This window comes from Deinococcus aquaticus (assembly GCF_028622095.1).
Lineage (GTDB): Bacteria > Deinococcota > Deinococci > Deinococcales > Deinococcaceae > Deinococcus > Deinococcus aquaticus.
Map to the genome: position 1 here is coordinate 2,675,363 of NZ_CP115165.1, position 228,066 is coordinate 2,903,428.

A 228,066-nucleotide genomic window follows, 5' to 3' on the forward strand; every position below is an offset into this window, starting at 1 on the left:
CAGGCGACGTAGGAAATCCACCTGCTCGGGCGTCAGCATCTTCTTCGTCCAGCCCAGCACCTGATCCGCCACGCCCTTGCGGTCCGCGCGGTCCCCGAGTTCCATCGCCACGCGCATGTCACTGGACCCCAGGCCCGTCACCCACCCCTCACGTTTCACGAAATCGATGACCGGACCCGGGCTCGCGCCGTACCCGACAAGGTCGCCCACCACAATCACCTGATTGACGATATGTTCCGACAGAAAACGCTTGACCGCAGTCAAGGCGTGAATGTTCCCATGAAGATCGCTGATGAAGGCCAGTCGCAAGGTCCTTCCATCCTAGAGCAAAACGTCGCGCCCTGCCCGACATCCTTGCCCCCAACCCCCCTATCATGGGCCGGATGCCCGCCCCCGCCATAGCCGCCCTGCTCGGACTGACCCTCGCCGCGTGCGGCCTGCCGCTCCCGTGGAGTTTCCTGACCGCCCTGCCCCTGGCCGCCCTGCTCGGGTACGCCGCCGCCGCACCCACCCGCCGAAGCGTCACGGCCCGCGTGTTCTGGGCCGGATTCGGGTACTTCGCGCTGCACCTGTGGTGGCTCGGCGCGTTCCTGCAACAACTCCTCGGGGCCGCGCCGCTGGTGATCGTGCTGTTCGTGCTGGAAGCCGCGTTCCTGGCCGTCATGGCCGCCGTCGCCGTGAACGTCGCCCGCACGCCCACCGGCCGCATCTGGGCACTCGCGGGCGGGTGGGTGATCCTGGAATGGCTGCGTTTCCTGGGACCGCTCGCGTTCCCGTGGCCCACCCTGGGGTACACGCTGCTAACCACGTCCGCCATTCAGATCGCCGACCTGGGCGGCGTGCTGCTCGGCAGCGTGCTGGTCGCGTTCACCGCTGCCAGCCTCGCCCACGCCTGGACCGGACGCCAGCAGCAGGGGAGACGCCCCCTCGCCCCGGCCGTCCTGGCCGCCGTCGCCTGGGCCGCCGCGCTCGGGTACGGCGTCACCCGCACGCCCAGCGACGGCCCGGAGCAACCCATGCGGGTTCTGCGCGTCACCTTCGACGCGTTCGGCCGGGCCAGCGGAGAACTGACTTCCGAAGAGCAGTTCTCCGCGCAGACAGCCGCCAGCCTGAACCGCCCACCCGGCAGCGTCATCGTCTGGAGCGAGGGTGCCATCAGTTCACCCGGCACCCGCCCGGCAACCGGTCAAACCATCCCCGCGTTCCCCGGCCCCGGTATCAGCGGCATCGGCGGATACGAGCAACTCACCCCGCCCGGCCCGGACCCCATCCGGCAACCCGCCACGTACCGGCAGTTCAATACGGTCGCCAGCCTCGACGCAGGCGGCACCATCCAGAGCATGAGCGCCAAGGCCCGCCTCGTCCCGTTCGGTGAGGAATTCCCGTTCCGGCCCATCCTCGGACCCGTCTACCGCGTCATCGAAACCTCACTGGGATTCACGCTGCCCAGCATGACACCCAACCCCAACCCCACGCCCATCACGCTGAACGGCGTGCTGTACGGCGCGTACATCTGCTACGACAGCGTGTTCCCGTGGGTTGCCCGGGCGCTTGCCAACCAGGGTGCGCAGGTGCTCGTGAACCCCAGCAACGACGGCTGGTACCAGGGCTGGGGCGTGCAGCAGCACTTCAACATGGGCCGCGTCCGCGCCATCGAAACGCGCCGCTGGGTCGTCCGCAGCGTCAACAACGGAGTTGCCGGAACCGTGAACGACCTCGGGCAACCCGTGCAGACCGTGGACAGCGGTCAGGAGCTTCAGGTACTGGACGTCCGCCCGAAACTCCTGAACGGCACCACCGTCTACATGCGCCTGGGAGACTGGCCCGCGCTGATCCTGGCGCTGCTGATGGTCGCGTACGGAGTCAGGCAGGACCGTCGGCAGGCTACCAGAGTGGCAGGCGTCACCGAGCGTACGGGCGGGTGAAGGCCAGGGCTTCGGCCCTCAAATCGGCGTCCGTTGATAATGCATGTTATCATCGGCTCACCATGACCCAGAGCATCCAGGCTTTCACCAGTGACCGCCTCGCCCAGGCCCGCGCTCTTGCCGGGCTGACCGATGAGGCCCTGCGCGTCCGGGCGATCACCGCCGCGCGCGACAAGTCTGCCGGTGACCTGTGGGCGCTCACGCTGGCTTACCTCAGCAGCGATACCAGCGCGGGTGTGAAACTCAGCGTGCACACCCTGCGCGCCTACCGTAAGGGCGTGGAGGTGCTGGTCGAGCACGCAGGCGCGAACGCCTGGAATCTGTTGCACCCGGGGCGGCGGGAGCCGTCGCTGTTCGTGGCCTCTCTGACCGCGTCGGGTCTGAAGCCGGCGACGGTGCAGGCGCGGGTGGCAGCGGCGGGCGCGCTGTACCGGGCGCTGCGCTGGGCGGGCGCGACGGACGCCGATCCGTTTGCGGACGTGAAGCGCCCGAAGGACCGGACGAAGGGTGTGGTGAAGAACCCGCCGTACCGGGCGGATTTCGTGCAGGCGATGCTGGCGGAGGCGGACGTGCAGGAGCAGGTGCTGCTGCTGCTGTTGACGCATGCGGGCCTGCGGATCGCGGAGGCGCTGGCGGTCGAGTGGGAGCACGTGGATCTGGGGCGGCGTCGGCTACTGGTCGCGCACGGCAAGGGTGACAAGGCGAGGATCGTGCCGCTGAGTGCGCGACTGCGGGAGGCGCTCTCGGCGTTGCAGGACGGGCGGGTGGCCGCGCCGGGGTCGGGTGGGCGGTTGCTGTCGTTCCGGGCGTACTCGACGGCGTACGAGCGGTTGCAGCGGCTGGCGCTGCGCTGCGGCATGGCGCAGGAGTTCCGGGGGTTCCATGCGGGCCGGAAGTATGCGGGCACGCAGTTGTACGCGGCCGTCAAGGATTTCACGCGGGTGGCGGGGTTCCTGGGGCATGAGCAGGTGGACACGACGCGGCGGTACGTGGAGTTGCCGGAGGATGATCTGGATGATGTGGTCGAGGGGTTCCGTTAGGAAATTTCCGGCTGGGGTGTTACCCCTCAGCGTGGCGCGCTGGCCCCTTCCTGGCCTTCCTGTGCGCCCGCGTGTTTTTGTGCATGCTGGACGCCGTTTTTCTACTCACAGTAAATGACCGCCCGGACATCAGCCTGGGCGGTCATAGATACTCCGGAACGAGGGCTCAGGTTTCCAGGTCGTCGCGTTTGGCCTGCGTCAGGAACCGGATGGCGCCGGGCAGGATGCGGGCATTGAACGGGGTCGTCTCGACGTGCAGTTCCCCGTCGTACTGAAGCGGGAACGGCTCGGCCGCGTCCACGGTCACGCTACGTGCCTCGATGGTTTCGAGGTTCCCGCTGAACATGGGGTCGCCGAGGTTCAGTTTGGCGCGCACCGAGTCGATCAGGTTGGGCAGCAGGCGCACGAGATTCCCGGCTTTCATCAGGATGACCGTGAAACGGCCGTCGCTGGGGCTGATGTCGCTGGTGATCGGCAGGCGGTAGTTGGCCATGCCGAAGTTGGCGATCATGACGCCGATTCCCTCGAATTCGCGTTTCTCGCCGTCGATGGTCAGGTGGAAGGTGGTCTTCTTGGGGTTGAGCTGTTTCATGGCGCTCATGACGTACGCCATGGCCCCGAAGCGCCCCTTGAGTTCCTCGCTGTCCTTGATCATGGTGGCGTCGGCGCCGGCGCCAGCCAGCATGCAGAAGCCGGTCATTTCGCCTTTCACTTCGATCTCGCCCATGTCGAGGCGCAGGCTGTGACCCTCACGCACGACGTCTGCGAGGGCGGCGGCGTCGGTGGGCAGGTCGAGGTTCTGCGCGATCAGGTTGGCGGTCCCGGCGGGGAAGGCCAGCATGGGGACGTTCTTGTAGCGCGCGGCGTACGCGAGGCTGCTGACGGTGCCGTCCCCACCGGCGCCGACGAGGTACGTGAAGGTCTCGATGTCCTGAACGTAGTCGGCCATGGGGGTGTCTTTCTGAAGTTCGCGTTCCGTCACCTCGGCGCCGGCCCCACGGAGCAGCTGAATGAATTCAGGCAGTTCGCTGTCTCCGCTGCCGCTTTTGGGATTGAATACCACGAGCACGCGTTTCCCGGTGAGGGTGGGGGCGCTGGGGTCTCCGCTGGGGGTGGGTGGGGTGGCAGTCATCAAATGCATTAGACTGCCGGTACGGAGGCTTTGGCTATGCTGCGTTTCTTGGTGACTTCTTTACTGTTAACGGGTGTTCTGGCTTCATGCGCTCCAGCCCAGCAGGGCTCGCGCATGGTGACGGTCACTCCCATGTTGATCAAGGTGTCGGGCGCCGCCGCGCGCGGCGCGACCGTCACCGTTCAGGGGCGCTACCTGGGTGGTCCGACGACCGGTCAGGTGCGCCTGGGGGCCGATGAGGACGGCAAGGGCGGCTACGTGTTCCCCGCGTCGGCCGTGCGGTCCTGGACGGACAGCGAGATCGTGCTGACCATCCCGGCCGACGCGCCGGTCGGCGGCAGCTGGCTGTTCGTGGAGGTGGCCGGGAAGCAGTCGACCGGGCTGCCGTACAGCGTTCAGCAGTAATACGGACTCCGGGAGTTCGTATAACCCGTGTCCGGCGCTGGCCGGGGCGTGAAGGCAAGGTGGGGGCGGTCCGTTTCGGCGGGCCGCCCTCTCCCCTGTTGCTCTGCCAGCGGGGCGGGGTGCCGGGCCGTGCTGACTGGTGATTTTTGCCGTGCCGCGCGGCGGAGGCGTGAGGAGTGAATGCTGTAAACTCCTTTGGTTATGGCGATTAAGCGCCCCAAGGGCACAGAAGACCACCTGCCGGCCGGCAGTCCGAAACTCACGCTGGACGTTTCGGCGCAGGCGCACGGCTGGGTGGTAGAGACCGCGCGGCGCGTGCTGGAACGCGCGGGCGCGCAGCGGATCGACACGCCGCTGTTCGAGGAGGCCGACCTCGTCAAGCGCGGCGTGGGCGGTAGTACCGACATCGTCCGCAAGGAGATGTTCACGGTGTACTACTTCGGGGATCACGGCGGGTACATCCTGCGGCCCGAGGGCACGGCCAGTATCGTGCGGGCGTTCCTGCAGAACGGCCTCAAGCAACTGCCGTCTCCGCTGAAACTCTGGACGCACGGCCCGATGTTCCGCGCCGAGCGGCAGCAGCGCGGGCGGCTGCGGCAGTTTCATCAGGTGGATTACGAGGTGCTGGGCGGCTCGGACGCACTGGTGGACGCCGAGGCCATCGCCCTGATGGTGGGCGTGGTTCGCGAACTGGGCCTGACGGGCGTGCGCGTGAAACTGGGTAGTATCGGCGACCCGGAGGACCGCGAGGCGTACAACACGTACCTGCGCGACCTGTTCACGCCGCACCTGGAGCGCCTGGGCGACGATTCCCGCGACCGCCTGACCCGCAACCCCATGCGGATCCTGGACAGCAAGAGTGAGGACGACCAGACCCTGATCGCCGAGTTGAGCGTGAAACCCATGCTGGACTTCCTGGGCGAGGAGGCCCGCGCGAACTTCGACGCTGTGCAGGGCTACCTGCGCGACTGGGGCGTGGAATTCGATGTGGACCCCAGCATCGTGCGCGGCCTGGACTACTACCGCCGCACCGCCTGGGAGTTGCACCATGAGGGCGTCGGCGCGAAATCCGCGCTGGGCGGCGGGGGCCGGTACGACGGACTGGCCGAGCAGATCGGCGCGCAGGCCGTGCCGGGCATCGGCTGGGCGTTCGGCGTGGAACGGCTGCTGATCGCGCTGGAAGCCGAGGGGCACCCGCTGCCCGCCCAGGCCGGGCCGGTCGTGTACGTCGCGGCGCTGGAAGACAGCCTCGTGCCGGCGGCGGCCGCCGCCGCCCTGGCCGCACGTACAGCAGTGCGGGCTGAATTCGCGTACCGCTCCCTGAAACCCGGGAACGCCTTCCGGGACGCCGAGCGGCGCGGCGCCCTGTTCGCAGGCCTGATCGGGTCCGAGGAAGCCGCCGCCGGAACCGTGCAACTCAAGAATCTCCGTAGCGCCGAGCAGTTCACGGTGATGCTCTGCGACCTGCCCGCCTTCCTCGCCGCGCAGGAGCAGGCCCACCTCGACCCCACGCTCAACAGCCCCGCGCACCCTGCAAACCCCGTGATTCTGGAGAACGAATGAAACGCACCGCCCTGATCGGCCACCTGAACGAAACGCACGCCCACCAGACCGTCACGTTGCAGGGCTGGGTGAACCGCCGCCGCGACCTGGGCGGCCTGATCTTCCTGGAACTGCGGGACCGCAGCGGACTGGTACAAGTGCAGGTCGAACCCGACTCGGCCGCCTTCACGGACGCCGACCGTCTGCGCGCCGAGTACGTCGCGGAGATCGAGGGGACCTACCAGCCCCGCCCGGAAGGGCAGCGCAAGGGCGGTGCGGCCGACTACGAGGTCATCGCGTCGCGCGTGCGCGTCCTGAACACCGCCAAGACCCCTCCCTTCGAACTGGAGAAAGGTGAGAGCGTCTCCGAGGACATCCGCCTGAAGTTCCGGTACCTGGACCTGCGCCGCCCCGAGATGCAGCGCAACCTGATGCTGCGCAGCCGCGCCGTGGCGGCCGTCACGGCGTACCTGGACCGCGAGGGCTTCGTGCAGGTCGAGACGCCCATGCTGACCAAGTCCACGCCCGAGGGTGCGCGGGACTTCCTGGTCCCCAGCCGCCAGAACCCCGGTGAGTTCTACGCGCTGCCGCAGAGTCCGCAGCTGTTCAAACAGATGCTGATGATCGCCGGGTACGACCGCTACTACCAGCTGGCCCGCTGCTTCCGCGACGAGGACCTGCGCGCCGACCGCCAGCCGGACTTCACGCAGCTGGACATGGAAATGAGCTTCGTGGAACAGGACGACGTTCTGGAAACGCAGGAGCAGCTGATGGCGCACGTGTTCCGTGAGACGCTGGGCGTGGAACTGCCCGTGCCGTTCCCGCGCCTCCCGTACTTCGACGCCATGAACGACTACGGCAGCGACAAACCCGACCTGCGTTTCGACCACAAGTTCGTGGACGTGACGGACCTGTTCCAAGGGGGCGAGTTCAAGGCTTTCGCGGAGGCGCAGACGGTCAAGGTCATCGCCGCGCCGGAACTGACCCGCAAGCAGATCGACGAACTCGAACGGGTCGCCAAGCAGAACGGTGCGCGCGGCCTCGCGTGGCTGAGGCGCGACGGCGACGGCTTCACGGGCGGCGTCAGCAAGTTCGTGACCGCCCAGACAGCCGAACTGCTGTCCCGCACCGGCGTCGGCCAGGGCGGCACGCTGCTGTTCGCCGCCGGAGACTGGAAGAAGGCCGTGTCGGCCCTGGGTGCCGTGCGCCTCGCCCTACGCGACCTGTTCGACCTCACGAAAGGCGGCCCGCAGTTCCACGTGTCCTGGGTCACGGACTTCCCGCAACTGGAATTCGATGAAGACAGCGGCACTTGGACGTACATGCACCACCCCTTCACTGCGCCCCACCCCGACGACGTGGCCCTGTTCGGCACGGACCGCCAGGGCGAGATCCGTGCCCAGGCATACGATCTGGTCCTCAACGGCTTCGAGGTCGGCGGCGGCAGCGTCCGAATTCACGATCCGGCCGTGCAGGCCCAGATGTTCCAGGCGATCGGTTTCAGCGCCGAGCAGGCCCGCGAGAAATTCGGGTTCTTCATGGACGCCCTCGAGTACGGCACGCCCCCGCACGGCGGCATCGCCTGGGGCTTCGATCGCCTGATCATGGTCATGAGCGGCGCGGGCAGCATCCGCGAGGTCATCGCCTTCCCCAAGAACAACCGTGGCGCAGACCTGCTCGCCCTGGCGCCCTCCCCCGTCGACGCAGCGCAACTCTCGGAAGTAGGCCTGGAAGTCACATCGCCCGCCGTAGCCGAAGCACCTGCCCCGGAGTAACCGGTTGAAGTGAAGGGAGGAGGGTCGTGCTTATCCACGACCCTCCTCCCTGTCTGTTTTGGCCCCTGGAAGCTACAGATATGCCGCGGTAAGTGAAATGATTCACGATTTTGCTATTTCGTGAAAAGAGTAGCCTCCTCTACTTAGTTCGCTGTTTTGTCCTGTCAAAGCCCCTGCTGCCGCAGGAATTCAAGCGTGAAACTCGCCACTGCTTTCGGGTGCGTGTCCGTCAGGCCATGCGGCGCGCCCGGAATCTGGCGGATCACTGCGTCCGGAATATCCGACTGAATACGCCTGACCGTCCACGAACGGATCACCAGATCCGACAGGCCGTCCAGCAGCAGGGTCGGCACGGTCACGCGGCCCAGCAGCGGGCCGGTCATGTGGTCCTCCTGATCGCGGGCAAGTTTGACCATGCGCCGCACCCCGCAGTGCACGTACGCTTTCAGGCCCGGCATCAACAGGCCCGGACGCTCGAGTGGCAGGTCTCTCAGCAACCGCAGCAGTTGCATGCGCACGCTGGGGTTCTCCGGAATTCCGGTGGGCGCGCAGGCGATCAGGGCGCTGCTCAGGTGCGGGTAGCGCGCCGCGAGGTCGATGATCACCTCCCCGCCTAGCGAGTGCCCCAGCAGCGGCACGCCCTGGAGGTTCAGGCGGGTCAGCCAGGCGGCCAGGTGATCCGTCAGATGCGAGATGCACACCGGGTAGTGACGGACTCCCTCGCTGTACCCGTGACCGGGCGGGTCGTACACGAAGACCCGTCGTTCGCGGGCCAGTTCCCGCGCCAGCCGTGCGTACATCCACGACGCGCACCCCAGGCCAGGCACGATCACGACCGGCTGGCCCTGGCCGCGCACCCAGGCGTGCGTGCTCAGGCCATTCACCGGCACCACCAACGAGTGTCCGTCAGTCATGCCGGACCTCAGCCTGCCCGTGCGGTGCGGGCGCGGTCTCTGCTATGAAGTCCAGCAGTAACCTGTTGAACCGCTGCGGGGCATCCACCATCACGATGTGCCCGGCCCGCTCAATCACTTCCAGGCGGGAGCCGGGCAGAGCCTCCCGCAGCAGTTGCCCCAGCGTCAGCGGTACCAGTACGTCCCGTTCGCCCCAGATGATCAGTGTGCGCGCCCGGATCAGGGGCAGGCTGTCTTGCACCGAGTCGTTCAGCAGGTCCACGGCGTTCCGCCACAGGTTCAGCGGTCCGGCGCGCACGGCGTCCGTCAGGACCCGCGTCAGGAACCGCTTGCGACCGATCAGTGCCGCGCGGGGCAGGTGCAGCGCCGTCCGGTACGCCTGCGAGCGCAGCAGTCCGCTGGCGCACACCAGCACCAGATTCCGCACGCGGTCCGGGGCCAGGGCCGCCACGTGCATGCTGATGTGCCCGCCCATGGAGTGGCCCACCAGTGTCACGTCGCGCAGGTTCTCGGCGTCCATCCACGCGGCCACGAGGGCCGCCATGTCACGCACGCTCAGGGACCGCTGTCGGCGTGCATGCCCGTAGCCGCTGAGTTCCAGCGAGTACACCCGCGAATGCGCCCGCAGCGCGGGAATGTTGTACCGCCACCAGCCGCGCGAGCCGCTCAGACCGTGAATCAGCACGACGGGCGGCCCTTCCCCACTGGCGGTGACGTGCAGGGACCGGCCGTCCTGCTGGAAGGTGCTTGAACTCACCAGCGCAGCATAGGCGAGGCGGCCGGGTGGGGTGTTACGACGACCTTACGGTTCAGGCGTGGGAATCATGCTGGGTTGCGTAAAAAGTGAAAGTATTCACGATTTATCCGACTCGTGAAGGATTTGTCTGGTCCTAATTGGGCCCTTCCAAATGTTCAGGGGGAGAGAACGAGAAATCCGTTCCCTCCCCCTGCTGGCAGGCTCTCTCAGACCGTGACGACCGGCGCGGCGCACTGACCGGCAAACATCGCGTGCAGGCGCACGTCGGGAGTCAATTCCGGGTGGAAAGCAGTGGCCGTCACGCGGCCCGAGCGGACCATCACGGCCTGCTCTCCGTACGACGCCAGCACTTCCACACCCTCTCCCACACGGGTGAAGGCGGGGGCACGGATGAACACAGCCGCGAATCCGTTATTCAGGCCGCGCACGGGCAGGTCGGTGGTGAACGAGTCGATCTGCCGTCCGAAGGCGTTGCGCTGCACGGTCACGTCCAGCAGGTTCAGGCTGTCCTGCCGCCCGAACTGCGGGGGCGCGCCCTGCACCTCGCGGGACAGCAGGATCGCACCGGCGCAGGTACCCCACAGGTGCCCGCCCGCCGCGTGGAAGGCCCGGACGGGCTCCCACAGGGCGTACTCGGTCATCAGGCGGGCCATGGTGGTGCTCTCCCCTCCCGGCAGGATCAGGCCGGACAGGCCGTGCAGGTCGCTGCCCAGGCGGACTTCCGTGACCGCCACGCCCAGGCTCTCCAGGCGCTGGCGGTGCTCACGGAACGCGCCCTGCAGGGCCAGCACGCCGATGCGGGGCGCACTCACGGCTTACCAGCCCCGGCTGGCGAGACGCTCGGCCGGGATCAGGTCATCAATGTTGATGCCGGTCATGGGCGCGCCCAGGTCCTCGCTGATCTCGGCCAAGATGTCGGCGTTCTGGTAGTGCGTGACGGCCTTCACGATGGCCTGCGCGCGGCGCTCCGGATTGTCGCTCTTGAAGATGCCGCTGCCGACGAACACGCCGTCAAGGCCCAGGTGCATCATCAGGGCGGCGTCGGCGGGCGTGGCGATGCCACCGGCAGCGAAGTTCACGACCGGCAGTTTGCCGTGCTCGTGCACGTACCGCACCAGTTCGTAAGGGGCCTGGAGGTCGCGGGCGACGGTCATCAGTTCCTCGGCGGGGCGGGACTGGATGGCGCGGATCTCGCCCAGGACGGTGCGGGCGTGACGAACAGCCTCGACGACGTTACCGGTACCGGCCTCGCCCTTGGTGCGGATCATGCTGGCGCCCTCGCCCACGCGGCGCAGGGCCTCGCCGAGGTTCTTGGCGCCGCAGACGAACGGGACCTTGAAGTCGTGCTTGAGGATGTGGAACTGGTCGTCGGCGGGGGTCAGGACTTCGGACTCGTCGATGAAGTCCACGCCGAGTGCCTGGAGGATGTTCGCTTCCACGATGTGCCCGATGCGGACCTTGGCCATGACGGGGATGGTCACGGCAGCGATGATTTCCTTGATCATCTTGGGGTCGCTCATGCGGGCCACGCCGCCGTCCTGGCGGATGTCGGCGGGGACGCGTTCGAGGGCCATCACGGCGGTCGCGCCGGCGGCCTCGGCGATGCGGGCCTGCTCGGCGGTCACGACGTCCATGATGACGCCGCCCTTGAACATTTCTGCGAAGCCCTGCTTCAGGGCGGGAGTGCCGGTGTTCGCTTCGGTCATGCCCAGACCATAGGACGAATCTGACCCCAGGGGAAGGGTCAGATTCAGGGAGTGGGTGGGGTCAGATTGGAAAAGCTCCCGATAGGTTGATCGGGCAGCCCAGGTGGGCGGGGTCAGCCGTGCAGTTGCTCCCAGCGCATCCGAACGCGCTCAATCACCTCGACCAGCTGCGACGGACGGAACGGTTTCACGAGGTAATCCGACAGCACGCCGTCGCCCAGTTCCGGCATGACGGACGGGCGGGCCAGTCCGGACAGGAACACCACAGGTGGCAGCGGCGAGGCCGTCGCGGGGTCGGCGGCGTTGTCCGCGCGGCGCTGCTCGGCCATGCGGCGCACCGTGTCGAACCCGTCCCAGGGCGTCATCAGGACGTCCATGACGATCACCTCAACCGGCGCGGCCTTCAGCTGCCTCAGGGCGGCCGGGCCGCTGGCCGCCGCCGTCACGTGAAACCCCTGCATGGACAGCGTCAGGTCCAGCAGTTCCAGGATCTGCTCCTCGTCATCCACGACCAGCAGGTGCAGACGCGGCCCGGCGAGCGTCACGGCAGCATGCCCAGCGGGTCCACCTGACGCCCGCCGATCCGTACCTCGAAATGCAGGTGCGGGCCGGTGCAGACGCCGGTGCAGCCGATGTACCCCAGCAGTTGCCCCTGGCCCACGCGCTGGCCAGCCGAGACGGCCGTGCGGCTCATGTGACCGTAGATGATGGTGCTGTCACCATCGGTGGTGTAGACGTTCAGGCCGAACGCCCCGTAACGGCTTTCGGTGACGGTCCCGGCGGACGCCGAGTAGATGGGCGTGCCGTACGGAGCGGCGAAGTCCACGCCGCCGTGGAATACCTGCTGGTGAAACGCGATGTCCCGCTCCGCGAAGCGGCTGGTAATGCGGTACGAACGCATCGGCCACGCCAGCCCGGAGCGGGACGACGCGCCGCTGCTGGCAGCTGCCACGGCACTCTGACGGGTCTGCGCGGCGCGGGCCTGGGTCTGGCGGGCGCGGCTGGCCGCCTGGGCCGCCTCGTACTGCGCCTGCCGTTCGTAGGCGGCGACGCGGGCCTGCCGCTCCGGGCTGCTCTTCCAGGCGAGGTACTCCTCGTACTTCTCCTGCGCGGCGTACCTGGCTTCCAGGCGCTCGCGGGCCCGCTGCTTCTTCTGCGCGAGGTAGGCGTCGTAGCGGCGCTGTCGTTCGGCGGCCAGGGCAGCCTGACGCTCGGCCTCGCGCTTCTTCGCCAGGGTCTCCACGAAGCTCTCGGCGCGGATGCCCGGCAGCAGCAACAGGTCGCCCACCTGCAACTCGGTGGGCAGGGCGTCGTTGGCGCGGGCGGTTTCCACGATGTCCGCACCGTACCCGGCGATCAGGGACAGCGCCGACTGGCCGGGCTTGATGCGCACCAGCAGGCCCGTTTCACCGGTGGGGACGTTCAGGACCGCTCCGGCGTTCAGGTCGTCCAGGCTGTTGCGGTTCAGGTTGAGGCTCAGCAGGTCCACCAGCGTGATGCCGAAGCGGGCCGCCACGCGCGCCATGGTGTCGCCGGGGCGCACGACGTACCGTTCGACCGTGGCGGGCCGCTGGGGACGCCGGGTCAGGTCGCGGTCCGCGAGGGTCACGCGCACGTACCGCAGGCCCTTGCGGGTGGCGCTTACCTTCACGGCGGACGCCGGGACGCCGTAGCGCCGCGCGACTGCCGTGGCCGGCGTGGTCCCGTTCGTCAGGATGTCCAGCGTGCGGGGCGCGCGGTCCAGGGTCAGGTCGGCCGGGACCTGCAGGTTCGGTTGCAGCGGCAGGAGCAGCTGTTCGAGGGGCGTGGCCTGTTGGGCCTGGGCGGTCATGGCGGCACTCAGCAGTGCGCCGGTCACGGCGGCCCGGAAGGTCAGGCCGCGGGGAAAGGGAAAAGGCAAGTGTGAACTCCAGAGTCGAGAATAGACAACGTCAACCGCCGGCGAGGCCCTGCAGGAATTCGACGTTGTTCCGGGTTTTACCCATGCGGGACAGCAGCATTTCCATGGCGTCCGCCGGGTCCATATCGCTGATGACCTTACGCAGCAGCCACATTTTCTTGAGCACTTCGGGTTGTAGCAGCAGTTCCTCGCGGCGCGTGCCGGACTTCAGGATGTCCAGCGCCGGGAAGATGCGGCGTTCCTCGAGGCGGCGCGACAGCACGAGTTCCGCGTTGCCGGTGCCCTTGAATTCCTCGAAGATCACGTCGTCCATGCGGCTGCCCGTCTCGACGAGCGCGGTGGCCAGAATGGTCAGGCTGCCGCCCTCGCGGATGTTGCGGGCCGCGCCCAGGAAGCGTTTGGGCCAGTGCAGCGCGTTGCTGTCCAGACCGCCGGACAGGGTGCGGCCGGTGGGCGGCGTGACGAGGTTGTTCGCGCGGGCCAGTCGGGTGATGGAATCCAGCAGGATCACCACGTGCCCGCCTTCTTCCACGATGCGGCGGGCGCGTTCATGCACGAACTCCGCGACGCGCACGTGATGCTGCGGCGGCTCGTCGAAGGTGCTGGCGATGACCTGCGCGCCCTGCACGCTCTCGCGGAAGTCCGTGACTTCCTCCGGGCGCTCGTCGACCAGCAGGACCATCACGGTCACGTCCGGGTAGTTCTTGACGATGGAGTTCGCGATCTTCTTCAGCAGGGTGGTCTTCCCGGCCTTGGGCGGCGCGACGATCAGGGCGCGCTGGCCCCGCCCGATGGGCACCAGCAGGTCCACGACGCGCAGGCTCAGGCCGTCGTCCATGCTGGGGTCTTCCATGACCAGTTGCACCTCGGGGAAGGTGGGGGTCAGGTCGTCGAAGCGCGGGCGGCGCCGGGCCGTTTCGGGGTCCAGGCCGTTGACGGCTTCCACCTGCACCAGCGACCCGAAGCGTTCGTTCTCGCGGGGCTTGCGGGCCCGGCCGATGATCTCGTCACCGGTGCGCAGGTGAAACTGCTTGATCAGGCCGGCCGTGATGATCACAGTGCGGCTGTTGGGGTCGAGCAGGTCGGCCTGCAGGAAGCCGTACCCGTCGGCACTGATTTCCAGGAACCCGCGGGCCAGCAGTTGCCCCTCGGCGTCCGCCTGGTGCTCCATGATGGCCAGCGCCAGGGTGTCTTTTTTCAGTTTGCGGTAGTTCTCGATGCCGTACCCGGCGGCAATCAGGTGCAGTTCGGGCAGGATCTTCTGTTGAAGTTCGTGAAAGGGCAGGCCGGCGCGGGTGGGGTCACTCACTGCTTGACCTCACCCCCGGCAGCCAGTTCCCTGCGCGCGGCGCGGTCGGCGCGGCGCGGCCTGGTCATAGCAGTGTTGATAAAAAGTTCCATTAACGTTCTCCCTGACAGTGATTGTAAACACCTGCGGCCGCAGGTGGGCCACGCGCAGATCGGATGAGGAAGACGGTGAGGCGGATCGGTGCTCAGCATACCCCGCCCGGTACCGCGGCGCGCGGCACGTTGACCGGATCAGCCTGCCGCCCTACCATGAGGGGAGCCCCACACTGGGGTGAGACCATCACACTGCGAACGTGAGGACAGGCGGCCGGACACGGGGACGCACGAGCGAGTCAGGGACGGTGAGAGCCTGACGCACGTCACTCCCAGCCGACGATCACCTCCCGCGCTGACGGAAGAACCCCCCCGCACCGGGGGGCAGTAGACCCGTCCGGACGCCCCCCGACAGAGGGACCGTGCAACGAGGCTGCCCCGCAGGGGGCGGTGAAGTTGGGTGGTACCACGCACCCGCTCCCCCTCCGGGGCGGCGCGTCCCAGCACCGAATTCGTGCCCGTCTTCCCGGCGGGCGGACGAACGGACCGCTGAGACGCGCCGCCCCCTTTTCCTGCCCTCCGGAGGCCCCCGCATGCACCTGACCGACATTCCTTTCGGCGTGACCCACTGGCCGGACGTTCCCACCACCGAGCACCCGGGCGAGCGCGGCGTGGCGCGGTGGCGCACCCGGCAGTTCGGGGCCGGGCCGGGTGGACCAGTGCGCGTGCGGATGGTCGAGTACTCTGCCGGGTACCTCGCGGACCACTGGTGCCAGAAAGGGCACGTGCTGCTGGTCCTGACCGGGCAACTGGAAACCGAGTTGCAGGACGGGCGGACCTTCACGCTGCGGCCCGGCGACTCGTATCAGGTGGCCGACGGGGCCGAGGCGCACCGTTCCAGCACGCAGGAGGGGGCCACGCTGTTCATCGTGGACTGACGCCCCCCCCGCAGCCCCACTCACTCCCGCACCCGGAGGTGAACCCGTGACCCGCAACAGCCCAGGCAACCCGCACCCGGCACACCGTCTGCCCAGCCTGACAGCAGGCATTCCGGCGCGGGTGATCCCCGCCTCCTGACATCACAGACCCACTGACTCACCCGTGCACCCGACCCTCTTTCCCGTGTTTTCTGGAGTTCCGATGACCAACCCTCCCTTCAAGCCCGTTCAGGGCAACCCCAACTTCCCGGCCCTGGAGCAGGACACCCTGGCGTGGTGGCAGGACCGCCGCATCTTCGAGCGGTCGCTGGAGCAGACCAGCGGCGCGCAGACCTTCACGTTCTTCGAGGGGCCGCCCACCGCGAACGGGCAGCCCGGCGTGCACCACGTGCAGGCCCGCTCCTTCAAGGACCTGTTCCCGCGTTTCCGGACCATGCAGGGCTTCCACGTGCCGCGTAAGGCCGGGTGGGACACGCACGGCCTGCCGGTCGAGATCGGCGTCGAGAAGAAACTTGGCCTGAACAGCAAACGGGAAGTCGAGGCGTACGGCATCGATAAATTCAACGCCGAGTGCCGCGCCAGCGTGTTCGAGTACGAGGCCGAGTGGCGCAGGTTCACGGAACGCATGGGTTACTGGGTGGACCTGGACGACGCGTACATGACGCTGCACAAGGACTACATCGAGAGCATCTGGTGGAGCGTCAAGAACCTCGACCAGAAGGGCCTGCTGTACAAGGGCTTCCGCGTCGCGCCGTACTGCCCGAAGGACGGCACGACCCTGTCGAACGCCGAGGTCAGCGAGGGCTACAAGGACATCCAGGATCCGAGCGTGTACGTGCCGTTCGCCCTGAAGGACCCCGCCAGCCTGGGCCTGCCGGACGGCGCGGCGTTCCTGGTGTGGACGACCACCCCGTGGACCCTGCCGTACAACGTGGGCGTCGCCATTCACCCGGACTTCGAGTACGTGGCCGCGCGGGACAAGGAGGGCCGGGTGCTGATCCTGGCCGCCAGTCTGCGCGCCGAGGTGCTGAGCGAGGAGGCCGAGGTCGTGAAGACCTTCCGGGGCACCGAACTGGAACGCGTAACGTACGCGCCGCTGTTCACCGAGGCGTACGACGCCGAGGGGGAAGGCAAACCCGTGTGGATGTCGGGCCTGGACACCTACGTGTCCGACAGCGACGGCACGGGCATCGTGCACACCGCGCCCGCCTTCGGTGAGGACGACATGCGTCTGGCGCGGAACTACGGCTTCCCGGTGATCGTGGGCGTGGACGGCGAGGGCAAGCACCGCTTCGGGCCGTGGGCGGGCGTGTTCTTCCGGGACGCGAACAACGAGATCGTGCGCGACCTGCGCGCGCGCGGCCTGATGTGGAAGGAAAAGAACTTCCTGCACGCGTACCCGCACTGCTGGCGCTGCGGCACGCCGCTGATGTACTACGCGACCGAGTCCTGGTACCTGAACAACACCCGCCTGAAAGAGCGCCTGATCGAACTGAACCAGACCATCGACTGGCACCCCGCGCACATCCGCAACGGCCGTTACGGCGGGTGGCTGGAGAACCTGATCGACTGGAACCTGTCCCGCAGCCGCTACTGGGGCACGCCGATGCCCGTGTGGGAGTCCGAGGACGGCGAGTACCGCGTGGTCGGCAGTTACGCCGAACTGGCCGAGCTGAGCGGCCGCCCCGAACTGACGGGACCCGACTTCGACCCGCACCGGCCATTCGTGGACGACATCACCTTCGAGGACGGCGGCAAGACCTTCCGGCGCGTGCCGTACGTGATGGACGTCTGGTACGACAGCGGCAGCATGCCCTTCGCGCAGCACCACTACCCATTCGAGAACAAGGAGAAGTTCGAGAACGGGGGCTTCCCCGCCGACTTCATCGCGGAAGCCATCGACCAGACGCGCGGGTGGTTCAACAGCCTGCACCAGATCGGCACGATGGTGTTCGACTCCGTGGCGTACAAGAGCGTCATCTGCTCCGGGCACATCCTCGACGAGAAGGGCGCGAAGATGAGCAAGAGCAAGGGGAACGTCGTGAGCCCCTGGGACGTGTTCGAGCAGTACGGCGCGGACGCCGCCCGCTGGTACATGTACGTGAGCGCGCCACCCGAACTGAGCCGCCGCTTCGGCATGAACCTCGTGGGCGAGGCGTTCCGCAGTTACTTCCTGACGCTGTGGAACACGTACTCGTTCTTCGTGCTGTACGCGAACCTCGACCGGCCCGACCTGAACGCCGCGCCCGCTCCCGCAGACCGGCCCGAAGTGGACCGCTGGCTGCTGGCGAAAGTGCAGGCGCTGGTGGAGACCGTGACGGCCGCGCTGGAGAACTACGACCCGACCGGCGCGAGCCGCGCGCTTCAGGACTTCGTGACCGAGGACCTGAGCAACTGGTACGTGCGCCGTAACCGCAGGCGGTTCTGGGCTGGTGACGGCGAGGTGGACACGGCTGCCTACGCCACGCTGCATCACGCGCTGAAAACCGTGACGCTGCTGACTGCGCCGTTCACGCCGTTCCTGGCCGAGACGCTGTACCAGAACCTCGTGCGCAGCGTGGACGACAGCGCGCCCGAGAGCGTGCACCTTGCCACGTGGCCCGTGGTGGACGAGGCGCTGGCCGCGCCCGTGCTGGTAGGCGAGATGGACGCCGTGCTGCGCGTCGTGAGCCTGGGCCGCGCCGTGCGCGGACAGACCGGCATGCGCCAGCGCCAGCCGCTCCCGAAAGTCATGCTGCGCGCCCGCAGCGCCGAGCAGACGCAGGCCCTCGGGCGCTTCGCGGAGCAGATCAAGGAGGAACTGAACGTCAAGGAAGTCGAACTGATCGACCAGTTCACGGAACTCGTCAGTTACGTGCTGCGCCCGAACCTGCCCCTGCTCGGCAAGAAGTTCGGTAAGGCCGTCCCGCAGGTGCGCGCCGCGCTGCAGGCCGCCGACGCCAGCGAGATCGCCCGCTTCGTGCGCGACGGCAGACAGTTCGAGGTGACCTCGCCCACCGGTGAACGCTTCGAACTCGGGCCGGACGAGGTGCTCGTGGACGCCCAGTCCCCCGAGGGCTTCGCGGCGCAGGAGGAAGCCGGATACCTCGTCGCCTTCGACACGACCCTGACGCGCGAACTGGAACTGGAGGGCCTGGCCCGCGACCTCGTGCGCGGCGTGCAGGACGCCCGCAAGAAGGCCGGTTTCGAGGTGCAGGACCGCATCAGCCTGCACCTGAACCTGAGCGGCGACGCCCGCGCGGCCGCCGAAGTCTGGCAGGAGTACCTGATGAGCGAAACGCTCGCCGAGACGCTGGTGTTCGGAACGGCAGCCGGTTTCGAGGCGGAACTGGAAGGCGGAACGGCCTACCTGGAACGCCTGGAAACGACCAGCCACAACTGAGCAGGAACCCCTCTCACCACTGCGCAGAGTCGGGGTGAGGGGGGCATGGCAGACAGAGGGGCCGCGTCCAGTCGTGACGCGGCCCCTCCCCGGTTCTGTTCATCAACCCCGGGTGGTCAGCTCTCGACTGGGATAGCGGTGAACCCGTACGTGCCGGGGCCGACGTGCGCGCCGATGACGGGGCCCATGAGTTGAACGCGGCCTTTCTGGACGTTCAGTCCGCTGGTGGTCATGGCGTCGCGCAGGGCGTTGATGCGGGCGGTGTCGCGTCCGGCGTGCATGATGGTGACGCTCAGGGGCTTCGCGCCGAAGCGGTCGCGCAGGCTGGTCAGCATCTCGCTGGTCGCCTGATCGAGTTTGACGCGGCGCACGGCTTTCAGTTCACCCTGCTCGAAGTTCAGGATGGGCCGGACGGACATCACGTTGCCCAGGAAAGCCTGCGCGCGCCCGATGCGGCCGCTGCGGCGCAGGTACTCCAGGCTGGCGACGCTCAGTTCGGAGTGCATGAGGGTGCGCGCCGTGTGTACGGCCTGCGCCGCCGTTGCCAGGTCCGCGCCGGCCCAGATGGCGTCACGGGCGGCCATGACGGCTTCCGCGAGGGGACCGCTGGCGAGTTCGCTGTCGACCACCTGAATGCGGCTGGTCATACCGAGCGTCTCGGCGGCCTTCCGGGCGTTCCGGACGGTTTCGGACAGCTTGCCGGAAATGTGCACGCTCAGGATGCTGTCGTGCGTCTGGAGCAGGTCGCGGTAACGGGCGGCGAAGGTGTCGGCGCTGATGGGGGTGGTGGTGGCGCTGCCCCCGGCGCGCATGTGGTCGTACACGGCGTCCGGGTCGATTTCCTGCCAGTCCAGCAGGGTGCGGTCGTTCATCCGCACCTGAAGTGGGATGACCTGAATACCGAGTTGCCGGGCACTGTCAGGGTGCAGGTCGCAGGTGGAGTCGGTGACAACGGCAATCATATGTCTGTGTTCTAGTCGTTCCGGGGGCGGTACTCTGTGAGATTTCCGGCTTGCCGCCCGGCGGGGGGTCTTCATACACGGAACTGTCAGGTTTCTGTCCGGTAAACGGCGCGGAGCGGTGTGGGCTGGATGGCGTTCAGGGCGACGTTTGCGGCGGCGCTCCCCGTCTATACTCCGCAGTCATGAAGCATGAGAAACGCAGTCAGGTTCGCGGGCGGACGCGGTGAAGGTCGCGGTACTGTGTCACGCCAGCGCGGGGGGGTCCGGGGTGGTGGCCGCCGAGCTGGGATTACAGGTGGCCCGCGCGGGCCACGAGGTGCATTTCGTGGGGTCGGCGCAGCCGTTCCGGCTGGGCGGGCAGGGCGGCATGCACGGTCCGTACTTTCATCAGGTCAGCGCTTACGCGTACGCGCTGTTCGACCAGCCGTACCCGGAACTGGCGGCCGCGAACACCCTGACCGAGGTGATCCTGGAGCACGGCGTGGAGCTGTCTCACGCGCATTACGCCATTCCGCACGCCACGGCCGCCATTCACGCGCGGGCCATTTCGGGCCGCACGCGGGTCATGACCACGCTGCACGGCACGGACGTGACGCTGGTGGGTCTGGAACCCGCGTTCCGGCACACGACCCGGCACGCCATTCAGAAAAGCGATCACGTGACGGCCGTGTCGCGTTACCTCGCGCAGCACACGCAGGAGGTGTTCGGCCTGGACCGCGAGATCGAGGTGATTCATAACTTCGTGGACAGCGACCGCTTCGTGCGCGTGACGGACCCGGCGGTGCGGGCGCGGTTCGCGCATCCGGACGAGGCGCTGCTGGTACACGTCAGTAACTTCAGGCCCATCAAGCGTGCCGAGGACGTGGTGCAGGTGTTCGCGCGGGTGGCGAGCGAGATTCCGGCGCGGCTGCTGATGATCGGGGACGGCCCCGAACGGCCGCGCGTGTTCGAGCTGGCGCAGCAGCTGGGCGTGATCGGCCGCACGCACTTCCTGGGGTCGTTCCCGGATGTGGAGACGGTGCTGGGCATCAGCGACCTGTTCGTGCTGCCCAGCAGCCAGGAGAGCTTCGGGCTGGCGGCGCTGGAAGCCATGAGCTGCGAGGTCCCGGTCGTCGCGTCGAATGCGGGCGGCATTCCGGAGGTCGTGGAGCAGGGCGTGACTGGTTTCATGGCCGACGTGGGCGACGTGGACAGCATGGCGGACGCCGCCCTGAAGATCCTGCGGAACCGGGACCTGTACCTGCAGATGGGCGCGGCGGGCCGTCAGGCCGCGCTGACGAAATTCCATCAGAGTCAGATCGTGCCGCAGTACATCCGGGCGTACGAGCGCACGGTAATGGGCGCCCTGGCTTGAGGGAAGCGGCCGGGTGGGGGAAGAAGATCTTCCCTCCCTGGACATCATGTAGCACATGCAGTATAAGTGAATAGTTTCACGATCTGGATAGATCGTGAATGATTTGTTGATACTGGGAGCCAAGGCTGTTTGACCTGCTGAACGCATGATTCAGGGAGGCGTGGCACCGTGCCTCGCCTCCCCAGTGGCGCAGGTCCCTGCGTGAACGAGGGGCCCTGCCGTCCAGATCCTGCTTAGCGGGTCAGACGAACGGTGACCGTCGTGGAATCACTGAACGGCTGCACGGCCACGGCGCGGCCCACGTCCACGATCAGGGCATTCCAGCCGCGTTTCAGGGTGGCTGCGTAGCCTTTGCTGGCCTTCACGGTCACGTCGGTATTCACCCACGCCACGAACAGGGTGGCGCGGCCCACACTGGGCAGCACGTCCCGCAGAGGTTCATTATCGTCTCGGCGGCCATTGTTGTTCGCGTCGCGGTACACGAAGAACTTCAGTTCGGCCACACGCGCCTGCCCGGACACCTGCACCGGGTCGATCACGCCGGGCCACGTGACGTTCTGCGGCGTCAGGTCTACCTGCGCGCGGGCCGTGGGGGCCGCCGTGGGAATTTCCAGTACAAAGCGGCCGTTCTCGAGGGGGACGCTGGTGACTTCCTCGACTGCCTGCCCGAACGGGGACACCACGAAGCCCGCCACGCGCGTGTCAGCGGGGCCGCTGCCCTCCACACTGCCCCGGATGGTCAGGCCCAGGCCCTGCCCGGCAGACAGCACAGACAACGTGATCAGGAAGGGTCGAAGGTTCATACGTACAGTCTACGCGCGAGTCTGACGGGCGTGTGACCGCGCCCCCGCGCGCCGTTCATGCACGGCACATCAGAGCCCGCACCGGCACCAGAAACGGCCCGGCCCACCACTGGGGTGAGCCGGGCCGCCACGTAACCGGGGGGTTACTTGTTCAGGGCTGCCTTGACCATGTCGATGATTTCGGGCATGGTGTCGGCGACCGGGACGTTCGCAGCGGCGAACGCGGCCAGTTTGCTTTCCGGGGTGCCCACGTCGCCCATGATGATCGCGCCGGCGTGACCCATGCGCTTGCCCTTGGGCGCGCTGCGGCCGCTGATGAAGGCCACGACGGGCTTCTTCATGTGCTTGGCGATGTACTCGGCGGCGGCTTCCTCGTCCGCGCCGCCGATCTCGCCGATCACGACGATGGCGTCGGTGTCGGGGTCGGCTTCGAACAGGGGCAGCACGTCCGCGAAGGTCGTGCCGATCACGGGGTCGCCGCCGATGCCGACGGTGGTGCTGGTGCCCATGCCCGCGTCGTTCAGCAGCTTGGCGGCCTCGTAGGTCAGGGTGCCGCTGCGGCTGATCAGGCCGATGCGGCCGGGGTTGGTGTAGATCTTGTTGGGCATGATGCCGACTTTCGCCTGGCCGTTGGTGACCAGACCGGGGCAGTTGCCGCCGATCAGTCGGACGCCCTGGCCGCCCTCGGCGCGGCTGGCCGCGTCGAGCGTCTTGACTTCCTGCACGGCTTTCATCATGTCCACGGTGGGCACGCCCTCGGTGATCAGGACGATCAGGGGCATGCCGGCGTGCGCGGCTTCCAGCACGGCGTCAGCGGCGCCGGCCGGGGGCACGAAGATGATGCTGACGTTGGCGTCGTGCGCGGCTTTCGCCTCGGCGACGCTGTTGTACACGGGCCAGCCTTCGAAGTCGGTGCCGCCCTTGCCGGGCGTGACGCCCGCGACGACCTGCGTGCCGAAGTCCTTCATGGCGCGGCTGTGGCTGGCGCCTTCGCGTCCGGTCATGCCCTGCACGATGACGCGGCTGTTGTTGTCAACGAGAATGCCCATTACTTGCCCTCCGCGGCGTTGGCGTCCTTGGCGGCCTCGTCGGCGGCCTCGAACATGGTGGCGTACATCTGGATCAGGGGGCTGCCCACCTCGGCGAGCAGCGCCTTGGCCTCGTCCTCGGCCGTGCCCGCGATGCGCATGCGCACGGGCTTGGTCAGGATGCCGTCGTTCAGGGCCTGGATGACGCCCTTGGCGACCTCGTCGGCGCGGGTGATGCCGCCGAAGATGTTGATGAAGATGGCCTTGACGTCGGTGTCCTTGCTGACCAGTTTGACCGCGTTGTACACGATCTCGGCCTTGGCGCCGCCGCCGATGTCGAGGAAGTTGGCGGGTTTGGCGCCGGCGCGGTTGACCACGTCGAGGCTGGTCATCACGATGCCCGCGCCGTTGCCCAGCACGCCGACGTTGCCGTCGTCGAGTTTCACGTAGGCGAAGCCGTACTTGCTGGCCTCGATTTCGAGGGGGTGCTCGGCTTCCAGTTCGCGCCAGTCAGCGAGGTCCTGGTGGCGGTACATGGCGTTGTCATCGATCTCGAACTTGGTGTCGAGCGCGAGCGGGATGCCGTCGGGGCCGACAAACAGCGGGTTGATCTCGACCAGCACGGCGTCACGCTTCAGCGCGGCCTCGCTCATCTTGACCATCATGTCGGCGATCTTATTCAGGTTGCCCTTGAAGCCGGCCTTGATAGCTACCTCGCGCGCCTCGTAGGGGCGCAGGCCCGTGACGGGGTCGACGCGGTGCTTGATGATCTTCTCGGGGGTGGCGGCGGCCACTTCCTCGATTTCCATGCCACCCTCGGCGCTGGCCATCAGGGTGTAGCTCTGCACGTTACGGTCGACGATCATGCCGACGTAGTACTCGACGCCAGCGTCGATGTCGACGGCCTTGGTGACCAGGACCTTGTTGACGGTCAGGCCCTTGATGTCCATGCCGAGGATCTTCTCGCCGTTCTCGAAGGCCTTGTCTTCGGTGGGGCTGAATTTCACGCCGCCGGCCTTGCCGCGTCCGCCCACGTGCACCTGGGCCTTGACGACGACGGGCTGTCCGTACTCGCGGGCGATCTGGCGCACCTCGTCGGGGGTGCGGGCGACCTTGCCGTCCTGAACGTTGACGCCGAACTGGCGCAGAATTTCCTTACCCTGATACTCGTGAAGTTTCACGGTGATCCCTCCTTGGGGGTGTTTCCAGACCTTGAACAGGCCGTGTCGATTGTCCCGATAAACGAGTATAAGCGCATGACAGGTGATCCCGTTCACACTGTCTCCGGTGCGGGGACAGTCGGGATGGGTCTGAACGCTGGATAGTGCGGACTGTACAGCATTCCGGCGGCCCGGCCTGCCCGGCGCGGGGGCCGGGGACCACCGCCGGGCGGGCAGACGGGCCGGGGGGGCGCGTGTTACTTTGCCGTTCATGAGTCAACTGGAGCAGTTGCGGGCCGTGATGGGCCGCGCCGGAGTGGACGCCCTGTGGATCAGCGACGCGGCGAACGTGCGGTACCTGAGCGGATTCACGGGCGGCAAGGACGGCAAGGTACTGGTCACGCCGCAGGGCGAGACGCTGTACACCGACGCGCGGTACACGGTGCAGGCGGAGCAGGAGTCGCGCATGCCGCAGTTCATTGCGCGCCCCCCGGCCACGCTGGAGCACGCCGCGCCGGGCGTCGCGGGCCTGCGCGTGGGCTTCGAGGCCGAGAGCCTGACCGTGGCCGAACTGGAGCAGTTGCGGGAGTTCTGGCCGCAGGCGACGCTGGTGGGAACGGCCGGGGTGCTGTCGGAGCTGCGCATGATCAAGACGCCGGCCGAGGTGCAGGCCGTGCGGGACGCGCAGGCGCTGGCCGACCGGGTGTTCGCGCAGGTGCGCCCCATGATCCGTGCGGGCGTGCGTGAGCTGGACGTGGCGCTGGAGATCGAGTCGCTGCTGCGCCGCGCGGGGGCCGAAAGTGCCTTTGAGATCATCGTGGCGAGCGGGCCGCGCGGGGCGATGCCGCACGGCGTGGCGTCCGAGCGCGTGATCGAAGACGGCGAACTGGTCACGGTGGACATGGGCGCGCGCCTGAACGGGTACAACAGCGACATGACCCGCACGGTGGCCGTGGGCACGCCCAGCCCCGAGATGCGCCGCGTGTACCGGGCTGTGCTGGAGGCCGAGGAAGCGGCGGTGCAGGCGGTGCGGCCCGGCGTGAGCGGCGCGGAACTGGACGCCCTGGCGCGCGGCATCCTGACCGGGCACGGGCTGGGCGAGGCGTTCGCGCACTCGCTGGGGCACGGGGTGGGCCTGATGGTCCATGAGGGCCCCAGCCTGCGCGGCAGCAGCGAGGACGTGCTGCGGCCCGGCATGATCGTGACCGTCGAGCCCGGCGCGTACCTGCCGGACGTGGGCGGCGTGCGCATCGAGGACCTGGTGCTGGTCACCGATGACGGCTTCGAGGTCCTGAGCCGCAGCGAGAAGGAAGTCGTGTGAGTCTCTCCAGAGCGGGACGGGCGATCCTGGTCGCCGCCGCACTGGCCGGCATGCTGGGATCGGCGCAGGCCGGGTCGTACCGCGTGCAGTCCGGCGACACGCTGTGGCAGATCGCGCGGGCGCACGGGGTGAGCGTGCAGGCGCTGCTGGACCTGAACGGCCGGACGGACGGGGTGATCCGGCCGGGCGAGGTGCTGACCGTGCCGGGCGGGAGCGCGGCGGCGCAGGCGACGGTCCGCGCGGCAGCCGTGCCGGCAACGCCGCAGGCGGTCGGGCAGCGCGGACAGGCCGTGTACTACGGCGGCCGCCGGGACGCCCGCACGGTCATGACGGCCGCGCACCTGAATCTGCCGTTCGGAACGTGGGTGCGGGTCACGCATGAACGGACGGGCCGCAGCGTGGACGTCCTGATCAACGACCGCGGGCCGTTCGGGGTGCCGTCCCGGATTATCGACCTGTCCCGCGAGGCAGCGTCGGCGCTGGGAATTCTCAGCGAGGGAATCGCGCCTGTGCGGGTGGACGTGCTGCGCTAGGTCGGCCTTCCCGGCCTTCCGGAGTGGCCCGGCGCGGCCGGAACGCCATCTGCGCGGGGGCGGGCTCGGCAGAGGTGTTAGAATCGTTCGGGTTTCAACCACAGACAGACGCTTTGACTGATGTGCTTCACCCCCCGAGGAGGATGGTTTCAATGACGATGGAAACGGCTCTACTGACCCTGGATACCCTTGCGAAGTACCTCAAGGAAAAAGAAGTTCAGCTGGACATGGAAGAGAACAACGGTCAGCGGTTTATCCGCATGGGCTGGCGCTTCGAGATGGGCGACGCGGCCGTGCTGGTCAGCGTGAACGACGGCCCGAACAACACCAGCCGTCTGGAAGTGACCTGCGTGACCCAGAAGCAGTACAACGACCGCCGCAACGAGGTCGTGAACATGCTCAACGACCGCAACCGCGAGCGGGCCTTCGCGCGTTCCATCGACGCCGACGGCAACGTGTGGTTGGAGTACGTGGGCTTCTACCCCACCCTGGCCGAGATGCCCCAGGAGACCTTCGACACGCTGTTCGGCGGCGTGCTGATGCACTTCCAGGATGACTACGGCACCCTGGAAGGTTACGTGGCCCAGAACGGCCCGCAGCTGCAGCAGCCCCAGGCCTGATCGCCTGACGGATGGGGGAAGTGGGGTGACCTGCTTCCCCTCTCTTTCAGGGAATTAAGTGAATAGTTTCACGATTTTGCTTGCCCGTGAAATTATTAGCCCCTCATACCTACCTGACAATTCGCTCCAGCCGGGCCTTTCTACCGGATCCGCTGAGGCGGGGGGCTCCGGCGGGGGTGGGGGTTGACAGGTTCCCCCAGGGGCCCTAAGGGCGTGACGGTTCTGTCAGAACAAGGCACGTACCCTGAGTTTCATGAGTCAGGCCGAACTGTCCCCGCCTCCCCGCCCACCCCGGCGGGGGCCGCTGGGACGCGGCACAATGCGGTTTCAGTTCACGCTGGTGATCTTCATGCTGGCCTTCCTGCCGAACGTGGTCCTGACCATCACGGCGCAGCCCAGCGTGCCCGCCTCCACCCTGACCGCCTGGATGCTGATCGTGGGCTTCCTGTGCGCGCTGGTCGGGTACGTCCTGAGCGGGACGCTCCTGCGCGCTGTCAGCCGCCTTCAGACCGAGGTGGAACACGGCGATTTCACGCAGCCGCACCCGGACGACCCCAGCGAGATCCTGGCCCTGCGCGGCGCGTTCACGGGGCTGCTGGGCCGCCTGGGCACCGAACAGGGCCGCCGCAACGCCTTCATGGCCACGCTGGTCCACGACCTGAAAACCCCGCTGATCGCCACCGGGCACCTGACCCGCGCCCTGACCACGCTGCCGCTGCCGGAAGAGGAGCGCCGCGCGGTGGGCGAGCAGATTCAGGCGGAAACCACGCGCCTGCTGTCGCTGGTGCAGCAGATGGCCGACGCCCACCGCTTCGAGCAGGAAGACGTGCAGGTGCACACCGTGCCCACCGACCTGCGCGCCCTGGCCAGTCAGGTGGCCGCCCGGCTGGACGCGCAGGTGACGCCGCACCTGACCCTCAGCGTGAGCGGGCAGGGGCACGCCGACGTGGACCCCGGCCTGCTGGACCGCGCCGTGACGAACCTGACCGTGAATGCCCTGCGTTACGCCAGCGGGCACGTGGACATCAGCGTCACGCCGCGCGGCATCGAGGTCACCGACGACGGCCCCGGACTGTCCGGCCCCCTGAGTGAACTGGCGCAGCCGTTCAACTCGCAGCCGACCACCATTGCCGGCAGGCAGTACACCGCCGGGACCGCCGGACTGGGCCTGTTCATCGTGCGCCGCATCGCCGAGGCGCACGGCGGGCACCTGCACTACGACCGGCTGCACCCTGACCGGCTGCCGGAACAGACGCCGGGTGACGTGCCCGGCACCGCGCCCACCCACCACCCGGCCGCGCCCCCCGACCCTGATGCCCCCACGCACGACCGCACGCCCCACCTGACCCGTTTCACTCTCGCACTGCCGGAGGTAACACCATGAGACTCGTAATCGCCGATGACCACCCGCTGTTCCGCATGGGCCTGAAATACGCACTGATTCACCAGGGCTTCGATGTCGTGGCCGAGGCCAGCGACGGCCTGAGCGCCCTGGAAGCCTGCCGCGCCCTGCAACCCGACGCCGCGCTGCTGGACGTCAAGATGCCCGGCATGACCGGCATCGAGGTCTGCGAGCGCCTGCGGCAGAGTAACCCCCGGCTGGTCAGCGTGCTGATCACCACCTTCGCCGAGCCCGCCATCGTGCAGGCCGCCCGCGCCGCCGGGGCGCGCGGGTACGTCAGCAAGGAGACCGACCCGGAAAGCCTGGCGCGGCAACTGCGCGACATCGTGGCGAACCCCGACGTGGACCGCCTGCCGCACGTGGACGTACCCCGCCTGACGCCCCGCGAATCCGAGGTACTGCCCCTGCTAGCGCAGGGCTACAGCAACAAGGAGATCGCCAAGAACCTGGGCGTCAGCCCGGACACCGTCAAGGACCACCTGGCGCGCCTGTACGCCAAGCTGGACGCCGGGGACCGCACCGAGGCGGTCAGCCGCGCCCGCTCCATCGGCCTGCTGCACTGAATCGCCCACCCGGGCGCGGCGGGGGTCACGGCAGCGTGGCTCCCGCCGCCTCATGTGCGGCGCTGGCCGTCCGGGAACGCTGCTAGAGTGGCCGGAGTATGAGAACCCTGAAGACATCTTCACTGAAGGCCACCCTGGCGACCCTGCTGGTGCTCACCGGCAGCCTCGCGGCGGCCCAGACCACCCCTACCGACACCCGTGAGCGCCCGGCCGTCTGGACCGGCCTGGGCCTGGAAACCATCGTGCCGGTCGTGCAACTGTCGGTCTCCGCGCCGGTCGGTCAGGCGGGCGGGCTGACCGTCATGCCGCGCGTGGGCGTGGATGCCGGCGTGATCACCATTCTGAGTGCCGACCTGCTGCTCAGCCGCGCGGACACCGGCTGGTATGGCGGGCCGTCTGCCGGGCTGATCGTCACGGGCGACGGTGGCTGGCGGGCCGGAGCGGTCGCCGGGTACCGCGCCCGCACCCGAACGAACCTGGGCCTCTTCGTCGAGGGTGGCGTGCGCTACACAGTGGTGCGCGGGCTGCTCACCAGCCATGAACCGGTTCCGGCAGGGCAGTCCGCGCGGCCAGCCGAGGACCTCGCGCTGCCCTCCCCCACCCTGCGCCTGGGCCTGACGTACCGCTTCTAAACCTCTCGCCCCTGTCCGTGCGGGCCGCCTGTACCCTGCGGGGCATGAGTGGCCCCTTTCTGCTGTCTGACCGTGCCCTGAGCCTCAAGCCGTCCTCAACGGTCGCCGTGACCAGCCGCGCGCTGGAACTGCGGCGTCAGGGCGTGGACGTGATCAGCATGAGCGTGGGCGAACCGGATTTCGACACGCCCACGCACGTAAAGGCGGCTGCCATTGCCGCCATTGAATCTGGTAAGACGAAGTACACGGCGGTCAACGGCATTCCGGAACTGCGCGAGGCGATCAGCGCAAAATTTGCGCGCGAGAACGGCCTGAGCTACGCGCCGGACTGCGTGACGGTCACGAGTGGCGGCAAGCAGGCGCTGTTCAATGCTTTTCTGGCGCTGCTGAATCCGGGTGACGAGGTGCTGATTCCCGCGCCGTACTGGGTGAGCTACCCGGAAATGGTGGCGCTGGCGGGCGCGGTGCCGGTGGCCGTGCCGACCACGCCGGAATCGGGTTTCCAGCTGGACCCGCAGGCGCTGGAGGCGCGCGTGACGCCCAGGACCCGCATGATCGTACTGAACAGTCCCGGTAACCCCACGGGCGCGGTGTTCACGCCGGAGGTGCTGGAGGCGGTGGCGGGCGTGGCGCAGCGGCATGGCCTGATCATCGTGACGGACGAGATGTACGAGCATCTGGTGTACGACGCACGGCAGGTCAGCATCGGCCTGTACGCGCCGGAGCACACGCTGACCATCAACGGGGCCAGCAAGGCGTACGCCATGACCGGCTGGCGCATCGGGTACGCGGGCGGGCCCCGGGGCGTGATCGCCGCCATGAACGCCCTGCAATCCCAGAGCACCAGCAACGCCAGCAGTGTTTCGCAGTACGCGGCGCTGGCCGCCCTGGATCAGCATGAGGCGACGGCGCGCTTTATCGACATGGCGCGCGGGGCGTACCGCGAGCGGCGCGACGTGATCGTCGCCGGCCTGAACGCCATGGGTCTGCCCACTCCCACCCCGCAGGGCGCGTTCTACGTGATGGCGAACACGGACCGCATCCACACCGACGAACTGGAAGCCGCGCGCCGCATCCTGGACGACGCGCGGGTGGCGGTCGTGCCGGGCACGGATTTCGGCGCGCCGGGACAGGTGCGCCTGAGTTACGCGACCGACCTGAACACCATCCAGGAGGTGCTGCGCCGCATCGGCACCCTACTGATCTGACAGGGCTGACCTGACGGGCTGAATCCCCTTGATAACCCCTTTCGTGAAGCTTCCATGAAGCTCTTCCGTGGGGGGTTTTCACATGATGCTCAGAGACGCTGGAGGGGCACAGGGAGGCACAGACATGACAGACCGGGCATTCATCGAGGTGCGGGGCGCGCGCGAACACAATCTGAAGAACGTCTCGCTGGACATTCCCAAACGGCAGCTGACGGTCTTTACCGGCGTGTCGGGGTCCGGCAAGTCGTCGCTGGTGTTCGACACGCTGGCCGCCGAGGCGCAGCGGCAGTTGAACGAGACCTTCACGGCATTCGTGCAGGGCTTCCTGCCGCACTACGGACAGCCGGACGTGGACAGCGTGAGCCACCTGAACGCCCCGGTCGTCATCAATCAGAAGCGGGTGGGGGGCGGGGCGCGCTCGACAGTGGGCACGTACACGGACATCGCCGCGCCACTGCGGGTGCTGTTCTCCCGCGCGGGGCAACCGTCAGCGGGTCCGGCGTTCGCATACTCGTTCAACACGCCGCAGGGCATGTGCCCGGAGTGCGAGGGCATCGGGCGCACCACGCAGCTTGACCTGGACCGCCTGCTGGACCGGAGCCTGTCTCTGAACGGCGGGGCGATCCAGCACCCGGATTTCAGGCCCGGTAAGTGGCTGTGGAAGACCTACGCGCTGAGTGGCCTGTTCGACCTGGACCGGCCCGTGCAGGACTACAGCGAGCACGACCTGCACCTGCTGCTGCACGGGCGGGACCTGAAGGTGTCGCTGGGCGAGATCAACATGACCTACGAGGGACTGGTGGACCGTTTCGGGCGGATGTACCTGAAGAAGGACGCGGCGGCCATGTCCGACCGGAGCCGCGCGGTGTTCGAGCAGTTCGTGACGGGCGGCACCTGCCCGGTGTGCGGTGGGGCGCGCCTGAACGCGGCGGCGCTGGAGTCGCGGATCGAGGGGCGGAACATCGCGGAACTCTCGGATCTGGAGGCCACCGAGCTGCTGGATTTTCTGCGGGGTCTGAGCGACCCGGCGGCGGCGCGCGTGGCGGGGCACCTCACGCAGCGGCTGTCGCACCTCGTGGAGATCGGGCTGGGGTACCTGAGCCTGAGCCGCGAGACGGCCAGCCTGTCCGGCGGCGAGGGCCAGCGCCTGAAACTCGTGCGGCACCTGGGCAACAGCCTGACCGACATGCTGTACATCCTGGACGAGCCGAGCGTGGGCCTGCACGCGCGGGACGTGTCGCGCCTGACCGGGCTGCTGGGCGCGCTGCGCGACAAGGGCAACACGGTGCTGGTCGTGGAGCACGATCCGGACGTGATCCTGGCCGCCGATCACGTGGTGGACATTGGCCCCGGGCCGGGCGTGCGTGGGGGCGAGGTGACGTTCCAGGGGCCGGTCGCGGCGCTGCTGGAGGCCGGGACCCTGACCGGACGGCACCTGGGTCGCCCGCTGCCGCTGAAGGAGCAGGTGCGCGTCCCGACCGGGTGGCTGCGCGTGCAGGGCGCGCGGCGGCACAACCTGCGGGACGTGACCGTGGACATTCCCACCGGCGTCCTGACGGTCGTGACCGGCGTGGCCGGGTCGGGCAAGAGCACCCTGATTCACGACGTGTTCCTGCCGCGGCACCCGGACGCGGTCGTGGTGGACCAGTCACGCGTGACCACCAACAGCCGCTCGGCGCCCGCCACGTACACCGGGATCATGGACCCCATCCGCAGGGCGTTCGCGAAGGCCAGCGGCCAGAGCCCCGCGCTGTTCAGCTTCAACTCGGAAGGCAGCTGCCCCAACTGCGCCGGGCTGGGAGTCGTGTACACGGACCTCGCGTTCATGGAGGGCCTCTCGACGACCTGCGAGGCCTGCCAGGGCCAGCGCTTCCGCCCGGACGTGCTGCGCTGGCAGTTGCGGGGGCAGTCCATCAGCGACGTGCTGAACATGACCGCCGAGACGGCGCTGGCGTTCTTCACCGAGAAACCCGTCCGGGCGGTCCTGCAGGCCATGAACGACGTGGGGCTGGGGTACCTGACGCTGGGGCAACCGCTGAGCACCGTGTCGGGCGGCGAGGCGCAACGCCTGAAACTCGCCACCGAACTGCACAAGCGCGGCAGCGTGTACGTCATGGACGAACCCACCACGGGCCTGCACCTGAGCGATATCGGGCTGCTGCTGGGCATCATCGACCGGCTGGTGGACGGCGGGAACACGGTCATCCTGATCGAGCATCAACTGGACGTGATCCGGCAGGCCGACTGGCTGATCGACCTCGGCCCCGAGGGCGGACGCGCGGGCGGCGAGGTGCTGTACAGCGGTTCCCCGGCCGGACTGCGCGGCGTGGAACGGTCCGTCACGGCGCGTTACCTCTGATGGATTCCGTCTGTTCCTACTCTGTGGGGCAGCTCTACGAGTCGCATCCGCCCGGCTTGAACGGCTCTGCAAGCCACTCAATCGGAGTCCGTATGAGCACCCGGAACCCAGGCACGCGCCGCGTCGTACTGTGAACAGGTATGACAGACATGAATCCCGGCAGTGACGGCACGTACAGCCTCCGCGACTTCCTGGCGCAGACCGCCGAGCGGGACAATCCCGGCGACGTGTTCGAGCTGGAAAGCAGCAAGATGCTGGAAGTGAAGGTGAACGGCCGCATCTGGAGCAAGCTGGGCGCCATGGTCGCCTACAAGGGCAACCTGACCTTCAAACGCGAGGGCACCCTGGAAGGCGGCCTGATGAAGGCCCTGAAGCGGGCCGTGTCGCAGGAGATGAGTCCGCTGGCGAAGATCGAGGGGCGCGGCGTGGCGTACCTGGCGGACCAGGGCAAGGAAGTGCAGATCCTGCGGCTGGCGGGCGACAGCCTGAACGTGAACGGCAACGACCTGCTGGCCTTCGAGGACAGCGTGCAGTACGACATCACCATGCAGCGCCGCATTGCGGGCATGGCGGCCGGGGGGCTGTTCAGCGTGAAGGTGCAGGGGCAGGGACTAGTCGCCATCCTGAGTCACGGCAAACCGCTAACGCTGCGCGTGACGCCGAACGAACCGATCTTCACGGACCCGAACGCCACCATCGCCTGGAGCGGGAACCTGCAACCGCAACTGCGGATGGATTCCAGCCTGCGTTCCATGATCGGGCGGGGCGGCGGCGAGACGTACCAGATGGTCTTCCAGGGCGACGGCTTCGTGGTCGTGCAACCCTACGAGGAATTCGAGCACGGCATGGGCAGCGACAGCAGCAGCGGCGGCAAGAGCCTGGGCGACCTGTTCGACTGAGCGAGCGGGGAGCAGGTTGCAGGAACAGATTCCGGGCGGGGGCGGCGGCTCCCGCCCCATGCTGTTACTCTTCCCGCTCTCCACTGCCTGCATCCCACACCCCTCACGGGCTACACTCGCCCGCAATGAGTCTGGTTGTGATGGCGACAGGTGGCACGGGTGGGCACATCTACCCGGCGGTGGCGACGGCACGTGAGTTGATGGCGCGCGGGCATGAGACGCTGCTGCTGGGGCAGCGGGGCGGCATGGAGGAGCGCGTGGCGGCCGAGCAGGGCCTCGCGTTTCATGGGGTGGACGCCGGGAAACTGGCGCGCAGCGGGCAGGGCCGCCCGGACCCGCGCGAGTTGCTGCGGGCCGGGCAGGGCGTGGCGCAGGCGCGGTCGTTCCTGGCGCGCACGCGGCCCGGCGCGGTCGTCGGGTACGGGGGCTTTGCGAGCCTGCCGGGCGTGCTGGCCGCGCAGAGCCTGGGCCTACCGACGGTGCTGCACGAGCAGAACGCGCGGCTGGGCCTGACGCAGCGGCTGGCGGTGCGGGGCGCGCGGGCGGTCGGGACGGCGTACGAGCGGGTGATCGGACTGGACCCGAAGCGGGCGTCGCTGGTGGGCATGCCCGTCCGCGAGACGCGAATGCCGCGTGCCGAGGCGTTGGAACGGCTGGGGTTGCAGGACGGCCCGCTGACGATCTTCGTGATGGGCGGGTCGCAGGGGTCGCTGTTCCTGAACAACGCCGTGCCGGACACGCTGCGGCACCTGTTTGGCGGGGAGGGACTGCTAGCCCCGCAGGCCAGTGCCGGTGGCCTGAGCGTGGACCTGGATTTCACGGGATCGCGGGCGGGGGGGGGCGTGCAGGTGCTGCACTCGACCGGGCCGCGCTGGCTGGCGGACGTGGCACGCGGCGTGAAGGACCTCGAGTGGTACGAGGCCGTGGGCTTCGTGGACGCGGTCGCGGCGTGGTCGGTGGCGGACCTGGCGATCACGCGTGCCGGGACGAGCACCCTGGCGGAGGCGGCGTTCCACGGGGTGCCGCTGATCATGGTGCCGCTGCCCGAATCGGCCGAGAACCACCAGTTCCACAATGCCGTGGCGGTGCAGCAGGCCGGGGCGGGGCGCGTGGTGGAGCAGAAGGACGTTCCCGGAACGCTGGGTCAGGCGGTGTTAGAGTGTGCGGCAGCGGGTCCGCGCGCCTCGATGCGCGAGGCGGCCCTCGGGCGCTCCCAGGTGGGCGCGGCGGGGCGGTTCGCGGACCTGATCGAACGGCACCTGCGTTAGTGGGCCACCCCTGACCTCCCATGACTGATCTATCCTCCCAGCTGACACCGCCCGGCGAGTCCGTGGCGTCCCAATCCGTTTCTTCCTCCGCGCCGGGTCGCGCGGGGGCCACTGAGCAGTCCGCGCCGCTGCACTATCACCTGATGGGCGTGGGCGGCATCGGCATGAGCGCCTTCGCGCGGCTGCTGTCGGCGGCCGGGCACCGCGTGAGCGGCTGCGACGAGTCCGTGACCGAACTGACGGCGCAGCTTCAGGCCGAGGGGATTCCCGTAGCGACCGGGCACGCGGCGGCGCATGTGCTGGACGCACCGTTCGGGCCGGTGGACGTGCTGGTCGCGTCGGAAGCGGTTCCCAAATCGCATCCGGAACTCGTGGCGGCGCACGCCTCGGGCACGCTGGTACGGCCGCGCATGGCGCTGCTGGGTGACCTGCTGCGCGCCGGCCCCAGCGTGGGCGTGATCGGCACGCATGGCAAGACGACCACGACCAGCATGATCGCCGTCGCCATGCAGGGCGCGGGGCTGGACCCGTCGGCGTTCGTGGGCGGGATCGTGCCGGAGTTCGGCAGTAATGCCCGCGTGGGCGCCGGGCCGTTCGTGGCCGAGGTGGACGAATCCGACCGGGCCTTCGCGGAACTGGGCTGCGGGACGGCCGTGTTCACGAACGCCGAGGATGACCACGTGGGCGGCAATCAGGCGACGTACTGGGAGACGGTCGAGGAGCAGCACGCGGGCTTCGCGCGGTTCGTGGCGCAGTCCGGGCGGGTGCTGCTGTGCGCCGACTGGCCGGGCCTGGATGAACTGGTGACGGGCGCGCCCGAACGCCTCAGTTACGGGCAGGCCGAGGGCGCCGATTACCGCGCGGTGAACCTGCGCCCGGACGAGGACGGCACGTCGTTCACGGTGTCGTTCCGGGGCGAGGTACTGGGCGAGGCCCGCGTGGGACTGCCCGGCACGCACAACGTGCTGAATGCCCTGGCAGCGCTGGCGGTCACGCACCTGCACGGCGGGGATTTTGCGCGGGCGGCCCTGGCGCTGGGGGCGTTCCGGGGGCCGGGGCGGCGCTGGCAGCGGATCGGGGAGCTGAACGGCGCGCTGATCGTGGATGATTACGCGCACAACGCCACGAAGGTCGCGGCGGCCGTGCAGGCGGCCCGGCAGACCGGGCGGCGCGTGCGGATCGTGTTCCAGCCGCACCGTTTCCTGCGCACGCAGCAGTCCTGGCCCCGGCTGGCCGACGCGCTGATGGACGCCGACGAGGTGCTGCTGATGGACATCGCGGCGGCCAGTGAGGCGCCCATCGAGGGCATTCACGCGACCCTGATCTCGGGGCGCATGCTGGAAAACGGCCACGCGGGCGTCACGTACCTGCCGGACCGCCAGGAGATTCTGCGGGTACTGCGCGCCTCAGCCGCGCCGGGGGACATCATCGTGACCATGGGCGCCGGGGACGTGTGGAAACTGTCACGTGAACTGGCCGGGGGAACGGCGTGATGGCCGCGCCGGTCAGCCGCACAGGCGCGCGCGTGGAGCGGTTGCCGCTGGCGCGCTTCACGACGCTGGGCGTGGGCGGCGAATCCGAGGTGTGGTTCGTGTCGGACCACGCGCAACTGGCCGAGGCGATGGAACAGCCGTACCGCATCCTGGGTGGCGGCAGCAACCTCGTGATTGCCGATGAGGGCGTGCCGGAACGCGTGATCCGCCTGAGCGGACCGCTGGCCGAACGTGACCTGGAACCGGACCCGCACCTGAGCACCGAAGGCGAGATCGTGACCGGCTGGGTGGGCGGCGGCGTGCCCCTGCCCGGCCTGATCCGGCAGCTTCAGAAGCTGGGCCTGAGCAACCTAGAAGGCACGGTCGGGATTCCCGCGCAGGTGGGCGGCGCGGTCTGGATGAACGCCGGTACGCGTTACGGCGAGATGTTCGACGGCCTGCACACCATCGAGATCGTGACGCCGCAGGAGACACGGCAGGTCACGCCCGCCGACCTTCAGTGGGGCTACCGGGACAGCGGTATTCCGCGCAACCACGTGGTGTCGCGCGTGCGGCTGCGGCTGCGGCCCAGCACCCCGGAAGCCGTGCTGGAGAAGATGGACTTCGCGGACAATGCGCGCAAGGGGCAGCCGAAGATGAAAACGCCGGGCTGCGCGTTCAAGAACCCGGGCGGCGTGAGCGCCGGGCGGCTGATCGACGAGGCGGGCCTGAAGGGCACTAGGGCCGGGAACGCGCTGATCGCTCCCGAGCACGCGAACTTCATCGTGAACCTGGGCGGCGCGACGGCCGCCGACGTGCACGCGCTGCTGGACGCCATCCGCGCGCGTGTGCCGGTGCCGATGGAACTGGAGTACGAACTGTGGCCCGAGCGGCTGCCCGGCCTGCACAGCCCTGGCTCACAGACCACCGACCCGCATCAGCCTGACGCGCACCGGGACGGCCCGGCAACGTGAGCCCCGATTCCACTGGACCGGACGGCCAGCCCCGCAACCGCCGCGTGGCTCCGGCCGAGTACGGCGCGCCGCTGGACCTTTCGTTTGGTGCGCCGCAGGACGCGGCGTCTGCGGCGTCCTCTGCGGACGGTGCGGGGGCAGAAGCCACCGACGCGGGGGGGGCGGCGCGGCCCCGCCGGGTTCTCTCGCGCCGCGAGCGGGTGCTGCGGGGGGCGCTGGCGGCTGCGCTGCTGGTCGGCGCAGGGGTGGGCGGCTGGTACGCGCTGCCCGTGAAGACGGTGACAGTCGAGGGCAACCAGCGGCTCCCGGAGGCCCGGGTGCTGGAACTGGCCGGGTTACAGCCGGGCTTCGGCTGGCTGTACTACGGCGCGTGGCGGGCGCGTGGGCTGCTGGACAGTCCGTGGGTGGCGTCGGCCACCGTCACGCGGGTCTTTCCGGGCACCGTGCGGATTCGCGTCACCGAGCGGGTCGCGCGGGTGCGGCTTCAGCAGCCGGACGGGTCGGTCCTGACGGTCGCCGGGGACGGTACGCCGCTTCCCGGCGCGCTGAACACGCAGACCCTGCCGCTGGTCAGCGGGTGGGGGCCGGCCCGTCTGGGCGACGTTCTGCAGGTGCTGAGCGCTCTGTCCCGCTACAATGTGCAGTCGGTCGTGTTCACGCCGACTGGCCTGACGGTGAAATTGCCTTCCGGGTCGGTCTGGAGTGGCGATCCACAGGCGCTCCTGAAGTATGCTGGGAGTATCAGCATGTATCCCAATAAAGACATTTCCATCTACCCCTGGGGGGTGAGCGTCCAGGAATGAAAGACAATACCATCATTGTGGGCCTGGACATCGGCACCACGAAAATCACGACGGTCATCGGTGAAGTCGGTGCGCACGGCATGGTCGACATCATCGGGTCGGGCACCGTGAACAGCGAGGGCATGAAACGCGGGAGCGTCGTGAATCTCGAACGGGCCACGCAGGCCATCAAACAGTCCGTCCAGACCGCCGAACGCGTCAGCGGCGTCAAGGTCGAGAGCGTCTTCGTCAGCGTCGCCGGCAACCACGCCAAGGCCATCACCAGCCACGGGCTGGCCGCCATCCGCCGCAACCAGGAAATCGGGCAGAGTGACGTGGACCGCGCCATCGAGAACGCCCGCGCCGTGCCGCTCGACCCAAACCTCGAAATCATTCACACCCTCCCGCAGGAATACGTCGTGGACGGCCAGGAAGGCATCAAGAGCCCGGTCGGCATGCACGGCGTGCGCCTGGAGGTCGACGTGCACATCGTGGCCGGCACCGCCGGGCCGCTGTTGAACCTGCGCCGCTGCGTGCAGGAGGCTGGCCTGAAAGTCGACGGCTTCGCGCTGCATGCCCTGGCCAGCGGCCTCGCCACCCTGGAAGCCGCCGAGCAGAACCAGACCGTGATCGTGGTCGACATGGGCGGCGGCACCACCGACGTGGCCGTGTTCAAACGCGGCAACCTCGTGCACTCCGCCTGCATTCCCATCGGCGGCGAGCACGTCACAGCCGACCTGTCGCAGATCCTCAAGATTCCCGGCGAGGAAGCCGAGAACGTCAAGCGGCGCTACGGCGCGGCCCTGCCGGACCTGGCCGACAAGGACCTGACCCTGGAGATCACCACGTCCTCCGGCAGCACGCACGCCCTGACGGCCTTCGAACTGTCACGGATCATCAAGCCGCGCATGTCCGAGATCTTCGGCCTGATCCGCGACGAGATCGACCAGGCGCTCGGCCCGGTGGAACTTGTGGCGCAGGGCGTGATCCTGACCGGCGGGGCGTCCATGCTGCGCGGCACGCCCGAACTGGCCCGCGACCGCTTCCGCCTGCCGGTGCGTGTGGGCCGCCCGCGCGGTATCGGCGGCCTGACCGACATTGTCGCCGGACCCGCCGACGCCGCCAGCGTGGGACTGGTGCTGTACGGTATCGGAGAGGACGGCCGCGTGCCGCCGTCGGTGTTCGTCGGTGCGGACCCCGCACCCACCCCCCGGCCGGACCCCCGCCCCACCCCGGCCGAACAGCCGCTGCCCGAGCCGGTCCCCACGCCCGGCACCAACGGCCGCAGCGCGGGCGACCAGACGCCGCCCCCGGCCGCTCCCCAGAAGTCCGGGCTGAGCTTCCTGGAACGTATGAAAATCTGGTTCAAGGACTGGATGTAACCCGGACACAGACCCGGAAGGCATTCCGCTTGGGGGAGGGAACGGTGGCGTTGCGCCCCGCCTCCCCCATCTGCGTGATACGCATTCCGTCTGTTTCGTCCCCAGTCCGGAGACCGTACCGGGTTGCCAACTCCAGGCCCGGAACCCGCGGGGTTCCCACTCGTTCCGCCCGGATCGAAAGACTTTCAATCCGAGTCCGCATGAGTACCCTGAAGGGCCGGTGCAGCCGCAGCCTGCCGGTCATGCCGCCGCGCGCCTGATATCGTGCGCTAAACTACACCGCAGAAGAACGGCCGCCTGCACCTCGGGTCGGTTCGTCACGTAAGGAGAGCATTGATGCAAGCGGCCAGAATTCGTGTGATTGGCTTGGGCGGAGCCGGCAATAACGCCGTCAACCGCATGATTGAATCGGGACTCGAAGGGGTCGAGTTCATCGCCGGAAATACGGACGCTCAGGTGCTGGCCAAAAGCCACGCCGAGATCCGCATTCAACTGGGTGACCGCCTCACCCGCGGACTGGGCGCCGGAGCGGACCCCGAAGTGGGCGAGAAAGCCGCGCTGGAAGACCGTGAACGCATCAAGGAGTACCTGGAAGGGACCGACATGCTGTTCATCACCGCCGGGATGGGCGGTGGAACCGGTACCGGGAGCGCCCCGGTGGTCGCCGAGATCGCCAACGAGATGGGCATCCTGACGGTCGCCATCGTCACGCGGCCCTTCAAGTTCGAGGGGCCCAAGCGCCTGCGGGTGGCCGAGGAAGGCATCAGCAAACTCGCCGCCCGCGTGGACGGCATGATCGTCGTGAACAACGAGAAACTGCTGACCGCCGTGGACAAGAAAGTCTCGTTCCGCGAGGCGTTCCTGATTGCCGACCGCGTGCTGTACTACGGCGTGAAAGGCATCAGTGACGTGATCAACGTGGAAGGCATGATCAACCTGGACTTCGCGGACGTCCGCAACCTGCTGGCGGGCAGCGGCACGGTCCTGATGGGCATCGGCGCGGGCCGGGGCGAGAACGTGGCCGAGGAAGCCGCCATGAGCGCCATTCACAGCCCGCTGCTGGAGCGCGGCATCGAGGGAGCGCAGCGCATCCTGGTGAACGTGACCGGCAGCTTCGACCTGAGCATGACCGACGCCAACGAGATCGTCGAGAAGATCCGTCAGGCGACCGGCTTCGACGAACCGGACATCCTGTTCGGCATCACGCCCGACGAGGCCGCCGGGGACGAGGTGCGCGTCACCGTGATCGCCACCGGTTTCAACGAGGTCCCGACCACCATCGCCGGCGGGACCGGCAGCGTCAGCATGTTTGAACCCGCCAGCCGCAACCGCGTGTCGTACGACCCCAAGGACTACGACATTCCCGCGTTCTTGCGAAACGGCGACCGCGACTGACCCGGGCGTCCCTGACCGGCGCGGCCTGACCCCGCCCGGACGCCATTCGCCCCTCTGACCTGACCCGGCAGAGGGGCGAATGGGTTGTGCCAGTGGGTTGTGGAGAACAGCGGCGGTCAGTTGAGGTGAGACGTGACCTGCTCGCCGCCGTACGCGGCCGTCACGTCCCGCAACAGGGTGCGGGCCAGGGCCAGCAGGTCGTCCTCGCTGGTCAGTTCCAGCCGGAAGGCGCAGCCGGGACCGTACTCGCCCTGAAAGCTGCCGTCGGCGCGGCGGACGCGGACCAGGACCTCGCACAGGCCCAGGCGCAGCCACGCGGCGTGGTAACTGCCGGTCGGGGCGGGGCGCAGGCGGACAGCCGGGTCGGCCGTGAATTCCAGCGTGACGTTGTTCAGCGGCAGGCCGGGGCCGCTGGCGGTTCGCAGCGCGTGGTACAGGGCGTTCAGGAACGCCTCGCAGGCGCGCTGCTCGGCCTGCCGGGCCTCCGCGTGACGGCGGATCACGGCCTGCAGTTCATCGAATTCGCTCATGTGGAGGGCCGGGCGGGCAGAGCGGCGCGGAGGACGGTCATCCCCTCATTCGTACCACGCGGCGCCGCGCGGCTATTCTGGCCTGCGTGACCATTGACGCAGATTCTGCCTGTTCCGGGACGCGGCCCGGCGTGCTGTTCATCTCGAACGGCACGGCCGAGGACCTGATCGGGGCGGCGCTGGCGGCCCGGCTGCGGGGCCAAGTGAACCTGAGCTACGCGCCGCTGGTGGGTGAGGGGCAGGCGTACGCGCGGGCCGGGGCGGTCAAGGTGGGGCGCACGCTGCGGCTGCCCAGTGGGGGCTTTCCGTTCGGGAGCGCCGCGAATCTGCGCGCGGACCTGCGGGCCGGATTGATCCGCGAGTCGCTAGGGCAGTGGCTGGACGCCTGCCGGGGCGCGCGGGCGGCGCAGGTGGTCGTGGTGGTCGGGGACGCCTACGCGCTGATGGTGGGGACGCTGGCGGCGCGGCAGGCGGGCGCGCGGCTGGTGCACGTGCAACCGCTGCTGAGCGCGCAGTACCTGGAGGGCCTGGGGGTGCGGGGCGCGCTGGCGGAACTGAACGCGCTGGGCGCGAACCGCCCGATGGAGTACGAACTGGCCCTGGCCCGCCGCGCCGACGCGGTGTTCGTCCGGGACGCCGCCACTGCGCGGTACTACGCGGCGCGGGGTGTGCGGGCCGCCTTCGCCGGGAGTTTCGCCATGGACGTGCTGAGCGCCCCGGAACGCCCGCTACCGCTGGATGGGCGGCCCGTACTGGCGCTGCTGCCAGGATCGCGGGAGGATCACCGGGAGAGCCTGCCGCTGATGCTGCGCGCCGCCGCCCGGCTGCCCGGCTGGCAGGCACTGGTGGCGTGGCCGCACGACTGGGACGCCCTGACCCTCCCGGACGGCTGGACCCTCGCGGTGCAGGGACCAGAGCAGGCGGAAGCTACGGACGGGCAGACGCGCGTGACGGTCCTGCGGCGGGCCTTCGGGGCGGTGGCGCACGCGGCGACCGTCGCGGTGGGCACGTCCGGCACGGCGAACGAGCAACTGGCGGGACTGGGCGTACCGGTCGTGGCGTTCCCCACAGCCGGGCCGCAGTTCACGGCCGGTTTCGCACGGCGGCAGGCGCGGCTGCTGGGGCGCGCCCTGACGGTAGTCACGGCAAACCCACAGGCCGTGGCGCAGGCGGTCACGCACGCCGCGCAGCCGCCATTGCAGGCCCGCGCCGCCCTGGACGGCCTGACCCGCATCGGGCCGGGGGGCGCGCTGCCCCGTATCGCAGACTGTATCCGGGAACTGGGTGATCCTATGGACTCTGTTTGAAGGGGTTGTACAACCCATCCAAACCGGGCGGTCGCGAGGAGCAGCGAAACGGGTTACGGGCCCTCCTGATCTGACAACCACGACGGGTAGCGGGCAGGCCAGCCAGGACGGCAGCCAGACGAAAGCCCCGCGACCTGGGCTGGTCGGCGGGGCCTATGTTTACGCGGAGTCTGTGCGTACGTCCGTGAGATTCAGTCTTCGGTGCCCATGTTGGTACTGGGGGGGTCGCTGGCGTCCATGCTCTGGGCCGAGGCGACGTCCTGCTTGTCCATACCGCGCTCGGCGTACTGGCCCGGCGCTTTGCTCTCGGCGTCGACGGCCGCCTCGATTTCCTTCTGCTCGTCGGTCTTGCCCATGAACTGAAGGTCGACGTTGCGGATCTCGGTGCCGTCCTGCTGGGTGTCGTTGGCGTCGTGGCGTTTGTCGTCGGTCATGACTTACGCTACTGCCGCTGGCGCCGGGGCGCCTGAAAAGGTTCTTCATGTGCAGCCCACCGTTCGTTGAGGCTGGGGTCGCTCATACGGACTCCGATTAAATGGCCTGAGAAACCAGTTCAATCCGAGCGGATGCGAGTGGGAGCCCTGCGAGTTCCGGGCATGGAGTTGGCAACTCGGTGCCGTGCCGGGTTGTGAATGAGACAGACGGCAGTCCGTATCAGTGGGCCAGAGTCAGGACGCTCTGGTTGCCGCGCAGCACGACAACCTGAATGCCGGCTCCGGCCAGCGCGGCAGCGCGGCGTTCGAGGTCGCGGACCGCGTCGGGCAGGCCGGTCCACTGGCGGCGGGGGCTCTCGCCGGGTTCCAGGTAGTAGCCTTCGGGCAGCGCGACGATGGTGACGCGGGCGGCGGTGGCGCGCGCCCTCAGGGCCTGGGTCAGCAGGTCCGGGCCGGGGCTGGCGGTCAGGAGGATCAGGTTCCCGCCGCTGCGGGTGGGCGGCAGGTAGGGCGGGGCGGGGTCCGGGGCGAGGCGGGCCAGCAGGCGCAGGGCGGCCTGCATGGACAGCGGGTCGCGGCCGCTGGGGCTCAGGGCGGCGCTGGTGGCGGCCGCGACGGGCAGGCCCAGGCTGGCGGCCTCGCGGACGAGGCTGGCGGCGAGGCGGGCGGCGCTGTCCACGAAGACCTCGCCGCCACTGCTGGTGTCCACGAAGACCGTGAGGCTGCTGGCGGCGGTGCGTTCGGGTTCGCGGACGGTCAGGGTGCCGGTGCGGGCGCTCAGGCGCCAGTGGACCCGGCCGGGCGGGTCGCCGGCCACGTAGTCGCGCACGCCGCGCAGGCTCAGGGGGTCGTCCAGGCCCACGCGGCGGGTCAGGGTGCCTTCCGAGAGCAGGGGGCGCAACAGGTCCGGCAGCATCAGGCCGTGCGTACCGGGAAAGACATCCAGGGTGGTGGGCGGGGCAGGCAGAGGCGCGGAGTGCCAGAACAGGCCGAGCGGATCGGCCCAGCGCAGGGTGCCGCCGGGCCAGTCGTGCGCGCCGCGCCGGTTGAGGGTGAGGGTGGTGTTCAGGTCGTGCTGAGCGTGTCCGAGCAGGCGCACGCTGAGTTCGGGCGTCACGGCCGGGACGACGCCGCGCGGGGTGGGGTCGTCCAGCAGGACGCGCAGGGGGCGGCGGCTGCGCAGCGTGACGCGCACGGTGAGCGCCGCGCGGGTGCCCTCGAAGCCCGTGGCGGGCACGAGGCGTTCCACGGTGACGCCGGGCGGGCGACGCGACCCCCACCACAGGGCTGCCAGGGCCGCGCCGATCAGCAGCAGCCAGGGCAGCGCGGCGATCAGGGCAACGGTCAGAGTCGTCACCGGACGGAATTGGAGCTGAGTTCGGCGGGGACGGGTTCGGCCTTCAGGATCTCGCTGACGATCTCACGGTCAGGCACGCCCTGAAGCCGCGCCTCGATGCGCAGGCTCAGGCGGTGGGCGAGCACGCCGGTCGCGGCGGCCTGCACGTCATCCGGCGTGACGAAGGTCCGCCCGGCCAGCCACGCGAGCGCCTGCGCCACACCCTGCAACGCGAGGCTGGCACGCGGCCCGGCTCCCAGGGTGACGCTGGGGTGCGTGCGGGTGCGGGCACTCAGGCGCGCCAGATAGGCCTGCACCTCGGGCGCGACGAATACGGCGCGCACCTGCGCCTGCGCGTCCAGCAGCGCGGCGGGCGTGCTGACGGCACCCAGCGTGGCAATCGGGTGCTGTGTCTGGAGGCGGGCGAGCATCCGCACCTCCTCCTCGTGGGTGGGGTACCCGACGGACAGGCGCAGCAGGAAGCGGTCCAGCTGCGCTTCCGGCAGGCGGTACGTACCCTCGTTCTCGATGGGGTTCTGCGTGGCGATCACGACGAAGGGCGCAGGCAGCGGGCGGGTCACGCCGGATTCCGTGACCTGCCCCTCCCCCATCGCCTCAAGGAGCGCGGACTGCGTGCGGGGCGTGGCGCGGTTGATCTCGTCGGCCAGCAACACCCCGGTGAAGACCGGGCCGGGCACGAACTCGAAGGTGCCGGACTGCGGGCGGAACACGCTAACGCCTGTCACGTCGCCCGGCAGTAGGTCCGGCGTGAACTGCACTCGCTGGAAATCCAGGCCCAGGCTCAGGGCCAGGGCGCGGGCCAGCATGGTCTTGCCGGTGCCCGGCGCGTCTTCCAGCAGGACGTGCCCGCCGGCCAGAATGCCAGCCAGCGCGAGGCGGGTCACGGCCTCCTTGCCGACCAGGACGCGGGCGACGTTCTCCAGGACCGCGCGGGCGAAGTCCGGTGTGGGGGTGGGGGCGGAAGTGATGGGGGTCAGGGTCTGGGTCATGGGGTGTCCTTGGTGGGTGCGGGGGGCAGGGCGCGGGTCAGGAGGTCGGCGGCCTGTTCGGCCTGGGTGGCGTCCTCGTCGGTCAGGCGGCCGCCGTAGCGGACGGGTTCGTACGCGGCGGTCAGCGTGGCAAGCGGGCCGGCCAGCGGGGCGTGCAGCGCGCCCAGGCGGGCGGCATAAGCGGCGGGTGTCTCGGAGGCGGAACGCGGCCAGCCGGCAGTGCTCAGAGCAGTCTGCGCGGCGCGGTACGCCTCGCGGACCCGGTGCGTGGCGGCGGTCTGGGTGGCGGGCGCGTCGGCGGGCACTTCCGGCGGGTCGCCGGGCGGGGCCGGGTCCGGGGTGCCCTGGCGCCGCAGCCACAGCAGCGCCCCGGCCAGCGCGAGCACCAGCGCCAGGGTGGCCCAGGTCAGCGTGGGCATCAGCCAGGACAGGTTGATCACGTGCGCCGCGTCCACGCTGGCAGGGCCACCCCCGGCTCCCGGCCGACCCTCCGCTTCCCGCGCGGCCGGCAGAAGCGCCGCCGAACCGCCCGACTCGCCCAGGTACAGCAGGACGGCCGCCACCACCCACAGCAGGCCCGTCAGCAACAGGCCCGCCACCATCAGCCACTCGGCCGGGTGGGGAGGCTGCCCACGGGCGCGCCGCAGGGCGGGCACGCTCAGGGCCGCGCCCGCCAGCAGCAGGCCGCCCAGCAGCATGAGTTCCACCGGCAGGCCCGACTGACCCAGGTTCAGGATCACGGGCGGCTGGAAGGGTTGCAGCAGCGGCGCTCCGGCCGCCCGGCCACCGGATGACGGGGCGAGGCCTGAAGTGGAGGCGTCGGGCGCCGCCCCACTGACGGGTGGGGAGCCAGCCACGTCCCGGCCATCCGGTCCGGCCGCGGGTGTGGGCAGAAGCAGCGCCAGCAGCAGGAGCGGCGCGACTCCCAGCGCCAGCGTCACCCACCAGCGGCGCGCAGGTTCCGGGGGGGTCAGGTCGGTGCGGCGGGCGTCCGGTCCGGGGCGGGCCAGCGCGCCGCCCAGCAGGGCCAGCAACACACCCACCTGCGGGCCCAGCAGGCCCAGTGCGAGCGGAACCAGCAGGGCGCGGCGGCGGCCGTCCTCTAGGGCGTGCGCGGCGGCGCTCAGGGCAAAGCCGCCCAGGCTGGCCAGCAGGTACAGCCCGGCCAGCCGCACCAGCGCCGCCCCGTCACCCAGACTGCCGGGCAGGCCGGAGAGCATCCCCAGCCCGATCAGCAGTTGCGTGCCCAGCACGCGCGCCTGCACCCAGGCGGGCCAGCGCACGCCCAGCGCGAACAGAGCGCACAGCGCCGCCACCGACCAGAGCGGCAGCAGGCCGGCCAGACACAGGGGCAGCAGCGCCAGCCCGAAGGCCGTCCAGGGCGGGACCGTAACGCCCAGAGGCGCGGCGTTCAACACGCGGCGCACCAAGAGCAACAGTCGGGCCACCGGCCCGGCGCAAAAGCAGGAAAGATCATGATTGACCGAGGATACGCGCCCACCCGCGCCCCGGTTCCCGCAGGTGCGCGCGGCCGTCCGGCATGCGTGGCGGTCACGGGCTGGCTACATCAGCAGACCGCCCCGGCCTGGGCAGGCGCGGGGCGATCCGGGTGGGGCGGTCTGGGCGGCTGGTCTTCAGTCCAGGAAGTCGCGGAGCTTGCGGGTACGGCTCTCGTGGTACTTCAGCTTGCGCAGCGCCTTGTTCTCGATCTGGCGGATGCGTTCGCGGGTCACGCTGAAGCGCTGCCCGACCTCCTCCAGGGTGTGCTCGCGGCCGTCCACGAGGCCCTTGCGGAACTTCAGGACCATCGCCTCGCGCTCGGTGAGTTTGCTCAGCGCCTTTTCCAGTTCCTCACTCAGGAGGGTCTTGGCGGCGTTCTCGACCGGGCTGTCGAGGTTCTCGTCCGGAATGAAGTCGCCGTAGAAGGAGTCCTTCTCGTCACCGATGGGGGTTTCCAGGGACACGGGTTCCTGGCTGACCTTCTGCACTTCCTCGACCTTGGTGGCGTCCCAGCCGGGACCCATGGCCTCGGCGATCTCCTCGTACGTCGCCTCGCGCGACAGTTCCTGCTGGAGCTGCCGGGCGGTGCGGGTGAGTTTGTTGATCGTCTCGACCATGTGCACCGGGATGCGGATGGTGCGCGCCTGATCGGCGATGGCGCGGTTGATGGCCTGACGGATCCACCACGTGGCGTACGTGCTGAACTTGTAGCGGCGGCGGTACTCGAACTTCTCGACCGCGCGGATCAGGCCCTGGTTGCCTTCCTGAATCAGATCCAGGAAGCCCAGGCCGCGCCCGGTGTACTTCTTGGCGATGGAGACCACGAGGCGCAGGTTGGCCTCGATCAGGCCCTGGCGGGCGGCGGCGCCGTCTTCCATCTGGCGCATCAGGCGGCGGCGGCCGCGGTCGTCGAGTTCCAGGTCCTCGTCGAGAATCTTGCGGGCTTCCTCGCCTTCCTCAATGCGGCGGGCCAGCGCAATTTCCTCCTCAAGGGTCAGCAGGGGCACGCGGCCGATCTCGTGCAGGTACTGCCGCACGGGGTCGTTGCTGACTGCGCGGGGCATGTCGTCGAAGTACTTCTCCTCGTCGTCTTCCTGCTGGCGCGAGGCGGAGGCGGCCGCGACGGGGCTGTCGTCCGTGTCGGCGTCCGCGTCGTCCTCGTCCTCATCGAGGTCCTGCACCTCGATGTTGATGGACCCCAGGTACAGCTGCATGTCCTCGAAGGCGTCGGGGCTTTCGGGGTCCAGGCCGTTGGCTTCCAGCGCGGCGGCCAGGGCGGTGGCGATGTCCTCGCTGGCCAGCACCCCGGCGGCGCGGCCGCCCTTCAGGAGTTCCTGAATACTGGCGTGCGAGTAGTACGGTTTCTCGGCGACGCCACCGGCGGCCGGGGCGGATTTCGCGGCCGGTTTCGCGGCGCGCGAGGTGACCTTGCCGGGCGTGCGGGCCGGAGCGGCGGGGGCCGCGTCGGTCTTCTTGGGTTTGGCGGCCGCGCGGGGCTTGGCGGGCGCCTTGGCCTTCGGTTCGGCGGCTTTCGGCTCGGCCGGAGCAGCGTCGGCGTCGGCGGCCGGGGCCTTGGGTTTCGCGGTGGCGCGAGCGGCGCGGGCCGGTTTCGGCGCGGGAGCCTCGGCGCTGGGCGCGGCCGTTTCGGGGGCGCTGGCCGCCACGGGTTTCACGGCAGCGGCCTTGACGGGCGCTTCCTTGGCAGGCACTTCCTTGACCGGGGCTGCTTTAGCGGCCATGGGGGCAGTGTCGGCGGCAGGGGCGGCGCTGTCCTTGACGGGCGTGCCGGCGGCCACGCGGGCGCGCGGGCGCACCGGCTTGGGTGCGGGCGCGGCGCCGTCGGTGGGCGCTTCGACTTTCTTACGGGTGCGGACGGTGGGGGAATCTGCCATGCGGCCTCCTGCGGGCTTGGGCGCTTATCAGTGAAAAGGTTCGGGTGAAACGGGATCGGTACGGCGGCTGCGCTGCGAGTGGCAGGAGTGAACACGGTACGGCCAGCGGCGGATCGAGCGGGAAAGGGGCTTCCGGGGGGCCTGTTCCGGCAGCCTGCCGGAAACCTGAACGCGTCAGTCTAGCAAACGCTTCCTGCGCCGCTGCGTGCCGCTCCCGGGCAGGCCGGGGCGTGTGCGCTCGGGGTGAACAGGGCGAGGTGAACGCAGTTCCGGTCCATCAGGCAAAGTACGCGGGTCGCGCCGGAAAAGTTCCCGGACCGGTGGACGGTGCCCGCTTCCCTGACGCGGAGCCTTTCAGATTTCAGGCGCGCGTGACCGAGAGGACCTTGAAACCGCCTTCACGCAGCGTCTCGCGGACCGGGCCGATCACGCCCAGGTCCGCCTCGTACGGCAGCGGCTCGTTCGCCACGAGGTGCACCGTGCCGCCCGGACGCAGGCGGCGCGCGGCGGCCGCGATGAACTCGCGGGCCACGTCCAGCACCACGCCCCGGCCCACGTGGAAGGGCGGGTTGGTGAGGATCACGTCGAAGGTGCGTTCGCCCAGCGCGGCGTCCACGTCCGAGTGGATGGCCTCGCCGGTCAGGCCGGACGCGGTCAGGGTCGCCTGCGCGCTGCGGACGCTCTGCAGGTCGCCGTCGACCAGCGTGACGTTCGCGCCGCGCCGCGCCGCCCACGCGCCGATGATGCCGGTCCCGCAGCCCAGGTCCAGCACGTCCAGGCCGTCGAGATCCAGGGCGTCCAGCGCGCCCAGCATCAGGGTGGTGGCCTTGTCGGGCTTCCCGGCGCTGAACACGCCGGGCAGTCCGACGACGCTCACGCCGAACGCCTCGAAGGTCTCGGAGCCGGGTTGCGGGGGCGTGGGGCCGGGGCGGCGCACCAGTTTCGCCACGCGCATCCCGCCGTCGCGGGCGATGGTCTCGCCGGCCCCGAAGGCCTTCCCGGCGGCGCGCACGTAGCGGTCGAAGCCCTTGTCGCGGTCCCCGGCGATGTACAGCGTCCCGCCGGGCGGGGTGCAGGCGTGCGCCCAGGCGACCTGCGCCTCGGCGTAGGCGTTGCCACGGTCGCCGGCCAGCACGACGCACACGGTGCGGGCGCGCTCCGGCCAGCGCTCCAGTAGGTTGTCGCCGGGAATGGCGGGGTGGGCGTCCAGTCCGGCGGCCTGCAGGACCGTCAGGGCGGCGGCGCTGCCTTCCACGGCGCGCAGCTTCACGCTGTCGAGCGCGCCGATCAGGCCGCCCATGGCGCTCAGGTCCAGCAGGTCGCCGCGCACGCGGTCTCGGCGCATGGTCTGGGCCAGCAGTGCCTGCGCGGCGTCCACGTCAGGGAAACCGCGCACGCCGGGTTTGGTCAGCACGGTCAGCCGATCGAGTTTCTCGGGCAGACGCGCGCGCCGGACGTCCGTGTACGGCGCGGCCTGGGCGGGCGCGGCGGTACTCCTGGGGCCGGAACCGGTGGGAGGAGAGGCGGCCCCGGAGGGTCGGTTGAGTCTGATCTTCTGCTTGGGCCTGCTCGTCACGCCCTCCAGAGTCGCACATTCCGCGCGCCGCGACTGTTCATGGCGTCCGGTGGGGCTGGTAGTGGTACGGGTAGGGGCCGGTGCGCTAGCGTTCCGGGCATGGCTGCCCCCCCGAGCGTGACTCCCGACTGGTCTTTCGAGCGTGAGCACTGGCGGCGCGGGCACTTCCGCGTGGCGGGCGTGGACGAGGCCGGGCGGGGCGCGTGGGCCGGGCCGGTCACGGTGGCGGCCGTGATCCTGCCCGGCTCGGCCGCCGAGTACCCGTTCCGGGACAGCAAGCAGCTGAGTGCCGCGCAGCGCGAGCAGTACGCGCAGGTGGTGCGTGAGGTCGCGCTCAGCTGGGCGGTCGAGCACGCCTGGCCGGACGAGATCGACCGCCTGAACATCCTGGGAGCAACGCACGCCGCCGCGCACCGCGCCCTGGCGCGGCTGGACCCGGCCCCGCAGGCGCTCGTCACGGATTACCTGAAGTTGCGCGTCAGCGTGCCCCTCAGCGCCCCGCCCCGGGCGGACGCCCTGAGTTACTCGGTCGCGGCGGCCAGTCTGCTTGCCAAGACCGAACGCGACCGCGTAATGCTGGAACTCGACGCCCAGCACCCGGGCTACGGGTTTGCCGGGCACAAGGGGTACGGCGCGCCCGCCCACCGCGCCGCACTGCATGAACACGGCGTGACCGACGCGCACCGCCGGAGTTTCGCGCCCATCCGCGCGCTGCTGAGCGAACCGGCGTCCCTGTTCAGCGACTCCCTGTTCGGCGACCCGGGCTGAGCCTGCCCGCAGGCCTTCAGGGGGCCGGGGGGCGTTTCTGGAACGACAGTTGCGTCTCGGTGGGGCGGAAGCCGGCGCGTTCGTACAGGGCCTGCGCGTGGTAGTCGGGATCGGCCACGATGACCAGCGTGCGGGTACCCATCATCATGTGCGCCCATTCGGCGGCCGCGTGGACCAGGGTGCCGGCCAGTCCGCGCGAACGGTACGCGGGGTGCGTTTCGACGCTCTGGTAGCGGGCCACGGCCCCCCCGGCGTCGAAGATACCCAGGGAACTCAGGGCGGCCCCGCTGCGGTCGAAGGCGGCGAACAGCGCGCCACGCCCGCCGGCCTGCACGGCGCGGTAGGCGGCCAGTTTGCGTTTCACGAACACCTCGTACCCGGCCGCCTCGATGGGGTTGGGGCCCTCGGCATTCACGGCCATGCGCAGCTGCGCGGCGGCCTCCCAGTCGGCGTCCGAATGCACCGGCCGGAACTGCACGTCGCGCGAGGCGGCGCGGCTCCGCCCGGACGGGACGGTATGGGCGGCGGTCAGGACCGTGTCGCGCAGGACCTCGTACCCGGCGGCCTGCCATTCGCTGACGTTCACGGAATCGCTGTGCGCGGTGTCCACGCCGAAGCTGCGCCAGTCGGCGTCCGGGAAGGCGCGGCTGAACAGCTCCTCCCAGCGGCGCAGTTCGCCGGGCTGCGGCGGGGCGGGCATCAGCAGGAAATTGCCCCACCAGAACGTGGGATTGTCCGGCGAGCAGATGACGACGTGCCCGGCGTCCTGCTGGATCACGCTGCCCTCGTTGCGGCGCAGCGTGAGGTCCGTGTGAAAGGCGAGCGATCGGGGCACGTCTCTCAGAGTAACGGCGCGGCGGGGGTCGCGTCATCAGCCACTTGACGCACCGGTCCACAGCCGGCAACCATGACACTGCCCGCATGACACTGCCTGACAGACACCTGACCCGGATGGGGCGACCGACCAGGGTCTACTCTTCCAGCGGGAGAGCGGGTCAGTACGGGCGGGGCAGGTACAGCCAGTCGACCGGCGTGAGCGGACCAGCGGCGCTGACGCGGACGCTGACGGTGTTCGCGCGGACCTGGGCGCTGGTTTCCAGGATGTTCCAGCCGGGAAGCAGGGTTTCGTGCACGTCCAGCGTGCCGGGCACCGTGCGGTCGTCCTGCCGGAAGGTGCAGGTCTGGGACGCGGTGATGGTCACGGCGCGGTCGCTGTACACGAACTGCCGCGCGCGGATGGAGGCGTCCTGCGGGGACAGGGGGCTCTGAAGGCCGGTCGCCTGAAGGGCGGGTTGCAGCGCCGCCGTGACGCTGCCGCCGATCAGGAACCGGCCGCCGCTGATGGTGGCGGTGCGGGCGGCGGCGGGTTGCAGTGTCAGGGGTCCCTGGCAGGTCACGGTCTGGTACGTGCTGCGCACGCTGACGCTCAGCAGGTCCGGCGCGGCCGCTTCGGTCAGGGTCAGGGTGCCCGGCAGGGTCAGCCGGTACGCGCCGTCTGCCGTGACGCTGGCCTGCGCGACGTCGCGGTCCTGCCCGCCGATGCGGGCGGTGAACACGGCCAGTCCAGCGGCTGGCGGGAAGATGACGCTGCCGCTGACCGGCGCGGGTGCGGGGCTGGATTGACCGGCGCAGGCGCTGATGGTGACGGCCAGGGCGGCGCTCAGCAGGCAAGAAACGGCGGCCGGTTTCATTGAGAAGAATCTAACAGTTTTCAGGAATGGGCAGGCCCGGCAGGCCTACTGGCAGTTGCGGCCCGTGATGCCGCACGGTTCCCTGGGCGTCCAGGGGGCGTCCAGCGCTGCTTGCGCGAGCTGCGCGCCCAGGTCGGCGGCGTCCACGGCCAGCGCGGGGTTCAGGGTCGTGTCGGTGGGTCGGTGGTAGTGCGGGTCCTCGCCCCGGTACAGGAAGGCGGTGCGCACGCCCACCTGCTTGAACGGCAGGTAGTCGCTGCGGCCCGTGATGGACGAGGACCGCCCGAAGGTTTCGCGGCTGGTGGTGGGCGCGTCCCGGAAGGCGCGCAGGTCCGGGCGGACCCGGCGGGCCAGGGTCAGCAGGTCCGGGTGCGCGTCGATGCCCAGTGGCGCGGCGTTCACACCGACCATGTCGAAGTTCAGCATGGCGCGCGTGTGCCGCAGCGGATAGGCGTGGGCGCGCACGAAGGCGCGGCTGCCCAGCAGGCCCTGTTCCTCGGCGCTGAACAGCACGAACCACGCGCGGCCAGCCAGAGGCGTGCCGGCCGCCTGCCGGGCGGCGTTCAGGACGGCCAGCACGCCGCTGGCGTTGTCGTTCGCGCCGGGACTGCCGGGCACGCTGTCCAGGTGCGCGCCGAACAGCACCTCCGGCGCGGCGTCCACGCGGGCCGCGATCAGGTTCCAGGCGGGCGTGTCCTGCGTGCGGACGGTGGTGATGAACGTGACCTCGCGGCCCACCTGGGCGAGCAGGGCGCGGCCCACACCGGGCGTGACGCTCAGGACCGGCAGGGCCACGTTGCCCAGCGGGCTGTACGCGGGCGGGCGCGGGCAGTCGTTCACGATGACCAGCCCCAGCAGGCCGGCGTTCAGGGCGCGGTCGGTCAGGTCCCGCCACGGGCCGTCCGGGCAGGTCGTGACGGCCAGTTTGCCCAGCAGGCCATCCAGTTGCTCGTCGGTCACGCCGGGCGGCAGGCGCACCAGAGTGCCGGTCTGCTCGGCCGTCTGCACGCCCAGCAGGGCCTCGCCGTTCAGGGTCTGCGGGCCGCCGGGGCCACTGACCTGCACGGCCGCCTCCCGCTGCACCGGCATGGGTACGCGGTCCGGGAGGGCCTGACGGGTCACGCGGTACCCGAGCGCCTCGAACTGCGCCTGCGCCCAGTCCAGGCTGCGGGAAAGGCCCTCACTGCCAGTCTGGCGCGGGCCGAAGCGCATCAGCGCCTCCCAGTCCTGCGCGGCGCTGATGCGCTGTGCCCCGGCCTGCGCAGGCGGATTGACCGGTCGGGACGCCGCGTGCCAGGCGCCCCAGCCCACGCCCCCGGCCAGCAAGACAGGCAGCAACACCTTCCAGGCGGGAACAGGAGGCCGGGTGGGCAGCGGGTGCAGCGGTCTGGGCATCTGTGCTGCACCATACGCACCCCGGGCCGTGCGGGTTGCCTCAGGTGCGTGCCGGGCAGACGCGGCCACCCTGGCCCGGCGCGGAATTTCCGCAGCACTGCGCCCGGTCTGGAAGCCTCAAATGCACTAGACTGCTCTGTGTGAACGTCAGGAACTTCTCCATTATCGCCCATGTGGACCACGGGAAATCGACCCTCGCGGACCGCATCATGGAGCGTCTGGGCGCGATGACCGAGCGCGACAAGCGCGACCAGACCCTCGATACGCTCGAACTCGAACGCGAGCGCGGCATCACCATCAAATCCACCCCCGTCCGCCTCCAGTACACCCGTCCCGCGCAGGAAGACGGCACGGGCGGCGAAACGTACACCTTCAACCTGATCGACACGCCCGGCCACGTGGACTTCAATTACGAGGTCTCCCGGTCCCTGGCCGCGTGCGAGGGCGTGCTGCTGCTCGTGGACGCCTCGCAGGGCGTCGAGGCGCAGACCATCGTGAACGCGTACCTCGCCATCGACAGCAACCTCGAGATCGTGCCGGTCATCAACAAGATCGACCTGCCGGCCGCCGACCCGGAAGGCGCGGCGCAGGAACTGGAGGAAGTGATCGGCATTCCCGCCGAGGACGCCGTGTTCGCGTCCGGGAAGTCAGGGATCGGCATCACCGAGATCCTGGAAGCCATCGTGGACCGCATTCCCTCGCCCAGCGGCGACCCCGAGGCCCCGCTGAAGGCCCTGATCTTCGACTCGTTCTTCGACGCGTACCAGGGCGTGATCCTGTTCGTGCGCGTGCTGGAAGGCACCCTGACCCCCAAGGATCAGATCCGCCTGATGAACGCCGGCAAGAACTTCGAGGTGGACAAGGTCGGCACCTTCAGCCCCGGACTGGTCGTCGGGGATTCCCTTCCGGCCGGCTCGGTCGGCTGGGTCGCCGCCGGCATCAAGGACATAGCTGACGCGCAAGTTGGCGACACCCTGACCGAACGTGACCGGCAGACGCCCGAGGCGTTCCCCGGCTTCAAACCCGCGCAGCCCGTGGTGTTCTCCGGCCTGTACCCCACCGACACCGAGGATTACCGCAAACTGCGGGACGCGCTGGAAAAACTGAAACTGAACGACGCGGCGTTCTCCTTCGAACCCGAGACCAGTGAAGCGCTGGGCTTCGGCTTCCGCTGCGGCTTCCTGGGCCTGCTGCACGCCGAGATCATTCAGGAACGCCTGGAACGCGAGTACGACCTGGACCTGATCGCCACCGCGCCCGCCGTGGTGTACCGCGTGACCCTCACGAACGGCGACATCTTCGAGACGCAGAACCCGGCCGAGTTCCCCACCCGCGACCGCATCGAACTCGTCGAGGAGCCGTACATCAAGCTCAGCATCATGCTGCCCGAGGAGCACGTCGGGCCGGTCATGCAGCTGCTACAGGAACGCCGTGGGTCCATGATCACCATGAACTACGTCGGCAAGCGCGTGGAGCTGCTGTACGAGGTGCCGTTCGCGGAGATCCTGTACGACTTCCACGACCGCCTCAAGAGCATCAGCCGTGGGTACGCCAGCATGGACTACGAACAGCTCGGCTACCGCGAGGGCGACCTGCGCAAGGTCGACATCATGGTGAACAACGAGGTCATCGACGCGCTGGCCGTGATCGTGCACGAAACCAAGACGTACAGCCTGGGCCGCAAGATCGTGGACAAGATGGCGGAAGTCATCCCCCGCCAGATGTTCCCGGTGCCCGTGCAGGCCGTGATCGGCGCGAAGATCATCGCGCGCGCCACCGTGAAAGCCTTCCGAAAGGACGTGCTCGCCAAGTGCTACGGCGGCGACATCTCCCGCAAGAAGAAACTGCTGAACAAGCAGAAGAAGGGCCGCGCCCGCATGAAACAGTTCGGGACGGTCGAGGTGCCGCAGGAAGCGTTCCTGGCGGTCCTCAGCACCGACGAGTAATCCACTACCTGAACCGCCCCGCCCTGCGTCCAGACGGACGTGCGGCGGGGTATTCACATGCCCGTATCCTGACCAGCATGACTGATCTGCACCGTTTACCCGCCCACCTGCCCGCTCCCGAGGACGATGGCGGCGCGGCGCACCTGAGCGGTCAGCCCTGGCCCGCGCTGGCGCTGCCCGCTACCGACGGCACGCAGGTGCGGGTGTCGGAGCTGCCGGGCCGGTCGGTGGTGTACGGCTACCCCATGACGGCCCGCCCGGACCATCCTTTACCGGACGGCTGGGACGTGATGCCGGGCGCGCGGGGCTGCACACCTCAGGCCTGCGCGTTCCGTGACCATCACGCCCAACTGGCCGCACTGGGCGCGAGGGTATTCGGGCTGAGCACGCAGAGCACGGCCTACCAGCAGGAGGCGGCCCGGCGGCTGCACCTCCCCTACCCGCTGCTGAGCGACGCCGGGTTGCGCCTGACCGGCGCGCTGCGCCTCCCGACTTTCGACGTGCCCGGCGTGCCGGCCGGTGAATGGCAGACGCTGCTGCGGCGCATCACGCTGATCGTCAGGGACGGGGTGATTGAGCAGGTGTTCTACCCGATCTTTCCGCCGGACCGGAGCGCCGCGCAGGTGCTGGGGTGGCTGGAAGGGCAGACCTGAAGCGGACGCCCCGAATGGACTCGCGGTCCCGGATTGAAATTCACATGACATTCGCCTGACCGGACGCTGAAGGTCCGCTGACCCGGCGCACCCAGACTGCGTGGCATGACCTCTCAGGACAAGGTTGAAGCCAGTTTCTGGCATCGTCTGCTCGACACCCGACTGACCCGCCGCACGGCGCTGGGCGGTGCCGCCGCGACGGCTGCGGCCGTGAGTCTGCCGCTGAACATCGCGCAGGCGCAGCCGAACAACGGCGGGCCCGTCACGGTGGACGCGAAGAAAATCAAACCTCAGACCGTCGCGCCGTTCCGTCCGGTGGCGGTGACGAACGCGGACGCCCTGACGCTGCCCTCCGGGTACCGGTATCAGGTGCTGGCTCCGTGGGGCGAGAAGTTCACGGACAGCGGCCGCGAGATCGGCTTCAACCATGATTACGTGGGGTTCTTCCCGCTCGACATGCTTCAGGGTGGGCAGAGCAGCACCGATGCCCTGCTGACCATCAATCACGAGTACGTGAACGCGCTGTTCGTGGGGGGCGACACCAAGGAGCGCACGCCGGCGCAGGTGAAGGCCGAGATGGAAGCCGTGGGCGTCAGCGTGGTCCGGGTGCGCCGGGAGGGCAGCGAGTGGAAGGTCGTGCCGGACGCCCGTAACCGCCGCATCGACGCGCTGACCGACATCGAGCTGACCGGCCCGGTGCGCGGCACGGCCCCGGTGAAGGGCGCCACGATGGTCAAGGGCAGCGTGGGCAACTGCTCGGGCGGGCAGACGCCGTGGGGCACGCTGCTGACCTGCGAGGAGAACGTGGACGGCTACGTGAAGGCCTGGGCGGGCAGCGGGTACGAGGCCATGCACCAGGGCTGGGTGACCGAGATCGACCCGTTCGAGCCGACCTGGACGCCGAAGAAACGCACGGGCATGGGCCGGTTCCGGCATGAGAACGTGGCGATCACGGTCGCGCCGGACGGCCGCGTGGTCGGATACATGGGTGACGACATGCAGGACGCCTGCGTGTACAAGTTCGTGTCGCGCGGCCGGTACAACCCGGCGGACCGCGCCGCGAACCTGAAACTGCTGGAAGACGGCGACCTGTACGTGGCGAACTTCGGGAACGGCAGCTGGGTGCTGCTGGACTACGACCGCAACCCGAAACTGAAGGACGCCAAGGGCGCAGACGGCAAGGCGCTGTTCGGCAGTCAGGCCGACGTGCTGGCCGACGCCCGCGCCAGCGCCCTGGCGGTCGGCGGGACGCCCGTGGACCGGCCCGAGGACATCGAGATTCACCCCCGCACCGGCGAGGTGTACGTCGCCCTGACGAACAACTCCAAGCACGGGAATTACTTCGGGCAGATCATCAAGTTCCGCGAGGCGAAGGACGACGCGGCCGCCACGGCCTTCCTGTGGGAAGTGTTCGCGGTGGGCGGCCCGCAGAGCGGCTTCGCCAGTCCCGACAACCTGGTGTTCGACCCGTACGGGAACCTGTGGATGGTCACGGATAACAGCGACCTGGCCAGCAACCCCATCAAGGGCTTCCACGGGAACAACGCCATGTTCTTCTTCGCGACCGAAGGCCCGGACGCCGGCAAGGCGCAGCGGTTCGCGGTCGGCCCGGTGGACGCCGAGATGACCGGCCCCGTCTGGAGCCCCGACGGCAAGACGCTGTTCCTGTCCATTCAGCACCCGGGCGAGGACAGCGAGAGCCTGGACAAGCTGCGCTCAAACTTCGCGGCGAAACCCGGCACGAACGTCCCGCGCCCGACGCTGGTCGCCATCGAGGGCTTCCCCGGCTGGAAAGCGTGAACGCCGTGAGCCTGCCGCCCCTGAAAGCCCCGTGGATCGTGGGCCGCGCGCCGCTGCTGGAGCACGCCGCCGACGAGTTCCTGAACGAGGTGACCCGCCAGCGCCCCTGGACGCGCGCCCGCGCCGAGGAACTGCTCGAGGCCCTGGACAGTTTCCTGGGCCGCCCCGCGCCGCTGCGGGCCTTTACCCGCGCGACCGGCGAGGCGTGGCTGCGCGCCCTGCACGAATCGGAACGCGACGAGGCCCGCGAGCTGATCGGCGAGTTCCGCGCGTACCTGCGTGACTGGGGCTGGCTGGACGCCCTGCACCCCGTGAACCAGCCGGATTGACGCCCTACCGATAGCAAGGCGCCCCCACGTTCAGCGGGGGCGCCTTGCTTCTTGGCTTCTGGGCTGTGACTCAGCGGCTCTTGAGTTCCGTCCAGATGCGGTCGTACAGGCGTTGCGGGCGGCCGGTGGGCAACTCGCCGATGAAGTCCAGGCGGCCGTCCGTGAGCCACGCGGCGGGTGGGTTCAGGGCGGGAATGTCCTTCAGGAAGTCGTCCAGCAGGGGCTGCGCGGCAGCGTTCGGGGTGGCGTAGTAGGTGTAGTTGCTGAGTTGCGCGCCGTTGTCCGCGTCGAGCAGGTAATCGATGAAGCGGTGGGCGAGGTCCGGGTTGGGGCTGCGTCTGAGGACAACCAGGGTGTCCATGCTGATGGTGGTGCCCTGGCGGGGCAGGATGACCTGCACGTTCCCATCTTCCTCGGTGGCGATCAGCAGGTCACCCACGTAGATCTGCCCGAGGTCGATCTGCCGGGCCAGGAGTTTGTTGCGGGTGCCGGGGCCGCCGTCGAACCCCTGGAAACCCTTCTTGGCGACCACGCGGCGCAGCAGGTCGCGCGCCTGTTTCAGTTCGCCCAGGTCGGTGGTGTTGGCGCTGAACCCCAGGTACTTGAGGGCCGCGCCGATCACCTCGCGCGGGTCGTCGAGCAGCACGAAGGTGCGGGTGTCGTCCGGGCCGAACAGTTCCGCCCAGGTGTCTCCGGGCACGTAGCGCCCCTTGTTGAAGGCCAGTCCGGTCGCGGCGTACTGGTACGGCACGGAGTACCGGTTGCCGGGATCGTACGCGGCGTTCAGGAAGCCGGGCGCGATGTTCTTCAGGTTCGGTAGCGCGCTCCTGTCGAGGGGTTGCAGCAGTCCGGCGCGGACCATGGTCTGCACCACGTAATTGCTGGGCACGGCAATGTCGTACTGCGCGCCGCCGCCCTGCAACTTGGCGAGCATGGCCTCGTTGCTCTCGAAGGTGTCCAGCACGACGCGCACGCCATTCTGCTTCTCGAAGGTCTTCACGAGGTCCGGGTCGATGTACTCGGACCAGATGAACACCCGCAGGGTCTTGCCGTCGCCACGCGTGACGGGCGCGTCGGGCGTGGCGGCGGCCGGTTTCTGCACGCGGTAGCAGCCGCTCAGCAGGGCGGGCACGAGCAGGGCGCTCAGGGCGGCGCGCTTCATGGCTGCCTCCGGGGGCGCAGCAGGGCGTTCGCGGCGACGATGGCGACCACCGTGACGAGGACCAGCAGCGCGCTCAGGGCGTTGATGTCCGGCGTGACGCCGCGCTTCACGTTCGTGTAGATCAGGACCGGCAGGGTACTGAAGCCCGACCCGCTCGTGAAGTACGTGACCACGAAATCGTCCAGGGACAGCGTGAACGCCAGCAGCGCGCCCGCCAGCACACCCGGCAGCGCCAGCGGCAGAACCACGTGCGTGAACGACCGCAGGCCGGTGGCGCCCAGGTCCCGCGCGGCCTCCTCCAGTTCCGGGCCGTACCCGGCCAGCCGCGAACGGACGGTCAGGGACACGTAACTGATCTGGAAGGTCACGTGCGCCAGCAGTACCGTCCAGAAGCCGTTGTCGAAGGTCCAGCCCAGGCGTTCCAGGCCCGAGCGCACGAACGAGTAGAACATCAGCAGACTCACGCCCATCACCACGTCCGGAATCACGATCGGCAGGACCAGCAGCCCGGTCAGGGCCGTGCGGAACCGCAGCGTGTACCGCCACAGGCCCAGGCCCACCAGCGTGCCCAGCACCGTGCTGACCAGCGTGCTGAGAAGGGCGATCTCCAGCGTGTGCGCCAGCGCCTCCCGCACGTCCGACCGCGCGAACAGCACCCCGTACCACTTCGTGGTGAAGCCCGCCCACGTCGCCCCGAAGCGCGAATCGTTGAACGAGAACACGATGAGCACGATGATCGGCAGGTACAGGAACGCGTACACCACCCACGCCCACGCGGTCAGGGCCGGATGCGTCCGCCGGGTCACGATGCCCTCCGGGCCGTTGATAGGTGATGGTCGATGGTTGAAAGAGGTTCCATCAACCATCGACCATCAACCTTTAACAGTGCGCGTAGCGCACTCATACGAGTTCCTCCAGGCCCTTCTGCCCGGCGGTGCGGGCGTACGCCCACAGGCCCAGCAGCACGGCGCCCATCAGCAGAAAACTCAGGGCGCTGCCGTACGGCCAGTCTCCGGCCTGCCCGAACTGGTTCTGGATGAGGTTCCCGACCAGCGCGGTCTTCGCGCCGCCCAGGATGTCGCTGACCACGAAGGTGCCCAGCGCCGGGATGAAGGTCAGCAGGATACCCGCCACAAGGCCCGGCAGGGTCTGCGGGAACACGGCCGTCATGAAGGCCCGCAAGGGCGGCGCGCCGAGGTCCTGCGCGGCTTCCAGCAGGCGCCAGTCGATCTTCTCGACGCTGGAGTACACGGGCAGCACGAAGAACGGCACGAACGCGTACACCATGCCCAGCAGGGTCGCCGTGAGGCTGGGCACCAGATCGAAGGGCCGCAGGATCAGAATCCAGGCGTACACGCGGATCAGGAAGTTCGTCCAGAACGGAATGATCAGCAGCAGCAGCAGCAGGTTCTTGCGCCGCGCGTCCTGCCGGGCAATGTAGAACGCCAGCGGGTAGCCCATCAGCACGCACAGCGCTGTGCTGAGTCCCGCCACCCACACGCTGCGCCACAGGACGCGCGCGTTGTCGGCCGTCCACTCCTGGAACAGCGCGTCGTACCCGAACACCCGTTGCCAGGATTCCAGCGTCCACGGGCCGCCCACCTGCGCGAGGTCCGTGCGGGTCAGGAACGAGTACCCCAGCATCACCAGCGCCGGCACGATCAGGAACACCGCCAGCCACAGCGTCCCCGGCCCCAGCGTGGCGAAGAAGCGCCGGACCGTCAGCACGGGGCACCTGCGGTGAGGTGATGGTTAAAGGTTGATAGTTGATAGAGGGGTTTTCCATCAACCATCAACTTTCGACTATCAACCCCCGTCATGCTTCTTCCAGCACGACGAGGTTGTCGGGCGGAAGGTAGAGGGTGACCTGTTCCTCGTAGTCGAAGTCTTCGTCGGCGCCGATGTCGGCGTTCAGCTGGAACACCACGAGCTGCTGGCCGCCGGCGCGCAGCAGGTACTGGTTCTCGGCTCCGGTGTACACGATGTCGTCCACGGTCGCGCGGATCTCGTTGCCTTCGGTCTCGTCGTCGCGTTCCATGCGCAGCTTCTCGGGCCGGACGGACAGCGTGACGTTCTGGCCGGGGCGCAGGCCCTCGCCGTGCGTGGTGCGCAGCGGGCCGTGCACGGTCTGCACGGTGGCGTCCGGGCCATCCACGCTCAGGACGGTGCCCTCGATCAGATTGCTGCTGCCCAGGAAGTTCGCCACGAACGCCGTGCGGGGCCGCTCGTACAGTTCCTCGGCCCGGCCCAGCTGTTCCACGCGGCCCCGGTTCATGACGGCGATGCGGTCACTCATGACCAGCGCTTCCTCCTGGTCGTGCGTGACGAACACGAAGGTCATGCTCAGGCTCTCTTGCAGGTTGGCGAGTTCTACCTGGAGCTCCTTGCGGAGTTTGAGGTCCAGCGCGGACAGCGGCTCGTCGAGCAGCAGCACCTGCGGTTCGTTCACGATGGCGCGGGCCAGTGCCACGCGCTGCCGCTGCCCGCCCGACAGCTGATCGGGGCGGCGCGAGGCGAAGTCCGCGATACGCACGCGCTCCAGGGCCTGCATGACCCGCTGCCGGGCCTGCGCGGCGGGCACGCCCTTCATCTTGAGGCCGAACGCCACGTTGTCCTGCACGCTCAGGTGCGGGAACAGCGCGTAACTCTGGAAGACGGTATTCACGTTGCGCAGGTGCGGCGGCACGCCCGTCATGTCCTGACCGCCGATGATGACCTGCCCGGCGTCCGGCTGCTCGAAACCCGCCAGGATGCGCAGCAGGGTCGTCTTGCCGCACCCGCTGGGGCCCAGCAGACTGAAGAACTCGCCCCGCCGGATGTCGAGGTCGATGTCGTCCAGCACGCGCGTCTCGCTGCCTGTCGGCGACCTGAAGCTCTTGAACACGTCCACGACACTGACGGCCGCATCGGCGGACAGTTCGCGTGACCGCTTTCCCTTAAACGCGACGCCGGTTATGGACGGGACCTCTGAATCTGACTCATGCCAGGGATTTTACTGGCCTGGGCGGGCAGCCACCCCCACTCCGCCTTAAGGGTGACGCGGCGCGCGCAGAGGTGGGGATACGCTGGCGGTGTTCCGCTGCCGTCACGCCCTGCCCCGAGTGCCCTGTTCCGAGTCGAGGTTTCCCTGTGGAAGATATTCTGGTTCCCCTGTTCTTTTTCGCCTCGGTGTTCGGTTTTCCGCTGGCGCGGCGCGCCATGATTCACCGGCACAGGCTGGAGTTGCTGCGCGCCCAGCAGGCTCCGGCGCACGGCACGTCCGCCCCCGACGGCCCGCAGGACAGCTCGCAGAACGACGCGCCCGCGCTGGCCCTGCGGCTGCCGGAACCGCACCGGCTGTACGCGCTGGCGCTGCTGTGCCGCCTCCAGGACGCCCCCCCGGCGCAGGAGCCGCAGGTGCGGGCGCTGCTGGGTCAGATCCGTTTCGAGTACCTGCCGGATACGCTACGCAGTTACCTGAACCTGACGCCCGCCGCGCGCGAGCAGCTCCGCGCCGGGGGCCGCGATCCGGAAGGGCTGCTGCGTGAGCAGCTGGAGCACCTGAGCCAGGGCGTGGACGGCGCGTTGCGGCAGGATCACGGTAGCGCCAGCCGCCTCCTTACGCAGGGACACTACCTGCGCGACCGCTTTGAGCCGTCCCCGCTGGACACCGCCCGTTTCGATGCAGCCGCCCGCAACCTGGGCGCGGCGCCGCTTCAGAAATGACCCGGCCGGGCAGAATCGACCCGAGTTGACGCGCTGGTCAGATGCTCTTGACGGCCCGTACCGGCATCAGACAGACTGATCTGGAATGAAAAACTTAACTGTCGGCCTCGCACTGACCGTCCTCCTGGCTGCCTGCGGAAGCGTGCAGCAACCGCCCGTCACGGCCGCGCAGGACCAGACCGTGACCACGCTGGCGCTCAACCCGTACGAGCGTGGCCCCGCCCCGACCACCGCCAGCCTGGAAGCGACGCGCGGGCCGTACGCCACGGCCACCACCACCGTGTCCCGGTTGCGGGTCAGTGGATTCGGGGGCGGCACCATCTACTACCCGACGACCACCAGCGACGGCACCTTCGGCGCTGTGGCCATGTCGCCCGGGTACACCGCCACGCAGAGCAGCCTCTCGTGGCTGGGGCCTCGCCTCGCCTCGCAGGGCTTCGTGGTGTTCATCATCGACACGAACAGCGTCTACGACCAGCCCGCGTCGCGCGGCACGCAACTTCTTGCCGCACTGCGGTACCTGACGGGCAGCAGCGACGTGCGCAGCCGCATCGACCCGGCGCGGCTGGCCGTCATGGGGCACAGCATGGGCGGCGGCGGCAGCCTGGAAGCCGCCAAGACCAACCCCGCCCTGAAGGCCGCCGTGGCCCTGACCCCCTGGAACACCGACAAGACCTGGCCAGAACTCCGCACGCCCACCCTGATCATTGGCGCGCAGTCCGATACGGTCGCGCCGGTCGCCTCTCACTCGGTGCCGTTCTACACCAGCCTGGCGGCCACGCTGCCCCGCACGTACCTGGAACTGCGCGGCGCCAGTCACTTCGTGCCGAACTCCGCGAACACGCCCATCGCGCGGGCCAGCGTGGCGTGGCTCAAACGCTTCGTGGACAACGACCTGCGCTACAGCCCGTTCCTGTGCCCGGCCCCGGCCGTCGGCACCACCTACTCAGACGTGCGCAGCAGCTGCCCGTTCAACTGACCGGCGCGGTAGTCCGGCACTGACGCGAACCGGTGGTCAGGGAAGGGCGTCCGGGTCCGGGAGGGTCTCCCCCACCCGGACGCCCAGCAGGTGAGCGAGGTCCGGCAGTTGCGCGGCGTCCACGGTCACGCCCTCCAGTTCGCGGGGGGTGACGCGCAGGCCGCGCAGGTCACTGGTGCGCAGGTCGGCCCCGGCCAGTCGCGCGCCGCGCAGGTCCGTGCGGGGCAGGCGGCACGCCCGCAGGATCAGGCCGGGCAGGTCGGCGTCCATGAAGACGGCCTCGGTCAGGTCGCAGTCGTCCAGGCGCAGGTGGGCCGCGTCGGCCTTCACCCACACGCTCAGGGGGGCGGTCACGCGGGTCAGGGCCACGTGCCGCAGGCGCGCGTGGGCGGCCTGCACGCCCAGCAGGCGGCAGTCCGTGAACTGCACGCGTTCCAGCGCCGCGTCTTCCAGGTGGGCGCCGCTCAGGTCGCAGCCCTCGAAGCGCACGTCGGTGAGGCGCACGCCGCGCCAGTGCACGCCAGTCAGGTTCACCTGCCGGAACACGCAGCCCTGGAAGGTCACGGCGTTCAGGGCCTCCGCGCCGATCAGATCGCCTTCCAGCGCCAGACCCCGGTACACGGTTTCGCTTTCCAGCGGGCCGGGCGGCGGGGCGCGCAGACCTCCGCGTGGGAATTTCGGGGCGTTCGGGCGGGTCGTGTCCATTGACAGTTACAGCGTGAGGATCTCGTAGCCCTTATCAGTGACGACCAGGGTGTGCTCGAACTGCGCGCTGGGTTGCCCGTCGGCGGTGGTGACGGTCCAGCCGTCGGCCAGCAGGCGCGTCTCGGGGCGGCCCAGGTTGATCATGGGTTCCACCGTGAACACCATGCCCGGCTGGAGTTTCAGGCCGGTGTAGCGCGCGCCCCAGTGGTAGATGGTGGGTTCCTCGTGCAGTTTCTTGCCGATGCCGTGCCCGGTGTACTCGCGGACCACGCCGTACCCGCGCGCCTCGGCGAGGGTCTGGATGGCGTGCCCGATGTCGCCGGTGCGGGCGTTCGGGCGGATGACGTCCAGCCCTGCTTTCAGGCACTCGCGGGTGGTGTCCACGAGGCCCTGCACGTCGGCGCTGACCTGCCCGACCGTGTAGGTGTAGCAGGCGTCGCCGTACACGCCGTTCATCAGCACGCCGATGTCCACGCCGACCACGTCGCCTTCCAGCAGCACGCGCCCGTCGGGAATGCCGTGGCAGATGACCTCGTTCACGCTGGCGCAGATGGTGCCGGGGAAGGGGTTGTTCTTAGGGCCGTACCCCAGGTAAGCGGGCGTGGCGCCGGCACGGCGGATGTGTTCCTCGGCGAGGGTGTCGAGTTCTTTCAGGGTGACGCCGGGCTTCACGTACGGCTCCAGCACGCGGAACGTTTCCGCGACGAGCGCCCCGGCGCGGCGCATGGCTTCGATCTCTCGGGCGGATTTCAGGGAAACGCGGCTCATAACGCATGAGGCTAACACGGCCCGGCGCGCCCTTCCCTGCCGCGCGTCACGGTACCCTGGCCCCCATGAGTGACCAGCACAGCGGCACAGGGGCGCGCAGCGTCGTGATCAGCGTGGACATGGAAGGCGTGACTGGCGTAGCCAGCTGGGTGCAGGTCAGCCCACCCGAGTTCGGTGGGTTGGTCAGCGGCACCGAGTACGAGCGGGCGCGCGAACGCATGACGCTGGAAGCGGCCGCCGCCGCGCAGGGCGCGCTGGACGCCGGAGCGACCGACGTACTTGTGAACGACAGTCACGACACCATGCGCAACCTGATCCCGGAACTGCTCCCGGACGGCGTGCGCTTTACCAGCGGGAACGACAAGCCGCTGAGCATGGTGCAGGGCGTGCAGGAGGCCGGCGTGCTGGGCCTGCTGTTCGTGGGCTACCACGCGCGGGCCGGAAGCGTACGCGGGCCGCTGGCACACACCTGGAACGGCTTCATCCGGGACGTGCGCGTGAACGGCATGAGCACCGGCGAGTACGGCCTGAACGCCCTGCTCGCCGGGCATTACGGCGTGCCAGTCCTGTTCGCGTGCGGGGACGACGTGGCCATGGCGGAAATCACCGCCGAACTGGGCGAGGGTGTGATCACGGTGCCGGTCAAGGAGGGCCTGAGCAGTTTCGCGGCCACGCACCTGCACCCGCGTGAAGCGCAGCGCCGCATCCGCGACGGCGCATTCCGGGCCGTGACGCAGGCGCTGGGGTCGCCGCCCCAGCCGTACGGCACGCGCTTCCCGGCCGCCGCGCAACTGAGTTTCGATCATCAGGCCCGCGCGGACGCCTGCGAACGCGTGCCCGGCATCACCCGCATCGACGCCGTGACCGTCGGCTGGGAGAGCGAGAACGCCTTCCACCTGTTCCAGACGTTCCGGATGCTGGCCAGCGTGGCCGCCGTGCGCCTGAACGCGTAACCACCGCAGGCAACCCTGCGGGCATCCTCATGCGGCGTCCGGTAGCCTGAACGCATGCACCCCCTGACCGCCCTGAGCCTCACCGCCACCCTGACCGCCCCCGCCAGTGCCGCCGCCGTGTGGGCCGGTGTGGACGCCACCACGAGCGGGTACGGCGTGCACGCCGGGACCGCCCTGCTGCCCATCCCGTTCATCGGCACGGTCGGCGTGGAAGGCAGCGCCGAACGCCCCTGGCAGACGACCGACACCACCTACAACCGCTACGCCGCCGGCGTGACCCTGCGCGACCTGAACCTCCCCCTGACGAAGGTGGACGCCTTCGCCACCGTCGGCGGGCAACTGACTACCCCCACCGCCCAGGGCAGCGAGAACAGGTTTGCGCTGTACGGCGAGACCGGCCTGCGCGGCCCCGTGTTCGGCCCCGCCGGATGGCGCGCGTTCGTGCGGGCCAGCAGCGCCGGGCAGATCGGCGCGGGCGTCGGCCTGGAACTGCGCTTCTGACCGCAATTGCACCCACCTGCCCGGCTGTGCTCTGACAGACTGGGCAGGTGACCACCGAACCCGCTTACACCCTGCACACCACCCTGGACGGCGTCACGCCGGGGCAGTTGCAGGGCTTCTTCGTGGACTGGCCGAATCCGCCCAGCCCGGACACCTTTCACCGCGTGCTGGCCGGATCGTACCGGGTGGTGCTGGCCGTCAGCGGCGGGCAGGTCATCGGCTTCGTGCAGGCCATCAGTGACGGGGTGCTCACCGCGTACATTCCGCTGCTGGAAGTCCTGCCCGAGTGGCAGGGCCGGGGCGTGGGCCGCGCCCTGATGACCCGCATGCAGGACGAACTGCGGCACCTGTACGCCGTGGACCTGGGCTGCGAAGACAACCTCGTCCCGTTCTACGAGGGCCTGGGCATGAGACGGGGCAACCTGATGTTCACCCGACGCTACGAGCGGCAGAGTGGCGCGGTGGAAGGCTGACCCTTACCAGTACTGGAACAGCAGGTCGCCACGTGAAAACCCCAGGTGCCGCGCTCCCTTCGCCGTACCGGGTGTCAGGCGATCCAAATCGGCGCGGTCAGGCGTACCGTTCAGCCACGCGGCGTCCGGGACGATCCAACCGCGCCCCTGCCACCATGAGCCGAGGCCGGGCGGGTTCAGGTAAGGGGGGAAGGTCGCCCCCGGATGCGCGGCGTCCGTGAACGCCATCAGCGGCCAGTCGGTGTGCGCCAGCATCCTCACCTCTTGCTGACTGAAGGGAAACTGGAGGGTCTGACCCCGCACGCCCGTCAGCGGGTCGGTGTGAAGCCCGCCGGTCAGCGTCCAGCCGAGTTCGCGGGCGCAGCGGTGCAGGTCAGCCGTCAGGCGGGCCGGGGCGTGCGGGTCGGCGCGGGTCAGGTCGTCCCGTAGCCACGGCAGCACGCCCGGTTCCACGTTCAGCTCAGGGCGGCGCGCAGGCGCTGAATGTCTCCCCGCCACGCGTCGGCATCTTCACTGTCCTCCCACAACTCCGGGAGTTCGCTGCCGGGGCCGGTCACGCGGTCCAGGGCTTCCAGGGCGTGTTCCCGCAGGTGCGTGAGTTCGGTAGGGTCAGCACCCTGCACCCAGGCGCGCAGGGCGGCGTCGGTCAGGGCGCTGGTGTCGCCGGTCAGGATGGCGGCCAGGATCTCAGCGGCGGCGACGGCGCGGTGGCCTTCCTCGGCTTCCAGGTAGTCGTTGTCGGGGTCCAGGGCGACGTCCAGCGCCTCGGCCAGGGCGAAGGGACCGTCCTGGACGACCTCGCGGGCGTAGTCGGCGGCGGCCTCGTTCTCGAAGGGTCCGGTGCCCCAGGCGCTCATGCGGTCACCTCCTGGCGGCCGTAGCGCTGCTCGACGTACTTCTCCATCAGTTCCTGGAAGTCCTCGGCGATGCGGGGGCCGCGCAGGGTGGTCAGGAGTTTACCGTCCTGGTAGACGGGCGCGCGGGGGTCCTCGCCGGTGCCGGGCAGACTGATGCCGATGTTGGCGTGTTTGCTCTCGCCGGGGCCGTTCACGATGCAGCCCATGACGGCCACCTGCATGTCCTCCACGCCGGGGTAGCGGGCTTTCCAGTCGGGCATGGTGTCGCGGATGTAATCCTGGATTTTCTGCGCGAGTTCCTGGAAGAAGACGCTGGTGGTGCGGCCACAGCCGGGGCAGCTGGTGACCTGCGGGAGGAACTGGCGGATGCCGAGGCTCTGGAGGATCTGCTGGGCGACCTCGACTTCCAGTTTGCGGCTCGCGCCGGGTTCCGGGGTGAGACTGACACGGATGGTGTCGCCGATGCCTTCGATCAGGAGGGGTGCGAGGGCGGCGCTGCTGGCGACGATGCCTTTCATGCCCATGCCCGCCTCGGTCAGGCCGAGGTGCAGGGGGTAGTCGCACAGCGGGGCCAGCTGGCGGTACACCTGCCAGAGTTCCGGGGCAGAGCTGACCTTCACGGAAATCAGGATTTTGTCGTGCGCCAGCCCGAGGGATTCGGCGTAGCGGGCACTTTCCAAGGCGGAGACGACCATCGCGTCGATCATGACGTCCGTGCCGGTCTTGGGGCTGCCGGCGGCGGTGTTCTCGTCCATCAGGCGGGCCAGGACCTGCTGGTCGAGGCTGCCCCAGTTCACGCCGATGCGCACGGGTTTGTCGAATTCCCTGGCGACCTCGATCATGGTGGCGAAGTTCGCGTCGTGGTGCTGACCGGCCCCGACGTTGCCGGGGTTGATGCGGTACTTGGCGAGCAGACGCGCCGTCTCCGGGAATTCGCGCAGCAGGATGTGGCCGTTGTAGTGGAAGTCCCCGACGATGGGCACCTCGATCCCGACCTCCTGAAGGCGGGCGACGATGTCGGGGATGGCGGCGGCGGCCTCGCGGGTGTTGACGGTGACGCGCACGATCTCACTGCCCGCGCGGGCCAGCTGGGCGATCTGGATGGCGGTGGCTTCGGCGTTGGCGGTGTCGGTGTTCGTCATGGACTGCACGACGACTGGGTGGGCGCTGCCCACCATGACGCCTCCGACGTTCACGCTGACGGTCTGACGACGGTTCATGCCGCCCAGTGTACGCGCCGCCATGCGGGATGGTCAGGAAGGAGCGTTACGACCGCCGTCCGGTGCGCCGCCCCCCCGGCCACTTGACCGGAGGGTGCGGCGGCCTTCAGACTGTGGCGCAAAGTTCAAAGGCAACGCTTGCCCGCCGGGCACGACCTTGGCCGCACTGTCATTCGTGACGCTGTGCGCCCAGGCCGTGCCCGGCGGCTTTTCTGCTGCGCTGCGCACGAACGCCGCATCTGACTTCTGGAGGCTGTACCCATGACCGTGTTTCCCTTGCTGTCCACCCAACATGACCACACGCCCGCCTACACCGAGACGCTCGGCGCGCCGCTGGGCAGTTCCGTGCGCGTGCGCGTCCGCACGACCCTGAGTGTCACGGACGTTCACCTGAAGTTCGTGCGGGTCGGTGAGATCGAGTCCGTCCCGGCGCGCGAGGTCACGCCGCTGGGTGACGGCGCGGGCCGCTGGTTCGAGGCGGACCTGCCGGTTCACGAGGGCCGCGTGCTGTACGCGTGGCAACTGAACTTCACGAACGATCACCTGCACCTGACGGCCCTGGGACTGCACCGCACGCGCCGGGGCTTCCGCTCGTGGTTCACGTACCTGACGGGCCACACGGCACCCGAGTGGGCCTGGGAGAGCGTGTTCTACCAGATCTTCCCGGACCGCTTCCGGAACGGTGACCCCAGCAACGACGTGCAGACTGGCGAGTACGTGTACGGCGACCGTGTGGTCGAGCAGGTCGAGTGGGCCACCCCCATCGACAGCTGGGGGGACATTCACGGGCATTACGGCGGGGACCTGAACGGGATCACGCAGGCGCTGCCGTACCTGACGGACCTGGGCATCACGGGGCTGTGGCTCACGCCGATCTTCGTGTCGCCCAGCAACCACCGCTACGACATCACCGACTACCGGCACGTGGACCCGCACCTGGGCGGCGACGAGGCCTGGGAGGAACTGGTGCAGGCCGCCGACCGGGCCGGCGTGAAGATCATGCTGGACGGCGTGTTCAACCACGTCGGCAACGAGAACGCCCTGTTCCGCGCGGCGCTGGACGCCGAGAGTGCCCCCGAGCGCGGGATGTTCACGTGGCGGGACGAGCCGGGCAAACTGCCGTACCACGCGTTCTTCGACGTGCCGACCCTGCCGAAGATCGATTACCGGAACGAGGCGGCCGTGCAGGAATTCTTCAGCGGCGAGGAGAGCGTCGTGCGCCACTGGCTGCGGCGCGGCGCGGCCGGCTGGCGGCTGGACGTGGCGCACATGATCGGTTCGGGCGGCACGGACGAGGACAACCTGCCGCTGCACCGCACCCTCAAGCGGGCGGCGCGTGAGGAACGCCCGGACGCGTACGTGTTCGGCGAGCGCTTCTACGACCCGGAGCACGCGCTGGACGGGCAGGGCGAGGACGGCAGCATGAACTACCACGGGTTCGGCCTGCCGGTCATGCAGTGGCTGGCGCGGGCGAACATGACCTTCGAACCCAGCGGCCTGGGCGGCGAGGAACTCGTGGAGATCCTGTGGGACGCGTATCACGCGCTGCCGCCACAGGTGGCCCTGAGCATGTTCAACGTGCTGGAATCGCACGACATTCCGCGCGCCCTGTACCGCCTGGGCAACGACCGCACGCGGTTCCTGGCGGGCGTGACGCTGCTGATGGGGTACGCGGGCGTGCCCTGCACGTACTACGGCAGCGAGGTCGGCGTGACGCAGTCCCGGGACGGCGCGATGCCCTGGTGCCGCGAGTCGATGCCCTGGGACGAATCGCAGTGGGACACGGACCTGCGCGCAGGCATGAAGGCTCTGATCGCCGTGCGCCGGGGGTCGCGGGCGCTGCAACGCGGCGGCCTGCGCTTCCTGCACGCCGAGGAGGACGCCGTGGCCTTCCTGCGCGAGTACACCCACGCGGACGGGCGCACAGAGCGGGCCGCCGTGATCGCCAGCCGCCGCCCAGGCCCGCACGAACTGACGCTGTCCCTGCCCGGCGGCGAGTGGCGGGACGCCGTGACCGGGCAGACCTTCCTGGGTGGGCACGTCACGCTGGACGCCAGCGGGGGCCGCATCCTGCTCGGCTGACAGCGGGTGGACTGACGGTGCGTGTGCTGACGGGCAATGGCGGCGTGGGGTATGCTCGTGTCACATGTCACATGCAGATGATTCGGCGCTGTACACGCAGTGGGTCACGCTTCTGGGCTGGCTGGAGAGCAGCGCGGCGGCGCGCGGCCTGTCATTCGAGAAGGTCGCGGACTTCCCGGACTACATCTACCGCATGGAACGCCCCTACGACCTGCCCACCACCGTCATGAGCGTCAGCGTGGGCGTGGGCGGGCAGCCGCTGCTGATCGCGGCCGTCAGCCCCCGCCACGTGGACCTGAAAGGCGTGTCGCTGCGCCTGATGGGCGGCAGCAAGCACTGGCACCTGCACGCCGGGAGCGGTGGCACGCTGCTGGAAGGCAAGCGTCCCTTCACGCGCGAGCGACTGGACGCCCTGCTGGACAGCACCCTGCGCAGCAACGCCGTGTAACCGTCATGGCCAGTACGGCATAGAAAGAAAAAGGGACGGGCCTCCCGCGGGGCCCGTCGCTCCCCTGTTCCCCGTGGAGCTCAGGCGCTCTGGCCTCCGAAGGCGATGAATCCGGCGGCGATGCCGATCAGGGTACCGACCAGCACTTCAAGGTACGTGTGGCCCATCAGGACGCGCAGGGGCAGCGGCGCGAAGCCCTCGCGGACCACAGCGCGCAGCTCCCCGACCAGTTCGTTCAGGAGCCGGGCCTGCTGGCCGCTGCTGTGGCGCACGCCGGTCGCGTCGTACATGACGATCAGGGCGAACACGGCGCTCGCCGCGAACAGCGGGCTGCCCAGGCCCTCGGTGATGCCCACGCCGGTGGTCAGGGCGGCCACCATGGCGCTGTGACTGCTGGGCATGCCGCCGGTCTCCATGAACGCGCCGGGGTGCCAGCGGCGTTCCAGCAGCAGGATCAGCAGGACTTTCATGACCTGCGCGCCGGTGCTGCTGAGCACCGCGACCCACAGCCAGCGGTTGCCGATCAGGTCAGCGAAGGAGTTCACCACTCGCTCCGTTCGACTGGTCTGCCTGCATCTGTGCTGCTTGGTCATGGGCTGTTTGGTTCTGGGCGGCCTGGACGGTGTTCATCATCAGTTGCGCGACCGTCATGGGGCCAACCCCGCCCGGCACGGGCGTCAGCGCCCCGGCCACGGCAGCCACGTCCGGGTGCACGTCGCCGGTCAGGCGGGCCTTGCCAGTGTCAGTGGGCACGCGGTTGATACCCACGTCGATGACGGTCGCGCCGGGGCGCACCATGTCCGGCGTGATCAGGTGCGCCTGCCCGGCCGCGACGATCAGCAGGTCGGCGCGGCGGGTCACGGCCCCCAGGTCCGGCGTGGCGCGGTGGGCGACGGTCACGGTCGCGTCGGCGTTCAGCAGCAGGCCCGCCAGGGGCCGCCCGACCAGGGCGCTGCGGCCCACGATCACGGCGTGCTGCCCGGCCACCGGCAGCTGGTAGTGGTCCAGCAGGGCCATCACCCCGGCGGGCGTGCAGGGGCGCAGGCCCGGCTGCCCCTGCCACAGCAGTCCGGCGCTGACCGGGTGCAGGCCGTCCACGTCCTTGCGCGGGTCGATGCAGGCCAGGGCCGCGTCGGCGTTCAGGTGGGCGGGCAGCGGGAGTTGCAGCAGCACGCCGTGCACGCCATGGTCGGCGTTCAGGGTGCCGATCAGGGCGTGCAGGTCGGCCTGGGTGGTGTCGGCCGGCAGGGCGTGCACGTGGCTGTGCAACCCAAGCTCGGCGGCTTTCTTCGCCTTGCCGCGCACGTAACTTTCACTGGCGGGGTCGTCTCCGACGCGGATGAACGCGACGGACGGCGTGACGGGCAGCGTGGCGGCCAGCCGGGTTGCGGCGTCCAGCAGCGCGGCGGCCGCTGGTGGGCCGCCCAGGTTCCGGGCTGCGGCCCGGTCCGTGGTCACTCGGGTTCGCCGGGCGTGCGGGGCGCGGCGGGGTGGGGCGCATCGGGTTCGGAGGCGTCGGGTCCGGGGGTCTGTTCGAACACCTCACGCTGCGGGGCGGGCGCGGCCGGGGTTTCCGGGCGGGGCAGGGCGCGGCTCAGGCCAGCCAGCACGCCGTTCACGAAGCGGCCGGAGTCGTCACCGCCGAACTTCCGGGCGATGCGTACGGCGCTCTCGATGATGGGCGGGTGGGGTTCGGTCGTGCCGGTCATCTCGAAGGTCGCCAGTCGCAGGATGTTCAGGTCGGTCTGCGCCATCTGGTCGAAACTCCAGCCGCGGATGGTGCGGCGCAGGGTCGCGTCGATGTCCGGGCGGGCGGCGCTGATGCCGCTCACGAGTTGCTGCGCGAACACCAGCGCTTCCTCGCTGAGGACCGGGAAGGTGTCGTCACCGGCGCGCATGGCGTTCTCGGCGCGGTTGAAGACGCTCTGCATGGGCAGGTCGCCCCGGTCCGCCTCGAACAGCACCCGGAACGCGAATTCGCGGGCGGCGCGGCGGGTGCCGACGGGCGCGGCGGCCTTCTCGCGGCGGCGGGTCATGCGGCGCTGCCTTTGGGCAGGCAGACGTTCTGCACGGTGACGTTCACGGCGCGGACCTTCAGGCCGGTCATCAGTTCGATGTTCTCACGCACGGCCTGCTGGGCTTTCTCGCTGAGCGCCAGCAGGTTCCGGCCGAATTCGACGTTCAGGCCGACTTCGACGGTCACGTCGTTGCCTTCGCGGGTGACGCGCAGCGCGCGGGCCTTACGGCCGGGATTCTGGTTGCGCAGCACCTCGCCGACTTTCAGGCTGGCGGCGGCGATCTCGGCGCCCTCGATGCCGTCCAGGGTGGTGGCGGCGATGTCGGTCAGGACACTCTTGCTGATTTCGATTTCGGTGTTGGTCGTCATGCTGGTGTTGCCTCCACGCGCGGTCCGCCGCTGATGCCCGGGCCGCGCCAATACCTGCCAGTTTATACGCAACGGCGGCCCTTCCGGCCGTTCCCGGCGCACGCTCAGGAAGTGGGGGTGTCCGGCGTGTCCGTGTCCGGCGCGTCCGTCACGCCACGGTCACGCAGCAGGTCGGCCAGTTCGGCTTCGGTCAGGACGCTCACGCCGAGTTCCTGCGCGCGGGTCAGTTTGCTGCCCGCCTCTTCCCCGGCGATCAGGAAACTGGTCTTGCCGGTGACGCTACCGGTCACGCGGCCCCCGGCGGCCTCCAGCTGCGCCTTGATGGCGTCGCGCGGGCGGGTCAGGGTGCCGGTGATCACGAAGTTCAGGCCGCTCAGCTGCTCGCCGCGCCGGGTGACCTCCTCGGCCGGGGTGACGCCGTGGGCGCGCAGCCGCTCGATCACGCCGCGCATGCTGGGGTCGGCCAGGGCCGCCGTGACGCTCTGGGCGATCACGCCGCCCAGTCCCGGCACGTTCTCAATGGCCTCAGGCGTGGCGGCCAGCAGGGCGTCCAGCGTGCCGAAGGCGCGGGCCAGTGCCTGCGCGTTGCGTTCGCCCACGTGGTTCATGCCCAGCGCGTTCACGAGTCGCCACAGCGGTTTCGTGCGGCTGGTGTCGAGCTGCGCGAGGATGTTCTGCGCTTTCTTGTCGCCGCCGCGCTCCAGGCCGGCCAGCTGCTCGGCGTTCAGGGTGTACAGGTCCGAGACGTCCCGCACCAGTCCGGTGTCGATGAGTTGCGCGACGAGTTTCTCGCCGATGCCGCGCACGTCCATCGCGCCGCGCGACACGAAGTACCGGATGCGTTCGAAGGCCTGCGAGGGGCAGGCGGGGTTCGGGCAGTAGGTGTTCGCATCACCGTCGGCGCGGCTGACCTCGTGCCCGCACTCGGGGCAGTGGGTGGGGAACTCAAAGGGCTGGGCGCCCTCGGGGCGTTTGTCGTGCAGGACGCGCATGATCTGCGGGATCACGCCGCCGGACTTGCGGACCACGACCGTATCCCCGATGTGCAGGTCGAGGTCGCGGATGAAGTCCTCGTTGTGCAGCGTGGCGCGGCTGACGGTGCTGCCCTCGATCAGGCGCGGCGCGAGGTGCGCCAGCGGCGCGAGTTTCCCGGTGCGGCCCACGTTCACGGTGATGGCCTCCAGGGTCGTCTCGACCTCCTCGACCGGGAACTTGTACGCGATCGCCCAGCGGGGCGCGCGGCTGGTGAAGCCCGTTTCCTCCTGCAGGCGCAGCGGGTCCAGTTTCAGGACCGTGCCGTCCGCGTCGAACTCGAAGGTCTGGCGCTGGGCGGTCATGCGGGCGTGGTAGTCGGCGGCGGCGCTCACGCCGCGCAGCGTCTCGCTGTACGCACTGACCGGGAAGCCCTGCGCAGCCAGCCACGCCAGCACCTCGCCCTGGGTGGTGGCGGGCACGCCGTCGCGCCGGCCCAGCGAGTAGAAGATCGCGCGGAGGTTACGGGTGCGGGTCACTTCCGGGTCCTTCTGCCGTAGCGCGCCCGCCGCGCCGTTGCGGGGGTTTTTCAGCAGGGGTGTGCCGAGTTCCTCGGCCTGCTCGTTGAAGGCCGCGAAGTCCGCGCGGCTCATGTACACTTCGCCGCGCACCTCCAGCTCGCCGCTCAGGCCGGGCAGGCTGGTGGGAATGCCGGGCACGGTGGCGACCTGCGCGGTCACGATCTCGCCGGTCACGCCGTTGCCGCGCGTGGCGGCCCACTGGAGTTCGCCGTTCAGGTAGTACAGGTTGACACTCAGGCCGTCGATTTTCAGTTCGCCCGTGAAGGTGAAGTCGTCGTGGTCGGCCGGGAGGTTCAGGGCGCGGGCCAGTTTCTCGCGCCAATCATCCAGTTCCTCGTCGCTGAAGGCGTTGTCGAGGCTGGTCATGGGCGTGGGGTGGTTCACCGGCACGAAGGCCCCGGCGGGCGCGCCGCCCACGGCCTGCGCGGGGCTCAGCTCGCTGCCGTCCGCTTCGGCGGCGCGGGCGGCCCAGTCGGGGTTCTCGGTTTCCAGGGCGCGCAGGTCGCGGGCCAGCGCGTCGTACTCGCTGTCCGGGATCTCCGGGGCGTCCTGCTCGTGGTACGCGCGGTTGTGGCGGGCGACCTCGGCCCGCAGCGCAAGGTAACGGTCAAACGCAGCCTGATCCATGCCGTCAGCGTATCACCCGCTCCCGGTTCGCCTCACACACGAACGCCGGCCGGGGTCAGAGTGGCCGGTAACCGATCTGATCGGCAGCCTGCGCGGCCGCCTCCTCGCCCCACACCCGCGCCGCCACATGCAGCGCCGCCTGCAGGGCCGGCAGACCCGCCGGGGTGGTCATCAGCGGCCCGTCGGTCACCACCTGCCCGGCCTGCACGCCCGCCACGCCAAACCCCCACAGGGTATCGCTCAGGTCGGCCGGGCCGCCCACCACGCGCCCGGTCAGGGTGCCTGCCTCGCCACACAGCAGCGCCCCGCTGCCCGAAGCGCCGGTCGGCAGGGCCGCGTGCCCTGCCAGGAAGGCGCGCAGCAGAGGATCACGACTGACGCGGGCTGCGCCGGGACCGCCGGGCAGCAGCAGGCCCGCCGGTTCCGGCAGCGCCGCGTACAGCACGTGCGGCGTGCTGACCAGCCCCCCCGCCGTGACGATACTGGCCCGCGAGCGGTTCACGGTCAGGGACGCGCCCTCGCCGCCGCACAGGCGGCACACGGTCATCATGACGCCCAGTTCCAGTTCGCTGACCCCGGCGTACACGGGAATCGCCACGACCGGCCCCGGCTCGCTCAGCGCGTTCCCAGTGTTCTCGGGTCCGGCGGCGTCCGGGGTCATTCGCTTTGCAGGGGCTGCAGGTGCAGCGAGCGGCGCGACAGGGGCGGATGCACCTCGCCCGCGATCAGCAGCTCGTCGGCCGCCTCCTCGCTCAGGCGTTCCACGCGCAGCAGGTACGCCCGCGCCGACGCGGCTGAATCAAAGCGGCGGGGGTGAGGGTCACCCTCCACCCGCAGGTCGAACCAGTCCAGGGGGGGCGTCATAGGTCGCGCAGGTCCTCCCAGAGTTGCCAGCCAAAGCCCTCGGGCGTGCCGTCCAGCAGCGGCCCCAGCAGTTGACTGGCCGCGGTGGCGTCGTCGTGCAGGGCGTCGTTACTGGGCCGCTCGCCGTACACGCGCAGCACCGTGAACTGGTAGAACGCCTGCGAGGCAGTCGGTTCGCCGTTCTCGAAGAACGCGAACGGTGGGGTCACACCGTCCCACAGGACGTGCGCGGCCTCCTGATCGTCGGCGGTGCCCGGGGTCAGGTCCAGCTCGTGCGGCAGGTAATGTTCAAGTTCGATGTCGGCGCCCTGCGGATGCCACACGTAACCCTGCAACAGGCGGACAGCAGCGCGGCCCCCGGCCTGCGGTTCACTGGTACTCACGCCGCACAGCATACCCACTTCTGACCTCGCCCGCTGCACGTCCGGGCCGGGCCATCTCCCGCAGTCCCCGGCAGCGGCGTTCAGGCCGGGTCGGCGTGATGCAGGCGCAGTGCGTCCGAGACGCGCGTCAACCCCGCCTGGAACGGCACGCCCAGGTCGCGCAGCACGGCCGCCGGATCCGGATGCAGGGCCTCCAGCGCCTGGGCCGCCTCACGCCACACGCCGCCCCGGAAGGCCGCGAGGGCCGGGGCGCGCAGTTCCTCGGCCAGCCAGTGCAGGGTGGACGCGCCCTCCAGGATGCTGGCGCGGGCCTCCAGGGCCAGCAGTTGCGCGTGCAGGCCGGGGTCCGGGGTGTGCGTGCCGCCCAGCCCAGAGTGCACGCGGCGCAGCAGGGCGTGCGCGCGGTTCAGGTCCGCCAGGGCCGCGCCCCCCTGGGTATCGGGTCCGCGCAGCTGCACCTCGGCACACATGGCCCGCGCCTGCGCTTCCTCGTAGGCGTGCGCGGCCATGTCCAGCGCCCGCCCGGTGAGCCTCAGGGCGGCGGCGCCGTCCGGTTCGGCCAGGGCGCGGCTGAGCAGCATGTCGAAGTGCAGGATGGATTCCCGGTCACCTCGGGGCGCAGTGCCGGGCAGCGGGAGCGCCGGGTTCAGCAGGTCGTCCAGGATCGCGCGGGCCTGCGCGAGGTCCGGGTGGTCCCGCGACGGGCCGCGCAGGGGTTGCAGGTACGGGCGGCCCAGCCCGCGCGACAGGTACGCCAGGGCCACGCGGTAGCGGGTGCGGCGCTCGCGGTACCGGGCCTCGGCGGGGCGGGCGTCGCTGCGGCGCAGCAGGTCCAGCGCCCGCACCGCCTGCGCCAGGGCGTCGTCGTGGCGGCCCAGGGCCAGCAGGATCGGCACGCCCTCCGAGAGCAGGCGGGCGCGGGGCACGCCGTCCACGTGGCGGCGTTCATCGGCCGGGACGAGGTCCAGCGCACCCTTCAGTTGCGTCCAGGCGTCGTCGGCGCGGCCCAGGCGGCGCAGCGCGGTGGCGGTGCGGGCCAGGATGCGCGAGACCTCCTCGGCGCTGCCACCGGCGGCCTCCATGCGGCGCGCGGCGTCCAGCAGGGCGTCCAGCGCGGCGGCCGGCTGCCCCAGGCGCAGGTGCAGGTCGCCCTGCTGGTAGCGGGCGCGGGCCGACAGCAGCGGGCTGGAGTCCGGCACGGCCCGCAGGGCGGCCAGCGCCTCGGGCCAGCGTCCGGCGTCCTTGGCGATCAGGCCGCGCCACAGCAGCGCGCGGGGGCCTCCGTGGGCGGCGCGGGGGTCGCTGGCGGCGCGGGTCGCGGTTTCCAGGTCGCCCTGCCAGCGGGCCAGCGCGGCCTGCACCAGCAGCGCGTCGGCCTGCGCGGCGACCGTCCAGGGGTCCAGGCCTGCCATCTGCGCGGTCATGCCGGTCACGTCCGGGTGGTCCAGCTGGGTGCGGGCGGCGTCCATGTTCCCGCTTTCGAGACTGCTCTCGGCAAGTTTCACGCGGGCCCAGGCGCGCACGGGATCGCGGGAGGATTCCATCAGGGTGAACAGGGCGTCACGGGCGCGGGGTTCGTTGTACTCGCCGCGCCCGGCGTGGTGCGTGACGACCGCGCGGGCCAGCGTTTCCCGGTCCGGACCGGTCGGAGCGGCCCGCAGCGCCGGCCACAGCGGCGGCAGGTGCCGGATGTCGTCCGGGTGGGCGCTGACGTGCGCGGCCAGCGCCGTCCAGTCGTTCAGGGCGGCCAGCGCCGCCAGCCGGTGCAGGCCGGTCGCGGCAGGCGCGGCAGCCAGCGCCCGCAGGAACGGGGCCTGGGCGGCGCGGGCCACGGCGGGCCACGCGGCACTCAGGACCGGGGCCGGCTGCCAGCCCAGTTCGGCCGAGCCGCGCAGCAGCGCCCGCGCGTGCGGCGGTAGCGCGGTGGGCGGCCCGCCCAGCAGGGTGCCCAGCAGCGCGTCGGGCCAGGGAGTCAGGGCAGGCCAGCCGGCGGCGTGCAGGGCGGCGGTCGCCTCGGTCACGCGGCGGGAGTCCGGGTCGCCCAGCAGGTCGGCGGGACTCACGTCGTCCCCGCTGAGGCTGGCCAGCAGCGTCAGGCGGTCCAGGTGACGGCCCGTCTCGCGGACCAGCCGCTCGGCCTCGGCGCGCGGGACGCCCAGGCGGGTCATCAGGTACTCGCGTGCCTCGGCGGTCGTGGGGGGCCGCAGTTCGATCACCTCGCACGGCGCGTCTGCCGGGGCGTCCCCCTCGACGGCCAGCAGGACAGATACGCCCGCCGGCACGCGCTCCAGCAGGGTCTTCACGGCCCAGGTGGCGGGGTCCACCGGCTGGCCACCGGGCAGGCGGGGCGGACTGCCGTGCAGGGTCAGGTCGTGCGTGACGCGCACCAGCAGCGTCCCGCTGACCGGCAGGACCTGCCGCGCAGCGTCCAGTTGCGCCTGCGCCAGCGCCGCGAACGACGACCCGGCCGGCGCGGGGGCCTGAAGCGTGCCGGCCGCCTCGCCCGACAGGAACAGTTGCCGCACCGGCACGCCCTGCGCGGCCAGCGTGCGCGCCACGTGCGACAGCAGCACGGTCTTTCCCGCCCCGGCCCGGCCGCACACGATCAGTTTCGGGGCGCGGCCCGCGCGGACGCCCGCCAGAAACTGCCGGTACGCGCGTTTCTTGCTGCGGCCCAGCAGGTCCAGTTCGTCCGGCACGGGGGGCGGCGCGGCCGGGTCCGGCGAGTCCGGCAGGGGGCGCCCGGTCTCGCGGGCCAGTTCGGTCAGGATGGCCCGTAGCGCCGCGCGGTCGGCGGGCGTGCCGATATCGCGGTAGATGATGTTGCGCACGCTGCTGGGGCTGGCGCCACTGCCGCGCATCTGGGTTTCGAGCCAGCGCAGACTGCCGCGCGCCTGTCCCCCCCCGCCGGGGGGAAGGTGGGCGCGCAGGTCAGCGAGTACCGCCTTCCAGTCCATGTCGACACGGAGCCTAGCGCATCCGCGCCGCCCGATGAACCCGGTTCATGAAAAGACAGGCTTGCCGTTCCTGACGGTCTCGTCAGCATCCGGGCAGGGCGGATGTGTATACTCCGCGTCAGCGTTCAACTCAAATCACAGCACCACCTCACCGGAGGAAGTTCATGCGTTCAATCATCGTCACTGCCGCCCTTGCCCTTGCCGTCACCGCGTCCGCCCAGTCCGTGCAGGCCGCCACCAGCCTGTTCGACCAGGGCAAGTGGCAGGAAGCGGCCGCTGCCGCCGTCGCCCTGAACAGCAGCGACGGCTTCGCGCTGGCCGCCGAGGCCACCACCGCCGGCTCCGCGCTGGTTCCCGACAACCAGAAAAAGGCGCTGTTCGAGAAAGCCCAGGGCTACGCCAAGCAGGCCATCGCCAAGGACAAGAACAACGCCGAGGCGTACTTCGAGATGGCGCGCGCCCAGGGCCGCCTCGCGCAGTTCAGCGGCATCCTCCAGAGCCTCGGTCTGGCCGGCGACATGAAGAAGAACCTCGACATGGCCATCAAGCTCGATCCGAAACTGACCGGCGCGTACGTCGCGCTGGGCCTGTGGAACGCCAACCTCGTCGCCAAGGGCTTCATCGCCGTGCGGGCCAGCGGCGCCGACAAGGCGCAGATCGTCCCGAACTTCGAGAAGGCCATCAGCCTCGAGCCCGACGTGGCCGTCCACCGCATCGAGTACGCCAACGCCCTGATCCTCCAGGGCCGCAAGGCCGACGCCGCCGCACAACTCCAGAAGGCCGTCAGCATCCCCGCGAACACCTTCTGGGAGAAACGCGACCTGGAAGCCGCAAAGGCGACCCTCGCCAAACTGAAGTAACGCCCGGAGCAGGTTGAAAGTTGATGGGTGATGGAACACCGTTCTGGTTCCATCACCCATCAACCATTCACCATCACCCCTTCCCTCAGGCGTTCAGGAGGTGCACGGCACCGGGCAGGGTTTCGACGTGCAGTTCGGTCACGCGGCCGTACAGGTCGCCGTCGAGGTGCACGCGCACCGGGGCGTCCCAGCGGACCGTGACCTGCCGGGCGGCGCGGGTGTGAACGCGCGGGTGGTGCAGGTGGCGGCCCCGCAGGACGCGGAGCATCAGGTCCGTGAGTTGCCGGCGGTTCATGTCGCCGCCCGCGACGACGTTCACCTGCCCGTCGCGCAGGTCACTGTCCGGGCTGATCAGAAACCCGCCGCCGTAGCGGGTGCCGTTCATGACGGCCACGATGCCGCTGGGCCCGGCGTACATGGGCTGCCCGTCGGCGGTGATGGTCACGTGCGTGAGCTTCAGTTCGCGGATGGTGGCGACCGCCGACCACGCGTAGCGGGCGAACCCGCGCAGCCGGGCGGGCGCGCGGGTCATGTTCGCCGTGACGTCCGAATCGAAGCCCATGCCCAGGCCGTTCAGCAGCAGGTGGCTGCGGCCCGCCCCGTCGCCGTGGCGGATGGTGACGCGCAGGGCGTCCACGGCGCGCGGCTGGTAGTTCAGGCGGTCCAGGGCCTCGGCGAACGCCCCGGGGCGCAGGCCCAGCAGGCCCGCGAAATCGTTCCCGGTTCCCAGCGGCACGACCGCCAGGGGCCGCCCCGTTCCCACCAGTGCGGGCAGCAGTGCACCGACCGTGCCGTCCCCGCCGACCGCCATGACGGCCGTGCCGGGCGGGAGCGACCGCAGCCGCTCCAGCGCCGCCTCGCCGCTGGGTTCGCGGATCAGTTCATGGCTCAGGTGCCGGGCCTGCAGTTCGCGTTCCAGTCGCGGCCAGGAGTGCAGCGCGAGGCCGCCCCCGGCGTTCGGGTTGAGCACCACCGCGAGGTGCGGGGGGGCGTGCGCGGCGGGTGGGTTGCCTTCAGGGGTCACAGGCGATCAGCATAAGGCATCGGGCACAACGCCCCTCTGCTGATGGGAAGAGGGCCGGGGCGGGTGGTTGGACCGCCCGGCACACACAGGAACGGAGGCACCGGGGAAACGAGATTCCCCGGTGCCTCCGTTCAGAGAGCGGCTCTATTCCCAGTCGGCCGGGCGGTCCTGAAGTCCGAAGTGCCACGCGATGGCGCGGGCGATCCGTCCGGCGGCCTGCCCGTCGCCGTAGGGGTTGCGGGACTCGCGCATGCGTTGCAGTTCGGCCTCGCTGCCCAGCAGGTCCTTCAGGACCGTTTCGAGCTGCGTGGGGTCGTTCCCGGCGAGTTTCAGCACGCCGGCCTCGACGCCTTCCGGGCGTTCCGTGACGTTCCGCAGCACCGCGACCGGCACGCCCAGCGCCGCGCCTTCCTCCTGCAGGCCGCCGCTGTCGGTGGCGAGCAGGCGCGAGGCGGCCATCAGGGGGGCCATGTCGCTGTAGTCGAGCGGTTCGGTCAGTTCGAAGTTCGGCACGCCTTCCAGCGCGGGCCGCACGGCCTCCTGCACGGCGGGCGACAGGTGCACCGGGTAGATGAAGTGGTGGTCGGGGTGCGCCTGCGCCACGCGGGCCAGGGCCAGGGCCATCTCGCGCATCATGGGCTGGTTCTCGCGGCGGTGCATGGTGACGGTCACCAGGGGCTGAGCGGCGTCCACGCGCGCCTGCCACTCTGGGCGCAGCGGAACGCGCCCGGCGACCTCGCGGACGGCGTCCACGGCGGTCTGGCCGGTCACGAAAATGCCGTGGTCACTCTTGCCCTCGCGGCGCAGGTTGTCGCGGCTGCCGTTCGTGGGCGCGAAGTCCAGGGTGGACAGCACGCCGGTCAGGCGGCGGTTGGCTTCCTCGGGGAAGGGTTCGCGCAGGTTGCCGCTGCGCAGCCCGGCCTCGACGTGCCCGACCGGAATGCCCTCGTAGAAGGCGCTGAGGGCCACGCAGAAGCTGGTGCTGGTGTCGCCGTGCACGAGGACCATGTCGGCGCCCATCTCGCGCAGGGTCCGCCCGGCCTGCGGAACGATGCGGGCCGTGAGGTCCGCCAGGGTCTGCCGGTCGGTCATGACGTTCAGGTCGCGGTCCGGGGTGAGCGAGAACACGCTCAGGGCGGCGTCCAGCATCTGCCGCTGCTGCCCGGTCGACAGGATCAGGGGGCGCAGGCCCGGCGTGTTCTCAAGGGCGCGGTACACGGGGGCCATCTTGGTCGCCTCGGGGCGGGTGCCGAAGGCCAGCACGACCGTGAATTCACGGCTGGCGTCTGCCGTCTGGGCGGCTGCTGTCTGGGGATTGGTGGAGTGGGTCATGTCAGTTTCCCTCGCTGGAATCGGCGCGGCTGGCCTGCGCGGCGGTGGCCTGCTCGCGGTGGTCGGCGCGCACGCGGCGGTACGCCACGAACAGCAGGCAGACCAGCACGACCAGAATCGTTCCGCCGATCACAGTGGGCGGCAGTCCCTGCAGGCTCATGCCCAGGGCGCCGCAGGCCAGCGCGACCAGCCACAGGATCACGGCGGTGCGGCGCGCACTGTCCGTGCGGGCCAGGACGCGGTGGTGAATGTGGGTCTTGTCGGGGTGGCCCAGCGGGTTGCGGATGCCGCGCGCCAGCCGGCCGATCACGACCTGGGTGGTGTCCAGCAGCGGCAGGGCCAGCACGATCAGCGGCACGAGCAGACTGGCCCCGGCACTGAATTTCAGGGTGCCCAGCAGGCTCACGGCGGCCAGCGTGTACCCGAACAGGGTGCTGCCCGCGTCGCCCATGATGATCCGGCTGGGGTTGAAGTTGTGCCGCAGGTACCCCAGGGCCGCGCCGGACAGGCCGGCGAGCAGGATCACGGCGGCCGCGCGGTCCGGGAACTGCGCGGCGGTGGCCAGCAGCACGAAGCTCGCCACGAACGCCACGCCGCCCACCACGCCGTCCACGCCGTCGAGCAGATTCACGGCGTTCGTGAGGGCCAGCACCCACACGATGGTCATCAGGGTTCCCAGGACCGTGCTGAGCGGTTCGGGCACGACCGGCAGGAACGGAATGGCGTTGAAGTCGATGCGCAGGTCGTTGACCAGCAGCAGCACGGCCGCCAGGGTCTGCACCAGCAGGCGCGACAGCGGCGTCAGGCCGTACTGATCGTCAATGAAGCCCACCAGTACCAGCATGGACGCGCCCAGCAGAATGGCCAGCACCTGAATGTTCACGATGTCCACCGCGATGGGCCGCAGCGCCCACGCGACGATGATGCTCACCAGGAACCCGCCGTAGATGGCCAGCCCCCCGGCGTTGGGCAGCGGTTCCTTGTTCAGGCGGCGTTCATTGGGCTGATCGGCCCAGCCGACCCGGATGGCGAACTCCCGCAGGCGCGGAATGAACGCCCACGTGAACATCCACGCAGTGAAGAACGTGACCAGCACGCTGAGAAAGCCTCGCCCGGATGGACTGGCAATACCGAATTGAGAAGCAAGTGCCTGCAAAGAATCCATAAAGGCCCCGATTGTAGATGACGGCCGGGCGGCGGCCCGGTCACGGTTCCGGTCAGGCGCAGACGAACACCGGTGGAAGCTCCGTTGAAAGGCGAACGCAGCGCGCCGGGTCTGCACGGACCGGAGACAGAGGGCGAAGAGGCCGGGGAAGCCGGCGGGACCGGGCGGACAGGCTCAGCCTGACCGGGGCGAACCGGGCGTTCAACCTCCTTTGGGATGACCGGTCTGGCCTGACCCGGCCGGCCTGACGGTCTGGGGCTTACTTGGTGCCGTAGATGCGGTCGCCCGCGTCACCCAGGCCCGGCACGATGTACCCGTGGTCGTTCAGGTGCGTGTCCACGGCGGCCACGACGATCTCCACGTCCGGGTGCTCGCGTTCGATCACGGCGATCCCCTCGGGCGCGGCCAGGATGCACATCAGTTTGATGCTGGTCGCGCCGGCCTCCTTCAGGCGTTCGATGGCGGCCACGGCGCTGCCGCCCGTGGCGAGCATGGGGTCGGTCAGGAACACGCGGCGCTCGGCGATATCCGTGGGCAGCTTGTTGTAGTACGCGACCGGCTGGAGGGTCTGCGGGTCCCGGTACAGGCCGATGTGCCCGACCTTGGCGGCCGGGACGAGCTGCACGATCGCGTCGGTCATGATCAGCCCGGCGCGCAGAATGGCGACCAGCGCCAGTTTCTTGCCGCTCAGCATGGGGAACTCGGCCTGCGTAATGGGCGTCTGCACGGTCTCCTGCACGGTTTCCAGGTCGCGCATGGCCTCGTAGGCCAGCAGCAGGCTGACCTCGCCGGCCAGTTCCCGGAACTCCTTCACGCCAGTATGGACGTCACGCATGACCGAGAGCTTGTGCTGAACCAGTGGGTGGGTAACGACAGTAACCATGCCGCCCACGATACCGGCTCCGGGCGCCCTTCAGGCCGGATACCGGTCAGGCGGGACCGCGCCGGTCAGTCCAGCACCGGTTCAGGGCAGGGCGGGTTCAGGGCAGGGCGGGTTCAGGGCAGCGCAGGCAGGCGGGCCAGGGCGTGGTGGGCGCGCGGGACCTTCTCGGCGCGCTGGCCCTCGAACTCGTACGGTTCGTTCATCAGCAGCCAGTACAGGTCGTGCAGGGCCGTCATGGCCAGGTACGCGCGGTAACGGGTCAGGGTGGCGGGCGCGTGGTCCGGCAGGAATTCCAGGGCCAGGCGCAGGCTCTGGTCGGGGGGCAGCAGGTCCAGCGTGCCGGTCTTCAGCAGGGCCAGGTCACGCAGCGGGTCGTCCCAGGCGCTCTTGGTCCAGTCGATCACCAGCAGGCGTTCGGGGGCGGGCGGGTCGGTGATCAGGATGTTGTCCTGCCACAGGTCCAGGTGGCAGAACGACGCCGGCTGGTCCAGCAGGCCGCGTTCCAGCGGAATCTCGACCGCGTCGAACAGATCTTCGAGCGGGTAGGCGGCCAGGGCGCTGCGGAAGCGTTGCAGGCGCTCGCGCACGCGGCGCAGGTCCACGCGGCCGCGCTGCTCGCGGTGCAGTTCGCTCAGCACGCCGCGCAGGGCGGGCACGGCGCGCGTCACGTCTGCGGGGCGCAGCGGGTGGCCAGGAAAGCGTTTCATGACCAGTGCCTCGACCCCGTCGGCTTCCAGTGCGTCGATCACCCAGTCGCCCAGACCGGCGCGGCGCAGGTTGTCGGCCTCGGTGCAGTGGTCACCCTGGTGGTTGCGGTACACCTTCACGATCACGTCGTCCGGCGTGACGTACACGCGGCTCTGCATGCCGGCGTCCATGGGGCTCAGGATCCCGAAGCGGGCCTCGAGAACCGGGAAGCGCGGGGCGGGTTCCTCGCCGGGGTGGGCGCGCCTGGGGGTCAAAGGGCGCTCCGGGCGCCGGGGGCTTGCGCGCGCGGCGTGATCACCGGGACAGTTTCTCCAGCAGGCCCACCAGTCGGGCGTCCAGGGCCTTGCCGGCGTGTGGTTTCAGGCGTTCCACGTCGCCCATCCGCACGAACGCGTTCGCAACGGCCAGGATGCGGGCGTACAGCGGAATGTCCTCGCCGGCCAGCTTGTCGGGTTCGCCCTGACCGTCCCAGCGTTCATGGTGGTGGCGAATGGCTTTCTGCGTCTCTGCGAGGTGCGGCACGCCATGCAGGAAGTTCGCGCCGACCAGGGCGTGCCCGGCCTCGCCGTGAATCTTGCCCAGGTCGTGCAGGGTCGCGGCGTACCACAGTTCTTCCAGTTCCCGGTCGGCCAGTCCGATCAGGCGGCCCAGTTTCAGGCTGGTGTCCGCCACGGACTGTGCGTGCCCCAGCGAGTCGAACTCGCGGCTCTCGACCGCCTCGACGAGCGCGCCCGTCAGTTGCCGGGCCGCCGTCTTCCACTCCTCGCGGCCTTCCAGAATGCCCAGCAGGGGCGCCACGGCCGCCGCCCACTTGGTCACGGCCTCCTGCGCGCCCGGCGTGACACCCTCGGCGCCCGTGCGGTCCAGGACCAGCGCGCCCAGGTTGCGGCCCCGGTCACTCAGGGGCACGACCAGCGACACGGTCACGTCCCGCATGCCGCAGCTGTCCAGCAACGCGGCCGCCTCGGGGCCGTTCTGCTCGTACAGTTCGCGGGTGCCGTCGGCCAGCACGCGCGGCCGCATCCCGGACCACGGGCCACTCAGGGCGGCGCCCATCAGGTCCTTCGGGTACCCGAACACGGCGGCCACGCGGTCCTGCCCGCGCCGAACCACCGCGAACCCCTGGGCGTTCCCGCCCAGCAGGGTCGCCGCGTACGAGAGTGCGCCCTCCAGAATTCCTTCCAGGGAGGGGCGTGAGAGCAGATCGGCCAGCACGCGGGTCGGATCGAGCGGCTCACCAGACACCGAGATCCCGGTCTTGCGCGGGTCAGGACTGCCTGGGGCCGGTGGCGGGGTGCGGGGGCGTCGGAACACGTTACGCGTAGTATACCCGCGCTACGCTGCGCGCCATGACGCACGCCTCACCCACCCCCCATTCCAACGTGACCGACCCGGTCCGGCACGGGTACGCCCGGTACGCGCAGCAGGCCACGCGCTGGCTCGGCCGGTACACGCAGCAGGGCGGACAGGTGTTCTGCGGCGCCGGTTGCTTCGCGTGCTGCAACATGCCCATCCGCGTCAGTCTGGCCGAGGCGCTGATCATGACGGCCGCCCTGAACCCCGATCAGGCCCGCGCGGTCGAGGCGCACGCGCGCGCCGCCGTCGCCAACGCCCGCACTGCCCGCAGCGACGAGCAGTACGTGCAGCGCCACCGCGACGAGGTCGGGTACTGCCCGATCCTGAACCGCGAGACCGGCGGGTGCAGCCAGTACGAGGCGCGCCCCACCCGCTGCCGCGACACCTTCAGCGCCTTTCCCGCCACGTACTGCGAGAGCGGCACCCTGGAACGCATGACCCGCCGCGAGCAGGCCGAGTACCGCCGTGAGGTCGCTCGCACGCCCGGCACCGACGGCGAACTGCACTTCATTGCGCCCCTGGAGCACCTGTCCGAACCCATCTGGGTGGCTGCCGCCCGCGCCATGCGCCAGGAGTGGGGCATTGAAGTCTGGGGTGACTTCTGGCTGCTGACCACCCTGGGCGCCGACCCGAAATTCATGGCGGCCGTCACGCAGGGCAACTCCCGCGCCGCGTGGCAGATCGCCTCCGGGCGGGGACTGGCGCACCGCATGCTGCTGGAAATGGAGTGAGCGCGGGGCCCTGAGCGGGCGGGTGGAACAGCGTGCGCGTGGGGCGAAGGCCGCTATCAGGCAGCCGGCCACACACAACAGCGCATGGCCTACTCCCCACTTCCCGAGCGCGCTCCCTGACCACAGACAAAAGCAGCGTCCCCGGACATTCCATCCGGGGACGCTGTGTGTGGTGGGCGGTGAGGGATTTGAACCCCCGACCAATCGCGTGTAAGGCGAGCGCTCTACCGCTGAGCTAACCGCCCGCTGCGGCCTGACATCTTAAGGGGCGGCGGGCGGCGTTGCAAGGGGGGCGGGCGCACAGCATTGTGAGGGAGCGCGCGCCCCTGCCGGGTCTTCGGGTATACTGGGGGGGTAATTCCTCGAACGAGGGGTGGGTGGCAACCCACCTTTTTTCGTGGAGGGGGTGGTTTTCAGGCTGTTTCCCAGCCGACACAATATGAATAACAACGGAAGTAACAATCAACTGATGCAGATCGCGCAGACCGCACTGACCCCGCTGGGGTTCGAGGTGCTGGAAGTGCAGGTGCAGAACCTGGGCGGCCAGCCGATCGTGCTGGTCCGCATCGACCGTCTGGACGAGCAGCCCGTGACCGTCGAGGACCTGACGAAGGCCAGCCGCGCATCGGAAGCCGAGTTCGACCGGGTGGACCCGATCGCCGGTGAGTACCGCCTGGAGTTCGAGTCGCCCGGCAGCAAGCGGCCGCTGACGCGCGCCCGGCACTTCGAGCGGATGCTGGGCCTCAAGGCCCGCGTGCGCGGTGAGGGGCAGGCGTTCACCGCCCCGATTGCCGCAGTGGACGGCGAGATGATCTCGTTCGATGTGGCCGGTGAGCGCGTGACCCTGAGCGCCGGGTCGTTCCAGGCGAACCTCGCGGAGTTCCCGGACCGCCACCGTTAAATCGGGCGGGGCCTGCCACGCGCGGGCCGCCCGGATTCTAGTAAAGGAAAAGAGTGAGATGACCCAGCCAGAATTCAACTTTGCCGACGCCCTGCGTGAAGTGGCGCAGGCCCGTAACATCAACGAGATGCAGCTGATCGAGGCGTTCGAGCAGTCGCTCGCGCAGGCGTACACCCGCAACGTGGAGCCCGACAAGCGCATCGAAGTTCACCTGGATCCGCAGAGCGGCGAGCTGGAAGTGCTCGTGGTGCGCGAGGTCGTGGAGAAGGTCGAGGACGAGCACCTTCAGATCTCGCTGGCCGACGCGCTGGAACTCGATCCTGGCGTGGAAGTCGGCATGGAGATGGAGTTCCCCGTCGACCGTGAGAAGTTCAGCCGTATCGCTCTGCAGGCCGCCAAGCAGACCCTGACGCAGAAGATGCGTGAGACCGAGCGCAACGTGGTGTTCAACGAGTACAAGGACCGCGAGGGTCAGGTGCTGACCGCGCAGGTGGTCCGCAGCGACAACAAGGGCAACTGGTTCGTGGAACTGGGCGCGGGTGAGGCGATCCTGCCGCCCCGCGAGCAGATTCCGGGTGAGAAACTCACGCCGGGCAACCGCGTGAAGATCTACCTGAAAGAGGTCCGCAAGACCCCCAAGGGTCCGACCATCCTGGCAAGCCGCGCCGACGAGCGTCTGCTGGACTACCTGCTCAAGCAGGAGATTCCCGAGGTCGCCAACGGCATCGTGGAGGTCAAGGCCATCAGCCGCGAGGCCGGTCAGCGCAGCAAGGTCGCGGTGTTCTCGCATAACAGCAACGTGGATCCCATCGGTGCGTGCATCGGGCACCGCGGGAACCGCATTCAGGCCGTCACGGGCGAACTGGGCCGCGAGCGTGTGGACGTGATCCTCTGGGACGCGAACACCCGCGACTTCATCCGCAATGCCCTGAGCCCCGCCAAGGTGGGTCTGATCGAGGTGCTGCCCGACCGCCGCGAGGCGACCGTGACCGTCACGCCCGACCAGCTGTCCCTGGCCATCGGTAAGGGCGGGCAGAACGTGCGCCTGGCAGCCAAGCTGACCGGGTTCAAGATCGACCTGCGTGAAACGGCCGCGATCAGCGACCTGGACGCCGCGATGCAGCAGGCGCTGGCCGACGAGCAGGAAGGCCGCGACAGCGGCAACGCCCAGTCCGCGTTCGACGCGCTGTTCAAGGACAGCAAGTCGGTCGCGACCGCCAGCCCGGACGACGTTCAGGAGTAAGTGTTGACGGCCTCCCCCGCCCCCACCCACGCCCCGGACCGGCACGCCCCGGACCGGCACACGCCGGAACGGACCTGCGTGGCGTGCCGCCGCAAGCGGCCCCAGTCGGCGCTGACGCGCCTGACGCGGGTGGACGGCGCGTGGAGCCTCAGCGCGGGGCACCGGGCCGGGCGCGGCGCGTACGTGTGCAGCGACACGCCGGACTGCTGGCAGGACCGGAGGTTGCGCCGCGCATTCGGCGCGCAGGCCCCGCAGGTGGCCGCCGCCCTGACGGGCGCACTGGCCCCCTCCAGCGGGGAAACCCAGCCGGTCACGGCCGGGACCGTACGTTCCGGACGGGAGAAGGCCAGCCGCGCCACCTCAACCGCTTCAACCGAATCAACCCCGCACGCTGCCCCTTAAGGGCCGTGACGGGTCTCACCGGAGGTGAGCATGTCGAAAGTTCGAATTTATACCCTCGCCAAGGATCTTGGCGTCGAGAATGCCAAGATGCTGGAACTGCTCGACGGTCTGGGCGTCTCGTACAAGAGCGTCAGCAGCACCATCGAGGAAGAAACCGTGGATCTGATCAAGGAAATGCTGGCCGAGGAAGCCGCCCAGGCTGGCGGAGCGCCCGCACAGGCCACCGCCGCCCCTGAGAGCGACACCCCCACGGACGCCGGAAGCGCCGCGCCCGCCCCGCAGGCAGACGCGCCCACCTCCAGCGAGGAAGTGCCGCACCGCGCGCCAGTCGTGACGATCATGGGTCACGTCGACCACGGTAAGACCAGCCTGCTGGACTACATCCGCAAGACCAAGGTCGCCGCCAAGGAAGCCGGGGGCATCACCCAGCACGTCGGGGCGTTCGAAGCGCAGACCAGCAAGGGCAAGATCGTGTTCATCGACACGCCCGGCCACGAGGCCTTCACGACCATCCGCGCGCGCGGTGCGAACGTCGCCGACATCGCGATCATCGTGATTGCCGCCGACGACAGCCTGATGCCCCAGACCCGCGAGGCCATCGCGCACGCGCAGGCTGCCAAGGTCCCCATGCTGATCGCCATCAACAAGGTCGACCTGCCCCAGGCCGACCCGGACCGCGTGAAAACCGACCTGACCCAGCTGAACCTCGTGCCCGAAGAGTACGGCGGCGACCTCGTGGTCGTGCCCGTCTCCGCCAAGACCGGCGAGGGCGTCGAGGACCTGCTGGAGTACATCAGCCTGACCGCCGAACTCGAAGACCTGCGCGCCGACCCCAAGGGGACCTTCGGCGGCGTGATCATCGAAGGCAAGGTCGACAAGCAGGCGGGCGTGCTGGCCACCGTCATGGTGCAGGAAGGCACGCTGCACGTCAGCGACTTCCTGGTCGTCGGTGAGAACTACGGCAAGATCAAGGCCATGACCGACAGCAACGGCGCGCGCATCAAGGAAGCCGGACCCAGCACGCCCGTACAGGTCCTGGGCTTCAGCGAGGTGCCCAGCAGCGGCGAGAAAGTTCAGAGCGCCAAGAACGAGCACGCCGCCCGCGAGATCGTTGCCGCGCGCGCCAGTGACCGCCGTGACGCCGAGAACGCCCGCGTGCAGCGCCGCCTGACCCTGGAAGAAATGATGGGGCCGCTCGGCAGCGTGCGCACCGTGAACCTGATCCTGCGCGCCGACACGCAGGGCAGCGTCGAGGCGATCCAGGGCATCCTGGCCCGCAAGGAAAGCGACGACGTCAAGATCAACGTGATGCTCGCCGGCATCGGCGCGCCCACCGAGGGTGACGTGCTGCTGGCCAGCACCGCCGAGGCGACCATCCTGTGCTTCAGCGTGACCGCCTCGGGTGGCGTGAAGAAGGTCGCGGACGGCAAGGACGTGGACATCAAGTCCTTCCGGATCATCTACGAACTCATCGACGAGGTCGACCGCCTGATCAAGGGCAACGTCGAACCCGTGTTCGAGGAGAAGTACCTGGGCCGCGCCGAGGTCCGCATGCTGATCAAGCACCCCAAGAGCGGCACCATCGCCGGTTCGTACGTCACGGACGGCAGCCTGAAACGCAACGCGAAAGCCAAGGTCACGCGCGGCAAGCAGGTCGTGTACGAGGGCACCATCGTGGGCCTCAAGCGCTTCAAGGACGACGTCCGCGAAGTGCAGACCGGCTATGAGTGCGGAATCAACGTGGACTGGAACGACGTGATGGAAGGCGACATCATCGAAGCCAGCGAAATGGTGGAAGTCGAGCAGAACTAAACTTCACCGTAAGGGCCGGAACCTCCGCGTGGGGTTCCGGCTTTTTCGTGGCGGCGGTCACTTGTTGGCGGCGGGCGTGACGAACAGTCGCCAGTGGTCGTCACGCAGGCGGGTGTCGCGGGCGGGCGCGGGTTCCAGGGTGAGGGTGAAAAGAACGCCGTTCTCCTGGCCGGTCAGGGTGAGCTGTGAGTCCCGCCGCGTCCAGCGCAGGCGCTGCGGGGAGCCGTGGACCGGGGTCAGGGTGAGGGTCTGACCGCTGCCCTCATAGCGTCCGGCTCCTGTGGCGGGGTCATTCGGGCAGTTCATCCACTCGATGCGGTACAGCGGCGCAAGGCTGGTGCGGTAGGCATCCAGGGCCAGGGTGCGCCAGCGGCAGTCGTTCGCGATATCGGGGGCAGGTCGGGTGTCGGCGGTGACGCGGTACACGCCCGCGAGGTCGTGGGGAACGGGCCGGGGGGACCATTTCTGCACGTAGTCCAGGGTGGTCAGGAGGGGCGCACAGGTGACGTACCCCGCGACTGCCAGCCGCGCGAGTGCCCGCAGCGGGCGGGGGCCGGGCAGTCCCGTCGGGGCAGGCAGGGGCCGGGTGGGTTCGTTCCGCAGGGCGCGCCAGAGGTTCGGCAGGTGAGGCCACAGGATCGCCACGGCGAGCAGCAGCAGGTTGGCGGCCCCGAGCTTCACGAACACGTTGAAGCTCAGGTTCAGCAGCAGCACGAAGCTCAGGACCGGAACGGCCAGCAGCGCCCCGGCGAGCGCCGTGCGGCGGTGCAGCAGCAGGAACGCGGGCAGCACTTCCAGCGCGCCGCCCACGAACTGGAACAGCGGCGAGGCCCCGACGGTGCGCCACAGCAGGCTCATGTGGTTCATCTGCCCGAAGCGGGTCAGGAGGTCGCTGTGGTCCGGCTGGGGCATCTGGAGCAGGAACACCTTCTGCCATCCGTAGCTGAACAGGATATATGCCAGGTACAGCCGCACCGCGCGCATGACCCAGGGGGCGGCGCGGGCCGTCCAGCCCCGGTCACCCTCGGCGCGGCCCCAGGCGAACGCGACGATCAGGGCCAGTCCCGCGTTCAGGCCGAACAGGATGAACGCGCTGGGCGGCTCGTCCGTCAGGGGCGGCCCGGTCTCGCCCGCCAGCCGCCGCGCCAGGGGCGTCAGGGTCACGCCATACCAGTTCAGGAAGATCAGCAGCAACCAGCACGCCAGCCAGCGAACACCCAGTCCGGACGGGACGCGGGCGGTCTTGAGGGTAAAGGCAGTCACCCTGCCGATTGTGCCTGCCAGCTGACGGCGTGGGCGCCTCACATGACCAACCCCCCGCCACGGGGACGGGGGGCTTCTGGGGGGTCAGGGTGTGGGGTTCAGGTGCCGCTGGTGGTGTCGCTGGCGGCGGCGCCGCCCTGGTCGGTGCTGCCCTGATCCGCGCTGCCGGCCGGAGCGCCGGGCTGCTGACCGCGCGGGCCACGCTGACCGTCGCCGTCGCGGGGGCCGCTCGCGTCACGGGGTCCATGGTCGCCGCGGCCGCCGGGGCCACGTCCGCCGAACGCGAAGGGGTTCTCAGCGAGGTGCGTTTTCATCTCGGCGGCCCGGTCGGCGGGGATGTCCCCGGCCTTCACGGCGGCGTCGATGGTGGTCGTTCCGGCCTTCAGAGCGGCTGCCTTGAGCTTGTCGGGGGTGGTGTTCAGCTGCGCGGCGAGGTTCTTGAGGAAGGTGTCGGTGTAGTTGGTGCCGCTGCGGGCGGCGCGGTCCTGCTGGCCCTGTGTCTGGCCGTTCTGCGTCTGGCCGGGCTGGGTCTGGCCGGGCTGGGTCTGGCCGGGCTGGGCGGGTTTCACGCGCTGCGGGGCCTGGGCGGTGATGTCGGTGCCAGTGGTGTCGGCGGCGGTGCTGGCGCTGCCCTGCTGGGCGAACACGAGGCCCACGGTCAGGGGCAGGGCGGCCAGGGCGATCAGGGGCAGGCGGTTCAGTTGGTTCTTCATGGGGTCACGCTCCGTACTGGTTGGGTGGGGGTCCGGGGTGCGGCGCGGGCCGTTCATGACGCGGCGGGCGCGGCGGGGCCGGACGGGTGGATGGGGGTTGGGGTGCGGCGCGTGGCCTGCTCCGGAGCTCGGCCACACCGGCAGTCTGCCCGGCACGTGTTAAGAGGCGGCTAACGGCCAGGGCCAGAGCCAGGACTGAGGGCTGGGGCTGGGGGATGGGGCGCGCATGGTGTGCGGGTGGGAACGGGACGGGGCGCGGGTCTGGTATGCTGCGGCGCTTTGAATCGTCTGCTTTCTTCCGTCCGTGCGTGGCAGGTGTACCTGCATGCGTGGCCTGGGGTGCTGACGCTGATGTCGCTGCTGGCCGTGCTGCTGGGTACGCCGGTGCCTGCGCCGGATGTGGGGGCGCGCATGTCGGCGGGCCGGGTCACGCCGGCACTGCCGGAAGCACGGCCAGCTCCGTCGCCACCGGCGCCGGTCCCGCTGGCCTCGGCGCCGCCGCCGGAACCATACCGGCTCCCCGCGCCGCGCCTGCTGGCCCTGGTGCGCCCGTGGGTGTGGACCGCGCCGCTGCGCCGCGTGGACCTGAGCGTGCTGGGGCGGCGGCAGTCGGACGGCGGCTGACCGGACAGCGACTGGACCGCCGCTGCCTGCGCCGCCTGGACCCGCCCTGAATCATACGGATTCCGTCTGTTTCGTTAACAACCCGGGACAGCACCGGGTTGCCAACTCCACGACCGGAATCCGCAGGGCTCCCACTCGCATCCGCTCGGATGGAACGATTTTTGCAAACCATTCCATCGGAGTCCGTATCAGTCCTCCCGAACGGGTGGGATCTGCCGCTTTCTTTCAATCTTTTCTCTGGAGTGTTTTCGTGACTTACAGCAACAATCGCAACAAGAATGGTCGGCGTCCGCCGCCGCGCCGCGCCGCGCCGTCCGCCGGTAAACCGAGCCTGCTCACTGGCCTGCTGCTGCTGCTGGTGCTGCTGGCCAGCGTGGCGTACATCTGGCGTCCCTGGGAGCACAAGGACAACCTGTGGAGCGTCTGGAATGACAAGTTCCAGTTCATGACGCTGGGCCTGGACCTCAAGGGGGGCCTGCGGATTGAGCTGGCCCCCGAGTCGGGGTCGGCCACCAAGGAAGAACTGGAGCGCGTGAAGACCGTCATCGAGAACCGCGTGAACGCGCTGGGCGTGGCCGAGCCGACCGTGACGGTCGCGGGCGGCAAGCGCGTGGTCGTGGAGATTCCGGGTGCGACGCCCGCCGTGCAGAACCGCGCGCGTGAAATCATCGGGCAGACGGCCCGCCTGGAGTTCCGGATCGTGCAGGCCAACGCGCAGCCGGACGCCACGCTGGCCAGCGAGAAACCGCAGACCGGCGGCTACACCCTGGCGCAGCTGGGGCCGGTCGAGGCGACGGGCGAGGTCATCTCGGACGCACAGAGTGCCACGGACCCCACGTCCGGGCGCTGGGTGGTCACCTTCCAGAACACGGACAAGGGCGCGAACACCTTCGGGGAGTTCACCGGGAAGAACGTCGGGAAGCTGATGGCCGTGGTGCTGGACGATCAGATTCAGAGCGTGGCGACCATTCAGCAGCGTCTGTTCCGTGACGTGCAGATCACGGGCAGCTTCGACGCGCAGGAAGCGAGTCAGCTGGCGCTGGTCCTGAAGTCAGGGGCGCTGCCCATCAAGATCAGGACGGAAGCCGAGAAGGCCATCGGGCCGACGCTGGGGGCCGACGCGATCCGCAGCGGCGCCACCGCGGCCCTGGTAGGGATCGCGCTGGTGTTCGTGATGCTGTTCGCGTACTACGGCTTCTGGTTCGGGCTGGTGGGGGCGCTGGGTCTGCTGTTCTCCAGCATCGTGATCCTGGGCATGCTGGCGGGCTTCGGGGCCACGCTGACGCTGCCCGGCATCGCTGGCCTGGTGCTGACCATCGGCGCGGCCGTGGACGGCAACGTGATTTCCTTCGAGCGCATCAAGGAAGAACTGTACCGGGGCAAGGGCATTAAGAACTCGATCCGCGCCGGGTACGATCACTCGACGGCCGCGATTCTGGACGTGAACGCCTCGCACCTGCTGTCGGCGCTGGCGCTGTACAACTACTCGACGGGTCCGGTGAAGGGCTTCGCGGTGACGCTGATGATCGGCGTGGTCGCGGCGACCTTCTCGAACCTGGTGTTCGCGAAGTGGTTCATGGAGTGGCTCGCGCAGCGCAGGCCTAACATGAGTGCGCCGCAGTGGATCAAGGACACGCGGATCGATTTCATCCGTCCGGCGAAGTTCATCACGACGCTCAGCGTGCTGCTGGCGCTGGTGGGTGTGGGCGTCCTGGCGAGCAAGGGCATGAATTACGGCGTGGACTTCACGTCCGGCACGACGGTCGCCATCAAGACGTCGTCGGCCACGACGACCGAGCAGGTGCGGGAGGCCGCGACCGGGGCGGGCGTGGAGAAGATCAACGGGCAGAGCACCGTGGTACAGCGTGACGTGACGCCCGGCGTGGACGGCGCGACGTACACCATCAAGGTGCCGGAACTGACGACCGCCGAGGTGCAGAAGCTGTCCGGGGCGATCACAGCGCTGCCGCAGGGCGAGGTGCAGTCCACCGAGACGGTGGGGCCGGCCGTGGGTCAGGAGTTGACGCAGAAGACCATCTACGCCGTGCTGCTGGGCATGGGACTCATTCTGGTGTACGTGGGCTTCCGCTTCGACTTCATCATGGGGATGGGCAGCATCCTGGCGGTCGTGCACGACGTGGCGATCGTGATGGGTCTGTACTCGCTGCTGGGCCTGGAATTCTCGATCGCCAGCGTGGCGGCGCTGCTGACATTGATCGGGTACTCGCTGAACGACTCAATCATCGTGTCCGACCGTATCCGGGAGAACATCAAGGAGATGCGTGGCCGGCCGTACCGTGAGATCGTGAACATGTCGATCAACCAGACGCTGTCGCGCACGATCATGACGTCGATCAGTACGATGCTGCCGCTGCTGAGCCTGCTGATCTTCGGCGGGCCGGTGCTGCGGGACTTCAGTCTGGTGCTGCTGGTGGGCATCCTGATCGGGACGTACTCCAGCATCTATATCGTGGCGCCGCTGGTGGTGTACTTCGAGGAGTGGAACCGCCGCCGCAAGGAAGGCGCGCAGCCCGCGAAAGCCTGAGCGTTCCTGTCTGAAGGCTGCCCCTGGGTCACTCCAGGGGCGGTTTTCATTTGATAAACCAATGACCGTAAGACATGTCACTCGACAGGCTGGGGCGGGGCGGGGTATGCTGCGCGGCGATGAGCATGCACGATCAGAAAACGGTCGCCATTGTCGGCGGCAGCGGCTACGCCGGAGGCGAATTCCTGCGCCTCGCCCTGAACCACCCCCACCTGAACGTCACGCAGGTCACCAGCGAACGCAACGCCGGGACCATGGTCAGCATGGTGCACCCCAACCTACGCGGCCGCACCAACCTCAAATTCCGCCGGGCTGCCGAACTCGACGAGGCCGACATCATCGTGCTGGCCCTCCCGCACGGCAGCGCCGCCAAGAAGATCAGCGAGTACGAGGCCAAGGGCAAGATCATCGTGGACCTCTCGGCCGACTTCCGCCTGAAAGACCCCGAGGTGTACCGCGCCACGTACGGCGAGGACCACCCTACGCCTGACAAACTGGGCGAGTGGGTGTACGGCAACCCGGAACTGCACCGCGAGGACCTGCGCGGCGCGACCCGCATCGCCTGCGCCGGGTGCTTCGCCACCAGCGTCATCCTGGCCCTGTACCCCCTGCTGAAACTGGGCGTGCTGCTGCCCAAGGACATCATCGCCACCGGACTGGTCGGCAGCAGCGCCGCCGGGGCGAGCGCCAGCGACAGCAGCCATCACCCGGAGCGCGCCGGGAGCCTGCGGGTGTACAAACCCGTCGGGCACCGCCACACCGCCGAGGCGCAGCAGGAGTTGCCGGGGCACTTCCCGCTGCACCTGACCGCCATCAGCACCCCCCGCGTGCGCGGCATCCTGACCACCGCGCAGGCCTGGATTCCCGACGGCTACAGCGACCGCGACGTCTGGAGCGCCTACCGCGAGGTGTACGCCCAGGAGCCCTTCATCCGCATCGTGAAGGTCGCCAAGGGCATCCACCGCTACCCGGACCCCATGCTGCTCGACGGCACCAACTACTGCGACATCGGCTTCGAGATGGACATGGATACCGGCCGCGTCGTCCTGATGTCGGCCATCGACAATCTGGTGAAAGGCACAGCCGGACACGCCATCCAGAGCCTGAACATCGCCCTGGACTGGCCCGAAACGACCGGGCTGGAATTCGCGGGGCTGCACCCGGCGTAAGCGGGCAGTGGGATGATGGGGAGTGGGTCGGTGGTCTGCCCCGCCCTGCATCCCAGGATTGCAGCGAACGGCCCGCCTGGGTATTCCAGGCGGGCCTTCTGCTGCCTGCTGTCAGCGGTCTGCTTGCAGGGTGAATCCACCCTTCGGGTTCTCGTGCAGGCGGGAGAAGGGCGCGTCCGGGTCGTGGGGGGTGCAGATGGTGGCGTTCTGCTCGAACCACGCGCCCAGGTGGGCCTTGCGGGTCTCCAGGGTGGTGACCGGGTACAGGTCGTAGCCCATGATGTACGGCAGGGGCGCGTGGGCCAGGGTGGGAATCAGGTCCGCGACGTACACCAGCGTCTGGCCCTCGCTGCGCAGGACCACGCCCTGCTGCCCGAGGTTGTGGCCGGGCAGCGGCAGGACGCTCAGGCCGGGGCGCAGCTCGTGTTCGCCCTCGATCAGGTCGAACAGACCGGCGTCCCGGATGGGCTCGATGTACGTGGGAACGTAACTGGCGCGGCTGCGTTCATGGGTGTGCAGGGCGTCATCAAGTTCCTGTTTCTGTACCACGTAGCGGGCATTCGGGAAGGTCGGGTCGCCCAGCAGGGTGACGTTGCGCCCGGCATGGTCGAAGTGCAGGTGCGTGTTGATGACGAGGTGAATGTCCCCTGGGCTCAGGCCCAGGCGGTCCAGACCACGGAAGACGGTCTCGTCGCGGTCGAGGCCGTACAGGCCCTCGAATTTCTCGCCGCCCTGATCCCAGAAGCCGGTCTCGACGAGGATGTTCTCGCCGCCCAGCTGGATCAGCAGTGGATTGATGCGCAGGCGGATGCGGTTGAGGTCGTCGGCAGGCGCGGCGCGTTCCCACAGCACCCTGGGGACGCTGCCGAACATGGCGCCCCCGTCGAGGCGGAACTGCCCGTCGGTCAGGGAGTGGACCTGCGCTTGGCCGATCTGGCGGGTGTGATTCCAGGACATGCGCCCGAGCCTAACAGACGTTCGTTAGGTGTGTCTCGGGAAGGGTGTTTACCCGCGCGGGAACAGCCCTGATGCCGGGTACAGGTGCGGGTGCAGGAACGGGGCCAGCGTGAGCGCCAGTGCCTGCCGCCACACGTCCGGGCGGGTCACGAGGCCGCCCGTCAGCGCCCCGACCGTGCCCACGCCGCGCTTGAGGTCCTGCGTGCCCAGCAGTTCGTCCATCAGTGTGCCGAGTTCCTGACCACCCAGCACGCCGGGCAGGATGGCGGGTGGGACCGGCAGTTCCGCCGTGCGGCCCGCGTTCACGCCCGCCGCGTGCGCCACGGCGACCACGCCGAACAGCCAGCCTCTCCCCCCTTCATCCAGGCGCACGCCGCCCTCCAGGCCCACGCCCCACAGCGCGCCGGGCTGTGCAAGGGCAGCGGCAGCGCGGTTGGCTACACCCAGCGCCGTCTGCGGCACGCCGATAGGCTGGTCCGGCACGCCGCTGGGCACGTTCACGCCCTGCACGACCGCGCCTGAAGGAAGGCCCAGCTCGGTGGCCAGGGCCGTGAAGACCTCCTGCACCGGGCGGACCTTGCCGGGGTTCAGGGAGCCCACGAACACGCTCACGCGCCCCCCCCGGCGGCGGGCAGCGTGCCGGTCAGGCGGCGCAGCAGGGCCACCTGCCCCCAGTGGTACGCGCTGTGCACGGCCAGATCGGTCAGCACGTCGCGGGCGCGGCTGCTGGGGTCGCGGGCCAGGGCCTGCGCTTCGGGCAGTCCGGCCAGCAGGTCCGCGTGCGCCGCCGTGAATTCGGGTTCGGTCAGTGGCGCGGCGGGCCAGACGTTCAGGTCGTCGGGCCAGCCGTCCGCGCGGCCCGAGGCGATGTTCAGGCTGGCGCGCTGCGTGACGCTCAGGTGCCAGATCACGTCGGCCAGCGTGTGCGGCAGCCCGGCGTGCGGGGCGCTGGCTTCAGCCCAGGTCAGGCTGCCCAGCAGTTCCGTGACCTCGCGGAACGACGCGCCGCCCAGCAGGGACAGTTGCAGCAGGGTCGGCCCGGCCAACGCTCCGGGCGGTGAGGTGGACTCGAACATGACCGGAGGCTAGCGCACCCGCAGGCCCCCACCAGCCCGCAGTGCAACTGACCGCCAGTACAGTATTTGTCAAGGGAGCATCAAGGCTGCGTGGCGGGTGCGTAAAGTCCATCTGGGCGCAGCACACACAGCAGACTGTCAGACTTGACGAAGACCGGGACCGACCCGCAACACACCGTCCCATTCTCTGCGCCGTCCCCTCACCACCCCCGAAGGAAATCACCATGCCCACAGCACACAGCCACCTGCCCACCCCGCCCACCCCCATCGAGATCCTGCTGGTGGAGGACAGCGAGGCCGACATCGTCCTGACCCGCGAAGCCTTCGCGGAGGCCGGCGTGTTGAACAACCTGCATGTCGCCCGTGACGGCGTGGAAGGACTGGAACTGCTGCGCGGCACCCACCGCAGCAACGGGCCGGCCGGTGAGGGGTGCATTCCCCGACCGGACGTGATCCTGCTGGACATCAACATGCCCCGCATGAACGGACTTGAATTCCTGCAGGAAATCAAACGCGACCCCAACCTGATGACCATTCCCGTGATCATGCTGACCACCAGTCAGGCCGAGGAGGACATCCTGCGTTCCTACCAGGCGTTCGCGGCCAGTTACGTGGTGAAACCCGTCGAGTTCGGGCGCTTCTACGCGGCCATCCAGGCGCTCGGGCAGTACATGCTGACCATCGTGCGCATGCCACCCCGCCTGGGCTGAACGGCAGGTCGGGTCAGTCGCGTCTGCGGGCGCTGACGGCGATCAGGGCGTCCCAGCTGTCGGGCTGCCCGGGATCGTCGGTCGCGGCGCGGTTACGACCCTCGAACCCGCACTTCTGGCAGCGGTGCGTGATCATCCAGCCTTTCTTGCCGCTCTGATCGACCGCGACGGGTTCCATGATGCCGTGGCAGGTGCAGGCGCGGTCGCCGGGCAGCACGTCCACGTGGCGGCTGTGCAGGCACTCGGGGCAGTGGTTGCGCACGCTGCCGTTGCGCAGCGGTTCGACCTGCGCGCCGCAGTGCCCGCAGGTGAACGAGTTGTTCGTGCCGACTACCGTGAACCGCCTGCCACTCACGCGCGGTCCCTCACGCGGCCCTGACTGCGGGCGGCCCAGCGACTATCCAGGAACGCCCGGATGGACGCCGTGCCCACCAGCGCCGTGCCCAGCAGCAGGTACACCAGTCCCGCGCCACTGACCAGCCAGCCCTGCCACGCGGCCGTGCCGGCCAGCATGCCCACGATGAACACCAGCAGGCCCGCCACCATCGAGAAACTCACGGTCAGGCGCCACGCCCACACGCTGCCGCGCCACACCATACCCAGCAGGAACACGGTCAGGCAGGTGTACAGCACGTTACGGCCCAGGTCCTGCGTCTGGCCCTGAAGCAGGCCCGCCAGGAACGGCGTGGCGCTGGTCATCAGCAGGCCCATCAGGACCGCCAGGGTCGGCACGCGCCCGGCCTGCACCAGCGCCGGATCGGGGGCAGGCAGTGGGGACGGACCCGGACGGCGAACGGACGGCTCTGCGGGAGGGCCGGTACGGGGTGGGCGGGGCTTCGAACTCACAGCCTTCATTCCATCACACCGCCGCGCCGCAGACGAGGGCGAAGGTCACCAGCCCACCCGCTACCCTGCCCAGTGGCAGGGGCCCATGCCGTAGCCTGCGGGCATGACCACGCAGCCTCCGGTGACCATGCAGCTTCAGCACATGAATGTCGGGCAGGCCACTCCCCTGAAGGTCGGGGCGCGCGCCGCCCGCAGCGGCATCGACAAACGCCCGGTGGTTGGCCCCGTTAAGGTGGACAAGCTGGGACTGGCCGGCGATCACGTCCTGAACACCCGGCATCACGGCGGGCCGGATCAGGCGGCGTACCTGTACACCAGCGCGGATTACGACTGGTGGGCCGCGCAGGGACTGGCGGTGCGGCCCGGCCTGTTCGGCGAGAACCTCACGGTGGGCGGGCCGGGCAGCGCGGATTTCCGCGTGGGCGACCGCCTGCACCTGGGTGCCGGGCCGGAGGGCGTGATCCTGGAAATCACGGCCCCCCGCATTCCCTGCGGCACGCTGGCCGCGCACCTGGGCGACCCGACCTTCGCCCGGCGGTTCGCGCAGGCCCGCCGGCCCGGCCTGTACGCGCGCGTGCTTCAGCCCGGAACCGTGCAGGCGGGCGACCCGATCACCCTGACGCCCGCCGCGCTGGACGGTGCGCCCGGCATCGGAGAACTGTTCGAACTGGACCTGCACGGCACGTTCCGGGGGCAGCCGGTCACGCCGGACGACCTGCGCCGGTTGCTGGAGCACCCGCTGGCCGAACGCAGCCGCGCGGACCTGCTGAAACGGCTGGCGAAACTGGAGAAACGCGGGTAGGAAGGCAGTGGGAAGTGGGTCGACCGGGATCTGCGGCGAAGGCCACCTGCCCGGAAAGCACGCACGGTAAGGGCCGCCCCGCCTCGCTGGACAGGGCAGCCCCGGCTTCACCTCAGCCTTTCAGGCGATCGGCGTAGTAGGTGCGGAGCTTGGCGACTTTCGGCGCGATGACGGCCACGCAGTACGGCTGGCGCGGGTTGTTCGCGTAGTAGTCCTGGTGGTAGTCCTCGGCCACGTGGAATTCGGTGGCGGGCTCGATGCTGGTCACGATGGGCCGGTCGAACGCGGCCTGCGCAGTCAGGTCCGCGATCACCTCGCGCGTCTGGGTGTCCTGCTCGGGCGTCAGGGGGAACACGGCGCTGCGGTACTGCGTGCCGGCGTCCGCGCCCTGGCGGTTGAGGCTGGTCGGGTCGTGCGTGGCGAAGAACAGGCCCAGCAGGTCCCTGAAGTCCACCTGGGCGGGGTCGAAGGTCACGCGGACCGCCTCGGCGTGCCCGGTGGTGCCGCTGCACACGCTGCGGTAGTCGGGGTTGGGGGTGTGCCCGCCGATGTAGCCGCTCTCGATCTTCTGCACGCCGCGCACGTCCTTGAGGACCGCCTCGGTGCACCAGAAGCACCCGCCGGCGAGGATGGCCTGCTGCGTTCCACTGGGATTCGTCATGGGCGTATTCTGCCGCGCCGCGCCTGCCCACACCGGAAGCGCCGGCACGGTTAGGGCAGAGCACGCGGTTGCCGCGCCTCCCTGCGCGTGCCGCCTACCGGACCAGGAACAGGCGCGCGGCGACCAGCAGCACGATCACGCCGTACATCCACTTCACGAACGCGCTGCCGCGCAGCATCGCCATGCGCGCGCCCAGCGCGGCCCCCAGCGCGTTGGCGAGGCCCATGGGCAGCCCGATCCACCAGACCATCTGCCCGCCGATCAGGAAGAACACGAACGCGCCCAGATTCGTGGCGAAATTGATGGTCCGGGCATTCCCGCTGGCCCGCACGAGGTTGAAGCCCGCCAGGGCGAACAGGAACATCAGGAACGTCCCGGTGCCCGGCCCGAGGAAACCGTCGTACGCGCCGATGATCAGCGCGCCGGGCAGCGTCAGGGCCAGCGTGCGAGTCGTCAGACCGGGGTAACGGTCCTCCAGGCCGAAGGACTTGTTCGCCAGGACCAGCGCGCCCACGCCCAGGATGACCACGCCGACCAGGGTGCGGAAGGCGTCCGGGTCCACGAACTGCACCAGAAACGCCCCCAGCGCGCTGCCGGTCAGGGCCAGCGGGATCAGCCGCAGCACCAGCGCCCGCTCCACGTGACCCTTGCGCCAGTACTGCACGGTGGCGCTGCCAGACCCGAAGATCGCCAGCAGTTTGTTCGTGGCGACCACCTGCGCGGGGCTGAGGCCCATCAGGAACAGGGTGGGCAGCGTGATCGTGCCGCCGCCTCCCGCGACCGCGTCGATGAAGCCCGCCAGAAAGGCGAGCGGCAGGCCGTACAGCAGCACTTCAGGTCCAGGCACCAGCGGAATGTAGCAGGGGGCGGCGTGCGTGTGGGCTATGAACGGACCAGTCCTGCGCGGCCCACTGACTGCCCCTGCACCCCTCCCCCGCGCGTCCTGACGTGTTCAGACGCCCCGGCCGGGCGGGTTGTGGGGGCGTGGTAGCCTCGCCGTCATGACGTTCGATCCATCCAGCACGGCTGATACGCCTTTCCTCTTCGAGACGGCGGTGGTGGCGGGCGTGGGCCTGATCGGCGGGAGCGTGGCGCTGGGCCTGCGTCAGCGGCTGCTGGCGCGGCGCGTGATCGGACTGGACGCCAGCGCCGAGGTGCTGCGCGAGGCGCTGGCACTGGGCGTGGTCGACGAGATTCAGGCCGCCCCCGGCGAGTGGCTGCGCGCGGCAGACCTGGTGGTGCTGGCCGCGCCGATGCGGGCGCTGGCCCCGCTGGCCCGTGACCTCGCGCCGTTCCTGAACCCGCACGCACTCGTGACGGACGTGGGCAGCGTGAAGGGCGGCATTGCCACCGAGATGGAGCGGCTGGGCGTGCGGTCCTTCGTGGCGGGCCACCCGATGGCCGGCAGTGAGCGGGGCGGCGTGACGCACGCCCGCGCGGCCCTGCTGGAGAACGCCGTGTGGGTGCTGACCCCCACCGATCACACGCCCCTGACCGCCCTGAGCCGCGCGCGCACGCTGGTCGAGGCGCTGGGCGGCGCGCCGGTCGTGATGCCACCCGACGCGCACGACGCGCTGGTCGCGACCGTCAGTCACCTGCCGTACCTGGCGAGCCTGGCGCTGACGCACATGGTCGCCCGCGACGAACGCCTGAGCCTGCTGGCCGCCGGGGGGTTCCGTGACCTGACGCGCGTGGCGAGCGGCGACCCCCGCATGAGCCGCGACATGGTCGTGGAGAACAAGGCGGCCCTGCGCGAGGCCCTGGGCCGCTTCCGGCGGCAACTGGAGCGGCTGGAAGAGGACCTGGAGGAACCCGAGGAACTGCTGGCCGCCGCGCTGGAAGGCAAACGCACCCGCGACAGCCTGCCCATCGTGAAGCGCAGCCTGCTGCCGCAGCGGCACGATCTGGTGGTGGCCGTCCCGGACCGCCCGAACCAGCTGGGCGCGGTCACGCAGACGCTCGGCGCGCACGGCGTGAACATCAAGGACATCGAGGTGCTCGCCATCCGCGAGGACGGCGGCGCGGTCCGGCTGGGCCTGGAGTCCCCCGAGGACGTGCAGCGCGCCGCTGGCATCCTGGCCGCCGCAGGCTTCGAGGTGCGCGGGCGGTCCTGAACGCCGCTGCTGCCGGGCCGCTGCGGCGCGGGTGGGGGACCGCGTTCATTTTTCCGGCAGTGTTCGTTTCTCAGGTTCACTCCGGGCCGGATGCGGTACGTTGGGACGTTCATGCCTGAGCTCGTCATCCCGCCCCCCCCTCCTCCCGCTCCGGATCCGTCTGAATCTGCGCCGGTGCCGGCGATCCCGGCGGCGGACAGCGCGCCGGCCCCCACAGAGAAACGCGCCCCGTCCCTCACGAGTATCGACGTGTTCCGGGGCCTCACGATCACCGAGGTGGTCCTGCACCACGCGTCCGGCGTGGCGCTGCGGCACCTGACGCCCGGCTCGCAGATGTACGAACTGGTGGCGCTGGTGAACCGGACGCTGCATTTCGCGGTGCCGGCGTTCGTGTTCCTGTCGGCGGTCGTGTTGACCCGCAGTCTTCTGAAACGATTCAAGCCCGGCCAGTACTTCTGGCGGCGGCTGACGCGCGGCGCGTGGCCGTACCTGCTGTGGAGCGGGCTGTACATGCTGTGGTACGTGTGGACGGGGCAGCGGCCCGCCTCGACCCTGACCGACCCGGACAAGGTGACGCTGTACCTGCTGTACGGCAAGGCCAGTTACCACCTGTACTTCCTGCTGGTGGCATTGCAGGTGTACGTGCTGATTCCGCTGCTGCTGCCGCTGGCGCGCCTGAAACCCAGCATCTCGCTGACGCTGGTGGTCGGCGCGGGTGTGCAGCTGGGCGCGTACCTCCTGAACCGCAGCGAACTGCGACTGCCGTTCCCGGCCAGTACGGCGCTGTGGTACCTGATGCCGGTCCTGGTGGGCATGGCGGTCGGGGCGCGCCTGGATGAGTTCCCGGCGTGGTGGCGGCGGCGGCGGGCCGTGATCCTGACGCTGCTGGTAGCGTCGTTCGCGTGGTACCTGCCGGCGGCCATGTCGTTCGTGCGCGGCACGCCCGTCGCGCCGCTGGAGTACAACGCGGCCACGTGGGCCTTCACGACCCTGATGGCCGTGACGCTGCTGGGGCTGGCGCAGTGGCTTCAGGGCAGCCGCCTGCGCCTCCGCAGGGGACTGGCCGTGCTGGGCACCGTCAGCCTGCAGATCTACCTGCTGCACCCGGCGCTGCTTCAGTGGCTCGAAACGCGCTGGCCGCCCGGCGGAACGGCACTGAACGTGGTGCTGCTGTGCGGCCTGTACGCCCTGAGCGCGCTGCTGCTGCCGGCGCTGGTGGGCCGCCTGATGCTGACCGGCCCCCTGAACCGCCTGAGCACGCTGCTGTTCGGCCGCTGAGCCCCGCACGTCAGATTCGCGGCAGCGGAACGCGCTACAGTCACGCTCCGTGAAAGTCTCCGTTCTGTGCCTGTCCCTGCTTACCCTCGCCCTGACCGGGCCGGCTGCGTCTGCGGCGGCCAGCGCGGCAGGTCAGACCACCCCGCGCGGCAGCGCCCTGCTGGGCACCATGCCGCCCGCGCCCAACCGGCCGGCCGTTCCCGCCACGCCGCCACGCACCACCACGGAAACCATGCCCGGCGCGTGGGCGCGGCCCGGCGAGTGGGTACCGGTGGGCGGCGCGCACGCCTCTTACCTGCAGGTGCCGGCCGGGTGCCCCGAGCGGGCCTGCGCGCTGGTCGTGGTGTCGCACCCGCGCGCGCAGTCGGCCGAGCGGCTGCGGGACAGTCCGCAGGCAGGAACGCTGGTGGCGGCGCTGCTGCGCGCCAACTACGCCGTGCTGCTGTCCGGTGACGGCGGCCCGGCCACCTGGGGCAGCCCCGGCGCGCTGAGTACCGTGGGCGTGGCGCACGCGACCGCCACGCGCCGCTTCAACTGGAGTGGCCGCACGTACGCGCTGGGCCTGAGCATGGGTGGGCTGATGTCGCTGCGCAGCGCCCTGCCCGGCTCGCCGTACCCGGTGTCCGGCGTGGCCCTGATCGACGCCTGGGCCGACCTGGACCGCGCGTGGGGCTCTGACCTGACGCGCCGCGCCGAGATCGACGCGGCGTACCGGCTGGGAACGCGGCCGCTGCCGGACCTGAACCCCCTGGTGCGGGTGATGGCCGCGCCGCCCATGCCGCTGTTCGTGGTGAACAGCCTGGACGACACGACCGTGAAGGCCAGCCTGAACACGGACCGGCTGCTGGGCCGCGCGCAGCAGGGCGTCAGCGAGTTCATTCCGCTGACCGGGCCGCACCTGGGCGGGAACCGGTTCTCGCCCGCCGTGGCGCAGCGGCTGGTAGGGTTCTTCGACCGGCTGGCCGCACTGCCGCTGCCGGAGGCGGGGTCGCAGGCCGGTGCCGAGCGTCCCTGAACACCCTCCAGGACAACCCCGCGCACACCCGGAGGCCCGCACTGAACGCGTGTGGCGGTGGGGTGGGTGCGGGTGGAAGTGTGTCTCGCTCTGCTATTGAACCGGGTGAATGTGAAAGACTTAACGTCAGTGAGCTTCATGCAGGAATTCCAGATCACTCAACCCCTGACCAACCGGTCCCCGCTGGCCGAACAACCCGGCGTGTACAGCGAATCGGCCGAATGGGACGGCCAGCCCGTGTTCGTCAAGACCCTGGCCGCCGACGACCCCGACTCGCAGGCCCGCTTCCAGCATGAGGGCCGCGTGGCCGCCAGTCTGCACCACCCGCTGGTCGTGTCTCCGCTGGCCATCACGCCCACGCAACTGATCTTTCCGTTCGTGACCGGCGGCACCCTGCGCGAACGCCTGGAACGCAGTCCACTGGGTGAGGAGGAAGCCACCGAGGTCGCCAGTGGCGTCCTGAGCGCCGTGGCGTACCTGCACGCCCGGGGCGTGACGCACCACGACCTGAAACCCGAGAACGTGATGCTGCTGGACGGCGAGCCCCGCTGGAACAACGTGCGGCTGATCGACTTCGGCATGAGCCACTCGCAGGCGCTGCCGCTGGACATTCACAGCGGCACCCGCATGGGCACCCCGCACTTCATGGCGCCCGAGCAGTTCCTGGGCGTGCGCGGCGACCCGCGCAGCGACCTGTACTCAGTGGGCGTGCTGCTGTTCGACTGCCTGGCCGGACACCCCCCATACGAGGACGCGCTCGGCTGGCTGGCCGGCATCCGCGACCGCCGCGCCGAACTGCCCGGCCCGGAACCCCTACACCCCCTGATGCGCTCGGCCCTGTCCCGCGACCGCGCCCAGCGCCCCCTGAGTGCCGCCGAGATGCAGCAGCATCTGTGCTCGGCGCGGCTGGAACTGGGCCTGCCGCCCCTGCCGGTCCCGGCGGCTCCCGCCGCGCTGGTCACGGCCCACCCGGTCACGGCCGACCTGATCATGGAACCGCCCGCGTGAGCCTGATCGCATTTACCGGCAATCACTTCCTGGCGGACGAGACCCTGCGCGACACCCTGCGCGCGCGCGGTCTGAACGCCCGCGACCTGCCCAGGCTGGCCGGGGACGACGTAACGCCCGACACCCTGAGCCCCCACCTGAGCCCCGGTCTGTTCGGTGACGGGGGCGTGATCGTGGACCTCGCCGGCGTGAAACCCGACAAGGCCCTGCTGGAACTGCTGGCCTCGGCTGCCGTCACGGTCGCCGTGCTGGATGAGAGCCCGCCAGCCACGCGCGTCAAGGTGTACGAGGCGCGCGGCGAGATTGTGCCCTCCCCCGCCCCCAGCCGACCCGGCGACGTGACCGCCTGGGTCGTGCAACGCTGCAAGAAAGCCAGGCTGAACCTCGACCGGGACGCCAGCGCCTACCTCGCCGAGGTGTTCGGCGCGGACCTCGCGGGCATCGCCGGGGAACTGAACAAACTCGCTCTGCTGGACGGCCCTTTCACCCGCGAGACCGTGCAGCGCGTCGTGGGCCGCGAACCGCCGGGCGACAGTTTCGCCATGCTGGGCGCCGCCACCGCCGGCCGCCCCGGCGAGGCCGTCACGCAACTGCGCCGCCTGCTGGCGTCCGGCGAGGACCCCTTCAAGATGATGGGAGCCGTCGTCTGGCAGTACAGCCTCGTGGCCCGCTGCGTCGCCCTGCAACAGCAGGACGGCCGCGTGACCGAAGCCGTCGCCGCGCAGAAACTCGGCGTGAAACCCTACCCCGCCAAGAAAGCCCTGGAAGTTGCCCGCCGCCTGAATGAAGCCAAGATCCGCACGCACCTGGAACGCATCCTGGCCGCCGACCTCGCCATGAAACGCGGCCTGGACGCCGGAGTGGCCCTGGAACGCCTGATCGTGCAACTGAGCGTCTGATCAGGTGGGTTGTAGGCAGCGGGTCGGTTGCTCGCTGCCTACAACCCGCTCCCCACTCAGCTGCTGAGGGCAGGCAAGACGGGTTCGAGTTCGTCCGGGTGGAAGCGTTGGTCGGTGGCGTGCGCGAGTTGCCGGGCGAGGCGGCGCAGGGGCAGGCGACTCAGGTCGATGCTGCTGGCGCCGCTGCGTTCGGGGTTGATGCGGCCGGTCAGGTCAATCAGGGTGTGGTACGGCTGAATCAGGCTAGTGGGGAGGGGACCGCCGGTCAGAACGATCAGGTCGGCGCGTTCCGCGAAGCTCTGGCAGGCGGGATCGCGGCGGCTGAGCGGGAAGGCGCGCAGGCCAGCCGGGAGGTCACGCACGGCGCGTTCGGCTTCCGGGAGGTTCTCGGCGGCGACGCCGATGTCGGTGAAGCCCAGGCGGGCCAGCGGGAGGGCCAGGGCGAGGTCGTGGGCGTCCGTGCCGACGAGCAGGGCGGCGGCTCCGCGCGTGGCGTACCCGCTGGCTTCCAGGGTGTCGGTCAGGGCGTCGCTGAGGGCGAAGGTGCCGTGCGGTTCGCCCGCGAACGAGATGGCGTCCACGCGGCCCACGCGGCGGGCGGTGGTGTCGGGCGTGACAGCGTCCAGCAGGTGGATCTGCTGGCTGTCGTGCACGAGCGCGCCCGTGAAGTGCAGGGCGCGGCAGGCATCCATGACGGCGCGGGTGTCGCCTACGGGGACGTTCACGGCGATCAGGCCGAGGTCACGCAGGGCGCGGGCGGCCGGGGCGGGGTAGCCGATCAGGGCGAGGGGCGTGTCGGACGCAGGCATTGACCCGCAGTCTAACGGCTGCGGGCCTTAGGGGTGGATGGTTGATGAACCGGGCGTCACTTCACTTCAGCCGTCCACCGTGACCCGTCAGGGATTGACCGCTCTGGCGGGACGGCGCAGGCTCAGCAGGGCTCCGAGGACGACGATCACGGCAGCCACCGCGACGCCCGTGACGACAGTGGCGGCGTCCGGCCGGGCGACGTACACGCCGTAGAAGGCCCACAGCAGCACGGCCGCGAAGGCGTAATCGTGGAAACGGACGAGGAAGAACACACCGATCACGGCAGCGATCACGACCAGCAGGGCGCTCCAGACGGGGGCGCTGATGCCCAGCGCGCCGCCCGTGACGCCCGCACTGACGAGGAACGCCGTGATGTTGGCGATGGTGGCGACACTGATCCACGCGAGGTAGAGGCTGGACGGCAATTGCAGGGTCCAGACTTCCGCGCCCTGGGGGCGCAGGTCACGCACCGTCAGGTACAGCCACACGAGACTGCCCAGCAGGGCCAGCATGACCGGAACGCTCAGCGCGAAGTTCAGGCTCTGGAAGGCCAGCAGCCACGCGCTGTTCAGCAGGTTGCCCAGCAGGAACGGCCAGAACAGCCGGTCGTACCGCGCGCCCCGCTGGGCGGGCAGGGCCTGATACACCGCGAAGGCCAGCAGGCCCAGGAAGATGGGGCCCCACACCGCGAACGTGAGGCCGGCGGGCGTGAAGGCGTTCGGGAGGGCGTCACTGACCTCCTTGTTCGAGTTGCCGAAGAGTGGAAGGGCGTTACTGAGGTAGTTCATCACGAGCGTGAGCAGCGTGACGAGCAGCAGAGTGACTTGCCTGGGAAGTCCGGTCATGCCTTCAGCCAAGAGTTTCCACAGGCGAGGGAATAGCGACCAGCACGAAGGCCCAGGAGGCAGGGGCTTGAAATTCCCCGGTCTCATGGGCCTTTATGCGAAGTGACTATGCCTCGCATCCCCAGCCTACCGCACAGCATCATCACCGCTCAGCTGAACCGGGTCACCAGCCTCAGTGGCCTCATCCCCTACAGCACCCTGTGTAAAAGTGCCATCTCCAAAGAGATGGCGCGGGACTCCTTCGCCTCCACGGAGGACTTCAAGCGTCGAGCCAGGAACGCGCCGGAGGGCGCGTTCCTGGCCATTGATTTCGTCATGGTGCCCCACGCCGGACGGACGATGGAAGGCGTGAACTACCACTACAGCGGTCAGGCCCAGACCCGTCTGGGCCATCAGTTCACCTCCGCGGCCCTGGTCAGGTTCGGTGAAGATCCAGTTCCGTTGCTGGAGCGCTTCAAGGTTTCCCAGGCCCTGCATACAGAGCGCTATCCTTACCGTACAGCGACTCAGGAAATGATCCACGTCGTCCAGGATTGCCTCGCGGCGGGCGTCCCCATGGCGGGTCTCCTCCTGGATGGGGAGTTCGGGCGGGACGCGGCTGTGACCTTCAGTCGCGAGCATCAGATTCCGGTATTGATCCGTGCCAAAGCCAATATGACCGTGCAGTTCGAGGGTGAGGGACTCACCCTCGGTGCGCTGAGTCGGCAGTTCCCTCCAGAACGCTGCCACCTGTACGCGGAGTTCGGGTGGCGTGTCCGTCGATTGTCGGTCACCCGTGAGGTCGGTGGGTTCGATGTCCTGATCGTGTGGCGCAAGGTGCACGGGGAGTGGACACGGTTTTTCCTGTTCAGCACGTTTGGTGGTGACGTCACGGTTCGCTCACTGCTGCGGGCCTGGAAGGCCCGCTGGGGAATTGAGGTGATTCACCGGTTCTTCAAGCAGAACCTGGGACTGGGACGCTGTCATTGCCGGACGATCCAGGCGCAGGAGAACTGGGTGTGGTGCGTGGTGGAGGCCTTTCACGCGGTGTTACGGGTGCGTAGGGAAGTACCGGGAATGACGTGGCGGGCCGCACAACGGCAGGCAGCTCAGAATGCCGAAAAGTACGTCCTGACCGGGATGGAGCAGGACGGCCCCCTGCTTGACGCCGCGTGACACGACATCAGCAGGGAAGTGGAAACTCTTGTTCAGCGTAAGAGGGGCTGCCCGGAGCGCGGTGTCAGAACGCTGACGGTTTCGTGAACGCCGGCCGCCACATGAAGGTCAGATCAACGAATTTCAGGAGCGGCTGCCCGCCCGGCGCGCGGCGACCGTCAGGAGTGCGGCGGCCAGCGGCACCAGCCCCCGTGTGCGGCGCGACAGCAGGCCGGCCCCCAGGGTGATGACGGCCGCATGCCGTGCCAGTTGTACCTCGGCGGCGCGCACGGGCCGGGAGGCGCGGTCGCAGGCACTCGTGACCTCCTCCGGGGCGGTCAGGGTGCGTGCCAGTGGCAGGACCGACGCGGCCAGCAGCGCCGACCCCCACGAGAACCCGGCAGGGCGGGCCAGCGTGGGCATCAGCGCCCCGGCCGCCGGGAGGATACTGTGCGACCCCGGCGTGAGGAGCGGCGCGGTCCCGACCAGCAGCGCTGCCGCCCGCTCACCCGACGCTCCGGCCAGCAGGGATTGCAGCAGCAGCCCCGCGTGGTCGGCGCTGGTGGCAGGCTCGCCGGTCGTGCCTGCGATCAGGCGCACGCCACTCAGGACCGCCAGTCCCGCCAGGGGGTTGCCCGCGCCGCCCAGCAGGGCCACGGCCGCCGCGACCGGCAGCGCCGCGTTGGCCGTGACCGGGTGGTCCGGATCCAGTTCCCGCGCGGTGGCCCAGGCCAGGAATGCCGCGCCCCCCACGCCCGCCGCCTGCGCCCAGGGCCGCCCGAACGCCAGGGCCAGCAGCGCCGCCCCGGCACTCCCGGCCGCCGCGACCCGGTTAGAGGGGTACGAGAAGTCCAGTGGACGCGCCAGCGCCGAGCCACGAACGAGGGGAGCAGCGGAACTTGACATGCCCGCACCCTACGCCGCGCGGCATGCACGGCCGCGTGACCGGCAAGGAACCGTGAACGGCCTGCCTTCCGTTCAGGTGGTGTAGTCGGCGTTGATGCTGACGTACTCGGCGCTCAGGTCGCAGCCCCAGGCCTCGCCGCGCGCGTCGCCGACGCCGAGGTCGATGGTGAAGACGACCTCTTCGGCTTTCATGCTGGCGCTGACCTGCGCGTCGTCGTACGGCAGCGGCTTGCCGCCGAAGACGGGGTGGCCCTGCACGCTGACGGTCAGGCGTTCGATGTCCGCCTGCGCGCCGCTGCGGCCGACGGCCATGATCACGCGGCCCCAGTTGGGGTCGTTGCCGTGCACGGCGCTTTTCAGCAGAGGGCTGACGCAGCAGGTGCGGGCGGCGGCCAGCGCCTCGGCTTCGGTGCGGGCGCCGCTGACCTGCACGGTCAGGAGTTTCGTGGCGCCCTCGCCGTCGGCGGCGATCTGGCGGGCCAGGTCGCGCATGACGCCTTCCAGGGCGGTCAGGAATTCGGTCAGGTCGGCGGGTCCGGCCTCGCCGTTGCACAGGACGACGGCCATGTCGTTGGTGCTGGTGTCACCGTCGACGGTGACGGCGTTGAAGGTGCGGTTCACGATGGCCGGGAACGCCTCACGCAGCGCCGTCTGGTCGATGGCCGCGTCGGTGAAGGCGAAGGCGAACATGGTGGCCATGTCCGGGTGGATCATGCCGCTGCCCTTGGCGGTCCCGACGATGCGCGCGCCGCTGCTCAGGGTGACGCTGGCGGTCTTGGGGTGCGTGTCGGTGGTCATGATCGCGGCGGCGAAGGGGTCGGCGGCGCTGTCCAGTTCGTCCGGCAGGTGCTCGATGCCGCTGAGGACCTTATCCATGGGCAGCAGGTGCCCGATGATGCCGGTGCTGGCGGTCAGGACGGCCTCCGGGTCCACGTTCAGGACGCTGCCCAGCGCGTCGGCCATGTCGGCGTTGTCGTTCGCGCCGCGCCGGCCGGTGGCGGCGTTCGCGTTGCCGGCGTTGACCAGCAGGGCGCGCACGGGGGCTCCGTGCGCGTACAGGTCGCGGTTGCGGGTGACGCAGGCGGCGGCGGTGGTGCTGCGCGTGCCCGCGAAGGCCCAGGTGCAGTCATGGGCGCTGGTCACGCCGCTCAGGTCGGTCTTGCCGCTGGGTTTGATACCGGCCGCCATGGCGGCGGCGGTGAAGCCGGTGGGGAACGTCAGGCCACTCATGCAGGGGAGTGTAGCGGGCGGCGGGCTGCCCCGGTTGGGGGCGGGTCTATACTCGGTGCAAATGAAGCTGAATTCCCTGGAATCGCGTGGGCGCGCGGATGTCGTGATCGTTGGGGCCGGGTCGGGCGGGTGCGTCGCGGCGCGGCGACTGCTGGACGCAGGGGCGCGGGTGCTGCTGCTGGAGGCGGGCGGGCCGGACACCAACCCCCTGATCCGCGCGCCGGGCGCGTTCCCGAAGCTGTTCCGCAGCGCCGTGGACTGGAACCTGACGACCGCGCCGCAGGAGCACGCGGGCGGCCGGGCATTCTACTGGCCGCGCGGGAAGGTGCTGGGTGGCAGCAGTGCCATCAACGCGACCATCTGGATTCGCGGTTCAAGGCGGGATTTCGACGGCTGGGGCGAAGGCTGGACCTGGGAGGACGTGCTGCCGGAGTTCCGGGCGCAGGAGTCGTTCCGGGGTGAGCCGTCGGCGGCGCGCGGCACGGACGGCCCGATGCCGGCCGGCGCGCGGGCAGGGTCGCACGCGCTGAGCGAGGCGTTCGTGCGGGCGGCGGCGCTGGGGCTGGGCGTGCCGCTGGTCAGCTCCTTCAACGACGGACAGCTGGAGGGCGCGGCCCTGCTGGAAAGCAACCACCGGCGCGGCGAACGCCACAGCGCGTTCCGGGCGTTCCTGAAACCCGTTCTGAACCACCCGAACCTGACGGTCCTGACCAGCGCGCACGTGCTGCGCGTCCTGTGGACAGGCAGCGGCGACACGCGGCGCGCGTCGGGCGTGCGGCTGCGGCATCAGGGGCGCACGCTGGACGCCCCGGCGGGCGCGGTCCTGCTCGCGGCGGGCGCGGTGCAGACTCCGCAATTGCTGATGCTCTCGGGCGTCGGGCCGCGCGCCGAACTGGACCGGCACGGCATCGAGACGCACGTGAACCTGCCCGGCGTGGGCGGCGGCCTGCAGGATCACCTGGCGGTACCGGTCATCACCCGCTCGCGGCTGACGTCACTGGACCGCGTGCCGCAGGCCGAGGCGCTGGCCCGGTACCTCTGGAACCGCAGCGGCCCGCTGAGCAGCAACGTGGCTGAGGCGAGTGCCTTCTCGCACGCCCGACCCGGCCTGGACCCGCACGCGGACGACCCGGACATCCAGTTTCATTTCGGCCCGGCATACTTCCGGAATCACGGGGACACGACCGAGCCCGGCGATCACTTCTCGGTCGGGCCGGTGCTGGTCGACCCGCACAGTCGCGGGCGCATCACGCTGGCGTCCGCCGATCCGCAGGCCGCGCCTGTCATCGACCCGGCGTACCTGTCGGACGAGCGGGACATGCAGAGCCTGATCGCGGGGGTGCGGCAGGCGCGCGAGGTGGCCTCCGCCTCTCCCCTGTCGGGCCTGCGCGGCGCCGAAGTCCTGCCCGGCGAGGGCGTGCGCACCGACGCGGGCCTGCGCCGCCACGTGCAGCAGGAGTGCGCCACGCTGTACCACCCGGTCGGGACGGCCGCGCTGGGCGACGGCGACGGGGCGGTGGTCAGCCGGACGCTGGCCGTGCACGGCACGCGGGGCCTGTGGGTCGGGGACGCCAGCGTCATGCCGCGCATCATTCACGCGAACACCAACTCCACGAGCATGATGATCGGCGGCCGCGCCGCCCAGTTCGTGCTGCTCGGGCTGCAACAAGCGTGACCGTTCCCGGCCGCCGCCGCGCCCCGGCTGACCCGCAGGTGACTCTCCCCGCACGATCCTCATGTTCAGTTCATGAGGTCCGGCAGGGGACCGCGTAGGGTGACAACGACATGAAGCCCCGCTCCCTGACCCTGACGCTCGCCGCCGGCCTGATCCTGACCGGCGCCGCAGCCGCCGTGCCCGTGAAGCTCGGCAACGTCCCCGTGACCGTCGAACCCAACGCGAAACTGCTGACCCTCAGCGCCGCCGGCATCCGCAGCGCCTTCCCCAGCGCCGCTGGCCGCCCCGACGCCGTGTTCATGACCGAGGACCGCAAGGTCAGCGTCGCCTTCGAGTGGCGCGCCAGCAAACTCGCCGCGAACGAGGTGTCCAAACTCGTCGAGCAGTTCCCCGGCGTGATCCGCGCGCAGGTGCCGAACGTCAAGAGCCTCAAGGCGAACCTCGTCACGCTCGGCGGCTCCCCCTGGGCGCAGTTCGTGTTCACCACCCCCAGCCAGGGCGACGAACTGCGCCGCGAACTGATGGTCACCAGCGTCGGCGGCCGCATGCTGGTCATGACCATCGCCGGGAACGTCAAGGACTACAGCCGCAACGAGGCGGTCGTGCGCAACCTCGCCAACAGCGTCCGCGTGAACTGACGCAGGCCTGACAGCAGGTGGGCGGCCCCGGTTCTGCACGGGGCCGCCCATCTCACCTATGCAGGGTGGAATGGTCCTTGAACACCATCCACCCGAGTCCGTCTCACATCGCGGCGGGAATCTCGATACCGATCAGGGCCAGGGTCTCCTCGAAGGCCACGCGCAGGCGGGCCACCAGGGCGAGGCGGGCTTCGCGCAGGCCCTCGGGGCTGGCCAGGACGTTCGTGGCGGGTTTGCCCTGCTTGTCCCTGGCGTTGTACCAGGCGTTGAAGGCGGTGGCGAGGTCCAGTGCGTACTGCGCTACCACGTGCGGGGAGTGCGCGCGGACGCTCTGCGCGACGACTTCCGGGAGTTTCGCGACCGTCTTGGCCAGCGCGAGGTCGATGTCGGGCAGGGCGTCCCAGGCGGCGCCGGTACCGTCGGTGGCGTACCCGGCCTCGGCACCCTTGCGCAGGATGTTCGCGGCGCGCACGGCGGCGTACTGCACGTAGGGGGCGGTGTCGCCGTTCAGGGCGAGGGCCTGCTCCCAGCGGAAGTCGATCTTGCGGGTGGGTTCGGCCTTCAGCATGGCGAAGCGGATGGCACCGGTGCCGATGCGGCGGGCGATCTCGGCGGCGTCCTCGCGGGCGGCGAGAGCCGGGTTGAGTTCCGTGAGGGCCGAAAGCGCGCGGGTCTGCGCCTCGTCCATGGCGGCGTCGGCGCTGACGGTCACACCCTTGCGGCCGCTGATGGTCTGCCCTTCGAGGGTCACGAAGGCGTACGACAGGTGGATGCTGCGCGCTTCCTTCTCGGTCTCACCGGCCACGCCCAGGGACGCCTTGACGATCTTCTGCGGGTGCTCCTGGCGGGAGTCGATCACGTTGATGACTTCCTGCGCGTGCCCGAAGCGGCCTTCCGCGTCGGGCTGGCCGTCGGGGGCGCTGGTCCAGATGGTGTTGCCTTCGGGGTCGGTGGTGAACGGCTTGAACTTCATGCCCTCGAACAGGCCGAACTTCCAGAACTGGTAGCCCACGTCCTTGGCGACGTACATGGCGGTGCCGTCCGTGCGGCGCAGCACCACGTTCGATTCCTCCAGGTTGGGCATGAAGGCCGAGACGTCCATCACGAACGCCCCGGCGAACTTGCCCTCGGTGGGGTGACTGGTGTACGGGCTGCCTTCCAGGATGTTCAGGCCGTGCCCGAGGAAGCCGCTGCCGACCACGTCGGACTCCCAGGCCAGCAGGTCGTAGCGGGCGCCCAGGCGGAAGCAGGTCTGAAGGTGCGCGTGCACGATCTTCTCGACCTCTCCGCGCAGCTCACCGGCTTCCAGGCGGTGCATGATCGCCGTGATTCCGGCCTCCAGTTCGGCCTTGGCGGGGTCGGCGTTCAGGCGCACGTAGCCTTCGCCCATCCAGTGGTCGTACTTCTGAAGGCCGTCCCAGGTCAGGCCGTAGTGCGCGGCGGCGAACAGGCTCTCGGCCGCCTGACGGCCGGTGTCGTCGATGTAGTTCTGCACCTCGACCGTGTGCCCGGCCGCACGGAAGATGCGGGCCATGGAGTCGCCCAGCACCACGTTGCGCAGGTGCCCCACGTGCAGTTCCTTGTTCGGGTTGACGCTGGTGTGCTCGATCACGACCTTGCCGCCCAGGGCGGGCATAGCGAAGGGCTGCTCGACCACGCCGCGCACGAACGCGGCCACGTCCACGAAGAAGTTCAGGAACGGCCCGGCGGCCTCCACGCGGCTGATGCCCTGGGGCAGCACGACTGCCTGGGCAAGCTGCTGCGCGACCTGCACGGGATTCCCGCCGAGCGTCTTGGCGATCTGGAACGCAGCGGGCGTGCCGTAATCGCCGGGTTTGGTGGCCGGGGTTTCCTGAATTGCCACGTCGAGCGGCGCGCCGAGCCCGGCCGCCGCCGTCTCGACCGCCTGTTTGAGTTGAGCCTTGAGGTCCATAACCTGGGAGTTTACCAGCGGGCGGCCCCGGTGCGGGTCCGCCCGGGCCGCTCCTGCCCCGTGTCATACGGATTCCGTCTGTTTCGTTGACAACCCGGAACATCACCGGGTGGTCAACTCCACGCCCGGAACCCGCTCCGCTCCTACTCGCTCCGCTCGGATTGAACGGCTTTGTAAGCCATTCAATCGGAGTCCGCATCAGAACACGCGCGGGTTGGGCGGGTCGTTCAGGGTCATGCCGTCCGGGGCTTCGTCGGCCCAGACGGTCATGCTGGTCAGGCGGGCGTTCCCGAAGGTGGTGGTGAAGGCCACGTCCGAGGCGTCACGGCCCTGCGCGATGATGATGCGCCCGGCGCGGGGGCGGTTGTGGCGGGCGTCGAAGGTGCGCCACTGCCCGTCGATGAACGCCTCGAACCACGCGTGGAAGTCCATGGGGACCGGGTCGGGCTTGATGTCGATGTCGGGCAGGTACCCGCACACATACCGGGCGGGAATGTTCAGGGCGCGGCAGTACGCGACGCCCATGTGCGCGAAGTCCCGGCACACGGCCCGGCCACTGTCGAGCGCCTGACTGGCGGTGGTGCTGCTGGTGCTGCCGGCCCCGTACCGGCAACTGGCGTACAGGAATTCGCTGATGGCCTGCACGGTGGCCCACCCGCCCTGAATGTTCCCGAAGCGGGTCCAGGCGTCGTTGCTGATCAGGTCGCTGTCCACGTAGCGGCTGGGCAGCAGGTACGCGATGGTCTCGTCCGGCAGGGCTTCCACGGGGGTTTTCGGCAGGTCCGGCAGGATGGGGTCGGGGTTGCGGGTGATCTCGGCGATCAGGTCGTGCCCCAGCGTGAACGTGCCGGCGGGGGCCAGGGCGCGCCAGATGGTGTTGCCGTGCTGGTCCGTGAAGGTGTGAATGCCCTGCGCCTCGCCCAGTGCCTGCTGCTGCACGATGCGCTGGCGGGTGCCGGTGGGGTGCAAGCGGTCGGCGGGCTGCACGACGAACAGCATGGGCGTGGGGAACGGTACGTCGAAGGTCAGGCGGAAGCCCGCGCGAATCCGGACGGGGTTCAGGAACTCGGGCTGTGATTCCGGGAGGGTCGCGCGTGTGGGCTCGGACATGCGCTCCAGTGTGGGGCCTGAACGGCTGCGTGTGGGTGTGAACGCCAGACGAGCGGAAGTTCATGTTGCCCGGCTGGTCCGGGAAGGCAGATGCTCTAGGGTGGGCGGCATGAACCGACTGGCCCAGGAAAGCAGTCCGTACCTCGCGCAGCACGCCGACAACCCGGTGGACTGGTGGCCGTGGGGCCAGGAGGCGTTCGCGGAGGCGGCGCGGCGCGGCGTGCCGGTGCTGCTGTCCGTGGGGTACTCGACGTGCCACTGGTGTCACGTGATGGCGCACGAGAGTTTTGAGGACGAGGCGACGGCGGCGTTCATGAACCGGCACTTCGTGAACGTGAAGGTGGACCGTGAGGAGCGCCCGGACGTGGACGCGGTGTACATGGCGGCCACGCAGGCCATGACCGGACAGGGCGGCTGGCCCATGACGGTGTTCCTGACGGACGCGGGCGAGCCGTTCTACGCCGGGACGTACTTCCCGCCGCAGGACGGGCACGGCCTGCCGAGTTTCATGCGGGTCATGGGCAGCGTGGAGCGCGCGTGGCGTGAGGAGCGAGACAAACTGCTGGGGAACGCGCAGGCGCTGACCGAGCACGTGCGCGAGGCCGCCCAGCCCCGCCCGTCCGTGGGGTCGTTCGGGCCGGAGTTGCTGGAGCGGGGCGTGGAGAACCTGCGCCGCGCGTTCGACGCGGACCGTGGGGGCTTCGGCGGGGCGCCGAAATTCCCGGCCCCGACCACCCTGGATTTCCTGCTGACCCGCGCGGACGGGCGGCACATGGCGCTGCACACGCTGCGGCGCATGCTGGCGGGCGGCCTGCACGACCAGCTAGGCGGCGGCTTTCACCGCTACAGCGTGGACGATGCGTGGCGGGTGCCGCACTTCGAGAAGATGCTGTACGACAACGCGCAGCTCACACGGACCCTGCTGCGCGCCTATCAGGTCAGCGGTGACGGGGCGTTCGCGCAGGCGGCGCGGGCCGCGCTGGAGTACCTGCGCCGCGAGATGCTCTCCCCGGACGGCGGCTTCTACAGCGCGCAGGACGCCGACACGCACACCGAGCACGGCGGCGTGGAGGGCCTGACGTTCACCTGGACGTCCGCCGAGGTGCAGGCCGCGCTGGCGGCTGGCGGGCCGGGCCACGAGGAGGATGCGGCGCTGATCGCGCGGCACCTGGGCATCACGGACCCCGGTAACTTCGAGGACCCTCACCAGCGCTCGTACGGGCGGCGCAGCGTACCGTTCGTGGCTGCGCCCGTGCCGGATCTGGCAGCCGAACTGGGCCAGCCAGAAGCGGACGTGCAGGCCCGCCTGGACGGCCTGAAAGCCCGCCTGCTGACGGCGCGGCAGGCGCGGACGCAGCCCGGCACGGACGACAAGGTCCTGACCTCCTGGAACGGGCTGGCGCTGGCGGCCTTCGCGGACGCGGCGCGCATCCTGCGCGAACCTACGTACCTGGAGGTCGCGCACCGCAACGCCGATTTCGTGCGCGCGCACCTGCGCCAGCCGGACGGCACGCTGCGGCACGTCTGGAGCGGCGCCCAGGCGCGGGTGGACGGCCTGCTGGAGGATCACGCGCTGTACGCGCTGGGACTGATCGCGCTGTTCCAGGCAGGCGGTGACCCCGCCGACCTGCACTGGGCGCGCGAGCTGTGGCAGATCACGCAGCGGGACTTCTGGAACGACGAGGCGGGCGTGTTCATGGCGTCCGGCGGGCGGGCCGAGGCGCTACTGACCCGGCAGGCGCAAGGCTTCGACAGCGCCGTGATCAGCGACAACGCCGCCGGGGCGCTGCTGGCCCTGTGGATGGACCGCTACTTCGCCCTGCCCGGGGCCGAGGACACGGCCCGGCGCACCGTGCAGAGCTTCCGTGACGACATGCTGGCCGCCACCGGGGGCTTCGGGGGACTGTGGCAGGCCGCCGCGTTCCTGCACGCCCCGCACACCGAGGTCGCCATCATCGGCACGCCCGGGGAACGCGCGCCGCTGGAGGCGGTCGCGGCCCGTCACGCGCTGCCGTTCACGGCGCTGGCCTTCACGGAGGCGGGCGGTGACCTGCCCGTGCTGGAGGCCCGGCCCGGCGGCGGCCTGGGCTTCGTGTGCGTGAACCGCACCTGCGACCTGCCCACCCGGGACGCGGCCGCGTTCGACGCGCAACTGGCCCGCCTGAACAGCTGACCGCAGAGGGAAACAGCAGGAGGGAGGCCCCGACAACTGAAGTCCGGGGCCTCCCTCCTGCTGGTGTTCGCCGTTACTGCGGGCGGAGTTCCTGCACGCCGCCGGGCGCGGCGACAAACGCTATCTGCGCCATGCCCAGGAACAGGCCGGTGTCGATCACGCCGAGGGTGCCTTTCAGCTGCCGTTCCAGCGCGTGGATGTCGTGACCTTCGGGAATCTGCGCGTCGAAGATCAGGTTGCCGTTGTCGGTGACGTAGGGTTGCGCGCCGTTCTGGCGCAGGCGACCGGCGCTCAGCACGGCGCGCAGGCGTTCGATGGTGCTCAGGAACCCGAAGCGGGCGATCTCGATGGGCAGCGGGGCTTTCTCGCCGATGCGGGTCACGACCTTGGTGTGGTCGGCGATGATCACCAGTTGCCGGGCCTGCACCTCGGTGAGTTTCTCGCGCAGCAGCGCGCCGCCCAGGCCCTTGATCAGGTTCAGGGCCGGGTCGATCTCATCGGCGCCGTCGATGGCGATGTCCAGCGGGCGCGGGTCGAGCGGTTCGACGGGAATGCCGACCTGCCGGGCCAGCACGTCACTGGCCTCGCTGGTGGCGACGCCGGTTATGCCGCTCAGTTCACCGGCGGCCAGTCGGCGGCCGATCTCCTCGATGGCGTACTTGGCGGTGCTGCCAGTGCCCAGGCCCACGCGCATGCCGCTGCCGACCAGGGCGACGGCGCGAATGGCAGCTTCCTTTTTCAGACCTTCCAGGTCGGCGCTCACGCGGTTTCCTGGGCGCGGTGTTTCTCGATGGCGGCGGCCACGTGGTCGGCGTGCCCGTCGACTTTCACGGCCAGCCAGGATTTCACCAGGGTACCGTCCGGGGCGATCAGGAACGTCTGGCGTTTGATGCCCTCGGTGACCTTGCCGTACATGTTCTTGGTGCCGTACGACCCGACCTGGCGCAGGAAGGCCGCGCCGTCGTCGCTCAGGAGCGGGAAGGGCAGCGAGTACTTCTCGGCGAAGCTGGCGTGGCTGCCGGCGTCGTCAGCGCTGACGCCCAGGATGGCGGCCCCCAGGACCTTCAGGGCGGCGTTGTCGCGGAAGTCGCAGGCTTCTTTCGTGCAGCCGGGCGTGTCGTCCTTGGGGTACACGTACAGCACCACGTACTTCCCGGCGTAGTCAGTCAGGGCGTGCGTGTGGCCCTGGGCGTCGGGCAGGGCGAAGGCGGGGAACGGCTGGCCGGCCTGCGGCGGGGTGGGTTGGTCGGTCATGACCTTCCCAGGGTAGCGTGCGCGGCCCCGCAGCGGGCAACCAGCGCCGGACGTTCAATCTTCTTACCCTTGTCTGCGTATGCTGGGGGGGTGAAGCTTGCGCCGTACATTGACCATACCCTGCTTAAACCCACCGCCACCGCTGGCGATATTCAGAAACTGTGCGCCGAGGCCCGTGAGCATTCGTTCTACGCCGTATGCATCAACCCGGTGTTCATCCCGCTGGCGAAAGCCGAACTGGAAGGCAGCGGCGTGAAGATCGCGACCGTGTGCGGGTTCCCGCTGGGAGCCGTCAGCCCGGACCAGAAGGCCGTGGAGGCCCGCCTGAGCGTCGAGGCCGGCGCGGACGAGGTGGACATGGTGATTCATATCGGCGCGGCGCTGGCGAACGACTGGGACGCCGTGCAGGCCGACGTGCGCGCGGTGCGCCGCGCCATTCCGGACTCGGTGCTGAAGGTGATCATCGAGACCTGCTACCTGAATGAGGACCAGAAGCGCGGCGCGACCGAGGCGGCCGTGCTGGGCGGCGCGGACTTCGTGAAGACCAGCACGGGCTTCGGCACGGGCGGCGCGACCCTGGACGACGTTCGCCTGATGGCGCAGGTCATCGCGGGACGCGCGCAGATCAAGGCGGCGGGTGGCGTGCGCAGCGCCCAGGACGCGCTGGACATGATCGAGGCCGGGGCCACGCGCCTGGGCACGTCGGGCGGCGTGGCGCTGGTGGCGGGCGAGCAAAGCGGCGAGGGGTACTAATGACGGGCGTTTCAGGCGGCGCGGACCTCACCGCGCCGCGGGTGGTGCTGGCGTCCGGCAGTCCCCGGCGGCGTGAGCTGCTGGGCGGGCTGGGCGTGACCTTCGAGGTGATCGTCAGCGGCGAGGACGAGGACAGCACCCAGACGGACCCGCACGCGCTGGCAGCGGAGCTGGCGCTGCTCAAGGGCCGCTCGGTGGCGCGCGCGCACCCGGACGCCGTGGTCCTCGCGGCGGATACGGTGGTCGCGGTGGGCGCGGCGCTGCTGGCCAAGCCGGCCACGGCCGCCGAGAACGAGGCGTTCCTGCGGGAACTGTCGGGCCGCACGCATGACGTGTACACCGGCGTGGCAGCCCTGCACGGCGCGGCCGAATCGGTCGAGGTGGCCCGCACCCGCGTGACCTTCCGCACGCTGGACGACGCGGAAATCGCGCATTACGCCGCGACGGGCGAGGGGCTGGACAAGGCCGGCGGGTACGGCATCCAGGGCCTGGGGATGGCGCTGGTCGAGCGTCTGGACGGCGAGTACTCGAACGTGGTGGGCTTTCCGCTGTCGGTCGTGATCCGCCTGCTGCGCGGGGCGGGCGTGCCCGTGTGGGGCAGCCTGCGCGGCGCCGCGCCGCCCGTGGAGGTCGCCGGGGCGTGAGCGAGGGCCGTAAACTCCTGCTGGTCACGCTGGGCCTGCTATTTCTCAGCATGGTCACCACCCGGTTTCAGGTGGTGGCGCCGTCGGCCCTGCGGGGAGGTACGGCTCCCATCACGCGGGCGTCGGTCGTGGTGGCCGACAACATCCGCCGGGCATACGTGACGCTGGTCGATGAACGGGACCTGTCGCGCGAGGTCGGAAAGCTGGGCAAGCAGAACGACGTGCTGCGCCAGCAGAACGAACTGTTGCAGCGCGAGGTCTCACGACTCAAGCAGGTGATGAACATCACGACCACGCAGGCTCCGAACGCACTGGGGATCGCGCAGGTGATCGCCGTGGATCCCAGCCCCCTGCTGGCGCGGCTGGACCTGAACATCGGGTCGCAGGACGGTGTGCGGCTGCGTATGCCGGTCACCGTTCCCGCCGGACTGGTCGGGCAGATCACGGACGTGTCGGATCACCGCTCGACGGTCGTGGCACTGGTGGACCCGGAAAGCAGCGTGGGCGTCACGCTCCAGGGCAACAAGGGTGGGCGCGGGCTGGCGCGCGGCGTGCCGCCGGACCGGCTGCGCGCCGAATTCTCGCGCAGCGTGCCCATCAAGGTCGGGGACGTGCTGGTCACGAACAGTCTGGGCGGCGTCTTCCCGGTCGGGATCCGGGTGGGCACGGTCGAGAAGGTGCTGCCGCTCGGCCCGAACGACATCAGCCGGACCGTCATCGTGAAACCCAGCGTGGACGTGGGCGTGGTCGAGGACGTCACGCTGCTGGAGGGCCTGTGATACGGATTCCGTCTGTTTCGTTCACAACCCGCCCATGCACCGGGTTGCCAACTCCACGCCCGGAACCCGCCCTGCTCCCACTCGCGTCCGCTCGAACTGAACGGTTATTACAAACCATTCAGTCGGAGTCCATATGAGAAACGCCTACCCTGTCCCGCGCGGTCCGCTGCGCTGGGTCAAACTGCTTGTGTACGCCGCGCTGCTGATCGCCGCGCAGGGCGTGCTGTCGCGCCTGTCGGACGCCGCCGGGATTCCTGCGCCGGACCTGTTCCTGCTGACGGGCGCGGCGCTGGTGTGGCGGCTGCCGCCCGCCTGGGCCCTGGCCGCCGCGTACGGCGTGGGGCTGGGTCAGGACCTGCTGGGCAGCGGCACGTTGGGCCTGCACGCGGCGGGCGTCATGGGCGGCGCGCTGCTGGCGCTGCTGGTACGGCGCTACGTGGCCGATAGCGGGCTGTTCCAGTCGCTGCTGACGGTCCTGCTGGCCGTGACCGGCGAGTGGCTGGCCTTCCTGCTCCTGAACTACTGGCTGCGCGCGGACCTGATCACGGTGGAGCTCCTCCGCACGACCGTGCCGCTGCTGCTGGCGGGCACGCTGGTCGTCTTCCCGCTGTGGGACCGGCTGGTGTCGTGGACCTTCGGTTCGCGCAGCGGTCCCGAGGAGCAGCTCGCGTGAGCCGCGCCGGGGAAGCCCTGGACCGCCGGGTCCGCAGTCGCCGCCGGGCGGCCGCGAAGGCCCGCACGCGGCGCGCGTCGCAGGAAGGAGCGGCGCGGGTCAAGTGGACGGCCCTGACCTTCAGCCTGGGCCTCCTGGCCCTGGGCGGCCGGCTGTACCAGTTGCAGATCGTGCAGCACGACCAGTTCGCGGTGCGTTCGGCCAGCAACTACCAGCGGGACGAGGTGGTGCCCGCCCTGCGCGGCGAGATCCGCACCCGCGACGGCGTGCTGCTGGCCACCAACCGGCTGGCCGTGGACCTCGTGTACACGGGCCGCCGCAACCCCAGCGATCCCGAGCAGGCGATTCCGTCGTGGGACAAGATCGTGTACCTGGCGGGCATCAAACCCGAGGCGCTCAGTGGCGGGCAGCCACGCGAACCGGACCGGCAACGCGAGGCGGAAACGGTCCTGGCGCGCAACATTCCCCAGGAGAAACTCTCGGCGCTATACGAGTACACGGTGCTGGTCCCCAGCCTGGAACTGCGCGAACGGGTCGAGCGGGTGTACCCGGAAGGCAAGATGGCCGGGCACCTGCTGGGCTACGTGCAGGAAGCCACACAGAAGCAGATCGAGGAGGAAGGCTACACGCTGGGCGACCTGGTGGGCCGCAGCGGACTGGAGTACAGCCTTCAGGAGACCCTGCAGGGCAAGAACGGCCTGAAACGCCGCGAGGTCACGGCGGGCGGAAAACCGCAGACCGAGCGGATCATCACGCCCGGCAAGAAGGGGCAGGACGTGGCGCTGACCATCGACTCGACCCTTCAGCGGACCGCCGAGCGGGCGCTGCGGGAGGGCCTGAGCGACGTGAACGCGGGCCGCGCGAAGTACGGCAAGCCCGCCGAGCCTTACACGCGCGGCGCGGTGATCGCCATTGACCCGCGCACCAACGAGATCCTGGCGATGGCCAGCAGTCCGGCGTACGACCCGAACTGGTTCTCGCGGGTGCCCAGCCCGGACCCGGTCGCCAAGAACTGGGCCATCGACCCGAACCGCCCCCTGGCGGAACTGGACGCCGTGACCACCAACCGCGTGGTGCAGGCGTACAACCCGGGCAGCGTGTTCAAGATCGCCACGACCCTGATGTACGTGGAGAAGTGGGGCAATTTCACGATGAACTGCGCGCCCTCGTACTACTTCGGGCGGGCGCGGTTCAACAACTGGGCGCACTACAGCCTGGGCCCGGTGGATGGCCGCAAGGCCGTGGCGTTCTCGTGCAACCCGTGGTACTACGATTCGGCGGCGCGAGCCGGTCCGGAGGCGTACTCGCGGCAGCTCAAGTCCCGCCTGACGGAACTGGGGTACAACAGCGAGACCGGCGTGGAACTGGTCGGCGAGAAGACCGGCCTGCTGCTCGACGTGGATGATTACACCAGTCCCGAAGCTCCGTGGTACCCGGGGTTCGGCCTGAACATGAGCATCGGTCAGGGGGACGTGCTGGTCACGCCCGCGCAGGTCATCTCGGTGATGTCCACCATCGTGAACGGCGGGCAGAAACGCCCCCTGACGGCCCTGAAAGCGGTCGGCGGGGTACCGGTTCCCCGCAAACCGGCCGTCAACGTGGTCCGCAACGGCAACACCGACGTGTTCGACTTGGTGAAGGAAGGCATGTCCTGGACGACCAGCATTCCCACCGGCACGTCCCGGCACGAGGTCGGCCCGCTGCTGTTCCCCGTACGGACCGGCGGGAAGACCGGCACGGCCGAGAACGGCCTGAGCCGCCGGGGCGGGTACGCGTACACCCACGCGTGGTACGAGGGGTACGGGCCGCTGTCCAGCCCGAACTTCGCGGTCGTGGCGTTCTTCCAGAACGGCGGCGAGGGCTCCGGCCCGGCCCTGAAAGCCGTGAAGAAGATGTTCGCCGCGCGCTGGTGCGTGACCCTGAACGAACAGGGCAGCGCCCTGCCCCTGAACACCCAGCAGCCCTGCACGGGCGAACTCGACCAGATGCATCAGGTGTACAAGATCCGGGCGCAGCGGGCCTCGGCGGCCGGGGCGGCCAGCGGCACCCAGCAGCCCTGAATGGCCACCCCATGCAGGCAGAGGCCGGAGCATTCGCCCCGGCCTCTCTATGTATTGAAGTCTGTTGAGGTCTGTCGATCTTCACGCGGCGGGCGCGGGGCCCGGTCTACTCGACGCGGGTTTCGACGATGATCTCGCTGTTCAGGGTCGCGGCGACCGAGCAGTACTTCTCGTGGCTGAGGTGCGCGGCCTTCCCGAGCGCCTCGCCGGTCACGCCTTCCCCGCTGGCGATGTGGCGCACCGTGATGTGCGTGTAGCGTTTCGGGTCGGTGTCGGCCCGCTCGCCCTCGACCTCGATGCGGTAGGTGGCCAGGGGCGTGCGGCGTTTTTTCATGATCTCGACCACGTCGTAGGCGGTGCAGGTGGCCAGCGCGCCCAGCAGGGCTTCCATGGGCGACACGCCCACCTTGGTGGGGCTGTTGTCGATCAGTAGCTGGTGCCCGCTCTCGCTGACGCCCAGGTAGCGTTGCTCGCCGAGCCACGTGACATTCAGGGTCTTTTTCATGCGCGCAGGCTACCGTGCGCCCCGCGTGAAGATGGTGTCTCTGTCCAACCTGCCCGCACGGCACCCACCCGCACGGCGGAGCGGCCATCAGGTGCGCCGTCACCGGTCCTGATGGCCTGCTCCGGGGTTCGTCTCATACGGACTCCGTCTGTTCTGCTCCTCCTCTGCGGGGCAGCTCTACGAGTCGCGTCTGCTCGGACCCAGCGGCTTTGCAGGCCATTCAATCGGGGTCCGTCTCAGCCGTCCGTTTCTGCCGGGTCCGTCTCGTCCAGGCCGTCTTCCTCGTCGGGCAGCGGCAGGCGCACGCGGAAGGTCGCGCCGCCGCCGGGCGTGTCGACCACGTCGATGGTGCCGCCGTGCGCGGTCACGACCTGCTGCGCGATGGTCAGGCCCAGTCCGGCGGACCCGGCTTCCTTGCCACGGTAGAACTTGTCGAAGATGCGGGGTTTCACGGCGTCCGGCACGCCGGGGCCGTGGTCGACCACGCGGACTTCCAGTTCGCCGGGGCGGGGCACGATCTCCAGCGAGACCTTGTCGGGGCCGCCGGTCACGCGGATGGCGTTCGTGACGAGGTTGATGAACACCTGGTTCAGGCGGCCGGGGTCGCCGACGATCTCGTACGCGCCGTCCGGGGCTTTCACGCCGTAGTCGCGGCCCACCTGCCGCAGCAGTTGGCCGAGGTTCATGAAGTGCATCTCGATGCTCTGCACCAGTTCCCCGCGTGAGAGTTGCAGCAGGTCGTTCACGAGGCGGGTCATGTTCTCCGCGACGCGCTGCGCGTCGAGCAGGGTCTGGCTGCCGCCGGCCTCGCGTTCGGCGCGGCGCAGGTAGCCGTGCAGGGCGGTCAGGGGGGTGCGCAGTTCGTGGCTGGTTTCGGCCAGGAAGGTCTTCTGGAGGTTCAGGGCCTCTTCAAGCTGCTTGGCCTGGATTTCCAGGCGCTGGCTCTGGCGCTCGGCGGTGTTGCGCAGGCGCTCGACCTCTTCCAGGCGGGCCTGGAGTGAGCCGTTGAGCTGACGGATCTCCCGTTCGGCACGTTCGCGGCGGATGCGGCTCTCGACCTCGGCGATGGCGCGGCGGATGCTGGGGGCCAGCCGTTCCAGGCGCTGCTTGAGGATGTAGTCGGTGACGCCCTCGCGCAGGGTGTCCACGGCGGTTTCCTCACCCATGGCGCCGGTCACGATGATGAACGGCACCTTGGGGAGGCGGGTGTGCGCGGCGCGGTACGCGCTGAGGCCGTCGTAGCTGGGCAGCGCGAAGTCACTGAGGATCAGGTGGGGCGGGGTGTTCAGGGCCTCCAGGAAGCCCTGCTCGTCTTCCACGCGGGTGATCTCGACCGGCCAGGGCAGGTCGGTGTCGATGTGCATGGTGACCAGTTCGTGGTCCAGTTCGCTGTCTTCGAGGTGCAGGATGCGAAGCGCCTCGCCGTGCTCCGGGACGCTCTGGCCGGGGTCGGTATACGTGCCGGGGGCCGGGTTCACGGGGGCGGCACTGGTGGGCTGGGGGGGTTGACTGCTGGAATCCGTGGTGTTCACGCTTCCTCCGGGTGTATGGGGAGCGTGACGGTGAAGGTCGCGCCTTCGCCTGGGACGGCGTCCGCGCTGACCTGACCGCCGTGACGGTTGACGATTCTTCGCACGTTGGCGAGGCCTATGCCGATGCCTTCGAATTCATCGGCGCGGTGGAGACGTTGGAACACACCGAACAGTTTATCCACGTAACGCGGGTCGAACCCGACGCCGTTGTCCCGCACCGAGACGGTCACGAACTCCGGGGCGGTCTGGGCGGTGATCCACACGCTGGCTTCCGGCCGGCCGCGCGAGTACTTGATGGCGTTACTCAGCAGGTTCGTGAACACCAGTTCCAGCAGGTTCTGATCGGCGGGCACGGTGGGCAGGTCGCCGGGCAGGTGCAGGGTGACGTGGCGTCCGGCGCGGTCGGGTTCCAGGACCGTCCAGGCCGAGTCGATCAGGGTGCTGAGGTTCACGGGCACACGCCGCAGTTCCTGGCGGCCCATGCGGGAGAACGCCAGCAGGTCGTCGATCAGTTGACTCATGCGCCCGGCGGAGTCCGTGATGACTTTCAGGTACCGTTGGCCCTTGGGGCTGAGGCCGTCGCCAGTTTCCTTGACCAGCAGGTCCCCGAAGCCCACGATGTGCCGCAGGGGCGTGCGCAGGTCGTGACTGACGCTGTAACTGAACGCTTCGAGTTCCCGGTTGGCGGCTTCGAGTTCCAGGGTGCGGCGCTGCACGCGTTCCTCGAGGGACTGGTTGAGCTGGTGCAGGTCGGCCTGCGCGGCGTTCACGCGTTCCTGAAGCAGGTCGTTGCTCAGCGCGGACGTGAAGCGCTGCGCGAGGTCCTGCGCGAGGTCCTGATCGCGGTTGGTCAGCGCCTGCCGGTACAGCAGGCCCAGCACGCCCACGAGCGCCCCGTCCCGCCCGATCAGCGGGTAGAACAGCGCGCCCGTGGCGTTCACGCGGTGCAGGGCCGGGTCGGCGCCGATAAACACCGGGTCCTCGGTCTCCAGGATGCGTTCGATGGCCTGCCCGGCCACGACCTGAAAGGCCGCCGCGTGCCACGTGGCGGAGGGACTGGAGGTAGCCAGCAGCGTGGTCGGGTGGACGCTCCAGAGGGCGGCGCTGTCCGCGAAGCGGCTGGACAGGCGGGCCAGCGCGGCGCGGTAGCGGTCGTGGCGCAGCGGGGCGGCGTTCACGCTGCGGACGTTCAGCTGTTCGGTCACGTCGGCCAGCAGGCGCGCGGCGTTCTCGGCGTACACGGAGTCGTCCACGTCCGTGCTGGTGCCGACCCATTCGATCACGCGGCCCGTGGTGTCCCGCACCGGCAGGCCGCGCGTGACGAAGGTGCGGTACTGCCCGTCGTGGCGCAGCAGGCGGTGCTCGGCCTCGAAGGGGCGGGTGAGGCGCAGTGCGTCCGCCCAGCGGCGCGAGTAGTCGGCGCGGTCTTCGGGGTGCAGCAGGCCCAGGAAGCCCGACCCGCTGCGGGACACGCCCACGAATTCGCTCCAGCGGCGGTTGAAGTACACGGGCGTGCCGATCGGGTCGGTCAGCCACACGATCTGCGGCATGCCCTCGATCACGCCCCGGTACCGCTGCTCGTTGCGCTGCGCGAGGCGTTCGGCGGTCACGCGGTCGTGAATGTCGGTGGCGCTGGTCACCCACTCGCTGACCTGCCCGCGTTCGTCGAGGACCGGCACGATCTTCAGGACCGCCCAGCGCGGCCCGCCCGGCAGTTGCAATTGCACCTCGCACTGCGCGCCCTCGCCGCTCTGCTCGGCTTCGCGGGTCATCTGGCTGTAAGCGGCGCGTCCGGCGGCGTCCAGGTGGGCGTGCAGGCCCTGCGGTCCCAGCCGGGCGCTGAACTGCCCGTTGGTGAAGGTCACCTGTCCGTCGGGGTGGCTGACGCTGATCATGTGCGGAATGGCGTCCAAGGTGCCGCGTGAGCGGCGTTCGCCGGCCAGCAGCGCGCGTTCGGACTGCACGCGGTCCGTGACGTCGCGGATGGTTTCGAGCAGGCCCAGCAGCGCGCCGTCAGGGCTGCGGACCTCGCCGCGCTGCATTTCGCCCTGGAAGTGGCTGCCGTCCTGCCGTTCGAAGGTGGTGGTGAGTGCGTGGAAGGCCGAGCGGTTGTCCAGGCGGCGGTCACTGTGAATGACGCCCAGCAGGTGCCCGTTCAGGGCGTCCGGCGCGGCGCGGAACTGCTCGCTCAGGGCGCGGTTGACCATGCGGATGCGGCCACCCCTGTCGGTGAAAGCGGCGGCGTCCTGCATGGACTGGAAGATCGCCTCGAATTCCGCGCGGGCCTGTTCCTGGCGGGTGCGGGCCTGCGCGAGCGACACGTTCAGGTTCTCGGCGCGGGTGCGGGCGTCCACCTGCGCCTTGACCAGCAGGAAGGCCACGCCGGCGGTGCCCAGGCCGACCAGCACGATCAGCAGCGGAATGGTCGAGGCGAAGTCCCGGCTGAAGTCGGCGCTGGCCCCGTGGATCAGTGTCCACTGCTGCCCGGCCAGCGAGAAGGTCGAGGTGTACCGGAAGGGCAGGCCGCTCAGGTCCGGCGGGGTCGCCTGGAGGGCCTGACCGTCGAGCAGTGCGCGGGTCAGGAGCGGTTCGCCACTCTGTAGCGGTGAGAGGTCCTGCAAGAAGGCGTCGGCGCGCACGGCGAGGTACAGGTACCCGCGCAGGGTCTGCCGGCTGTCCGGGTCGTTCCAGAGGGGCATCATCATCAGGAAGCCGCTCAGGGGCTGGCCGGCCTCGTCCCGCTGCGCGAGAGGCAGCAGGTCGGTCGCCTGCACGCGGTCACGGGTCCGCGCGGCACTGAACCCCTGGGCGCGCAGGGGTTCGCTATTCATGTCGAACCCCAGCGTCGAGATGTTCTGCGCGTTGGGCGGGGCGATCAGCGAGATCACGACCCGCTCCGCCTGGGGCGCGCCGGCCTCCCTCACGCGGAAGTCCGGTGTCACGGTCTGCCGTAACTCGCGTTCCAGCCGGTCCGTGGCGGACGCCGCGACCGACTGGCCGTACCCGACGGCCTGCAGGCCCGGGTAGCGGCTGGCGAGGTCCAGGCCGTCCACGAAACGTGAGAAGGACGCCTCGGTCTGGAGCGGCCCCTGCGCCACCCAAGCGGCGCGCATGGTGCCCAGCAGCCGCTCGTACACGGACACGCGGTCCTGAAGCGCCTGGGTGTACACGGCGGCCTCCCGCTCGAAGCGGCTGCGCTGCTGGTCGCGCACGAAGGCGTTGACGACCAGGGCCGCCGCCAGCGTCAGGCCCACGATCAGGATCAGCACCATCACCGGAGCGCGCTGACTGAGCGGGCGGGCCATCAGCCCTGATCTCCGGCGGGGGCGTCGGCCTGGAGGGCGTTCAGGAACACGCTCACGGGCACGTCCGCGCCGGTCCAGGCGCGGAAGGCCAGCCGGGCCTGATGGGCCAGCATGCCCAGGCCGTTCTCGGCGCTCAGTCCGGCGGCGCGGGCCTCGCGCATCATGCGGGTCTCGGCGGGTTTGTACACCATGTCGTACATGAGCGCCCCGGCGGAAAGGCGGGTCAGGAACGCGGCGTCCAGCGGCGTCTGGTCCGGGTCGTTCAGTCCGGCGCTGCTGGCGTTCACGACGAGCGCCGCCGCCTCCCAGGGGGCCGCGTGGGCACTGACGGCCTGCACGTGCGGCGAGTTCCAGTGGGCCGCGACGGCCTGCGCGCGCTCCAGGGTGCGGTTCACGATCCACACCCGCTGACCGGCGCCCAGCAGGGCGTGCACGGCGGCGCGGGCGGCCCCCCCGGCGCCCAGAACGATCACGTCCTGACCATCCGGCCAGTCGTACCCCGCGTCGGTCAGGGCGGCGCTCAGGCCCGGCGCGTCGGTGTTGTCGCCGTGCAGGGCGCCGTCCCGGTGAACGATGGTGTTCACCGCGCCGATGGCCCGCGCCGCCTCGCTGAGGCTGTCGAGCAGGGGCAGGGCCGCCTCCTTGTGCGGCAGGCTCAGGTTCGCGCCCAGCACGCCGGGCCGCCGCAGGTCGGCCACCGCGCTCCGCAGGTCGGCCGGGGCAACCCGCAGCGCGTCGTACGTGCCGTTCAGGCCCGCATGAGCGAACGCCGCCCGGTGCATGCGGGGCGACAGGGAATGCGCGGCCGGGTCGGCGTACAGGAAGGCGTGAAAGGCAGGGGTTCCGTCCGGCAGGCTCACCCGGTCAGTCTAGAGCATCCCCCCTGATACGGATTCCGTCCGTTTCGTTAACACCCCGGACTCGGCGCCGGGTGGCCAACTCCATTCCCGGAGGGGCGCTCTGCTTCCAGTCGCATCCGACCGGATTGAACGGCTGTGCAGGCGATTCAAGACGCGCCGGGCACGCGCCCAGGCCACCTGTCCAGTTGGCGGATGCCGCGCTGCCCACCCCGACCGGAGAATGTGCTGCGGGACACGGCCAGAAAGGGGCCTTCCCGCACAGAATGGGGGCATCCCAATGACCCGACGCCTTCCTGCCTCCCCACCCGGTCACGGGGGGAGGGTGCGCCACGCCGCGCGACTGGAGAACACTTGACACACCCCCAACACGAGTCGGGCCAGCCCGTTCCGGCCGCGACGACCACCCCGACCACCGCCACCATCCAGATCGAGAACCAGCGCGAGGCGTACTCGCTGCTGGGAGCGGGCGACGCGAACCTGCGCCGCATGCGCGAACTGACGAAGGCGAAACTGGTCGCGCGGGGTGAAACCATCACCATCACCGGCGACGAGGCCGACGTGAAAGGCGCCGAGCGGATGGTCCGCGACGCGCTGGACGTGGTGCGCGGCGGCGGCGAACTCACGCCCGACAGCCTGCTGCGTTCCGCGCGCCTGAGCGGCGAGGGCCGCAGTCTGGCCGCCGAGACGCACGTGACGGGCCTGAGCCTGCCGCGCGGCCTGAAACCCAAGACGCCGGGGCAGAAACTGTACCTGGACAGCATCGAGCACAGCGACATCACCTTCGGGGTCGGCCCGGCCGGGACCGGCAAGACGTACATGGCGGTCGCCATGGCCGTTCAGGCCCTGAAAGCCAAGAAGGTCAAACGCATCATCCTGACCCGCCCGGCCGTCGAGGCGGGCGAGAAACTGGGCTTCCTGCCCGGCGACCTGCAGGCCAAGATCGACCCGTACCTGCGCCCCCTGTACGACGCGCTTCAGGACATGCTGGACCAGGAGAAGTTCGAGTCTTACCTGACGAGCGGCGTGATCGAGATCGCGCCCCTGGCGTTCATGCGCGGCCGCACCCTGAACGACGCGTTCATCATTCTGGACGAGGCGCAGAACACCACGGGCGAGCAGATGAAGATGTTCCTGACCCGCATGGGCTTTTCCAGCAAGGTCGTGATCACGGGCGACGTGACGCAGATCGACCTGCCGCGCCACATCACCAGCGGTCTGGCCGTCGCCAAGCGCGTCCTGAGTTCCATCGAGGGCATCGCGTGGCATCAGTTCACGGACGTGGACGTGGTCCGCCACCCGCTGGTGGGCCGCATCATCAAGGCGTACGAGACGGCCGAGAACGCCGAGCAGGACAAACGCGCCGCCCGGCGCGGCGAGTTCGCCAGCATCCCCGAAGGCGACGGGGACAACGCTGTCCACAGTTGAAGGTTGACGGTTGATGGAAGGAGAGGCCCGGCGAGCAGGTAAGCCGGGCCTTTCGCCATCTGCCATCTGCCATCTGCCATCTGCCATCTGCCATCTGCCATCTGCCATCTGCCATCTGCCATCCACTATCCTCTATCAAGTGATTGACCTGATCGTCCGTAAAACCCCGCCCGCCGGTCTGCGCCCCGCGCTGCGGGCCAGTCTGGAAGCGGTGATGACGCATTTCGAGGTGCCGGACCGCGAGGTGACGGTCGTGCTGGTCGGGGACCGCACCATCCGCGCCCTGAAACGCGAGCACTGGGGCGAGGACGCCGTGACGGACGTGCTGAGTTTCCCGACCTGGGAGCCGGGCGATCCGTTCGTGCCGCCGCACCTGGGCGACATCGTGATCAGCCTGGATACCGCGCAGCGGCAGGCGGACGCGCGCGGGCACAGCCTGACGCGCGAGGTAGCGCTGCTGGCCAGTCACGGCCTGACCCACCTGGTCGGGAACGACCACCCGCACGCGGACGGCCTGGGTTTCGAGGAGGGCGCGCAGGGGCCCGAGTGGGAAGTGTTCCATGGGGCGTGGGCGGCGGCGCAGGCGGCCCTTCCGGCCGGAAGCTGAGGGCGCGTGCGCAGTGACGGGTCGGCGTGGAGCGCGCGGCGCTGGCTGAGGTCGGCGGGCTTCGCGTGGGCGGGCGTCCGGCACGCGTACGGCACGCAGGCGAACTTCCGGATCGAGTGCTGGGCGGCCCTGGGTGCGCTGGGCCTGTGCGTGTGGCTGCGCGCGCCGCTGGCCCCGGTGGCGCTGGCCTGCGCGCTGGTCCTGAGCCTGGAACTGCTGAACACGGCACTGGAGGCTGTGGTGGATCTGGCGAGCCCGCAGCGGCACCCGCTGGCGAAGATCGCCAAGGACGCGGCGGCCGGCGCGGTCCTGCTGGGTAGCGCGGGGGCGGTCCTGGTGGGCCTGAGCGTGCTGCTGCCGCCCCTGCTGGCCCGTCTGGGCACCGGCTGACGGTGTGCGGGGCGGCGCGCGTGGCAGGATACCGGCGTGACTGACCTTCCCGCTGGCCTCTCCCCCACCCGCAGCGTGTCCGGCGCGCCGGGCCTGGACCTGTCGTCCCTGAGTATCCGGGGCCGCCGCCCGCGAGACCTGCCCACCCTGCGCCGCTGGTTCACGGACCCGCAGGCGCAGTGGCGTGACTGGGACGCCCCGTACCTGCACGCCGCGCAGACGACCGGGTCGCTGGCGGCGTACGTGGAACAGATGGAGCGCACGCCGCCCCACCCGAACGAGCGGGTCGTGTCGCTGGACGGGCAGTGCATCGGCATGGTGAACCGCTCGGAGACACCCCCCGAGGACGGCGGGTGGTGGGACCTGGGGATCATCATTCACGATCCGCAGTTCTGGGGCCAGGGTGTGGGCTCGCGGGCGCTGGCCCTGTGGGTGGAGGCCACGCTGAACGAGACGGACGCGCACGTCCTGACCTTCACCACCTGGGGCGGCAACGAACGCATGATCCGCGCGGCCCTGCGCCTGGGCTTCCGCGAGGCGGGCCGCGTGCGGGAGGCGAGGCTGGTGCGCGGCGAGCGGCACGACAGCGTGCAACTGGACCTGCTGCGCCGCGAGTGGACGCCGCTGCCATGACGCCCCCCAGGTCAGACAGGAAAGCCGACCCGCCAGAGAAATCCGAGAAGAAGACCGCGCCCGTCAACCCGCCGGGCTTCCTGGCCACCCAGGACCTCAAGGAGCGCGGCTGGACACCCGCCCTGATCACCCGCTTCCTGGGCGAGCACGACGGGACCCGCCCGAACGGCCTGAAGATGGGCCGCCGCCGCCTGCCGCCCGTGAAACTGTACGCCGAGACGCGCGTGCTGGACGTGGAACGCCACGACACCTTCCTGGCTGCCCAGGCCCGCGCGGCCGACGCCCGCGACCGGGCCGCCCGCGCCCGCGAGACCCGCGAGCAGCGCCGCGCCCTGCTGCTGGAGGCCGCCGCCGGGTCGTACCATCCGGTCATTCACCCGGGACCGCTGCGGCGCGGCGCAGTCCGCAAGGCGCGCGAGCCGTACCTGCCCGCCCTGAACGCCGCACTGGACCGCGTGGCGCAGGAAGTCGGGCGGGTCACGGACCGCGAACGCAGCCACCTGCAGGGGCTACTGCGCGGGCGGCTGGATCTGGCACTGGCCTCCGCGTACGACTGGTACCCGGCTCCGGGCAGCGAGAGCGAGCAGGGCAGCGGGCGGGCCGCACACCCTGCCGCCGGCACAGCAAACGCGAAGGCCAGTGACTGGCGCGAATGGGACTGGGACTGACCGCCGGAACCAGAACTGGCGACAGTCCCCCGGCCGCAGGAACACGCGGGCCGCCCCCGAGCGTGGGGGGCGGCCCGCGTGTTGCGGTGGGGCTTACTTCTTGAGCAGTTCGACGGCTTTCTTGAGGATGGCGTCGGTCTGGAGGTCCACGACGGCCTCGCCCTGCTGCGCGCTGCGGTTGGGGCGTTTGATGTCGCCGGTGTAGCTGAATTTGCCGTCCTTGTCGGCGGTGACGGTCACGGGTTTCCCTTCGAGGGTGAAGGTGAGTTTCGCGCCGGGGGCGACGCCGCTGCCGGTCAGGTTGGGGGGCGTGGTGTAGCGGGTGTCCTTGACGATCACGTCGGGCGTGACGCCTTTCTTGTGGATCTGGCGGCCCTTGGGGGTCAGCCACTCACTGTTCACGATGGCGATCTTGCCGCCGTCGGGCAGCGTTTCGGGGATCTGGGCGACGCCCTTGCCGAAGGTCTGCTCGCCGATGATGGTGGCGCGGCCCACGTCCTGTAGCGCTCCGGAGACGACTTCGCTGGCGCTGGCGCTGTTCTTGTTCACCAGGACCATCAGTTTGCCGGTGTAGTCGCTGGCGGCGTTGCGGGCGCTGCCGTACACGGTGGTTTTCTTGTTGCGGTCGCGCAGGCTGACGATCGGGCCGCTCTGCATGAACTGGTCGGCGACGTCCACACCGGCGCTCAGCAGGCCGCCGCCGTTGTCGCGCAGGTCGAGGATCAGGCTGCTGACCTTCTTCTTTTTCATGTCGGCGACGGCGGCGTTGAACTGCTCGCTGGCCTTCTCGTTGTAGAAGGTGTTCAGGGCGATGTAGCCGATGTTGCCGGGCAGCACGGTCTGTTCGACGCTGACGATGGCGACCGGCTGGCGTTCCATCTTGACGGTGTAGGGTTTGCCGTCGCGGGCGAACGTGACAGTGACGGTGGTGCCTTTCTGGCCGCGTACGAGGCGCACGATGTCGTTCAGTTTGCCGGTCAGGACGTCCTTGTCGCCGATTTTCACGAACACGTCGCCGATCTGCACGCCGGCGTTACTGGCCGCGCCGGTGCGGAAGACGTTGTCGATCTTGCCGCCGGTCCCGTCGGGGTTCGCGGCGACGAGTTGCACGCCGATACCGTAGAACTCGCCGCTGAGGTTCTCGGCGTCGATGGCGTTGTCTTCGGGCTGGCTGTAGTACGTGAATTCGTCGTTCAGGCTGCCCAGCGCGCCGGTGATGGCGCCGCGAAGCAGTTTCTCCTGGTCGACCGGGTACAGGTACAGGGTGTTCAGGTCGTTGATGACCTGCAAGAAGGTCTTGCCGGTGGCGGTGCTGCTGAGGTTCGCCTGGGTGTACCCGCCGAACTGCGCGTAAGCGACAGCGGCAGTGGCGGACAGGGCAACCCCGACGATGGTCAGGCGTTTGGCGTTCACGCCTTGCAGGATAGTGCCGGCAGGTGAAGTGCGTTTGAGGATTTCACCCTGTTTGCTGCGCGGTTCGGGTGACTGGGCGCGCCGCTGTTGCGCAAGGCTTCATGGTGTGGGGGCGGGGGTGGGCTATGCTGTGCCGCGAGCATGACAGGTCCTTTCCTTCCGTCGCCCTCCGCCCTGACCGGGTGGTCCGCGTGATCGATTTCAAGAACGTCTCACTGGAGTACCCCGTGACCCGGACCCTGGCGCTGGACGACGTGTCCCTGCAGATCGGGAAGGGCGAGTTCGTGTACCTGGTCGGGCATTCCGGGGCCGGGAAAAGCAGTTTCATGAGTCTGGTCCTCAAGCGGGCGCTGCCCAGCCGGGGCGAGGTGCGCGTGGCGGGCGAGCCGCTGGCCCGTTACCGGGGCCGCCGGACGGCCCTGCTGCGCCGCCGCATGGGCACGGTCTTTCAGGACAACCTGCTTCTGGCGCACCTGAACGCGTACGACAACGTGGCGTTCACGCTGCGCGTGACGGGCGTGCCGCAGCGCGAGTGGCCGCAGCGGGTCACGACGGCGCTGCGCACGGTGGGCCTGGAGCACAAGAAGTACGCGCTGCCGCTTCAGCTGTCGCAGGGCGAGCAGCAGCGCGTGGCGATTGCGCGGGCCATCGTGGGTGACCCGCCGCTGCTGCTGGCCGACGAGCCGACCGGCAACCTCGACCCGGACAACAGCCGCGAGGTCCTAAAGGTGCTGCAGAACGTGAACCTGCGCGGCACGACCGTGGTGGTCGCCACGCACGCCCGCGATCTGGTCGAGACGTTCCGGCACCGCACGCTGACGTTGCGCAAGGGCAAACTGGTGCGGGACGATCCGTACGGCGGGTACGCGCTGTGAACTACCACTTCCGGGAGGCGCTGCTGGCGATGCGGGGGAACGTCACGGCGACCCTGGCGACCCTGATGACCATGACGCTGACGCTGCTGATGCTGGGCTTCGTGCTGCTGCTGACACTGAACGTGAACCGCACGCTCTCGCAGCTGGAATCGCAGGTGGAAGTCGCGGCGTTCCTGCGGCCCGACGCGCAGGACGAGCAGTTGCTCTCGCAGGTGCAGGCGCTGCCGCAGGTGACGCAGGCGACGTTGGTGACCAGCGAGCAGGTGCTGACCGAGATGACGCAGGACTCGCCTTACACGCGGGACGCGGCGGCGCTGGTGGGAAACCCCTTCCCGGACACGCTGCGCATGCGGGTGGCGCGGGTCGAGGATTCCCGCAGCGTGGCGGCGGCCGTCTCGGCGCTGCCCGGCGTGGAGGACGTCGAGTACGGCGCAGGGTACGTGGACCCGACCGTGAAGACCCTGACGGCCGTGCGCGGCGCGGGGTACGCGCTGGTGGGGCTGCTGCTGCTGGGCACGCTGTTCAACATCCTGAACGCGGTGCGCGTGGCGATGTACTCCCGCCGGGACGAGATCAGCGTGATGCGCCTGCTGGGGGCCACGCGGGGCTTTATCCGCATGCCGCACGTGATCGAGGGCCTGCTGGTGGGCACGGCGGCGGCGGCGCTGTCGCTGGGCATCCTGACCCCGGCGTACCTGGGGCTGGCGCGGCGCGTGCAGCAGCTGGCTCCGGTGTTCCCGGTCGTGCAGGACGCCGGGACGCTGCTGCCACTACTGGGCGGCGTGGCGCTGCTGGGCATCCTGATCGGGCTGCTGGGCAGCCTGTTCGCCACGCGCCGCTACCTGCGGGAGCTGGAGTGACCCGCCGGGGCCGGGCGGCGCTGCTGCTGGGCGTGTCCCTGCTGACGGCCGCGCCGGGCCTGTCCCGCTGGAACAGCGTGGCGGCGCAACCATCGGCGCAACAAGCGGCGGCCCGCTCCAACCCGGGCACCAGCGCCGACCTGAGTACCAGTCAGCGGCTGGAGCAGTTGCAGCGTGACCTGCAGCAGCAGCGGCAACTGAGCGCCGCCAAGGCCCGCGAGTTGCAGGCGTTACGTGCCAGCATTCAGAATCTCAGCGCACAGCAGCGTCAGACACTGTCGCGGCTGGATACGCTGGCGGCCAGCGCGTCGAAACTGGAGAACGAGATCGCGACCGTCACGGCGCGCGTGGCGCTGGCCGAGCGCGCCCTGGCCGACACGGCCGCGCAGCTGAACGTCACGCAGGCCCGCGTGGAGCGCCTGCAGGGCGACGTGCGCGAGATCCTGCAACTGCAGTACCGGGACCGCAGCGGCCGTTACCTGCAACTGCTGTCCCAGTCGCGCAGCCTGTCGGACCTGCTGATCCGGCTGCGGTACGCGAACATAGCGGGCGAGTACAACACCCGCGTCATTCAGACCCTGGCGGGCGAGATCGAGGTCCTGGACCGGCAGAAAGCGCAGCAGGCGCGGCAGACCCAGGACCTGAAGGAATTGCAGGCGCAGCGCACGGCCGTCCTGAAGAACCTCACGGCCCGCCGCGCCGAGCAGACGACCCTGCTGTCGCAACTGCGGTCCAGCGAGGCGGGCAAGCGGACGCTGGCCACGCAGCGGCAGGCCGAGCAGGCGCTGGCTGCGCAGACCATTGATCAGCTGGTCGGGCAGGTCGTGGCCGAGCGGTCGCGGCTGGAGGCCGAGCGGCAGCGCCGACTGGAAGAGGAACGCCGCCGCCGGGCAGAGGAAGCCCGCCGGATCGCCGAGGCGCAGGAACGCGCCCGGCAGGAGGCGCTGCGACTGGCCCGCATCCGCGCCGAGCAGGAACGCGTGGCGCGGCAGCGGGCCGCCGACGCCCAGGCGGCCCGGCAGCGCGCGGCCGACGCGCAGGCAGCGGCGCAGGCCGCCCGGCAACGCGCCGCCCAGCAGGCCGCGCAGACCCAGCGGGAAGCGCAGGTGCAGCGTGAGCAGGCGGCCCTCCAGCAGCGCAGTCAGCAGGTGCAGCAGGCGCAGGTACAGGTCGAGCAGCAGCTGGCCCCCCTGCCGACCCTGAGTGGGCCGCTCGGATTCCCACTGCCCGGCGGGCGCGTGCAGACGCCGTACGGGGCGGGTGGATCGCCGTGGGTGGTGCTCAGCGGCGGGCCGCAGGCGGTGGCCGCGCAGGAAGGGAACGTGCTGGCCGTCACGTACTACGCGTCGCTGGGCTGGGTGGTGCTGGTGGATCACGGGTCCAGCGTCACGGCGTACTTCGGGCTGCGCGAACCGCTGGTCAGCGTCGGGAACCGCGTGGGGCGCGGCACGCCGGTCGGCACGGTCGGCGGGAGTTCCATCATCGGGCCGGACAGCATGGCCTTCCAGCTGCGCCGGGGCGGCGTGCCCGTTCCTCCGGGCTTCTGACCGGCCTGCCCAGCGACCCGCCTGCCCCCTTGCCGAGTGGCGGCCCTGCTGATACTCTTGTTCGGTGCGCACCCCGGTTGGCTGCTGACGGGCGCATGAACCCCGTGATCCTAGCGGGAGCTGTACCCTCAATCACCCAACCCACCCCCGAGGTTTCCATCATGGTCAAGATTCGCCTGTCCCGTTTCGGTGCTACCCACAACCCCCACTACCGTATTGTCGTGACCGACGCCCGCCGTCCCCGCGACGGTGGCTACATCGAGAACCTCGGCCACTACGATCCCCGCAAGACCAGCGAGAACTACCTGAAGGTCAACGCCGAGCGCGCCGCGTACTGGATTGCCCAGGGCGCGCAGCCCACGCAGACCGCCCGCCGCCTGCTGAAAAGCCAGGGCGTGAAGGTCGCGTAAGCGAACCCCACAGCATGAAACGAGGCCCCCACGCGGGGCCTTTTTTCATGCCGCCCAGTGAGGCAGGGTAGGGACTTTTTGCCGTGCCGCAGCGGGAAAGGGCCGCGTGAGGCGCCGTTGGTGAACAGGGCGAATGCTGTAGAATGCCCGGATGAAAACCGATCCTCTTGATCTGACTCTTTTCCTGGCCCAGAGCGTGGTGGATCAGCCGTCGCAGGTGCGCGTGTCCCGCCGGGGGCCGACCGTGATCGTGCGGGTCGGGCCGGGCGAGGAAGGCCGCCTGATCGGCCGTCAGGGCCGCGTGATTCAGGCCATCCGCACGCTGGTGCGCGCCGCGAGCGACCCGCGCGAGCGCATGAACGTCGACCTGGACGCCCCCCGCAAAGCGTGACCGGAAAGACCGAGGCTGAACGCACCCGCCTGGGGTACGTGCTGGGACCGCACGGCGTGAAGGGCGGCGTGAAGGTGTTCGTGCTGGGCGACCAGCGGCAGTTCGCGGGGCTGGACCGTGTGTACGTCGAGAAGCGCGGCTGGCTGCGCGTGCGCCGCGCCGAGATGCTCGCGCCGGGCGTGGTGCTGCACCTCGCGGGGGTCACGACGCCCGAGGGGGCCGGGGACCTGCGCGGCCTGAATGTCTTTGCGGCCGACGATGAACTGCCGGTTCCCGAGGACGGCGTGTACTACTACCACGAACTGCGCGGCCTGACCCTGAGCGGCCCGGCGGGCGAGGTGCTGGCTGAGGTGACGGACGTGCTTGACGGCGGGCATCAGGACCTGCTGGTGGTGCGCCGCGCCTCCGATCAGGGCGAGGCGTTCGTGCCGCTTCAGGCACCGTACGTGGTCGTGAACCTGGACGGGAAGCGCCGCCCGCTGTCCCTGACGCTCACAGAGGACGCGCCGGGCGGCCTGCTGGATCTCAGCGAGGCCGAGGAAGGCGGGCACGCCGAGTGAGTGAAAACCCGCAGACTGTCCCACACCAGGACGCCGCGCCGCTGACCTTCTCGTTCCTGACGCTGTTCCCCGAACTCCTGGCTCCGTTTGCCGATGAGGCGATCGTGGGCAAGGCGCGGGGTCGTGGTCTGGTGGACGTGAATCTGGTGAACCTGCGGGACTTCGCCGGAAACCGCCACCAGAAGGTGGACGACACCCCGTACGGGGGCGGCGCGGGCATGGTGATCCGCGTGGACGTGGCCGAGCGCGCCCTGGCCAGCCTCCCGGCAGCTGACGAGGTGATCCTGTTCAGCCCGGCCGGTGAACGCTTCACGCAGGCGGTCGCCGAGGACCTCGCCACGCGGCGGCACCTGGTGTTCCTGTGCGGCCGCTACGAGGGCTTCGACGCCCGCACCGAGGGGCTGGTCACGCGGGAACTCAGCATCGGGGATTTCGTGATGATGGGCGGCGAGGCCGCCGCCGCCTGCGTACTGGAAGCCGTGGCGCGGCTGGTGCCGGGCGTGATCGGCGACCCGCAGTCACATCAGGCGGACAGCTTCAGCTCGGGCCTGCTGGACTACCCGGAATTCACCCGCCCGCCCGAATGGCAGGGCCACAGCGTGCCGGACGTGCTGCGCGGCGGAAATCACGGCGCGGTGGCCACGTGGCGACGCGAGCAGGCCCTGGCACGCACCCTGGCCCGCCGCCCGGACCTGCTGCGCAGCGCCCCCCTGACGCCTGCCGACACCGCGACCCTGAGCAGCCTGGGCGCCACGCCAGAGCAACTGAGTGACTGGGGCGCGCCCCCTGACCCCCCGCCCAGACGCCAGAAACGCCGCCGCACGCCGCCGTCCGTACCCGACGCCAGCGACACCTGACCACCGGCCCGTCCTACCTGGGCTGGTGGGGCGGCGCTCCCCGGTCCGCGCAACCGCACCGGGCTGCCGCACGCGTACACCCGCGACCTGTACATCTTCACACACGGGTTCTGTGGGTTTGACCCATGTTGCCGGGCGCGGTTGGGCGCACGATACGCGGGTATGCGCGTTCCGCTGTTTCCCCTGCCGCAACTGGTGCTGTTCCCAGGTGTGATCCTTCCACTGTACGTGTTCGAGCCCCGTTACCGTGAACTGCTGGCCGATGTGCAGGCCACCGGCGAACCGTTCGGGATCGTGCGGATCGTGCAGTCCTCCGAAACGTCCGGTCTTCCCTTTCACGAGCGGGTCTCCAGGGTCGGGACGCTCGCACACGTCCGGCAGGCCAGCCTGCACGAGGACGGCACCAGCACGGTCGCCGTGGTGGGCGGCGAGCGGTTCCGGATAGACGGCTTTCACCTGGACCGCCCGTACCTTTCGGCCGACGTGACCCTCTGGCCTCTGGAACCCGATCCTCTGCCGGAGGAAGTCGTCTCGGCCACGGCGGCGCAACTGCTGGCCGCGCTGCTGCGCCTGCGCCCAGGCGACGCCGGGTCGGTCCGCGAGGCCGCGCCGGACGACCCCCTGCTGCTGGCCAGCTTTGCCGCCACGCTGCTGCCCACCACGCCCGAACAGCGCGAGGACGCCCTGCACGCCGCGACCGTGCTGGAACGCCTGGAACTGCTGCTGGGACTGGTGCCCGCCGAAGCCAAACTGCTGAACTGACCAGCCACAGAAACAGCCCGGCCGGAGCGAATCTTCCGGCTGGGCTGTCGTTGTGCTGTCGTCGTTACGAGGCGGGCGTTACAGCACGTCGTCGGCGCTGCCGCGTTTGCGGACGTTGTTGCGGGTCTTGCGCCAGCGCAGGGCGCGGACGATGGCGGGCGCGGCGGCGTTCAGGTTCAGGTCGTAGGCGGGATACCAGACGCGCTGCTCGCTGAACTTGAGTTTCATCTTGAACACCCCGTACGAGTGCTTGCTTTCATCCAGGACGCGCGGAATGCCCCAGAAGTCGAACAGTTCGTAGCCGTGGCGTTTGGCGTCCAGCATGGCGCTCCAGTAGAAGGCGTCGGGCGCCTTGGCGTCTTTCAGGGGCTTGCCGTTCTCGTCCACGCGGTCGTCGCGGACGCTGCCACCGAACAGGTAGTACGTACCCTTGCCCATGCTGACGAAGAACCCGCCGGCCAGCGCGCGGCCCTGGTAGCGGGACAGCACGATGTACGCCTCGCCGCCGTGCGCGTTGCACTCGCGCAGCATGGTCTCGTAGTACTCGCGGGGGTAGGCGCCCAGTTTGGCGCGTTCGTTGGTGGCGGTGAAGATCTCCCAGAACGCGTCGAAGTCGTCGTCGCGGCCGGCGATCACGCCGAGTTTCTCGGCGGTGCGGATGTTGCGGCGGGCCATGCTGGACAGCGCCCCGAAGATCTCCTGCTCGGTGCGGCTCAGGTCGGCGACGATGGTGTGTTCCGGCTGCTCGGTCTCGGCCCGCTGGAAGGGACCGTACGAGTCGGGCAGCGCGTCGTCCTGGGCGGCCGGCGGCGTGGCCGCCTCTTCGGTGCCGGTCGCCTCGGCCGCTGCGGGCTGATCCACGGGCGCACTGTCACTGGCCGGGAAGGGCACGGGCGGCTCGATTTTCAGCAGGGCGTCGGTGGGCCGCGCCACGCGCCTGACGGCCTCCGCGAAGGCGGGCAGCAGATCCAGGCTTTCCAGCGCCGGGCCGCGCGGGGCGTACAGGGTGCTGAAGCCCGGCACGAGGCGCTTACGCAGCAGTTGCACCGCCCCGACCGTCCGGTCCCCCTGCATGATCAGGTACCGCGTGGGAGTCTGACCCAGCGTTCGCCGCGCCTCGCCGTACCCCCACCCCTGCAGGGCGCTGGTGATGGGCATGCGGCTCACGGCGTCGTCGTACGCGCGTGGATCGGTGGTTTCTACTAGGGTCAGGCGCACGGGGGGGATTGTAGCAGGCACGCCGGGACGCGGGGCGCGTCACAGGAGACTGTCATGGACTGGCGCGCGGGGCACGCTACAGTATCAGGCGTGAAACAACTGCTCCTGACCGCAGCGCTGCTGAGCGGCGCCGCCTTCCTGACGAACGCCAGCGCCCAGACCACCCCGGCCCCGGCGCCCACTGCCCCGGCGCCCAGCACGGCCGCCCCCGCCCCTGCGGCTCCGGCCGCCGCGCAGGACCCCGCCACGCTGGTGGGCCGCGTGGGCAAGGAAAACCTGACGCTGGGCGAGTTCGAGCGGGCCTTCCGGCTCGCGGCGGCGCGCGTGGTGAACTCGCAGGGCGTGCCCTTCGAGGACTCCTACCTGAGCGAGTTCGCCGCGGCCCGCCCGGACTTCCTGAAGCAGTTCGTGCGGGACCGCGCCGTGTACCAGCTGGCCCGCGCCCGCCAGCAGGCCGACCCGGCCGAGGTGGACAAGCAGGTCGCGGACGCCCGCTCGGGCTTCGAGACGGACGAGGAGTTCACCCAGGCCCTGAACGCCACCGGGTACACCGACACGGCCGACCTGCGCCGCGAACTGGAACGCCAGCTGATCGTGGGCGCGTACCTGAACAGCGTGCAGGAACGCTTCACGTTCGGTGACGCGCTGGTCGCCGGGTACTACAACCTGCACCGCGCGGACTTCGCCCGGGAACAGGAAGCCTGCGTGAAACACATCCTGGTGCCCACCCAGACCGAGGCGCAGGCCATCACGAAGGACCTGGCGGGCGGCGCGGACTTCGCGAAGATCGCCGCCGCGAAAAGCCAGGACCCGGGCAGCGCCGCGCAGGGCGGCGACCTGGGCTGCTTCGGCCCCGGCCAGATGGTCGAGACGTTCGACACGGCCAGCTTCAGGGGCCCCGTGAACGCCGTTCAGACCGTGCAGTCGCAGTTCGGGTGGCACGTACTGATCGTCACGAAACGCACCGACGCCGGCACGCAGCCACTGGCGGACGCCGCGCCGATCATCCGTGACCAGCTGGGCAAGGAAGCCGCGCAGAAGTACCTGGATTCCCAGGTGGTGCGCCTGAGCACCGAGAGCTTCCCGGCCGTCGTGACGGTCGCCGCGCCCGCCCCCGCCGACAAGTAAGCCCGGCCCACCGGGCGGCACGCGGTCCTCTCCATCTACGGGGGGGCCGCGTGCCGCTATGTACTGGGTACCTCGTCAACCGTCCCTTAACCGGGGCGGGGCAGGATGGGCTGACCGGGTGCTCATCCATACCGGACGCCACCCGCCCCATCCCCACCGGAGGACACCTTATGCCGAACGACCCGCACCGCCCGAACCCGACCACCGCCCCCACCCACGCCCCCGACGAGGACAACGACGACGAGATGATCGGCACGCTCCTGAGCCGCCGCCGCGCCCTGAGGCTACTGGGCCTGGGGGCCGGAGCCACGGCCCTGAGCGCCGGGGGCGTCCTCGCGCAGCGGGGAGGCGGGGCGGGGCAGGCGAGCGCCGCCAGCGGACTGCCCGGTTGCGTGGTGCGGCCCGCCATGACCGAGGGGCCGTACTTCGTGGAGAGCGAACCGCGCCGCAGCGACATCCGCCCGGATACCACGACCGGCAAACTGAGCGCCGGGGTGCCCCTGACCCTGAACTTCGAGGTCAGCCGGGTCGCCGTGGGCGGCTGCACGCCGCGCGGGCAGGTGCTGATCGACGTGTGGCACTGCGACGCGCAGGGCGCGTATTCGGACGTGCAGGGCAACACCGGGGACTTCCTGCGCGGCTCGCAGGTCACGGACGCGCAGGGCCGCGCAAAATTCACGACCATCTACCCCGGCTGGTACCGTGGGCGGGCCGTACACATTCACTTCAAGCTGCGGCCCCTGAACGCCAGCGGGAAGGCCACGGGGGAATTCACGTCGCAGCTATTCTTCCCGGAAAGCGTGAACAGCGCCGTGTTCGCCCGCGCGCCCTACAACGCGCACGGCACGAAAGCCGACACGCCCAACGCGCAGGACGGCATCTACCGCAACGGTGGCAGCCAGCTGCTGCTGAACGTCAAGGGTGATCCCGTGAAGGGATACACGGCCACCTTCGATATCGGCCTGAACATCGGCTGACGACCTCAGCCTGAATCAGACGGACTCGTAAAGCAGAGCGAGCAGGAGAGAAGCGGGTTCCGGGCGTGCAGTTGGCAAGCCGGTGTCATGCCGGGTTGTGACTGAAGCAGACGGAATCCGTATCAGGCGGGCCGCGCGGCCGCGTCCGGCCGGAGGGTCGACCCGGCAGTCGGCCCGGTAGTCGGCAGGGAGTCACGCACCAGGGACATCAGGTCGTCCAGGGTGCGCGCCTCTTTGACCTGCGCGGCACTCAGCCAGGGGCGCACCTGCGCGCCGTCCAGCACGAAGGCCGCCGGGAGCGGGACACCCTGCACGCCGTGCTGCGCGGCCAGTTCGTCGCGGTGCAGGAAGGTCACGCTGGCCGGGAGGGTCCGCACGAAGTCCCGCCACTCGCGGCGCATGCCGAGCGGGCCGTACGTGACCGTGCACAGCTGGCAGTCGTACGTGGCGGGCGAGACTGTCTTGTGCCACAGGTCCTTCAGGGCGTTCAGGGGGCCGCCATCGGCGTTGTACACGAACAGCAGGTGCGGGCGGGTCATGCCGCACGGTAACGCGGGCGGGGCGCGCCTGTCTGTGCCTCTGCACGCAGGCGGGCGCGCCCGGGCGTAGGGTGAGGCATGACCGACACGGCGCAGAAGAAGAAACTGAACTGGAACAGCCACCACATCACGCAAGGCGACGAACGCGCCCCGAACCGCGCCATGCTGCGCGCCGTGGGCTTCGAGGACGGCGACTTCGAGAAGCCCATCATCGGGGTGGCGCACGCGCAGAGCAACATCACGCCCTGCAACAACGGCCTGGGCGAACTGGCTGATCACATCACCGGGGCCATCCGCGAGGGCGGCGGCATGCCGCAGATCTACGGCACCATCACCGTCAGCGACGGCATCAGCATGGGCACCGAGGGCATGAAGTGCAGCCTCGTGAGCCGCGAGGTGATCGCCGACTCTATCGAGACCGTGTCGCGCGGGCAGAGTCACGACGGCGTGATCGTCGTGGGCGGCTGCGACAAGAACATGCCCGGCGCCATGATCGGCATCGCCCGCCTGAACATCCCCGCGATCTTCGTGTACGGCGGCACCATCAAACCCGGCCACTACGACGGCAAGGACCTGACCATCGTCAGCGTGTTCGAGGCGGTCGGCGCGTTCGGCGCAGGCAAGATCAGCCGCGAGGACTTCACCGAGATCGAGAAACGCGCCTGCCCCGGCAACGGCTCGTGCGGCGGCATGTACACCGCGAACACCATGAGCAGCGCCTTCGAGGCCATGGGCATGAGCCTGCCCTTTTCCAGCACCATGAGCGCCGTGGACGCCGAGAAGGCCGTGTCCTCCGCCGACAGCGCCCGCGCCCTGCTGAAACTCATCGAGCAGGACATCCGCCCGCTGGACATCCTGACCAAGAAAGCCTTCGAGAACGCCATCACGGTCATCATGGCCGTCGGCGGCAGCACCAACGCCGTCCTGCACCTGATGGCCATCGCGCACGCCTGCGACATCGACCTGACCCTGGCGGACTTCGAACGCATCCGCGAAGCCACGCCCGTGTTCTGCGACCTGAAACCCAGCGGCAAGTACGTCGCCACCGACCTGCACGTCGTCGGCGGCATCCCCCGCGTCATGAAGATGCTGCTGAAAGAAGGCCTGCTGCACGGCGACTGCCTGACCGTCACCGGCAAAACCATCGCCGAGAACCTCGCAGACGAACAGGACACCCCCAGCGAAGGACAGGACGTCATCCGCGCCTTCAGCGACCCGCTCTACACCGAAGGGCACCTCGCCATCCTGCGCGGCAACCTCGCCGAGGAAGGCAGCGTCGCCAAGATCAGCGGCCTGAAAAGCATCAAGATCACCGGCCCCGCCCGCGTGTTCAACAGCGAAGAAGAATCCATGCACGCCATCATGAACGACCAGATCCGCGCCGGCGACGTGCTCGTCATCCGTTACGAAGGCCCCAGGGGCGGCCCCGGCATGCGCGAAATGCTCTCCCCCACCAGCGCCATCATCGGCAAGGGCCTGGGCGACTCCGTGGGCCTGATCACCGACGGGCGCTTCTCGGGCGGCACCTTCGGCCTCGTCGTCGGCCACGTCGCCCCCGAAGCGTTCGTGGGCGGCACCATCGCCCTGGTGCACGAGGGCGACACCATCGAACTGAACGCCGAAACCCTGAAACTCACCCTGCACGTCGACGACGCCGAACTGGACCGCCGCCGCGCCGCCTGGGTACAACCCGAACCCCGCTACACCCGCGGCGTGCTCGCCAAGTACGCCAAACTGGTGAGCAGCGCCAGCGTCGGCGCGTACACCGACTGAACGCAACCACCTCCTCCCCCTAAAAGGGAACCGAACATCGGTCAGGCCATGAAACAGGGCCGCTGCACCTCCGGGTGGGCGGCCCCTGTGCTGTAGGGCCGTGCGGTACGGTGACGGAATGCACGCCCCCATCCTGACCACCCCGCGCCTGCTGCTGCGCCCGCACCGCATGGACGATCTTGCCGCCTGTGTGGAGTTGTGGCAGGATCCGGTCGTCACGCGCTACACCAGCGGGCGGCCCCTGGCGCGGCAGGACGTGTGGACGCGGCTGCTGCGGCACCCGGGGCACTGGGCGCTGCTAGGCTTCGGGTACTGGGTGGTCGAGGAACGGACGTCCGGGCGCTTTGTGGGTGAGGTGGGGCTGGGGCGCTTCAAGCGGGATCTGCTGGCAGACCACCCTGAACTGGACGCCATTCCAGAGGCAGGCTGGGTGACGCTGCCGTGGGCGCATGGGCGGGGGTACGCCGGCGAGGCCCTGTTGGCAGTGATGGCGTGGCGGGACATGAACCTGCCAGTGAGCGAGACGTTCTGCATCATCAGCCCGGAGAACGCGGCGTCGCTGCGGCTGGCCGCGCGGGTGGGATTCAAGGTGACCGGCGAGGCTGGAGGGCCGGACGACCGGGTGCTGCTGCTGACGCGCCAGCGGGGGTAGGTCAGCGCCCTCGCTGCTGGCGTTCCTGCTGGCGCATGGGCATGGTGTCGATCAGGGCGCCCACGGTGTTCAGGGCGGGCGGCGCGGGGTAACGGGCCTTGATGCCGCGGTCCTTGCCGATCAGCGTGGCGGGGCCGTACTGCGTGCCGATCCGTCCGCCGGGATCGGCGAGCAGCGTGAGCATCAGGGTGCGGGGGCCGTTCAGGCGGGCGTCATCTGGTGGGAGCAGGGCCACGACGCGCAGGTCACGCACCTGCAATGCCGTGTCCTGTGCGCGGACAGCGTTCAGGTACGCGGCGCTGGGGTTACGGACGACCAGAAGGCGTTCGCGGCCCAGGGCGCTGCTCAGGGACCAGCGGCGGCCGTCCGCGCCGGTCAGTGTGAAGGGCGTGGCGAGAGCCGGAATGCCGGGTGTGCCGAGGGTGGCGGCGGTCAGCAGGGCGGTCAGGAACGGCATGCTTTCAGTGTGGCTGGTGGGCATGAGCGGGGGTGGCGCGTGGTCCGGGCGGACCTTCATGCGGCGTCGGGGGCGGGTGGCTGCTGGGCGGCGACCTGATCCCAGCGCCACTGCCCGGCCTGCGCCATGGCGTGCAGGCGGCGGCGCAGCGCGGCGTGGGTGCGCAGGTACTCGTGGAAGTCCGCGTCGGGCTTGAGGATCAGGCCGGCGTCGCGCAGGCGGGTCAGGTCGGGTGGGGGGGGCGTCTGTGGGTCGCGGGCGTGGTGCACGCGTTCGAAGGTGCGAGTCAGCGAGTCGATGCTGCTCAGGGCGCGGCTCAGGCCCTGGGGGGGCGGGCCGGTCAGGGTGCCCTGGAGGATCAGCAGCGCTTCGCCCAGGGCCGGCAGGTGCAGGTCCAGGGCGTCCTGACGGTCGTGGTCGTGGAAGCGGTGCAGGTACGGGGAGTTCAGGTGGGCGGCGTCCACGTCGTTGAGCATGTCGTGCAGGTCGGTGGTGAGGCTCAGCAGGCCGCGGTCGTGGTCGGTGTGGGCGTTCAGGATCAGGGCCTGCGCGCCGGGGCCGGCGCGGTGCAGGTGCAGCGCGAGTCGGCGGCGGTCGCCGCGCGCCTGGGCAATGGGCACGACGAAGGTGATGGCGAAGGTCAGCAGGAAGAACCCGTTGATGGACGCCACGGCGGTCAGCAGGCGCCAGAAGGGGAGCGGGGCGGTGATCTCGCCCAGGCCGAGGGTGCTGATGGTGTACCCGACGAAGTACAGGGTGGCGGCGAAGTTGGCGGGGGTGCCGCTGTCGGAGCCCAGCAGGCTGCCGGGCTGAGACCAGAAGATCAGGGTCCAGCCCAGCCAGCACAGGAGCGTCCAGGCGGCGAGGGTGCCCATGATCAGCAGGGGCGTGCTCCAGGACATCAGGGCGCGGCGCCCACTCAGTCGGGCGGCGGCGGTCAGGGAGGCGTACAGGGGCCGGTGGACGGCGCGGCTGATGCGTCCCTCGCCGGACTGGAGGCACGTGACGATCAGGTCGCCGAGGACGGCGAGCACCATCAGGGTGCCGGGAATCCACAGGAGTTGCCGGAGCATCGCCGTTCATTCTGAGCGGCGGCACTCCGGCGTGTCTTGCGGTTCCCTGAATCCTCTGCGGCGCGTCCGGCCGTGGTCCGGATGGGGTGGTCAGGTCAGTTCGCTGAACACGGCGCGGCTGATCACGAGTTGCTGGATTTCGCTGGTGCCCTCGTAGATTTCCGTGACCTTGGCGTCGCGGTACAGCCGTTCGACGGGGTACTCGCGGCTGTAGCCGTTGCCGCCGAAGATCTGGATGGCGTCGCGGGTGGCGTCCACGGCGGCCTCGCTGGCCAGGAGTTTGGCGATGCTGGCTTCCTTGCCGTACGGCTGGCCCTGGTCCTTGAGCCACGCGGCTTTCAGGGCGACGAGGCGGGCACTTTCGGTGCGGGCGGCCATGCGGGCGATCTTGAAGCTCACGCCTTCGAATTCGCGGAGTTTCTTGCCGAACTGTTCGCGTTCGCTGGCGTAGCGGGCGGCGTGTTCCAGGGCGGCGCGGGCGATGCCGAGGGCCTGCATGGCGATGCCGATGCGGCCGGCGTCCAGGCTGGCCAGGGCGATGATCAGGCCCTGGCCTTCCTCGCCGACCATGTTGGCGTGGGGGATGCGGGCGTCTTCGAGGGTGACGGTGGTGGTGTGGCTGGCGTGCAGGCCGAGTTTCTCCTCGGGGCGGCCGCAGCTCAGGCCGGGGGTGTCACTGGGTACGATGAAGCAGCTGACGCCGCGCGCGCCGGGGCCGCCGGTGCGGGCCATGACGAGGTACGTGTCGGCCTGTCCGCCGCTGGTGATCCAGGCCTTGGTGCCGTTCAGGACCCAGTGGTCGCCGTCGCGGGTGGCTTTCAGGGACAGGCTGGCAGCGTCGCTGCCGGCACCGCTTTCGGTGAGGCAGAACGCGCCGATGTGTTCGCCCGTGGCGAGGGGTCTGAGGTACTGTTCGCGCTGCCCGTCGGTGCCGTAGCGCAGGATCATCTGTTCGGGCAGTCCGTTCTGCACGCTGACGATCACGGCGACGCTGGCGTCGGCGGCGGCGATCTCTTCTAGGCACAGGGCGTACGTGACCGAGTCGAGGCCCGCGCCGCCCCACTGTTCGGGGACGGTGGCGCCCATCAGACCCAGTTCGGCCAGGCCGCGCAGTTGCGTTCTGGGGTACTCGCCACTGCGGTCGTACTCGGCGGCGTGCGGGGCGATCTCGGCGCGGGCGTACTCGCGGACGTGCTGCACGATCATGCGTTGCTCGTCGGTCAGGCCGAAGCTCATGCCGGTGTCCGCTGCGGTGGGGGCGGTGGTGGTCATACTCTCAGGCTACCAAACGGTTGTTAGGGTGGCGTGCGTCCGTTCCCCCAGTCCCGCTGCCCTGCCCGCCGACCTTCCCGGGGCTTTTCCAGTGGCCTACCCGGCGGCCGTCTGCGCCAACGCTTCCTCGATCCCACGGCCGCGCCAGCCGGTCTCGACGTTCGCGGCCTCTCCACCGTCCCAGCGCAGGTGCGCGCCGATCACGCTGCCGCCCGCGATGGCCAGCGCCGCGGCGCTCAGGGCGTCGTGTGGGGCGTCCGGGCACAGGCGTCCGGCGGCGGCTTTCAGGGCCGGGGCCAGGGGCAATGGGGGGCGGGTCACGCGAACACGGGCGGGCAGATTCACCCGCGCAGTCTAGCCCAGCGGCGCAGGCACCGGCCCGACGCAGCACAGTTCAGTCGAGGCTCGCCAGCAGGGGCACCCGGCGGGAAGGGAGCCACGCGGCGCGGTGTGAAAATCCTCACGGCGTTCTGCGGCGGCGTCACTAGAATGCCCCGAATGACCGCGCCCCACTTCTGCCCGGAGTTCCTGTCCGGCGCCCCTTTCCTGTCCGGCACGCCCGCCGCGCGCCCCACCCGGCCCCGCCTGGAGTGCCGTTGAACGCCCGGCGACTGCGGGTCGTTCTGGGCTGGGTGCTGTCGCTGGCGCTGTTCGGCGTGACGCTGGTGCTGGCGCTGCTGTCCCTGGGGACGTTCGCCTCGCTGGCGGGCACCGGGCCGCTGTGGCTGCGCTCTATCGGCAGCCTGGAAAGTACCCTGAGCGGCGCGCTGAATGTCACGGGGCTGGGCAGCATTCAGCAGGCCATGACGCTGATGCTGCTCACCAGTGTCTGCGCGGGGCTGGCCGCCTACCTCAAGCCCCGCGCCTGACCGGTCCCCTCACCCGCAGGCAGCCGGGCGCGGCGGGGCGCGTGGGTGCCCGTGCGAGGCGGCGCGGGCAGGGGATGAGAAACGCTTTAAGCGCGCCTCATGCACCGTGCTACGATTGGGACGTTTTGACCGGAGGGCGAGTGTGAGGCTGTCAGAAGACATTGGAATTGACCTTGGAACGGCAACGTTCCTTATTTACAGCAAGAGCCGCGGCCTGGTACTCCAGGAACCCAGCGTGATCGCCATGGCCCGCGACAGCAAGAAAGTCAAAGCTGTCGGCGAGGAAGCTTACCGCATGATCGGGCGCACCCCCGGCGGGATCGTCGCCGTGCGTCCCATCAAGGACGGCGTGATCGCCGACGAGGGCCTGACCGAGAAGATGATCACCATGTTCCTGCAGAAGGTGCAGGGCAGCGCGGGTCGCCTGTTCGGCTTCAAACCGCAGCTGATGGTCGGCGTGCCCAGCAACGTCAGCGACGTGGAAAAACGCGCCGTGCTGCGCGCCGCACTGAACAGCAACGCCAAGCGCGCCTTCCTGATCGAGGAGCCGCTGGCCGCCGCGATCGGCGCAGGCCTGCGAATTGCCGAGCCGATCGGTTCGATGGTCGTGGATATCGGCGGGGGCAGCACGGACGTGGCCGTGATCTCGCTGGGCGGCATTGTCGTCAGCGAGAGCATGCGCGTGGCGGGCAACGAGTTCGACGAGAGCATCATCCGCTACGTGCGCCGCAAGCACAACGTGCTGATCGGTGAACGCACTGCCGAGGAGATCAAGGTGAAGGTCGGGGCGGCCATGCTGCTCGACGACGCCGAGAACCTGACCGCCGAGGTGCGCGGCCGTGACCTCGTGAACGGCCTGCCCAAGACCATCAGCCTGGACAGCACGGACGTGGTCGAGGCCCTGAGCGAGCCCGTCACGAAGATCGTGGACGGCGTCAAGCGCGTGCTGGAAATCACCCCCCCGGAACTGGTGAGTGACATCATCGACCGTGGCATCGTGATGACCGGCGGCGGCAGCCTGCTGCGCAACTTCGACGAACTGCTGCGCCAGACGACCGGCATTCCGGTCGCGGTGGCCGAGAACGCCGTCGAGGCCGTCGCGGTCGGCACCGGCATGGCACTGGAAATGATTCCGGTGCTGGGCGACTCGCTGGTGTCCAGCGACAACTACCTGCGCCGCTGACGCACCCCGGGACGCACCCGGAGCGCCCTCGCTTTCCGGTGAATGATGGGAGACGGCCCGTAAAGCCTCTCCCGTTTTTTTCTTGTCTTTCGCCCCTCCCGGCCCCGCCGGAGCCCGCCCCAGGAGAGCCCTCATGGACCCCATTCTGATTCAGGACGTTCTGAAAACCCTGCCTCACCGTTTCCCGTTCGTGATGGTGGACCGCGTGCTGTCCATCGAGGACGGCGCGGTGCACGCCATCAAGAACGTGACCATCAACGAGCCGTTCTTCCCCGGTCACTTTCCGCAGGAGCCGGTCATGCCTGGCGTGCTGATCACCGAGGCGCTGGCGCAGGCCAGCATGTTCTGCCTGCATGAACAGCTGGAGCCCGGCACGGTCGGGTACCTCGCCGGGATCGAGGGCGCGCGCTTCAGGCGCAAGGTGATTCCCGGCGATCAGCTGCACCTGCACGCGAAACTGGAGTTCCTGCGCCGGGGCCTGGGCAAGACCACCTGCCGCGCCGAGGTGGACGGCGTGGTGGTGGCCGAGGCGACCATCCTGTTCGCGGTGGGCAAAGGGTGACCGGGACACCGGTTGAAAGGGAAGCCCCCTCTTTCAAGCCGGGCCCAGTGACCCCCCTGGCTGCGCCGCACGGGGGCCGGGCGTGACGCGCCTGACCCGGTACGTGACGGCGGAACTGCTGCCGCCGCTGCTGGCCGGCACGCTGCTGTTCACGGCGGTCCTGAGCTTCGGGTACTTCTTCATCTCCAGTCAGTGGCTCAGCGGCGTACCGGTGGGCCTGATCGCCCGCTGGATCGGGTACCAGATGCCGGACACGCTGGTGAAGGTCTTCCCGATGGCGGTGGTGCTGATGACCGTCGTGGCGTTCGGCCGCATGAGCACCGAGCGGGAACTCGTGGCGGTGCAGGGCGGCGGGATCAGCCTGGGCCGCATCGCACGCCCGGCGGCGGCCCTGGCGCTGTTCGTCACGGCGCTGTCGGTGTGGCTGAGCCTGTGGATCGCGCCGCGCGCGAACGTGGAGACGCGCGGCCTGTACTGGGACGCCCTGACCGGTGCGGGGCTGTCGCAACTGGTGGGCAAGACCGTGGACCTGGGGAACAACCTGACGCTGTCCATGGGCGGCTACGACACCGGCAAGCGGGAACTGCGGGACGTGCGTGTGCAGAAGTGGCAGGCGGACTCGGCGGGGCGCGGCACGGTCATCCTGGCCGAGCGCGGCACCTTCGAGAACAACCGCCTGAGCCTCAGCGGGTACTCGACGTTCGTGGTGGATTACGGCGCGGTCGCGGCCCTGACCCGCGTGCCCGAGAACGACCCGGCCGCGTTCCGCGCAGCGGTGCAGGACGTGTTCCCCAGCGTGATCGTGCCCGAGAAGGCCACGGACACCCTGAACGTGGATACCGGCCTGAGCCGCAAGCAGACGCTCGCGCAGTACGCCGACGCGATCGGCGCGGACGCCGAGGGCTGGCCCGAACTGATCACCAAGCTGACCGCGCCGGGCGTGAGCGCCGCCGACCGCGCCGGGGCGCGCGTGAACCTGAACCGCAAACTGGCCCTGCCGTTCGCGAACCTGGTGCTGGTGCTGGCGGCCCTGCCGTTCGCGCTGCGCTTTGGTCGGACGCTGGGCGTCAGCCTGGGCATCGCGCTGATGATCGCCGTGGCGTACTACCTGCTGTTCTTCGTGGGCCTGACCCTGGCGGGCCTGATCCCGGCCTTCCCGGAAGCGGGCGTGTGGCTGGCGAACGTGCTGTTCGCCGGGGCGGGCCTGTGGCAACTGAGGCGCACTTGAACGCACCCCCACCGCCCCCCATCGGGCCGACCGGGCCGGAACTGCGGACACTGATCATGTCCACCGGGTTCGGGCGCGGGCATCATCAGGCGAACCGCGCGCTGGACACGGCGCTGCGGACGCGCGGCGTGAACCTGCACGCCCGGCACACGGATTTCCTGACGTACCTGAACCCGGTCGAGCGGACCGTCACGGCCGGCACGTACGACCTGTGGCTGCGGTACGCGCCGGGCATCTACCGCGCGTTCTACAACTGGACGGACCGCGAGAGCGAACCGCGCGCCGTGGTGGACACCTTTCATCACATGGGGCTGCGCGGCACAGTCCGCGACGTGCGCGAGGTGCGGCCCGAGGTGGTCGTCAGTTCCTACCCGATTCCAGTGGCGGCGGCCGCAGCGGCCCGCACGCGCCTGCGGCTGAACTTCCTGAACGCGCTGATCGTCACGGACTACCGCGTGCATCACCACTGGGCGCGGCCCGAGGCGGACCTGCTGATGGTGGCGACCCCCGAGGCGGCCGCGCAGATGGACGACTGGAAGATCCCGCCGGACCGGGTGGTCGTGACCGGCATTCCCATCGCGCCGGTGTTCCGTGATCTGATCGGCGCGGACCGCGCGGCGCTGCGAGAACGCCACGGACTGCGCCCCGACCAGCCGGTGATCCTGATCTCGGGCGGCGGGACCGGCACGTTCCGGGCGCTGCGCGGCGTGCTGAACGAACTGTCGAACCTGGGGCGGCCCGTGCAGGTGCTCGTGCTGGCCGGCGCGGACGGGCAGGGCGTGCAGCAGGTGGGCGGCGCGACCGTTCACCGGCTGGGCTTCACGACCGACTTTCCCGAACTGCTGGCCGCCTCGGATCTGGTGGTCGGCAAGGCGGGCGGCCTGACGGTGGCCGAGGCGACCACGCTGGGCGTGCCGATGGTCATTCACGAACCCATTCCGGGACAGGAGGAGCACAACGCCGAGCTGCTGGAGCGCCACGGAGCGGCCGTCTGGGCGAGGCAGCTGAGTGAGCTGCGGCCCGCCGTGCTGCGCGCCCTGGACCGCGACACGCACGCGCAGATGAGCGCCGCCGCCAGCCGACTGGGCATCCCGGACGCCGCCGACCGCGTGGCGCAGGCGGTGCTGGGCCGCCTGGGACGCGCATGAAGTCCATCAGCCTGATCCACCGCGCGGCGTCGCTGGGCATCGCGGCAGGCCTGCTGATCGTCGGCGGGCCGTTCCTGCTGTGGCAGCGCGCGAACCTGGGCCTGCTGCGCGCCGGGCCGCAGACGCGCCGGGTGGTGGCCCTGACCTTCGACGACGGCCCGGACCCCCGCAGCACCCCGGCGGTACTGGACGCCCTGCACGCGGCGGGCGCGCACGCCACGTTCTTCGTGCTGGCCGCGCCCGCCGGGGCGCACCCGGACCTGATCGCCCGGATGCTACGCGAGGGGCACGAGGTGCAGGCGCACGCCGTGAAACACCGCCACGCGTGGCTGCGACCCCCCTGGGGCGCGTGGCGCGATCCGGGCGACGCGGCGGCCCGCATCAGCGCGGTCATCCGGCAGGTGGGCAGCGATCAGGCCATAACGCTGCACCGCCCGCCGCACGGCGCGTACAGCCTGTTCACGCGGCTGGGACAGCGCGCCGCCGGCCTGACCGGAGCGCACTGGAGTCTGGAAGTTCAGGACTGGCGGGCCGGGCAGACCCCGGATGGCCTGCGCGCCCACCTGCGCCGCGCCCTGCAACCGGGGGCCGTGATCGTGCTGCACGACGCGGGGCCCGGCGCGCGGGTGACCGTCCCGGCCCTGCCCGGCGTCCTGGCCGACCTGAAGGAACGCGGGTACGCCGTGACCAGCCTCGCGCGGCTGGAGGGACTGCGGCCGGTTCGCCGGGCCGACCTGCCCGCCCGCGCCATGGGCACCCTGGACCGTCTGCTGGACCGCCTCACGCGTACCGAACCCGCCGGGGACCTGAAGGACTCGATCCTGCGGGTCTCCCCCACCCGTTTTCCGGGCCCGGACCTGACGCTGCGCGGCGGCCTGACCCTGCGCGCAGGCGTCCCGGCCGCCGAGTACCATGCGAACAACGCTCTGATGTCGCAGCTCGGGCCGATCCGCACGGTGCGCGTGGCCCGGCAGGACTTCCGGCGGGTCGCGGCCGACCTTCAGCGCCGCCCGGAACTGCGTGAGGCGCAGGCCGTGTACTGCCAGTCGGCGGTCACGCCCATCCTGGAACGCCTGGGCTTCGAGACGCACGACCTGCCGCCCGCCACGGGGCGCCGCCTGCGCGTCTGGGCGAACGTGCTGCGCCGCGCGTACGGAGCGGGCGCAACCACGCAGGCCCCGAAACTCAGTGTCCTGAGCCGCGAGGACTTCCTGCGGCTGTACGGCGAGGTCCCGCAATAAGAGTGCCGCAGTAGGCACAGGCGCGCTACGCTGGGCGGCGTGAATTACGACGAGTTCGCCGACCTGTACGACCACCAGTACGACGTGTACCGCGACGACCTGCACTTTTACGGCGGCGTGGGTGAACGCGCGGGCGGCCCGGTCCTGGAGGTCGGAGCGGGCACCGGGCGCGTCACGTCGTTCCTGGCTCGGCGCGGCGTGAACGTCACGGGCCTGGAACCCAGCGCCCGCATGATCGAACGCGCCCAGGAACGCGCCGCAAAGGACGGCCTGAACATGCGCTTCGTGCAGGGCGACGTGCGCATCTTCCGCCTGGATGAGCGCTTCGAGACGGTCATCGCGCCGTTCAACGCGCTGATGCACCTGTACACCCCGAACGAGCAGTTGCAGGGCCTGGAGAACATTCACGCGCACCTGAAGACCGGCGCGGCCTTCGTGTTCGACCTGTACGTGCCGCGCTTCGGAAAGGCGAACACCGTGCGGCACGAGGGCGAAACCTTCCACGCGCCGGACGGCAGCCGCACCGACGTGTTCCTGGTGCAGCGGCACGACCGGCCCCGCCAGCACATCACCACCGAGTACCACGTGGACACCACGCAGGCAGACGGCACCCTGAAACGCCGCCATTACACCCTGACGCAGCGGTATTACACCCGCTATGAGGTCGAGTGGCTGCTGCGCTTCGCAGGCTTTGAGAGCCCCCGCGTGACCGGTTCGTTCCAGGGAGGCCCGCTGGAAGCCAGCAGCGACGTGATGGTGTTCAGCACCCGCGCCCTGTAACGGCCCCCGTTTCTGGTCGGCCCCGGTCTGAACCGTGTCTACCCGCCGGTCGCCTCGTTCTGCGCCAGGAACAGGCGGCCCACGCCCTGGATGAAGGCGTCGCGCCGCGCGAGTTCTTCCGGGGTGTAGCGTTGCTGGAGCAGGCGGTCCTTGAAGGTGGCAACGCTCTGGCCCACGGGCACGGGCCAGGTTTCGATGGGCGTGCAGGCGATGGTCTGATCCTGGCCCCACACCCAGTGCTCGTTGACGGGCAGTCCGGCCTCACGGGCCGCCAGGGGCCAGGTGGCGTCCACGGTCATGTCGCCCTGCGGGGCGTGCACGATCAGGTAATTGTGCACGTCGACGACCGCCTGCCCGCCGGTCAGGGCCAGCAGTTCGGCGGGCGCGTGGGCAGGCGGCCGGATTTCCTGCGTGCAGGCCATGACCGTGCTGCGCAGGCCTGCCTCGGCCAGCAGCGCGGCCAGCAGTTCGTGCTTGGTCGAGCAGGTGCCGCGCCACCCGCTGATGATGTCCTGCGGGTCGTGCGAGGCGGCGCGGGCGTACGGCATGTCGCGCACCAGCGCGAAGACGGCGGGAACGTCCGGAAGATCGTCGTGGTCGTCACGCAGGCTGCGGCTGACCGCCTCGCTGTGCAGGGCGCGGGTCAGGGGGGCGTCGGCAGAAGAGGTCATGCGGTCAGGGTACAGCGGCGCGGCCCGCCGTCCGGTCAGGAACGTGCGGGCCGCGCGGATGGGGCCGGTATCAGCTGGCGGTGGTTTTACGGGTGCGGCGCACGGGAGCCGGGGCGGGCTCTGCCTCCGCAGCGGCGGCCCCGGCCGCAGCGCGGGCGGGCTTCGCGGTCGCCTTTTCCGTGGGCTTTTCGGCGGGCTTTTCAGTCGCCTGTTCCGGAGCCTGCTCAGCGACCTGTTCAGGGGCCTTCGCGGCAGGGGCCGTGGCCACCTTCTCCACGCTCTTCTCGGGCTTCTCGGCAGTCTTGCGGGCCGGAGCGGCGGGGGCCGCGCCCTTCCCGCCCAGGTCGGCGGCGGTGATCAGGGTTTCCTGCGCGCCGATGCCGGTCGCGGCGAGCGCCCCGGCGGTGTTGGCGGCGCGGGCGGCCTCGGGCACGCTGGCCCCGCTGAGGATGGCGTGCGCGAACGCGGCCGTGAAGGTGTCGCCGGCCCCGGTGGAGTCCACGACCTTGCCCTCGGGGCGCACGGCGTCGACCAGTTCGGTCTCGGTGGGCGTCCAGGTGATGGAGCCCATCTTGCCGACCTTCACGATGACCTGCTGCGCGCCGGCCTCGCCGAGTTGCACCAGCGCGGCGCTGATGGAGCTGGTGCCGGTCAGGGCCTGCAGTTCGTGCTGGTTAAGCATCAGGTAGTCGGCGCGCAGCACGTCGGCGCGCAGGCTGGTCCCGGCCTTGTTCACGGCCCCGGTGCCCAGGTCGATGAAGACCGGGACGCGGGGGGTGGCGCTGCGGGCGGCGTCGATGGCGTTCAGGGCGAATTCGCGTTGCGGGCCCTCGATCATGGCGTAGGCGTTGATGATCAGGGCGTCGGCGGCCTGCACCTCGGCGGCGCTCAGCTGGGCGGGGTCCAGCTGGCGGTTGGCGGCCCCGTCGCTGATCATGGCGCGCTCGCCGCCTCCGGTCTGCATGACGGTGATGGTGCTGGTCAGCAGGTGCGGGTCGCGCTGGATGGCGTTCTCGCTGACGCCGCTGTCGCGGACGTGGCTCAGGGCGTACTCAGCGAACGGGTCCTGGCCGACGCGGGCCGCCAGCGTGACGCGGTGGCCCAGGCGGGCCAGGGTGACGCTGATGGTCCCTCCGGCGCCGCCGGGTTTCATACTGGCCTGCCGGGGCGTGACTTCCTGGCCGGGCTGGGGCAGGCGGTCCAGGTGGTAGAGGTGGTCAACGGTCACGTCGCCGATAACGTAGAACTTCACGGGAGTACCTCCAGGGCGCGGCGGGCGGCCCTTGTGGATCGAGTCGGGGTGGGGCTGGGGCGCGTAGAAACTGGTCTTACCGTATCACGCCGAGTTTCACAGCCATGTCACGCAGGTCATGCAGGGCGACGTCCTCGGCGCGCACGTCGGGGCGGATGTTCAGGGCCGCCAGGGTCGCGTCGATGGCCTCGCCGTCATGGCCGATCATGCGCAGGTTGTTGCGCAGGGTCTTGCGGCGGTGGTGCAGGGCCGCCTCAATGAATTTCAGGAATTCGGGTTCCGGCGCCGGGCGGTCGCGGTCGAAGTCCAGGCGGATGACGCTGCTGGTCACGTCCGGCGCGGGCAGGAACGCGCCCTTGGGCACGTCGCGGACGTGGCGGACGCTGCCGTACAGGGCGGCGATGGCGCTCAGGAAGCCGTAATTGTCGGTGCCGGGTTTCGCGGCGAGGCGCTGCCCGACTTCCTTCTGGACCAGCACGGTGGCGGACACGATGCCCGGCGCGCGCATGAAGCGGGAGAGCAGCAGGCCCGTGATGTAGTACGGCAGGTTGGCGATCACGCGGGTTCCGGCCGGGAGGGTCGAGTAGTCGAAGTCCAGGGCGTCGCCCCAGATGATCTGCACGTCGGTGTCGCCCAGCGTTTCGGCCAGGACGGCGCGCAGGCGTTCGTCCTTTTCCAGGGTGGTGACCTGCGCGCCGCGCGAGTGGATCTCGCGGGTCAGGACGCCCAGGCCGGGGCCGATCTCCAGGACGGGCACGCCGGGCGCGGCCCCCCCGGCCTCGGCGATGGCGCGCAGGATGTTCCCGTCGATCAGGAAGTTCTGCCCGAGGCTCTTGGTGGGTTTCAGGCCGTGGCGGGTCAGGAGTTCGCGCACGCGGGCCGGTGAGTACAGCGGGGCGGTCGCTCCGCTACTGGTGGGTGGGATCGGGTCTTTCAAGGGGTTCAGCTCCGGTGGGGCCGCCCGCACAGGGCAGGGGCAGAGTGTCCCGCGTGTGTCTGGGCGGGCGGCTTCATCCGCGCAGCGCGGGGATTTCAACGCGTCAGTATACTCGGCAGGTGAGTGTTCCGTTCCGGCCGAGTGTCCTGTTTCACCTGAGTGTCCGCGTGCGCCCCGCCCGGGTCCGCCCCGTTCCCGGTCTGTGCTGGGGGACGAGGTGAGTGCCGCCCGCCGCCCGGACGCCGGGCAGGCCACGCCGGAGGAACTGAACAAGGCCTCCTCGCAGGCGGCACCGTCTGAGCCGGTCCTGTCCCTGCCGGACCTGATCGGGCAGAGCGAGTGGCGGCTGGCGCTGGCGACCGCGCGGGTGCAGGGCGCGCCACTGGACCTGGAACAGGCGCTGGACGCTGTGCTGACCGCGCAGAGTGCCGTGCGGGCGCGGCGGTACCCGGCGGCGCGGCAGGCGGCGGCCGAACTGACGCCGCTGCTGCCGGCCCTGCCGGAGCCGGAGGGGAGCGCGCTGCGGGCGCAGGTGGACCCGGAGGCGCTGACCGGGGCGCTGCGGGCACTGGACGCCGGGCAGAAGGTCACGGACCCGGCCGAACTGGCGACGCTGCTGGCCGGGGCGCTGGCGCAGCCGCTCACGCGGGCCGAGGCGCTGAACATGCAGGGCATCCTGCACGCCGTGAGCGGCGAGGCGGAGCAGGCCCGCGCGCTGCTGGACGCGGCCATGCAGGCCGATCCCGGGCACTACCGCGCCCTGACGAACCTGGGCAACCTGGAGATGGAAGCCGGGCAGTTCGCGGAGGCCGAGGCGGTGTACCGGCGGGTGCTGGCCCTGAACCCGGAGTACGACGGCGGGCACCATAACCTGGGCGTGGCGCTGCGCCGCCAGGGCCGCGTGGGCGAGGGCGTGAAGTCTATCCGGCGGGGGCAGCAGCTGAGCATGAAACGCTCGAAGGACGACACGAACGCCGAGATGAAGGAGCAGTTCGCGCAGAATCCGTTCATGAGGAACCTGCGCTGGGTGCTGATCGCCGTGGTCGTGCTGATCGTGTTCCTAGCGGTGCGGGGCGTGGGCGGCTGACGGTGCCGTGGGTCCTGAACGGCGAGGGCGCGCGGGCGGTGGACGCGCGACTGGACGGGGCCGGGCTGCTGGACCTCGCCATGGAGGAGGCCGGGCGGGCCGTGGCGGACGCCGCGCAAGACCTCGCGCCGCAGGGGCCGGCGTTGCTGCTGGCGGGCGGCGGCGCGAACGGCGGGGACGCGTTCGTGGCGGCCCGGCACCTGCTGACGCTGGGGCGTGAGGTGCTGGTGCTGGCCCTGCCGTCCCGGCACCCGCTGACGCGCCTGAACCGGCGGCGCTGGCGGGCGGTGGGCGGCGTGACGCGGCCCCTGAGTGCCAGCGCCGTGTCTCACCGGGCGCCGGGGGCGGGCGTGATCGTGGACGGCCTGCTGGGCACCGGGTTCGGGCCGCCGCTACGGCCCGCGCTGGCCGGGGTGATCGGGGCGCTGGGTGCGGCGCGCTCGCACGGCACGCCGGTCGTGGCCATCGACCTGCCCAGCGGTCTGGAGGAAACTTCGGCGCTGGTTCCGGACGGCCCGGATGGCCTGCCGGGCACAGCCGGGGCGGACCTGACCGTGACGTTCATGGGCCTGAAGGCCGCGTTGCTGTTCGGCGCGGCAGCGGCGCAGGCGGGGCGGGTGCAGCTGATCCCACTGCGGGTGCCCGGCGACTGGGTGCAGGCGCAGGCCGTCGCGGAGCAGCCGACCGACGCGCACGTGGCGGCCCTGCTGCCCGTGCGCCGCGCGGACGCGCACAAGGGCACGGCGGGCCGCGTGTGGATCGTGGGCGGTCACCCCGGCACGGTGGGCGCGGCGGGCATGGCAGGCGTGGGGGCGCTGCGGGCCGGGGCGGGTCTGGTCACGCTGCACTCGGCGGCGGACGTGCCGCTGCTGATGCCGGAACTGATGATTCACCGGCACGCGGACCTGCGCGCGGCGCTGCTGGGCACGCCAGAGTCAGGGCGGCCGGACGCGCTGGCGGTCGGCATGGGCCTGGGTCCGGACGCCGCCGCGCTGGCCCGCGAGCTGCTGCGCTGGCAGCGGCCCACCGTGCTGGACGCCGACGCCCTGCAGATCGAACTGGCCGGGCACGGGCACGCGGCCTGCATCTGGACCCCGCACCCCGGCGAGGCCGCGAGGCTACTGGGCACCAGCACGCAGGACGTGACCCGCGATCCCCTGAGCGCCGCCCGCGCCCTGCAACAGCGGCTGAGCGGCGTGGTCGTCCTGAAGGGCGGCCCCAGCGTCGTGGCGTACCCCGGGGGTCTGAGCGTGTCGCGCGGCGGGCATCCAGGCATGGCCAGCGGCGGCATGGGCGACACCCTGTCCGGCATCCTGGCCGCGCTGCTGGGCCAGGGCCTGAGTGCGCGGGACGCCGCCGTGACCGGGGTGCGCCTGCACGCCCGCGCCGGGGAACGCGCCGCGCAGGTGCACGGCTACGGCCTGAGCGCCTCGGACGTGGCGCAGGAACTCGGCGGGGCGTGGCAGGACCTGAGCGCCGCCCTGCCCGCACACCGGCCCGGCTGATCCGGCGCGTCCCGTCTGATCCGGATTCCGTCCGTTTCGTTAACAACCCGGGACGGCACCGGGTTGCCAACTCCACGCCCGGAATCCGCTCTGCTCCTGCTCGCGTCCGCTCGGATGGAACGGTTTTTGCAAACCATTCCATCGGAGTCCGTCTGCCTCCCGCCGGGACGTGCCTAGCCCCCACTGGGGGGCGGGGCCTCCCTCCCCCCTACACGCGTGCCGGACGTGAACTTTCCCTGACTGCGCCCGGCAGGAAAGGTGCTAGTTTGCTGGTATTCATGCAAGGCCTGCTGAGCGACCTTCCCCTTCTGGGCGTCCTGGAATTGATTCACACGACCCGGCAGACCGGCGTGCTGGAAGTGCAGGCCGACGTGCCGTTCACCGTGGCCTTCTTGAACGGTGAGATCGTGTCGGGCGGCATTCTGGACTGGCTGGGGGCCGAGGCACTGTACGCCAGTCCCATGCTGCCCGAAAGCGGGATGTTCACGTTCCAGCCGCGTCCCGTGACGGGCACGCCGCTGGGCGCGTACGGGCACTTCTCGACCGACTGGGCGCGCATCAGTGACGAGTGGGGTCAGGTGTGCGCCGTGATCGGCAGTCCCAGCCGCGTGTTCCAGGGGCAACTGCCGCTGTTCGACGTGCCGCAGGGCCGCTCTGTGCGCGCCGCGGCGCGGGAGGCGGAAGTGCCGCTGTTTCAGGTGGCGCAGGTCGTGTCGCAGGCCGTGCGGGACGGGCGACTACACGCCGAGGACCGCTTCGAGTGGTTCCGGCTGCGGCTGATGCCCACCCGGCAGCGGGCCGCGCTGCACCCGGTGGCGCGCGTTCTGGACGGCGAACGCACCCTGGGGGACGCCGTGGCGCAGGGCACGCCGCTGAACGAGGTGCGCGATTACCTGCTGGGCGAACTGCGCCTGGGCCTGCGCTTTCCCGGCAGCGGCTGGGTCCTGCGTGACCTCGTGTGGGAGCAGCAGAACCTGAAGTGATACGGATTCCGTCTGTTTCGTTGACAACTTGGGAAGGCGCCAAGTTGCCAACTCCACGCCCGGAACCCGTCCGGCTCCCACTCGCTCTGCGGAGCAGCTCTACGAGTCCGCTCGGGTTAAACGGTTTGTGCAAACCATTCAACCGGAGTCTGTATGATCCGGCAGTCCGCCCGATCTGACCGGCTGGCTGCCCAGCGCAGCGTGACTGCTCTAGAATGCCCGGCATGTTGTTTCTGTCGGCCCTGCTGTTGCTCGTGGCGTTCCTGGTGGGCAGTGCCCCGGTCGGGCACGCGGTCCTGTCGCGCTCGGGCGTGAACGTCCGCGTGACGAACGCCTACAACCTGGGGGTCGAGAACGTGCTGCACCGCGTCGGCCCCGGTCTGGCGTTCGTGACGGCGCTGCTGGACGCCTCCAAGGGCTTCCTGGCGATCCTGATGGCGTCCAGCGTGAACAACCCGGAACTGTCAGTTCTGGCGGGACTGGCCGCGTACCTGGGGCACCTGAACCCGCCGCGCGCGCTGTACGGGCAGACGCCGCCGCGCGGGCGGGGGAATCTGGTGCTTCTGGGCGTCATGGCGGGACTGGCCGTGACGGGCGCCGTGCCGCTGTGGGCGGCGGCGCTGCCGGTCGTGGTGTACGCGGGCGTGGCGGGCTTCTGGGGGTACGTGACGGCCGCGACTCTGGCGGGCGTGCTGGCGTTCACGCTGGCGGTCGCGGCGCTGCCGCTGGGGCCGGCCGCGAAACTGGCGGCGCTGGGGCTGCTGGTCGCGGCGGGCTGGCGGTTCAAGGAGAACCTGGGCCGCATGCTGGACGGCACCGAGCCGCGCCTGGGCGAGGCGGTACCCATGGCGGGCCGCCGCAGCGACGAGGTGGTCGCGGCGTTCATGATTCACCCGATGACGCTGGAGAACTTCTGGAGCGCGCGGCGCTTCGCGTGGCTGCGCCCACTGGTCGAGCGCGGGTTGGTCAGCGAGGCGGGCGTGCGGCAGATGGCCGAGAGCCTGCGTCCCATGAAGATCGGGGAGTTGCAGGGCATCCGCACCACGGACGGCAAACGCATCCGCTGTTACCTGCTGTCCAGTCCGCTGCTGCCGGACGTGTTCCGTGATAACCCGGACCTCGCCACGCGCCGCGCCATCGAGGGCGCGCGGCTGGCGCAGGAACTGGGCGCGGAGGTGTTCGGGCTGGGCGCGTTCTGGTCCGTGGTGGGCAACAAGGGCGTGGACGTGCAGGCGGCCGTGCCGGACATCACCATCACGAACGGCGGGGCGTACACGTCCGGGACCATCAAGGCCGCCATTCCGGGCATCCTGGAGCACTTCGCCGCCGAGGGCCGCGACCTGAAACGGGCGACGGCCGCTGTCGTCGGGGCCAACGGGGTGGTCGCGTTCGGCATCGCGCGGACCATCGCGCCGCAGGTGGGGAAGGTGATCATGATCGGCCGTGACCTGGAGCGGCTGGAACGCAGCGCCGCCACCCTGCGCCGCGCCTCGAAAGACACCGAGATCGTCACGACCACCAGTTACGACACCCTGAAGGAAGCGGACCTGATCTTCACGGCGACCAGCGACCCGAACCCCGTGATCTTCCCGCAGCACGTGAAGCCCGGCACGTGGATCTTCGACGAGGGCCGCCCCGCCGACGTGGACGAGAGCGTGGCCGCCATTCCCGGCGTGCGCGTCATTCCCGGCGGCGTGGTGCGGCCCCCCGGCGGCATGACCAGCAACATCGACCTGCAGTTCGGGGAGGGACAGGTACCCGCCTGCCTCGCCGAGACGCTGATCATCGCCGCGACGGGCGAACACTGGCGTAAGAGCCTGGGGCCGCAGACGCTGACCGAGAACATCAACTTCTTCGTCGAGCAGGCCGCCGTGCTGGGCTTCGAAGTCGTCGACTGACCCCGGCGGGCAGGTCACCCTGGGGGGCCGCCGCGGAATGCCGCGCGGCCCCTTGCTGTTGCCGTGGGCGGCCGAAGATCAACGATTGATGGAGGGCCAGACCGCCAAAAACCGGGTACTGGTGGGGTCGGAAGTCTATGCTGCGGGCCAGATGCGGCGTGGTAGGTGGGATTGGGCGGATGGGGTGCGGGGTGTCCTGATCCTTCTGGCGCTACTGGGTGGCCGCGCCGGGGCGGCCGAGGTGCCATTGTGGCTGGGGCCGGCGCGTCCGGCAGTGGTGGCGGGCTGGCCCCCGGCGGGTGTGGGCGGGGCCTGCGGCGAACCGGCGGGGCGGCTGGAGCGGGTGCTGTGGGAGGCGACGCGCACGCCGGACGGGTCAGACCTGTCGTGCGGGAACACGTTCGTGGAGTTCATGCGCACGCCCCGTGACCTGAACACGCCGGTGGACGCCTTCGACCGGATCGCGCAGCAGGTGGTCGGGGCGCGCTCGGAGGTGCTGCTGACCTCCATGGAGTGGCGGGGCGGGCCGGGCATGCCCGGCTGGACCTTCGCGCGGGCCGTGCGGGACCTGCACGCGCGGGTGCGGGCCTCTCCGGGCGAGTACCCGCAGGGCGTGGCGGTGCGGGCGCTGCTGGGCGGCTACCCGGACCCACTGGACCCGGACGGGACCGGGCCGGCGCGTGCACTGGTGCGCGACCTGCGGGCGCTGGGCGTGCCGCTTCAGGACGCGGCGCTGGGCTGGCAGGTGTCGGTCCTGAACTTCCGGTTCCTGCCGCACAGTCACGTGAAACTGCACGTGATCGACGGCACGGACCTGACGGTGGCGGGTTTCAACTTCTCGCCCTGGCACCTGCCGGCGGGCGGGCCGGAATCGCTGCCGCAGGCGCGGTCCCTGCACGACCAGGGGTTGCGGGTGCGGGGGCCGGTCGCGCAGGCGGGCGTGGCGGCCTTCGATGACCTGTGGCGGCACTCGTGGCAGTTGCGCTGCCCGCCACTGGTCGCGCCGGACGCTGTGAACGCCGCGTGCGTGCGGGGCGAGGCGGACCCGGTATCGCACCCGCCGGCAGCGCGGGAGGCCGTGCGGGCGGGCGACGCGCGGGCGTTCCTGCTGTACCGGCGGCCCGGTGGGGAGGATCAGGCAGACCGTGCGCAACTGGCGCTGATCGGCGCGGCGCAGGAGTCAGTGGATCTGATGCAGGCGGATTTCGGGACGTCGCTGACGTGCTGGTTCGCGTTCCTGCGGCCCGATCCGTGCCAGGCGGAGGATCAACCGCCGTACTTCGGGGCGGTGCTCGCGGCGCTGGAGCGGGGCGTGCGCGTGCGGCTGCTGCTGGTGGATTACGGGGTGGGGGCCGTGCCGAACCGCTCGGCGGTGGCCCTGCTGCGCCGCGAGTTGCGGCGGCGCGGCCTGGAGGACCGTTTCGAGGCGCGCTACACGACGTTCCCCATGCACACCAAGGCGCTGGTCGTGGACGGGTCGGTGGTCGTGGCGGGCAGTATCAACTTTCATTTCAGTGCGTGGGGGCCGTGGGGACTGGCCGAGGCGGCCCTGGCGACCTCGGACGTGGGCGCGGTGGCGGCGCAGACCGCGTCGTTCGCGGAAGCGTGGCGCACGTCGAGCCGCCCGGTGCCGCGCGAGTGGTGGCTGGGCCGCGTACCAGTGGGCGTGCCCTGAGCAGCCAGGAGGCTGGCGGGTGGCACGGTCTGCGCGACAGGCGGGCATTACACTGTCGGGCATGACGTCGTTCGCTGTCCTTGTTTCCTGTTCCGTTCGGGTGATCGCGCGTGGTTGAGCGCCTTCACCTTGCCAAGCCGCGCGGCTTCTGCGCGGGGGTCGTCATGGCGATTCAGGCGGTCGAGAAGGCCGCACAGAGCGAGTCGAAGCCGGTGACGGTGTACCACTCCATCGTGCATAACCACACGGTCGTGGACCGCCTTCAGGCCGGGTACGGCGTGCATTTCGTGGAGGACCTGGACGGTGTGGACGCCCTCCCGCAGGGCGGCGAGACGGTGGTGTTCAGCGCGCACGGCATCAGCCCGGCGGTGCGCGAGCGGGCGCGGGCGCTGGGGCTGGCGACCATCGACGCGACCTGCCCGCTGGTCACCAAGGTGCACACCGAGGCGAAAAAGTACGCTCGTGAGGGCTTCACGATCCTGCTGATCGGGGACAGTGCCCGGCATCAGGAGGTCATCGGCACGCAGGGCGAGGCGCCGGACAGCACCATTCTGGTGGGCGTGCTCGGCAAGACCGGCGAGGGCCTGCACGACCCGCACACGGTGCAGGTGCCGGACCCGCAGAAACTGGTGGTGCTGACCCAGACGACCCTCAGCGTGGACGACACGCGCCGCACGGTGGAGATCCTGCGTGGGCGCTTCCCGGCGCTGGTGGTGCCCCCCAGCGAGGACCTGTGCTACGCCACCAAGAACCGCCAGGACGCCGTGAAGGCCATCGCGCCGCAGGTGGACCTGTTCCTGGTGCTGACCAGCACGCACTCCAGCAACGGCATGCGCCTGCTGGAACTGGCAGAGGCGGAGTGCGGGCGTTCCGTGCGGCTGGAAACAGCGGCGGACCTCGCGGGCATGGATTTTGCCGGCGTGCGCTCGGTGGGAATCACCAGCGCGGCCAGCACGCCGGACGATCTGGTGCAGGCGGTCGTGGCGCACTTCCGGGCGCTGAACCCGGCGCTGGAGGTCATCGAGGAGGGCGAGTGGGAGAACATCGAGTTCCGCGAGCCGAAGAAGATCCTGCCCACCCAGGCGCTGCCCCGCACCCAGCAGTGAGGGGCGCTGGTGGGCAGTGACTGGCAGCTGAACGTCCCGGCCCTGCTGGACTTCCTGTTCCGGGTCTTCGTGGCGTGGCAGGTCGTGTGGGGGCTGGTGGCGTTCGTGGCGGTGTGGCGCGACAAGCAACTGGCACAGGCCCGCGAGGGCCGCCTGCCGGAGGCGACGCTGCACCGCTTCGAGCGGCTGGGCGGGTGGGCCGGGTCGTGGGCGGGGCAGCAGGTCTTCCGGCACAAGACGCGCAAGGTGGCGTATCAGCGGGCTTTCCGGCGCATCTGCCTGTGGTGGGCCGTGGCGTGGGCGGCGCTGCTGGCGCTGGTCGTCTGGATCTGACCCAGCCTCAGTTGCGACCCCAAATGCCTGTCAATTGAAAACCATTTGACCTTCATTCCTGTCACGCGCTAAGATGCACCGCATGATAGTAGTGAAGGTCGGCGGAAGCGCCGGAATCGATTACGACGCCGTCTGCGCGGACCTCGCCCAGCGCTGGAAAGCCGGAGAGAAACTGATCCTCGTGCACGGCGGCAGCGGCGAAACCAACCGCGTGGCAGAAGCCCTGGGCCACCCCCCCCGCTTCGTCACCAGCCCCAGCGGGTACACCAGCCGCTTCACGGACCGCCAGACCCTCGAAATCTTCGAGATGGTGTACTGCGGCAAGATGAACAAGGGCATCGTGGAACGCCTGCAACGCCTCGGCGTGAACGCCGTCGGCCTGTCCGGCCTCGACGGCCGCATCTTCGAAGGCCGCCACAAGGACTCCGTGCGGATCGTCGAGGACGGCAAGACGAAGATCCTGCGCGGCGACCACACCGGCACCGTCGAGAAAGTGAACACGGGCCTGATCGACCTGCTGCTGGCGGGCGGGTACCTGCCGGTCCTCACGCCCCCAGCCAGTTCCTACGAGGGTGTGGCCATCAACGTGGACGGTGACCGCGCCGCCGCCGCGCTGGCCGTCGCCCTGAAAGCCGACGCGCTGCTGCTGCTCTCGAACGTGCCGGGCCTGCTGCGCGCCTTCCCCGACGAGAGCAGCCTGATCCGCGAGATTCCCGCCGCCGACGTGGAGTCCTACCTGGAATTCGCGCAGGACCGCATGAAAAAGAAAGTTCTCGGGGCCGCCGAGGCCGTGCAGGGCGGCGTGAAACGCGTGATCTTCGGCGACGCCCGCGCCGGGGAACCCATCAGCGCCGCGCTCGGCGGGGCCGGCACCGTCGTCTCGTAGCACCGTCGTCTCGTAGACCGGACTTCTCCCATAGCACCCTCTCCCGCAGTGCCGGGCGGGGGTGCTATGCTTCCCAGCCGATGTTGACCCCCGCCGAACTCCTGGAATTCCTGAGCGTCAAAGGCGGCTGCGAGCACCGCGTGACCGCCCTGCTCCGCGCCGGGCGCGGCAAGAAAGCCAGCGTCCGCGAACTCGGCGAGTACCGCCTGACCGCGCGTGGCGAACAGGTGCAGGCCACCGGCCCCAGCGGCCAGACCCGCCACCTGACCCACCAGGAATTCCACGCGGTCTTCGGATCGTACGTATTCACGCCCGCCCAGGCGACCGGCGTGATGACCGACCTCGGCCCCCTGTTCGGGTAACGCAGGCAGGCCAGCAAACCGTCGCGGCGCACTCCCATGACGTTGGAGTGAACCGCGACGGCCTGCGCAACTTTTACTGGTTGCTGGTGGGGAAGCTGAAGGCGCTGAGGGTCACGTCGACGGTGCGGGTCTTCCCGGCGCGCTGCACGGTGAGTTTCACGCGGTCGCCGATGCGTTTGCCGATGATGGCGCGGCGTAGGTCGTCGCCCTCGCTGATGGTCTGGCCGTCCACGGCGGTGATGATGTCCCCGTCGGTGTTCAGAGTGTCTGCGCCGCTGCCCTGCGTTTCCGCCTGCCCGTTCAGTTGCAGCCCTGCGGTCGTGCCGCCCCGGAGTCCGGCGGCGGCGGCCGGGCTGTCCGGCGCGACTTCCTGGATCAGGGCGCCCTGGGCGGGGAGGCCCGCCTGTTTGCGCTGCGCGGCGCTCAGGACGCTCAGGTCCGTGAACTGCACGCCCAGGGTGGGCGTCTGGATCACGCCGCCCTTGCCAGCCTGGAGTTGCGGCAGGAGTTTCTTGACGGTGTTCACGGGAATCGCGAAGCCTACGCCGGCGCTCTGGCCGCTGCCGCCGGTCAGAATCTGGGTGTTCACGCCGATGACCTGACCGGCACTGTCCAGCAGCGGCCCGCCGCTGTTGCCGGGGTTGATGGCGGCGTCAGTCTGGATGACGCTCTGCTCGACGCCCCTGGTTCCGACCGGCACCCGGCGTTCCAGGCTGCTGATGATTCCTTCAGACACGCTGAACTCCAGGCCGAAGGGTGCGCCCATCGCGACGGCTTTCAGGCCCACGTCCAGGTTATCGCTGTCGCCCAGCGGGATGGGTCGGGCGGCCCCGCTTGGCAGGCCCTCGGCGCGGATCAGGGCCAGGTCGAAGTCGGGGGCGCGGGCCACGACTTTCGCCTTGTACTCGGTCTTGTCACCATGCAGGCGGATCGTGATCTCGCTGGCTCCCTCGACCACGTGGTTGTTGGTGATGATGTCGCCGCTGCCGGTCACGAAGAAGCCGCTGCCGGTGCCAGTCTGAGCCTGCCCGCTGCCACTGCCGTCATCCGGCAGGGTGAAGGGCAGCTGCTGTTGTAGACGCTGACGCAGCTGCGCCTGAGCGCTGTTCGCGCTGCTTTCCCTGACGCTCACGTACACCAGTCCGGCCTGGCGGTCCTTGACGACCTGCACGGTGTTCGCCTCGGATTCCGTGCGGGCGCGGCCTCCGTCGTAGGTGCCGTTGGCGGCCTGCACCATCTGCCCCTGCGCGCCGCTGCCGGCGCTGAGGTTGGTGTCCGGCGCGGTCTGCGAGGTGACCGCCTGCGTGGTGGCCGACGCCGTGACTGGGGCCGTGCGGGTGTTCAGTTCGTAACCGACCAGCCCACCGACAGCGAGGGTTCCGGTCAGGGCCAGGATGGACAGGGAGCGTTTCATGGGGGGCATTCTGCCGGGTGGCGGTTACAGTCCGGTTAAAAAAGACACGGCACGCGCCGAGGGGACAGGGGCGGCACGCCAGAGGCCGCCAGTCCGGGTGGACGGCGGCCTCTGCGGGGTGTCCGGCACGGGGCCGGGATGCGGGGTTACTTCTTGCGTTTGCCGGCGGGTTTCTTGCCACCACCTGCGGTGGTGCGTTCCTTGGCGTCACGCATGAAGGAACGGAGCTTGGCCTCGAACTGAGGGCTCTGCCGTCCGATTGCGCGGGGGCGGGGCACCTCCTCGGGCTCCTCGAGCAGTTCCTTGATCGAAAGATCGAGTCGGCCCCGCTCGTCACGGCCCAGGACTTTCACTTCCACGTTCTCGCCTTCGCGGACGTGGTCGTGAATGTTGCGCACGAACGAGTGAGCGATCTGCGAGATGTGCACAAGGCCCGTCTCGCCGTTCTCGAACTGGATGAACGCGCCGAAATCGGTCACGCGCGTTACGCGGCCCTCCACGACCGCGCCGGAATCAAGCTGCACCAAAGGTGTTCTCCTTGAAAAGCATGAGGCTCATGGTACACCATCCCCCGCACTCATGCGCCGCAGGTTCATACGCCGCCTGCGCGAACGTGAACGTCACCTGAGCGGCCTCCTCAGAAAGCGCGGCCAGCACGCATCCCATCCTCACCTCAGCCGGGGGTCTGAACCGGGTGCAGCGCGGGCCGCAGTTCAGCTCTCCCCCGCCCGGCGTGGGGGCCGGATGCTCTAGATTGGCCTCATGAAGTTGCGCGGCACGCTTGGTGGCATGAATCTCCTGCTGGAACCCGCTGACACGGCCGGGTCTGTCGCCGAGGCGCTGGGCGTGCGCGCCACGCTCCTGACCGGGCAAATCACTGTGGAACTCCAAGCCGACGTGGACCCCCAGGCCCTTGAGGAAGCCCTGACGCGCATCCGCGCCGCCGGGGGCACGCCGGGCCGTATCCGGGCCACGCGCGCGCCCGCCCCCATGCCGGCCCCGGCGCCAACGCCCATGTCGGCGCAGTCCAGCCCTGCACCCCACAGCCCCGCGTCCCACAGCGCGGCGTCGCACAGCGCGGCAGCTCGCACCACCGCCGCCCAGCCGCCGGTCGCCTCGGGCGTGCCGGGCGGGCGCACGGTGATCGTGCCGCACACCCTGCGGGCCGGGTTCCGGGGTGAGTACCCCGGCAGCGTGATCGTGCTGGGCGACGTGAACCCCGGCGCGGAAGTCGTGGCGGGCGGCGACGTGATCGTCATCGGGGCCCTGCGCGGCCTCGCGCACGCCGGGCAGGGCGGCCACAGTGACGCCATCGTCTGGGCGCGGCCCATCGCCAGCCCGCAGCTGCGTATCGGGGACGCGGTTGCCCGCGCGCCCGAGGGCAGCAGCCTGAGCAACATGCGCCACCGCGAGGACCAGCCCACCGCCGAGGTCGCCCGCCTGAGCGGCGGTGTCATTCAGATCGACACGCAGAAGTAGATTGATGGTTGATGGTCAACAGCGTGTGCGCGGCCTGAGCGGTCATTTCAAAGCCACTCACTGCCTGCACCCCACTTCCCTTACACGGCCGGGAAGCGCACGCCGCCCAGTTCGCGGTTCAGGTGGGCGGCCAGGGAGAGCAGGCGGCCGTCCTGTCCGGCCGGGGCAACCAGTAGCGCGCCGCTGGGCGGGCCGTCGATACCAGGGGGCGTGACGGGCAGGGCGAGACTGGGGTAGCCGGCCTTGGCGGCCAGGCCACAGCCGTGAATGCCGGGGAAGATCAGCAGGTCGAGGCCGTCGGCGAACAGCTGGTCGAAGCCCCGGGTGCGGGTCAGGCGCAGATCGCGGTCGCGGGCGCGGCGGTAGTTGGTTTCGCTGGCGTCGCCCCGGGTGCCCTGCGCGGCGTGCAGGAGCGTCTGGCCGTAGCGCAGCAGGTGTTCCGGGTCGTGGTCGTTCGCGTCGATGACTTCCTGAAGGCTGCGGGGGCCGTGCGTGACGCCCGCGAGGTAGGCGTTCAGGTCGCCCCTGAATTCGTATTCGAGGACTTCGAGGTTCCAGCCGCTCGCGTTCAGTTCCTGGCGGGTGGGGAACGTCCGGTCGTGGGTGATGGCGTTCAGGTCGGTCAGCAGGGCGCTCAGGTGGTCCAGGGCGGCCTGCTCGGCCGGGCTGACGTGCGGTTCGTCGCGGATGATGCCGACGTGCGCGCCGTTCAGGGCGGCGTCGCGGATGCGCAGGTCCGGGACGGGCAGGCGGCGGCTGGCCTCGTCATGCAGGTCGGGGCCGGCGATCACGCTCAGGATCAGGGCGGCGTCGCGGGCGCTGCGGGTAATGGGCCCGGCGGTGTCCTGGCTGTGGCTGATGGGGACCACGCCGGTGCGCGGCACGAGACCCAGGGTGGGTTTCAGGCCGATCACGCCGTTCTGGTAAGCGGGACTGACGATGCTGCCGCTGGTTTCGGTGCCGATGGCGGCGGCGCACAGGCGCGCGGCGACCGCGACGCCGCTGCCGCTGCTGCTGCCGCCGGTGTCCAGGGTGTCACCCCAGGGATTGACGGTCTGGCCGCCGGCGCTGGAGTACCCGTTACTCATGCCGACGGTCATGAAGTTCGCCCATTCGGTCATGTTCGCCTTGCCCAGGATGATGGCCCCGGCGGCCCGCAGGCGCGCGACCAGCGGGGCGTCCGCTGCGGGCACGTGCCCGAGCAGCAGGCGGCTACCGGCGCTGGTGGGCAGGCCCGCCACGTCGATGTTGTCCTTGATCAGCAGGGGCACGCCGTGCAGTGGGCCGCGCTGGCCCTCGCTCAGGGCGTCCAGGGCGTCGGCGCTGCCCTGCGCGTCCGGGTTGACGGTGATCACGGCGTGCAGGCGGGGGTTCAGGGCGTGCAGGCGGGTCAGGTACGTGCGGGTGACCTCGCTGGCGGTCAGGTCGCCGCGGCGGGTGGCGGCGGCAAGCGAACAGGCGTCCAGATCGAGGATCGGGTCGGGCATGGTCAGGGTCACGCCCTGTACTGTACCCACGTCTATCGGCCCGGAGGGTAGGTTGGGACGCGGTGCGGTAGCCTCGGGCGCATGAGTGAACGCCCCGACCGCCTGACCGTCGCCTTCCAGGGGAACCCCGGTTCCTACGGGGAGATCGCCGCCCTGAACGCCCTGGGCGAGGGCCGTGACGTGGAGACGCGCGGGTACCCCACCTTCCATGAGGTCGCGCGGGCCGTGGAGGCCGGCGAGGCGGATTTCGGGGTGCTGCCGGTCGAGAACAGCCTGATGGGCGCCATTCACCAGTCCATCGACCTGCTGAGCGAGACGGACCTGCACGTGACGGGCGAGGTGATCGTGCGCGTGTCTCACTGCCTGATGGCGCTGCCCGGCGTGGCGCTGGAGGACATCCGGCGCGTGGCGAGTCAGCAGCCGGCGCTGGATCAGTGCACGGTCCTGATCCGCAAGCACGGGTGGCAGCCGGTCGCGGCGCACGATACGGCCGGGAGCGCCAAGAACCTCGCGCAGAGCGGCGAGCGGGACCTTGCGGCGATTGCCAGTAGCCGCGCGGCGGAACTGTACGGCCTGAACATCCTGCAACGCGAGATCGAGGACGAACCGTTCAATTTCACGCGCTTCATGATCCTGTCGCGCGCGGAGCCCGCGCCCAGCGACGCGCCGCACAAGACGAGTCTGGTGTTCGCGGTGCGGCACACGCCGGGGTTCCTGGTCGAGACGCTGAACGAGTTGCGCGGCCTGAACCTGAGCCGCATCGAGAGCCGCCCGCGCCGGGACCGCGCCTGGAGTTACCTGATGTACGTGGATATCGAGGGGGACGCCCGCGACCCCCGTGTGGCGCAGGCGCTGGCGGGGGTGCTGCGCAAGGCGAGTTACGCCAAGATCATCGGTTCGTACCCGGCCGCGCAGGGTACGGTCGGGTAATGAAGGCCGGGTAGCACGGGCGGCTAGCGCGGCCGGACGGGGCGCGGGCCTGTCCACTCCACCCCCCTTTGAGGGTGGTGGGCCTGCGCTATGCTGCCCGTATCGTGCCCGCCGGGCGCGGTCATCCAGAATCGCCGGAGGGGATTTTCTGCCCTGTGATGGCGAGGCAACCGGCCCTCATTGCGGCAACGGTGCTTTCAGAAGAGACCCGCGTGGGTGCGCTGACGATGGCGCGAGCGGGGACGATGGCCCAGGAGCGGCGCAGCAATCGCGCACAACGACTTTCGAGGCCGCCGCTGGGCGGCTTTTTGCTTTGAGACAGGGGTGGACCATGAGCACGGATATTCGCGCTGAGGCGCGCAAACGCATCTTGATTCTGGACGGGGCGTGGGGCACGCAGCTCCAGCAGGCGGGCCTGACGGAAGCCGATTTCAGATGGGATGACGCCGACCCCCTGCGGATGTACCGGGGGAACTTCGACCTGCTGCAACTGACCAAACCCGACGTGATCCGCGCCGTGCACCGCGCGTACTTCGAGGCGGGCGCGGATATCGCCAGCACGAACACCTTCAACTCCACGACGATCAGTCAGGCGGACTACGGCACGGAAGGCATGGCGTACGAGATGAACGTGCAGGGCGCGCGGCTGGCCCGCGAGGTCGCCGACGAGTTCACGGCCCGCGATGGGAAACCGCGCTGGGTGGCGGGGAGCATCGGGCCGACGAACCGCACGGCGACCCTCTCGCCGGACGTGGAACGCCCGGAGTTCCGTAACGTCACCTACGACGATCTGGTAGCCGCGTACACCGAGGCCGCCGAGGGCCTGATCGAGGGCGGAGCCGACCTGCTGCTGCTCGAAACCGTGTTCGACACCCTGAACGCCAAGGCGGCGCTGTTCGCCTGCGAGGAGGCCTTCGCCCGCACGGGCCGGACGCTGCCGGTCATGCTGTCCGGGACGATCACGGACGCGTCCGGGCGCACGCTGAGCGGGCAAACGCCGGAAGCCTTCGCCATCAGCACCTCGCACGCGAACCTGTTCAGCCTCGGCCTGAACTGCGCGCTGGGCGCGGATCTGCTGCGCCCCCACCTGCGCGAGATCGCCGCGAACACGGACGCGCTGGTGTCCGTGCACCCGAACGCGGGCCTGCCGAACGCCTTCGGCGAGTACGACGAGACGCCCGAGCAGACGGCCGCCGTGCTGGGCGAGTTCGCCCGCTCGGGGCTGGTGAACATCGTGGGTGGCTGCTGCGGCACCACGCCCGAACACATCCGCGCGATTGCCGGGGCGGTGCAGGGCGTGCCGCCGCGCGTGGCCCCCGAGCAACCCGCCGTGCTGCGCCTGAGCGGCCTGGAACCCCTGAACGTCACGCCGGAACTGAACTTCGTGAACGTGGGCGAACGGACGAACGTGACCGGCAGCCCCAAATTTGCGAAGGCGATCCTGGCCGGCGACTACGACGCGGGCCTGAAGATCGCGCGGCAGCAGGTCGAGAACGGCGCGCAGATCGTGGACGTGAACTTCGACGAGGGCATGCTGGACGGCGAGGCGGCCATGGTGAAGTTCCTGAACCTGCTGGCCGGGGAACCCGACATCAGCCGCGTGCCGCTGATGCTCGACAGCAGCAAGTGGGAGATTCTGGAGGCGGGCCTCAAGCGAGTGCAGGGCAAGGCGGTCGTGAACTCGATTTCCCTCAAGGACGGCGAGGAGAAGTTCCTGGAACGCGCCCGCCTGCTGCGGCGCTACGGGGCGGCGGCGGTCGTCATGGCCTTCGACGAGCAGGGGCAGGCCGACAACCTGGAGCGTCGCAAGGAGATCACGGCCCGCGCGTACCGGCTGCTGACCGAGGACGTGAAGTTCCCGCCGCAGGACATCATCTTCGACCCGAACGTGCTGACCGTCGCGACCGGCATCGAGGAGCATGACCGCTATGCCATCGACTTCATCGAGGCGACCCGCTGGATCAAGGCGAACCTGCCGGGCGCGCTGGTGTCGGGCGGGATCAGCAACGTGTCGTTCTCCTTCCGGGGGAACAATCACGTGCGCGAGGCGATGCACGCCGTATTCCTGTACCACGCGATCCGCGCGGGGCTGGACATGGGCATCGTGAACGCCGGGATGCTCGCCGTGTACGAGGACATCGAACCCGAGTTGCGGGACGCCGTGGAGGACGTGATCCTGGCCCGCCGGACGGACGCCACCGAACGCCTGCTGGAGCTCGCCGACCGCTACAAGGGCATCAAGCGCGAGGTCGGGGCAGGCAGTCCGTGGCGTGACCTGCCGGTGCAGGAGCGCCTGAAGCACGCGCTGGTGCAGGGCATCGCGGACTTCGTGGATCAGGACGCCGAGGAGGCCTACCAGGAACTCGGCTCGCCACTGCTGGTCATCGAGGGGCCGCTGATGGACGGCATGAACGTGGTGGGTGACCTGTTCGGGGCCGGGAAGATGTTCCTACCTCAGGTCGTGAAGTCCGCCCGCGTGATGAAACGCGCCGTGGCCTACCTGACGCCCTACATGGAGGCCGAGAAGCAGGAGGCGGGCGGCAAGGGCAGGGTGCTGATGGCGACCGTCAAGGGCGACGTACACGACATCGGCAAGAACATCGTCGGGGTGGTGCTGGCCTGCAACGGCTATCAGGTGACGGACCTGGGCGTGATGGTGCCCACCGATAAGATTCTCGACGAGGCCGTGCGCATCGGCGCGGACGTCATCGGGCTGAGCGGCCTGATCACCCCCAGCCTGGACGAGATGGTCACCGTGGCCCGCGAGATGACACGCCGTGGCATGACCCAGCCCCTGCTGATCGGCGGGGCGACCACCAGCCGCGCCCACACCGCCGTGAAGATCGACCCGGCGTACTCCGGCCCGGTCGTGCACGTGCTGGACGCCAGCCGCGCCGTGACGACCACCGCCGACCTGCTGGCCGACCCGCGCGGCGTGCAGGAACGCATCCGTGAGGAGTACGACGCCCTGCGTGAGCGGCACGGCGAACGCAATATCCGCCTGATTCCCATCGCAGACGCGCGGGAACGCGCCCCGATCCTCTCCCCCACCGTCCCGCTAGCCCCGCGCGAACCGGGCCGGCAGGTCATCGAGCAGCCCATCGCGGAGCTGCTGGAGTTCATCGACTGGACGCCGTTCTTCATCGCGTGGGAGATGAAGGGCATCTACCCGAACATCCTGACCGACCCCCTGCGCGGCGAGGAAGCCCGCAAGCTGTTCGCGGACGCGCAGGCCCTACTGCAACGCGCCATCGACGAAGGGCTGCTGACCGCGCGCGGAGTGATCGGCCTGTGGCCCGCCGAGCGCGACGGGGACGATATTGCCGTGCAGGTCGGCCCGGACGTGCCGGCCGGGGAAACGCTGGATTTCGCCATGCATGAACTCGCCGCCGGCCGCGAGGCGCTGCCCGGCGTGGTGCACCTGCACACCCTGCGCCAGCAGCGCGAGCAGAACACCCCGAACGTGGCCCTCGCGGACTTCATCGCGCCGCACGGCGATCACATCGGGGCGTTCGCGGTCGCCATTCACGGCGCGGACGAACTGGCCCGCGCGTTCGAGGCCGAGCACGACGACTACAACTCGATCCTCGTGAAGGCCGTCGCCGACCGGCTGGCCGAGGCCTTCGCGGAGAAACTGCACCGCGACGTCCGCACCCGGCACTGGGGCTACGCGCCGGACGAGGCCCTGCGCAACGACGACCTGATCCGCGAGCGTTACGACGGCATCCGCCCCGCGCCCGGCTACCCCGCGCAGCCCGACCACACCGAGAAACGCACCCTGTTCCGCCTGCTGGACGCGCAGGAGATCGGCCTGGAACTGACCGAGTCGTGCGCCATGTGGCCCGCCGCCGCCGTGTCCGGCTTCTACTTCGCGCACCCGGACGCGCGGTACTTCGCAGTCGGACGGATCGGCCGCGATCAGGTGCAGGACTACGCCCGGCGCAAGGGCATGCCGCTGGACGAGGTGGAACGCTGGCTGGGACCGATCCTCGCGTATGACGCGGGGGTGGCGGATGGCGAAAGGCAGAAGGCGGAAGGCGAGGCCACTGGGGAGCCTTCTGCCATCGGCCTTCAGCCATCGGCGGCGGCTGGAGGCCGCCCGTGACCCGCGTGTCCGTGGAACTCGTGCCCCGCTCGCGCAGCGGCCTGCGGGCCGAGATCGCGCAGGTGGCGGCCTCGCTGTCCAGCGTGGACACGGTGAACATTCCTGACCTGACGCGCTACTCGCTGCGCTCGTGGCTGGGCTGCGCGTTCGCCCGGCCACACCACGCCGCCGTGCCGCACCTGCGGGCCGTGGATTTCAACCCGCGCGAGCCGCTGCCGTTTCTGGACACGCTGGAGCAGCACGGCCTGAGCGAGGTGCTGGTCGTGACCGGCGACGCACCCGCCGACATGAGCGCGAAGGTGTACGACCAGGACGCCGTCGACCTGATCCGCCGACTGCGCCGCGAGGCCCCACACCTCACCGTGTACGCGGGCCTCGACCCGTACCGGCAGTCGTTCGCGCGAGAACGCGATTACCTGGAACGCAAGCTGGATGCGGGCGCGACCGGGTTCTTCACGCAGCCGTTCTTCGACCTACGCGTCATGGACGCCTACAGCGACCTGATCCCGGACGGCGCGCAGATATGGTGGGGCGCGACCAGCATCCTGACTGAATCCAGCCTGAACTACTGGCGGGCGCGCAACCACGCCGTGTTCCCCCGCTCGTTCACGCCCACCCTGGAGTGCAACCGCGCGTTCGCTGCCGACCTGCTCGCCTTCGCCCGCGAGCGCGGCCAGCACGCGTACTTCATGCCGGTCAAGGTAGACGTGCAGGCGTACCTGGAAGGGATTCTCTGAGCGACGGGCTCGGACCTTTGAACTATGAGTAACCCCAGCTCCCGGCTGAAGCCAGAAAAGTAGATCAGCGGCCTGAACCGTCCCGCACAGCCACTTACCGCCGACTGCCGCCGGCCGTCGTGCGCGAAGCGCGCGGGCCTTCCACCGGGCGCGGCAGGATGGCGTCGAGGCCGGACACGTTACCGGCCACAGCAACCCCGCCGCAGAAGTAGAACCTCTTGCTGAGCGCAGCGACTGCTCCCCCTGCCCCCCTGGGGTAGGGGGCTGGGGGGTGGGGCGAATGAATCGGGCCTCCCAGGAACATCTGGAAGACCCGAATCGCGCTGAAGCCTCAGCTGTTGTCGATGACCACCGTGAAGGTCCGGCTGACCTTGCCGTTGGCGGGCACATCCACGCGGAGGTTCGCAGTTCCCTGGTTCTTCACGGGGGCACTGGTGTCGATAATGATGACGCGCCCGCCGATGCGTTCGGTGACTTCGGCGCGCACGGCGCGGTCCTTGCTGCTCTCGAAGGCGTAGGTGACCTTGTAGGTGGTCTTGGTGACGTTGCCCTTGGCGTCCTTGACCTGCGCAGTCTGGGCGGCGCTGCGGGTGTATTCGATGTCGGGGTCTTCGCCCAGGGAGAAGTCGATGGTGCCACCCTTGCGGGTGTCGGGGAGGGTGGTCTGGCCGACGAGGCGGCCGTCCTCGCGGACGGTGAGGGGGCCGGCGGGGAGGCGCTGGTCGGCTTCCAGGCGGTAGGAGCGGTTGAGGGTGCCGGTGCGGGTGTCGGTGCCGAAGTAGGTGTCGAGTCCGGCGTAACGTTCGAATCGGCTGAGTTTGGGCGTCAGGAACGGCAGGGTGATGACGGAGTTGGCGGGCAGCGTGAAGGGCGTGGTGAGGTCGTAGCGGGTCAGGCCGCGCAGTTCGCCCTGGCTCTGGATCTTGGGGGCGGGGGCGGCGGCAGTGGGGACGGCGCGCATGACCATGTCGGCGGCGAAGCCGGCTTCGGCCTGCGGGTTGGCCTGCACGGTCACGTCTCCGGCGTACAGTTCGGTGTTCTGCACGTCGTACGCGAGTTCGGTGCTGTTGCGCAGGTCGGCCAGGGCGGTCAGGTTCGCTCCGGCGGTGCTGGCGTTCAGGGTATAGCGGGGGCTCCAGGTGACGGCGCGGGTCAGGTACGTCAGGGTGCCGGCTCCGGCGCGGGGCAGGGTGTAGGTCAGGGTCTGGCTGGGGCTCTGGGGGTTCAGGGGGGGCGCGGCGCTGAAGGACAGGTCCTCGAAGCGCACGTTGAAGAACCGGCCCTCGGCGTCCTTGACGAGCAGGTCGCGGGCGCGCACCAGGGTCACGGGTTCGGTGGTCTCACCCCGGCGCAGGTACACGGTCTGGCCCTCGAGGCCGCTCAGCCAGTTGCTCTGGAGGGTCTGGGCGGCGCTGCTGAACGGCAGGCCTTCCAGGTCGAGGCTGCCGGGCAACACGCTTTCCCAGGCGGACTGGGGCAGGGTGACGTTCAGGCTGGTGCCGGTGGCCGTGACGGGCTGGCGGACCTCGGTGAAGCTGGGGTAGATGCGCAGGTCGGTAGCTCCGGCGCTGCCGAGGGCGAGGGCGGCGGCGAGGGCGGGCAGGACGGCCGGGAACACTTTGGTCATGCCTGCATGGTGACCCGGCCCTCATTATGAGATGTGAGAGGTCCGGTCAGAATAGGAACAGAAAAACCCGCCTTCCCAGTCGGGTCGGCGGGCTGTCCAAACTGCGCGGACGGTTACGGCGTGCAGCGCTTACAGGATGTCGTCGCGGATGCAGGCCTTGAAGTGACCGGGGCTGACTTCACGCAGTTCCGGAACGATGTTCGCGCAGTCGGCAATCGCGTAGCGGCAGCGGGTGCGGAACACGCAGCCGCTGGGCGGGTTGATCGGGCTGGGAATGTCGCCTTCCAGGATGATGCGCTGGCGTTTGATGGTCGGGTCCGGCACGGGCGCCGCCGACAGAAGCGCCTCGGTGTAGGGGTGCTTGGGGCTGGTGTTCAGCTGGCGGCTGGGCGCGATCTCCATGACGCGGCCCAGGTACATCACGATGATCCGGTCGCAGATGTACTCGACGACCGCGAGGTCGTGCGCGATGAACAGCACGGTCAGGCCCAGTTCTTCCTGCAGGTCCTGAAGCAGGTTCACGACCTGCGCCTGGATGGAGACGTCGAGCGCCGAGACGGGCTCGTCGGCCACGATGAACGCCGGGTCCACGGCGAGCGCGCGCGCGATCCCGATGCGCTGGCGCTGGCCGCCGCTGAACTCGTGCGGGTAGCGGCGCATGTGCTCGGGGCGCAGGCCGACCTTCTGGAGCAGTTCGGCGATGCGGTCGATTCGGCCCTTGCCGGGGTGCAGGTTATGGATCTGCATGGCCTCGCCGATGATGTCAGACACCGTCATGCGGGGGTTCAGGCTGGCGAAGGGATCCTGGAAGATGATCTGCATCTCGCGGCGGTAATCACGCATCTGCCCCTTGGACAGCTTGGTGATGTCAGTGCCGTTGAACAGCACCTGACCGCCGGTCGGTTCGATCAGACGCAGGATGGCGCGCCCGGCGGTGGTCTTGCCGGAACCCGACTCGCCCACCAGACCGACGACCTCGCCGCGTCCGATGCGGAACGAGATGTCGTTGACGGCCTTGACGTTCCCGACCACGCGTGACAGCAGGCCGCCGCGAATGGGGAAGTACTTCTCGAGGTTGTTGACTTCCAGCAGCGTGTCGCCCGTGGCGGGCATGGCGCGGCGGTTCTGGGCAGTGGCGGTCATGCGGTCACCTCGGACTGCACCTGTTCGAATTCGCGCCAGCGGATGCAGCGGGCCATGTGACCGTGGCCAGTGTCTTCAAGGGCCGGAACGGCCTTGGAGCAGTCGGGCACGGCAAACTTGCAGCGCGGCTCGAAGGCGCAGCCGCTGGGCAGGTTCAGGGGGTTGGGCACGTTGCCGGGAATGGCTTCCAGGCGGCCCTTGGGCTGGCCGGGTTCGTGCGCCTCGCCGGGGCGGGGAATGGAGTTCAGCAGGCCCATGGTGTATGGGTGGCGGGGCGCTTTGAAGATCTCGACGACGTCGCCTTCCTCGACCACGCGGCCGCCGTACATCACGACGACGCGGTCGGCCATCTCGGCCACCACGCCCAGGTTGTGCGTGATGAACAGGATGCTCATGCCCACGTCCTGCTGCAACTTGCGCATCAGGTCCAGAATCTGCGCCTGGATGGTCACGTCGAGCGCGGTGGTGGGCTCGTCGGCGATCAGCAGGGCCGGCTTGCAGGACAGGGCCATGGCGATCATGACGCGCTGACGCATCCCGCCGGACATCTGGTGCGGGTACTCGTTCACGCGTTTCTCGGGGGCGGGGATGCCCACGAAGCGCAGCATGTCGGTCGCGACGCCCATGGCTTCTTTCTTGTTCTTGCCCTGGTGCAGCATGACGGCCTCGGCGATCTGGTCACCGACGGTGTAGACCGGGTTGAGACTGGTCATGGGTTCCTGGAAGATCATGCTGATGTCGTTGCCGCGAATCTTGCGCATCTCGGCTTCGCTCAGGTTCACGATGTCCTTCTGCACGCCGTCCTTGCCGGTGAACAGAATCTCGCCTTCCGCGATGCGGCCGGGCGGCGTGGGAATCAGGCGCATGACGGACAGGCTGGTCACGCTCTTGCCGGAGCCGGATTCGCCCACGACAGCGAGCGTCTCGCCTTTCTTGATGTGGAAGGTCACGCCGTCCACGCTCTTGACGACACCGTCGTCGGTATTGAAGTACGTCTTGAGACCGTTCACGGCCAGCAGGACTTCACCCTGATGGGTCATGGTTCCTCCGATTTAAACACGTAGCGCATCATACAACCGTTCCGTCGCGCCGGGTCGGGGCTGATGGGTGGGTGCGGCCAGGGAATCTGGCCACACGGGGCGGCGCGCCTGCGGGGGGTCAGGAACGTTTTCTGGGGTCGAAGGCGTCGCGCAGTCCGTCGCCAAGCAGCTGGAAGCACATGACGGTGAACACGATGAAGAAACCGGGGATCAGCACCCAGGGGCGGGTGTTCAGGCTGCTCAGGCCGCCGTCCTGCGCCTGCTTGAGCAGGCTGCCCCACGAGGCGTAGGGTTCCACCGCGCCGATCCCCAGGAAGCTCAGGCCGGACTCGGTGAGGATGGTGGCGGGAATGGCGAGCGAGGTGGTCACGATGACATAGGTGGTCATGGTGGGCAGCATGTGCCGGATCATGATGCGGTTGTCGCTGGCGCCCAGGCTCTTAGCGGCCGACACGAAGTCCTGTTCACGCACGCTGAGCAGCTGACCACGCGTGACGCGGGCCAGGCCGCCCCAGTTGATGAACGCCAGGATGCCCAGAATCACGTACAGCGCCAGGATGGGGTTGATTTCCTTGGGGAACACCGAGCGCAGCAGGATCAGCAGGAACAGCGTGGGAATGGAGGCCAGCACCTCGACGAGGCGCATGATGACCGTGTCCACGAACCCGCCGAAGTACGCGGCCATGGCGCCCATGAACAGGCCGATCAGGGTGCTGATCAGCACGGCGGCCACGCCGATGGTCAGGCTGATCTGCGAGGCGTACAGGGTGCGGCTGAGCAGGTCGCGGCCCAGGTCCTCGCCGCCCATCAGGTACACCTTGCAGTCGGGTTGCCCGGTGCCGAACAGGTGCAGGTTACCGGGAATCAGACCCAGGATCCGGTAGCTGTCGCCGCGCACGCCGAAGTAGATGGGGCACTTCTCGGCGCTGGGCTTGAACTCGTTCACGAAGGTATCCATGTTCAGTTGCTGGGTGTACTTGAACACGAAGGGCCGGCCGAACGCGCCGGTTTCCGGGTCGCGCAGGCCGATGGGCGTGGGCGGGTGGAAGCGGGTGATGTTACTGGTCGAGTAGTTCGACAGGCCGTCCGGAGCCAGGAACGGCGCGAAGATCGCCATCAGGTACAGCAGGATGATCATGGTCCCGCCGACCTGCGCGAGGCGGTTCTTGCGGAACTGCCCCCACGCGACGGACAGCTGGGACTGCGAGCGGACCGGAGCCTTGACGGGGGTGGAGGTGGGAACGGTGGTCACGCGGGTCACCCGACCTTGATGCGCGGGTCGACGACCGCGAGGAGAATGTCGCTCAGGGCGTTGCCGATGACCAGCAGGATGGTGCCCAGCACCGTGAAGCCGGCGATCAGGTACAGGTCCTGGGTGTTGATGGCGTCGAGGATCATGGGCGTGATGCCGGGGTACGCGAACACGACCTCGGTCAGGCCGGCGCCGCTGATGGCGGCCGGCAACAGGCCGCCGATGCCGGCCACGATGGGCAGGATGGCGTTGCGGAAGGTGTGCTTCCAGATGGCCGTGCGTTCACTGACGCCCTTGGCGCGCGCGGTGCGGATGTAGTCCGAGCGCATGACTTCCAGCATCAGGCCGCGGATGACGCGGGTCAGGCCAGCGGCGTCACTGATCGCCAGGACCAGCGCGGGAATCAGCAGGTGCTTGAGCACGTCCCAGACCTTTTCCAGCGGGGCCATGGCGTCGAAGCCGTTACTGGTCATACCGTTGATGGGAATGTCCCAGCCGGTCGCGTTGCGGATCTGCAGGATGAAGTAGATGACGATCAGGGCCAGGAAGAAGCTGGGGAAGCCCAGCAGGAAGTACAGGACCACGTTCACGGCCTTGTCGCCCAGCGAGTTCTGACGCACGGCGCCGTACACACCCAGCGGAATGGCGATGGCGTAGAAAAAGATCAGGTTCAGCAGCACCAGCCACAGCGAGTTCAGGACGCGGGGAAGGGCAACGTCCAGCACGGGCTGCTGATACTGGAAGGACAGCCCGAAGTTCAGGTTGAAGATCATGTTCTTCATCCACAGTAGGTACTGTTCGATGGGGTGCCGGTCCAGCCCGAAGTTGCTTTCCAGCGCGGCGATCTGCTCGGGGCTGATGTTCGGGTTGAGCTTGGCGGGGGTCAGGAAGTCACCGGGAGCGAGCTGAATCACGAAGAAGATCAGCAGGCTGGCCAGGAACAGGGTGGGAATGGACTGCACTACGCGGCGCAGCAGGAATGGGATCATGCGGGTACTCCGTGGGCGTCATGGGTGTGGGGGGCAGTCCGCGCGGGCGGACCACCCCCCGTGGGAGCAGAGAATCGGCTCTGGGGCTTACTTGATGAAGGTCAGCTGGTAGTAGCGGTGACCGTAGTAGGCGTCCATCATGTTCGCCGCGAACTCGCCGCCCAGGCGCTCGTTGTACGCCACGTGGTAGTTGCCGCCCACAAGGTAGATGACGGGCTGCAGTTCGCCCTCGACCTTCATGAGCTGCCCGCCGATGGCGCGGCGCTTGGCGTCGTTCAGTTCGGCGTCACCCTGGTAGTACAGCTTGGTCATCAGCTGTTCCTGGCTGGTGGCGCACTTGCCGTCGGTGGGGTTGTTGTAGGAGTGCAGGTTGGTACCGCAGGGCACGACGTTCTGGCCGAAGCTCCAGATGTTGTCGCCGCCGCTCAGGCCCAGCAGGATGGCATCGAAGGGACGGTTCTCGCCCTTCGAGGTCAGCTGGCTGACCAGGGTGTTGAAGTCGATGGGGGTGAAGTTGACCTTCACGCCGACCTTCTTGGCCTCGTCGGCGAAGATGCGGCCGAGCTGCTCGCGGACGGTGTTGCCGGCGTTGGTGCTCAGGTTGAATTCCAGGACCTTGCCGGCCTTGTCGACCAGGAAGCCCTGGGCGTTCTTCTTGGTGTACCCGAGCTGGCCGAGCAGTTTAGTGGCCTCGGCGAGGTTGTACTTGTAGGTGGGCGCGCCGGCGGACAGTCCCGCGTCGATCTGCTGCTTGAAGATCGGGTAGGTGCTGAAGTACGTCTCGCTGCCCAGGCCGCCCAGGGCAAGCTGAACCATCGCCTGACGGTTGGCGATGTGGCTCATGGCGCGGCGGAAGCGCACGTCACGGAACAGCTTCTGCTTGGCGGGGTCGCTCGCCTTGTTCCAGTTGAAGGTGATCCACTGGCTGGTCGCCTGGGGGCTCACGTTGGCCTTCAGGAAGGCCTTCAGGCTGCCGGCGTCGATGGCCTTCTTGGTCTGGGCCAGGTCGTCGGCGTTGCGCATGGGGACCGTATCGATCTGGCCGGCCAGGAAGGCAGCGAGCGAAGCGTTAGCGTCGGCGACGATGCGCACGGACATGTTGTTCAGGTAGGGCAGTTCCTGGCCACGGCTATCCTTGTTCCAGTCGCCCCAGTTGTTGTTCTTCTTGAACACGGCGCGCTCGCCGGCGCGGTAGCTCTCGAGCACCCAGGTGCCGGGGCCGACGATCTGGCTGGGAGGCGTGGCGAGGGTCCACATCTTCTTGATGGCCTCGGCGCCGCCTTCGCGGTAGGCCTTGCCGAACACGTGGTCGGGCCAGGGCGTGTAGGACATCAGGACGAGGGCCTTGGAGCTCGGCTGGGGGAAGTCGAACTGCAGGGTGTAGTTGTCGAGCTTCTTGATCGTGATGGGTTTACCGACCAAGAAGAAGTTGTCGCGGGTGTTGCTGCCGACCTTGTCGTCGGTGTGGATCTTCCAGGTGGTGATCCAGTCGTCGGCGGTGATGGCCTGACCGTCGCTGAACTTCATGCCCTGGCGGATCTTGACCACGAAGCGCTTGTTGTTGTTGCTGACCACGGGCGCGCTGGCAGCCATGTAAGGGATCAGCTCGTCGCTGCGGGGATCCTGGGTGAACAGGCCGCTGCCGGACTCCATGCGGTCGGGGATGCTGTCGGCTTCCGCGCTGGTGAAGGGGTTGAAGGTCTTGAAGTCGCTGATGGCGGACAGGCGCAGTTCGCCGCCACGCTTGTTGGCGGTGTTCTGCTCGCCGGTCCAGGCGGCGGGCCAGACGAAGGCGGTCTGTGCGGCGGCGCTACCGACCGTCAGGGCAAGGGCAAGGGTCAGAACTTTCTTCATGGGGTCCTCCGGGTGGTTCTGGAAAACGGCAACGATCCGGCGGGGCCGTGGTCGTCGCGTTGGGTTGAATGGGTTTCCAGCCCGGTCAATATATGGACTGGCTTAGTTCAGGTCAAGAAAAGAACAAACTATTGGCCGCGTTTCTCATCCAGTCGACCTGAAATCGTTAATTGATCTTACGGTCGCCTAAAAATACGGAATTATTCTTTCCGTTTGAAATTCGCTCTTTGCCCTACTCCCGACCAACCTGACATGAGGCTGATCAGGGTATGCCCCGGTACCCGGACGTGGTCTGAAGTTCAGACGTATAAAGATGCAGTCTCGCACAGAGGGTCGGAATCCTCTCATACGAATTCCGTCTGTTTCGTTGACAACCCGGAAGAACGCCGGATTGCCAACTCCACGCCCGGAACCCGTTTCTCTCCTGCTCGCTCCGCTCGGGTTGAAAGTTTTTGCAAACCTTTCAACCGGAATCCTCTCATGGTGTTCCGACCACACCCGGACTGGCATACAGACCCCTGCGCCGCCCTGCCAGAATCATCAGCCAGCGGGCAGGCATCAAAAAAGCCGAGATACCCGGACGGGCATCCCGGCGAGCGCAGCGGGTTTTCAGCGCGAAACGAAGCCGATCAGCAGTGCCAGCAGCATGAAAAAGCCGCCCAGGACACTGGTGATCCGTACCAGACCACCCTCGACGCCCCGGCCGCCCAGCAGCGAGCCGCCGGACGCCATGCTGGCCGACAGACCGGCCTGCTTGGGTACCTGCAACAGCACGAAGAACACCAGAGCCACGCACACCAGCGCGAACAGAACAAGGAACAGGTTCAGAATCATGATTGACCTCCTGAAAGATCCGGACAGCGCAGCGCCGACACGGGCAGGCAGGCTGAGTGAGAGAGGAATTCGGTGGAACAACGGTGAGGAAGGGCGGGTGGGAACGATCCGGGTGCAGCGGGCAGGAACCGGGTGGGCCCTCCCCTGTGCCCGCAGTGTAGCAAAGGGCCCGCGCCGCCAGAAAGGCCCACCCGGAAGGCAGGCGCAGACGCTGGTACGCGGGAACCGTGCCGTCAGTGGTGACCGTGCCGTCAGCGGCGGCGGCTGCGTCCGGCGCGGGCGCGGCCCGGCTTGCCGGTCAGGCTGCGGCCCATCCGGCTCAGGCCCGACTGATCCAGTTTGCGGTACCCGCGCCGCAGCCCGTGATCCGGGCGCACCCCGTCGGCGATCAGGTGCAACCACTGACTCAGGTAGTACCCAAGCGCAAACGGGGCGAGCACGGCCACGTCCAGCGACCCGGACAGCGCCGGGAGTTTCAGGGTGGGAACCACGTAACTCAGGAGGCCCACCACCAGCGCCACCATGACCGCCAGGTACGCCAGGCGGGTCAGGGGCCCCAGAATCCAGGTGTGAGACAGACCCCGGTGACTGAACATCATGCCGTACGGCACCCACAGCACCCCCAGGATGCCCCAGTGCCGTTTGCTGTCCACGCGGCCCTCGGCGAGGTCCAGGTCCGGTGAGAGCAGGAACGTTCCGGCCGCGTACGCCAGCGTGAAATTCAGGGCCTGCACGGAGGTGACGCTCACGAGCTCCTGACGGGACGCCACCAGCGTGGCCGCCGCCAGGACGCTGTAAGCCGCGATATTGATGAGGTTATGAACACGTCCGCTGGGCACGCGCGCCATTGTGCCACCCGCCGGGCGCGGCGCCCGTGCCAAAGTTCACCCTGGAGGGCCGTTCGCCCGGCCCCAGCGGCTCACCCGCCGGGGTTCATGCAACGTCAGGTGCCGTCCGTCATGCTGTACGGCACATGTCCCGCCACCCTGCCTCTGTCCTGCTGAGTCTGCTGACCCTGGCCCTCCTCAGCGGCTGCGACCTCACCCCCGCGACCGACCCGCCAGCCCCAGCTCCCGGGCCGGTCACCCCGGCGCCCACCAGCCCGGCACCCACCACCCTGGCTGACCGGACGGTACCGCTGGCGCAGGCCGCCAGTGCCACCCTGGACGTTCCCTTCAGCGGCACGTGGTCGGCCGTGAGCGTGCCCGCGTGGCTGCGCCTGAGCCAGCAGGCGGGCAGCGGGAACGTGGCCTTCACGGTCACGGCCGACCGGTCGCTGGCCACTCCGCTGGCCGCGGATCAGCAGACGCTGAGCGCGCCCATGACGCTGTCCTGGAGTTCCGGGACAGGCAGCGCCGCCCGCAGCGGCACCGTCACCTGGACCGTCACCGCCACGCAGTACAGCCTGACCGGCCGGGTGACGGCCCCTGCCCAGGCGCAGGGGAACGATATCGGCACGGCGGCCCCGCCCACCCGGACCGACACGGCATCGCTGGCGGCGGCCGGGGCGAGCGGCGTGATCGTACGCTACCGGGCCGCCGCAGGCACCCTGAGTGCGCAGACGCAGGTCCAGCAGGTGCAGACGCAGTTGCAGGCCGTGACCCGGCAGGCCACCCGCAGCCTGACCAGCGCCGGCATCACCGGGCAGGCCATCCGCCCGCTGAGCAGCCGCAGCGTGGCCGTGCAGGTCAACGACGTGCCCGCCGCCCTGGCTGCCCTGCGCGCTGACCCCAGCGTGGAATCCGTCACGCCGGACGTGATCCTGCGCGCCCAGGCGACCGCCGCGCCGGTCACGCCCACCGACCAGTACGCGCCCCTGCAATGGGCCTACCCCCTCACCGGGTACGGCGCGGTCTGGCGCGACATGGAAGGCGGCGCGTACAGCCGCGCCGTGACCGTCGCCGTGATAGACACCGGCATCCGCTTCGATCACCCGGACCTGAAAGGGCAACTGTGGCGGCCCGGCGAGGGCGCCATGGACCTGATTACCGAGACCAGCAACGGCGACGGCGACGGCCCCGACACCGACCCCACCGACCCCGCCGTGACCGGCCGCAGCACCGGCAGCCACGGCACGCACGTGACCGGCATCATCGCCGCCCGCTGGGGCCTCAACGACGCCAGTTGCGCCATGTGCAGCCTGACCGGCGTGGTCGGCGCGACCCGCAACGCCAACGTGAAGGTCCTGCCCATACGTGTGATCGACGCGACCGGCAACGCCACCGAATCCGACGTGGCCGTCGCCATCCGGTACGCCGCCGGCCTGCCCGTCAGCGTGAACGGCGTCATGACCCGCACCCCGCACGCGGCGCAGGTCATCAACCTCAGCCTCGGCGGGGCCACCAGCGCCGCCAACGCCCAGGAAATGTGCAGCGCCGTGCAGGAAGCCACGGCCGCCGGAAGTCTCGTGGTGGCCGCCGCCGGAAACGGGTACGGCACCCTCCCCTACTACCCCGCCGCCTGCCCCGGCGCGGTCGCCGTGGCGAGCGTCACGCTCTCCGGCGGCAGCGCCCCCATCCGCTCGGCGTTCAGTAACGCCTACCCGCAGGTGCAGCTCGCCGCGCCCGGCGGGGCCGACCCGTACACCCAGGGCACCTTCAACGGCGGCACCCTGAACGGACAGGCCTTCCCCGACATGATCCTCTCGACCAGCTGGGACTATCAGAAGAACGAACCCAACTACGAACTGGAAGTCGGCACCAGCCAGGCCAGCCCGCAGGTCGCCGCGCTGGCCGCACTGCTGCTCTCCAAAGGCGTCACCACCGACGCCGCGGGCACTCTGGCCCGCCTGAACGCCACCGCCACCGACCTCGGCGCCGCCGGCCGCGACGACCAGTTCGGGTACGGCCTGATCAACGCTGCCGCCGCCCTGAACGCCCCGGCCGTCAGCAGCGGCCACGGCCTGAGCCTGCAGGACGCGCGCGGCCAGACCTTCCAGCCTGCACTGGACGCCCTGGGCCGCTTCCAGGCGTGGCTGGGTGACGGCACCTACCGCGCCGTTGCCGGCGAGGACCTCAACGGCAACGGCATTTACGGCGAGAGCGGCGAACGCCGCGACGAACGCACCTTCACGCTCTCGGCCACGCAGCCCAGCGTGGACCTGGGGGACCTGCAGGCCCGCTGATGGTTGATGGTTGATGGGCGGCCCCACCTGCGCGGGGCCGCCCATCCTGCGTTAGCGCCGTGAGGTCAGCCGGTCACGTCGATGACGGTGCGGCCCCTGATCTGGCCGGCCAAAATCTGCCCGGCTAGCGCAGGCACGTCGCTCAGGGGGCGCGTGTGCGTGACGGCAGCCAGCGCGTCAGGTTTCAGGTCGCGGGCCAGGCGTGCCCAGGCGGCCTCGCGGCGGGGGGCGGGGCAGGTGACGCTGTCGATGCCCAGCAGGTTCACGCCGCGCAGGATCAGCGGGAACACGCTGGCGTTCAGTTCGCTGCCGCCCGCCAGTCCGCAGACGGCCAGCGAACCGTGCGCGCGGGTTGAGGCGTACGCGCCGGCCAGGGTCGCGCCGCCCACGCTGTCGACCACGCCCGCCCAGCGTTCCTTCTCCAGCGGGCGTTTCAGGGCCGGGAGTTCGTCGCGGCCGATGACGCGGCTGGCGCCCAGACCCAGCAGGTACGCTTCCTCCTGCGGACGGCCGGTGCTGGCGACCACGGTGTGACCGGCGGCGGCCAGCAGGGCCACGGCGGTGCTGCCCACGCCGCCCGCCGCGCCGGTCACGAGGACCTCGCCGTCGCCGGGGGTCACGCCGTGCTCCTCGAGGGCCATGACGGCCAGCATGGCGGTGAAGCCGGCTGTGCCGACGCTCATGGCCCAGTGGGCGTCCGTTCCGGCGGGCTGCGCGACCAGCCAGTCGGCGTTCGCGCGGGCCAGGGTGGCGTACCCGCCGTCCTGCCGCTCGCCGATGCCCCAGCCGGTCAGGATCACGCTCTGCCCCGCCTGCCAGCGGCCCGTGCGGTCCTCCAGGACCGTGCCCGCCAGGTCGATGCCGGGCGTCATGGGGTAAGAGCGCAGCACGCCGGGCTGCCCGGAGACCGCCAGTCCGTCTTTGTAGTTCAGGCTGGAGTGCGTGACCTGCACGGTCACGTCGCCGTCCGGCAGGTCGGTGGTGGGGAGGGTCTGAAGGCTGGCCTGGATGCCGGCCTCGGTCTTCTCGACGCGCAGGGCGCGGTAGGTGACTGGCAGGGTGCTGGTCGGGACGTGCTGGGTCATGGGGAAACCTCCGGAAGGGGGCGGGGAGTAAGGCGGGCGGGGCGCGCAAGCCGGGCCGCTGAAACTGCGTGTGTGGTCCGCTCCAGCGTAGCGCGCCGGGCCTGGGTGCGCCGCGCGTTACCGTCCGGCGGACACTGCCGGGGGAGCGGCGCGGGCGTGCCGGGCGGGGAGGGTGTGTTACACTCCGCACTGCTATGGAGCCTCCCAGTTCTGGCTCTTCCCACGCGCCCGGTGAATTCCGCCTGAGGGCGGCTTTTTGCTATGGGCTTACCACTACTACCGGACACCGACGCACCACCCCCAGCGGGCGTGGGCGGGCAGCTTGTGCCTCGCGGATGACCGGGACGCGAAACTTGGAGCGCGTCCATTCATGAATGACCTTCTCGGTATTCTCGCCCTGTTCGTCCTCGTGCTGATGAACGGCTTTTTCGTCGCGGCCGAGTTCGCGCTGGTCAGCGTGCGCCGCACCCGCATCGATCAGCTGGCCGACGAGGGCAACGCCCGCGCGAAAGCCACGCAGCGTGCCCTTCAGAACCTCGACCTGTACATTGCCGCGACGCAGCTGGGCATCACCATGGCCAGCCTCGCCATCGGGTTCGTGGCCGAACCGGCCATCGAGCACCTGCTGCACCCGCTGTTCGGCGAGGGACGGTTCACGGAAGCGCAGATCACGGCCATCTCATTCGGCGTGGCGTTCGCGATCAGCACCATCCTGCACATCGTGTTCGGGGAACTCGCCCCGAAAAGCTGGGCCTTGCAGCGCAGCGAGCAGGTCAGTCTGGTCATCATCCGGCCCCTGCTGATCTTCACGGCCGTGTTCCGCTACGCCATCAAGGGCCTGAACGCCCTGGGGAACGGCGTGGTGCGCCTGTTCGGGCTGCGCGGCGTGGCCGGGCATCACACGGCGTACTCGGAAGAGGAAATCCGCATGATCGTCAGCGCCTCCAGTCAGGAAGGTGTGCTGGAAGACAGCGAGAAGGAACTCGTGTACAACGTGTTCGACCTGTCCGACACCACCACCCGCGAGGTCATGACGCCCCGCATGGACATGATCGTGGTCGACGGGGCCTCGCCGCTGCGCCGCCTGCTGGAAGTGAACACCGAGCACGGGTACTCGCGCGTGCCGGTCTACCAGGACAACGCGGACAACATCGTGGGCATCGCGCACACCGGCGACATGCTCCGGCACCTCGACGAACTGGACCACACCGTCATCGCGGACATCATGCGCCCCGTGTACTTCGTGCCCGAAGGCATGAAGATCAAGGACCTGCTCGCCAAGATGCGCGACAAGAAAAGCCACATGAGCATCGTCGTGGACGAGTTCGGCGGCACGACCGGCCTCGTCACGCTGGAAGACGCCCTCGAAGAGATCGTCGGTGAAATCTACGACGAGACCGACGACGACGAACTGCCCATGATCGAGGTGATCAGCGAGGGCGTGTACCTGATGGACGCCAGCCTGACCGTCGGCGAGGTCGAGGAGCACCTGGGCAGCAACCTCGAAGACGGCGAGGGAGAATTCGACACCCTCAGTGGCTTCATGACCAACCACTTCGGAGACATTCCCGCGACCGGCCAGAGCTTCGTGCATGAAGGCTGGGCCTTTACCGTCGAGGACGCCGATCAGCGCCGCGTCACCCGCGTCCGCGTGGAACGCGCCCCCCACCACGACCCCCTGGACCCCGAGGAAGAACCCCATGAGTAACCCCCACCAGATGCCCAGCCCTAGCAACGCCCTGAACCTCACCCCCGACCCGCAACTGCTGGAGGGCGCCAGGGCCGCGTTCAAGCAGGCGTACGCGCCTTACAGCCGCTTTCATGTGGGCGCGGCCCTGCGCACCACCGACGGGCAGGTGTACTTCGGCGCGAACGTCGAGAATGCCAGCTACGGCCTGGGCCGCTGCGCCGAACAGAGCGCCGTGCAGGCCATGGCGACCGCCGGGCGGCGCGATTTCGCCGACATCGTCGTGTACTCGGAAGCCACGCCGCCCGCCAGTCCCTGCGGCGCGTGCCGTCAGGTGCTGTTCGAATTCGCGCCGGACGCCCGCGTGGTGTGCGTGAACCAGCACGGCGACATCATCAGTGGCTACGTCAAGGACTTCCTACCGCACGGTTTCCGACTGGAGCAACGCGACGACGGGCACGCCGTCGGCACCGAGTAACCCGCTGCACCCGGCAGGGGCCTCGCCGCACCACGCGGGCGAGGCCTCTGCTGTTGCTGGCGCGCCCTTCAGGGAGCAATGTCGCTTGAACGGCTGCGGGCGGCCCCCTACACTGCGGGCGTTCCAATCGAAATCGAAGTCGCTGTTGCCAGGGTACCGGTTCGCCGGGACGTTCGCGTGCAGGTACGTGACCTGCGGGGGTAGGCCATGAAGAAAGGACTGATGCGGCTGTTGCTGGTGGGCGTGGTTGGCATGGGCATGGGTGGGCTGTCGGCGGGCGCAGCCGGGTCAGGGAGCGCCGTGTTGGGGGGCACCGTGACTCCCATGACCGACAGTTTCTGGACGGAGTGGCACGTCATCGCCACGACACGGTCGTGGGAAGGTCGCCTGTCGTGCCGCTGGCAGCGGGAGTACGTGCAGTTCAGTCCGCAGACCGGGGATTACTCGGTGGTACGGACACAGACGACGATCACGCGCGGCGAGCCCTGCCCGTCGCCCTGAGCGGCACCGTGATCTGACAGGCACCGTGTTCTGACGGGCAGGGAACGCCTGAGGGGGAGAAACCGGTGATCGGCTCTCCCCCTTCTGGGCGGTCATGGCGCAGCGCGCACGCTGCGGTGGGTGGTCAGGCGTTCAGTCGTGCGCTCCGGCGAGTTCCTTGCCGAACTGCTGCGCTTCGGTGCTGCCAGCCAGGGCGGTGGTGCTGCTCTGCCCGCCGCCGGCGGCCTGGGCGACCAGGTCGAAGTACCCGGTGCCGACCTCGCGCTGGTGCTTGACGGCGGTGAAACCGCGTTCCTGGGCAGCGAATTCGCGTTCCTGGAGTTCCACGAAGGCGGTCATCTGGTTGCGGGCGTAGCCGTAGGCGAGGTCGAACATGCTCATGTTCAGGCTGTGGAAGCCGGCCAGGGTGATGAACTGGAACTTGTAGCCCATCTTGCCCAGTTCGACCTGGTACTTGGCGATGGTCTCGTCGTCAAGGTTTTTCTTCCAGTTGAAGCTGGGGCTGCAGTTGTAGGCCAGCAGCTTGCCGGGGAACTTCTCGTGGACGGCCTCGGCGAACCGGCGGGCGTCTTCGAGGTTGGGCACGCTGGTCTCGCACCAGATCACGTCGGCGTAGGGGGCGTAGGCCAGGGCGCGGCTGATGGCCTGCTCGATGCCGGGGTTGACGTAGTAGAAGCCTTCGGGGGTGCGTTCGCCGGTGCAGAAGGGGCGGTCGTTGTCGTCGATGTCGCTGGTGAGCAGGTTGGCGGCGTCGGCGTCGGTGCGGGCGATCAGGACGGTGGGCACGCCGCTGACGTCGGCGGCGAGGCGCGCGGCGTTCAGGGTGCGGATGAACTGGCTGGTAGGCACGAGGACCTTGCCGCCCAGGTGACCGCATTTCTTCTCGCTGGCCAGCTGGTCCTCGAAGTGCACGCCGGCGGCGCCCGCCTCGATCATGGCTTTCATCAGTTCGAAGGCGTTCAGGGGGCCGCCGAATCCGGCCTCGGCGTCGGCGATGATGGGCGCGAAGTAATCGACGTCGTTCTTGCCTTCGCTGTGCTGGATCTGGTCGGCGCGGCGCAGGGTGTTGTTGATGCGCTTGACGACGTCCGGCACGCTGGAGGCGGGGTACAGGCTCTGGTCGGGGTACATCTGCCCGGCGTTGTTGGCGTCACCGGCGACCTGCCAGCCGCTCAGGTAGATGGCTTTCAGGCCGGCCTTGACCTGCTGCATGGCCTGGTTGCCGGTCAGGGCGCCCAGGGCGTTCACGAAGGGTTCGTCTTTCATCAGGCGCCAGAGTTTCTGCGAGCCGTGGCGGGCCAGGGTGTACTCGATGGGCAGGCTGCCGCGCAGTTTCACGACTTCCTCGGCGCCGTAGTTGCGTTTGATGCCCTGCCAGCGTTCCTCGGTCTGCCAGGTTTTTTCCAGGATCTCGGCGGGCGTGCGGGGGTTGGTGGTCATGGTGGTCCTCCTGGGGGTGTGCTGGGGGTGATCCGCTTTCCGGTGGGAAGGCGGTGTCTGTAGGTGTGTGTGGGCGGTGCGGGTGGCCCCGCGTGGTTTCTGTAGGGGCATTGTGCGCTGGCAGCCGGGCCGCCAGGGGTGGTTTACTTCTGGTCCGGTCGGGTAAACCACCCAGTCAGGTAAACCACCCTGCACGGGCGTAACACAGGAAAACCCCCACCGGGTCGCGCGGACCGGGCGGGGGCAGACAGGGGAACGGCGGGGGCCAGTGGATCAGTCGTTCAGCCACTCCTGAAGAGCCTGCTCGAAGGCCGGGTGCGCCTCGTGGCTGTACAGGATGCCGTGGAATCCGGCAGCGTTCGCAGCGTCGATGTTCTCCTGCACGTCATCCACGAAAGCCACCTGCGCGGCGGGCACGCCCATCGCCTGCTCCAGCGCCGCGAAGGATTCCGGCGAGGGTTTCTTGTGCCCCAGTTCGTTGCTGAACACCGGCTGGTGAAAGCGCGCAAAACGGGCGTCGCGGCGCAGGTGATCACTGACGACCGGGTAGTTGTTGCTCAGCAGGCCCACGCGCACAGTCTGCGGCAGTGCGGCCAGCGTGGCGTACATGGGCGGGTTGTCCATGATGCTGCCCAGGTACAGTTCCTCGAACTCCTCGTAGGGCATGGGCACCCCGGCTTCCTCCTGAATGACCGTCCAGAACTGCGGGAGGCTCCAGGCCCCGACCTCCAGTTGCCGCACGTGCCGGAAGTAACTGTCGCGCACCCGCTCGACGGGCACGCCGCTGCGGTCCGCGACGTTCTGCGTGCTGCGCCCGTCGAAGGTGCCGACCGTGAACACGCCGCCCCAGTCGAACGCGACGTGCCGCCCGGCAAGGTCAGGTTGAGCGTGAGACTGCGTGGACTGCGGGTGGGAGGCTGAATCGGTCATGCTGCCGATTGTGCCGCACTGGAACGGCACGCACGCCGCCTCTGTTCAGACCTGGGCTCAGACCTGGGTCGGGGCCCGCCCGGATCAGTGGCCTGCACGGCCGGCCGCTCAGCTGCCGGTACGGGCTCTCTGCGTGCCGTCGGTGGCGGGCTGGGCGGGGTCGTCGATCAGCAGGCCGCGCCGCACCCAGGCGCTCAGGTTCAGCGCGTGGGACGCCTGCCAGGGACGCGCCCAGTCGGCTTCCGCGCCCAGTTTCTGCCCGCGCCCGTGCCGCAGCACGTAGGCGCGGTGCAGGGCCAGCAGTTCGGCGGGGCTGGTGTCCGGGTGGTGATGCTGATCCAGTTCCTCACTGAGCGCCGGGGATGACAGGGTGGGCGACGAGGTCGTCAGGACGCAGGCCACGCCGCTGGCGCGGTCCCGCAGCCACGTCAGGAGTTGCAGGTACGCGCGGCCTGTGCGGGCGGATTCCGGCGTTTCACTCCAGCGCAGCGCGGCGGTCGTGTCGGGTTCCAGGGTGTACGCGCGCAGGTGCCGCACCTCACTGATGACCGGCAGGTAGAACGTTCCGTGAAACTCGGCGTTCAGGGCCAGCAGCGCCGCGTGCGCGGCACCCAGTGCGCGCGACTGCTCGGGCGTGCTGCCCCAGGCGCGTTCCTCCAAGCGGTCGAAGGTCAGGGTGTCGTGCACCTCGGGGCCGGGCACGGCGTGGCCCTCCATGCGGGCGCGGCTGATGTCGGCCAGCAGGCCCACGGCGCGGTCCTCACCCACCAGGAGTTGGAGCTCCTCGTTGGTCAGGGCGGCCAGATTCAGACGGCGGGGCACGCGCAGCAGCATACTGTGCCCGCGTCACGTTGTCAGCGGGGGGGTCGGGGGGGTGTCCGGCGGTGGGGATCAGCGCTGAGGGCCCGTACTGCCGGGCGGCCAGCGTCCCCCCTGGAGCCGCAGGGTACAGTGAGCGGCGATGACCGCGCAGAACACCGCCAGCCCCGAGTACCACGCCGACCTGAAACAGGTCGCCCGCACGCTGCTGGACCACACCGGCCCCTTCGTGATCCTCTCGCACGAGAACCCGGACGGCGACGCCCTGGGCAGCGTGCTGGGCCTCACGCGGGCGCTGCGCAGCCTGGGCCGCGACGTGACCGCGCCCATGACCGTCCCGCGTTACCTGAAGTTCCTGCCGGAACCCGGCGAGCTGAGTGAGCCGCTGCCCGCCGTGCCGGAAGGCGCGCTGGTCGTGGTACTGGACGTGGACAACAACGACCCGGTCCGCGTGGCCGGACTGGACCTGACCGGGTATACGGGACCGGTCGTGAACGTCGACCATCACGGCACGAACGCCCGGCGCGCTACCGCGCTGCTGGTGGACCCCTCGCGGCCCGCCACGGCCCTGATGATCACGGACCTGCTGGACGAACTGGGCGTCACCTGGACCGAGGCGATGGCGACCCCGCTGATGCTGGGCCTGAACACCGACACCGGCAGCTTCCGCTTCGACAGCGTCACCCCCGGAACGTTCACGGTCGCTGCGCGGCTGCGCGCCCACGGGGCGCGGCTGGGCTGGCTGAACGACCAGCTGGGCCAGAACCCGCCCACCTACTACCACCTGCTGCGCGAGGTGCTGGGCACCATGCAGTTCCTGCACGCGGGGCGGGTTGTGCTGGCCCGCGTGGATCAGGCGATGCTGGACCGCGCCGGGGCCGCCTGGGAGGACGTGGAATCCTACGTGGGCTTGATGCGCAGCGCCGAGGGCACACAACTGGCCGTGATGGTCAAGGATTACGGGGACCGCGTGAAGCTCTCCATGCGGTCGCGGGCCGGGTTCAGCGCGCAGAACGTCGCCGTGGCCCTGGGCGGCGGCGGGCACGTGCCGGCCGCCGGGGCCAGCGTAGCCGCACCGTTCCCGGAGGTCATGGAGCGCCTGAACGCCGCCATCACCGCCGAACTGGCCCGCGTGGACACCGAACGCAGCGCCGGGGCGTAACCGCAGTGCGCCAGCAGAGGCCTTCGGCACTGACCTGGGGCCTCTGGCGCAGTTCAGGGGGCTGTGTCAGGGAGCGGCGGGGCTGGCCCCCGCCGGCGTTTCAGGGGCGTCCAGCACCGCCTGAATGCCGGCGTTGATCCACGCGAAGGCGCGGCGGGTGTTCGGCATGGTGTACGTCTGCGCGGCGTTCCGCTGCATGAAGGCGTACACCAGATGCCGCCCGTCGGTGGTTTCCACGTATCCGCTGTACGTCAGGAGCCGCCAGCCGTTCCCGCCCTTGCCGCCGAAGTACGCTGCGCCGCCCCGGTGCGTGAGCTTCAGCGCCGACTTTCCGTACCCGAGGGCCATGACCTGCCGCTGCCACCGCTGCGACGTGCCGGACAGGCCGCTGCGCAGGAACTCGGAGGCCACCAGCGTCCCGAACTCGTACGGCGTACTGACGTTATGGGTGATCAGATCCAGCGCCGGGTCGTACCGGCGGTCGAAGTACTCGTCCAGGCGGCGTTGCAGGTAATCGGCGCGGTACGCGCGGGCGTCCGCGTCGATCAGCAGCGCCAGCCGCTCGCGGTCCCCGCCGGTCGCGGCCGCCCAGCGTCCCGTGCCGCTGAACGTGCGGGACAGTCCGGCCTGCATGACCCACCAGTCGCGCGTGGGCATGATCAGGCGCGTGCGGCACAGGCCCAGGTCGTCCGCGACGTTCTGCACGGCCGGTAAGCCCACGCGGCGGTGCAGGATGTCGGTGGCGGTGTTGTCGCTGTTGCGGATCATTCGTTCCGCCAGCGTGCGCACGCTGGAGCCGTCGAAGGGGTAACTGCCGAGGCTCTGATTGTCGCGCGTCACGTCGAAGCGCTCGGACGGTTTCAGCGTTCCGGCGTCCACGGCCCGCAGCACCGCCCACAGGACCGCCTGCTTGTAGGTACTGGCCAGCGGAAACGCGGAGTCCGGGTTGGTACCCACGGCCCGCAGGGGTTGCAGGGTCGCGGGGTCCACCTCGGCCACCCACAAGCCCAGCGTGCCCGTCAGCGGCAGCGGTGGCGGCGGGGCCTTCGGAACGGGCGGCGCGCCCAGCAGGCAGCCGTCAGCGCCACGCGCCGCGAGGTCCCCGAGTACCTGCGCCTGCGGGGGACTCACCTCGCGCCGCAGCGAGATCACATCACCGGACTGGGTGGCCCCGGACTGAGCGGAATGGGAGCCGCCGTGCTGGCAGGCCGTCAGCAGCCCCGCCAGTGACAGCAGCGCCAGCAGGGTCAGGGTGGTGCCGAAGCGGCGCACCGTCAGGCGTGCAGGGGTTCCAGGGTCACACCCACCGTGCCGGGGCCGGCGTGCGTGGCGACCACAGCGCCGATCTGATGATCGCCCATGTCCTCGAAGGACACGCCGCTCAGGCCCGCGCGGACCTCCTTCACGAACTCCTCGCCGCCGGGCGTGCACATGATCGCCACGCGCGCCCCGCCGTGCTGCGCGGCGTACTTCTTCACGTAATCCACGATGTCCGACATGGCCTTCTTGTGCCCGCGCACGCGCCCGCCAGAATCCACGCGGCCATCCTTGACGACCAGAATGGGCTTGATGTTCAGCAGGCTCCCCAGCAGCGCCTGCCCGCCCCCGATGCGGCCGTTGATGCGCAGGAAGTCCAGGGTATCCACCGTGAAGCGGATATCCGCGACCTTCTGCAGCGCCTCCAGTCTCTCCACGATCTGCGGCACGCTCAGGCCCTGGTTCGCCAGTTCAGCGGCGCGCAGCACGCGCAGGCCCAGGCCCATGGTGACCGAGCGGCTGTCGAGCACCGTGACCTTCCCGCCGAACTCCTGCGCGGCCAGCCGGGCGCTGCCGACCGTGCCGGACATCTGCCCGCTGATGTGAATGCTCAGCACCTCATCCGCCGTTTTCAGCGCCTCGGTGTACGCCGCCGCGAACTCGGCCGGGCTGGGCTGCGAGGTGGAGGGCGTCTTCTTCCCGGCCTTCAGGCCCGCGAACAGGTCGCCGGGCGTGATCTCCAGGCCGTCTTTGTGCATCTTGCCGTCGAACAGCACGTACAGCGGCACGCTGGTCACACCCACCTGCGCGCACAGGGCGGCGTTCAGGTCACTCGTTGAATCCGTGACGATTGCAATGGTCATTCCCTGATACTAGCGTGACACACAATCATTTTGCCCAGCATCCACGCCGCGCACCCCCACCCGGCACGAACCGCACCGGGAAGGGCGCGCCGAACACAGTGTTCCGGCGCGCCCTTCTCCCTTTCATAGCCTCCGCAGAGGCCGCTGTCAGCTCTTTTTCTTCGGCTCCCACTTCTTGCGGCCCGTGGCAGGCAGCGCGTCGGGGGCCGTGGTGGCCTGCTGGCCTTCCTCCAGCGAGTTCTCGCCCACCTGCTCCAGGTGCACGTGCTCGGTGATAAGGGCCACCTCGGGTGCGGGCGCGGCAGCAACAGCAGCGGGCGCAGCCGGGGCGGTGGGTGCAGCAGAGACAGGAGTCGCCCTGGGATTCCACTTCTTGCGTTCGCCCGTCGGGGCCGGCGCGGCAGGCACTTCCGCCAGCGTGGCCGGGGTCGCCTCGGCCGGGGCGAGCGCTACTTCGGTCGTGGGGGCCGCCTGCTCGCCTTCCGCCTTCGCTTTCGGAGCCCACTTCTTCCGCTCGCCAGTCGGGGCAGAGACAACGGCCTGGGTGACCTGAACGGGTTCGGCGGGCTGGGAGGCGGGAGGCGCGTCGGTCACGGGCGCGGCGGGCGTCTCGCTGGCCGGGGCGGCTGCCTTCGCACCGCCGGGCTTCCACTTGGGACGCTCGCCCGCTGCGGGCGTGGGTGCAGGGGTGCCGGCGGCTGCCTGGACGGTCGCCCCGGCCTCGTCAGTGCTGGTCTCTGCTGATTTGCTGGTCTCTGCTGCTCTGGCTTTCGGAGCCCAGGCTTTGCGGGCCGGGTCCTCAGCGGGGGCTTCTGCCAGAACGGGCGCGGGGTTCACGTCGTCGCTGCCGGTAGCCTTCGCCTTGGGCGCCCAGGCCTTGCGGGCGGGCGCGTCAGCCGGTGCACTGGGGGTCGGAGCCGCCGCTTCAGTCGCCGCAGGGGCCGCACTCACGTCGTCTGCCGCTTTCGGCTTCCAGCTCTTACGGGCCGGGGCCGCGTCCGCTGCGGGGACCAGCGCGGTTTCGGCGGTGGGGGCGGCGGTCTGGACGTCGTCGCCGCTGGCGGCTTTGGGCTTCCAACTCTTGCGGGCGGTGGTTTCGGGGTGTGCGGCCTGCACTTCGGGCTGCGTGCCCTGGGTGGCGTCGGGACTGCCGGGTTGCGCGTTGATCACGGCGGCAGCCGTCTCGCCGACCACGGCAGCGGGGGCTCCGGCGCCGGGGCGGTCGCCCGTGCGGTCCATGGGCGTCTGCGCGTTCGGGGCGCTGGCCACTTCGGGCTGCTCCAGCGGGGTTGCGCCCGCGACGGGGCCGGTGGGAGCGGCCTGATGCCAGGTGCCGTCGGCGCGCTGCACGCTCTCAAGCATCAGTTCCGCCACGTCTTTCACGATAATGTCGTCGCGTTTCTGCTTCTCGGGGCTGGAGTTCATCATGGCCTTGCAGAACGGGCACCCGACGGCCAGGACCTTGCCGGGGGCGACCTCTCCGGTCTGCTCGAACTCGGCGCTGACCTCCTTGGCCGTGTCGAGGCGGGCCTGGATTTCCCGGAAGCGGTTGTCGCTGACGCGTTCACTGCCTTCTTCCTCTTCCTTCCAGAACTGCGCGCCGCCCGCGCCGCAGCAGAAGGAGTTCTCGCGGCTGCGTTCGAGTTCCAGCACCTCGCCCGCCATCTGGGTGATCAGGCTGCGGGGCGCGTCGTACACGCCGTTGTGGCGGCCCAGGTAGCAGGGGTCGTGGTACGTGACGTTCTGGTCGAGTTGCGTCAGGGGGAGTTTCCCGGCGGCGACCAGCGTTTCGAGGTACTCGGTGTGGTGGATGGTACGGTAGTCGCCGCCCAGCTGCTTGTACTCGTGCCCGATGGCGTTCATGCAGTGCGGGCAGGTCGCGACGATCAGTTTCGGGGCCACCTGGTTCAGCGTTTCGACGTTCTCGGCGGCCAGGGTCTGGTACAGGAACTCGTTGCCGGCGCGGCGGGCGCTGTCGCCCGTGCAGGCTTCCTTCTTGCCCAGCACGGCGTAGTTCACGCCGGCCTTGTCGAGCAGCTGCACGAAGGAGCGGGCGACCTTCTGCGCGCCGGGGTCGTAACTGGCGGCGCAACCGACCCAGTAGATGACGTCGGGTTCCGGGTTCTCGTCGATGGTGGGGACTTTCAGGCCCTCGGCCCATTCGAGGCGCTTGTCGCGGCTGATGCCCCAAGGGTTGCTGGCGCGTTCCATGCCACGGAAGGCCGTCTGGAGCTGCGGGGGGAACTCGCCGGCCACCATGACCTGATGGCGGCGGATGTCGATGATGTCAAGCATCTGCTCGTCCTGCACGGGGCAGACCTGCATGCAGGCGCCGCAGGTGGTGCAGGCCCACACGCTTTCCTCGTTGATAGCGAATTCCAGCAGGGGGTGCTGGGTAGCCGCGCCGCCCTCGAAGGGCGCGGGCTTGAGCGTGAAAGGGCTGGGGTGAGCAGCGATCACGTTCAGTTCCATGCGTTTGTTGATTTCCAGCGCGGCGGGGCTCAGGGCCTTGCCGGTCGCGTTGGCCGGGCACACGTCCTGGCAGCGGTTGCACTGGATGCAGGAGTACGCGTCGAGCAGGCGAGGCCATTCCAGGTCCTCGAGTTTCTCGGCGCCCAGTTTGGGTTCGTCGGCCTCCATGGCCTCTTCCAGCCCTTTCATGGGGGGCAGGACGCCGCTGCCGACGGGCCGCTTGAGGGCGTAGTTCAGGGGCGCCATGAAAATATGGATGTGCTTGGTGAACGGGAAGTACGCCAGGAACGCCAGGACGCTGCCGAGCGCGCCCCAGTACCCGAAGATGCGCCAGCCCTCGATGGCCTGTTCGCTGGCACCGCCGAACAGGGCGCGGCCCAGGGCGCTACTGAACGGCTGGAAGGCGTCGTAACCGCCCAGCACGCGGGATTCCTCGGCCATCTTGGCGGCGTTGCCGAGCACGCGGCTGCCCACGTGGAAGGTAATGAACGAAGAGACGATCAGGCTGTCGCGCAGGATGTAGTTGGCCCGCAGCAGCGGGTGCAGCAGGGTCTTGTCGGTGAAGCGGAAGTCGCGTTTGCTCGGCAGGAACAGGCGGCGGATCAGCAGGCTGATGACCCCCACGAGGACCAGCATGCTGAGCAGGTCGGCCAGGAAGTTGTACCCGGCGAGCAGCGGGCTGTCCTTGGAGTAGATGTGGAAGGGAATGTAGCCTTCGAGGCCGTCCACGACGTTTACGAGCAGGTAGTACACGAAGCCGTAGAAGATGAAGCTGTGCAGCACGCTGATGGTGGTGCGGCGGCGGAAGGTGCGCTCCTGGGTCAGGCTGACCCGGATGGCGTACAGCACGCGCTGGACGGGGTTCCCGGCGCGGTCCTCGCTGGCGGATGCGCCGCGCGCCACACGGCGGTACAGGCGGTAGAAGCCCCACAGGCCGAAGCCGCCGGCGATCAGGGCGAAGATGAAGAACAGCAGTTGGTGGATCAGGGGCAGCAAGGGGCAACTCCTTCAGGCAGGAAACGAGACGGGCGAAAACTTGTACCGAGTCAAAGTATGGGGAAAGTATAGGGGATGCCGGGCATCAGGGAATCACCCTCACCATACCCCCCCAGCCCGCCCCCGCGCCCGCCAGCGGCCCTCCCCCGGCCGGGCCGGCAGTACCACCGACCCCACCCCGAACATTCAAGGCCCGCCCGGCACCGCTCGCACCGTTCCAGGCGGCGCGGTGCGGTAGCGTGAACCCGTGAGTCTCACTGCGAACGAACTTCAGACGTACCTCAGCGCCCTCGTGACCGGCGACCTGAAACTCTCCACCATGATCTGGGGCCCCCCCGGCGTCGGCAAAAGCAGCGTCGTGGCGCAGGTCGCGCAGAGGCACGGCCTGGACTTCGTGGACGTCCGGCTCTCGCAGCTGGCCCCCACCGACCTGCGCGGCCTGCCTGTTCCCGAGGCCGACGGGCAGGGCGGCGGCGTGTCCCGCTGGTACCCGCCGGAATTCCTGCCGCGCGGCGGGCAGGGCGTGCTGTTCCTCGACGAGGTGAACATGGCCCCCCCCACCATGCAGGGCATGGCGCAGCAACTGATCCTCGACCGCCGGGTCGGCAGTTACGTGCTGCCCGACGGGTGGTTCGTGTGGGCCGCCGGGAACCGCAAGGAGGACCGCGCCAGCGTGTTCGACATGCCCGCCCCCCTCGCCAACCGCTTCCTGCACCTCACGGTCCGCCCGGACTTCGACTCGTGGCGCGCGTACGCCCTGGCGCGCGGCCTGCACGAGCACGTCATCGCGTTCCTGACCTTCCGGCCCGAACTGCTGTGGCGCCTGGACCCGCAGCAGCCCGCGTGGCCCAGCCCGCGCGCCTGGGAGATGGCCGCCCGCCTGCACCGCGCCGGACTGGACGCCACGCCCGCCATCGGGGACGCCGCCGGAGCGGAATTCAGCGCCTTCGTGCGTCTGTACGAGCAGCTTCCGGACCTCGGCACCGTCCTGGAAGGCCGCGGCGCCGGCCTGCGCCTGCCGGACGAACCCAGCGTCCGCTACGCCGCCGTCGTCGGTCTGGCCGCCCGCGCGCAGAGCGCCGACGAGGCCCACCACGCCTTCACGTGGCTGGCCGACAACGCCGGACCCGAGTGGCTGCAACTGTACGTGGCGACCCTGGTCAGCAAATTCCAGGCCATCGGGCAACTGGCCGACCTGGCCGACCTGATCGGCCGCGACGAACGCCTCGCCACGCTCGTGCAGAGCACGCTGAGCCTCACGGAAAGCGCGTGAGGAGCGAGCAGAAGGCAGATGGCAGATGGCGAATGGTGCCTCTGGCCTTCTGCCATCTGCCATCTGCGGCGGTCACACCATGACCCCGGTTCCCGTCACCCCTGAATTCCAGCGTCTGATCTCCGGCTCCCGGCTGCGGCTGCGGGGCAAGTCGGCGTTCTTCGCGACGTTGCTGCTGCACGCGGAGTTCGTGCCGTCACGGGAGGTCGCGGCGGCCGGAACGGACGGGGAGCGGGTGTACGTGAACCCGGAGGTGGCGGCCGGGCTGGCGCCGGACGTGCTGGACGGCTTGCTGCTGCACGAGGTCCTGCACGCGGCGCTGTCGCACGTGCAGCGGCGCGGCCCGCGTGAGAAGAAACGCTGGAACCGTTCGGCGGACCTGATCGTGAACGGCATGGTCACGGCCGCCGGGCTGCCCACGCCGCCCAGCAGCGCCGGGGCCGCGCGGGACGAGCACCTGGAGAAACTGAGTGTCGAGGAGGTGTACACCGCGCTGGACGGCGAACCGGACGGGGACGGCGAGGATGGCGACGACCTGCTGGACGGCCCGCCCGGTGACGCCCCGCCCCGGAACGGGAAGCCCTCCTCGAACGTGGCGCGGCAGTGGCAGCAGGCTCTGGCGCAGGCCCGTAGCGTGGACGCCATGAGCGGCGGGAAGGGCGACGACCCGCTGGGCATGCACCGCGAACTGATGAGACTGGCGCCCGCACGGCTGGACTGGCGGGCGCACCTGTGGCGGTTCCTGGCGCGCACCCCGGTCGATTTCGGCGGGTTCGACCGGCGCTTCGTGGGGCGTGGCCTGTACCTCGAAGCGCTGGACGACGAATCCCTGAGTGCCCTGATCGCCGTGGACACCTCCGGCAGCGTGGACGACGACGCGGTGCGCGCGCTGGTGGGCGAGGTGCAGGGCGTGCTGGGCGCGTACCCGCACGTGCGGGCCACGCTGTACTACGCGGACACCGAGGCGTACGGCCCGCACGACCTGTCGCCCGGCGGCGAGATCCCGCCCCCGCAGGGGGGTGGCGGCACGGACTTCCGCCCGATCTTCGCACTGCTGGACGCACACGAACCGGACGTCCTGATCTACCTGACCGACGGCTACGGCGACTTCCCCGAGCAGGCCCCGCGCGTGCCGACGCTGTGGGTGGTGCCGCCCGGCGGTCTGGAAGACGAGGGCTTCCCGTTCGGGGACGTGCTGCGCCTGGAGGAACACGGGTGAACGCGACCAGCCTCCCGGACGCCTTCCAGCGTGACCCGCACGCCGCGCCCGGCCCGGACAGCGTGTGGTTCGTATTCGACGGACACCGCCTGATCCTGACCGCGCAGGAGGGATTGCCCACCGGCCCCGCCGCGCCCTTTCCCGTGACCGACACGAGCGGCCTGGGCAGCCTGGACGGCCGGACCATGTTCACGGCGGCGCTGGACGGCGACCTGCCCGGCGGGTTCGTGAGTGTCCCGGTCCGCTCGGCGTTCGGAACGCTGGGCGACACGCTGATGGGCGTGGCCGGGTACGCCTCGCAGATCCTGGAGTTTCACCGCACGCACCGCTACTGCGGACGCTGCGCGACGCCGATGCAGGACAGCGCGCACGAACGCTCCCGCGTATGCCCGAACTGCGGCCTGACCGCCTACCCGAGGGTCGCGCCGGTCGCGATGGTCCTCATCACGCGCGGGCACGGCCCGGACACCGAGGTGCTGCTGGCGCGCGGCCCGAACTTCCCGCCCGGCATGTACTCCGCCATCGCCGGATTCGTGGAGCCCAGCGAAACCCTGGAGGTCGCCGCGCACCGCGAGATTGCCGAGGAAGTCGGCGTGACCGTCACGGACCTGCAGTACGCGTTCAGTCAGCCGTGGCCGTTCCCGCACTCCCTGATGATCGGCTTCACCGCCCGCTACCAGGGAGGCGAGATCACCCCGCAACCCGGCGAGATCCAGGACGCCCGCTTCTTCCCGGTCACGGCGCTGCCTGGGCTGCCGCCCCGGGTCAGCATCGCCCGCGCCCTGATCGACCAGGCCGTGCAGAGGGCACTGGGTGATGGGTGATGGGCGGCCGCGTGTGCGCGGCGTGACCGCCAGCCCCACCCCCTGGCCACTTCCCACTGCCCACACCCTCCTCCTTCCCCGCGTGGCATGATCGGGCGCATGACGTTCTCCGACCTTGATCCGCGCACCCTGACGATCCTGGGGGTGGAGGGGGCGCTGGAGGCGGCGGCCAGTCCGCGCGCCACGGCTGACACCCTGTCCGGTCTCTCGGCGCATCCGGATTCACGGGTTCGTGCGCTGGTGGCGCGGCACCCGAACACCCCCACGGAGATTCTGGGGGCGCTGGCAGCGGCGTACCCGGCGGACGTGCTGGCGAACCCGGGGTTACCGCTGATGCGACTGGCACGGCCGAACCTGCTGACGTCGTTCCCGGCGGACAGCGTGATCGCGCTGTTGAACGCGGAGGGGTCGCCCGCCTGGGTGCTGGACGCGGCCCTGCGGCACGAGGATTACGCGGTGCGCACGGCACTGGCCGGCCGCGCGGACCTCAGTGAGGCGCGCGTGGCAGCGCTGGCCGCAGACGCCGGGTGGCAGATCCGGGAAGCCGTCGCGCGGCGTGAAACTCTGCCGGAACCGCTGGTGCGGCAACTGGCCGCCGATGACGATTACGACGTGCGCAAGGCCGTCGCGGCGCGGGCCGACCTGCCGGGCGACGCGCTGCGGGAACTGGTCACCGACTCGCACGGACTGGTGCGGGCCGGCGTGGCACGGCGACTGGACCTGCCGCTGGACTGCGCGCTGACGCTCGGCACGGACGGCGATCCGGACGTCCTGGCCACCCTGGCCCGCCGCGTGGACCTGCCGCGCAGCGTGCGTGAGTGGCTGGCCACCAGCGAGCACGCCGTGGTGCGCGCCGCCGCCCTGCAAGGCTGGACGGTCCCGGCCGCGTGGCTGGAACGCGCCGAACTGGACGCCGACCCGGACGTGCGCGCCGCCCTGGCCCGCCGACCCGACACGTCCCCCGACACGCTGATCCGACTGGCCGCCGACGAGACGGAAACCGTGCGCCGCGCCGTGCTGGAACGCAACGACCTGCCCGACAAAGCCGTCCTGACGCTGGCCCGCGCGCCCGAACAGGACATCCGCCTGCACGTCGCCAGCGCCGAGCACCTCAGCCCGGCCGTCCTGGCCGCCCTGATCGGCGACCCGGACCCGAACGTGCGCACCGTGCTCGCCGTGCGGCCCGACCTGAGCGGCGACCTGCTGTCCCGGCTGGCCGCCGACCCGAACCCCGAGGTGCGCCGCGCCGTCGCGTACGCCCCCGCCACCAATGCGGACATCCTGACCCGACTGACCAGCGACCCGAACGCCGGAGTGCGCCGCGCCGCCGCGCACCACCCGAACCTCCCGGACAGCACGCACGACACGCTGGCCGCCGACCCGGACGACGGCGTGCGCCTCGCCCTCGCCGGACGCACCGACCTCTCCCCCACCCTGCGCGAGCGCCTGCGCGCCGACCCGGACGCCAGCGTACGCGCCGAAGCTGGCGCATGACCAAGACGGATTCCGTCTGTTTCGTTAACACCCCGGAAGGGGCACCGGGTTGCCAACTCCACGCCCGGAATCCGTCTCCCTCCTACTCGCTCCGCTCGGATTGAATGGTTATGCAACCATCCAATCGGAGACCGTTTGACATCCGCCTCCCCCTGGGCGACGTGAAGTTCAGCGTGCGGGTCGGCATCCTCTGCACGCGCGGCGACACGCTCCTCACGAACACCGAGCCCGGCATCGGCTTTCACTACCTGCCCGGCGGGGCCGTCACCACCGGCGAGGACTCCGCCACCGCCGCCGCCCGCGAATGGACGGAAGAAACAGGCCTGCCCCCCGGCCCACTGCGACTGGTCGGCGTGGTCGAGAGCTTCTTCGGCCCCACCGAACGCCGCCAGCACGAGATCGGCTTCTACTACCACACGCCCGCCCCAGCGGAACTGCCGGACAGCCCATTCACTGTGCAGGACAACCCCGGCGTGACCTGCCACTGGCTCCCACTGAACGACACCGAATCCACCCCGGTCTACCCGCTGGTCATCCGCGACCTGCTGGACGTTCCACCCGGCGAAATCCGCCACATCGTCAACCACGAAGGGTAACGCCCCGGCCCGGCGTTCAGGCGGGTGAGAGGTTCGCGAATTTCACCAGGAGTTTTTTCGTTCCGGCGGTCGGGAAGTGCACCGTGACTTCCTGCCGGTCGCCGATGCCCGCGACGGCGAGGACCTGTCCCTCGCCGAATTTGGGGTGACGGACGCGTTCGCCGCCCCGGTAGGCCATGCCGGCGGTGAGGGGGCTGGTGTTCTTGACAGCGCTGGCGGTGGGGACGGTGGGGCGGTAGGTTTTCCAGGTTTTGGCGCGGTAATCGACGACCTGTCCGTAGGGGTCGACGGTGTCGAAGCCGCCTTCGATTTCTTCGAGGAAGCGGCTGTCCTCGGCGGCGTTGGTTTTGCCGTACTGCATGCGGTTCTCGGCGGCGGTCAGGAACAGGCGGTCCATGGCGCGGGTGATGCCGACGTAGAACAGGCGGCGTTCCTCCTCGATGCCGCCCGCCTCGGCGATGGCGCCCTTGCTGGGCAGCAGGCCTTCCTCGACGCCCACGATGAACACGACCGGGAATTCCAGGCCTTTGGCGTTGTGCATGGTCATGAGGGTGACGGCGTCTTCGGGGGTGTCCTTGTTCTCCTGTTTGGTGCGCATGTCGTCCACGCTGGAGAGCAGGGCGGCGTCGTCGAGGAAGTCGCCGATGGTGCCCTGGTTCTCCTGTGACCATTCCTCGGCGGCGTTCACGAGTTCATCGAGGTTCTCGGCGCGGACCTGTCCTTCCGGGCCTTCCTGGCGGAGCAGGTCGAGGTACCCGCTGGTTTCGATCACGTAGCGCAGGAACGGGCCGGGTTCGTAGTTGTCGGCGGCGTCGCTCATGGCGTGCATCAGCGCGGCGAAATCCACGGCTTTCTGCGCGCCACGGTCGAGGATGCCGTCCATGTCGGCGCGGGCGCAGGCTTCCAGCAGGCTGGTGCGGTGCGCGGCGGCCCAGTCGAGGAGTTTCGTGAGGGCGGTGTCGCCGATGCCGCGCCGGGGCCGCCCGATGATGCGGCGCAGGGCCACGTCGTCACTGGGGTTGATGGAGAGGCGGGCGTACGCGAGGATGTCGCGGATTTCCCGCCGGTCGTAGAAGCCCACACCGCCCACGATCTTCGCGGGGATCTGCACGCGGCGCAGGCTCTCCTCGATCACGCGGGACTGCGCGTTCGTGCGGTACAGCACGGCCATGTCCGTCAGCGGAAGGCCTTCCCGGGCGTGCAGGCGCGTGATCCACTCGGACACGAAGTCTCCCTCGGCGCGGTGGTCGGTGGCGCGGTGGAACACGACGGGCGGCCCGTCCTCCTTGACGGCTTTCAGGGTCTTGTCGAGGCGTTCGGCGTTGTTCTCGATCAGCCGGTTGGCAATGCCGAGCACGCGGGCGCTGCTGCGGTAGTTGTGCTCCAGCATGTAGACCTTCGCGTCGGCGTAGTCCTTCTGGAAATCGAGGATATTTTGTATGTCCGCGCCACGGAACTTGTAGATGCTGTTGTGGACGAGCAGGCCGCCCGCGAGGTACGTGTGGGTGGGGGTGACGGTCAGGTCGTACACGGGGCCGTCGTAGTGTTCCTGCGTGACCTGCGTGACGGCTGTTTCCTGGAGGCCGTGTGGGGTATCGGCCAGCAGGAGCATGCCGGGGTGCAGGTGTGACAGGGGCGTGAAGGCGTACATGGCACCGCCGATGTGGGCTTTGCGTTGCAGTTCCAGGCCGCCGTCCTGCGCGATCTGGCGGGCCTCGGCCAGGGCCTGTGGGTAGTCCTTGCGGCTGAGTTCGAGGCGGTAGCCGCCGCGTCCGTTCGTGCGGACGGGATGCCCGGCGTCCGTGAGTTTCGCGGCGATGTCGGCGCGGTTGCTGCTCCACTGGATGCGGTGGTAGCCGACGCTGCCGTGCCGGTGGTCCTGGAACATGATGAGGTTCAAGCTCTGGCGGCGCACGCCGTTCTGCGGGCGGTGGTGCGGGAAGTCCGGGTGCAGGTGCAGGTCCGTCATCAGGCGGCGGGCGGCAGCGGGCGTGTCGATCTCGCGGAACAGGCGTTGCAGGTGATCGTCGCCCATGGCGAGGTTCCGGCCGACGCCGTGGAACAGCGCGGTGGGCAGGCCGTAGCGGGCGGCGTACAGCGCTTCCCAGTACGCGGCGTCGGCGCGGGTGTCGCAGACGCGCAGGACCCAGACCTTGTCTCCGTTTTCCTGGTTCAGGCGGACGCGGTAGCCGTAGTCGGTCTGCCCCTCGCTGTTCTGCCTCGCGCCGACAGTCAGACCCACGCGGTAGCCGCGGTCCTCGCGGTACATCAGGTACACGTACCACTGTCCCTGCATGGGCTGGTGCCGCGCGAGGACGATGTGGTGCGGCGTGCCGCGCAGCGTGTGCGCCTCAGTCTGCACGTTCCAGAGTGGTCCGCTGGAGTGACCGCGTTTGACGTGCGTGACCTGCGCGGGCAGGCGCGTGCCGGACGCGCCGACGCCGCACACGGTCTCTCCTTCTGCGATGGTTTCGATGGGGCGCGGTCCCTGTGGCGTGCCGATCAGGGTGCCGGGCGGCAGGCACTGGTCGGGGTCTCCGACGACCAGCAGGTTGCGGTCCCTGGAGGCGAGCAGGCGGGTCAGTTCGTACTGGGCTTTGTTGGTGTCCTGGTACTCGTCGACGTGAATGAACCGGGCGCGGTTCTGCACGGCGTTCAGGACGGCGGGGACTTCGCGGAACAGGCGGACGGTTTCGGTGATGAGGTCGCCGAAGTCGATGGCGTTCTGGGCTTTTTTGCGCGTTTCGTAGCGGCGGTAGGCTTCGGCAGCGGCTTCTCTGGGGATGCCGCTGAGGTAGGGTTCGTGGGCGCGGTCGAGGTCGGCGGGGGTCTGGAGGTTGCTTTTGGCGCGGTCGAGGATGCCGCGTAGCACGCGGGGGTTGGTGTCGGGGCCGATGCCGGGGAGGCTGCCCATGATGTCTTTGAGGACGTCGAGCTGGTCGTCGTCGTCGTAGATGACGAAGCCGCGCCGGAGGCCGATGTGTTCGCCGTAGGCGCGCAGGATGCGCACGCCGGCGCTGTGGAAGGTGCTCATCCAGAGGTTCTGGGCGCCGGGGACGAGGTGGCTGGCGCGTTCGCGCATCTCGGCGGCGGCTTTGTTGGTGAAGGTCACGGCGAGGATCTCGCCGGGTTGCACGTCGTAGTGGCCGATCAGGTGGGCGATACGGTAGATGAGGGTGCGGGTTTTGCCGCTGCCGGCGCCGGCGATGACCAGGGCGGGGCCGGTGTAGTGGTCGGCGGCCTGTGCCTGGGTGGGGTTCAGTTGGGCGAGCAGGTCGGGCGGGTTCACCTGGGAATTGTATCAGGCAGCGTTCTGCCCTGGGCGTAATGGCCTGCCCTGGGTGTGATGGGCGGGGCCGGCCGTGTTCCCGGGCAGGGCACGGTTTTCGGGCTGCCTAACCCTGCTACGCTCCACGGGTGACGGCTTCCTCGACCTCCCTGCAGACCTCTTCGCGCGCGTCCAGACTGGCGCTGGGCAGCATTCTCGTGGCGGTGGTGGTGCTGTCCCTGAAGTACGTGGCGTACCTCATGACGGGCAGCGTGGCACTGTACTCGGACGCGCTGGAGAGCATCATCAACGTGGCGGCGGCGGTCGCGGCGCTGATCGCGCTGCGGGTCGCGGCCCGCCCGGCGGATGCCAACCACCCGTACGGGCACACGAAGGCCGAGTACTTCAGCGCGGTGGCCGAGGGCGTGCTGATCGTGCTGGCGGCGGCCGCGATCGTGCGCGAGGCGCTGCCGGCGCTGCTGAACCCGGCCACCTTGCCGGAGCAGGCCGGACTGGGACTGGCGGGGCTGGGCGTGAACCTGGGGGCGGGCCTGCTGAACGCGGTGTGGGCGTCGGTGCTGCTGCGTCAGGGGCGGGCGCTGCGTTCGCCGGCGCTGCTGGCGGACGGGCGGCACATCTTCAGTGACGTGGTGACCAGCGTGGGGGTGCTGCTGGGCGTGCTGGCGGCGCGCCTGACGGGGCAGGCGTGGCTGGACCCGCTGCTGGCGATTCTGGTGGCGCTGAACATCCTGTGGAGCGGGTGGCTGCTGGTGCGGGAGAGCGTGGGCGGCCTGATGGACGCGGCGGTGGAACCGGATACCGAGGCGAAGATCCGGCAGGCGATGAGTCTGCACGGGCAGGGCGCGCTGGAGATGCATGACCTGCGGACCCGGCATGCGGGAAGCGTGACGTTCATCGAGTTTCACATGGTGGTGCCGGGTGACATGACGGTGCAGGAGGCGCACAGCATCTGCGACCGCCTGGAGGACGCCATCCGGGCCGAGACGCCGCAGTCGTCGATCAGCATTCATGTGGAGCCGCAGGAGAAGGCCAAGCATCACGGCGTGCTGGTGCTGTAGAGACCGCTGTCTGTCGGGGGCGCTGTCAGCATTGATACTGATCACGCCCGGGCAGGTGTGGAGTTCCGTGATGCGGGACGACCCGCCGGTTGGCAGGTCAGTTCAGGCGCGCCCAGCGCAGGTTGGGGCTGTTCAGGGGCTTCATGAAGCCCGGCTTCATCTGACAGTTCCTTCATGTCGAACGACCGTGCCTATACTCCCCTGAGTTAACGTTTCAGGGAGGATGTATGGGCGAGATTGACGTGCCGAACGACGTGCACATCCGTTCCACGGTGGGGCCGACGCGGCCGCCACGTGGCGAGCAGGTTCAGGTGACGGTGGACGGCGCGCCGCAACTGGCGTGGGTGGGCGAGCCGCTGGTGGACGTGATCAACCGCGCGCAGATCGAACTGGCGCAGGTGTGTTACCACCCGCAGCTGGGGCCTATTCAGACGTGCGATACCTGCGCGGTCGAGATCGACGGTGTGGTGGGGCGCGCCTGCGGCACGAAGGTGGCGGCCGGGATGATCGTCCGCACGCAGACGACCGCCGCCCGCGCCGCGCAGCGGGACGCGTACGACCGGATCGTGGCGAACCACGACCTGTACTGCACGGTCTGCGACAACAACAACGGGAACTGCACGGTGCACAACACGCTGGGCCTGCTGGGCATCGATCATCAGACCCGTCCCTTCCAGCCCAAGGGCTACGAGAAGGACGAGTCGAACCCCTTCTACCGCTACGACCCGGACCAGTGCATCCTGTGCGGACGCTGCGTGGAGGCCTGCCAGAACGTGCAGGTGAACGAGACCCTGACCATCGGCTGGGAGATGGAGCAGCCGCGCGTGCTGTGGGACGGCGGGAAACCCATCGGCGAGAGCAGTTGCGTCAGCTGCGGGCACTGCGTCACGGTCTGCCCCTGCAACGCCCTGATCGAGAACTCCATGATCGGCGAGGCGGGCCTGTTCACGGGCATTCCGCTGCCCGTCTGGGACGCCGCCATCGACGTGGTCAAGGGCGTGGAGGCCAGCGCGGGCCTCAAGCCGATCATGAACGTGAGTGAGATCGAGTCGGCCGCGCGCGACCGCTACATCAAGAAGACCAAGACGGTCTGCACGTACTGCGGGGTGGGCTGCTCGTTCGACGTGTGGACCGACGAGCGGCACATCCTGAAGGTCGAACCCGGCCTGGGGCATGCCAACGGTATCAGCACCTGCGTGAAAGGCAAGTTCGGCTGGGATTACGTGAACAGCACCGACCGCCTGACCGCCCCGCTGATCCGTGAGGGCGACCGGTTCCGCGAGGCGACCTGGGACGAGGCGCTGGACCTCGTGGCGCGCCGCTTCATGGAGATCCGCGCCAAGGACGGCCCGGATGCCCTGGCGTTCGTGGCGAGCAGCAAGGCCAGCAACGAGGAAGCGTTCATGGTGCAGAAGTTCGCCCGTCAGGTGATCGGGACGAACAACGTGGACAACTGCTCGCGGTACTGCCAGTCCCCCGCAAGCAAGGGTCTGTCCCTGACGACCGGGATCGGCGCGGACAGCGGCACCATCAAGGACATCGAGAACGCTTCTCTGGTCATCACGGTGGGCAGCAACGCCGCCGAGAGCCACCCGGTTCTGGCGACCCGCGTGAAGCGCGCGCAGAAGCTGGGCCACACGAAGGTCATCGTGTTCGACATCCGCGAGCATGAACTTGCGACCCGCGCCGACCAGTTCATCCGCCCGAAACCCGGTACGGACTTCGTGTGGCTGGCCGCCGTCAGCAAGTTCATCCTGGATAACGGCCTGGAGGACAAGGCGTTCCTGGCGGAGCGCGTGAACGGCCTGGAGCAATTCCGGCAGTCCATCAGCACCTACACCCTGGCGTACGCCGAGCGCGAGACGGGCATCGATGCCGGGACGCTGGAAACCCTGGCCCGCCAGATCGCCGCCGAGGAGCGCGTGGCGATCCTGTGGGCGATGGGCGTCACGCAGCAGTGCGGCGGCAGCGATACCAGCGCCGCCATCAGCAACCTGCTGCTGATCACCGGAAACTTCGGCAAGCTGGGCGCCGGGGGCTTCCCGCTGCGCGGTCACAACAACGTGCAGGGCGCCAGTGACATGGGCGCCATGCCCGATCAGGTCAGCGGGTACCAGCCGGTCGGGGACGATCTGGTCGTACAGCGCCACCAGCGCGAGTGGGGCGTCACGCTGCGCCCGGAACGCGGCCTGGACAACACCCAGATGCTCGACGCGGCCATCCAGGGCACGCTGAAGGCCATGTGGATCACGGGCGAGGAGATGAGCCTGACCGACGCGAACGCCAACCACCTCGCCCAGGGCTTCGAGGCGCTGGAGTTCCTGGTGGTGCAGGACCTGTACTTCACGAACACCGCCCGCTACGCGGACGTGGTGTTCCCGGCCGCCGCGTCACTGGAGAAGGAAGGCACGTTCACGAATACCGAACGCCGCATCCAGCGTCTGTACGAGGTCATGCCGCCCCTGAAGGGCACGAAACCCGACTGGCAGATCTACCAGGGGGTCGCGCAGCGCATGGGCGCCAACTGGAAGTACAGCCACCCGGGCGAGATCATGGACGAGATCGCGCGCCTCACGCCGTTCTTCGCGGGCGTCAGTTACGACCGCCTGCAAGGCTACGACACACTGTGCTGGCCGGTCGCGGAGGACGGCACCGACTCGCCGCTGCTGCACCAGGAGCGCTTCAACTTCCCGGACGGCAAGGCCCGGCTGTACCCGGCGACGTACAAACCCCGCCAGGAAGCCCCGAACGACGAGTTCGACCTGCACCTGAACAGCGGGCGCATGCTGGAGCACTTCCACGAGGGCAACATGACCTTCCGCGTGGAGGGCATCGCCGGGAAGGCCCCGGATTCGTTTGTGGAGGTCAGCCCGGAACTCGCGGCGGACCGGCAGCTTCAGAGCGGTCAGTGGGTGCGGCTGATCAGCGAGCACGGCGCCGTTCGCCTGCGTGCGCTGGTCACGGCTCGCGTGAGCGGCCACGAGGTGTTCGTGCCCATGAACGCCCGCAAGGCCGAGGACGCCGTGAACTTCCTGACCGGCAGCCGCGGCGACAGCATCACGAACACCCCCGCGTACAAGGACACCCGCGTGCGCATGGAAGTCCTGCACGACGTAGGCGAGAACCCGCTGCCCGCCAAGAACCACCGCTGGGGCCACCCGACCCCGCAGACGGGCGTGGAAGTCGAGCGCAAGTGGTCACGGCCGGACTACGTGTTCCCCGGCGGGCTGCTGCCCATGCACGGCGACAGCCTGAACGCCCGCGCCGACGCGCTGGGCGGCGCTGACGACTGAGATTCAGCGGAAGGGGGGCGGCCGGCGACTGCCTCCCCCCTTCCGCACAGGAGACACCATGGCGAAACCACTTGAATTCACGCCCCGCATCCCGACCGCGCAGGAGAAACTGCATTCAGAGGTCGAGGATTCCACCGACGCGCTGCTGGAGGGCCTGTACCTGCTGCGGCAACTGCATGAGCACGGCGTGCTGGACGTGGCGGGCAAGACCGTGCGGGGCGGCGAGGGCCTGATCGCGTCGCTGCTGCACATCACGGGCGGCGAGAGCGGCACGACCCTGCTGCGCAACGCCACGGAACTGGGCAAGACCCTGGCGGCGCTGGACCCGCGCGAGGTCGGCATTCTGGGTAGCGCCATCACGACCGGCGTGAACGAGGGCGCGCGGCACGTCGCGGCCGGCAAGGGCGTGGGCCTGGGTGAACTGATGGGCCTGCTCAAGGACCGGGACGTGCAGGTGGCGCTAGGCGCCCTGTTCGCGGTTCTGAAGGGCGCGGGGCGGGCGCTGCGCGAGGCGAACGGCGACATGCCGAAAACCGCGAATCAGTCCGAGGTGGGCCGCTGAGCACCACGCACGGCCGTGACGGGGAGGCTCACGCTCGCCTCCCCGTCACGCTGTTCCGGGCGGATGGGGCGGCGGAGCGGCTGGACGCCGTGGCGGTCGAGGAGCCGCTGGAACTGCGCCTGCACGCGCCCGGCGGTGTGGGAACGGAGGACGCGGGGGCGGGCCTGCCGCTGGGTGTGCTGATGCGCACGCCGGGGCACGACCGCGACCTGCTGCTGGGCTGGCTGATCTCGGAGGGGCTGCTGCCCACCGCGTTCACGCTGGACCCGGACCCGGAGAACGCGAACGTGTGGCATCTGCGCACGCCGGAGTACGCGCGGCTGGCGGCGGGCGCGCGGCTGGCCGTGTCGTCGAGTGCCTGCGGGGTGTGCGGGTCGGGCAGTATCGAGGGACTGGCAGTGCGCGCCTCCGGGCCAGTCTGGACAGCGGGGCCGCTGGACGCCGCGTTCCTGGCGGGCCTGCCCGAGAGGTTACGGGCGGCCCAGCCGGGCTTCGCGGCGACCGGGGGGCTGCACGGCGCGGCGCTGTTCACGGCGGAAGGCGCGCTGTGCTGCGCGCGTGAGGACGTGGGGCGGCACAATGCCGTGGACAAGGTGGTCGGCTGGGCGCACGGTCAGCAGCCCGGGCCGCTGGGAGGTCAGGTGCTGGTGGTCAGCAGCCGCGCGGGCTTTGAGATCGCGCAGAAGGCCGTGACGGCCGGGATCGGCGTGGTGGTGGCGGTGGGCGCGGCGACCAGTCTGGCGGTCGATACGGCGGCGGTGTTCGGCGTGACCCTGTGCGGCTTTACCCGCGAGGGCCGCCTGACGGTGTACGCCGGGGCTGACCGGGTAAGGGCCGGGCCGTGACCGGCCGGGATTGTACGCGGCCCTGCATGATGAGCTTTTAGGTCTGAAACGATGAAGTGCGCCCCTGCTAACGCCCGTTAGACTCCTTGACGTCAAACAAACTGACGGGCTTCAGGAGGGCGTATGGGATTTCTGGATCGTGAGCATTCTGTCGCAGGATCAAACTGGACCCGCTGGCTGGTCCCGCCCGCCGCGCTGGCCGTACACCTGAGCATCGGGCAGATCTACGGGTACTCGGTGTTCAACAAGCCCCTCTCCCGCCTGATCAGCGGCGACCTGACCGCCGAGACCGGTGCGCCCGGCGACTGGTCCCTGTTCCAGGTGGGCCTGATCTTCAGCGTGGCCCTGTTTTTCCTGGGAGCCAGCAGCGCCATCTTCGGCAAGTGGGTGGAACGCGAGGGGCCGCGCAAGACCATGTTCGCCAGCGCCCTGCTGTTCTGCGGCGGATTCTTCGTCGCGGCGCTCGGCGTGAAACTGCACTCGCTGCCACTCGTGATCTTCGGGAACGGCGTGCTGGGCGGCATCGGGCTGGGCCTGGGGTACATCAGCCCGGTCAGCACGCTGATCAAGTGGTTCCCGGACCGGCCGGGACTGGCGACCGGCATGGCCATCATGGGCTTCGGCGGCGGCGCCCTGATCGGCAGTCCGCTGGGCACCGCACTCATGACCCGTTTTGCCGGGGATGGCACGCTGGGCGTCGGCACGACCTTCCTGATCATGGGGGCCGTGTACCTGCTGTTCATGCTGTTCGGCGCGTTCCTGATCCGCGTGCCCGCCGAGGGCTGGACGCCCGCCGGGTGGACCCCGAAACCGCAGGCTCCGGGCGGCATGATCTCCTCTCACAACGTGCTGGTCGATCAGGCGTTCCGCACGCCGCAGTTCTGGCTGCTGTTCGCCGTGCTGTTCCTGAACGTCACAGCCGGGATCGGCGTGCTCGGGCAGGCCAGCGTGATGATTCAGGAGATGTTCAGTGACCGCGTCCTGGGCGCCGGGAACGGCGTGACGGCCGCCGCCGCCGCCGGCTTCGTAGGCCTGCTGAGCATCTTCAACATGGCCGGGCGGTTCATCTGGTCCTCGACCAGCGACCGCATCGGGCGCAAGCCCACGTACATGATCTTCTTCGCGCTGGGCGCCG

At 69.6% G+C, this 228,066-nt stretch carries 210 protein-coding genes, 1 tRNA gene and 1 pseudogene (2 of these 212 only partly in view); 113 read left to right on the forward strand and 99 right to left on the reverse strand.

Annotated features, from left to right (window positions below):
* Nucleotides 1-309, reverse strand: the beginning of a protein-coding gene (locus M8445_RS12975) for a metallophosphoesterase family protein (protein WP_273988239.1). The gene continues 396 nt to the left of window position 1, outside the view; only the first 309 of its 705 coding nucleotides appear in the window; it begins with the start codon at nt 307-309; its stop codon lies beyond the left edge, outside the window.
* 74 nt (nt 310-383) lie between these two features.
* Here M8445_RS12975 and lnt point away from each other — a divergent pair, with 74 nt between their 5' ends.
* A complete protein-coding gene (lnt, locus tag M8445_RS12980; RefSeq protein WP_337961597.1) occupies nt 384-1,925 on the forward strand; it encodes an apolipoprotein N-acyltransferase in 1,542 nt (513 codons plus the stop codon).
* 62 nt (nt 1,926-1,987) lie between these two features.
* Nucleotides 1,988-2,965, forward strand: coding sequence for a tyrosine-type recombinase/integrase (locus tag M8445_RS12985; RefSeq protein ID WP_273988243.1), 978 nt, complete (start codon nt 1,988-1,990; stop codon nt 2,963-2,965).
* 166 nt (nt 2,966-3,131) lie between these two features.
* On the opposite strand, the gene M8445_RS12990 is transcribed toward M8445_RS12985, so the two are convergent.
* On the reverse strand, nt 3,132-4,097 hold the full coding sequence (locus tag M8445_RS12990) for a diacylglycerol/lipid kinase family protein (RefSeq protein WP_273988245.1): 966 nt from the start codon (nt 4,095-4,097) through the stop codon (nt 3,132-3,134).
* Nucleotides 4,098-4,211: 114 nt separating this feature from the next.
* On the opposite strand from M8445_RS12990, the gene M8445_RS12995 reads away from it, so the two are divergent.
* From M8445_RS12995 to aspS, 3 genes are all read left to right on the forward strand, one after another.
* Nucleotides 4,212-4,502: an IPT/TIG domain-containing protein gene (locus M8445_RS12995; RefSeq protein ID WP_337961598.1), complete on the forward strand. Its 291-nt coding sequence runs from the start codon at nt 4,212-4,214 to the stop codon at nt 4,500-4,502.
* A 201-nt stretch (nt 4,503-4,703) separates the two neighbouring features.
* Complete coding sequence (gene hisS, locus M8445_RS13000) at nt 4,704-6,065, forward strand: histidine--tRNA ligase (protein ID WP_273988249.1); 1,362 nt, start codon at nt 4,704-4,706, stop codon at nt 6,063-6,065.
* Complete coding sequence (aspS, locus tag M8445_RS13005) at nt 6,062-7,819, forward strand: aspartate--tRNA ligase (protein WP_273988251.1); 1,758 nt, start codon at nt 6,062-6,064, stop codon at nt 7,817-7,819. The genes hisS and aspS overlap by 4 nt, the downstream gene beginning before the upstream one ends.
* Before the next feature lie 164 nt (nt 7,820-7,983).
* Here the strand turns inward: aspS and M8445_RS13010 are convergent, their stop codons facing one another.
* The 7 genes from M8445_RS13010 to rho all read right to left on the reverse strand — a co-directional run bounded on the left by M8445_RS13010 (nt 7,984) and on the right by rho (nt 14,405).
* Nucleotides 7,984-8,733 (reverse strand): alpha/beta fold hydrolase, encoded by a 750-nt coding sequence (locus M8445_RS13010; protein WP_273988252.1) that lies wholly within the window; start codon nt 8,731-8,733, stop codon nt 7,984-7,986.
* Nucleotides 8,726-9,490, reverse strand: a complete 765-nt coding sequence (locus tag M8445_RS13015) for an alpha/beta fold hydrolase (protein WP_273988253.1) — start codon at nt 9,488-9,490, stop codon at nt 8,726-8,728. The genes M8445_RS13010 and M8445_RS13015 overlap by 8 nt, the downstream gene beginning before the upstream one ends.
* 206 nt (nt 9,491-9,696) lie before the next feature.
* Entirely contained in the window at nt 9,697-10,302 is a 606-nt protein-coding gene (gene pdxT / locus M8445_RS13020; protein ID WP_273988255.1) for a pyridoxal 5'-phosphate synthase glutaminase subunit PdxT, read from the reverse strand.
* 3 nt (nt 10,303-10,305) lie between these two features.
* On the reverse strand, nt 10,306-11,196 hold the full coding sequence (gene pdxS, locus M8445_RS13025; protein WP_273988256.1) for a pyridoxal 5'-phosphate synthase lyase subunit PdxS: 891 nt from the start codon (nt 11,194-11,196) through the stop codon (nt 10,306-10,308).
* A 113-nt stretch (nt 11,197-11,309) separates the two neighbouring features.
* Entirely contained in the window at nt 11,310-11,741 is a 432-nt protein-coding gene (locus M8445_RS13030; RefSeq protein WP_273988258.1) for a response regulator, read from the reverse strand.
* Complete coding sequence (locus M8445_RS13035) at nt 11,738-13,096, reverse strand: peptidoglycan DD-metalloendopeptidase family protein (protein WP_273988259.1); 1,359 nt, start codon at nt 13,094-13,096, stop codon at nt 11,738-11,740. The genes M8445_RS13030 and M8445_RS13035 overlap by 4 nt, the downstream gene beginning before the upstream one ends.
* A 31-nt stretch (nt 13,097-13,127) precedes the next feature.
* Complete coding sequence (rho, locus tag M8445_RS13040; protein ID WP_273988260.1) at nt 13,128-14,405, reverse strand: transcription termination factor Rho; 1,278 nt, start codon at nt 14,403-14,405, stop codon at nt 13,128-13,130.
* Nucleotides 14,406-15,030: 625 nt separating this feature from the next.
* Between rho and M8445_RS13045 the strand changes: the two genes are divergently transcribed.
* Both M8445_RS13045 and ileS read left to right on the forward strand, forming a co-directional pair.
* The gene (locus M8445_RS13045) at nt 15,031-15,375 is read left to right on the forward strand and encodes a DHCW motif cupin fold protein (protein WP_273988261.1); all 345 of its coding nucleotides are present in this window, start codon (nt 15,031-15,033) and stop codon (nt 15,373-15,375) included.
* A 202-nt stretch (nt 15,376-15,577) separates the two neighbouring features.
* Entirely contained in the window at nt 15,578-18,757 is a 3,180-nt protein-coding gene (gene ileS, locus M8445_RS13050) for an isoleucine--tRNA ligase (protein ID WP_273988262.1), read from the forward strand.
* A 116-nt stretch (nt 18,758-18,873) separates the two neighbouring features.
* Here the strand turns inward: ileS and M8445_RS13055 are convergent, their stop codons facing one another.
* Nucleotides 18,874-19,719, reverse strand: a complete 846-nt coding sequence (locus M8445_RS13055; RefSeq protein WP_273988263.1) for a DegV family protein — start codon at nt 19,717-19,719, stop codon at nt 18,874-18,876.
* Between the two features lie 223 nt (nt 19,720-19,942).
* Here M8445_RS13055 and bshA point away from each other — a divergent pair, with 223 nt between their 5' ends.
* Nucleotides 19,943-21,073 carry an N-acetyl-alpha-D-glucosaminyl L-malate synthase BshA gene (gene bshA / locus M8445_RS13060; RefSeq protein WP_273988265.1) on the forward strand — a complete coding sequence of 377 codons (1,131 nt, stop codon included), beginning with the start codon at nt 19,943-19,945 and terminating at the stop codon, nt 21,071-21,073.
* 233 nt (nt 21,074-21,306) lie between these two features.
* Here the strand turns inward: bshA and M8445_RS13065 are convergent, their stop codons facing one another.
* The 3 genes from M8445_RS13065 to sucC form a co-directional block, all read right to left on the reverse strand.
* Nucleotides 21,307-21,876 carry a hypothetical protein gene (locus M8445_RS13065; RefSeq protein ID WP_273988266.1) on the reverse strand — a complete coding sequence of 190 codons (570 nt, stop codon included), beginning with the start codon at nt 21,874-21,876 and terminating at the stop codon, nt 21,307-21,309.
* 143 nt (nt 21,877-22,019) lie between these two features.
* Nucleotides 22,020-22,925 carry a succinate--CoA ligase subunit alpha gene (gene sucD / locus M8445_RS13070; protein ID WP_273988268.1) on the reverse strand — a complete coding sequence of 302 codons (906 nt, stop codon included), beginning with the start codon at nt 22,923-22,925 and terminating at the stop codon, nt 22,020-22,022.
* Nucleotides 22,925-24,085, reverse strand: coding sequence for an ADP-forming succinate--CoA ligase subunit beta (gene sucC / locus M8445_RS13075; RefSeq protein WP_230288927.1), 1,161 nt, complete (start codon nt 24,083-24,085; stop codon nt 22,925-22,927). The genes sucD and sucC overlap by 1 nt, the downstream gene beginning before the upstream one ends.
* A 250-nt stretch (nt 24,086-24,335) precedes the next feature.
* Here sucC and M8445_RS13080 point away from each other — a divergent pair, with 250 nt between their 5' ends.
* From M8445_RS13080 to ftsZ, 15 genes are all read left to right on the forward strand, one after another.
* Complete coding sequence (locus M8445_RS13080) at nt 24,336-25,385, forward strand: M24 family metallopeptidase (protein ID WP_273988270.1); 1,050 nt, start codon at nt 24,336-24,338, stop codon at nt 25,383-25,385.
* Complete coding sequence (locus tag M8445_RS13085; RefSeq protein ID WP_273988271.1) at nt 25,382-25,918, forward strand: septal ring lytic transglycosylase RlpA family protein; 537 nt, start codon at nt 25,382-25,384, stop codon at nt 25,916-25,918. The genes M8445_RS13080 and M8445_RS13085 overlap by 4 nt, the downstream gene beginning before the upstream one ends.
* Before the next feature lie 152 nt (nt 25,919-26,070).
* Nucleotides 26,071-26,538: a type III secretion system chaperone family protein gene (locus M8445_RS13090; RefSeq protein ID WP_273988272.1), complete on the forward strand. Its 468-nt coding sequence runs from the start codon at nt 26,071-26,073 to the stop codon at nt 26,536-26,538.
* A gap of 319 nt (nt 26,539-26,857) precedes the next feature.
* Complete coding sequence (locus M8445_RS13095) at nt 26,858-27,922, forward strand: sensor histidine kinase (RefSeq protein ID WP_273988273.1); 1,065 nt, start codon at nt 26,858-26,860, stop codon at nt 27,920-27,922.
* Nucleotides 27,919-28,503: a response regulator transcription factor gene (locus tag M8445_RS13100; protein ID WP_189063169.1), complete on the forward strand. Its 585-nt coding sequence runs from the start codon at nt 27,919-27,921 to the stop codon at nt 28,501-28,503. The genes M8445_RS13095 and M8445_RS13100 overlap by 4 nt, the downstream gene beginning before the upstream one ends.
* Nucleotides 28,504-28,601: 98 nt before the next feature.
* Nucleotides 28,602-29,135, forward strand: a complete 534-nt coding sequence (locus M8445_RS13105; protein WP_273988275.1) for a hypothetical protein — start codon at nt 28,602-28,604, stop codon at nt 29,133-29,135.
* Nucleotides 29,136-29,179: 44 nt separating this feature from the next.
* Nucleotides 29,180-30,343 (forward strand): pyridoxal phosphate-dependent aminotransferase, encoded by a 1,164-nt coding sequence (locus tag M8445_RS13110; protein WP_273988277.1) that lies wholly within the window; start codon nt 29,180-29,182, stop codon nt 30,341-30,343.
* A 124-nt stretch (nt 30,344-30,467) separates the two neighbouring features.
* Nucleotides 30,468-32,702 (forward strand): excinuclease ABC subunit UvrA, encoded by a 2,235-nt coding sequence (locus tag M8445_RS13115; protein WP_273988278.1) that lies wholly within the window; start codon nt 30,468-30,470, stop codon nt 32,700-32,702.
* Between the two features lie 140 nt (nt 32,703-32,842).
* A complete protein-coding gene (locus M8445_RS13120; protein ID WP_273988279.1) occupies nt 32,843-33,601 on the forward strand; it encodes an AIM24 family protein in 759 nt (252 codons plus the stop codon).
* A gap of 125 nt (nt 33,602-33,726) precedes the next feature.
* Nucleotides 33,727-34,869 carry an undecaprenyldiphospho-muramoylpentapeptide beta-N-acetylglucosaminyltransferase gene (gene murG, locus M8445_RS13125; protein WP_273988281.1) on the forward strand — a complete coding sequence of 381 codons (1,143 nt, stop codon included), beginning with the start codon at nt 33,727-33,729 and terminating at the stop codon, nt 34,867-34,869.
* Nucleotides 34,870-35,012: 143 nt separating this feature from the next.
* Entirely contained in the window at nt 35,013-36,362 is a 1,350-nt protein-coding gene (gene murC / locus M8445_RS13130) for a UDP-N-acetylmuramate--L-alanine ligase (RefSeq protein ID WP_273990916.1), read from the forward strand.
* The gene (locus tag M8445_RS13135) at nt 36,362-37,315 is read left to right on the forward strand and encodes a UDP-N-acetylmuramate dehydrogenase (protein ID WP_273990918.1); all 954 of its coding nucleotides are present in this window, start codon (nt 36,362-36,364) and stop codon (nt 37,313-37,315) included. The genes murC and M8445_RS13135 overlap by 1 nt, the downstream gene beginning before the upstream one ends.
* The gene (locus tag M8445_RS13140) at nt 37,312-38,118 is read left to right on the forward strand and encodes a cell division protein FtsQ/DivIB (protein ID WP_273988283.1); all 807 of its coding nucleotides are present in this window, start codon (nt 37,312-37,314) and stop codon (nt 38,116-38,118) included. The genes M8445_RS13135 and M8445_RS13140 overlap by 4 nt, the downstream gene beginning before the upstream one ends.
* Nucleotides 38,115-39,479 (forward strand): cell division protein FtsA, encoded by a 1,365-nt coding sequence (gene ftsA, locus M8445_RS13145; RefSeq protein ID WP_273988285.1) that lies wholly within the window; start codon nt 38,115-38,117, stop codon nt 39,477-39,479. Before M8445_RS13140 ends, ftsA begins: the two co-directional genes overlap by 4 nt.
* Before the next feature lie 336 nt (nt 39,480-39,815).
* A complete protein-coding gene (gene ftsZ / locus M8445_RS13150) occupies nt 39,816-40,874 on the forward strand; it encodes a cell division protein FtsZ (RefSeq protein ID WP_273988286.1) in 1,059 nt (352 codons plus the stop codon).
* A 116-nt stretch (nt 40,875-40,990) separates the two neighbouring features.
* Here the strand turns inward: ftsZ and M8445_RS13155 are convergent, their stop codons facing one another.
* Entirely contained in the window at nt 40,991-41,404 is a 414-nt protein-coding gene (locus M8445_RS13155; RefSeq protein WP_273988288.1) for a hypothetical protein, read from the reverse strand.
* A gap of 86 nt (nt 41,405-41,490) precedes the next feature.
* Here M8445_RS13155 and M8445_RS13160 point away from each other — a divergent pair, with 86 nt between their 5' ends.
* On the forward strand, nt 41,491-42,711 hold the full coding sequence (locus M8445_RS13160) for a lipid-A-disaccharide synthase-related protein (protein ID WP_273988289.1): 1,221 nt from the start codon (nt 41,491-41,493) through the stop codon (nt 42,709-42,711).
* 191 nt (nt 42,712-42,902) lie between these two features.
* On the opposite strand, the gene M8445_RS13165 is transcribed toward M8445_RS13160, so the two are convergent.
* The 6 genes from M8445_RS13165 to M8445_RS13190 form a co-directional block, all read right to left on the reverse strand.
* Nucleotides 42,903-43,145, reverse strand: a complete 243-nt coding sequence (locus M8445_RS13165; protein WP_273988290.1) for an M-like protein — start codon at nt 43,143-43,145, stop codon at nt 42,903-42,905.
* A 220-nt stretch (nt 43,146-43,365) separates the two neighbouring features.
* A complete protein-coding gene (locus M8445_RS13170; protein WP_273988292.1) occupies nt 43,366-44,502 on the reverse strand; it encodes a DUF58 domain-containing protein in 1,137 nt (378 codons plus the stop codon).
* Nucleotides 44,499-45,491: an AAA family ATPase gene (locus M8445_RS13175; protein WP_273988294.1), complete on the reverse strand. Its 993-nt coding sequence runs from the start codon at nt 45,489-45,491 to the stop codon at nt 44,499-44,501. The genes M8445_RS13170 and M8445_RS13175 overlap by 4 nt, the downstream gene beginning before the upstream one ends.
* Complete coding sequence (locus M8445_RS13180) at nt 45,488-46,906, reverse strand: DUF4129 domain-containing protein (RefSeq protein ID WP_273988295.1); 1,419 nt, start codon at nt 46,904-46,906, stop codon at nt 45,488-45,490. The genes M8445_RS13175 and M8445_RS13180 overlap by 4 nt, the downstream gene beginning before the upstream one ends.
* Nucleotides 46,907-47,125: 219 nt before the next feature.
* Nucleotides 47,126-48,883, reverse strand: coding sequence for an RNA polymerase sigma factor RpoD (gene rpoD / locus M8445_RS13185; protein WP_273988297.1), 1,758 nt, complete (start codon nt 48,881-48,883; stop codon nt 47,126-47,128).
* A gap of 361 nt (nt 48,884-49,244) precedes the next feature.
* Nucleotides 49,245-50,459 (reverse strand): class I SAM-dependent methyltransferase, encoded by a 1,215-nt coding sequence (locus tag M8445_RS13190; RefSeq protein WP_273988298.1) that lies wholly within the window; start codon nt 50,457-50,459, stop codon nt 49,245-49,247.
* 99 nt (nt 50,460-50,558) lie between these two features.
* On the opposite strand from M8445_RS13190, the gene M8445_RS13195 reads away from it, so the two are divergent.
* Nucleotides 50,559-51,227: a ribonuclease HII gene (locus tag M8445_RS13195; RefSeq protein ID WP_273988299.1), complete on the forward strand. Its 669-nt coding sequence runs from the start codon at nt 50,559-50,561 to the stop codon at nt 51,225-51,227.
* Nucleotides 51,228-51,243: 16 nt separating this feature from the next.
* On the opposite strand, the gene M8445_RS13200 is transcribed toward M8445_RS13195, so the two are convergent.
* From M8445_RS13200 to M8445_RS13210, 3 genes are all read right to left on the reverse strand, one after another.
* The gene (locus M8445_RS13200) at nt 51,244-52,062 is read right to left on the reverse strand and encodes a GNAT family N-acetyltransferase (protein WP_273988301.1); all 819 of its coding nucleotides are present in this window, start codon (nt 52,060-52,062) and stop codon (nt 51,244-51,246) included.
* A 160-nt stretch (nt 52,063-52,222) separates the two neighbouring features.
* Nucleotides 52,223-52,918 carry a hypothetical protein gene (locus M8445_RS13205; protein WP_273988302.1) on the reverse strand — a complete coding sequence of 232 codons (696 nt, stop codon included), beginning with the start codon at nt 52,916-52,918 and terminating at the stop codon, nt 52,223-52,225.
* A 45-nt stretch (nt 52,919-52,963) separates the two neighbouring features.
* Nucleotides 52,964-54,313, reverse strand: coding sequence for a M28 family metallopeptidase (locus M8445_RS13210; RefSeq protein ID WP_273988304.1), 1,350 nt, complete (start codon nt 54,311-54,313; stop codon nt 52,964-52,966).
* 140 nt (nt 54,314-54,453) lie between these two features.
* On the opposite strand from M8445_RS13210, the gene lepA reads away from it, so the two are divergent.
* The 4 genes from lepA (at nt 54,454) to M8445_RS13230 (ending at nt 59,041) form a co-directional block, all read left to right on the forward strand.
* Nucleotides 54,454-56,259, forward strand: a complete 1,806-nt coding sequence (gene lepA / locus M8445_RS13215) for a translation elongation factor 4 (RefSeq protein WP_273988306.1) — start codon at nt 54,454-54,456, stop codon at nt 56,257-56,259.
* Between the two features lie 77 nt (nt 56,260-56,336).
* A complete protein-coding gene (locus M8445_RS13220) occupies nt 56,337-56,912 on the forward strand; it encodes a peroxiredoxin (protein WP_273988308.1) in 576 nt (191 codons plus the stop codon).
* Between the two features lie 105 nt (nt 56,913-57,017).
* Nucleotides 57,018-58,712 (forward strand): PhoX family protein, encoded by a 1,695-nt coding sequence (locus M8445_RS13225; protein ID WP_273988310.1) that lies wholly within the window; start codon nt 57,018-57,020, stop codon nt 58,710-58,712.
* Nucleotides 58,709-59,041 (forward strand): hypothetical protein, encoded by a 333-nt coding sequence (locus tag M8445_RS13230; protein ID WP_273988311.1) that lies wholly within the window; start codon nt 58,709-58,711, stop codon nt 59,039-59,041. The genes M8445_RS13225 and M8445_RS13230 overlap by 4 nt, the downstream gene beginning before the upstream one ends.
* Nucleotides 59,042-59,111: 70 nt before the next feature.
* Here M8445_RS13230 and M8445_RS13235 read toward each other — a convergent pair whose 3' ends face one another.
* From M8445_RS13235 to M8445_RS13250, 4 genes are all read right to left on the reverse strand, one after another.
* A complete protein-coding gene (locus tag M8445_RS13235; protein WP_273988312.1) occupies nt 59,112-60,203 on the reverse strand; it encodes a polyamine ABC transporter substrate-binding protein in 1,092 nt (363 codons plus the stop codon).
* On the reverse strand, nt 60,200-61,009 hold the full coding sequence (locus tag M8445_RS13240; protein ID WP_273988313.1) for an ABC transporter permease: 810 nt from the start codon (nt 61,007-61,009) through the stop codon (nt 60,200-60,202). Before M8445_RS13240 ends, M8445_RS13235 begins: the two co-directional genes overlap by 4 nt.
* Nucleotides 61,010-61,103: 94 nt before the next feature.
* Complete coding sequence (locus M8445_RS13245) at nt 61,104-61,931, reverse strand: ABC transporter permease (protein ID WP_273988315.1); 828 nt, start codon at nt 61,929-61,931, stop codon at nt 61,104-61,106.
* 88 nt (nt 61,932-62,019) lie between these two features.
* Complete coding sequence (locus M8445_RS13250; protein WP_273988317.1) at nt 62,020-63,093, reverse strand: ABC transporter ATP-binding protein; 1,074 nt, start codon at nt 63,091-63,093, stop codon at nt 62,020-62,022.
* 239 nt (nt 63,094-63,332) lie between these two features.
* Between M8445_RS13250 and M8445_RS13255 the strand changes: the two genes are divergently transcribed.
* Together M8445_RS13255 and M8445_RS13260 are read left to right on the forward strand one after the other, a co-directional pair.
* Nucleotides 63,333-63,908, forward strand: a complete 576-nt coding sequence (locus M8445_RS13255; RefSeq protein WP_273988318.1) for a hypothetical protein — start codon at nt 63,333-63,335, stop codon at nt 63,906-63,908.
* An 85-nt stretch (nt 63,909-63,993) separates the two neighbouring features.
* Entirely contained in the window at nt 63,994-64,887 is an 894-nt protein-coding gene (locus M8445_RS13260) for a poly(ethylene terephthalate) hydrolase family protein (protein WP_273988319.1), read from the forward strand.
* Nucleotides 64,888-64,923: 36 nt separating this feature from the next.
* Here M8445_RS13260 and M8445_RS13265 read toward each other — a convergent pair whose 3' ends face one another.
* Together M8445_RS13265 and map are read right to left on the reverse strand one after the other, a co-directional pair.
* Nucleotides 64,924-65,592 (reverse strand): pentapeptide repeat-containing protein, encoded by a 669-nt coding sequence (locus M8445_RS13265; RefSeq protein ID WP_273988320.1) that lies wholly within the window; start codon nt 65,590-65,592, stop codon nt 64,924-64,926.
* A 6-nt stretch (nt 65,593-65,598) separates the two neighbouring features.
* Nucleotides 65,599-66,360 (reverse strand): type I methionyl aminopeptidase, encoded by a 762-nt coding sequence (gene map, locus M8445_RS13270; RefSeq protein ID WP_273988322.1) that lies wholly within the window; start codon nt 66,358-66,360, stop codon nt 65,599-65,601.
* A gap of 65 nt (nt 66,361-66,425) precedes the next feature.
* Here map and M8445_RS13275 point away from each other — a divergent pair, with 65 nt between their 5' ends.
* Genes M8445_RS13275 through M8445_RS13285 form a run of 3 tightly spaced genes read left to right on the forward strand, consistent with a single transcriptional unit; the run spans nt 66,426 to nt 68,287 of the window.
* On the forward strand, nt 66,426-67,313 hold the full coding sequence (locus M8445_RS13275) for a M55 family metallopeptidase (RefSeq protein WP_273988323.1): 888 nt from the start codon (nt 66,426-66,428) through the stop codon (nt 67,311-67,313).
* Between the two features lie 54 nt (nt 67,314-67,367).
* Complete coding sequence (locus M8445_RS13280; protein WP_273988324.1) at nt 67,368-67,814, forward strand: hypothetical protein; 447 nt, start codon at nt 67,368-67,370, stop codon at nt 67,812-67,814.
* A gap of 47 nt (nt 67,815-67,861) precedes the next feature.
* Complete coding sequence (locus M8445_RS13285; RefSeq protein WP_273988325.1) at nt 67,862-68,287, forward strand: GNAT family N-acetyltransferase; 426 nt, start codon at nt 67,862-67,864, stop codon at nt 68,285-68,287.
* A gap of 3 nt (nt 68,288-68,290) precedes the next feature.
* Here M8445_RS13285 and M8445_RS13290 read toward each other — a convergent pair whose 3' ends face one another.
* Genes M8445_RS13290 through ispG form a run of 3 tightly spaced genes read right to left on the reverse strand, consistent with a single transcriptional unit; the run spans nt 68,291 to nt 70,364 of the window.
* A complete protein-coding gene (locus tag M8445_RS13290) occupies nt 68,291-68,740 on the reverse strand; it encodes a M14 family metallopeptidase (RefSeq protein WP_273988327.1) in 450 nt (149 codons plus the stop codon).
* A gap of 2 nt (nt 68,741-68,742) precedes the next feature.
* On the reverse strand, nt 68,743-69,144 hold the full coding sequence (locus tag M8445_RS13295; protein ID WP_273988328.1) for a DUF4259 domain-containing protein: 402 nt from the start codon (nt 69,142-69,144) through the stop codon (nt 68,743-68,745).
* The gene (gene ispG / locus M8445_RS13300) at nt 69,141-70,364 is read right to left on the reverse strand and encodes a flavodoxin-dependent (E)-4-hydroxy-3-methylbut-2-enyl-diphosphate synthase (protein ID WP_273988329.1); all 1,224 of its coding nucleotides are present in this window, start codon (nt 70,362-70,364) and stop codon (nt 69,141-69,143) included. Before ispG ends, M8445_RS13295 begins: the two co-directional genes overlap by 4 nt.
* Nucleotides 70,365-70,625: 261 nt before the next feature.
* Here ispG and M8445_RS13305 point away from each other — a divergent pair, with 261 nt between their 5' ends.
* Together M8445_RS13305 and M8445_RS13310 are read left to right on the forward strand one after the other, a co-directional pair.
* On the forward strand, nt 70,626-72,446 hold the full coding sequence (locus M8445_RS13305) for an alpha-amylase family glycosyl hydrolase (RefSeq protein WP_273988330.1): 1,821 nt from the start codon (nt 70,626-70,628) through the stop codon (nt 72,444-72,446).
* Between the two features lie 64 nt (nt 72,447-72,510).
* Nucleotides 72,511-72,894: an NADH-quinone oxidoreductase subunit 15 gene (locus M8445_RS13310; RefSeq protein WP_273988331.1), complete on the forward strand. Its 384-nt coding sequence runs from the start codon at nt 72,511-72,513 to the stop codon at nt 72,892-72,894.
* A gap of 80 nt (nt 72,895-72,974) precedes the next feature.
* On the opposite strand, the gene M8445_RS13315 is transcribed toward M8445_RS13310, so the two are convergent.
* The 9 genes from M8445_RS13315 to M8445_RS13355 all read right to left on the reverse strand — a co-directional run bounded on the left by M8445_RS13315 (nt 72,975) and on the right by M8445_RS13355 (nt 81,664).
* Nucleotides 72,975-73,439, reverse strand: a complete 465-nt coding sequence (locus M8445_RS13315) for a divergent PAP2 family protein (protein WP_273988332.1) — start codon at nt 73,437-73,439, stop codon at nt 72,975-72,977.
* Nucleotides 73,423-74,352 carry a bifunctional 5,10-methylenetetrahydrofolate dehydrogenase/5,10-methenyltetrahydrofolate cyclohydrolase gene (locus M8445_RS13320; RefSeq protein WP_273988333.1) on the reverse strand — a complete coding sequence of 310 codons (930 nt, stop codon included), beginning with the start codon at nt 74,350-74,352 and terminating at the stop codon, nt 73,423-73,425. The genes M8445_RS13315 and M8445_RS13320 overlap by 17 nt, the downstream gene beginning before the upstream one ends.
* On the reverse strand, nt 74,349-74,930 hold the full coding sequence (nusB, locus tag M8445_RS13325; RefSeq protein ID WP_273988334.1) for a transcription antitermination factor NusB: 582 nt from the start codon (nt 74,928-74,930) through the stop codon (nt 74,349-74,351). Before nusB ends, M8445_RS13320 begins: the two co-directional genes overlap by 4 nt.
* Nucleotides 74,927-75,280: an Asp23/Gls24 family envelope stress response protein gene (locus tag M8445_RS13330; RefSeq protein ID WP_273988335.1), complete on the reverse strand. Its 354-nt coding sequence runs from the start codon at nt 75,278-75,280 to the stop codon at nt 74,927-74,929. The genes nusB and M8445_RS13330 overlap by 4 nt, the downstream gene beginning before the upstream one ends.
* 104 nt (nt 75,281-75,384) lie before the next feature.
* Nucleotides 75,385-77,460 carry an NAD-dependent DNA ligase LigA gene (gene ligA / locus M8445_RS13335; RefSeq protein WP_273988336.1) on the reverse strand — a complete coding sequence of 692 codons (2,076 nt, stop codon included), beginning with the start codon at nt 77,458-77,460 and terminating at the stop codon, nt 75,385-75,387.
* 55 nt (nt 77,461-77,515) lie between these two features.
* Nucleotides 77,516-78,121, reverse strand: a complete 606-nt coding sequence (locus M8445_RS13340) for a type 1 glutamine amidotransferase family protein (RefSeq protein ID WP_273988337.1) — start codon at nt 78,119-78,121, stop codon at nt 77,516-77,518.
* A complete protein-coding gene (locus M8445_RS13345) occupies nt 78,118-78,324 on the reverse strand; it encodes a hypothetical protein (RefSeq protein WP_273988338.1) in 207 nt (68 codons plus the stop codon). The genes M8445_RS13340 and M8445_RS13345 overlap by 4 nt, the downstream gene beginning before the upstream one ends.
* Complete coding sequence (locus M8445_RS13350; protein ID WP_380090346.1) at nt 78,321-78,719, reverse strand: DUF3208 domain-containing protein; 399 nt, start codon at nt 78,717-78,719, stop codon at nt 78,321-78,323. Before M8445_RS13350 ends, M8445_RS13345 begins: the two co-directional genes overlap by 4 nt.
* 68 nt (nt 78,720-78,787) lie before the next feature.
* The gene (locus tag M8445_RS13355) at nt 78,788-81,664 is read right to left on the reverse strand and encodes a hypothetical protein (RefSeq protein ID WP_273988340.1); all 2,877 of its coding nucleotides are present in this window, start codon (nt 81,662-81,664) and stop codon (nt 78,788-78,790) included.
* Between the two features lie 164 nt (nt 81,665-81,828).
* Between M8445_RS13355 and M8445_RS13360 the strand changes: the two genes are divergently transcribed.
* On the forward strand, nt 81,829-82,524 hold the full coding sequence (locus M8445_RS13360; protein ID WP_273988341.1) for a tetratricopeptide repeat protein: 696 nt from the start codon (nt 81,829-81,831) through the stop codon (nt 82,522-82,524).
* A gap of 85 nt (nt 82,525-82,609) precedes the next feature.
* Here M8445_RS13360 and M8445_RS13365 read toward each other — a convergent pair whose 3' ends face one another.
* The 6 genes from M8445_RS13365 to M8445_RS13390 form a co-directional block, all read right to left on the reverse strand.
* A complete protein-coding gene (locus M8445_RS13365; protein ID WP_273988342.1) occupies nt 82,610-83,548 on the reverse strand; it encodes a diacylglycerol/lipid kinase family protein in 939 nt (312 codons plus the stop codon).
* 144 nt (nt 83,549-83,692) lie between these two features.
* Entirely contained in the window at nt 83,693-84,880 is a 1,188-nt protein-coding gene (wecB, locus tag M8445_RS13370) for a non-hydrolyzing UDP-N-acetylglucosamine 2-epimerase (RefSeq protein WP_273988343.1), read from the reverse strand.
* 1 nt (nt 84,881) lies between these two features.
* Nucleotides 84,882-86,045, reverse strand: coding sequence for an MraY family glycosyltransferase (locus M8445_RS13375; RefSeq protein WP_273988344.1), 1,164 nt, complete (start codon nt 86,043-86,045; stop codon nt 84,882-84,884).
* A gap of 259 nt (nt 86,046-86,304) precedes the next feature.
* Nucleotides 86,305-86,928, reverse strand: coding sequence for a uracil phosphoribosyltransferase (upp, locus tag M8445_RS13380; RefSeq protein WP_273988345.1), 624 nt, complete (start codon nt 86,926-86,928; stop codon nt 86,305-86,307).
* A gap of 113 nt (nt 86,929-87,041) precedes the next feature.
* Nucleotides 87,042-87,890 (reverse strand): phosphotransferase, encoded by an 849-nt coding sequence (locus M8445_RS13385; RefSeq protein ID WP_273988346.1) that lies wholly within the window; start codon nt 87,888-87,890, stop codon nt 87,042-87,044.
* Nucleotides 87,891-87,930: 40 nt separating this feature from the next.
* Entirely contained in the window at nt 87,931-88,950 is a 1,020-nt protein-coding gene (locus M8445_RS13390) for an HD-GYP domain-containing protein (RefSeq protein WP_273988347.1), read from the reverse strand.
* Between the two features lie 35 nt (nt 88,951-88,985).
* Between M8445_RS13390 and M8445_RS13395 the strand changes: the two genes are divergently transcribed.
* Nucleotides 88,986-89,723 carry a YkgJ family cysteine cluster protein gene (locus M8445_RS13395; protein WP_273988348.1) on the forward strand — a complete coding sequence of 246 codons (738 nt, stop codon included), beginning with the start codon at nt 88,986-88,988 and terminating at the stop codon, nt 89,721-89,723.
* A 170-nt stretch (nt 89,724-89,893) separates the two neighbouring features.
* On the opposite strand, the gene M8445_RS13400 is transcribed toward M8445_RS13395, so the two are convergent.
* Nucleotides 89,894-89,968, reverse strand: a tRNA-Val gene (locus M8445_RS13400).
* Nucleotides 89,969-90,162: 194 nt separating this feature from the next.
* On the opposite strand from M8445_RS13400, the gene rimP reads away from it, so the two are divergent.
* Genes rimP through infB form a run of 4 tightly spaced genes read left to right on the forward strand, consistent with a single transcriptional unit; the run spans nt 90,163 to nt 94,081 of the window.
* On the forward strand, nt 90,163-90,624 hold the full coding sequence (rimP, locus tag M8445_RS13405) for a ribosome maturation factor RimP (protein WP_273988349.1): 462 nt from the start codon (nt 90,163-90,165) through the stop codon (nt 90,622-90,624).
* 58 nt (nt 90,625-90,682) lie between these two features.
* On the forward strand, nt 90,683-91,867 hold the full coding sequence (gene nusA / locus M8445_RS13410; protein ID WP_273988350.1) for a transcription termination factor NusA: 1,185 nt from the start codon (nt 90,683-90,685) through the stop codon (nt 91,865-91,867).
* A gap of 3 nt (nt 91,868-91,870) precedes the next feature.
* On the forward strand, nt 91,871-92,269 hold the full coding sequence (locus tag M8445_RS13415) for a YlxR family protein (RefSeq protein WP_273988351.1): 399 nt from the start codon (nt 91,871-91,873) through the stop codon (nt 92,267-92,269).
* Nucleotides 92,270-92,299: 30 nt separating this feature from the next.
* Entirely contained in the window at nt 92,300-94,081 is a 1,782-nt protein-coding gene (gene infB / locus M8445_RS13420) for a translation initiation factor IF-2 (protein ID WP_273988352.1), read from the forward strand.
* Nucleotides 94,082-94,138: 57 nt separating this feature from the next.
* Here the strand turns inward: infB and M8445_RS13425 are convergent, their stop codons facing one another.
* Both M8445_RS13425 and M8445_RS13430 read right to left on the reverse strand, forming a co-directional pair.
* Nucleotides 94,139-95,344, reverse strand: coding sequence for a hypothetical protein (locus tag M8445_RS13425; RefSeq protein ID WP_273988354.1), 1,206 nt, complete (start codon nt 95,342-95,344; stop codon nt 94,139-94,141).
* Nucleotides 95,345-95,442: 98 nt separating this feature from the next.
* Complete coding sequence (locus M8445_RS13430; RefSeq protein ID WP_273988355.1) at nt 95,443-96,057, reverse strand: hypothetical protein; 615 nt, start codon at nt 96,055-96,057, stop codon at nt 95,443-95,445.
* Nucleotides 96,058-96,336: 279 nt separating this feature from the next.
* Between M8445_RS13430 and M8445_RS13435 the strand changes: the two genes are divergently transcribed.
* From M8445_RS13435 to argC, 3 genes are all read left to right on the forward strand, one after another.
* Complete coding sequence (locus tag M8445_RS13435) at nt 96,337-96,681, forward strand: hypothetical protein (RefSeq protein ID WP_273988357.1); 345 nt, start codon at nt 96,337-96,339, stop codon at nt 96,679-96,681.
* Nucleotides 96,682-96,931: 250 nt separating this feature from the next.
* Entirely contained in the window at nt 96,932-99,226 is a 2,295-nt protein-coding gene (gene secD, locus M8445_RS13440) for a protein translocase subunit SecD (protein WP_273988358.1), read from the forward strand.
* Between the two features lie 125 nt (nt 99,227-99,351).
* Nucleotides 99,352-100,395, forward strand: a complete 1,044-nt coding sequence (gene argC, locus M8445_RS13445; protein ID WP_420704107.1) for an N-acetyl-gamma-glutamyl-phosphate reductase — start codon at nt 99,352-99,354, stop codon at nt 100,393-100,395.
* 111 nt (nt 100,396-100,506) lie between these two features.
* Here argC and M8445_RS13450 read toward each other — a convergent pair whose 3' ends face one another.
* From M8445_RS13450 to M8445_RS13460, 3 genes are read right to left on the reverse strand one after another with little or no spacing between them, the layout of a single operon-like run.
* Nucleotides 100,507-101,352 (reverse strand): MBL fold metallo-hydrolase, encoded by an 846-nt coding sequence (locus M8445_RS13450; RefSeq protein ID WP_273988361.1) that lies wholly within the window; start codon nt 101,350-101,352, stop codon nt 100,507-100,509.
* A gap of 48 nt (nt 101,353-101,400) precedes the next feature.
* Nucleotides 101,401-101,964 carry an inosine/xanthosine triphosphatase gene (locus M8445_RS13455; protein ID WP_273988362.1) on the reverse strand — a complete coding sequence of 188 codons (564 nt, stop codon included), beginning with the start codon at nt 101,962-101,964 and terminating at the stop codon, nt 101,401-101,403.
* A complete protein-coding gene (locus tag M8445_RS13460; RefSeq protein ID WP_273988363.1) occupies nt 101,961-102,428 on the reverse strand; it encodes a DinB family protein in 468 nt (155 codons plus the stop codon). Before M8445_RS13460 ends, M8445_RS13455 begins: the two co-directional genes overlap by 4 nt.
* A 224-nt stretch (nt 102,429-102,652) precedes the next feature.
* Here M8445_RS13460 and M8445_RS13465 point away from each other — a divergent pair, with 224 nt between their 5' ends.
* Nucleotides 102,653-103,138, forward strand: a complete 486-nt coding sequence (locus M8445_RS13465) for a response regulator (protein ID WP_273988365.1) — start codon at nt 102,653-102,655, stop codon at nt 103,136-103,138.
* Nucleotides 103,139-103,151: 13 nt separating this feature from the next.
* On the opposite strand, the gene M8445_RS13470 is transcribed toward M8445_RS13465, so the two are convergent.
* On the reverse strand, nt 103,152-103,493 hold the full coding sequence (locus M8445_RS13470) for an RNHCP domain-containing protein (protein ID WP_273988366.1): 342 nt from the start codon (nt 103,491-103,493) through the stop codon (nt 103,152-103,154).
* On the reverse strand, nt 103,490-103,993 hold the full coding sequence (locus M8445_RS13475) for a hypothetical protein (protein WP_420704095.1): 504 nt from the start codon (nt 103,991-103,993) through the stop codon (nt 103,490-103,492). Before M8445_RS13475 ends, M8445_RS13470 begins: the two co-directional genes overlap by 4 nt.
* A gap of 94 nt (nt 103,994-104,087) precedes the next feature.
* Between M8445_RS13475 and M8445_RS13480 the strand changes: the two genes are divergently transcribed.
* Nucleotides 104,088-104,786 (forward strand): MOSC domain-containing protein, encoded by a 699-nt coding sequence (locus M8445_RS13480; RefSeq protein WP_273988370.1) that lies wholly within the window; start codon nt 104,088-104,090, stop codon nt 104,784-104,786.
* A gap of 112 nt (nt 104,787-104,898) precedes the next feature.
* On the opposite strand, the gene msrA is transcribed toward M8445_RS13480, so the two are convergent.
* Together msrA and M8445_RS13490 are read right to left on the reverse strand one after the other, a co-directional pair.
* On the reverse strand, nt 104,899-105,447 hold the full coding sequence (msrA, locus tag M8445_RS13485; protein WP_273988373.1) for a peptide-methionine (S)-S-oxide reductase MsrA: 549 nt from the start codon (nt 105,445-105,447) through the stop codon (nt 104,899-104,901).
* Nucleotides 105,448-105,541: 94 nt separating this feature from the next.
* Nucleotides 105,542-106,294: a TSUP family transporter gene (locus tag M8445_RS13490; RefSeq protein WP_273988374.1), complete on the reverse strand. Its 753-nt coding sequence runs from the start codon at nt 106,292-106,294 to the stop codon at nt 105,542-105,544.
* Between the two features lie 154 nt (nt 106,295-106,448).
* On the opposite strand from M8445_RS13490, the gene M8445_RS13495 reads away from it, so the two are divergent.
* The 5 genes from M8445_RS13495 (at nt 106,449) to holA (ending at nt 111,761) form a co-directional block, all read left to right on the forward strand.
* The gene (locus M8445_RS13495; RefSeq protein ID WP_273988377.1) at nt 106,449-107,561 is read left to right on the forward strand and encodes a prephenate dehydrogenase; all 1,113 of its coding nucleotides are present in this window, start codon (nt 106,449-106,451) and stop codon (nt 107,559-107,561) included.
* A 174-nt stretch (nt 107,562-107,735) separates the two neighbouring features.
* Complete coding sequence (locus tag M8445_RS13500) at nt 107,736-108,839, forward strand: acyltransferase (RefSeq protein WP_273988379.1); 1,104 nt, start codon at nt 107,736-107,738, stop codon at nt 108,837-108,839.
* 49 nt (nt 108,840-108,888) lie between these two features.
* The gene (locus M8445_RS13505; RefSeq protein WP_273988381.1) at nt 108,889-109,854 is read left to right on the forward strand and encodes an alpha/beta hydrolase; all 966 of its coding nucleotides are present in this window, start codon (nt 108,889-108,891) and stop codon (nt 109,852-109,854) included.
* Nucleotides 109,855-109,992: 138 nt separating this feature from the next.
* Nucleotides 109,993-110,862 (forward strand): serine/threonine-protein kinase, encoded by an 870-nt coding sequence (locus tag M8445_RS13510; protein WP_273990919.1) that lies wholly within the window; start codon nt 109,993-109,995, stop codon nt 110,860-110,862.
* Nucleotides 110,859-111,761, forward strand: coding sequence for a DNA polymerase III subunit delta (holA, locus tag M8445_RS13515; protein WP_273988383.1), 903 nt, complete (start codon nt 110,859-110,861; stop codon nt 111,759-111,761). Before M8445_RS13510 ends, holA begins: the two co-directional genes overlap by 4 nt.
* Nucleotides 111,762-111,817: 56 nt before the next feature.
* On the opposite strand, the gene M8445_RS13520 is transcribed toward holA, so the two are convergent.
* Nucleotides 111,818-112,570, reverse strand: a complete 753-nt coding sequence (locus M8445_RS13520) for a shikimate dehydrogenase (RefSeq protein WP_273988384.1) — start codon at nt 112,568-112,570, stop codon at nt 111,818-111,820.
* Between the two features lie 87 nt (nt 112,571-112,657).
* Nucleotides 112,658-113,416 (reverse strand): tryptophan-rich sensory protein, encoded by a 759-nt coding sequence (locus M8445_RS13525; protein ID WP_273988385.1) that lies wholly within the window; start codon nt 113,414-113,416, stop codon nt 112,658-112,660.
* 108 nt (nt 113,417-113,524) lie between these two features.
* Here M8445_RS13525 and M8445_RS13530 point away from each other — a divergent pair, with 108 nt between their 5' ends.
* The gene (locus M8445_RS13530) at nt 113,525-114,571 is read left to right on the forward strand and encodes a transposase (RefSeq protein ID WP_273988203.1); all 1,047 of its coding nucleotides are present in this window, start codon (nt 113,525-113,527) and stop codon (nt 114,569-114,571) included.
* A gap of 123 nt (nt 114,572-114,694) precedes the next feature.
* On the opposite strand, the gene M8445_RS13535 is transcribed toward M8445_RS13530, so the two are convergent.
* Both M8445_RS13535 and argJ read right to left on the reverse strand, forming a co-directional pair.
* The gene (locus M8445_RS13535) at nt 114,695-115,456 is read right to left on the reverse strand and encodes a hypothetical protein (RefSeq protein WP_273988386.1); all 762 of its coding nucleotides are present in this window, start codon (nt 115,454-115,456) and stop codon (nt 114,695-114,697) included.
* Nucleotides 115,457-115,528: 72 nt separating this feature from the next.
* Nucleotides 115,529-116,686, reverse strand: a complete 1,158-nt coding sequence (gene argJ / locus M8445_RS13540; protein WP_273988387.1) for a bifunctional glutamate N-acetyltransferase/amino-acid acetyltransferase ArgJ — start codon at nt 116,684-116,686, stop codon at nt 115,529-115,531.
* A gap of 61 nt (nt 116,687-116,747) precedes the next feature.
* Here argJ and M8445_RS13545 point away from each other — a divergent pair, with 61 nt between their 5' ends.
* Nucleotides 116,748-118,361 carry a GMC family oxidoreductase gene (locus M8445_RS13545; RefSeq protein WP_273988389.1) on the forward strand — a complete coding sequence of 538 codons (1,614 nt, stop codon included), beginning with the start codon at nt 116,748-116,750 and terminating at the stop codon, nt 118,359-118,361.
* A 110-nt stretch (nt 118,362-118,471) separates the two neighbouring features.
* Nucleotides 118,472-118,999 (forward strand): hypothetical protein, encoded by a 528-nt coding sequence (locus M8445_RS13550; protein ID WP_189063095.1) that lies wholly within the window; start codon nt 118,472-118,474, stop codon nt 118,997-118,999.
* A 103-nt stretch (nt 119,000-119,102) separates the two neighbouring features.
* Here the strand turns inward: M8445_RS13550 and M8445_RS13555 are convergent, their stop codons facing one another.
* Both M8445_RS13555 and M8445_RS13560 read right to left on the reverse strand, forming a co-directional pair.
* Nucleotides 119,103-120,932, reverse strand: a complete 1,830-nt coding sequence (locus M8445_RS13555) for an arginine--tRNA ligase (protein ID WP_273988392.1) — start codon at nt 120,930-120,932, stop codon at nt 119,103-119,105.
* 198 nt (nt 120,933-121,130) lie between these two features.
* Nucleotides 121,131-122,042: a transglutaminase-like domain-containing protein gene (locus M8445_RS13560; RefSeq protein WP_273988393.1), complete on the reverse strand. Its 912-nt coding sequence runs from the start codon at nt 122,040-122,042 to the stop codon at nt 121,131-121,133.
* Nucleotides 122,043-122,151: 109 nt separating this feature from the next.
* Here M8445_RS13560 and M8445_RS13565 point away from each other — a divergent pair, with 109 nt between their 5' ends.
* Complete coding sequence (locus tag M8445_RS13565; RefSeq protein ID WP_273988395.1) at nt 122,152-124,215, forward strand: thioredoxin domain-containing protein; 2,064 nt, start codon at nt 122,152-122,154, stop codon at nt 124,213-124,215.
* Between the two features lie 73 nt (nt 124,216-124,288).
* Here the strand turns inward: M8445_RS13565 and rpiA are convergent, their stop codons facing one another.
* Complete coding sequence (rpiA, locus tag M8445_RS13570; RefSeq protein ID WP_273988396.1) at nt 124,289-124,978, reverse strand: ribose 5-phosphate isomerase A; 690 nt, start codon at nt 124,976-124,978, stop codon at nt 124,289-124,291.
* Nucleotides 124,975-125,469, reverse strand: coding sequence for a thioredoxin-dependent peroxiredoxin PrxQ (prxQ, locus tag M8445_RS13575; protein WP_273988398.1), 495 nt, complete (start codon nt 125,467-125,469; stop codon nt 124,975-124,977). The genes rpiA and prxQ overlap by 4 nt, the downstream gene beginning before the upstream one ends.
* Nucleotides 125,470-125,559: 90 nt before the next feature.
* On the opposite strand from prxQ, the gene deoC reads away from it, so the two are divergent.
* The 5 genes from deoC (at nt 125,560) to M8445_RS13600 (ending at nt 130,378) form a co-directional block, all read left to right on the forward strand.
* Entirely contained in the window at nt 125,560-126,222 is a 663-nt protein-coding gene (gene deoC, locus M8445_RS13580; RefSeq protein WP_273988400.1) for a deoxyribose-phosphate aldolase, read from the forward strand.
* Nucleotides 126,222-126,866, forward strand: a complete 645-nt coding sequence (locus tag M8445_RS13585) for a Maf family nucleotide pyrophosphatase (RefSeq protein WP_273988401.1) — start codon at nt 126,222-126,224, stop codon at nt 126,864-126,866. Before deoC ends, M8445_RS13585 begins: the two co-directional genes overlap by 1 nt.
* Entirely contained in the window at nt 126,863-127,645 is a 783-nt protein-coding gene (locus M8445_RS13590) for a rod shape-determining protein MreC (RefSeq protein ID WP_273988402.1), read from the forward strand. Before M8445_RS13585 ends, M8445_RS13590 begins: the two co-directional genes overlap by 4 nt.
* 133 nt (nt 127,646-127,778) lie before the next feature.
* The gene (locus tag M8445_RS13595; RefSeq protein ID WP_273988403.1) at nt 127,779-128,318 is read left to right on the forward strand and encodes a Rod shape-determining protein MreD; all 540 of its coding nucleotides are present in this window, start codon (nt 127,779-127,781) and stop codon (nt 128,316-128,318) included.
* Nucleotides 128,315-130,378 carry a penicillin-binding transpeptidase domain-containing protein gene (locus M8445_RS13600; RefSeq protein WP_273988404.1) on the forward strand — a complete coding sequence of 688 codons (2,064 nt, stop codon included), beginning with the start codon at nt 128,315-128,317 and terminating at the stop codon, nt 130,376-130,378. The genes M8445_RS13595 and M8445_RS13600 overlap by 4 nt, the downstream gene beginning before the upstream one ends.
* A 106-nt stretch (nt 130,379-130,484) precedes the next feature.
* Here the strand turns inward: M8445_RS13600 and M8445_RS13605 are convergent, their stop codons facing one another.
* The 4 genes from M8445_RS13605 to aroE form a co-directional block, all read right to left on the reverse strand.
* Nucleotides 130,485-130,883: an OsmC family protein gene (locus M8445_RS13605; RefSeq protein ID WP_273988405.1), complete on the reverse strand. Its 399-nt coding sequence runs from the start codon at nt 130,881-130,883 to the stop codon at nt 130,485-130,487.
* 236 nt (nt 130,884-131,119) lie between these two features.
* On the reverse strand, nt 131,120-132,292 hold the full coding sequence (locus M8445_RS13610; protein WP_337961624.1) for a sensor histidine kinase: 1,173 nt from the start codon (nt 132,290-132,292) through the stop codon (nt 131,120-131,122).
* Between the two features lie 119 nt (nt 132,293-132,411).
* Nucleotides 132,412-135,720 (reverse strand): CHASE domain-containing protein, encoded by a 3,309-nt coding sequence (locus M8445_RS13615; protein WP_273988406.1) that lies wholly within the window; start codon nt 135,718-135,720, stop codon nt 132,412-132,414.
* On the reverse strand, nt 135,720-136,502 hold the full coding sequence (gene aroE, locus M8445_RS13620) for a shikimate dehydrogenase (RefSeq protein ID WP_273990921.1): 783 nt from the start codon (nt 136,500-136,502) through the stop codon (nt 135,720-135,722). The genes M8445_RS13615 and aroE overlap by 1 nt, the downstream gene beginning before the upstream one ends.
* 429 nt (nt 136,503-136,931) lie before the next feature.
* Here aroE and M8445_RS13625 point away from each other — a divergent pair, with 429 nt between their 5' ends.
* From M8445_RS13625 to M8445_RS13645, 5 genes are all read left to right on the forward strand, one after another.
* Nucleotides 136,932-138,005, forward strand: coding sequence for a PhoH family protein (locus tag M8445_RS13625; RefSeq protein ID WP_273988407.1), 1,074 nt, complete (start codon nt 136,932-136,934; stop codon nt 138,003-138,005).
* A gap of 139 nt (nt 138,006-138,144) precedes the next feature.
* On the forward strand, nt 138,145-138,612 hold the full coding sequence (gene ybeY, locus M8445_RS13630; RefSeq protein WP_273988409.1) for an rRNA maturation RNase YbeY: 468 nt from the start codon (nt 138,145-138,147) through the stop codon (nt 138,610-138,612).
* Nucleotides 138,613-138,618: 6 nt separating this feature from the next.
* Nucleotides 138,619-139,002, forward strand: a complete 384-nt coding sequence (locus M8445_RS13635; protein ID WP_273988410.1) for a diacylglycerol kinase — start codon at nt 138,619-138,621, stop codon at nt 139,000-139,002.
* A gap of 108 nt (nt 139,003-139,110) precedes the next feature.
* Nucleotides 139,111-139,635 carry a GNAT family N-acetyltransferase gene (locus M8445_RS13640; RefSeq protein ID WP_273990922.1) on the forward strand — a complete coding sequence of 175 codons (525 nt, stop codon included), beginning with the start codon at nt 139,111-139,113 and terminating at the stop codon, nt 139,633-139,635.
* Nucleotides 139,632-140,303 (forward strand): hypothetical protein, encoded by a 672-nt coding sequence (locus M8445_RS13645; protein ID WP_273988411.1) that lies wholly within the window; start codon nt 139,632-139,634, stop codon nt 140,301-140,303. The genes M8445_RS13640 and M8445_RS13645 overlap by 4 nt, the downstream gene beginning before the upstream one ends.
* A gap of 93 nt (nt 140,304-140,396) precedes the next feature.
* On the opposite strand, the gene M8445_RS13650 is transcribed toward M8445_RS13645, so the two are convergent.
* Nucleotides 140,397-141,716, reverse strand: coding sequence for a S41 family peptidase (locus M8445_RS13650; RefSeq protein ID WP_273988412.1), 1,320 nt, complete (start codon nt 141,714-141,716; stop codon nt 140,397-140,399).
* A gap of 191 nt (nt 141,717-141,907) precedes the next feature.
* On the opposite strand from M8445_RS13650, the gene ftsE reads away from it, so the two are divergent.
* The 8 genes from ftsE (at nt 141,908) to M8445_RS13690 (ending at nt 147,978) form a co-directional block, all read left to right on the forward strand.
* Complete coding sequence (ftsE, locus tag M8445_RS13655; RefSeq protein ID WP_273988413.1) at nt 141,908-142,591, forward strand: cell division ATP-binding protein FtsE; 684 nt, start codon at nt 141,908-141,910, stop codon at nt 142,589-142,591.
* Nucleotides 142,588-143,451: a cell division protein FtsX gene (locus tag M8445_RS13660; RefSeq protein ID WP_273988415.1), complete on the forward strand. Its 864-nt coding sequence runs from the start codon at nt 142,588-142,590 to the stop codon at nt 143,449-143,451. The genes ftsE and M8445_RS13660 overlap by 4 nt, the downstream gene beginning before the upstream one ends.
* The gene (locus M8445_RS13665; RefSeq protein ID WP_273988417.1) at nt 143,448-144,998 is read left to right on the forward strand and encodes a murein hydrolase activator EnvC family protein; all 1,551 of its coding nucleotides are present in this window, start codon (nt 143,448-143,450) and stop codon (nt 144,996-144,998) included. The genes M8445_RS13660 and M8445_RS13665 overlap by 4 nt, the downstream gene beginning before the upstream one ends.
* A gap of 161 nt (nt 144,999-145,159) precedes the next feature.
* Entirely contained in the window at nt 145,160-145,408 is a 249-nt protein-coding gene (gene rpsP / locus M8445_RS13670; RefSeq protein WP_273988418.1) for a 30S ribosomal protein S16, read from the forward strand.
* A 151-nt stretch (nt 145,409-145,559) separates the two neighbouring features.
* Complete coding sequence (locus M8445_RS13675) at nt 145,560-145,799, forward strand: KH domain-containing protein (RefSeq protein WP_273988421.1); 240 nt, start codon at nt 145,560-145,562, stop codon at nt 145,797-145,799.
* Nucleotides 145,796-146,359, forward strand: coding sequence for a ribosome maturation factor RimM (gene rimM / locus M8445_RS13680; RefSeq protein ID WP_273988422.1), 564 nt, complete (start codon nt 145,796-145,798; stop codon nt 146,357-146,359). Before M8445_RS13675 ends, rimM begins: the two co-directional genes overlap by 4 nt.
* Nucleotides 146,356-147,216, forward strand: a complete 861-nt coding sequence (gene trmD, locus M8445_RS13685; RefSeq protein ID WP_273988423.1) for a tRNA (guanosine(37)-N1)-methyltransferase TrmD — start codon at nt 146,356-146,358, stop codon at nt 147,214-147,216. The genes rimM and trmD overlap by 4 nt, the downstream gene beginning before the upstream one ends.
* A gap of 162 nt (nt 147,217-147,378) precedes the next feature.
* On the forward strand, nt 147,379-147,978 hold the full coding sequence (locus M8445_RS13690) for an LON peptidase substrate-binding domain-containing protein (RefSeq protein ID WP_273988425.1): 600 nt from the start codon (nt 147,379-147,381) through the stop codon (nt 147,976-147,978).
* Between the two features lie 78 nt (nt 147,979-148,056).
* On the opposite strand, the gene M8445_RS13695 is transcribed toward M8445_RS13690, so the two are convergent.
* Nucleotides 148,057-149,196: a lipid II:glycine glycyltransferase FemX gene (locus tag M8445_RS13695; protein WP_273988426.1), complete on the reverse strand. Its 1,140-nt coding sequence runs from the start codon at nt 149,194-149,196 to the stop codon at nt 148,057-148,059.
* 90 nt (nt 149,197-149,286) lie between these two features.
* Here M8445_RS13695 and M8445_RS13700 point away from each other — a divergent pair, with 90 nt between their 5' ends.
* Both M8445_RS13700 and M8445_RS13705 read left to right on the forward strand, forming a co-directional pair.
* Nucleotides 149,287-150,324: a peptidylprolyl isomerase gene (locus M8445_RS13700; RefSeq protein ID WP_273988427.1), complete on the forward strand. Its 1,038-nt coding sequence runs from the start codon at nt 149,287-149,289 to the stop codon at nt 150,322-150,324.
* Between the two features lie 170 nt (nt 150,325-150,494).
* Nucleotides 150,495-151,301, forward strand: a complete 807-nt coding sequence (locus M8445_RS13705; protein ID WP_273988428.1) for an intradiol ring-cleavage dioxygenase — start codon at nt 150,495-150,497, stop codon at nt 151,299-151,301.
* 122 nt (nt 151,302-151,423) lie between these two features.
* On the opposite strand, the gene M8445_RS13710 is transcribed toward M8445_RS13705, so the two are convergent.
* Nucleotides 151,424-151,840: a hypothetical protein gene (locus tag M8445_RS13710; protein WP_273988430.1), complete on the reverse strand. Its 417-nt coding sequence runs from the start codon at nt 151,838-151,840 to the stop codon at nt 151,424-151,426.
* 78 nt (nt 151,841-151,918) lie between these two features.
* Between M8445_RS13710 and ilvD the strand changes: the two genes are divergently transcribed.
* Complete coding sequence (gene ilvD, locus M8445_RS13715) at nt 151,919-153,613, forward strand: dihydroxy-acid dehydratase (RefSeq protein WP_273988432.1); 1,695 nt, start codon at nt 151,919-151,921, stop codon at nt 153,611-153,613.
* Between the two features lie 118 nt (nt 153,614-153,731).
* Nucleotides 153,732-154,265: a GNAT family N-acetyltransferase gene (locus M8445_RS13720; protein WP_273988433.1), complete on the forward strand. Its 534-nt coding sequence runs from the start codon at nt 153,732-153,734 to the stop codon at nt 154,263-154,265.
* A 1-nt stretch (nt 154,266) separates the two neighbouring features.
* On the opposite strand, the gene M8445_RS13725 is transcribed toward M8445_RS13720, so the two are convergent.
* From M8445_RS13725 to M8445_RS13740, 4 genes are all read right to left on the reverse strand, one after another.
* Entirely contained in the window at nt 154,267-154,722 is a 456-nt protein-coding gene (locus M8445_RS13725) for a DUF4174 domain-containing protein (RefSeq protein ID WP_273988435.1), read from the reverse strand.
* Nucleotides 154,723-154,778: 56 nt separating this feature from the next.
* Nucleotides 154,779-155,795 carry a potassium channel family protein gene (locus tag M8445_RS13730; protein WP_273988437.1) on the reverse strand — a complete coding sequence of 339 codons (1,017 nt, stop codon included), beginning with the start codon at nt 155,793-155,795 and terminating at the stop codon, nt 154,779-154,781.
* A 90-nt stretch (nt 155,796-155,885) separates the two neighbouring features.
* Complete coding sequence (locus tag M8445_RS13735; protein WP_273988438.1) at nt 155,886-157,067, reverse strand: acyl-CoA dehydrogenase; 1,182 nt, start codon at nt 157,065-157,067, stop codon at nt 155,886-155,888.
* Between the two features lie 96 nt (nt 157,068-157,163).
* Nucleotides 157,164-157,412 carry a hypothetical protein gene (locus tag M8445_RS13740; protein WP_273988440.1) on the reverse strand — a complete coding sequence of 83 codons (249 nt, stop codon included), beginning with the start codon at nt 157,410-157,412 and terminating at the stop codon, nt 157,164-157,166.
* A 251-nt stretch (nt 157,413-157,663) separates the two neighbouring features.
* On the opposite strand from M8445_RS13740, the gene M8445_RS13745 reads away from it, so the two are divergent.
* The 7 genes from M8445_RS13745 (at nt 157,664) to M8445_RS13775 (ending at nt 164,078) form a co-directional block, all read left to right on the forward strand.
* The gene (locus M8445_RS13745; protein ID WP_273988442.1) at nt 157,664-157,936 is read left to right on the forward strand and encodes a hypothetical protein; all 273 of its coding nucleotides are present in this window, start codon (nt 157,664-157,666) and stop codon (nt 157,934-157,936) included.
* 142 nt (nt 157,937-158,078) lie between these two features.
* Nucleotides 158,079-159,119 (forward strand): rod shape-determining protein, encoded by a 1,041-nt coding sequence (mreB, locus tag M8445_RS13750; protein ID WP_189063066.1) that lies wholly within the window; start codon nt 158,079-158,081, stop codon nt 159,117-159,119.
* A 133-nt stretch (nt 159,120-159,252) separates the two neighbouring features.
* Nucleotides 159,253-159,681: a 3-hydroxyacyl-ACP dehydratase FabZ gene (fabZ, locus tag M8445_RS13755; protein WP_273988443.1), complete on the forward strand. Its 429-nt coding sequence runs from the start codon at nt 159,253-159,255 to the stop codon at nt 159,679-159,681.
* An 82-nt stretch (nt 159,682-159,763) separates the two neighbouring features.
* Nucleotides 159,764-160,909: an LptF/LptG family permease gene (locus M8445_RS13760; protein ID WP_273988444.1), complete on the forward strand. Its 1,146-nt coding sequence runs from the start codon at nt 159,764-159,766 to the stop codon at nt 160,907-160,909.
* Nucleotides 160,910-160,965: 56 nt separating this feature from the next.
* On the forward strand, nt 160,966-162,057 hold the full coding sequence (locus M8445_RS13765) for an MGDG synthase family glycosyltransferase (RefSeq protein WP_273990923.1): 1,092 nt from the start codon (nt 160,966-160,968) through the stop codon (nt 162,055-162,057).
* The gene (locus M8445_RS13770) at nt 162,054-163,298 is read left to right on the forward strand and encodes a polysaccharide deacetylase family protein (RefSeq protein ID WP_273988445.1); all 1,245 of its coding nucleotides are present in this window, start codon (nt 162,054-162,056) and stop codon (nt 163,296-163,298) included. Before M8445_RS13765 ends, M8445_RS13770 begins: the two co-directional genes overlap by 4 nt.
* Nucleotides 163,299-163,337: 39 nt before the next feature.
* Nucleotides 163,338-164,078, forward strand: a complete 741-nt coding sequence (locus tag M8445_RS13775; RefSeq protein ID WP_273988446.1) for a class I SAM-dependent methyltransferase — start codon at nt 163,338-163,340, stop codon at nt 164,076-164,078.
* A 38-nt stretch (nt 164,079-164,116) separates the two neighbouring features.
* On the opposite strand, the gene M8445_RS13780 is transcribed toward M8445_RS13775, so the two are convergent.
* The 3 genes and pseudogenes from M8445_RS13780 to rsmA all read right to left on the reverse strand — a co-directional run bounded on the left by M8445_RS13780 (nt 164,117) and on the right by rsmA (nt 166,938).
* Complete coding sequence (locus M8445_RS13780; RefSeq protein WP_273988447.1) at nt 164,117-164,749, reverse strand: hypothetical protein; 633 nt, start codon at nt 164,747-164,749, stop codon at nt 164,117-164,119.
* 340 nt (nt 164,750-165,089) lie between these two features.
* A pseudogene (locus M8445_RS13785) lies at nt 165,090-166,001 on the reverse strand (carbohydrate kinase family protein); the annotation flags it as partial.
* A gap of 76 nt (nt 166,002-166,077) precedes the next feature.
* Nucleotides 166,078-166,938: a 16S rRNA (adenine(1518)-N(6)/adenine(1519)-N(6))-dimethyltransferase RsmA gene (gene rsmA, locus M8445_RS13790; RefSeq protein ID WP_273988449.1), complete on the reverse strand. Its 861-nt coding sequence runs from the start codon at nt 166,936-166,938 to the stop codon at nt 166,078-166,080.
* Nucleotides 166,939-167,155: 217 nt separating this feature from the next.
* Here rsmA and M8445_RS13795 point away from each other — a divergent pair, with 217 nt between their 5' ends.
* From M8445_RS13795 to M8445_RS13835, 9 genes are all read left to right on the forward strand, one after another.
* Entirely contained in the window at nt 167,156-168,025 is an 870-nt protein-coding gene (locus M8445_RS13795; protein WP_273988451.1) for a tetratricopeptide repeat protein, read from the forward strand.
* A gap of 80 nt (nt 168,026-168,105) precedes the next feature.
* A complete protein-coding gene (locus M8445_RS13800) occupies nt 168,106-169,530 on the forward strand; it encodes an NAD(P)H-hydrate dehydratase (RefSeq protein ID WP_273990924.1) in 1,425 nt (474 codons plus the stop codon).
* 278 nt (nt 169,531-169,808) lie between these two features.
* Entirely contained in the window at nt 169,809-170,513 is a 705-nt protein-coding gene (locus M8445_RS13805; protein ID WP_273988453.1) for a DUF4388 domain-containing protein, read from the forward strand.
* 224 nt (nt 170,514-170,737) lie between these two features.
* A complete protein-coding gene (locus M8445_RS13810) occupies nt 170,738-172,411 on the forward strand; it encodes a glycerol-3-phosphate acyltransferase (protein WP_273988455.1) in 1,674 nt (557 codons plus the stop codon).
* A 151-nt stretch (nt 172,412-172,562) separates the two neighbouring features.
* On the forward strand, nt 172,563-174,086 hold the full coding sequence (locus M8445_RS13815) for a phospholipase D-like domain-containing protein (RefSeq protein ID WP_273988456.1): 1,524 nt from the start codon (nt 172,563-172,565) through the stop codon (nt 174,084-174,086).
* A gap of 110 nt (nt 174,087-174,196) precedes the next feature.
* Nucleotides 174,197-175,192 (forward strand): 4-hydroxy-3-methylbut-2-enyl diphosphate reductase, encoded by a 996-nt coding sequence (gene ispH, locus M8445_RS13820; protein WP_273988457.1) that lies wholly within the window; start codon nt 174,197-174,199, stop codon nt 175,190-175,192.
* 9 nt (nt 175,193-175,201) lie between these two features.
* Nucleotides 175,202-175,525, forward strand: a complete 324-nt coding sequence (locus M8445_RS13825) for a DUF1294 domain-containing protein (RefSeq protein WP_273988458.1) — start codon at nt 175,202-175,204, stop codon at nt 175,523-175,525.
* An 82-nt stretch (nt 175,526-175,607) separates the two neighbouring features.
* The gene (locus M8445_RS13830; RefSeq protein ID WP_273988459.1) at nt 175,608-176,411 is read left to right on the forward strand and encodes a [LysW]-aminoadipate kinase; all 804 of its coding nucleotides are present in this window, start codon (nt 175,608-175,610) and stop codon (nt 176,409-176,411) included.
* Nucleotides 176,412-176,491: 80 nt separating this feature from the next.
* Entirely contained in the window at nt 176,492-176,773 is a 282-nt protein-coding gene (locus tag M8445_RS13835; RefSeq protein ID WP_273988460.1) for a hypothetical protein, read from the forward strand.
* Between the two features lie 73 nt (nt 176,774-176,846).
* Here M8445_RS13835 and M8445_RS13840 read toward each other — a convergent pair whose 3' ends face one another.
* The 3 genes from M8445_RS13840 to M8445_RS13850 all read right to left on the reverse strand — a co-directional run bounded on the left by M8445_RS13840 (nt 176,847) and on the right by M8445_RS13850 (nt 178,844).
* Nucleotides 176,847-178,187, reverse strand: coding sequence for a S1C family serine protease (locus M8445_RS13840; RefSeq protein WP_273988461.1), 1,341 nt, complete (start codon nt 178,185-178,187; stop codon nt 176,847-176,849).
* Nucleotides 178,188-178,333: 146 nt separating this feature from the next.
* Nucleotides 178,334-178,714 carry a S1 RNA-binding domain-containing protein gene (locus M8445_RS13845; RefSeq protein ID WP_055362658.1) on the reverse strand — a complete coding sequence of 127 codons (381 nt, stop codon included), beginning with the start codon at nt 178,712-178,714 and terminating at the stop codon, nt 178,334-178,336.
* On the reverse strand, nt 178,701-178,844 hold the full coding sequence (locus M8445_RS13850; RefSeq protein ID WP_273988462.1) for a hypothetical protein: 144 nt from the start codon (nt 178,842-178,844) through the stop codon (nt 178,701-178,703). Before M8445_RS13850 ends, M8445_RS13845 begins: the two co-directional genes overlap by 14 nt.
* 105 nt (nt 178,845-178,949) lie before the next feature.
* Here M8445_RS13850 and M8445_RS13855 point away from each other — a divergent pair, with 105 nt between their 5' ends.
* Entirely contained in the window at nt 178,950-179,666 is a 717-nt protein-coding gene (locus tag M8445_RS13855) for a septum site-determining protein MinC (RefSeq protein ID WP_273988464.1), read from the forward strand.
* Between the two features lie 80 nt (nt 179,667-179,746).
* Here M8445_RS13855 and M8445_RS13860 read toward each other — a convergent pair whose 3' ends face one another.
* Complete coding sequence (locus M8445_RS13860) at nt 179,747-181,165, reverse strand: amidase family protein (RefSeq protein WP_273988465.1); 1,419 nt, start codon at nt 181,163-181,165, stop codon at nt 179,747-179,749.
* 69 nt (nt 181,166-181,234) lie between these two features.
* On the opposite strand from M8445_RS13860, the gene M8445_RS13865 reads away from it, so the two are divergent.
* From M8445_RS13865 to M8445_RS13875, 3 genes are all read left to right on the forward strand, one after another.
* Nucleotides 181,235-182,083, forward strand: coding sequence for a prephenate dehydratase (locus M8445_RS13865; protein WP_273988466.1), 849 nt, complete (start codon nt 181,235-181,237; stop codon nt 182,081-182,083).
* Nucleotides 182,084-182,414: 331 nt separating this feature from the next.
* On the forward strand, nt 182,415-186,188 hold the full coding sequence (metH, locus tag M8445_RS13870) for a methionine synthase (protein ID WP_273988467.1): 3,774 nt from the start codon (nt 182,415-182,417) through the stop codon (nt 186,186-186,188).
* Complete coding sequence (locus M8445_RS13875) at nt 186,185-186,925, forward strand: methylenetetrahydrofolate reductase (protein WP_273988468.1); 741 nt, start codon at nt 186,185-186,187, stop codon at nt 186,923-186,925. The genes metH and M8445_RS13875 overlap by 4 nt, the downstream gene beginning before the upstream one ends.
* Before the next feature lie 331 nt (nt 186,926-187,256).
* Here M8445_RS13875 and M8445_RS13880 read toward each other — a convergent pair whose 3' ends face one another.
* The 8 genes from M8445_RS13880 to M8445_RS13915 all read right to left on the reverse strand — a co-directional run bounded on the left by M8445_RS13880 (nt 187,257) and on the right by M8445_RS13915 (nt 196,503).
* Nucleotides 187,257-188,552 carry a DUF4139 domain-containing protein gene (locus M8445_RS13880; protein ID WP_273988470.1) on the reverse strand — a complete coding sequence of 432 codons (1,296 nt, stop codon included), beginning with the start codon at nt 188,550-188,552 and terminating at the stop codon, nt 187,257-187,259.
* A gap of 129 nt (nt 188,553-188,681) precedes the next feature.
* Complete coding sequence (locus tag M8445_RS13885) at nt 188,682-189,695, reverse strand: ABC transporter ATP-binding protein (RefSeq protein WP_273988471.1); 1,014 nt, start codon at nt 189,693-189,695, stop codon at nt 188,682-188,684.
* Nucleotides 189,692-190,735, reverse strand: a complete 1,044-nt coding sequence (locus M8445_RS13890; protein ID WP_273988472.1) for an ABC transporter ATP-binding protein — start codon at nt 190,733-190,735, stop codon at nt 189,692-189,694. The genes M8445_RS13885 and M8445_RS13890 overlap by 4 nt, the downstream gene beginning before the upstream one ends.
* Before the next feature lie 118 nt (nt 190,736-190,853).
* On the reverse strand, nt 190,854-191,987 hold the full coding sequence (locus M8445_RS13895) for an ABC transporter permease (protein ID WP_273988473.1): 1,134 nt from the start codon (nt 191,985-191,987) through the stop codon (nt 190,854-190,856).
* Nucleotides 191,988-191,992: 5 nt separating this feature from the next.
* Nucleotides 191,993-192,976, reverse strand: a complete 984-nt coding sequence (locus tag M8445_RS13900; RefSeq protein ID WP_273988475.1) for an ABC transporter permease — start codon at nt 192,974-192,976, stop codon at nt 191,993-191,995.
* 87 nt (nt 192,977-193,063) lie between these two features.
* A complete protein-coding gene (locus tag M8445_RS13905) occupies nt 193,064-194,830 on the reverse strand; it encodes an ABC transporter substrate-binding protein (RefSeq protein WP_273988476.1) in 1,767 nt (588 codons plus the stop codon).
* Between the two features lie 609 nt (nt 194,831-195,439).
* Nucleotides 195,440-195,664, reverse strand: a complete 225-nt coding sequence (gene secG, locus M8445_RS13910) for a preprotein translocase subunit SecG (RefSeq protein ID WP_189063041.1) — start codon at nt 195,662-195,664, stop codon at nt 195,440-195,442.
* 251 nt (nt 195,665-195,915) lie between these two features.
* A complete protein-coding gene (locus M8445_RS13915; protein ID WP_273988478.1) occupies nt 195,916-196,503 on the reverse strand; it encodes a metal-binding protein in 588 nt (195 codons plus the stop codon).
* A gap of 134 nt (nt 196,504-196,637) precedes the next feature.
* Here M8445_RS13915 and M8445_RS13920 point away from each other — a divergent pair, with 134 nt between their 5' ends.
* Nucleotides 196,638-198,788, forward strand: a complete 2,151-nt coding sequence (locus tag M8445_RS13920; RefSeq protein WP_273988479.1) for a S8 family serine peptidase — start codon at nt 196,638-196,640, stop codon at nt 198,786-198,788.
* A 65-nt stretch (nt 198,789-198,853) separates the two neighbouring features.
* On the opposite strand, the gene M8445_RS13925 is transcribed toward M8445_RS13920, so the two are convergent.
* A complete protein-coding gene (locus tag M8445_RS13925; protein WP_273988480.1) occupies nt 198,854-199,873 on the reverse strand; it encodes an MDR family oxidoreductase in 1,020 nt (339 codons plus the stop codon).
* 370 nt (nt 199,874-200,243) lie between these two features.
* On the opposite strand from M8445_RS13925, the gene M8445_RS13930 reads away from it, so the two are divergent.
* The 3 genes from M8445_RS13930 (at nt 200,244) to M8445_RS13940 (ending at nt 202,539) form a co-directional block, all read left to right on the forward strand.
* Nucleotides 200,244-201,581, forward strand: coding sequence for a hemolysin family protein (locus tag M8445_RS13930; protein WP_273988481.1), 1,338 nt, complete (start codon nt 200,244-200,246; stop codon nt 201,579-201,581).
* Nucleotides 201,574-202,038: a cytidine deaminase gene (gene cdd / locus M8445_RS13935; RefSeq protein WP_273988483.1), complete on the forward strand. Its 465-nt coding sequence runs from the start codon at nt 201,574-201,576 to the stop codon at nt 202,036-202,038. Before M8445_RS13930 ends, cdd begins: the two co-directional genes overlap by 8 nt.
* A gap of 207 nt (nt 202,039-202,245) precedes the next feature.
* Nucleotides 202,246-202,539: a hypothetical protein gene (locus M8445_RS13940; RefSeq protein ID WP_273988484.1), complete on the forward strand. Its 294-nt coding sequence runs from the start codon at nt 202,246-202,248 to the stop codon at nt 202,537-202,539.
* Nucleotides 202,540-202,671: 132 nt separating this feature from the next.
* Here M8445_RS13940 and aceA read toward each other — a convergent pair whose 3' ends face one another.
* From aceA to M8445_RS13955, 3 genes are all read right to left on the reverse strand, one after another.
* Nucleotides 202,672-203,979, reverse strand: coding sequence for an isocitrate lyase (gene aceA / locus M8445_RS13945; RefSeq protein ID WP_273988485.1), 1,308 nt, complete (start codon nt 203,977-203,979; stop codon nt 202,672-202,674).
* Nucleotides 203,980-204,252: 273 nt separating this feature from the next.
* The gene (locus tag M8445_RS13950; protein ID WP_273988487.1) at nt 204,253-204,909 is read right to left on the reverse strand and encodes an HAD family hydrolase; all 657 of its coding nucleotides are present in this window, start codon (nt 204,907-204,909) and stop codon (nt 204,253-204,255) included.
* 108 nt (nt 204,910-205,017) lie between these two features.
* Nucleotides 205,018-205,731 (reverse strand): hypothetical protein, encoded by a 714-nt coding sequence (locus M8445_RS13955; protein ID WP_273988488.1) that lies wholly within the window; start codon nt 205,729-205,731, stop codon nt 205,018-205,020.
* Between the two features lie 139 nt (nt 205,732-205,870).
* Between M8445_RS13955 and M8445_RS13960 the strand changes: the two genes are divergently transcribed.
* A complete protein-coding gene (locus M8445_RS13960) occupies nt 205,871-206,890 on the forward strand; it encodes a DHH family phosphoesterase (RefSeq protein ID WP_273988490.1) in 1,020 nt (339 codons plus the stop codon).
* 66 nt (nt 206,891-206,956) lie between these two features.
* On the opposite strand, the gene M8445_RS13965 is transcribed toward M8445_RS13960, so the two are convergent.
* The 3 genes from M8445_RS13965 to M8445_RS13975 form a co-directional block, all read right to left on the reverse strand.
* Complete coding sequence (locus tag M8445_RS13965; RefSeq protein WP_420704108.1) at nt 206,957-208,021, reverse strand: serine hydrolase; 1,065 nt, start codon at nt 208,019-208,021, stop codon at nt 206,957-206,959.
* Nucleotides 208,022-208,164: 143 nt separating this feature from the next.
* Nucleotides 208,165-209,010 (reverse strand): DegV family protein, encoded by an 846-nt coding sequence (locus M8445_RS13970; RefSeq protein WP_273988496.1) that lies wholly within the window; start codon nt 209,008-209,010, stop codon nt 208,165-208,167.
* Between the two features lie 147 nt (nt 209,011-209,157).
* Nucleotides 209,158-212,478: a heterodisulfide reductase-related iron-sulfur binding cluster gene (locus tag M8445_RS13975; RefSeq protein ID WP_273988498.1), complete on the reverse strand. Its 3,321-nt coding sequence runs from the start codon at nt 212,476-212,478 to the stop codon at nt 209,158-209,160.
* Between the two features lie 247 nt (nt 212,479-212,725).
* Here M8445_RS13975 and M8445_RS13980 point away from each other — a divergent pair, with 247 nt between their 5' ends.
* The 5 genes from M8445_RS13980 (at nt 212,726) to M8445_RS14000 (ending at nt 217,884) form a co-directional block, all read left to right on the forward strand.
* On the forward strand, nt 212,726-213,751 hold the full coding sequence (locus M8445_RS13980) for an ATP-binding protein (RefSeq protein WP_273988500.1): 1,026 nt from the start codon (nt 212,726-212,728) through the stop codon (nt 213,749-213,751).
* 79 nt (nt 213,752-213,830) lie between these two features.
* Nucleotides 213,831-214,970: a vWA domain-containing protein gene (locus M8445_RS13985; protein WP_273988502.1), complete on the forward strand. Its 1,140-nt coding sequence runs from the start codon at nt 213,831-213,833 to the stop codon at nt 214,968-214,970.
* Nucleotides 214,967-215,794 (forward strand): NAD(+) diphosphatase, encoded by an 828-nt coding sequence (gene nudC, locus M8445_RS13990; protein WP_273988504.1) that lies wholly within the window; start codon nt 214,967-214,969, stop codon nt 215,792-215,794. Before M8445_RS13985 ends, nudC begins: the two co-directional genes overlap by 4 nt.
* A 99-nt stretch (nt 215,795-215,893) precedes the next feature.
* Nucleotides 215,894-217,288 (forward strand): hypothetical protein, encoded by a 1,395-nt coding sequence (locus M8445_RS13995; protein ID WP_273988505.1) that lies wholly within the window; start codon nt 215,894-215,896, stop codon nt 217,286-217,288.
* 110 nt (nt 217,289-217,398) lie between these two features.
* The gene (locus M8445_RS14000; RefSeq protein ID WP_273988508.1) at nt 217,399-217,884 is read left to right on the forward strand and encodes an NUDIX hydrolase; all 486 of its coding nucleotides are present in this window, start codon (nt 217,399-217,401) and stop codon (nt 217,882-217,884) included.
* Nucleotides 217,885-217,900: 16 nt separating this feature from the next.
* Here the strand turns inward: M8445_RS14000 and M8445_RS14005 are convergent, their stop codons facing one another.
* Nucleotides 217,901-221,173, reverse strand: a complete 3,273-nt coding sequence (locus M8445_RS14005) for a UvrD-helicase domain-containing protein (RefSeq protein ID WP_273988509.1) — start codon at nt 221,171-221,173, stop codon at nt 217,901-217,903.
* Between the two features lie 128 nt (nt 221,174-221,301).
* Between M8445_RS14005 and mntE the strand changes: the two genes are divergently transcribed.
* The 5 genes from mntE to M8445_RS14030 all read left to right on the forward strand — a co-directional run.
* On the forward strand, nt 221,302-222,231 hold the full coding sequence (gene mntE / locus M8445_RS14010) for a manganese efflux transporter MntE (RefSeq protein WP_273988510.1): 930 nt from the start codon (nt 221,302-221,304) through the stop codon (nt 222,229-222,231).
* Between the two features lie 227 nt (nt 222,232-222,458).
* Nucleotides 222,459-225,524 (forward strand): formate dehydrogenase subunit alpha, encoded by a 3,066-nt coding sequence (gene fdhF / locus M8445_RS14015; RefSeq protein WP_273988512.1) that lies wholly within the window; start codon nt 222,459-222,461, stop codon nt 225,522-225,524.
* A 58-nt stretch (nt 225,525-225,582) separates the two neighbouring features.
* Nucleotides 225,583-226,086, forward strand: a complete 504-nt coding sequence (locus tag M8445_RS14020) for a helical membrane plugin domain-containing protein (protein WP_273988514.1) — start codon at nt 225,583-225,585, stop codon at nt 226,084-226,086.
* Nucleotides 226,087-226,175: 89 nt separating this feature from the next.
* A complete protein-coding gene (locus M8445_RS14025; RefSeq protein WP_273988515.1) occupies nt 226,176-226,931 on the forward strand; it encodes a formate dehydrogenase accessory sulfurtransferase FdhD in 756 nt (251 codons plus the stop codon).
* Nucleotides 226,932-227,054: 123 nt separating this feature from the next.
* Nucleotides 227,055-228,066: the 5' portion of an L-lactate MFS transporter gene (locus tag M8445_RS14030; RefSeq protein WP_273988517.1), read on the forward strand. Its footprint extends 389 nt past the window's final position; 1,012 of the gene's 1,401 nt are visible here — the first part of the coding sequence; it begins with the start codon at nt 227,055-227,057; the stop codon falls past the right edge of the window.

Bases quoted from the DNA above. Each gene is read 5' to 3' on its own strand.
- lnt (WP_337961597.1), top strand. From the start codon at position 384: ATGCCCGCCCCCGCCATAGCCGCCCTGCTCGGACTGACCCTCGCCGCG.
- M8445_RS12985 (WP_273988243.1), top strand. From the start codon at position 1,988: ATGACCCAGAGCATCCAGGCTTTCACCAGTGACCGCCTCGCCCAGGCC.
- M8445_RS12990 (WP_273988245.1), bottom strand. From the start codon at position 4,097: ATGACTGCCACCCCACCCACCCCCAGCGGAGACCCCAGCGCCCCCACC.
- M8445_RS12995 (WP_337961598.1), top strand. From the start codon at position 4,212: ATGGTGACGGTCACTCCCATGTTGATCAAGGTGTCGGGCGCCGCCGCG.
- hisS (WP_273988249.1), top strand. From the start codon at position 4,704: ATGGCGATTAAGCGCCCCAAGGGCACAGAAGACCACCTGCCGGCCGGC.
- aspS (WP_273988251.1), top strand. From the start codon at position 6,062: ATGAAACGCACCGCCCTGATCGGCCACCTGAACGAAACGCACGCCCAC.
- M8445_RS13010 (WP_273988252.1), bottom strand. From the start codon at position 8,733: ATGACTGACGGACACTCGTTGGTGGTGCCGGTGAATGGCCTGAGCACG.
- pdxS (WP_273988256.1), bottom strand. From the start codon at position 11,196: ATGACCGAAGCGAACACCGGCACTCCCGCCCTGAAGCAGGGCTTCGCA.
- M8445_RS13045 (WP_273988261.1), top strand. From the start codon at position 15,031: ATGCACCTGACCGACATTCCTTTCGGCGTGACCCACTGGCCGGACGTT.
- ileS (WP_273988262.1), top strand. From the start codon at position 15,578: ATGACCAACCCTCCCTTCAAGCCCGTTCAGGGCAACCCCAACTTCCCG.
- M8445_RS13055 (WP_273988263.1), bottom strand. From the start codon at position 19,719: ATGATTGCCGTTGTCACCGACTCCACCTGCGACCTGCACCCTGACAGT.
- M8445_RS13065 (WP_273988266.1), bottom strand. From the start codon at position 21,876: ATGAACCTTCGACCCTTCCTGATCACGTTGTCTGTGCTGTCTGCCGGG.
- sucD (WP_273988268.1), bottom strand. From the start codon at position 22,925: ATGGGCATTCTCGTTGACAACAACAGCCGCGTCATCGTGCAGGGCATG.
- M8445_RS13080 (WP_273988270.1), top strand. From the start codon at position 24,336: ATGAGTCAACTGGAGCAGTTGCGGGCCGTGATGGGCCGCGCCGGAGTG.
- M8445_RS13090 (WP_273988272.1), top strand. From the start codon at position 26,071: ATGACGATGGAAACGGCTCTACTGACCCTGGATACCCTTGCGAAGTAC.
- M8445_RS13095 (WP_273988273.1), top strand. From the start codon at position 26,858: ATGCGGTTTCAGTTCACGCTGGTGATCTTCATGCTGGCCTTCCTGCCG.
- M8445_RS13100 (WP_189063169.1), top strand. From the start codon at position 27,919: ATGAGACTCGTAATCGCCGATGACCACCCGCTGTTCCGCATGGGCCTG.
- M8445_RS13105 (WP_273988275.1), top strand. From the start codon at position 28,602: ATGAGAACCCTGAAGACATCTTCACTGAAGGCCACCCTGGCGACCCTG.
- M8445_RS13110 (WP_273988277.1), top strand. From the start codon at position 29,180: ATGAGTGGCCCCTTTCTGCTGTCTGACCGTGCCCTGAGCCTCAAGCCG.
- M8445_RS13115 (WP_273988278.1), top strand. From the start codon at position 30,468: ATGACAGACCGGGCATTCATCGAGGTGCGGGGCGCGCGCGAACACAAT.
- M8445_RS13120 (WP_273988279.1), top strand. From the start codon at position 32,843: ATGACAGACATGAATCCCGGCAGTGACGGCACGTACAGCCTCCGCGAC.
- murG (WP_273988281.1), top strand. From the start codon at position 33,727: ATGAGTCTGGTTGTGATGGCGACAGGTGGCACGGGTGGGCACATCTAC.
- murC (WP_273990916.1), top strand. From the start codon at position 35,013: ATGGGCGTGGGCGGCATCGGCATGAGCGCCTTCGCGCGGCTGCTGTCG.
- M8445_RS13135 (WP_273990918.1), top strand. From the start codon at position 36,362: ATGGCCGCGCCGGTCAGCCGCACAGGCGCGCGCGTGGAGCGGTTGCCG.
- ftsA (WP_273988285.1), top strand. From the start codon at position 38,115: ATGAAAGACAATACCATCATTGTGGGCCTGGACATCGGCACCACGAAA.
- ftsZ (WP_273988286.1), top strand. From the start codon at position 39,816: ATGCAAGCGGCCAGAATTCGTGTGATTGGCTTGGGCGGAGCCGGCAAT.
- M8445_RS13155 (WP_273988288.1), bottom strand. From the start codon at position 41,404: ATGAGCGAATTCGATGAACTGCAGGCCGTGATCCGCCGTCACGCGGAG.
- M8445_RS13165 (WP_273988290.1), bottom strand. From the start codon at position 43,145: ATGACCGACGACAAACGCCACGACGCCAACGACACCCAGCAGGACGGC.
- M8445_RS13175 (WP_273988294.1), bottom strand. From the start codon at position 45,491: ATGACCCAGACCCTGACCCCCATCACTTCCGCCCCCACCCCCACACCG.
- rpoD (WP_273988297.1), bottom strand. From the start codon at position 48,883: ATGGCAGATTCCCCCACCGTCCGCACCCGTAAGAAAGTCGAAGCGCCC.
- M8445_RS13195 (WP_273988299.1), top strand. From the start codon at position 50,559: ATGGCTGCCCCCCCGAGCGTGACTCCCGACTGGTCTTTCGAGCGTGAG.
- M8445_RS13205 (WP_273988302.1), bottom strand. From the start codon at position 52,918: ATGAAACCGGCCGCCGTTTCTTGCCTGCTGAGCGCCGCCCTGGCCGTC.
- M8445_RS13210 (WP_273988304.1), bottom strand. From the start codon at position 54,313: ATGCCCAGACCGCTGCACCCGCTGCCCACCCGGCCTCCTGTTCCCGCC.
- M8445_RS13220 (WP_273988308.1), top strand. From the start codon at position 56,337: ATGACTGATCTGCACCGTTTACCCGCCCACCTGCCCGCTCCCGAGGAC.
- M8445_RS13225 (WP_273988310.1), top strand. From the start codon at position 57,018: ATGACCTCTCAGGACAAGGTTGAAGCCAGTTTCTGGCATCGTCTGCTC.
- M8445_RS13235 (WP_273988312.1), bottom strand. From the start codon at position 60,203: ATGAAGCGCGCCGCCCTGAGCGCCCTGCTCGTGCCCGCCCTGCTGAGC.
- M8445_RS13260 (WP_273988319.1), top strand. From the start codon at position 63,994: ATGAAAAACTTAACTGTCGGCCTCGCACTGACCGTCCTCCTGGCTGCC.
- M8445_RS13265 (WP_273988320.1), bottom strand. From the start codon at position 65,592: ATGGACACGACCCGCCCGAACGCCCCGAAATTCCCACGCGGAGGTCTG.
- map (WP_273988322.1), bottom strand. From the start codon at position 66,360: ATGAGCCGCGTTTCCCTGAAATCCGCCCGAGAGATCGAAGCCATGCGC.
- M8445_RS13275 (WP_273988323.1), top strand. From the start codon at position 66,426: ATGAGTGACCAGCACAGCGGCACAGGGGCGCGCAGCGTCGTGATCAGC.
- M8445_RS13280 (WP_273988324.1), top strand. From the start codon at position 67,368: ATGCACCCCCTGACCGCCCTGAGCCTCACCGCCACCCTGACCGCCCCC.
- M8445_RS13295 (WP_273988328.1), bottom strand. From the start codon at position 69,144: ATGAGCGCCTGGGGCACCGGACCCTTCGAGAACGAGGCCGCCGCCGAC.
- ispG (WP_273988329.1), bottom strand. From the start codon at position 70,364: ATGAACCGTCGTCAGACCGTCAGCGTGAACGTCGGAGGCGTCATGGTG.
- M8445_RS13305 (WP_273988330.1), top strand. From the start codon at position 70,626: ATGACCGTGTTTCCCTTGCTGTCCACCCAACATGACCACACGCCCGCC.
- M8445_RS13310 (WP_273988331.1), top strand. From the start codon at position 72,511: ATGTCACATGCAGATGATTCGGCGCTGTACACGCAGTGGGTCACGCTT.
- nusB (WP_273988334.1), bottom strand. From the start codon at position 74,930: ATGACCCGCCGCCGCGAGAAGGCCGCCGCGCCCGTCGGCACCCGCCGC.
- M8445_RS13330 (WP_273988335.1), bottom strand. From the start codon at position 75,280: ATGACGACCAACACCGAAATCGAAATCAGCAAGAGTGTCCTGACCGAC.
- ligA (WP_273988336.1), bottom strand. From the start codon at position 77,460: ATGGATCAGGCTGCGTTTGACCGTTACCTTGCGCTGCGGGCCGAGGTC.
- M8445_RS13340 (WP_273988337.1), bottom strand. From the start codon at position 78,121: ATGACCCCGGACGCCGCCGGACCCGAGAACACTGGGAACGCGCTGAGC.
- M8445_RS13345 (WP_273988338.1), bottom strand. From the start codon at position 78,324: ATGACGCCCCCCCTGGACTGGTTCGACCTGCGGGTGGAGGGTGACCCT.
- M8445_RS13350 (WP_380090346.1), bottom strand. From the start codon at position 78,719: ATGCTGTGCGGCGTGAGTACCAGTGAACCGCAGGCCGGGGGCCGCGCT.
- M8445_RS13355 (WP_273988340.1), bottom strand. From the start codon at position 81,664: ATGGACTGGAAGGCGGTACTCGCTGACCTGCGCGCCCACCTTCCCCCC.
- M8445_RS13360 (WP_273988341.1), top strand. From the start codon at position 81,829: ATGCGTTCAATCATCGTCACTGCCGCCCTTGCCCTTGCCGTCACCGCG.
- wecB (WP_273988343.1), bottom strand. From the start codon at position 84,880: ATGACCCACTCCACCAATCCCCAGACAGCAGCCGCCCAGACGGCAGAC.
- M8445_RS13375 (WP_273988344.1), bottom strand. From the start codon at position 86,045: ATGGATTCTTTGCAGGCACTTGCTTCTCAATTCGGTATTGCCAGTCCA.
- upp (WP_273988345.1), bottom strand. From the start codon at position 86,928: ATGGTTACTGTCGTTACCCACCCACTGGTTCAGCACAAGCTCTCGGTC.
- M8445_RS13395 (WP_273988348.1), top strand. From the start codon at position 88,986: ATGACGCACGCCTCACCCACCCCCCATTCCAACGTGACCGACCCGGTC.
- rimP (WP_273988349.1), top strand. From the start codon at position 90,163: ATGAATAACAACGGAAGTAACAATCAACTGATGCAGATCGCGCAGACC.
- nusA (WP_273988350.1), top strand. From the start codon at position 90,683: ATGACCCAGCCAGAATTCAACTTTGCCGACGCCCTGCGTGAAGTGGCG.
- infB (WP_273988352.1), top strand. From the start codon at position 92,300: ATGTCGAAAGTTCGAATTTATACCCTCGCCAAGGATCTTGGCGTCGAG.
- M8445_RS13430 (WP_273988355.1), bottom strand. From the start codon at position 96,057: ATGAAGAACCAACTGAACCGCCTGCCCCTGATCGCCCTGGCCGCCCTG.
- argC (WP_420704107.1), top strand. From the start codon at position 99,352: ATGCACGATCAGAAAACGGTCGCCATTGTCGGCGGCAGCGGCTACGCC.
- M8445_RS13450 (WP_273988361.1), bottom strand. From the start codon at position 101,352: ATGTCCTGGAATCACACCCGCCAGATCGGCCAAGCGCAGGTCCACTCC.
- M8445_RS13460 (WP_273988363.1), bottom strand. From the start codon at position 102,428: ATGTTCGAGTCCACCTCACCGCCCGGAGCGTTGGCCGGGCCGACCCTG.
- M8445_RS13465 (WP_273988365.1), top strand. From the start codon at position 102,653: ATGCCCACAGCACACAGCCACCTGCCCACCCCGCCCACCCCCATCGAG.
- M8445_RS13475 (WP_420704095.1), bottom strand. From the start codon at position 103,993: ATGAAGGCTGTGAGTTCGAAGCCCCGCCCACCCCGTACCGGCCCTCCC.
- M8445_RS13480 (WP_273988370.1), top strand. From the start codon at position 104,088: ATGACCACGCAGCCTCCGGTGACCATGCAGCTTCAGCACATGAATGTC.
- msrA (WP_273988373.1), bottom strand. From the start codon at position 105,447: ATGACGAATCCCAGTGGAACGCAGCAGGCCATCCTCGCCGGCGGGTGC.
- M8445_RS13495 (WP_273988377.1), top strand. From the start codon at position 106,449: ATGACGTTCGATCCATCCAGCACGGCTGATACGCCTTTCCTCTTCGAG.
- M8445_RS13510 (WP_273990919.1), top strand. From the start codon at position 109,993: ATGCAGGAATTCCAGATCACTCAACCCCTGACCAACCGGTCCCCGCTG.
- M8445_RS13520 (WP_273988384.1), bottom strand. From the start codon at position 112,570: ATGCCTGCGTCCGACACGCCCCTCGCCCTGATCGGCTACCCCGCCCCG.
- M8445_RS13525 (WP_273988385.1), bottom strand. From the start codon at position 113,416: ATGACCGGACTTCCCAGGCAAGTCACTCTGCTGCTCGTCACGCTGCTC.
- M8445_RS13530 (WP_273988203.1), top strand. From the start codon at position 113,525: ATGCCTCGCATCCCCAGCCTACCGCACAGCATCATCACCGCTCAGCTG.
- M8445_RS13535 (WP_273988386.1), bottom strand. From the start codon at position 115,456: ATGTCAAGTTCCGCTGCTCCCCTCGTTCGTGGCTCGGCGCTGGCGCGT.
- argJ (WP_273988387.1), bottom strand. From the start codon at position 116,686: ATGAGTGGCCTGACGTTCCCCACCGGCTTCACCGCCGCCGCCATGGCG.
- M8445_RS13545 (WP_273988389.1), top strand. From the start codon at position 116,748: ATGAAGCTGAATTCCCTGGAATCGCGTGGGCGCGCGGATGTCGTGATC.
- M8445_RS13550 (WP_189063095.1), top strand. From the start codon at position 118,472: ATGAAGCCCCGCTCCCTGACCCTGACGCTCGCCGCCGGCCTGATCCTG.
- M8445_RS13555 (WP_273988392.1), bottom strand. From the start codon at position 120,932: ATGGACCTCAAGGCTCAACTCAAACAGGCGGTCGAGACGGCGGCGGCC.
- M8445_RS13560 (WP_273988393.1), bottom strand. From the start codon at position 122,042: ATGTCCGAGCCCACACGCGCGACCCTCCCGGAATCACAGCCCGAGTTC.
- M8445_RS13565 (WP_273988395.1), top strand. From the start codon at position 122,152: ATGAACCGACTGGCCCAGGAAAGCAGTCCGTACCTCGCGCAGCACGCC.
- prxQ (WP_273988398.1), bottom strand. From the start codon at position 125,469: ATGACCGACCAACCCACCCCGCCGCAGGCCGGCCAGCCGTTCCCCGCC.
- M8445_RS13585 (WP_273988401.1), top strand. From the start codon at position 126,222: ATGACGGGCGTTTCAGGCGGCGCGGACCTCACCGCGCCGCGGGTGGTG.
- M8445_RS13595 (WP_273988403.1), top strand. From the start codon at position 127,779: ATGAGAAACGCCTACCCTGTCCCGCGCGGTCCGCTGCGCTGGGTCAAA.
- M8445_RS13605 (WP_273988405.1), bottom strand. From the start codon at position 130,883: ATGAAAAAGACCCTGAATGTCACGTGGCTCGGCGAGCAACGCTACCTG.
- M8445_RS13615 (WP_273988406.1), bottom strand. From the start codon at position 135,720: ATGGCCCGCCCGCTCAGTCAGCGCGCTCCGGTGATGGTGCTGATCCTG.
- aroE (WP_273990921.1), bottom strand. From the start codon at position 136,502: ATGCACCGGGCGGCGTTCGCTCATGCGGGCCTGAACGGCACGTACGAC.
- M8445_RS13645 (WP_273988411.1), top strand. From the start codon at position 139,632: ATGACGCCCCCCAGGTCAGACAGGAAAGCCGACCCGCCAGAGAAATCC.
- rpsP (WP_273988418.1), top strand. From the start codon at position 145,160: ATGGTCAAGATTCGCCTGTCCCGTTTCGGTGCTACCCACAACCCCCAC.
- M8445_RS13675 (WP_273988421.1), top strand. From the start codon at position 145,560: ATGAAAACCGATCCTCTTGATCTGACTCTTTTCCTGGCCCAGAGCGTG.
- M8445_RS13690 (WP_273988425.1), top strand. From the start codon at position 147,379: ATGCGCGTTCCGCTGTTTCCCCTGCCGCAACTGGTGCTGTTCCCAGGT.
- M8445_RS13705 (WP_273988428.1), top strand. From the start codon at position 150,495: ATGCCGAACGACCCGCACCGCCCGAACCCGACCACCGCCCCCACCCAC.
- M8445_RS13710 (WP_273988430.1), bottom strand. From the start codon at position 151,840: ATGACCCGCCCGCACCTGCTGTTCGTGTACAACGCCGATGGCGGCCCC.
- ilvD (WP_273988432.1), top strand. From the start codon at position 151,919: ATGACCGACACGGCGCAGAAGAAGAAACTGAACTGGAACAGCCACCAC.
- M8445_RS13720 (WP_273988433.1), top strand. From the start codon at position 153,732: ATGCACGCCCCCATCCTGACCACCCCGCGCCTGCTGCTGCGCCCGCAC.
- M8445_RS13725 (WP_273988435.1), bottom strand. From the start codon at position 154,722: ATGCCGTTCCTGACCGCCCTGCTGACCGCCGCCACCCTCGGCACACCC.
- M8445_RS13730 (WP_273988437.1), bottom strand. From the start codon at position 155,795: ATGCTCCGGCAACTCCTGTGGATTCCCGGCACCCTGATGGTGCTCGCC.
- M8445_RS13735 (WP_273988438.1), bottom strand. From the start codon at position 157,067: ATGACCACCACCGCCCCCACCGCAGCGGACACCGGCATGAGCTTCGGC.
- fabZ (WP_273988443.1), top strand. From the start codon at position 159,253: ATGGACCCCATTCTGATTCAGGACGTTCTGAAAACCCTGCCTCACCGT.
- M8445_RS13765 (WP_273990923.1), top strand. From the start codon at position 160,966: ATGTCCACCGGGTTCGGGCGCGGGCATCATCAGGCGAACCGCGCGCTG.
- M8445_RS13770 (WP_273988445.1), top strand. From the start codon at position 162,054: ATGAAGTCCATCAGCCTGATCCACCGCGCGGCGTCGCTGGGCATCGCG.
- M8445_RS13780 (WP_273988447.1), bottom strand. From the start codon at position 164,749: ATGACCTCTTCTGCCGACGCCCCCCTGACCCGCGCCCTGCACAGCGAG.
- M8445_RS13800 (WP_273990924.1), top strand. From the start codon at position 168,106: ATGGAGGAGGCCGGGCGGGCCGTGGCGGACGCCGCGCAAGACCTCGCG.
- M8445_RS13805 (WP_273988453.1), top strand. From the start codon at position 169,809: ATGCAAGGCCTGCTGAGCGACCTTCCCCTTCTGGGCGTCCTGGAATTG.
- M8445_RS13810 (WP_273988455.1), top strand. From the start codon at position 170,738: ATGTTGTTTCTGTCGGCCCTGCTGTTGCTCGTGGCGTTCCTGGTGGGC.
- M8445_RS13815 (WP_273988456.1), top strand. From the start codon at position 172,563: ATGCGGCGTGGTAGGTGGGATTGGGCGGATGGGGTGCGGGGTGTCCTG.
- M8445_RS13830 (WP_273988459.1), top strand. From the start codon at position 175,608: ATGATAGTAGTGAAGGTCGGCGGAAGCGCCGGAATCGATTACGACGCC.
- M8445_RS13835 (WP_273988460.1), top strand. From the start codon at position 176,492: ATGTTGACCCCCGCCGAACTCCTGGAATTCCTGAGCGTCAAAGGCGGC.
- M8445_RS13840 (WP_273988461.1), bottom strand. From the start codon at position 178,187: ATGAAACGCTCCCTGTCCATCCTGGCCCTGACCGGAACCCTCGCTGTC.
- M8445_RS13855 (WP_273988464.1), top strand. From the start codon at position 178,950: ATGAAGTTGCGCGGCACGCTTGGTGGCATGAATCTCCTGCTGGAACCC.
- M8445_RS13865 (WP_273988466.1), top strand. From the start codon at position 181,235: ATGAGTGAACGCCCCGACCGCCTGACCGTCGCCTTCCAGGGGAACCCC.
- metH (WP_273988467.1), top strand. From the start codon at position 182,415: ATGAGCACGGATATTCGCGCTGAGGCGCGCAAACGCATCTTGATTCTG.
- M8445_RS13880 (WP_273988470.1), bottom strand. From the start codon at position 188,552: ATGACCAAAGTGTTCCCGGCCGTCCTGCCCGCCCTCGCCGCCGCCCTC.
- M8445_RS13885 (WP_273988471.1), bottom strand. From the start codon at position 189,695: ATGACCGCCACTGCCCAGAACCGCCGCGCCATGCCCGCCACGGGCGAC.
- M8445_RS13890 (WP_273988472.1), bottom strand. From the start codon at position 190,735: ATGACCCATCAGGGTGAAGTCCTGCTGGCCGTGAACGGTCTCAAGACG.
- M8445_RS13900 (WP_273988475.1), bottom strand. From the start codon at position 192,976: ATGATCCCATTCCTGCTGCGCCGCGTAGTGCAGTCCATTCCCACCCTG.
- M8445_RS13905 (WP_273988476.1), bottom strand. From the start codon at position 194,830: ATGAAGAAAGTTCTGACCCTTGCCCTTGCCCTGACGGTCGGTAGCGCC.
- secG (WP_189063041.1), bottom strand. From the start codon at position 195,664: ATGATTCTGAACCTGTTCCTTGTTCTGTTCGCGCTGGTGTGCGTGGCT.
- M8445_RS13920 (WP_273988479.1), top strand. From the start codon at position 196,638: ATGTCCCGCCACCCTGCCTCTGTCCTGCTGAGTCTGCTGACCCTGGCC.
- M8445_RS13925 (WP_273988480.1), bottom strand. From the start codon at position 199,873: ATGACCCAGCACGTCCCGACCAGCACCCTGCCAGTCACCTACCGCGCC.
- M8445_RS13930 (WP_273988481.1), top strand. From the start codon at position 200,244: ATGAATGACCTTCTCGGTATTCTCGCCCTGTTCGTCCTCGTGCTGATG.
- cdd (WP_273988483.1), top strand. From the start codon at position 201,574: ATGAGTAACCCCCACCAGATGCCCAGCCCTAGCAACGCCCTGAACCTC.
- M8445_RS13940 (WP_273988484.1), top strand. From the start codon at position 202,246: ATGAAGAAAGGACTGATGCGGCTGTTGCTGGTGGGCGTGGTTGGCATG.
- aceA (WP_273988485.1), bottom strand. From the start codon at position 203,979: ATGACCACCAACCCCCGCACGCCCGCCGAGATCCTGGAAAAAACCTGG.
- M8445_RS13950 (WP_273988487.1), bottom strand. From the start codon at position 204,909: ATGACCGATTCAGCCTCCCACCCGCAGTCCACGCAGTCTCACGCTCAA.
- M8445_RS13960 (WP_273988490.1), top strand. From the start codon at position 205,871: ATGACCGCGCAGAACACCGCCAGCCCCGAGTACCACGCCGACCTGAAA.
- M8445_RS13970 (WP_273988496.1), bottom strand. From the start codon at position 209,010: ATGACCATTGCAATCGTCACGGATTCAACGAGTGACCTGAACGCCGCC.
- M8445_RS13985 (WP_273988502.1), top strand. From the start codon at position 213,831: ATGACCCCGGTTCCCGTCACCCCTGAATTCCAGCGTCTGATCTCCGGC.
- M8445_RS13995 (WP_273988505.1), top strand. From the start codon at position 215,894: ATGACGTTCTCCGACCTTGATCCGCGCACCCTGACGATCCTGGGGGTG.
- M8445_RS14000 (WP_273988508.1), top strand. From the start codon at position 217,399: ATGCAACCATCCAATCGGAGACCGTTTGACATCCGCCTCCCCCTGGGC.
- fdhF (WP_273988512.1), top strand. From the start codon at position 222,459: ATGGGCGAGATTGACGTGCCGAACGACGTGCACATCCGTTCCACGGTG.
- M8445_RS14020 (WP_273988514.1), top strand. From the start codon at position 225,583: ATGGCGAAACCACTTGAATTCACGCCCCGCATCCCGACCGCGCAGGAG.